Source organism: Variovorax sp., assembly GCF_035634955.1.
Lineage (GTDB): Bacteria > Pseudomonadota > Gammaproteobacteria > Burkholderiales > Burkholderiaceae_C > Variovorax.
This window is the reverse complement of the sequence record NZ_DASQBZ010000016.1, coordinates 1-223,365: the sequence shown is the minus strand read 5'-3', so window position 1 is coordinate 223,365 and position 223,365 is coordinate 1. Positions and strand designations below refer to the sequence as shown.

Here is a 223,365-nt window from a genome sequence, read left to right as displayed (position 1 = left end):
TGGAAATGGGCGACATCAGCCTGCAAGGTCCGGCGCGCGAACTGGCCGGCGATGCACGCGTGATCGACACCTACCTCGGCGCGGCGCGCGGCCACTGAAATGGACTACCAACCGCATCCCGACGAACTGCGCTTCCTGCAGCAGGACGTGCTCGGCCTGCCGCAGTCGCTGCAGGCGCTCGCCCCGTTTTCCGATGTCGACGCCGACCTGATGACGCAGGTGCTGGAGCAGGCCGGCCGCTTCGTCGGCCAGGTGATCGCACCGCTCAACCGTGCCGGCGACGAGATCGGATGCCGCTTCGACCCTGCGGACGGCTCGGTGCAGACGCCGCCAGGCTTCGCGGCGGCCTACCGCGCCTTCGTCGAGGCCGGCTGGCCGGCCCTGGCCGCCGCGCCGGAAGACGGCGGCCAGGGACTGCCCGCGGTGCTGGAGGCATCTCTGTACGAATGGCTGGCGGCCGCCAATCATGGCTTCACCATGGCGCCCGGCCTGCTGCATGGCGCTTACGAATGCCTCAAGCGGCACGGCAGCGACACGCTGCGCACGCGCTACTTGCCCGAGATCGCCAGCGGCCGCTGGCTCGCCACCATGTGCCTGACCGAGCCGCAGGCGGGCTCCGACCTCGGCCTGGCGCGCACCCGCGCCACACCGCAGCCCGATGGCAGCCTGCGCGTCGCGGGCGAGAAGATCTTCATCTCCGGCGGCGAGCATGACCTGACCGACAACATCGTGCACCTGGTGCTGGTGCGCCTGCCCGACGCGCCGGCTGGTCCCAAGGGCCTGTCGCTCGCGCTAGTGCCCAGGCAATTGCCCGACGGCAGCCGCAACGCGGTGCACTGCACCCGCATCGAGGAGAAGATGGGCCTGCACGGCAGCCCCACCTGCGCCATGCGCTTCGACGACGCCACCGGCTGGCTCGTGGGGGAACCCGGCCAGGGCCTGGGCGCCATGTTCGTGATGATGAACTCGGCCCGCCTGCATGTCGCGATGCAGGGCATCGGCCTGCTCGACGCCGCCTGGCAGAAGGCCGATGCCTATGCGCGCGAGCGCCGGCAGATGCGTGCGCCGGTGCGGCCCGCATCGCGCGGCCCGCAGGACGCGGCCGACCTGATCGTCGAGCATCCGGCGATGCGGCGCATCCTCGACACCCAGCGTGCCTGGATCGACGGCGCGCGCCTGCTTGCCTACCGCACCGCCTGGCAACTCGACGCCGCCCGGCATGCCGGCGACGACAAGTCCCGCGAACAGGCCCAGCGCTGGTGCGGCTTCGTCACGCCCATCCTCAAGTCGGCCTGCACCCGCCAGGCCTTCGACGGCGCCAGCGAGTGCATGCAGGTATTCGGCGGGCACGGCTACATCCGCGAATGGGGCATCGAACAGGTGCTGCGCGACGCGCGGGTCACCATGATCTACGAAGGCACCAACGAGATCCAGGCGATCGACCTGCTGGTGCGCAAGGTGCTGCCCGATGCCGGTGCGGGCTTCGCCGCCTGCCTGCTGGCGCTGCGCGACGAGCTCGATGCCTCGCGCGACAACGAGGCCGACGTGCAGCGGCGCATGGCCCAGCTGCGCTATCTCGCCACCGCGGTGGCCATGGCGAGCCAGGCCGACCCGCAACTGCCCTACGAGGTGGCCGACGACTTCCTGCGCGTGGCAATGCTCACCCTGCTGGCGTGGGCCTGGGCGCGCATCGAACGCACGGCCCCGCCCGGCGACGCACGCTGGGCCGCGCCGGCGCGCGCGTTCCACCGCTGGGTACTGCCCGAATTCGACCTTCGCCTGGGCCTGGTCAAGCGCGCCTGCGACAACGTCCGGCAGCCTGCCGCCGCGCCCCGTCCAGCAACGAACCTGCCACGTTGACCGCCGTGCAAGACGACATGCCCGAACCCAGGAAGATGACGCGCAACACGCGCCCCCACGCCCCCGGCCCAGCGGACAGGAAGCCGGCTGCCTCGGCCGCCAAAGCCGCCTCTCGCAGCGATCGGCTCGACAGCGGCTTCCTCGAAACCCTGGTCGGCTACAACGCCAGGCGCGCCTGGTCGCAGATCAGCACCGTGTTTTCCGAGCGCATGGCGCCCTACGGCCTCAAGCAGGTCGACTTCTCCGTGCTGTCGCTGCTGGCCCACAACCCGGGCGCCACCTCGCGCCAGCTTTGCGCCACGCTGGACATCCTGCCGCCCAACCTGGTGAACCTGGTGGCGACGCTCGACAGCCGGGGATTGATCGAGCGGCGTCCCCACCCCCGGGACGGGCGCGCCGTGGGCCTGTACCTCACGCCGGCCGGCGAGCGCCTGACTGCCGATGCCGAGCGCGCGGTGACGCAAGCCGAACTCGATGCGAGCGCTCGCCTCGGCGCCAGAGAGCGCGAAACATTGATTCAGCTTCTTCAAAAACTGTATCTTTAGCGAATTAGTTCGCGCCGCATCGCCGCGATGCCACACATGTCCATTGACCCGGCGGGCACTGCATTTCTACAGTGACGGGATGATCCATCACTACCTGTGCGCCGGCGATGCGACTGCGTACGCGCGGGGCTTTGGCATCGAATTCATGCCGACTGCTTCCGGGCAGCGGATCCGCCCTGGCGAGCGCGGCGTCTTCGTCCGTCGGCCGCGCGCGGACCATCCCGGCAGCCTCCGGCCCCCGGCGCCGTTCGAGGTGGTGAGCGGCCGCTGGGGCCTGATTCCCCTGTTTTCGCAGGACGGCGCCGACCCGCTGTTCGAGGCACGCGCCGAGACCGCCTCGTCGGAGCGCAATTTCCATCAGCCGTGGAAACGCGGACATCGCTGCGTGGTGCTGGCCGACGCCCTGTTCGAGGACACCGGCGCGCCCGACCGGCTGCTGTGCCACCGCCGCGCGGATGGCCGCCCGCTGGCCATCGCCGGCCTGTGGAACGGCTGGCGCTCGCCGCAGGAGGAATGCGTCGAAAGCTTCGCCCTGCTGACCATCCGGCTCGACGGCAGCGAGCGCCGGCAGGCCGCGCTGCTGCAGGACGCCTGGCTCGAAGACTGGCTGAGCTGCCCGGTGGAAGAAACCTCCGCGTACCTGCGGCCGTACGCCCAGCGCTCCGACCTCGTCACCCAGGAAGTCGAACGCGCCTGACTGCGGCGGGCATGCCCGTCGCGTCAGTCCCTGACGTCGGCCACCGGCCTGTCACCGAAATCGGCGCGCGCCAGGTAGGCCAGCACGCGCGCCGCCGCGTCCGCAGGCGACGTGAGCTGGCCCTTGGCATGCAGTTGCGCGAAGCGTTCGCGGTCCGGGAACAGCGCCGGGTCGCCGCCGCGCAGTTCGGCCTGCATGTCGGTGTCGATCACCCCCGGCGCCAGCGAGCAGATGCGCGCGCCGTTCGCGCGACCGGCCTCTTCGAGAGCCACCGCGCGCGAGAAGTGGTCCATGCCGGCCTTGGCGGCGCAGTACGGCGCCTGGCTGGCCATGGCATTGCGCCCCAGCCCCGACGAGATGTTGAGCACGCGCCGCGCCACCTGCCACTGACGTGTGGCGCGCAAAAAGGCGGCGCAGAGCAGCATCGGCGCCTCGAGGCCGACGCGCAGGGCATGGGAAACGTCGGCGGCCGATGCTTCGTCCAGCGGCGCCGGCCGCGCGATCACGCCAGCGTTGTTGAGCAGCGTGGCGCTGGCGATGCGGGTCGAGTCCATGGCGTCGAGCCAGGACGCCAGGCGCTGGGCCGCCGACGCGGCGTCGGACAGGTCGTGCGCCCATTGCACCACCTGGCTGCCAGCGCCGTGCGGCGCCTGCTCGAGCGCCGGATCCTGGCGGCGCGAGATGCACAGCAGGCTGTGCGCAGGCTGGGCGAGCAATTGTTCGGCCATGGCGCGGCCCATGCCGCGCGACGCGCCGGTGAGGATGAACAGGTGAGAAGGAGCATCGGTCGTCATGTGTCGGTCCTTGAAGCGAGAAGACATCAGCCGTGAAAGAAGCCATCCCACACCAGCTTGATGCCGGTCAGCAGCATGCCCAGGTAGATGGCGCGGTAGAACAGTTTGGCGTCGATCCGCCGCGCGATGCGCACGCCCAGCCAGACGCCCACCGGCGCCAGCGGCAGCAGCGCCAGCGAGGTCGCCATGTTGCGCCAGTCGATCAGGCCCAGCCAGGCATAGGGAATCCACTTGCTGAGATTGACGACGAAGAAGAAGTAGGCGGTGGTGGCGGTGAATGCCAGCGGCGTCAGGCGCAGCGGAATCAGGTACGCATTGAGCGGCGGACCGCCCGCGTGCGAGATGAAGCTGGTGAAGCCGGAGGTGACCGTCAGCGCCGCGCCGATGCCGCGCCGCGGCGGCGCCGAGTCCGGCCGGGGCGGCAACAGCACGCGCTGCGCCAGGAAAAGCAGCGTGAACACGCCCACGATGCCGGCCACCGTCGACCCCGACAGCGCGCGGAACAGCAACGTGCCCACGACGGTACCGAGCAGGCCGAACGGCACCAGGAACCTGAAGAGCGCCAGGTTCACATCGCGGCGGAAGGCGGCCAGCCCCAGCAGGTCCATGACGAGCAGTAGCGGCATGAGGATCGCGGCGGCGTCCGGCACCGGCACCGCCAGCGCCATCAGCGGCACCGCGAGCGAGCCGAATCCGGCACCGAAGCCGCTCTTGCTGATGCCCAGCAGCAGGACGGCGGGAATGGCCACGGCGTAGAACCAGGGATCGGTGTGAAGGGGCAGGCCGGCAAGCAAGATGGGGCGAAGCGGGATGAAGGGCGCGCCATTGTCTCCCGGCTCGCCAACGCATGCCGGCGGGCGGTCTCTACACTTCGCCCTTGCCTGCCGCGGTCGCGGCGGCGCCCCGCTCCCCTTTCCTTCGCCCATGGACATTCTTTTTCTCGCACTGGCATTGGTCATCGTGCTGCAGTTCTTCAAGCGCCGCGAACAGCAGCAGCGCGTGTCCCTGCTCGGCAGCTACCTCGCGCCCTACCAGATCGAGCAGCAGATGGAGCGGCTGCTCGACGGCTACCTGCGCTGGCTGGGCGAGGACGACGCCGAGCGGCGCGCGCAGATCCGCGGCATGCTCGACGGCGTCGAGCAATCGCTGTCGGGGCAGTTCGCCCGCTTCGCCGCCGACGTGCAGGCCATGCCGGCGCCGCTGGCCCAGGTCAGCAAGCTGGCGTTGTGGATTCCCTTTGCCCAGCCGTTGCTGCCGGGGCGGCTGCTGTTCGACGTGCGCCGCGCGTTCGCCATCCACGCCAGCGGCATCGAGGCCATGGTCCGGCGCGAGGACACCCCGGACGCCAAGGCGCAGGCCTATGCGCTCAGCGCCGAGCTGCTGCTGATGCAGCACACCTGCCATTGGTACTGCCGGGGATGGGCCGTGGCCTCGGCCCGACTGCTGGCGCGCCACAAGACGCCGCACGCCCAGGTGCTGGCCTCGGTCTCCCCGCGCACCCGGGCGGACTACCTGGCCCTGACCGGGCGCCGCTGAGCATGCTGCACCTCGACGCTGCCACCGCGGCCGCTGCGCTGCCTTTCGTGCGGCTGGTGCCGGCACTGCGCGATGCCTTCGCCGCGCCGGCCAGCGTGCCGCCGCGCCACGTGCACACCGTCGCGCATGCCGGCCAGGCGACGGGCACGGTGCTGATCATGCCGGCCTGGAGCGACGCCGGTTTCCTGGGCATCAAGACCATCAACATCTTTCCCGGCAACGGCGTGCGCGGCCTGCCGGGCCTGCATGCCACCTACGTGCTGTACGACGCCACCACCGGCGTGCCGCTCGCGTCGATCGACGGCAACGAGATCACCGCCCGCCGCACCGCCGCCGCCGCCGCGCTCGGCGCCTCGTTCCTGGCACGGCCGGACGCACGCCGGCTGCTGGTGCTGGGCACCGGGCGCGTGGCGAGGCTGCTGCCGGCGGCATTCGCCAGCGTGCGGCCGATCGACCAGGTGCAGGTGTGGAACCATCGGCCGGAAGGCGCACGGACGCTGGCAGCCCAGTGGCGCGCGCAAGGCATCGACGCGCAGGCGGCGCCCGACCTGGAAGCGGCCGTGCGCCAGGCCGACATCGTCAGCTGCGCCACGCTGTCGGGCAAGTCGCTGGTGCAGGCGGGCTGGCTCGCCGATGGCAGCCACCTCGACCTGATCGGCAGCTTCACGCCGGCCATGCGCGAGGCGGCGCCGGGTTGCCTGGCGCGCCCGGCGCGGGTGTTCGTGGACACCGAGGAGGCCCTGCAGAAGTCCGGCGACCTGCTCGACGCCATGGCCGCCGGTACCTTCGACGCCGGGCAGCTGCAGGGCACGCTGGCCCAGCTTTGCGGCGGCGAGCGCCAGGGACGCCGCGGCGCGGGCGAACGCACGGTCTTCAAGGCGGTGGGCAGCGCGCTCGAAGACCTGGCGGCGGCCACGCTGGTGTGGCGGCACGCCGACGGCCAATCACACCGGACAGGTCCACCGCACGCCGGCTGAATGGCACACTGCCGTCTCCTCGTTGCCGCCTGCCGGCCCGCAAAGGAGACTCGATGGCCAAGTCCCGCCTCATGGCACGTCCGAGCGTGGCCGACATCGTGGCCCACGGCCAGAGCGGCGGACATCAGCTCACCCGGACCCTGGGCGCGTTCAGCATCACCGCCATCGGCGTGGGCGCCATCATCGGCGCCGGCATCTTCGTGCTGACCGGCACCGCGGCCGCACGCTACGCGGGCCCGGCGGTGATGCTGTCCTTCGTGCTCGCGGGGCTGGCATGCGCGTTCGTGGCGCTGTGCTACGCCGAACTCGCGGCGGTGATCCCGGCCAGCGGAAGCACCTACACCTACACCTACGCGACGCTGGGCGAACTCGCGGCCTGGATCATCGGATGGGACCTGGTGCTCGAGTACGCCATGGGCGCGGCGGCCGTGGCGGTCGGCTGGTCGGGCTACCTGGTCAGCCTGCTGGGGCACTTCGGCCTGCACATCCCGCCCGAGTTCGCGCATTCGCCCGGCACGCTGCAACTGGCCGACGGCCGCGTGCTGCAGACGCTGTTCAACCTGCCGGCGGCCCTGGTCGTGCTGGCGCTCACGCTGCTGCTGGTGCTGGGTACCCGGGAATCGACGCGCATCAACAACCTGATGGTGCTGGTCAAGCTGCTGGTGGTGGTGGCCTTCATCGGCTTCGGGCTGGCCTACGTCAACCGCGCCAACTGGGAGCCCTTCGTCCCACCGAACGCGGGCGCCTTCGGCGAGTTCGGATGGAGCGGCGTGCTGCGCGGGGCCTCGGTGGTGTTCTTCGCCTACATCGGCTTCGACGCGGTGTCGACCGCCGCGCAGGAGGCGCACCGGCCGCAACGGGACATGCCGCTGGGCATCCTGGCGTCGCTGGTGATCTGCACCGTGCTGTACGTGGCCGTGGCAGCCGTGCTGACCGGCCTGGTGCCCTACCAGCGGCTCAACGTGCCCGATCCGATCGCGCTGGGCATCGACGTGATCGGCCAGCAATGGCTGTCGCTGTGCGTCAAGCTGGGCGCACTGCTCGGCCTGACGACCGTAATCCTCGTGCTGCTGTACGGGCAGAGCCGCATCTTCTACACCATCGCGCGCGACGGCCTGCTGCCGCCCCTGTTCTCGCGGGTACATCCGCGCCTGAAGACGCCGCACGTGAGCCAGCTCTGCGTGGGCGCCGTGGTGGCGCTGTTCGCCGGGCTCGTGCCGATCCACCTTCTGGGCGAGATGGTCAGCATCGGCACGCTGTTCGCCTTTTCGCTGGTGTGCGCCGCCGTGCTGCACCTGCGCCGCGTCGAGCCCACCCTGGCGCGCCCCTTTCGCACCCCGTGCATGCCCTGGGTACCGCTGGCGGGCATCGCGATGTGCGCGCTGCTGATGGTGGGCCTGCCGTGGGACACCTGGCTGCGTCTGGTGGTCTGGCTGGCCGTCGGCCTGGCGATCTACTTCGGATACGGACGGCACCACTCGCGACTGCGCCACCGCAGCCATTGACGCCGTGCGCTGAAGGCCGGCGCGTCCAGCGCTTTCGGCCGAGCGTGCAGAAGTTGCAGCCTGCCGCCCTCGCTGCCCTGGCAGACGCGCCGTTCGGCGCGAACCCTGTGCTAGGGTCGCGCCGCGCGCAAGGGGCTCGATCGGAGATCGCCGAACCGTCCGCGGCGCGCAGATAAAAAATATTCAGGGAGAAGAAATGTCAGGGAGCCAATACCGGGCACGCAAGAGCGTGGCCGACATCGTGGCCGGCAGCGAAGGGGGCGGGCACCAGCTCACCCGGTCGCTCGGCGCCATCAGCATCATCGCCATCGGCGTGGGCGCCGTCATCGGGGCCGGCATCTTCGTGCTCACGGGCACGGCGGCCGCCCGGCACGCCGGGCCCGGCGTGATGCTCTCTTTCATGCTGGCGGGACTTGTGTGCGCCGTCGTGGGCCTTTGCTATGCCGAACTGGCCGCGCTCATCCCGGCCAGTGGCAGCACCTACACCTACACCTATGCCACGCTGGGCGAGCTCGCGGCCTGGATCATCGGATGGGACCTGGTGCTCGAATACGCGATGGGCGCCGCCACGGTGGCGGTCGGCTGGTCGGGCTACCTGGTCAGCCTGTTGCGCCAGTTCGGCGTGGAACTCCCGCCGGAGCTCATCCATTCACCGGGCGCGGTGCAACTGGCCGACGGCAGCACGATCCAGGCGCTGTTCAACCTTCCGGCCGCTGCCATCGTGCTTGCGCTGACCGCCATGCTGGTGGCGGGCACGAAGGAGTCGGCGCGGTTCAACAACCTGATCGTGCTGGTCAAGCTGGTCGTGGTGATCGCCTTCGTCGGCTTCGGCGTGGCTGCGGTCAATGCCGACAACTGGGTGCCGTTCATACCGGAGAACACCGGCGAGTTCGGGCAGTTCGGGGCCTCGGGCGTGCTGCGCGCGGCCTCGGTGGTGTTCTTCGCCTTCATCGGTTTCGACGCGGTATCCACCGCCGCACAGGAAGCCCGCAACCCGCAGCGCGACATGCCGCTGGGCATTCTCGGGTCGCTGCTGCTGTGCACGCTGCTGTACGTGGCGGTGGCCGCCGTGCTGACCGGCCTGGTGCCCTACACGCTGCTGAACGTGCCCGACCCCATCGCACTGGGCGTGGACGTCATCGGCAAGCCGTGGCTCTCGCTGCTGATCAAGTTCGGCGCGCTGGCGGGCCTGACCACGGTGATCCTGGTGCTCCTGTACGCGCAGAGCCGCATCTTCTTCACCGTCTCGCGCGACGGACTGCTGCCGGCCATGTTCTCGAAGGTGCATCCGCGCACCGGCACGCCCTATCTCAGCCAGATCTCGATCGGCATCGTGGTGGCCTTGATCGCCGGCCTGTTCCCGATCCACCTCCTGGGAGAGATGGTCAGCATCGGCACGCTGTTCGCGTTCACGCTGGTGTGCGGCGCGGTGATCCACCTGCGCCGGACCGAGCCGCACGTGCCGCGCCCGTTCCGGGTTCCGGGCGTGCCCGTCGTCCCGGCGATCGGCATCGGCCTGTGCCTGCTGCTCATGGGCGGCCTGCCGCTGGACACATGGCTGCGCCTGGTGATCTGGCTGGCCATCGGCATGGCGATCTACTTCATGTACGGCCGGCATCATTCGGTGCTCGGCCGCCGCCTGCCGCGGGGCTGACCCGCATCGGGCCGCCCGCGCGTGCGGCCCGGCAGGGCGGCTGCGTCAGACCCGCTCGAGGATGACCGCGATGCCCTGCCCGACGCCGATGCACATGGTGCACAGCGCGTAGCGGCCCTTCTGCTTGTGCAACTGGTTGACCGCGGTGAGCGCCAGGCGCGCGCCGCTGGCGCCGAGCGGATGGCCCAGCGCGATGGCGCCACCGTTGATGTTGACGCGAGCGTCGTCGTCCTTCAGGCCGAGCTGGCGCAGCACCGCCAGCCCTTGCGCGGCGAACGCCTCGTTCAGCTCGATCACGTCGATCTGCTCGATCTTGAGCCCGGTCAGGGCCAGCACCTTCTGGGTGGCCGGCGCCGGGCCGATGCCCATCACGCGCGGCGGCACGCCGGCAGTAGCCATGCCGACCACGCGGGCGCGCGGCGTCAGGCCATGCGCGGCGGCGGCCGCCTCGCTCGCCAGCAGCATCGCCACCGCGCCGTCATTGACGCCGCTGGCGTTGCCGGCCGTCACCGTTCCGTCGGGCCGCACCACGCCCTTGAGCCTGGCCAGCGACTCGAGGCTGGTGTCGCGCGGATGCTCGTCCTTGTTCACGACCAGCGGGTCGCCCTTTTTCTGCGGGATCGTGACCGGCACGATCTCGGCGTCGAAGAAGCCGCTCTTCTGCGCCGCCACGGCCTTCTGCTGCGACGCCAGCGCCATGCGGTCCTGCGCCTCGCGCTCGATCTTGTAGTCGGTCGCGACGTTCTCGGCCGTCTCGGGCATGGAGTCGATGCCGTACTGCGCCTTCATCAGCTTGTTGACGAAGCGCCAGCCGATGGTGGTGTCGTAGACGGCGTTGTTGCGCGAGAAGGCGCTTTCGGCCTTGGGCATGACGAAAGGCGCGCGGCTCATACTTTCGACGCCGCCGGCGATCATCAGGCCGGCCTCGCCCGCCTTGATCGCGCGTGCCGCCGAGCCGACCGCGTCCAGCCCGGAGCCGCACAGGCGGTTGATCGTGGCGCCGGGCACCTCCACCGGCAGGCCCGCCAGCAACGCGGACATGCGCGCGACGTTGCGGTTGTCCTCGCCGGCCTGGTTGGCGCAGCCGTACAGCACGTCGGCAACGGCCAGCCAGTCGACCTTGGCATTGCGTTCCATCAGCGCCTTGAGCGGCACCGCGCCGAGATCGTCGGTGCGCACGCTCGACAGGGCGCCGGCGTAGCGGCCGAAGGGGGTGCGCACGCCGTCGCAGATGAAGGCTTCGTTGATCATGTCGGGTCTCCCGTTGGATCGATGAGGGTTGAAGGTTCAGGCCGCGATCGGCAGGCCGACCAGCTTCTCGAGTTCGGCATGGTCGAGCCCGTCGACCAGGTCGATGAGCCTGAGGCCCTGCGGCGTGCATTCGAGCGTGGCCAGGTCGGAGTAGACGCGCTTGACGCAGCCGATGCCGGTGAGCGGATAGCTGCACTTCTCGACCAGCTTGCTCTGGCCCTTCTTGGTCAGCAGGTCCATCATGACCCAGGTCTGCTTGGCGCCGATCGCCAGGTCCATCGCGCCGCCGACGGCGGGAATGGCGTCCGCCTCGCCCGTGTGCCAGTTGGCCAGATCGCCGGTGGCAGAGACCTGGAAGGCGCCGAGCACGCAGATGTCGAGATGCCCGCCGCGCATCATCGCGAAGCTGTCGGCATGGTGGAAGTAGGCGCCGCCGGCCAGCAGCGTGACCGGCTGCTTGCCTGCGTTGATGAGGTCGAAGTCTTCGTCGCCGGCGGCGGGCGCGGGGCCCATGCCGAGGATGCCGTTCTCGCTGTGCAGGATGACCTCGCGGCCAGCCGGCAGGTGGTTGGCGACCAGCGTCGGCTGGCCGATGCCGAGATTGACGACGGCGCCGTCGAAAATGTCCTGGGCGACGCGCTTGGCGAGCTCGTCCTTGGTGCGGCGTGTGTAGGCCATGGTCATGCTGCTTTCTTGAAGCCGCCGGCCTGGGTGGCCACGCGGTCGATCTTGACGACTTGATGCACGAAGATGCCCGGGGTCACGATGGCCTCGGGGTCGAGCGTACCGAGTTCGGCGATCTCGTGCACGGTGGCGACGGTCTTCTTCGACGCCATGGCCATGACCGGGCCGAAGTTGCGTGCCGCCTTGCGGTACGTGAGGTTGCCCCAGCGGTCGCCGCGCTCGGCCTTGATCAGCGCCACGTCGCCGTGGATGGGAAATTCAAGCACGTACTGCTTGCCGCCGATCTCGCGCGTTTCCCGATCGCCCGCCAGCTGGGTGCCGTAGCCGGTCGGGCAGAAGAAGGCGCCGATGCCGGCGCCGGCGGCGCGGATGCGCTCGGCCAGGTTGCCCTGGGGCACCAGTTCCAGCTCGAGCTTCTTGCTGCGGTAGAGCTCGTCGAACACGAAGCTGTCTGCCTGGCGCGGAAAGCTGCAGATGATCTTGCGCACGCGGCCGGCCTTGAGCAGCGCGGCCAGGCCGGTGTCGCCGTTGCCGGCGTTGTTGTTGACCACCGTCAGGTCCTTGGCGCCCTGCGCGATCAGGCCGTCGATGAGTTCGCCCGGAATGCCGGCGGTGCCGAAGCCGCCGATGAGCACGGTGGAACCGTCGCGGACGTCGGCCAGGGCCTCGGCGATCGAGGACGCGATCTTGTCGATCATGTGGAACTGTCTCCGAAATGAGGGAGGTGGGAACAGGAACCTGCAGCCAGAGGCGCCGCAGAATGTTCGTATATCGAACATGTGTTCGTATAATGAATTCTAGACACTCACTCCCGCCATGGCAACCCAGACGACACACAGCGATACACCCCGACCGGGGGATGCCTACGTCCAGTCCTTCGCGCGGGGGCTGGAGGTGATCCGCTCCTTCCACGCTGGCGCGCCGCGCCAGACGCTGTCGGAGGTGGCGGCCGCCACCGGGCTGACGCGCGCCGGCGCACGCCGCATCCTGCTGACGCTGCAGACGCTCGGCTACGTGCGCGCGGACGCCAAGGTGTTCTCGCTCACGCCGCGCATCCTGGACCTGGGCTTCGCCTATCTCTCGTCCATGCCGATCTGGAACCGCGCCGAGCCGGTCATGGAGTCGCTGGTGAGCCAGGTGCAGGAGAGCTGCTCGGCCGCCGTGCTCGACGCCACCGACATCGTCTACGTCATGCGCGTGCCCACCCACAAGATCATGCGCATCAACCTCGGCGTCGGCTCGCGCCTGCCGGCCTGGTGCACCTCGATGGGCCGGCTGCTGCTGGCCGACCTGCCGGACGAGGAAGTGTGCGCGCGTCTGGCCGCGTCGAAGCGCGAGGCATTCACCCGCCACACGCTCACCGATGCTCAGGCCATCCTGGCCAGGGTGCAGCAGGCCCGGCGCCAGGGCTGGTGCCTGGTCAACCAGGAACTGGAGGAAGGCCTGATCTCCATCGCCGCACCGGTGACCGACCGAGCCGGGCGCATGGTGGCGGCGTTGAACATCAGCGGCCAGGCGAACCGGACCAGCGCCAAGGTCATGCAGGAAAGCATGCTGCCGGCGCTGCTGGCGGCGGGGCGCGAGATCTCGCGGCTGATCTAGATGTCTGCCGTTTGCAAATAGTCGCCTTAGAAGCGACAATCGTCGCCAAATGAGCAACGAATCAGGCTTGATGGATCTGCTTTTCCCGGCGGCACGGCAGCGCGCGTTGGCCGTGCTGCTTCTGCAGCCACAAGCGAGTTTTCATCTGCGCGAACTGGCGCGCCTGACCGGCAGCCATGCTGGCACGCTGGCGCGCGAGCTGGACAAGCTGGCGCAGGCCGGGTTGCTGAAACGCGGCAAACAGGGCAACCAAGTGCGCTACCAAGCGAGCGCCGAACACCCGCTGTTCGCTGACCTGGCGGCTTTGTTTCGCAAGACCCATGGCGTCGTTCCGGCGCTTCGTGATGCGCTGAGCCCATTGGGTGACGGCGTGCAGCTGGCCCTGGTGTTCGGGTCTATGGCGCGAGGCAGCCCATCACCCGGAAGCGACGTAGATGTGCTCGTGCTGGGCTCCGTCGGGTTTGTGGAATTGGTGCAGGCGCTGTTTCCGCTGCAGGCGTCACTGGGCCGCGAGATCAATCCGGTGCTCCACACCAAGGCGCAATTTGCCGAGCGCGTGCGAAGCGATGATGCCTTCGCCAGGAATGTCCTGGCCCAACCCAAACTGTTCGTGAAGGGAGATGCGCATGAGCTTGCAGAACTTGCAGGCGATCGGCCGCTTGCAAACTCATCAGCCTGATGCGGCGGGCATCGCCAAGCTCCTGCAGGCTGCCCACCGCAATCTGGCCGACTCCCGCCTCGCGCAGGTGAGTGCCGACAACCGTTTCGACGCGGCCTATAAATGCATCATGCAATGCGCGATGCTGGGGCTCTGGGCGAGCGGCTACCGCACGTCGACCAGTCAGCCCGGCCACCATCAGACTGCCATTCAGAGTCTTGGGTTGACCATCGGCTTGGCGCAGGCCGACATCATTGTGCTCGATGCGCTGCGTCGTCAACGCAACTTGAGTGACTACGAGGGCGATCCTGTCTCAGCACCTGCGTTGGACGCGTGCATAGAACAGGCTGCCCGCCTTCTGGAGCAAACCGGCACATGGCTTCGAGACCATCGCCCCGACCTGCTCACGATGCGTTGAGTCACTCAACAAGATTGCCGACCCATTCGACGTCCCATGCCTCCCCTTTCCTCTTCACCCGTCAGCGCGGCCATCCCCACGCCGCCTGCGCCTCTCGCCCGCCCCTCCTGGCTGCTCGGCGCCAGCCTGATCCTCATCGCCTTCAATCTGCGGCCGGTGTTCGGCAGCATCTCGGTGCTGCTGCCCGAGGTAATGAAGGACACCGGCATGGGGCCGGCGGCCGCCAGCCTGCTGACCACGCTGCCGCTGCTGTGCCTGGGCGTGTTCGCCATCCCGGCGCCGGCCCTGGCGCGGCGCTTCGGGCCTGAGCGGGTGCTGCTGGGCGCGCTGCTGCTCATCTGCATCGGCACCCTGCTGCGCGGCGCCGGCCACTTGCCGGTGCTGTTCGCGTCCACCGCCGTGGCAGGCGCCGGCATCGCCATCGGCAACGTGCTGCTGCCGGGGCTGGTCAAGCGCGATTTTCCGACGCATGCGGCCATGATGACCGGGCTCTATACCGTCTCGGTCTGCGCCGGCGCATCCAGCTCCACTGCCTTCACCGTGCCGCTGGAACGGCATGTGTTCCACGGGCAATGGGCATTGACGCTGGCCGCATGGGCGCTGCCCGCGGCCCTGGTGCTGCTGTTGTGGGCGCCGCGCGCCCTGGCGGCGCGGCCGCTGCCGGCGCACGCCCAGCCACGCGCCTCGAGCCTGTGGCGCGACGCACTGGCGTGGCAGGTGCTGGGCTTCATGGGTCTGCAGTCGGCGCTTGCCTACATCGCGATCGGGTGGCTGGCGCCGCTTCTGCGCGAGCGCGGTCTCGACGGCGCGCAGGCCGGCTACGTCGTGGCGGTCTCCATCCTGGTGCAGTTGCTGACGTGCCTCGTCACGCCCTCGATCGCGACGCGTTGCCGCGACCAGCGCGTGTTCGGCGTGAGCCTGGCGGTGCTGATCTGCGTGTCGATGCTGGCACTGATCTTCGCGCCGCTGTCGGGCCGCTGGCTGTGGGCGGTGGTGCTCGGCTGCGGCCAGGGCGGCGCTTTCGCGCTGGCGCTCACGCTGATCGTGCTGCGCTCGCCGGATGCCGGCACCACGGCGCAACTGTCAGCCATGGCGCAGGGCGGCGGCTATGTCCTGGCGTGCGGCGGCCCCCTGCTGGCCGGCTTGCTGCGCGGCTGGACCGGCAGCTTCGAATCCTCGGCGCCGCTGCTCGTGCTGCTGTCGCTGGCCATGGCGGCCTGTGGCTGGGGCGCCGGCCGACGCCGGCTCGTACGCGCACGCGCCGCCGTCTGACAAGGGGCCGCTACGCGCCGTCCTAGACTGCGCGCATGACCAGCACCCCGTCCGCCCACCCCGCTCCGACACCGGAGGATCTGCTTCGCCATCTCGACTCCGGCGCGCTCTGGCCCGCCGAGCGCAACGATGCCGCCTGGCCAGACCTGCCGACCGCCTACCAGGCGGCGCTCGCAGTGCGCGAGTTGCGCATCGCGCGCGGCGAGCGGCCGGTGGGCTACAAGATCGGCTTCACCAATCGCACGATCTGGGAACGCTACGCGGTGTTTGCGCCGATCTGGGGCACGGTGTGGGACAGCACCGTGTCGCATGCAGACGCCAGCGGCAACGGCACGCTGGACCTGAAGGCGCTGGCCCAGCCGCGCCTGGAGCCCGAAGTGGTGTTCGGCCTGCGCGCCACGCCACCGCGCAGCGCCACGCTGGAGCAGGTGTTCGACTGCGTGGACTGGCTGGCGGCAGGCTTCGAGGTCGTCCAGTCGCATTGCGCGGACTGGAAGTTCAGCGCTGCCGAGACGGTCGCCGACAGCGGCCTGCACGGTCGGCTGCTGGTGGGTCCACCAACTCCCGTGCGCGACCTGGCCGCCACCGGCGAAGCGCTGGACGAACTGCTGGCCGGCCTGGGCCTGCGCCTGTGGAACGGCACGCGCCAGGTCGACGAAGGCGTCGGCCGCAACGTCCTCGACGGCCCGCTGCATGCCCTGCTTCACTTCGTGCAGGAGATCGGGCAGTTGCCCGGCGCACCGGAACTGGCGGCGGGCGACATCGTCACCACCGGCACCTGGACCGACGCCTGGCCGGTGCAGCCCGGCCAACAGTGGCGCTCGGAGTTCGACGCGCCGCTGCAAGGCCTGCAAGTGACCTTCAGCTGACCGCTTCGAGAAGTCGGGCTCGCTCATGGTGGGTGCTGTTGACACGGGCTGCCGCCGCACCGACCATGCGACGCGAGGCGCGAGGCATGCACGCGCGAACAACACGGGCCAACGGCCCAGGGAGAAATGAAATGTGGAGGCGCGAACCGTGGGCTGGCTGCTCGGCTGGGTGATCTTCGGCGTGGCAGCCGCCCTCGATATCGGTGAACTGGCGCGCCAGAACGGCAGTCAGATGACCCAGGTGCGGGCATTGGCGTTCGGACTGGCCAGCCTGCTCGGGCTGGCGATGGTGCTGCGCCTGGCAGTGCGAGACGGACGCACCGGGCTCGCTTTCGCGCTGGCGGTCCTTTCGGCGCTGGTTGCGGGCGGCAGCCTGTGGTGGCTCTACGGGCTCGGCGCCAGCCCGGCGTGGATTTCCACCGCCCTGGCCATGGCCGCCTATTTCCTGATTTGCCTGGTGGCGGGCCTGATCGGCGCATGGGTGGCCGCCCGGCGCCGGCGTGCCAACGCGCAGCACGAGGAAAAGCTTGCGCTCGAGCGCGAGCACCATCGCCGCCTCGAACGCATTCGCGCCGAAGCTGCTACCGCCGCGGGCGGCGGGCATGCAGGCGCCGCCCTGGCGGAGGACGAATTCGGTCTGCCGCAGCGGCCGAAATGGGAAGACTGACGCGGCGCGCATGCGCGCCGCCCGAGGGCGCGGCTGCTAGGGCGCGACGTCGTAGCTGAGCGAGGGGTGCCAGTCCCGGCCACGGCCCTGGGGCGTCTTGTCCAGCAGCGTCCAAAGAGGCATGAGGTCCGGCGCACCGCGCGCGTCCTGCCCCTTGTCGGCGGTCTCCTGGCCCATCTCCTCGCCCCAGAAGTGGCGGATCAGGTTGCCTTCGCGCCGGAACACGTTCAGGCCGGCGACGTCGTCGCCTTCCGGCTCCTCGCCCACGTAGTCCTGGTTGAAAGTGCTGCCGAAGGTCGACAGCAGCGGCAGGTTGCGCCAGCCGCGTTCGATCGCGAAGTTGGCCAGGCGCGCATAGGGTGAGCGCGCCACCACGACGAAGGCCGTGCGCTGCAGCAGATCGGGGGTTTCGCCATCGAGCGCCGACAGCAGCGACGTGCACATGGGACATGGCCGCTCCGAGCGCGGGCCGAACATCCAGTGATAGACGATCAGCGTGTCGTGCATGCCGAACAGTTCGGACATCAGCACGGCGCCCTGCGGACCCATGAACACATAGTCCTGCGGCACCTCGCCGCCGGCGGGCAGCGCACGGCGCTGCGCCGCCACACGCTCGACATGGCGGCGCAACTCGATCTCCTCGGCCAGCAACGCCAGCCGTGCGTCGCGGTAGGCGGGGCTTTCGTTCGGAAAGCGCCGCGTCATGCGGCTGGCCAGCTCGAACGATGTGGGCAATGGCGCCGGGTCGGCGTGCGGAAGGGTCATGCGCGGCTCCTGTCGCTAACCCCGTCCAGACGCGGGGCCGAGCCATGTTGCATGCGCCGGGCCGGGGCGTCTGCGGGAGAAGTCCTACGACCCGCGTGGGCCGGAACGCACAGGCAGCCGCAGAGCCGCCGGCCGGCCCATGGCGCGGCGGTCAGGCGCGCTGGAACAGCAGGGCTGCGTTGGTTCCGCCGAATGCGAAGGAGCCGCTGACCGCCGCATCCAGCGCGGGCGCGTCGGTGGCGTCGGGGTACACCAGCGAAACGGCGCACGCCGGATCCTGCTGGCCGACGTGCATGTTCGGCGGCAGCCGGCGTTGCTGCAGCGCCAGCACGGTCACCAGCGCTTCGAGCGCGCCGGCGGCACCGAGCAGGTGCCCGTGCAGGGCCTTGGTGGAACTCACGCGAAGTTGCGGCAGGTCGTCGCCCCAGACCCGCGCCAGCGCCTCGCATTCGATCGGATCGCCCAGCCGGGTTGCGGTGCCGTGGGCGTTGCAATAGCCGACGTCGCGCGGCGCCAGGGCCGACATGCGCAGCGCGGCGCGCAATGCCCGCGCCTGGCCTTCGGCGTCCGGCTTGGTCAGGTGGGTGGCGTCGCAGCTGATGCCCCAGCCGGCCAGCCGGGCATGCATGGAGGCGCCGCGCGCCCGGGCACGCGGCGCCGGCTCGAGAACGAGGAAGGCGGCACCTTCGCCCAGTGCGAAACCGCTGCGATCGACACCGAAGGGGCGCACCGCGGTCGCCGCCTGCCCGGGTTCGGCGCTGGCCAGGGTCTGCATGGCCTGCCAGGCCTGCACCACGCCCGGCACGATCAGCGACTCGGTGCCGCCGGCGATGGCCAGGTCGACCTCGCCACAACGAACAGCCTTGGCCGCCTCTGCGATGGCCACTGCAGATGACGCGCACGCCACCGAATAGCTGAGCACCGGCCCGGTGATGCGGTGACGCATGGCGATGTGCGCGGCCGGCGCGTTGGGCATGAAGGCCGGCACGGTCAGCGGCGGCACCCGTCCGCTGGCGCCCATGCGATAGGCGGTCTCGAGTGCGGCCGCTCCGCCCATGCCGCAACCCACGTAGATGCCGACACGCTCGCGCGCCAGCGAGGCGTCGTCGAGCGGTGCACCGGCATCGTCCAATGCCATCGAGGCAGCGGCCACGGCGAGCTGGCTGACCCGGTCGACGCCGGCCAGCTGCAACCGGGTGAACCACTCGGCAGGGTCGAAATCCACCGTTGCCCCGATGGCCGGGCGGGCCAGCTCCGGAAAGATCGGCCCGAGCGCGGACTCGCCGCGCACGAGGGCATCGAAAACCTGCTGCGGCTGCCTTCCGTGGGGGGCCACCAGTCCCAGCCCCGTGACTGCCACCGCCGTCGTCGAATCCACACTCATCCTGCCGATCTGCCTTCTGCCGCCGTGCCGGTCGGGTCGATTAGGCCGCCGGGGCGCCGGCGCGCGCGCGGTCGACCAGCTCTGCCAACTCGGCCAGGGTGTCCATCTGCGGGTCGGGCTCGGGCAGCGAGATGCCCAGCCGATCCTCGATCTCGAACAGGAATTCGGCCAGTGCGAGCGAGTCGAAGCCCTTGTCGCGCATGGACATCTGGGGGTCGATCTCATCGGCCGTGAAACCGTACTTCTGGTGGATCAGCTCCTGTATTTCCTTCAGGGAATTCATAGATCTCAGGCTCGCTCTTGGAGTAGTTCGTAAAGCCTTCGGCGCGCGCCTTCATCCTCCACGCGCCGGGCTCACCGCTGGTCGATGATAGCCATCGCCGCGGCCGGCGGCGGCAGCGGGGCCTCTGCAGGACGCCAGCGCAGCGACGCCCAGGCGAAGGCGCCCCCCAGCAGGCCGCCGGCCAGAACGTCCAGCGCCACGTGCTGGCGCGTCGCGACCGTGGAATAGGCGATGGCCAGGAACCAGGCCAGGTTCGCCAGGCGCAGCAGCCACGGCGCACCTGCGCCGCGCAGGATCTTCTCGATCCAGCAGCAGGTGAAGATGGCGATGGCCACGTGCATCGACGGACAGGCATTGCCCGCCGCATCGATGCCCTGCAGCAGGTCGAATCCGGGGAACCCGCCGGCGTCGAAGGTCGCCGGCGGCACCCGCGTGGGCCACAGCATGAATGCGGCCAGCCCCGTCAGGCAGAGCACGCCGGACCAGAAGCCATAGGACAGCAAGGGCAGCAGTCCGCGCTGCAGGCCCGGCGCGATGCCGACGTAGACCCACAGCGAAAGGTATGGCACGAGCCAGCCCGGCTGGAACGGAATCCACTCGTCGACCGCGGTCCAGGGCATCTCGGTGACGGGGCCGAAGGGGTTGCGCAGCAGGTGGAAGTAGCCGATGAAAAACAGCCAGATCCACGCCGTGGTGCCCAGGATCTTGAGCCATTGGCGCTCGCGCAGGCGCGAGCCGATGTCGGTGACCCAGGAGGCGCGGAGAGTGACTTGCATTGGGGGAGGAAGATACTTCAAGACCCGGGGGCGGCCGCGATGCGCGCCGCAACGGAGCGCATCTTGCCCGAGTGCGCCGGCCCGGCGCCGGTGCGGTGCTACGCTCGGGGCCTGCTCCCGACAGTCCCCATGTTCAATCCGTCCCCCGAAGATGTGCGTCGCTTCTTTTGCGACGTCTATGCCAAGAGCCGTCGCGGCGAGCCGCTCGAAGCGCTGGAAAGCCTGGCCGCCGGCTGGATCGACCAGCACCCCGAGTACCACGCCGACCTGCAGGACGCCGATGCGGCCGTGGCGCGCGTCTACGACGGCAAGGACGGCCGCGAGAACCCCTTCCTGCACCTGTCGATGCACCTGTCGATCAGCGAACAATGCTCGATCGACCAGCCGCGCGGCATCCGCCAGGCGGTGGAACTGCTCGCGGCCCGCCGCGACTCCCTGCTGGCGGCCCACCACGAGGCCATGGAGTGCCTGGGCCAGATGATGTGGGAAGCCCAGCGCGCCGGCCGTCCGCCCGACGGCGAGGCCTACATCGCCTGCGTCCAGCGGCGCGCCACGCGCGACTGAGCCGGGTACGGCACCGGCCCGCAAGGCATCTTCGCGCACCGCCCGGCGGTGCGGGCCCTTCGGGGCCGCGGGACGACGGCTCAGTGCTGGCGCCGGGCGGCCTCGCGCAGCAGCCCGATCAGTGCGTCGCGCGCGACGCTGGCCGGCGCCTCGCTGCGCAACAGCAGGCCGACCGGCTCCTCGGTGCCGGAGGTGTCGATCCGCAGCCGCGCCAGGCGCCGGTCGTCCAGCGCCTGGCGTGCGGCGCCCAGCGGCGTGATCCAGACCGTGTCGGACTGCGCGACCAGGGCGCTGGCCAGCGCCACGTCGAGCGTCTGCAGTGCGTCGGCCGGCAGCGCCAGGCCGCGCGCCGACAGGAAGCTCTCGGTATGGTGGCGCGGAATGGTGCCTTCGTCATACACCACCAGCGGATAGGCGAGCGCCCTGCGCGGGCTGTCCTGGCCGCGCCGGCGCGCCGTCGCCAGAGGATGGCCGGGACGCGTGACGAACACCAGCGGCTCGCTGTGCAGCAGCTCGAAGCTCAGGCCGGCCATCAGCCGCGGGTCGCTCATGCGGCCGACCACGAGATCGAGTTCGCCGGCGCGCAGCTCATCCAGCAGCGCGGCGTTGGCACCGCTGCTCACCTGCAGCTGCAGCCCCGGGCGCTGGACGCGCAGGCGCAGCAGGCATTGCGGCAGCAGCGCCGGGGCCACGCTGGGCAGTGCGCCCACGCGCAGCCGCTCGCCGCCGGCCCCGGCGCTCGGCGCAAGCGCCTGGGCGCCGGTCTGCACCGCCTCCAGCACGCGCAGCGCGTGGGTCAGCAGGTCCTCGCCGGCGGCAGTCAGGCCCTGTACGCCGCGCCGGCCGGGCCCGCCGCGCTCGACGAGCCGGGTGCCGGCCAGTTCCTCCAGCTCGGTCAGGGTCTTGGACATCGCCGGCTGGCTCAGCGCCAGCCGCGCGGCGGCGCGCGCCAGGTGGCGCTCCTGCGCCACCGCCACGAAGCAGCGCAGGTGCCGCAACTGCACGTTCCGGGCAAAGGACTGGGCGCTCTGGCGGGTTGGATCGTTCAATTACTACTGCTTATGCAAATCGTTCAAACGTTCAATTTACATCATCAAAACCCGGTCTTACAGTGCGGCAACTCCGGCGCCCAGCGTGACGCCGCGAACCACCCCCACGCCGCATCCTCAAGGAGACGAACCCATGACCGGCCCCACGCTGCCCAAGCTCGACCCGCGCGACTGGTCCAGCCACCCCGCCTACATCTATCCCGGCTACAAGTCGACCGCCAAGCGCGGCCCGACCAAGCCGCTGGTCCCCCTCAAGGCCTCGATGGCCGAGCTGCGCCAGCCGGTCTATGGCCATGACAGCATCGGCGAACTCGACCACGACCTGACGCGCAACGCACGCCGCAACGGCGAGCCGCTGGGCGAGCGCATGATCCTCACCGGCCAGGTGCTCGACGAGCGCAAGCGGCCGGTCGCCAACACGCTGGTCGAGCTGTGGCAGGCCAATGCCGCCGGCCGCTACGTGCACAAGGTCGACCAGCACGACGCGCCGCTGGACCCGAACTTCCTGGGCGCCGGTCGCTGCCTGACCGACAGCGAGGGCCGCTACCGCTTCCTGACCATCAAGCCAGGCGCCTATCCGTGGGGCAACCATCCCAACGCCTGGCGGCCGCAGCACATCCACCTGTCGCTCTTCGGCCAGCACTACGCCAGCCGCCTGGTCACGCAGATGTACTTCCCGGGCGATCCGCTGCTGCAGTACGACCCGATGGTGACCGGCACGCCCGAGAAGTACCGCAACCGCCTGATCGCCGACTTCAGCCTCGACATCACCGAGGAAGGCTACGCGCTGGGCTACCAGTTCGACATCGTCCTGCGCGGGGCCGACGAGACGCCCTTCGAGACCCGCTGAACACGCCAGGAGACACACCATGCTGATGAGCGCACTGCAGACCAATTTCGGCCAGACCCCGTCGCAGACGGTCGGCCCCTACTTCGCCTACGGCCTGACCGCCGCCCAGTACGGCTACGACTTCGACCAGCCCTTCGACGCGCGCGTGGCGCTCGACGGCGCCAAGGGCGAACGCATCCGCCTCGAGGGCCGCGTGATCGACGGCGACGGCACGCCGATCTTCGACGCCATGGTCGAGATCTGCCAGCCGGACGGCACTGGCCACTACCCGGTATCGGTCGAGGACGCGCGCGAGCGCGGCTTCCGCGGCTTCGGCCGCGTCGGCACCGGCACCGACCCGCGCCACCGCTTCATCTTCGACACCGTCAAGCCCGGGGCCAACGCGCCCGGCGAGGCGCCTTTCATCGGCGCCATCGTCACCATGCGCGGCCTGCTGCTGCATGCCTTCACGCGCATCTACTTCGAAGACGAAGCGTCCGCCAACGCCAAGGACGACGTGCTCAACGCCGTGCCGGCCGACCGGCGCGACACCCTGATCGCCAGGCGCAGCGTCGAAGGCGGCCAGGTGACCTACCGCTTCGACATCCACATGCAGGGGCCGAAGGAAACGGTGTTCTTCGACGTCTGACACCGGCCCGGCGCGCAGTGACCCCGCTCGGCGCAGACCAGCCCTGGCAATGCCGCTGCGGGCAGTTGCGCGGCCGCCTGTGCGCCCCGGCCCCGGTGGTGCGCCTGACCTGCTACTGCCGCGATTGCCAGACCGCCGCCCATGCCCTCGGCTGCGCGCCGCAAGCGCTGGACGCGCAGGGCGGCACCGAGGTCGTGTCGACACTGCAGGCGCACCTTCGCATCGACCAGGGCGCCGGCCAACTGGCCTGCCTGTCGCTGCGGCCCGGCGGCTTGCTGCGCTGGTATGCGAGTTGTTGCCGCACGCCCCTGTTCAACACCACGCGGGACGCCCGCCTGTCGTATGTCGGCATGACGCGGCTCGCACTGGGCGCCGGCAGCCATGCGCTCGATGCCGGCTTCGGCCCGGCGCAAGGCCTGGCCGTGAACACCGGTCACGCCAAGGGCACGGTCCGCGTGCGCCGGCTCGCCACCGCATTGCAGGTGGCCGGCATCTTCGCCGCGGTGGCGCGCGCCCGGCTGGGCGGCCGCTGGAAACGCACGCCGCTGTTCCGGCAGGAAGACCGCCGCCCGGTGGCCCAGCCCAGCGTCCTTCGGCCCGACGAACTCGCCCAGGCGCAGCGCGCGGCCGACGCCTGACACGCAAGCGCGCCAGCAAGGCCGACGCGGCTAGGCTCGCCCAGGCGGACGAGCGAAGCCCTGCCTGACGCTCGCGCGGATCTCGTCGATCAACGCGCGGGCGCACGGCGATGCCAGGGCCCCGTCGCGTTGCGCGATGCCGATGGTGCGCTGGGTCGACTCCAGCGCGAAATCCAGCACCACCAGCGTGCCGGCCTCGATCTCGTAGTGCAGTTGGTGCGCCGAGATCGCGGTGAGCATGTCGCTGGCCTGCAGCAGCCCGCGCAGCAGCGCCAGGTCGCCGGTTTCCACGGCCGGCTCCGGCGCGGACTGGCCGGACTGCCCGAACGAGCGTTCGAGCAGTTCGCGCGCCGGCGCGCCACGTCGCGACAGCACCCAGCGCGCGCGCATGAGGTCGGCGAACCCGATGCGCCGGCGGCGCGTCAAGGGATGGCCGGCGCGCGCCACCAGTGCAATGCGATCCTCGAACAGCGGCTCCTGGACCAGATCGCGCACCTGCTGCGGCGGGCGCAGGGCGCCGATGATGAAGTCGACGTCGCCGCTGCGCAGCGCTGCGGCCAGCGCCTCGTAAGGGCTCTCGACCGTGCTCACGTGCACATGCGGGTGATTGCGCAGCAGCGCCGCGATGGCCTCCGGCAGCAGCCGCGTACGCGACAGCGGGAGTGCGCCGACCACCACGCTGCCCTGCACGACGCCGCGGATCGCCGCCAGGTCGGAGCCGATGGCGCGCAGCTCGGCCAGCGCACGGCGGCAGCGGAAGGCCAGTTGCGCACCGGCACGCGTCGGCTGCACGCCCTGCGCCGATCGGACGAACAGTGCACAGCCGGTGCGCGATTCCAGTTCGCGTACCAGCGCGCTCAGCGCGGGCTGCGTCACGCCGAAGCGTTGCGCCACCGTCGGCATGTGGTGGAGTTCCGCCAGCCCGGCGAACAGCGCCAGGCGGCGCGCACTGAACATGGCGCTCTGCAGCGTCCGCGCATCCAGCGGGCGCAGGCCGTCGGCGCCGGCGGGCAGCTCCTGGCATGCGCCGGCGAACTCCTGCGCCACGCGGCGCGCACGTGGCAGCACCGCTTCGCCATAGACGGTCAGCAGCATGCCACGCGCCTTGCGCTCGAACAGTTGCGCACCCAGCGCCGCCTCGAGCTCGGCAAGGGCGCGCGTGACGGCCGAAGCCACCCGGTACAGCGCCTCGGCCGCCTGGGTGACGCTGCCGGCGGCCGCCACCGCCGCGAAGGCCTGAAGGTGGCGCAGGTTGACCTGCGGCACCGCCCGCACGGCGGCATCCGGATCGATAAGTTTTTTTCTGCTGGTGCTCACGCCGTTTTTCATTTGGAAACGTGCGCCGCGGCGCGCTGCATTGTCGAAATCGATAAAAAACAGAGAACGCAGCGCAATTAGAACGCACAACCCGCGGGCACGTCCGGCGCCAGACTCGGCGCATGCGGCAGCCCTGGCCGCCAACGAGTCCTGGAGACAAGCCAAATGCAAAGACGCCCATTCCTGGCCAGCGCGGTTGCGGGTGCGCTCGGCGCGTTCGCCGCCTCGGCCTGGCCGCTGCGTGCCAGCGCGGCCGACTATCCCGACAAGCCGATCCGCCTGGTCGTGCCCTTCGGCGCCGGCGGCGTCGCCGACCTGACCGCGCGGGCCGTCGGACAGGCGCTGTCGACCCGACTCGGCCAGAGCCTGGTGGTGGACAACCGCCCCGGCGCCGGCGGCGTGGTGGCAGGCGACCTGGTTGCCAAGGCCGCGCCGGACGGCTACACGCTCCTGCTGATGAGCAACGGCACGGCGGTCAGCGAAGGCCTGTTCGCCAAGCTGCCGTTCGACGCACGCAAGGACTTCGCACCGATCTCCCTGCTGGGCGATTTCGACCTGGCGCTGGTGGTGCCGGCCAACTCTCGCTTCAAGACATTGCAGCAGATGCTCGCGGAAGCACGCGCCAAGCCCGGCACGCTCAACGTGGGCAGCATCAACGTCGGCAGCACGCAGCACCTGTCGGCCGAGTTGATCCGCATGTCGACCAAGGCGGATTTCCAGGTCGTGCCCTTCAATGGCTCGCCGGCGGTGCTCACCGCCCTGCGAGGCGGCCAGATCGACGGAGCCTGCGAGATCCTGGCGCCGCTGCTGCCGCAGGTGCGCGGCGGCGCGGTGCGCGCACTCGCGGTGCTGGGCAGGCAGCGCTCTCCCTTCCTGCCGGACGTGCCTACGCTGGCCGAAGCCGCCGGAGTGCCTTCGTTCGACGTCGCGTCCTGGAACGCCCTGGCGGCGCCCGCCGGCACGCCGCGCCCGATCATCGAGCGCCTGGCGCGCGAGACGCAGGCGGTGCTGTCCACCGACGCCCTCAAGAAGCAGCTCGCCGACCTGAGCGTGCAGGCGCGCTCGAGCACTCCGCAAGAACTGGCCGCGCTGCTCGACAGCGAGATCAAGCGCTGGGGCGACGTGATCGCGCGCGCCGGCATCCCGCGCCAATGAACGGGAGCCGGCCCATGAACATCGCCTTGCGCGGGATCTCTTCCATGGCCACGCGCGCGCTGCTCGACGCGCTCTCGCGCCTGTACGCCGACACCCGCGGCGTGCAGGTCCGGGTGGAGTCGGTCGGTGGCGTCGACGCCGCGCGCCGCATCGCCGCCGGCGAGCCGTTCGACTTCGCCGTGCTGGCCGCGGACGCCATCGACAAGCTGGCCGCGGCGGGGCACCTGGAAGCCGCCGGCCGGGTGCCGCTGGCGCGCTCGGACGTTGCCGTGGCCGTGCCCGCCGGCGCCAGGCAACCGGACATCGGCAGCGCCGACGCGGTGCGACGCGCGGTGCTCGCGGCGCCGGCCATCGGCTATTCGACCGGTCCGAGCGGAGTCGCGCTCCTCGCGCTGTTCCAGCGCTGGGGCATTGCCGGGCAGGTGCGCGACCGGCTGGTGCAGGCGCCGCCCGGCGTGCCGGTGGGTGCCCTGCTGGCCGACGGCCGCGTGGCTCTGGGCTTCCAGCAGACCAGCGAGCTGCAGGACCTGCCGGGCATCGACCTGCTCGGCCCGCTGCCCGAGGACATCCGCATCACCACCACCTTCACCGCCGCGCCGTGCCGCGGCACGGCGCAGGCCGATGCCGTGCGCGAGTTGCTGGACTGGTTCGCCTCCCCGGCCTGCGACGACATCAGGAGCCGGTCGGGGATGGCGGCCGCGCGCGAAGAACGACAGGAGCCTCCGCAGTGAACACCTTCATCAAGACACCCGGCTGGCTGGACTGGTACGCCACGCCCTCGCGCCCCCGCTTCACGCCGCCGCCCGGCAGCGTGGACGCGCATTGCCACGTGTTCGGCCCCGGGGACGAGTTCCCCTATGCGCCGGAGCGCAAGTACACGCCTTGCGATGCGTCCAAGGCACAGCTGTTCGCGCTGCGCGAACGCCTGGGCTTCGCGCGCAGCGTGATCGTGCAGGCCACCTGCCATGGCGCGGACAACCGGGCGCTCGTGGACGCGCTCGAATCCTCAGCGGGCAGCGCCCGAGGCGTGGCGACGGTGCGGCGCGAGGTGACCGACGACGAACTCGCCCGGCTGCACGCGGCCGGCGTCCGCGGCGTGCGCTTCAACTTCGTCAAGCGCCTCGTGGACTTCACCCCGCGCGAGGAACTGGTGGAGATCGCCGCGCGCGTGGCCGCGCTCGGCTGGCACGTGGTCGTGTACTTCGAGGCGGCCGACCTGCCCGAGCTTTGGGACTTCTTCTCCGGCCTGCCCACCACGGTGGTGGTGGACCACATGGGCCGGCCCGACGTGTCGCTGCCGCTGCAAGGCCCGCAGTTCCAGACCTTCGTGCGCTTCATGCGCGAGCATCCGAACGTCTGGAGCAAGGTCAGCTGTCCCGAACGCCTGTCGGTGTCGGGTCCGCCGGCGCTGGACGGCGAGCCCGAGCCCTACCGCGACGTGGTGCCCTTCGCGCGCCACCTGGTCGAACAGTTCCCGGACCGCGTGCTGTGGGGCACCGACTGGCCCCATCCCAACCTGAAGGACCACATGCCCGACGACGGGCTGCTGGTCGACGTCATTCCCCGCATCGCACCCACTGCCCAGGCGCAGCGCCGCCTGCTGGTGGACAACCCGATGCGCCTGTACTGGCCGGAAGAAGCACCGGCCCCCTGAACACCATTGCCCGGAGAGAACCCATGATCATCGACTGCCACGGCCACTACACCACGGCCCCCAAGGCGCTGGAAGACTGGCGCAACCGCCAGGTCGCCGCACTGGGCAACCCGTCGGCGACGCCCTCGCCGGCCGAGCTCAGGATCGGCGACGACGAGCTGCGCGAATCCATCGAGACCAACCAGCTCGCCAAGATGCGCGAGCGCGGCCACGACCTGACCGTGTTCAGCCCGCGCGCCAGCTTCATGGCGCACCACATCGGCGACTTCGAGACCAGTGCCGCCTGGGCCGGCATCTGCAACGAGCTGATCCACCGCGTCGCCGGCCTGTTCCCGCAGCACTTCATCGGCGCGGCCATGCTGCCGCAGTCGCCCGGCGTCGATCCGAAGACCTGCATTCCCGAGCTCGAGCGCTGCATCAGGGACTACGGCTTCGTCGCCATCAATCTCAATCCCGACCCGTCCGGCGGGCACTGGACCTCGCCGCCCCTGTCGGACCGGCAGTGGTATCCCATCTACGAGAAGATGGTGGAGTGGGACATCCCCGCGATGATCCACGTGAGCACCAGCTGCAATGCGTGCTTCCACACCACCGGCTCGCACTACCTGAACGCCGACACCACGGCCTTCATGCAGTGCCTCACCTCCGACCTGTTCAGGGACTTCCCCACGCTGCGCTTCGTCATCCCGCACGGCGGCGGCGCGGTGCCCTACCACTGGGGCCGCTTCCGCGGCCTGGCGCAGGAGATGAAGAAGCCCACGCTCGACGAGCACCTGCTGAAGAACATCTTCTTCGACACCTGCGTCTATCACCAGCCCGGCATCGATCTGCTCACCGGCGTCATACCGGTGGACAACGTCCTGTTCGCCAGCGAAATGATCGGCGCCGTGCGCGGCATCGACCCGCAGACCGGCCACCCGTACGACCACACGCGCCGCTACATCGACGCCACCCCCAACCTGAGCGACGCGCAGCGCCGCCAGGTGTTCGAAGGCAACGCGCGGCGCGTCTACCCGCGCCTGGACGCCGCGCTCAAGGCCCAGGGCCGCTGATCCCCGCAACCTCAACCGACAAGGAGCACGCACCATGCATGAACTGGGCGTTGTCTATCGCAACATCGAACGCGCCGACCGGCAGACGGCCGACGCACTGGCGCCGTTCGGCGCCGCCACGGTGCACGAGGCCATGGGCCGCGTCGGCCTGCTGCAGCCGTACATCCGCCCGATCTACGCCGGCGCGCAAGTGGCCGGCACGGCCGTGACCGTGCTGCTGCAGCCGGGCGACAACTGGATGCTGCACGTGGCGGCCGAGCAGATCCAGCCCGGCGACTTCGTCGTCGCGGCCGTCACCGCCGAGTGCGGCGACGGCTACTTCGGCGACCTGCTCGCGACCAGCTTCCAGGCCCGCGGCGCACGCGGCCTGGTGATCGACGCCGGCGTGCGCGACGTGAGGACGCTCACCGCCATGAACTTCCCGGTGTGGAGCAAGTGCATCAGCGCCAAGGGCACGATCAAGGCGACGCCGGGCTCGGTCAATATCCCTGTCGTGTGCGCCGGCATGATCGTTCACCCAGGCGACGTGATCGTGGCCGACGACGACGGTGTCGTCTGCGTGCCGCGCCATCTCGCCGCGCAGGCGCTCGACGCCGCGCGCAAGCGCGAGGCCAACGAGGGCATGAAGCGCGAGAAGCTCGCCTCCGGCGTGCTCGGCCTGGACATGTATTCGATGCGCGAGCCGCTGGCCAAGGCCGGGCTGCGCTACATCGACTGAAGGCCCGCACATGGCTCGCATCATCGGCGCGGTGGCCTGCTCGCACACGCCCACCATCGGATTCGCCTTCGACCGGAACAAGCAGCAGGACCCGGCCTGGGCGCCCATCTTCGAGGCTTTCGCGCCGGTGCGCGCCTGGCTCGAGGACAACAAGCCCGACGCGCTGTTCTTCATCTACAACGATCACGTCAGCTCGTTCTTCTTCGACCACTATTCGGCGTTCGCGCTGGGCGTGGGCGAATCGCACGCGGTGGCCGACGAAGGCGGCGGCCCGCGCGACCTGCCGCCGCTGGCCGGCCATCCGGCGCTGGCCCGGCACATCGGCGAGTCGCTGGTGGCCGACGAGTTCGACCTGTCGTTCTTCCAGGAGCGGGCGCTCGACCACGGCGTGTACTCGCCGATGTCCGTGCTGTGCGGGCACGACGGCAACGCATGGCCGGTGCCGGTGGTGCCGCTACAGGTGGGCGTGCTGCAGGCGCCGGTGCCCTCGGCGCGCCGCTGCTGGCGCCTGGGCCAGGCCCTGCGCCGGGCGATCGAGAGCTATCCCGAAGACATCAAGGTGGCCATCGTCGCCACCGGCGGCCTGTCGCACCAGGTGCACGGCGAGCGCGCCGGCTTCAACAACACCGAGTGGGATGCGCGCTTTCTCGACCTGATCGAGAACGACCCGGTGCGCCTGAGCGAAATGACGCAGGCGGAACTGGCGACGCTCGGCGGCTTCGAGGGCGCCGAGGTGATCATGTGGCTGGTGATGCGCGGCGCCCTGTCGGCCAACGTCCGCAAGCTGCACCAGGGCTACTACCTGCCGTCCATGACCGGTATCGCCACGGTGGTGTACGAGAACCTGGCGAGCGCGCCGGTGGCCGGCGAGGTCGAGCGGCACCGCCGCCACATCGCGCAGCAGACGGCTGGCGTCGAGGCGCTCGACGGCACGCATCCGTTCACGCTGGAGACCAGCGTGCGCGCCTACCGGCTCAACAAGTTCCTGCACGGCATGACGCGGCCGGCCCACCGCGCGGCGTTTCTCGCCGACGAGGAAGCCGCATTCGAGGCGGCCGCCCTGTCGCCCCGGGAGCGCGACCTGCTGCGCCGGCGCGACTGGTGCGGACTGATCCACTACGGCGTCATCTTCTTCATGCTCGAGAAGCTCGGCGCGGTGACCGGCGTGTCCAACCTTCACATCTACGCCGCCATGCGCGGGCAGTCGCTGGAGGACTTCCAGAAGACGCGCAATGCGCCCGGCGCGCTCTATTCGGTTGCCGGCAAGGACGCCGCGGCCCAGGCGTGGGACGCGGGACACAAGCCCGCGTGAAGCGCCGCCCTCAAGGCATCTCCCATAAAGGACCCGAACGATGAACATCATTTCCCGACGCCTCATGCTCGCACTGGGCAGCGTGCTGCTCGCCACCGCAGGCAGCGCCCGCGCTGCCGACGACTTTCCATCGCATCCCGTGAAGATCCTGGTCGGCTACAGCGCCGGCGGCGCGGTCGACGCGATCGCCCGCACCGTCGGCCAGCAGATGGCGCAGACGCTCGGGCAGCCGGTCGTGATCGAGAACAAGCCGGGGGCGGCGACCAACATCGCCGTCAAGGCGATGATCGGCAGCACCCCGGATGGCTACACACTGATGCTCGCGGCCAACGCGCTGTCGGTGAACCCTTCGCTGTTCCAGCCCGCGCCCTACGACCTGGCGCGCGACATCACGCCGGTGGCCCAGGTGGGCCGCGTGCCGGTGGTGTTCGCGGTGCGCGCGGAGTCGCCCATCGCCAATCTGCAGGCCATGGTGGCCGCGGCCAAGAGCAAGCCCGGCGGCGTGACCGTGGCCACGCCGGGCAACGGTGCGACGCCGCACCTGGCGATGGAGCTGTTCCAGCGCACCGCCGGCGTGCAGCTGCGCCATGTTCCCTACAAGGGCGGCGCGCAGGCAATCACCGACGTGATCGGCGGCCATGTCGACGTGGTGGCCGTCAACGCGCTCGAGGTGCTGCCGCTGGTCAAGGGCGGCAAGTTGCGCGTGCTGGCGGTGATGAGCCCGGAGCGCACCCCGGTCCTCGAAGGCGTGCCCACCGTGGCCGAATCGGGCTACCCCGGCTTCGAGGCCAGCGTCTGGTACGGCTTCATCGCGCCGGCCGGCACGCCGCAGCCAGTCGTCGACAAGCTGCACGCCGCGGTCCAGAAGGCGCTGGCATCGCACGAGGTGCAGCAACAGCTGGCCAGCGCCGGCGGCATCGCGCTGCCCGGCCCCACTTCGCAGTTCGCCCAGCTTCTCGAAAGCGAAGCCGCGCGCTACGGCAAGTTGATCCGCGAAGCCAACATCCACGCGGACTGACCTGGCCGCTGCACACCAACAACAACTGGAGACCTCATGCCATTCGTTCCCACCCGCCGCCAGGCGCTCGCGGCCGCGGCGGCCGGCGCCTGCGCGCTGCTCGGCCCATCCCGCAGCGCGTGGGCCCAGGCGTACCCGGCGCGCCCGGTGCACATCGTCGCGCCCTTCACGCCCGGCGGGTCCAGCGATCTGCTGGCGCGCGCCATCGGCCAAGCCCTCTCGCAAGCCTGGGGCAGCCAGTCCGCGGTCGTCGAGAACGTGGCCGGCGCCGGCGGCTCGGTCGGGTCCGAGAAGGTGGCCCGCGCGCCGGCCGACGGCTACACGCTGCTGATGGGCCACACCGGCACGCTGGCGGTCAATCCGTCGCTCTACCCCAGGCTCGGCTACGACCCGGTCAAGAGCTTCGCGCCGGTCGCGCTGGTGGCGCGCGTGCCGAACGTGCTGGTGGTGCACCCGTCGGTGCCGGCTCGCAACCTGGCCGAACTGGTCGCGCTGGCCAAGGCCAGGCCCGATACGCTGGCCTACGGCTCCGGCGGCAACGGCAGCGCCGCGCACATCAGTACCGAGTACCTCAAGCTCAAGACCGGCGCGGCGCTCATGCACGTGCCCTATCGCGGCACGGCACCTTCGGTGACCGACCTGCTCGCCGGCCAGGTGCAGGTGCTGTTCACCGGCGCGCCGGCCCTGCTTTCGCACATCAAGGCCGGCAAGATGCGCGCGCTGGCGGTATCGAGCCTGCAACGCCTGCCGCAACTGCCCGACGTGCCCACCGTCTCCGAGAGCGGCGTTCCCGGCACCCAGGGCTTCGAGGCAGACCAGTGGTACGGCCTGGTGGCGCCGGCCGGCACGCCGCAGGCCATCGTGGCGCAACTCAATGCCCAGGTGAATGCCGCGCTCGGCACGCCCGAGGTCAAGTCCCGCCTGAGCGCCGAAGGCGCGCTGCCCGCACCGAAGACCCCGCAGGCGTTCGCCGAGCTGATCGCGCAGGAGATCGAGCGCTGGCGCCAGGTGGTGCAGGCCGCGCATGTCACCGTCGAATAAGCCAAGGAGTACGACACGATGATGTCCGCCGCTTTCGTCCGCCGTTTCCTGGCCGTCCTGGCGCTCGCCCTGGTGGCGCCGCTGGCCCTTGCGCAAGCATCCGCGCCGCAGCAGGCGACCCCCGCGCCCGCCGGCAAGACCGAGGTGCTGTGGCTCGGCCAGTCCGCCTTTCGCATTACCACGCCGGGTGGCAAGGTGATCGTCACCGACCCGTGGCTCAAGAAGAATCCCCTGACCCCTCCTAAGTACAAGAACCTCGAGGCACTCGGCAAGGTCGACGTCCTGCTGGTCACGCACGGGCATGCGGATCACTTCGCCGACGCGCCGGAACTCGCGCAGATGAACCAGGTGCCGATGTACGCGCCGGGTGACATGAACCAGGCCGTGGGCCTGCTGGGCATCCTGCCGGCCGCGCTGGTGCCGCGCTTCAACAAGAGCGGCACGGTGGAGCCGGTGCCAGGCATCAAGGTCACGGCCGTGCATGCCGAACATTCGTCGATCCTGGTATGGCACAACCCCGCCACCGACAAGGATGAGGCGCACTACGCGGGCGAGCCCGTGGGTTACATCATCGAACTGGAGAACGGCTTTCGCATCTACCACATGGGCGACACCGGGCTGTTCACGGACATGAAGTTCATCGCGCAGTACTACAAGCCCGACCTGGTGCTGATGCCGATCGGCGGGCATTTCACGATGGGCCCGAAGGATGCTGCCTACGCCGCCCGCGAATGGCTCAAGCCACGCTACGTGATTCCGATGCACTATGGCGCCAATCCGCTGGGCAAGGGCACGCCGGCGCAGTTCACCGAGGCGCTGGGCAAGACGCGCACGCGCGTGCTGGCGCTCAAGCCGGGCGAGTCGGCGACCTTCTGACGCAAGGACATGGCATGACGATCACACTGGGCATCATCGGCCACGGCGAAGTCGGCGGCATCTTCGGACGCGGCCTGCGGGGCCAGGACGGCGTGGCGGCCGTCCACGCATGGGACCTGCGCTTCGCAGACCCCGCGGCCGGCACGGCCGCGCGCGCCGCGGCCGAGGCGGACGGCCTCATCGCGACAGGCGGCATGCAGGCGCTATGCGCGGCCTGCGACCTCCTGATCTCGGCCGTCACCGCGTCCAGCACGCTGGCGGTGGCCGAGGAGGCGGCCCGCCACGTGCGCCCGGGCACGCGCTTTCTGGACCTGAACTCGGCTTCGCCCGGCACCAAGCAGCGCGCCGCCGCCGCGCTGGAGGCAGCCGGCGCCGACTACGTGGAAGCCGGCGTGATGACCTCGGTGCCGCCCTACGGCATTCGCGTGCCGATGCTGCTCGGGGGCGCCCATGCGGCTGCGCTGGCCGACACCCTGGCCGGATGGGGCATGGATGCCCGCGCCGTGAGCGACCGGCTCGGCGTCGCCTCGGCCATCAAGATGAGCCGCAGCATCATGATCAAGGGCCTGGAGGCGCTGGTGATCGAAAGCTATGCCACCGCGCGCCGCTACGGCGTCGAGGCGCATGTGCTGCCCACGCTGGCCGAGACCTTTCCGCAGATCGACTGGGAGCGCCAGGGCGCCTACTTCTTCAGCCGCGTGGTCCAGCACGGCAAGCGCCGCGCCGAGGAAATGCGCGAGGCCGCGCGCACGGTGCGCGAAGCCGGCTTCGAGCCGTTCATGGCCTCGGCCACGGCGGACAAGCAGGCCTGGATCGCCGCGCTGGCGGCCTCGGGCGTGTTCGCCGACCTGCCGCGCGACGCGCCCTGGCAGGCCTATGCCGACCGATTGCCAGGCCAGGCGGACGGACGCGACGCGGCGGACGAACCAGGCTGACCGGCCGGCCGGCGACGGCCGCCCGCTATTTCATTTCAACGAGCAGAAGCCCACCGTGACCTTGCACGGCTCGGTTGGCAGGTGGGTGTTGCACTGCTGCACGGCCGCCTGCCGGGCCGCCGTTTCGGTCGCGGCGGTCGCGATTCCCCATTCGCCGAAGTTGCCGACGGCCATGGCGCCGCAACTGTGGTCGAACGCGGTCCGCACCTCGCAGGTACCCCGCGCGCTGCCCGGGCGTGACTTGGCCACGGCCTGCTCGCACTGTTCCCGCGCGGCCGTCTCGGCGGCGCCGCGCGTCGAATGCGAGTAGGCATAGCCGAAGCCGTCGCGGGTGGCGGCAATGGCGCCCCAGGCCGGCGCGGTCGCGGCTGCCGCGGACGGCGGCGCCGCCACGGCAAGCAACGCCAGCGTGCAGGAAAGCAGGTGGGCAGCGAAGGTCATGGGCGCGTCGTTCATCATGATCGCATCGGACTGCGCCATGGCGCGTGGGTTCCCGTCGCGGCGCGAACGGCCCACAAATGCATCGCCCTCCGGATCGTCCGTCGCCATGTCGGCGCGGGATCGCGGAGGGCGGGATGACGGGCGGGAGTCAGTCGACGCGGTGGAAGCGCGACTCCGGCACGGTCTTGACGTCGCCCGGCAGCGTGCTGATGAAGCTGGCCAGCGCCTTGATCTCGGCGCTGTCGAACTGCTTGGCCTGGCCGCCCATCACGGCATTGGAGCGGCCCACGTAGCCGTGCCCGCCGCCGCCGACCTGGTAGGCACGCAGCGCCACCGCCAGGTAGTCGGCGTGCTGGCCGGCCAGCTTGGGGACGGTGCCGTCGTTGGGGGTGTTGAAGTTGGCACCGTGGCACTTGGTGCAGGAGTTGTCCTTGTCGCGCGAGACCAGGGCCTGCACCGACTCGGGCACCTGCGCCGTCGCCGGCACCGTCTGGCCTTCCTTCATGCCCAGCTGCGCGTAGTAGGCACCGAGGTCGGCCATGTCCTGCTCGCTGAGCGAATCGGCAATCGCGTGCATGGTCGGATGCTTGCGGTCGCCGGTCTTGTACGCGGTGAGTGCCGACACGATGTAGCTGGCGCTTTGTCCGGCGATCTTGGGGACCTTGTGGATCTCCGGGAAGCTCGCCTGGTAGCCGATGATGCCGTGGCACCCCACGCACATGGCGGTCTTCTTGGCACCGTTTTCAACGCTGCCCGACACCTGCTGGGCCTGGGCGGTCTGCGCGGTCGCAAAAGCGACAGCGAGGACAAACATCGTGGACAACAACTTGTTCATTTTGCGAGCACAATCTCGTGGAGATAACAGGTTTCCCGACAAACAGCGGGCGATTATATGGGGGGCATATCCCACGCCCCGTCGGGCTTTGCCCGGGGTCACGCCCCTTTTGCCCCACGTGTTGTTTTCCGCTCCACACATGTCCACGGACTGCCTTTCATGAAATTCAAGGGTACAGACAACTACGTCGCCACACAGGACCTCATGCTGGCCGTGAATGCGGCCATCACGCTCAAGCGGCCGCTGCTGGTCAAGGGCGAGCCCGGCACCGGCAAGACGATGCTGGCCGAGGAGGTCTCCTCCGCGCTCGGCCTGCCGCTGCTGCAATGGCACATCAAGTCCACCACCAAGGCGCAGCAGGGCCTGTACGAATACGACGCCGTGAATCGCCTGCGCGACTCGCAGCTGGGCGACGCGCGGGTCAAGGACATCCAGAACTACATCGTCAAGGGCGTGCTGTGGCAGGCCTTCATGGCCGACGAGCCGGTGGCGCTGCTGATCGACGAGATCGACAAGGCCGACATCGAATTTCCGAACGACCTGCTGCGCGAACTCGACCGCATGGAGTTCTACTGCTACGAGACGCACGAACTCATCCGCGCCAAGCATCGTCCGGTGGTGTTCATCACCTCGAACAACGAGAAGGAACTGCCCGACGCATTCCTGCGCCGCTGCTTCTTCCACTACATCAAGTTCCCTGACGCCGAGACGATGAAGAGCATCGTCGACGTGCACTTCCCCGACCTCAAGAAGGAGCTGCTCGCGGCGGCGATGAAGACCTTCTACGACGTGCGCAACCTGCCTGGCCTCAAGAAGAAGCCCTCCACCTCCGAGTTGCTCGACTGGCTCAAGCTGCTGGTGGCCGAGGACATCCCGCTCGAGGCCCTGCAGAGCAAGGACGACAAGGTTGCCGTGCCGCCGCTGGTGGGCGCGCTGCTCAAGAACGAACAGGACGTGACGCTGTTCGAGAAGCTCGTCTTCATGCAGCGTCACAACCGCTGACGCCAGCGCGATGCCCGGACCGTCCGCCGACCCCACGCCCTCGACCGGCCGCCTGCTGGTGCAGGGGCTGTCGCAGGCGCTTGGCTTCTTCCTGGGCGCCCTGCTCGGCCGCTACGCCGGCCTGCTGTTCGGCTTCGACGCGTTCGAGCCCGGCACCGGCTATACCGGCCCGGCGATGGCGGGCATTGCGCTGATCGGCCTGGGCGGTGGCGGGGGCGTGCAGGCGGCACGCCTGTGGTATGCCCGCCGCTACGGCGCGCCCCGTCCCTGATCCCGAGGCAGGAGCAAGAACAGAGATGAGCAAGACATTCGTCGAACCGGTGCAGTTGGCCGACCGCGGCGTGCGACTGGTACCGCTGTCGCTGGAACACGAGGCAGGCCTGCGCGAAGCCGCGGCCGACGGCGAGCTGTGGAACCTGCGCGTGACCTCGGTCCCCGAGCCGCAGGAGACGCGCGCCTACATCGAACAGGCGCTGGCAATGCGCGAGGCAGGCAGCCGCTTCGCCTTCGCCGTGACCGACGAGGCCTCCGGCGCCGTCCTGGGCAGCACGAGCTTCCACGACATCCTGCCGGCCGTGAAGCGCGTGGAGATCGGCTACACCTGGTACGCCAGGCGCGCGCAGCGCACGCACGTCAACACCACCTGCAAGCTGCTCATGCTCGCGCATGCCTTCGACGCGCTGGGCTGCCACGTGGTCGGCTGGCGCACCGACAACTTCAACTTCGCATCGCAGGCTGCCATCGAGCGCCTGGGTGCGAAGAAGGACGGCGTGATCCGCGGCCATGCACTGCGCCGCGACGGCACCATCCGAGACACCGTCATGTACAGCCTGCGCGCCGGAGAATGGCCGGAGGTCAAGGCGCAATTGCTGTATCTGCTGGACAAGCCGCGCCCGGCTGCCAGGAGCTGACGGCGCAACGCCCGCCCGGGAGCTGACCCATGCTGATCGATTTCTTCTATTCCCTGCGCGCGGCCAAGCTGCCGGTGTCGGTCAAGGAATACCTCACGCTGCTCGAGGCCCTGCAGGCCGACGTGGTGGGCCCGAACTCCGAGGACGCGCACAGCCTCGACGACTTCTATTTCCTCTCGCGCACCGCGCTGGTCAAGGACGAGAAGCACTACGACAAGTTCGATCGCGCCTTCGCCGCCTACTTCAAGGGCATCGAGCAGATCGCCGACTTCACCAAGGAAGTGCCGCTCGACTGGCTGCGCAAGACCCTCGAGCGCGAGTTCTCGCCCGAGGAAAGGGCCAAGATCGAGAAGATGGGCTGGGACGAGCTCATGGAGACGCTCAAGAAGCGCTTCGAGGAGCAGAAGGAGCGGCACGAGGGCGGCAACAAGTGGATCGGCACCGGCGGGACCTCGCCGTTCGGCCACGGCGGCTACAACCCGCAGGGCATCCGCATCGGCGGCGCGGGCAAGAACAAGAGTGCCGTGAAGGTGTGGGAGCAGCGCGCCTACAAGGACTACGACGACACGCAGGAACTGGGCACGCGCAACATCAAGGTGGCCCTGCGCCGGCTGCGCCGCTTCGCACGCGAGGGCCACGAGGACGAGCTCGACCTGGACGGCACCATCCGCTCGACCGCGGCCAACGCCGGATGGCTCGACATCCGCATGCGGCCGGAGCGGCACAACAACGTCAAGGTGCTGCTGCTCATGGACGTGGGCGGCACCATGGACGAGCACGTGCACCGCGTCGAAGAGCTGTTCTCGGCGGTAAAGACCGAGTTCAAGCACCTGGAGTTCTACTACTTCCACAACTGCGTCTACGACTTCATGTGGAAGAACAACCGCCGGCGCTTCTCGGAAAAGTTCCCCACCTGGGACATCATCCGCAAGTACAACAAGGACTACAAGCTGGTCTTCGTCGGCGACGCGACCATGAGCCCGTACGAGATCCTCCAGCCCGGCGGCAGCGTGGAATACAACAACGAGGAACCCGGTGCCGAGTGGCTGCAACGCCTCACGCATGCCTTTCCGAAGTTCGCATGGATCAACCCGGAGCCGCAAGGCGTGTGGCAGTACCGCCAGAGCATCTCGGTCATCCAGCAGCTGATGTCGCACCGAATGTTTCCGCTGACGCTGAACGGCCTGGAAGGTGCGATGCGCCTGCTGACCCGTTAGGAATTGCCGCAAAACGTAAGGCACCCAGGGGTTTCCCGCGAGCTCTGCCGAAGCCGATGCCAGAATGCACCGATGCCTCGGGTTTTCGCCAGCGCGCCGGTCGCAAGGCCGGCGTTTTTCGTTTGTCTGCTCTTCTGCGTCGCGCTCCTGTCCGGCTGCGGCCTGCTCACGCCCAAGGCTGAGAGCGGCAGCGCTGCAAGCGGCGAAGCCGCGCCCGTCGCCAGCGGCGGCGGCAGGCGGACCGACGGCCGCGACGCCTTCACGCTCGAAGTCAAGTCGCCCAACGCGGACGTCAGCAAGTTCCTCGAGCGCAACCTCGACCTGCAACGCTATCGCCAGCTCAGCGAACTGGAGGCGACCGAAGTCTCGCGCCTGATGGTGGCGGCCGAGGCCAATGCGCGCGAGCTGCTGGGCACGCTCGGCTACTTCGGGCCGACACTCACCCTCGAACTCAAGGACACGCCCGACGACCCCAAGGCGCCGCGGCGCATCCTCATCGACGTCGACCCCGGCCCGCTGACCAAGGTCGACCGCGTGACCATCGATTTCCAGGGGCCGGTCGCGCAGGACCCGAAGGACAAGGCGCAGCGCGACGCCGTTCGCAACACCTGGCGGCTGCCGCCGGGACAGACCTTCACCCAGAGCAACTGGGACGGCGCCAAGAACGCCGGGCTGCGCCGCCTGGCCGCCAAGCGCTACCCGACCGCGAAGCTGGCCAAAAGCCAGGCCGACATCGATGCCGACAACGCCAAGGCCCGCCTGCAGGCGAGCTACGACTCCGGCCCGGCCTACCGCTTCGGCGCATTGAAGATCAACGGCGCCGACCGCTACGACAGCGACGCGGCGCGCCGCATCGCGCGGTTGCCGACCGGCGAGGACTACGACGAGCAGAAGCTGCTCGACGCGCAACTTCGCCTGGCCAGCAGCGGCTACTACGATTCGGTCTTCCTCACGATGGACACCGCCGAAGGCGTCGACCCCGACGCCGCGCCCGTCACGGCGCAGGTGCGCGAAGCACCGCTGCAGAAGGTGGTGCTCGGGCTGGGCTTCACTTCCGACAGCGGGCCACGCGTATCGGTGGACCACATCCACAACAAGATGCCGCTGCTCGGCTGGCGCGCGGTCTCGAAGTTCTCGTTCGACAAGAACACGCAGCTGGTCAACACCGAATGGAATGCCCTGCCCGACGACACCGGCTGGCGCTGGTTCGACCTGGCCGAACTCAAGCGCGACAAGAACGCCGGCACCTACACCGTCGACAGCGCCCGCGTGCGCAGCGGCCGCGCCAAGACCAGCGACCACATCGACCGCAGCCTGTTCCTGCAATACGACTATTCGGTCAGCAAGGGCGTCGAGCCGCCGCCTTCGGCCAGCGCGGTCAGCTTCAACTGGGGCTGGACCGGCCGCTACTTCGACAACGCCACCTTTCCCAGCCGTGGCAACGGGCTGGCGGTGGAGCTGGGCGCCGGCTATACGCTGCTGGGCGAGCGCCTGCCTTTCGTGCGCGCCTATGGCCGCTGGCTGGGCGTGTTCCCGATCGGCTCGGCCGAGGGCGATGCGCGTGCCGCGCGGCGACCACGCCTGGCGCTGCGCGCAGAGGGCGGCGCCGTCACGGCCAAGGACGAGGCGCAGATCCCGCAGACGCAGCTGTTCCTCACCGGCGGCGACACCACCGTGCGCGGCTACAGCTACCGGCAGATCGGCGTCGAGACGGACAACGGCCAGATCCAGGCCGGGCGCTATCTCGCGGTGGCCAGCATCGAATGGCAGCAGCCCATCGTGCACGACGACAAGCTCACCGACTTCGAGGGCGTGGCTTTCATCGATGCGGGTGGCGTCGCCGATCGGCCCGGCAACATCGAACCCAAGGTCGGCGCCGGCTTCGGCGTGCGCTGGCGCAGCCCGGTGGGCCCGGTGCAGGCCGACCTGGCCTACGGCGTCGACGTGAAGGACGTGCGGTTGCATCTGCGATTCGGCTTCACCTTCTGATGGACCTCACGCACGCATGACGGACGACCTCACGCCCGCCGACGGACCCACGCCGGACGATCGTCCGCCCGCACCTTCCCCACGCGTCCGGCGCACCCGCGGCTGGCTGCGCGGCGCGGTCTGGAGCTTCATGGCCCTGCTGCTGCTGGTGGCCGTGCTGGCCGGGGGCGCGTGGATCTGGATGGGCAGCGGCCAGTCGCTGGCCCAGACTTTGGCGCAAGCGGCGCGTCACATGCCCGAGGGCATGACGCTCGAATCCGAGGGCGTGAGCGGATCGCTGCGCAAGGGCGGCCACATCGGGCGGCTGCGCTGGCAAAGCCGGACGCTGTCGGTTGAGGTGCGCGACGCCACGCTCGGCTGGAGCCTTCCCGCACTGCTGCAGCGCAAGGTGCAGGTCGGCGAGGTCAGCATCGCACAGGTGGATATCGCGCCGATCGGCCCCCGCCCTGTGGACGACACGCCGGTCGAGCCGCTGCAGCAACTGGCACTGCCGATCGACATCGAACTGCCCTTCAAGGTCGACCTGCTGCGGTGGGCCGGTCCGCCCGAGCTGGTGGCCACCGGCCTGGCGGGCAGCTACCGCTATCAGGGGGGCGAACACCGGCTGAAGGTCGACGGCGTCGATCTTGCCGACGGCCACTACGTCGCCGACGTGAAGCTCCAGGGCGCCGCCCCGATGGCGCTGGACGCGCATATCGACGCCCGCGTGCGCGCCCCGATGGGCGACGAGCGCAGCCTGGACGTGCTGGCGGCGGCCACCGCCAAGGGCACGCTGGCTGGCGCGCAGGCCCGACTGGACGTGCAGGCGAACGTGGCGCCGGTCGAGCAGGCGCCGGACCAGCCCATGCGTGCCGATGCCCGCGCGCAGGTCGCGCCCTGGCAGAAGCAGCCGCTGGTCGAGGCCGACATCGTCCTCGCCCACTTCGACCTGGCGCGCCTGCTGCCGCAAGCACCTGTCACCGACCTCAGCGGGGAGGTGCACCTGGGTCCGGATGCAGCCGCCGGGCCGCAAGGCTGGCAAGGCAGCGTCGATCTGCGCAACGGGCAGCCCGGCCCCTGGGACAAGGCCCGCCTGCCGCTCGACCAGTTGCAGGCACAGGTGCGCTACGACGGCCAGCAGTGGCTGCTGCCGCAGGTCGTCCTGCGTCGCGGCAAGGGCCGCATCGACGCCAGCGGCAACTGGCGTCCGGGCACCGACCCCTGGGAGGCAAACCTGTCGGTCGATCAGCTGGCCCCGGGCGATCTGCACACGCAGCTGGCCGGCGCGCCCATCGACGGCAACGTGAAGGTGCAGCAGGCAAGCGGTGGACGCATCGACTTCTCCGCCGACCTGCGGGCCAAGGGCGGCGCGGGTGCCAAGGCGCGCAAGGACGACCTCATGGCCGGCCTGCAGCTGCGCCGGCTGGTAGCGCAAGGCCTGTGGCAGGACGAAGTGCTCACGCTCGGCCAACTGCGCGCAGAAGCCGCCGGCGTGCTGCTCGAGGGAAAGGGCCGCGCGACGCCGAAGGCGCAGTCCGGCGACGGGCAGCTCACGCTTCGGCTGCCCGGCCTGCAGGCGGATGTCAAGGCGGACATGGCACCCACCAAGGGCCAGGGCGAGCTCAAGGCGCAGCTGGACGACACCGCCGCACTGCAGCGCTGGATCGAGTCGCTGCCGGGTCTGTCCAAGGCCTTCGGCGGCCTGGCGCTGCAAGGCAACGCCAGGCTCGACGCAAGCTGGACCGGCGGCTGGCAGACGCTCCAGCAGCGCCTGTCGGCACCCGACAAGCCGGCCGAGCCGCGCGGCGCCGAGCCCACGCTGCGCGCGCACCTCGAAGTGCCGCGCCTGGGCACGCGCGGCAGCGCGCCACCAGCGGCCGACGCCTGGGAAGTACGCGACCTGCGCGCCGACCTGTCGGGCAGCCTGGCGGACGCAAAGCTTTCGCTGACGGGCGACGCCAATGCCGGCCCCCGGCGGCTGTCCCTGTCGCTGCAAGGCGGCGGCGGGGTGCGCGGCGCCGGCCAGTGGCAGGCGAGCCTGGCGACGCTCCAGGCCAGGCTGCAGCCCGATTCGCGCCTCAAGGACCGGCCATGGATCGTGCAGTTGCAGCAGTCACTGTCCGCCACAGTGCGCAGCCAGAAGGATTCGCTGCAGGTGGACGTCGAGGGCAGCCGCGCCCAGGTCACCGGTCCGCTGCCCGGCAGCGTCCGGCTGAGCTGGGAGGCCACCCGCCTCGCGAGCAAGGGCCCGACCGGACGCCGTGCGTTGCGCATCCAGTCGACCGGGCAGTTGCGCGGCCTGCCGCTGGGGTGGGCACGGGCATTGGGCTCGGGTTCGCTGCAGGAGCTCGGCGTCGGCGGCGACGTGGTGTTCGACGGCAACTGGGACATCGACGCCGGCGATCGCCTGCGCGCCAAGGTGCAGGTCTCGCGCGCGAGCGGCGACATCCGGGTCCAGGCCGGCGAGGCGGCCATGGTCCGACGCGTTCACAGCACCGGAACCGGCACGCCGTCCGAGATCGAGACCGACGTGGCGAACAGCGGCCCGGGCGACACCGGCAGCATCCCCGCCGGCCTGCGCAAGGCGCAGCTGGACATCGAGGCCGAAGGCGAGCAGTTGCGCGCCAGCCTGGTCTGGGACAGCGAACGTGCCGGGGTGATCAAGGCCGAGGCGTCGACCCGGCTCGCACGCGGCGCGGACGGCTGGGCCTGGCCGGCCGACGCGCCCCTGGCTGGCCAGGTGGACGCCAGCATGCCCAAGCTGGGCGTGTGGTCCATCCTGGCGCCGCCCGGGTGGCGCGTGGGGGGGACGCTCGAGGCCGCCATGACGCTGTCGGGCCGCCGCGACGATCCGCGCTGGACCGGCACGCTGTCCGGCGACGACCTGTCCTTGCGCGCGGCGGTGGAAGGGCTCGACCTGCGCGGCGGCAAGCTGCGCGCCAGGCTCGAGGGTCAACGCCTGGTCCTGGAAGAATTCAGCCTGCGCGGCGGCCCCGGAAGCACGGTGCGCATCCCCGGGCGCAGCGGCAACCTGAGCACCGGGCGCGAGCAGGAAGCAGCGGACGGCGGCAGCCTGCGCCTGTCGGGCAGCGCCGGCTGGGGCGCCGCGGCCGGCGGCGGCAGCAGCAGCGGCATCACCATGGACATGCGCGGGGAGATCCAGCACCTGCGCGTCCTGGTGCGCGCGGACCGGCAGGTCACCCTGTCCGGAGACATGCAGGCGGGGCTGGCGCAAGGCAAGCTCACGCTGCGCAGCAAGCTCACCACCGACCGCGGCGTCATCATCCTGCCCGCCTCCACCGCGCCCCAGCTGGGGGGCGACGTCAAGATCCATTCGGCCGCGCGCGACAAGGCCGCCGCCGAGGCCGCAGCCCGCGAAGCCGACCGCGACGAACGCAAGGAGAAGGCCGCGATCCGGCAGGCGCAGACCGCCAAGGCACCGGACATCCTGATCGTCCTCGACCTGGGCAAGGACTTCGCGGTGCAGGGCCACGGCATTACCACGCGGCTGGAGGGCGAACTGAACATCCGCGCAGACAGCCTGGCGGGCCTGCCCAGCGTGACCGGCGAAGTCCGGACGGTGGCCGGCATCTACCGGGCCTATGGCCAGCAACTGGACGTCGAGACCGGCCTTGCACGCTTCAATGGGCGGGCGGACAACCCGCAGCTGGACATCGTGGCGCTGCGGCCCAACATCGACCAGCGCGCCGGCGTGCGCGTGACCGGCACCGCCAGTTCGCCGCGTGTGAACCTCTATTCCGAGCCGCCGTTGCCGGACGCCGAGACGCTCTCATGGATCATGCTCGGCCGCGCCTCCGCCTCCAACGGCGGCGAAGCGGTCCTGATGCAGCAGGCCGCGCTCGCGTTGCTCGGCACGCTGGGCGCCGGCGGCGCCGGCAGCGGCGGCATCGCGCAGAACCTCGGCCTCGACGAGATCGGCTTCAAGGGGCCGGGCGAGAACGGCGAAGTGGCCGAATCCTCCGTCACGCTGGGCAAGCGGCTGAGCAAGGACTTCTACGTCACCTACGAGCGCAGCCTGGCCAGCACGATGGGCACGCTGTATCTCTTCTACGACCTGACCCAGCGCCTGACGCTGCGCGGCGAGGCCGGCCAGCAATACGGCGCCGACCTGATCTACACGATCAAGTACGACTGAACGGCGTGCCGCGCACGGCGGCACACCTGCGGTGATGCGGCCGTGCCGCCTACGTACGGCGCCGATGCGCGCCGACCCTTGCCCCGGAGCGGCTGCCTAGCATGACCTCTGCCCCGACAGACGCGCCGGGGCGCCACGCAATCGCCGCGAAGGGTCAACATGCTCGGTATCGCCATTCCTGCCCACAACGAAGAACGAAGCATCGGCCATGCCGTGGCGGCCGCCCGGCAGGCGGCCCGGCACGCCGGACTCGCCGGCGAGTCGTTCGAGATCATCGTGGCGCTCGACGCCTGCCGCGACGCCACGGGCGCCGAGGCCGTGGCGGCCGGCGCGCGGACGATCGAACTGTCGGCGCGCAACGTCGGGCACGCACGCGCTGCCGCCGCCCGCGAACTGCTCGGCCTGGGCGCACGCTGGCTGGCCTTCACGGATGCCGATTCGCGCGCCGATCCCGACTGGCTGGTTCACCAGTTGGCGCAGGACGCGCACGCCGTCTGCGGATGCGTCTCGGTGGACGACTGGTCGGCGCATGGCGCGCACGCAGCGAAGGTGAAGGCGCATTTCCTGTCCACCTATCGCGCACGCGAGGGGCATGGCCACATCCATGGCGCCAACCTCGGCGTCTCGGCCCATGCGTATGCCCGCGCGGGCGGTTTCAAGCCCCTGGCGTGCAGCGAGGACGTGGCCCTGGTGCAGGCACTGCAGAGCAGCGGTACGCGCGTGGCGTGGAGCGCCCGTCCGCGCGTTTTCACCAGCGCCCGCCGGCACGGCCGCGTCACCGGCGGATTCGCCGATGCGCTGCGCGAAGGCCCGGCCGCGGCGGCGGAGCGCGATGCCGGCGCGCATGCCAGAGGCGCGTGATGGAGGCGCCCTGGCTCGGCCTGCTGCAATGGCCGGCCTTCGTCGCTTCGCTGGCCGCCGCGTGGCTCGTGGGCGCGAAGACCCGCCCACGGCGCAATGTCGGCTTCTGGATCTTCCTGCTCAGCAACGTGCTGTGGATCGGCTGGGGCCTGCACACCGGCGCCTGGGCATTGATCGCCCTGCAGATCGGCCTGGCACTGCTCAACGTGCGCGGCCTGCGCAACACCGAGACCTGAGGCCGATCGCATGAACCCCCAGGCCCGCGTCATTTCCTACAGCAGCGCATGCGGCACGCTGACGGCCGCCGCCGCAGCAGGCACTTACTCTGATCCGGCCATGCGCACGCTCGACAACTTTCCGGACATACCGCCCCCACCCGCCGATTCGCTCGGGTGGCGGCGCGCGTTCGATGCGCTGGCAGCAAGGCACGGCACGGCGCTGACGCTTGCCGGCCTGGTCGAGGCGGGGCTCGACCGCCTTCCGCTGCCGGGGAGTGGCAACACCTTGCTGCGCTGGCAATGCCTGGCAGAAGTCGCGGCATTGGACCTGTCCCTGGTCAAGCTGTTCGAAGGCCACACCGATGCGCTGGCGATCCAGGCGGAACTGGGCGCCCGGCCGGTGCCGCCGGGCAGCCGCTGGGGCACCTGGTGCGCCGAACCGCCCCAGGCGCGCCTGCGGTTCGAGCGCTCGGACGGCGATGCGCTGCGCCTGCACGGCGTCAAGGCCTGGTGCTCGGGCGCCGCCGTCGTGACGCACGCGGTCGTCAGCGGCTGGAATGCCGCCGGCGAGCCGTGCCTGGCCACCGTGGCGCTCGACGCGCCGGGCGTACGCATCAGCGGCGATGGCTGGCAGGCCGTAGGCATGGCAGCCACCGCCAGCGTCGACGTGCATTTCGACGGCGCGCCGGCGCGCAGCCTTGGCGCCCCGGGCGACTACGTGGCCCGGCCGGGGTTCTGGCACGGCGGTGCCGGCATTGCCGCGTGCTGGTGGGGCGGCGCCGCCGGCCTGGCGCGCCTGGCGTATGCGAATGCGGGGGCCCAGCCCGACGGGCACCGCTGCGCCCACCTGGGCGCGATCGACGTCGCATTGAGCGCCGGCGCCGCCCTCCTGCGCGAGGCCGCCGCCTGGATCGACGCGCATCCGCGGGACGATGCGCACGTACTCGCCTTGCGGGCGCGCCTGGCGGTCGAGCATGCGGCCGAGACCGTCGTGCGCCATGCCGGACGTGCGCTTGGCGCGGCCCCCTTGTGCCGGGACGCGCGGTTCGCCCGCGCCATGGCCGACCTGCCGGTGTTCCTGCGCCAAAGCCATGCCGAACGCGACTTGGCCGCCCTGGGCGGCCGCGTCCTGCAAGACAAGGAGTTGTCCGCATGCCGACTGTGAAACGCCCCATGGACGTCGGCGGCCGGATGATCCGGGCCGAAGGCGGCACGCCCGAATCGCAGTGGCTGGATTCGCATCTGCTGCAGGGCGCGGCCGCGTGCACCGCCGAATCGTTGGTTCCCCCCGAGTGCCGTGCCGTGATCGTCGCCCCGCACCCGGATGACGAAGTGCTGGCGTGCGGCGGCCTGATCGCCGAACTGGCCCGCCTCGGGCGCCCCATGTGCGTGGTGGCTGTCACCGACGGCACCGCCAGCCATCCGGGCTCGACGCTGTGGCCGCGGACGCGCCTGGAGCGCGAACGGCCCCTGGAGTCGGCCCACGCCCTGGCACTGCTCACCGACCAGGCGGAAACAGATGCGCCGGCGCAAGACCCCGCCGCTCGCGGCACGCCGCTGGTGTCCATCGTGCGCCTGGGGGAGCCGGACGGCGCTCTGGCGCATTGCCACGACCGCCTGGCCGAACGCCTGCGGGAACTGCTCGATCCGCAGGACGTGGTGTTCACCACCTGGCGCCTGGACGGCCACCCCGACCACGAAGCCACCGGCCACGCCTGCGCCTGGGCCACCGCGCGCAACGGCGCGCGCCTGTTCGAGACGCCGGTGTGGGGCTGGCATTGGGCTCAGCCGGGCGATGCCCGGATCCCGTGGCAGCGCGCGCACCGGCTTCCGCTGCCGGTGTCCACGCTGAGTCGAAAGCGCGCGGCGTTGCGCGCCTTTCGCAGCCAGCTGACGCCCGACCCGTCGACCGGCAGGGGCCCTACCCTGACGCATGCGGCGCTGGCCCGCGTGGCCCGCCCGTTCGAGATCTTCTTCGGCTGAGGCCGCCATGCCGAACCCGCCCGGGCGACCCGAAGACGCACCGATGCAGGCCTACTTCGAAGGCCTGTATGGTGCGAACGACGACCCTTACGGCCTGGACGACCGCTGGTACGAACAACGCAAGCGGGCTCTGCTGCTGGCTTCGCTGCCGCGGCCGCGCTATCGCAATGCTTACGAACCGGGTTGCGGCGCCGGCGCGCTGACAGCCGAACTGGCGCCACGCTGCCAGGCGCTGCTGGCGGCCGACTTCAGCGCGCGGGCTGTGGAAGTGACGCGCACTCGTACCGCGTCACTGCCCGGGGTCCGCGTCGAGCGGCACCGCCTGCCGGACGACTGGCCCGGCGCGTCCGGTCCGTTCGACCTGATCGTGCTGAGCGAACTGGGGTATTTCCTGGATGCCGATGCGATGGCGGTGCTTGCGCAGCGTTGTGCAGGGTCGCTGGCCGCGGACGGTACGCTGCTGGCCTGCGACTGGCGAATCGATTTTCCTCAGCGGCGCCTTGCCACGCAGAGCGTTCACGCGTTGCTGGAGAACCTTGGCCTGCACCGGCTGGCGCGGCACGAGGAAGACGACTTTCTCTTGCAGGTGTGGAGCGCCGACGCCCGGTCGGTCGCCCAGCGCGAGGCCATTCGCTAGCGGAGGCGCTGGCCCGGCGGACCTAGAAGGTGGCCGTCATGCCGGTGTAGCCGGTCTGGCCGTCGCCTTCGCGCTCCGGCTCGGCCGGTGCGGGGCCGGTCGAGAACCGGAAGGCGCAGGCGAGGACCGCGAACAGCGCCAGCAGAACCCAGGCGCCGAGGAAGTAGACCAGTCCGATCGACAGGAGACCGGAGAGGAGGAGCAGGACCGCCTTGAGCATGCGCCGAGTGTGCGCTGAGTCGGCCGTTTTGGCGCAGTGAAGAAATCCACACTTACCCTGTATATCGCGGCATTTGTCGGCCGGCGGCGCCGTTAGCGGCCGAAGCACGGAACTCCGGCCGGCGCTCGCTCAGCCCAGCGTGCCGTTCACGCCTTCGATCAGCCAATCCATCTTCTCGAGGACCGGGTCGTAGTTGTCATAGCCCTTGTCCAGCACCACCTTGCCGGCGTTGCTCTTGACCGGGCCGGTCCAGATCGGCTTGCCGGCCTTGAGTTCGGCGATGGCGGCCTCGGCGGCGTTGCGCGCCTTGTCGGTCGCGCCGGCGCCGAACGCCGTGCTCGCCACCATGTCCTTGTCGTAGCCGCCGAAGAACTGGTTGGGCAGCTTCTTGCCGGCGGCGAGGTCGGCGGCGAAGGCCTTGTAGACCGTCTCCCACTTGTTCTCGGCACCGGTGATGAAGCCCTTGGGCGCCAGCCGGGCCTGCGAGGCGTTGTGCCCGCACGTCTTCACGCCGGCCTTTTCCGCCGTCTCGATCACCACCTTGGGGCTGTCCACGTGGCAGGCGATGACATCGTTGCCGGCGCTGATCAACGCGTTGGTGGCTTCGGCCTCGCGCACCGGCATCGACCATTCGCCGGTGATGACGAGTTGCACCTGGGCTGTCGGGTTCACCCGGCGCACGCCGAGCGCGAACGAATTGATGTTGCGCAGCACGATCGCGATCGGCTTGGCCGCCACGTAGCCGATCTTGCCGTTCTTGCTCGACAGGCCGGCGGCGATGCCGTTGATGTAGTGGGCCTGGTCCAGATAGCAGAAATAGCCGCCCAGGTTCATCGGGTGCTTGTCGGGCGACCACAGCGACGTCGGATGGCGGAACTCGACCTTCGGGTATTTCCTGGCCATGTCGACCATGAAAGGATCGAAGTAGCCGAAGGAGGTGCCGAACACGAGCGAGGCCCCGTCGCTGCGGATCATGCCTTCCATGGTCTTGCGCACCGCCACGGTCTCAGGAACGTTCTCTTCCTCGACCACCTTGACGCCCGGCACGGCCCGCAGCGCCTGGGCGGCGACCGCGTGGGCCTGGTTCCAGCCGAAGTCGTCGCGCGGACCCACGTAGATCAGGCCGACGGTCAGGTCGGTGCTGGCCCGCGCCGCGGTGGCGCCCAGCAGGGCCGGCGCCGCCAGGCTGCCGCCCACGGCGGAGGCGAGCGTCGTGCCGAGGAAGCGGCGGCGATTCCAGGAGGAGTTGCGTGTCATGGGACTACCTTTTTGCGAGTCGTGGTGAGGAAAGGAGAAGGAACGGAAAAAAATGCGTGGCACCGGCGCGGCGCCCGTCAGCGGCGCGATCGCGTGCGTTCGCGGGGCGCCGCCCCGGAGACGGCTGCGCCGGCGTAGCGGGCCAGGATGCCGCCCAGGTCCTCGCCCAGCGGCTTCTTCTCGGGCATCAGCGCCCGCTCCTGCACGCTGGACAGGTGCGTGGCCATGAGTCGACGGGCGGTGCTTTCGTCGCGGCGACGGAACGCCTCGATCAGGGCCTTGTGCTCGTCGATGCCGCACTGCGAGTGATGCACGTTGCCGTAGATGGCCAGGATCAGCGAGCAGCGGGACACCAGTTCCGACAGGTACCGCTCGATCACCGGGTTGCCGGCCAGCGCCGCCAGCCGGATGTGGAACTCGCCGGCCAGCCGCGCGCATACCGGTGGCAGCTGCGTTCTGGCGGCCTGTTCTTCCGTGCGCACATGCCCCTCGAGAACAGCCCCCATGGCAGGCGTCCAGCGCTCGATGACGCGGCGCACCACCTCCTGTTCGAGGCAGGCCCGCGCCTCGAACACGCTTTGAGCCTCGGCACGCGAGGGCTGCGCCACGGTCGCGGTGCGCTTGCGCCCCGCCTCCACCAAGCCTTCGGCGGCCAGCCGCGCCAGCGCTTCGCGCACCAGCGTGCGGCTGACGCCCAGGTGCGTGGCCAGCACGTCCTCGGGCAGCCGGGTGCCGGGCGTGAGCGCCTGCTCGATGACGGCGTGCTTCAGGGCAAGGTAGGCCAGTTCGGCCTTGCTCGGTTCAATAGTGGCAGCGGCGGGGGATGTCATGAAGCGTCTGTACACAGCGCAGGTATTCCTGCAGTCGACGTCGTGTATGCGAAAAACGCGCCAGGGCCCGTGCCGCCGCGAGCCCCATCGCACGCACCGTATTGGCTACGGACGTCCCGGAATCCCGACCTGTGCGCGCCACGGCGCCCCGTCGACGTGCAGCCGCCGCACCATTCCAGGTACTCCAGCAAGGCGCCATTCAGTGCCGAAGTGGCAGGCATCTTGCATACCTGATTGCACCATCACGTACACCGGAACCCCCGAAGCGCACCCATGCCCGACACGAAACTCCAATTGCGCCTGAACCAGCAGCAACACGAACTCCTGGCCCGCTGCATCGCCGCCGGCGATGCGTCCGACCTGCAGGGGCTCGCCCGCAGAGCCCTGCGCGAATTGAAGGAAGGCGTGCCCTCGGCCCTGCCGCCGGCACCGGCGAGACCCGCTCCGAGCGGCCTGTCGACCGCGCGCGAACTGCTCTGGTCGCACATCATCGAACCGGGCACCGGCAAGGCGGTCGAACTCAAGCAGGGTCAGGTGCTGCGCATCGAACAGGTCGAGGGCGGCCAATGCGCCGACTTCAACTGCTTCAACCTGCACGACTACAAGGAGTTCATGCACGTCGGCCGCACGCGCACGCTGCACGGCTTCAACCCTGGCCCGGGCGACTTCCTGTGGTCGGCGCCGCCGCGCGAGCGCGCCATGATGTACCTGCTGGCCGACACGGTACGCTGCAACGACGTCATGTTCCCGCGCTGCAGCGCCAACCTGTACGAGTCGGCCTATGGGTTCGCACGGCACACCAACTGCCACGACATCCAGTCCGAGGCGCAGCGCGAGTACGGCCTGACGCCCGACGACGTGCACGACTCGTTCAACCTGTTCATGAACACGGTGATCGAGGGCACGCGCGGCCGCATCGAGCGGCAGACCTCCAGGGCCGGCGACCATGTCGAACTGCTGGCGCTGATGGACGTGCTTGCGGTGCCCAACGTCTGCGGCGCCGACGTCATGCGAACGAGCAATTTCGCGCTCAAGCCCTTGAAGATCGAGATTTACCAGGCGTCCGAGCGCGATCTGGCCGAAGTGCCCGCCGTTCCGGAATGGGCCACGCAGCGCACGCCCGCGCAGTTCCGCCAGCCGCAGATCAAGGTCGATCGGGCACTGCGGCGCGACCCCGGCTACCGCGCCGAGTTCGTCAACGTGCCGATCGTGGAGCGGGCGCACGACGTGCTGCTCGACGGGGCCGAATGCGAAGTTCTGTCGTCTTTCGGCCTGCAGCAGTATTACGGCCAGGACCAGGCCCGCCAACTGCGCGACGTGATCTTCAGCTGGTGGGAGAAGCGCTACCTGGGCTGAGCTGGCGCCCGGGACGCGGAGGGCCGCCGCCGCAAGCTGATAAAGTCCCGTACCTGCCGTCCCTGTAGTTCAATGGATAGAACGGGGTCCTCCTAAGACTCAGATACAGGTTCGATTCCTGTCGGGGGCACCAGGCCATCCCACCCGCGCCCCGGGCCGTGCCCGGCCTCAGCCCGGCGTCAAGCCGGCAGTGACGACCGTCGGCGCGCATGGCGCGTCCGCACTGAAGTTGGCGTCGGAAGCCTGCACGCGGAATGCCTCGCGCTGCTGGAAGCGCGCGCTCGTGTCGTAGGTCCGCGCAGCGATGCGGTCGATCATCTCCTCGGCATCGGCGCGCCGTTGCGGCCCGAGCGCGAGGATCACGCAGGACATCAATGCCACTTCGCGCTCGGCCATTGGCGCGGTATGCGCCACCTGCGACAGGTCCAGCGCCAGCACATCCTGCAACGCGCGCGCCATCGACAGCGCCGCGCTGCGCATGTCGGCGTCGCGCCCGTAGCGCTGCGCGATGAAGGCATCCACATCGTCCCGCACGCCATTGCCGTCAGCGTCCCGGCCGCGCAGGTCGGCGGGCTCGCCAGCATCCCTGGCGCGCGCGGCCACGGGCGTCTGCACCGGCCCGGCCTCGGCTTGCCGTCCGGCGACGAGGGCGTGCAGCACGGGGCTCGCCATGGCCAGGAACAGCACAAGGGCGAAGGTGGTCTTGAAGGTCTTTGGCGCAGCAGGCATGACAACGTGAAAAATGCAGTTCGACTCTAGCGGCGCGCGGTGAGGGAGATGTCGGCAGACGGATTCAGGGAATGTCAGTTCAAGCCGACGGACGCGACGGGTCCGGCGCCGCGGCGCCGCCCTGGAGGCGCGCCACGACATGCGCCAGCGTCGCGCCGGCAGGGGCCTGCACCTTCAGTGCAAGCAGGTCATCGGCGCGCGTGCGGCCCATGTTGAGCGCGGCCAGCGGCAAGCCGGCAGCGGCGGCGGCCTGGGCGAACCGAAAGCCGGAATAGACCATCAGCGACGAGCCGACGACGAGCATCGCGTCAGCTTGTGCGAGCGCGGCGCGGGCGTCCGCCACCCGTTGCGGGGGCACGCTTTCGCCGAAGAACACCACGTCGGGCTTGAGCACGCCGCCGCAGCGGGCGCAGGCCGGCACCTCGACGCTGGAGAAGTCCAGCCCGTCCAGGTCGGCATCCCCGTCGGGCGCGGCGTGCGCCTGCAGCGCCGCCCAACGCGGGTTGAGCGCGAGCAGACGCTCCTGCAGCTGGGCCCTCGGCGTGCGCTGGCCGCAGGCGGTGCAGCAGACGGTGTCGATGCGGCCGTGCAGCTCGATCGGGGCGCGGCTGCCGGCGGCGCGGTGCAGGCCGTCCACGTTCTGCGTGAGCAATTGGTGCACGCGGCCCATGGCCTCGAGTTGCGCCAGCGCAAGGTGCGCCGGGCCGGGCCGGGCATTGGCCATCACCGGCCAGCCGATGAGGCTGCGCGCCCAGTAGCGCCGCCGCACGGCCTCGCTGTCCATGAAGGCCTGGTAGCGCACTGGTTCCGGCCGCTTCCAGTCACCCTGCGCATCGCGGTAGTCCGGAATGCCCGACTCGGTGCTCACCCCGGCGCCGGTCAGGACGAACAGGCGGGGATGCTGCCGGATGAAGGTCGCCAGCAGTTCGGCGCCGGATGGGTCATCGGCCACGGGCGCGTGCCGATCATTCATGGCTCGGCCAGGCCGCGCGCCGGCTCGCCCTGCGTGGTGCGGACGCGCAGTGCATCAACTTGCTCGTGCAGCGTCCCCGCCCAGGACCGGCGCTCCCGGCCGTGCGACTCCTGGATGTCGCCGAAGCACAGGTGGGCCGCCAGCGGCGGCGCGCACAGCGTGCGCCAGACCGAGGCAAGCAAGGTGTCGTCGTCGATGTAGCGCGGCGCGAAGCTGGTCTCGCCGGTGGCGCGGTCGGCGAACCGCAGCGCGGCCGGCTGGACCGGCGCGCCGGCCGAGATCGCCGCCTGCAGCAAGTTGGCATGGAAGGGCAGCAGGCCGAGCCCGTCACCCGTGGTGCCTTCGGGAAACACCGCCACGATGTCGCCCGCGCGCAGCGCGTCGGCCATGTGGTGCACCACGCGCATGGCATCGCGGCGCCGCTCGCGCTCGATGTAGAGCGTGCCCGCGCCGCTCGCGAGGGTGCCGATCACCGGCCAGCCCCGGATGTCCGACTTGGCCACGAACCGGACGTGGCGCGCCGAATGAATGACCAGGATGTCCAGCCAGGACAGGTGGTTGACCAGCAGCAGGACCGGGCCGGCGGACGGCGGCGTGCCCTGCACGATCGGCTCGACGCCGAATATCTCGAGCATGCGGCGCGACCAGCGCTCGACCTCGTCGGCGCGCTGGTCGGGCGTCTGCTTCGGGAAGCGGAAGGTGATGATGCGCCAGCCGCGCAGCGCATGGACGACCGCGCGCAGCAGGCGCCACAGGACGATGAACGGACTCAGCATTGCGGCGACGGACAGTGTCCGATGGTTTGCCTGGCGGCCCGGGCGGCACGCCAGGCGCTGGTGGTCATGCCTCGTAGACCACGCGTCCGCCGACGAGCGTCGTGCGTGCGCGCCCGCGCATCGCGTACTCGGCAAAGGGCGTGTGCTTGCCCTGGCTGCGCAGCGCCTGCGGCTGCACCTGCCATTCCGCTTGCGGATCGAAGATGCAGATGTCCGCCGCCTCGCCGGCCGCCAGCCGGCCGGTGCCGGCCTTGCCGGCGAGCAGCCGCGCAGGGGCGGCGCTGATCACCTCGAGCGCGCGGCGCAAGCCGGCGCCGCTTTGCTCGCCCCACTGCAGCGCCAGCGGCAACAGCAGCTCCAGGCCGGTGGCTCCGACCTCGCTTTCGGCGAAGGGCAGTGTCTTGGCGTCGGTTTCCACCGGCGTGTGGTCGGACACGAGGACGTCGATGGTGCCGTCGGCCAGGGCGGCGGACAAGGCATCGCGGTCGCGCTGCTGGCGCAGCGGCGGCGACAGGCGCGCGCGGCTGTCGAAATAGCCGATGTCGACGTCGGTCAGGTGCAGCGAATTGATGCTCACGTCGCAGCTCAGCGGCAGGCCTTCGGCCTTGGCCGCGCGCACCAGCGCCACGCCGGCCGCGCTGGACAGGCGGCAAAGGTGCACCCTGGCCCCGGTGGAGCGCATCAGCTCGATCAGGGTGAAGATGGCAATGGTCTCGGCGGCCACCGGAATGCCCGACAGGCCCAGCCGCGTGGCCAGCGGGCCGCTGGCCACCACGCCCTTGCCCAGGTCGCTGTCCTGCGGACGCAGCCACAGCGTGTAGCCGAAGGTGCTGGCGTACTGCAGCGCGCGCTGCAGCACCAGCGTGCTGGTCAGCGGCACCTCGGCCTGCGCGAAGCCGACGCAGCCGGCCTCGGTCAGCTCGGCCATCTCGGTCAGCACCTCGCCGGCCAGGCCGCGCGTGATGGCTCCGAGCGGGAACAGGCGGGCGAGCCTGAGCTTCTCGGCGCGGTAGGTGAGCATCTCGACCAGGCCCGGCTCGTCGAGCACCGGATCGGTGTCGGGCGGGCACACCAGGCTCGTGACGCCGCCGGCGACCGCCGCGGCCAGTTCGCTGTCGAGCATGCCTTCGTGCTCGTAGCCGGGCTCGCGCAGCCTGGCCTGGAGGTCGACGAAGCCGGGGGCGACGATGCAGCCGGCCGCGTCGAGCGTGCGCTGCGGCTGGAAGTCCGCGGGAATGTCCTTGACGCCGGCGACCAGGCCATCGGCGATGGCGACGTCGGCCTGCGCGTCGAGACCCGAGGCCGGGTCGACGACGCGGCCGTTGCGAATGAGTATGTTCATGCTTCGTTCCCGGCGACGATGCTCATCACCGCCATGCGCACCGCGATGCCGAAGGTGACCTGCGGCAGGATCACGCTCTGGCGGCCGTCGACCACCGCCGAGTCGATCTCGACGCCCCGGTTGATCGGGCCCGGGTGCATGACGATGGCATCGGGCCGGGCCAGTTGCAGCTTCTCGGGCGTGAGGCCGAATGTCTTGAAGAATTCCTGCGACGAGGGCAGCAGCGCGCCGCTCATGCGCTCGTTCTGAAGGCGCAGCATGATCACGACGTCGCAATCCTTGATGCCCTCTTCCAGCGTGTGGCACACCCGCACGCCCATGGGCGCCATGTCGGCCGGCACCAGCGTCTTGGGGCCGACCACGCGCACCTCGGCGCAGCCCAGGGTGGTCAGTGCGTGGATGTCGGAGCGGGCCACGCGCGAGTGCAGCACGTCGCCCACGATCGCCACGGTGAGATTGGAAAAGTCCTTCTTGTAGTGGCGGATGGTGAACATGTCGAGCAGGCCCTGCGTCGGGTGCGAGTGCCGCCCGTCGCCCGCGTTGACCACGTGCACGTGCGGCGCGACGTGCTGCGCGATGAGGTAGGGCGCGCCGGACTCGCTGTGGCGGACCACGAACAGGTCCGCCGCCATCGCGCTCAGGTTGGCGATGGTGTCGAGCAGCGACTCGCCCTTGGCGGTCGAGGAGCGCGCGATGTCCAGGTTGATGACGTCGGCCGACAGCCGCTTGGCCGCGATCTCGAAGGTGGTGCGGGTGCGCGTCGAGTTCTCGAAGAACAGGTTGAACACGCTCTTGCCGCGCAGCAGCGGCACCTTCTTGACCTCGCGGTCGCTCACGCTGGTGAAGCTGGCGGCCGTGTCCAGGATCTGCGTCAGGATGGCCTTGGGCAGGCCTTCGATCGACAGCAGGTGGACCAGTTCGCCGTTCTTGTTGAGCTGGGGGTTGCGCTTGTAGAGCACGGCGTCAGTCTCCCTGCGCGGATTCGATCTTGAGCGCGAAGCCGCCCTGGGCATCGCGGTCGAGGGCCAGCGACTGGCCGGGCGGCAGCGCCAGGTGCGCCGCCGCGTAGTCCGCGGCGATCGGCAGCTGGCGCCCGCCCCGGTCGACCAGCACGCCCAGCCGCACCGCGGCGGGTCGGCCGAAGTCGAACAACTCGTTGAGCACGGCGCGGATGGTACGCCCGGTGTAGAGCACGTCGTCGAGCAGCAGGATGTCGGCGCCGTCGACTTCGAACGGCAGCGCCGTCTGCACGCTGGCGGCCATGCCGCGCCGGGCGAAATCGTCGCGGTGCAAGGCCGACGAGATGATGCCGGGGGCGCCGGCCAGGCCGAGCTCGGGCTGCAGCCGCTCGGCCAGCCAGGCGCCACCCGACGCCACTCCCACCAGGCGGGTGTCGGGGCGCAGCAGCGACTTCACGCCGCGTGCCAGCTCGACATAGAGCGCTTCCGCATCGGGAACCACAGGTTTCACGCCAAACTCCTCAGGAACTGTTCCAGGATGATGCAGGCCGAGGCCGCATCGGGATCGCGCGCGCCGCCGGCCAGCGCCTCGGTGGTGCTGTAGCGCTCGTCCACCTCGTACACCGGCAGGCCGAAGCGGCCGCGCAGTTGCCGCGCGAAGCGTTCAGCCGCGCGCGTGTTGTCGTGGGGCGCCCCGTCCGGATGGCGCGGCACGCCGACGACCAGGGCGTCGGGCTGCCATTCGCGGATGCGCTCGGCCACCCGGGCGAATCGCTCGTCGCTGCCGGCCGCGGCGATCGTGGCCTGCGGCGTGGCATGGGACAGCAGCCGGTTGCCACTGGCCACGCCCGTGCGGCGAGTGCCGAAATCGAAGGCCAGGAAGGATTGCAGCCGCACCGGTACCGCGTTCGGACCGGGGGGCGCCGCGTTCACGCCTTCATGCATGGCCCGCGTCGGGCGACAGCGTCCAGGCTTGCAGGCCAAGCAGCAGCAGCGCCTTGTCGTAGCGCTGCTCCACCGGGGTATCGAAGATGACGGCCGGGTCGGCGTCCACCGTCAGCCAGCTGTTCTCGGCCAGTTCGGATTCGAGCTGGCCCTCGCCCCAGGCGGAATAGCCCAGCGAGACCAGCACCTTGCGCGGGCCGCCGCCGGCTGCCATCGCCTCGAGCACGTCCTTGGAGGTGGTGAGCTCCAGGCCGCCGGGGATGGTCATGGTCGAGGCGTAGACCGGCTCGGTGTTGTCCGGCGGGTCGGCGAACATCGGCTCGTGCAGGACGAAGCCGCGCTCGGTCTTGACCGGGCCGCCCTGGAACACCGGCGAATCGCCGATCTGGGTGCGGTCCGTGGGGAGCTCCACTTTCTCGAACAGGGCACGCAGATTGATGTCGCTGGGCTTGTTGATGACCAGACCGAGCGCGCCGCGTTCGCTGTGCTCGCACAGGTAAACGACGCTGCGGCCGAATGTCTCGTCCCGCATGCCCGGCATCGCAATCAGAAAGTGATGCGTCAGATTGATGGGGGCAGAATCGGTGGACATGCCGCCGATTTTACTGGCCGTCGACAAGACCTACCCGCGCGGGCTCATGTGGTTCCGCCGCGACCTGCGGCTGGCCGACAACGCCGCCCTCTACCACGCCCTGCGCAGCTGCCGTGCGGTGTTCTGCGCCTTCGTGTTCGACGAGGAACTGCTGGACGGCCTGCCGCGCGCCGACCGGCGGGTGGAATTCATCCACGCCAGCCTGGCCGAGCTCGATGCCGTGCTGCGCGAGCGCGGCGGCGGCCTGATCGTCCGGCATGCCGCCGCCCGCGACGAGATCGCGCGGCTGGCCCGGGCGCTGGACGTGCAGGCCGTGTTCGCCAACCGCGACGACGAGCCGCAGGCGGTCGCCCGCGACAACCACGTGCGCGGCGCGCTGGCCGACACCGGCGCAATGCTGCACCTGCACAAGGACCGCGCCATCTTCGAGCGCGACGAGGTCCTGACCCGGGCCGGCCAGCCGTTCGCCGTGTTCACCCCCTACAAGCGCGCCTGGCTGGCCAAGGTGGACGAGTTCTACCTCAAGCCCTACCCGGTCGAGCGCTACCTCGACGCGCTGGCGCCGCCGCCGGCCGACGCCGAGTCGCCCCTGCCTGCGCTGCAGGCGCTGGGCTTCGAGACGACCAACCTCGCGGCGCTCGACCTGCCCACCGGCGCCAGCGGCGGCGGCCGGCTGTTCGAGGAGTTCTTCGACCGGCACATCGACCAGTACGACCAGCTGCGCGACTACCCTGCCCGGCGCGGCCCGAGCTATCTGAGCGTGCACCTGCGCTTCGGCACCGTCTCGATCCGGGAACTGGCCGGCGTGGCGCATCGCCTGGCCCTTGCCGGCAATGCCGGGGCCGCCACGTGGCTGAGCGAGCTGATCTGGCGCGAGTTCTACTTCCAGGTGTTGTGGCACCGGCCCGACGTGGCGGATGGCAAGAGCTTCCGGCCGGAGTACGACAAGATCGCTTGGCACCACGGCAAGCACGCCGACGGCCTGTTCGCCGCCTGGTGCGAAGGCCGCACCGGCTACCCGCTGGTGGACGCGGCCATGGCGCAGATCAACCAGTCCGGCTACATGCACAACCGGTTGCGCATGGTGGTGGCCAGCTTCCTGTGCAAGGACCTGGGCCTCGACTGGCGCCGCGGCGAGGCCTACTTTGCCCAGCACCTGAACGACTACGAGCTGGCGAGCAACAACGGCGGCTGGCAATGGGCCAGTTCCAGCGGCTGCGATGCGCAGCCGTGGTTCCGCATCTTCAACCCCGTCACGCAGAGCCAGCGCTTCGATCCCGAAGGGCGCTTCATCCGCCGCTACCTGCCGCAACTGGCCAGGTTGCCCGACAACGCCATCCATGCGCCGTGGACCGCGCCGCCGGTGGAACTGGAGGCTGCAGGCCTGGTGCTCGGTCGCGACTACCCGGCCCCGATCGTCGACCATGCCCAGGCGCGCGAGCAAACGCTTCGGCGGTATGCCGTGGTGCGCTCGCAGGACAAGCAGAAAGACTGATGGGTCGCCACGGGCGCCGTGCCGCACCCGCGCCGCCAGCATCGCCCCTCGCTTACGCCGGCAGCTCCGCCTCCGCCGCGGCCGTGTAGTTGCGCACCAGCCGCAGCAGTTCCTCTTCCGAGTACGGCTTGCCAAGGTAGTGGTTCACGCCCAGCTGGGTGGCGTGGTCGCGGTGCTTCTCGGCAATGCGCGAGGTGATCATCACGATCGGCAGGTCGGCCAAGGCCTCGTCGGCGCGGATGTTGCGGGCCAGGTCGAAGCCGTCCATGCGCGGCATCTCGATGTCCGACAGGACGAGCGCGGGGCGCTCCTGCTGCAGGCGCTCCAGCGCTTGCAGGCCGTCGGCCGCGAGTGCGACGCGGTAGCCCTCGCGTTGCAGCAGGCGCTGCGTGACGCGGCGCACCGTGATCGAGTCGTCCACCACCAGCACCAGCGGCACCCGTGCCGGCGCACGTTCGGTCAGCGGTGGCGTCGGCACCTGATCGGCCTCGGGCGCACGGGTGTCCTGCGCCTTTTCAGTCGACGGCGCCGCTGCCGGCTGCTGCAAGGCCCGCGCAGCGTCGCCGTGCACGGTCGCCAGCGCCACCGGGTTGTAGATCAGCGCCACCGCGCCGGAGGCCAGCACCGAGATGCCGGCCATGCCGGGCAGCCGCGACAGTTGCGGGCCCAGGTTCTTGACCACCACTTCCTGGTTGCCGAGCACTTCGTCGACGTGCAGTGCCACGCGCTGTGCTGCGCTTCGCACGACCACCACCGAGTTGGCGCGGCCCAGCGCACGCTCGCTGCGCTTGGAAGATTGCAGCAGGGCGCCGGCCCAGTAGAAGGGAACCTCCTCGCCGCCGAAGCCGAACCGGCCGCTGGCATAGGCCTGCTCCAGTTCAGCCATGCCGACGCGCTGCACGAGTTCGACCAGGTTCGACGGGACGCCCACGGACGTCTCGCCGGCGCGCATCATGACCACGTGCGTCACCGCGGTAGTCAGCGGCAGCACGAGGTTGAAGACCGTTCCCTTTCCGGGGGTGGTCATGGTCTCGATGCGGCCGCCCAGCGCGGTCACGTCGGCGCGAACCACGTCCATGCCGATGCCGCGCCCTGCCAGTTCCGACACCTCTTCGGCGGTGGAGAAGCCCGGCTGGAAGATCAGTTCGGCCGCGCGCTCCGGCGTGACCGTCTCGCCCGCCGGCACCAGGCCCAGCGCCTGCGCCCGGCGCGCGATGCGCGCATGGTCCAGGCCGGCGCCGTCGTCGCGGAAGCTCACCGACACGTCGTTGCCGGCGTGGTGCAGGTCGATCACGATCAGGCCGGCCGGATCCTTGCCGGCAGCCTCGCGCACCCTGGCGTCCTCGATGCCGTGGGCGACGCAGTTGCGCAGCAGATGCTCGAACGCGGGCGTCATGCGCTCGAGCACGCCGCGGTCCATCTCGATGGCGCCGCCGGTGATGTCCAGCCGCACCTGCTTGCCAGTGTCCTTGGACGCCTGGCGCACCACGCGGTAGAGCCGGTCGGCGATGCCCTCGAACTCCACCATGCGCGTGCGCAGCAGGCCGCGTTGCAGCTCGCGCGTCTGGCGGGCCTGGGCGCTGAGGTCGTCTTCCGTCGCTTGGACGGTCTTCTGCAGGGCGCGCTGCACGGTGGCGACGTCGTTGACCGACTCGGCCATCATGCGGGTGAGTTCCTGCACGCGCGTGAAGCGGTCGAACTCCAGCGGGTCGAAGGACTGCTGCGAATCCTTGGCTTGCTGCAGGCGCGACTGCATCTGGCTTTCCGCCTGCACCTCGATGTCGCGCAGTTGCTGGCGCAGGCGGTCGAGGTTGCCGGTCAGGTCGGTCAGCGAGGCACGCAGTTGGCCCAGCTCGCCTTCGAGGCGCGAACGGGTGATGATGACCTCGCCGGTCTGGGCCAGCAGCCGGTCGAGCAGGTGGGTGCGAATGCGCACCACCTGGCTGGACGTCGAGCGCAGCGGCGCCAGCGGCGCATGCGCCGGCTGGGCCACCACCGGGCGTGGCGCAGGCTGCGCTTCGGGCTGAGCCGCGGCCGGGGCCGGCGATTCGGCGCCGTCCTGGACGGCGTGCTGCGCCACCTGCCTGGTCTCGGCCGGCTCGGCGGCGTCGTTGGCCGCTACGTCGGCCCCGCCTTCATCGGGGCGCGATGCCTGCACCGGCGTCGTGACGCTCGGCACGGCCGCAGTGGCCGCGGCGGCGCGCTGGGCAATCTCGGCCTGGGCAGCGCCGTCGGCATGGCGCAACTGGTCGAAGTCGGCCTGCAGCACGTCGAAGCGGCCGAACACCTGCTCGATCGCCTCGCGCGGCACCGATTCGACGCCGATCTCCTCGATCGCCGATTCCATCCGGTGCGCGCGCTCGCCCAGGCGCATGGCGCCCGCCAGGCGAGCGCTGCCCTTGAGCGTGTGCAGCGCCCGCAACGTGATGTTGCGCTGCGAGAGATCGCTCGGCGTTTCGGCCCAGGCGCGCAGGGCAGCGGCCAGTTGGGGCAGCAACTCGGCGGCCTCTTCCTCGAAGATGGGGAACAGGTCGGCGTCGACCGCATCGGCCACGTCGACGGCATCGTCGCCGTCTTCGAGCGCCACGTCGGCGCCCGTCGGCGCCACCGCGGCAAGAGGCTGCGGCTGGATGCCCGGGTCGAAAGCCTCGAGCGGCGCCGGCGTCGACACCGGGGCCGGCGCACTGGCCAGTTCCCGCAGGCCGTCCAGCGTTTCGGGTGCCGGCTCCTTGAGCACGCCGGCGGCGAACTGGTGCAGCAGGCGGCGCAGTTCCTCGGCGGCCAGCACCAGCACGGCGCCTTGCTCAGGCGTGCCGCGGCCCTGCATCTGCAGGTGCGCGAGCGCTGCCTCGAACAGGCGCGCCATCTCGGAAAGCCCATGGAAGCCCACGGTGGCCGAGCTGCCGGCCAGCGAATGCGCCATGGCGACGGTCGAGTCAAGGATCCGCGCATCCGGCTCCATGGCCCACTCGCCCACTTCGGTGGCGAGGTGGCGCGACCACTCGTCGGCCTCGTTCAGGTAGACGTTGTACAGCGCGATGCCGATGCGCAGCGGGCCGATGACCTTGACCGTGTCGTCGGCCGGCGTCTCGACGGCGGGTGGCGCCGGCTCTGCGGCAGGCGCGGCCTTGCCCTGCGCATGCGAGACGAAGGCTGCGGGCGCGGCCCAGTGGGGCGGCAATTCGGCCTCGTGCGCCGGCGCGGCCGGCGTGCCCGGCAAGTCGAGCGGGCCGGCGAGCGCCGTCGGGGCGAAGTCCAGGTCTTCGGACGGCGGGACGCTCGCCAGCAGGTCGATCGACACGCCGTCGAGCTCCAGCGACGCCGGCAGCGCGGCAGGCGCCGGCTCGGGCTCGTCGAAAATCAGGAAGTCGGTCGAGGCGAAGCCATGGTCCGGCACGTCGCCGAATGCGTCGTCGTCCTTCGACGCCGCAGGCGTGTCCGGCTGGGCTTCGAACTGCAGCAGTTCGGAAACCGGCGGGACCTCCGGCTCGGCTTCGGGCGCGGACCGGGTGGGCTCGTTGGTTTCGACCGGCTCCAGGCCAAGGTCGAAGTTCAGCGGCTCCAGCAACGCGTCGGGCGCGGATTGTTCGGCGACCGGCGCAGCGGCTGGCGCCGGCGTGTCCAGCTCGAGATCCGGCAGCTCGGGCAGCTCCGGCAGGTCAGGCAATACGGGCGGCTGCGGCGCGTGCGAAACGGCGTCGTGCGGCGCGGCCAGGCTGTCTGCCAATGCGGCCTCGTCGGCGGCGATCTGGCGCGCCGCGGCGGCCAGGACTTCAGGATCGGTGGCGGGCGCCGGCGCCGGAATGGCGATCTGGCCGCTACTCAGCGCGTGCGCCAGGTCGTTGAACGGCGCGGCCTGCCAGGAATGCGGCTCGCCCGAGGCAATGGCCTCCACCCAGGCGCCGAAGTCGCGCAGCGCCGTTCCGGCGCCGCCCAGCAGTTCGGGCGTGGCGGTCCGCTGGTCGGCCAGCCAGGTGTTGAGCACCTGCTCCATGGCCCATGCGGCGTCGCCGAAGTCGGTAAGCCCGACCATGCGCGAACTGCCCTTGAGGGTGTGGAAGGCGCGCCGCAGGATGGTGAGCTCGCCCACGTCGCTCGCGTCATGCTCGAGCTCGCCGACGGCGACCAGCCCGTTCTCGACAACTTCGCGCGCCTCGTCCAGGAAGATGTTCTGCAGGTCGTCTTCGGCCAGCTCGGTGACGAAGGTCTCGGGCAGCGCCTCGAGCGGCGCCGGGCCGGTGATCTTGGCCTTCCAGCTGTCGGCGGCGCGGCCGAAATCGTCGATGGACGAGCCGGCGGCGGCCTTGTCCTTCTTCTTGCCCTTGCCGGCCAGCTCGGCCAGCTCGGCCAGCTTGGCGGCGATCTGCGCGTCCACCTCTTCGGCGCTGAGCGGCTGCGCCGGCGTCGCCTCGACGGCTGGCTCGGCGCGCGCGGGCTCCGCCTCGGCCTGGCGGCCCATCAACGGCTTGAGTTCGCCGGCTTGCGCGTCGAACACGAAAAGGCGCTTGGCCAGGGCCGGCTGGTAGGCCAGCATGTCGATGAGGAAGCCGAGCGCGCCCAGGTTGTTGCCCAGGGTGTCGAAGGCACCGGTCTCGTCCGCCGCATCCGGATTGAGCGCCAGCGCGTCCACGTTGTCGCGCATGCGCTGCACCGCCTGCGAGGCCTGGTCCAGGCCGAGCACCGAGAACACGCCGCGCATCTGCATGAGCTGGGCGGGCACGGTGCGCAAGTGCTCCTTCTCGCCGGGATGGCGGAAGAACTGGTCCATCGATTTCTCGAGCTCGCTCAGGTGCGCGCGCAACTCGTCGACCACGGTTCCCATGGTCTGGCGGTCGCTGACGCGGCGGTACAGGTCCTCCATCCACGGCTCGAGCGGCTCGGAGCGGCCGCCTTCGCGGGCCCGCTCGATGCGGCCTGCCAGTTGCACCGTGCGGGCGGTCAGCTGGCGGTCGTTGGGGTCGAGGTCCTCGAACGCCGCTTCCAGGTACAGCACGGAGGTGGCCACCTCCATCGCCAGCTCGGTGGAAGGGGCGCGGGCGCTGCGCTGCGAGGCCTCGACCGCGTTGTTCAGCGCCTGCGCCATCGGCAGGCTGGCCGGATGGAGCTTCTGCAGCGATTCGGTCAGCTGCGCGAAGCTCTCGGTCGCCTGGCGCAGCCGGCCGATGTCGCCGCCGGACAGTGCCGACCAGCTTTCCTTGGCCGCCTCGATGCGCTTGCGCGCCTGCGCGAGCACCACCGGATCGAACCGGCCGAACTGCACGCTGGTGTAGTCGACCGGACGCTCGGCGGCAATGCCCCAGGCCTCGCGCACGGCGCGCAGCGTGGCCGCCTCGTCGCGCGGGCCGGGCGCGGCCTGTGCCACGAAGAACAGCAGGTCCTGCGCCAGCCTGTCCGACACGGCGTCCTCGCCGCGGGCAAGCGTGGTGTATTGCAGCAGCACGCGGGATGCCGCGCGCTTGACGTAGACGTCGGGCGCGGTCAGCGACAGGCCCAGCGCCTCGAAGAACGCAGCGGCCAGCGCCCAGAAGCTGCGCACGCGCACCGCCACGGCGCCGCCCGACAGGCCCACGCAGATTTCGTGCAGGCGCCGCGCGGCAGCGTCGTCGCCCGTCTTGACCACCTTGAGCAGCTCGCGGTCGAACCGGGCGCGCACGGCCGGGTCGTAGACCAGGGACGGCTTCGTGCTGGCCAGCCTGACGTCGACCCAGCGCCACGGCACCGGCCAGAGGTCGGCCGGGTGGACCCGTTCATTGCCGACCAACTCGAGCACGTCGCGGTATTGGGGAAACAGCGCGACCGGCGACACCGCCTTGCCGCCCAGCAGTGCCTGCAGGAAGCCCGTGACCGCGAAGCTGGCGCGGTCGAGCCTGGCGACGGCCTCCTCGGTGCAGCGCTGCGGATCCTGCACGAAGCTCTGCACCGCGAATTCCATGGCGCCGAGCGCCAGTGCCGGCGCCGGATGTCCCACCATCTGCAGCGCGCCCACCGCCTGGTGAAGCTGCTGGCGCACCAGGCGCAGCGGCCCGGCATCGATGTCGGGCGTGCCGGTGGCCTCTCGGGCGAACCTGCGCAGCGACTTGGACGCCGACTCGAGGGATTTCTGAATCTCTCCGAGCACCCAGGCCAATGGCCCGAGGTCTTCAGCGTCACCCGCGGCGCTCGGCGCGGCCTGGGCAGTGGGGGCGAGGGTCGACACGTTGGGGAGCTCGTCGTTCAGGCGATCTTGAAGCGGGCTACCGACTGGCGAAGCTCGTCGGCCATCTGGGACAGTTCACGCACCTGCTGGGCGGTGGTGCGGGTGCCGTCGCCGGTCTGCTCCGTCACCGCGAAGATGTGCTGGATGTTGGCCGCCACCACGTTGGCCGACTTGGCTTCGCGGGAAGCGGATTGCGAGATCTGCTCGATCAGCTCGGCAAGGCGTCGTGACACGCGGTCGATCTCCGACAGGGCGGTACCCGCATTGTCGGAGAGCTTGGCCCCTTCCACCACCCCTTGCGTGGAGCGCTCCATGGCGCCCACCGCGTCCTGGGTATCGGTCTGAATCGCCTTGACCAGCGCCGCAATCTGGCGCGTGGCGTCGGCCGAGCGTTCGGCCAGTCGCTGCACTTCCTCGGCCACCACCGAGAAGCCGCGGCCGGCTTCACCAGCGGACGCTGCCTGGATGGCGGCGTTGAGTGCCAGCACGTTGGTCTGCTCGGTAATGTCCGAGATCAGTTCGGTGATTTCGCCGATCTCCTGCGACGACTCGCCCAGGCGCTTGATGCGCTTGGAGGTCTCCTGGATCTGGTCGCGGATGGAGTTCATGCCGCCGATGGCGTTCTGCACCGCCTGCAGGCCCGACGAGGCGGCCTGCAGCGACTGGCGCGCCACCGTGGCCGACTCCTGCGCCTGCGCCGACACGCTGTTGATGCGCTCGGCCATGGTCAGCACCGACTGGCCGGTGTCGCGAATCTCGCGCAGCTGCTCGGTCGAGGCGGCCAGCAGTTCGGTCGAGGTGTTTTCAACCTGGGCCGTCGTTGCCGCCACTCGGGTGGCCGTGTTCTGCACGTTGCCCACCAGCAGCCGCAGTTCTTCCACGGTGTAGTTCACCGAGTCCGCAATGGCGCCGGTGATGTCCTCGGTCACGGTGGCTTCCTGCGTCAGGTCGCCCTCGGCCACTGCCTGCAGTTCGTTCATCAGCCGGAGAATGGCCGCCTGGTTGGCCACGTTGACGCGGGTCACTTCCTCGTGTGCGCGGTCGGATTCGACGCGCTCGCGCTCGGCCGAGGAGGCGCGTTCGCGGCCTTCCTTCACCTGCGCATAGGCAATGGCACCGGCCAGGCCGAGCGCGGCCAGCGACAGCAGGAACAGCGCGATCACGGTACCGGCGCCCAGGCCGGCCTGCTCCGAGAGCTTGTCCTGCAGCGCGCCGAGCGACAGGCGCAGCGGCTCGCTGTCGGCCAGGATGGCGGCCTGCGCTTCGCGCGCGGTCACCAGGCCCTGCAGGTTGCCCAGGATGCCGCCGGCTTGCTGGCGGGTCTGTTCATAGGTCTTGAGGATCGCCTCGAGCTGCTGGCGCGTCTGGCGGTCCTGCGTGCCCGGCAGGCGCTGCTGGGCGTTGCCGTCGAGCAGGCCGCGGGCGACGTCCTGGAAGGTGTTGAGGTCCTTGCCCAGCAGGAACACGGCGTCGGGGCTGACGCCTTCGACCGTCAGGAACTCGTTGGCCGACTTGCCGATACGCTGCGTCAGCATGACCAGCTGGCCGGCCGCGGAGATCTCGGCCACCGGCGCGTTCTGCTGCACCTTCAAGGCCGCGACGGTTTCGGTCATCTCGAGCAGGTCCGACGACTGGCGGTTGATGTCGCGCAGCGCGGCGCCCACCTGCGTCAGGATCTTCTGCTGGCCCAGCACCGACTTGGCGCTGGCCTCGGCGCGTTCGACCAGCGGGACGATCTTGCCCATGTCGGCGCCCAGGCTGCCGGACACCGGCTCGAGCTTGAGGGCGGCGTCGCCGCTGGCCAGACCGTGCACGCGCTGCGCCATGTCGGTCGCGCTGTCGCGCACTTCGGCGAAGGCCTTGACGTCGCCCACCAGGGCCTGCGACACCGACTTGGCGAGGCGCTGCGACTGCATCAGCGCCTGGCCGGTGGCACCCACCTGCTGGGCGACGCGGTCGGAGCGGATGATGGCCCAGGCGGCGATCACCAGCAGCACGAACACCACCGCGGCCAGCGCGATGAAAAGATAGCGCTGGCGGCGCTGCAGGTCCGAGCGCGGAGGCAGCGGCGACGGCCCCTCGGCCGGCTGCGGCTGGGCCGCGGGATCGGCATGCTGCAACTCGGCCCCTTCCCCGCCCTGCGGTGCAGGCTCGGCGCCAGCGGCAGCGTGGCCGTCGCGGCGCGTCACCGTGGCGCGGTCATCGAAGTCCTGCAGGGTCGAGGCGTTGTCGAGCGCGATGGCGCCCACACCATTGCCGGCTGCGAGAGTCGCGCCACCCTGTCCGGCGGGCAGTAGTTTCTTGAACTTGTCGGCGATCGAGCTCACGGCCGCTCCTTCAGGTTGAATGTGCAAGCGCGCCGCTGCCGGCGCCGATGCTGAGAAATTGGGGTTGCTGGGAAAGCGCCTGCAGGTTGACTTCCTGCCACTGAACGCCGCTGTCGTCGGTGAATGCGTAGCCCATCCAGGCGGGTGCGTCGGCGGCCGGCGGCCGGGCGTCGACAAAGGCCTCGGCGCCGCGCAGGCCGACCAGCCGGTCGATCAGCAGGGCGCAGTTGACTTCGAGCAACTCGTTGAGCGCCACCAGCCGCGCCTGCCCGCGCCCGGCATCGGGCAGCGCCGAGCCCCGGGCGACACCGGTGAACGCCGACAGCTCGACCACGCCGTACAACTCGCCGCGCAGGTTGGACACGCCGAGAAACCACGGCTCGGTGTAGGGCACGGGCTGCGGCGGCACCCAGGGAAAGATCTCGCCGGCATGCCCCAGGGGAAAGAGGTAGCGGCCCTCGCCGGCCTCTACCGCCAGCCAGGAGGCGGAAACGCCCGCGCTGCGCGCCGCCTGCAGGCGGCTGGCCAGGCGGGCCTGGAAGGCCCGGAGTGCGTCGCGATTGGCCATGGCGTTTGCGCTTGTGGGACAGCCGCGCTCAGTTGAGCGCGCTGATCTTGGCCATCAGCTCGGTCGCGTTGACCGGCTTGACGATGTAGTCGCGCGCGCCCTGGCGCATGCCCCAGACGCGGTCGGTTTCCTGGTTCTTGCTGGTGCACAGGATGATCGGCACGTTCGCGTACTGCGGATCGCGGGCGATCGCGCGGGTCAACTGGAAGCCGTTCTGGCCGGGCATGACCACGTCCATGAGGATCAGGTCGGGACGGTCTTCGCGCAGGCGGCGCATCGCGTCGTCGGCGTTCTCGGCGGTCTGGACCTTGAAGCCGTTCTTCTGGAGCAGATCGCTGAGGAACACCAGTTCCGTCTTCGAATCGTCCACCACGAGGACTTTCTGGATGGGCATTTAGAGAGTTTCCGATTGAGCAACGCCGAACTGCTCCACGGCCTGGAGCAGCTGGTCTTTGGTGAAGGGTTTGGTGAGGTATTGCTGCGAACCGACCATGCGCCCGCGCGCCTTGTCGAACACGCCGTCCTTGGACGACAGCATGACCACCGGCACGCTGGAGAAATGGCTGTTGCGCTTGATGATGGCGCAGGTCTGATAGCCGTCGAGGCGCGGCATCAGGATGTCGCAGAAGATGAGGTCCGGCTTGTGGTCGTTGACCTTGGACAGGGCGTCGAAACCGTCTTCGGCCAGCAGCACCTCATGCCCGCCCTGCTTGAGAAAGATCTCGGCGCTGCGGCGAATGGTGTTGCTGTCGTCGACGACGAGCACCTTGTAGCCGGTTCCGTTGGTGCTCATTGGCACGCTCCTCAAACATTCAGTTCGATGTCAGCGATCTTCAAATGAAGATCGCCGGAAGCGTGGCCCTATGCCATGCTTCAGATTTCGACCATTTCAAAGTCTTCCTTGCGAGCGCCGCACTCAGGACAGGTCCAGTTCATAGGCACGTCGGCCCAGGCGGTGCCGGGCGAAATGCCATCCTCTGGTACCCCGACTGATTCGTCGTAGATCCACCCGCAAATCAGACACATCCAAGTCTTGTTGTTCATCGCAGCTTACGGTCCCTGTTCATAGAATGCAACGATTGTATCGAGACGTCACAGCTAAACCCGTGATATGCGTCTCACATCTGCCACCATCCCGGCAAGCCTCTTCAGGTGCATGAAAACTTCCTTACTACCAACCGGAGAATCGGGCGTCCCGGGCGATCTTAGCGGGGCGCCAGGGCATGACGACCAGCCCGCCGAATCGTCGCAGGCGGTGCCGCCGAGCGTGCTGGTCTTCAACGCCAGCGACCCCAGCGGCGCCGGCGGACTGGCCGGCGATGCGCTGGCCATCGCCTCGGTCGGCGCCCACATGCTGCCCGTGGTGACCGGCGCCTACGTGCGCGACAGCGCCGAGATCTTCGACCACATCCCGTTCGACGAAGAGGCGGTGGCCGAGCAGGCGCGCGCCATCCTGGAGGACGTGCCGGTGCAGCTGATCAAGATCGGGTTCGCCGGCACGCCGGAGAACCTGGCGCAGATCGCGCAGACCACGAGCGACTACCCGGAGCTTCCGGTGGTGGCCTACATGCCCAACCTGTCCTGGTGGGAAGAGGACCGCATCGACGCCTACCTGGACGCCTTCCGCGAGCTCGTGCTGCCGCAGGCCACAGTGCTGGTCGGCAACCACAGCACGCTGCGGCGCTGGCTCCTGCCCGACTGGAATGGCGAGCGCGGGCCGAGCGCGCGCGACATCGCCATGGCCGCCGGCGAGCTGGGCGTGCCCTACACGCTGGTCACCGGCGTGGTGCTGCCCGAGCAGCACATCGACAACGTGCTGGCCTCGCCGCAGGCGGTGCTGGCCAGCGAGAAGTACGAGCGGCTCGAAGCCGTGTTCTCCGGCGCCGGCGACACCCTGTCGGCCGCCCTCGCCGCCCTGCTGGCCTGCGGCACCGACCTGGTGGCCGCCACCAGCGAGGCGCTGAGCTACATGGACCGCTGCCTGGACGCGGGCTTCCGCCCGGGCATGGGCCACGTGCTGCCGGACCGCCTGTTCTGGGCGCAGGCCGAGACGGACGAGGAAGACGCCGGCGAAGGCGTCGCCGAAGGCCCCAGCGATTTCGCGCTGCCGCCCCACGAAACCCGACATTGAACCCATCCATGAGCAGTCAACAAGACCCCAACGACCAGTTGTTCGAGCGCGCCCGCGCCGTCATTCCCGGCGGCGTCAATTCGCCCGTGCGCGCCTTCCGCGCCGTCGGCGGCACCCCGCGCTTCATCCGCCGCGCCCAGGGCGCCTACATGTGGGACGCGGCCGAGCGCCGCTACATCGACTACATCGGCTCGTGGGGCCCGATGATCCTGGGGCACGGCCATCCGGCGGTGACCGAGGCGGTGCAGCGCGCCGTCGGCGAGGGCCTGTCCTTCGGCGCGCCCACCGAGCGCGAGATCGAGCTGGCCGAGGCGATCCTGACGCTGATGCCGTCGATGGAGATGGTGCGGCTGGTGAGCTCGGGCACCGAGGCAGCAATGAGCGCGCTGCGCCTGGCGCGCGGCGCCACCGGGCGCAAGACGATCATCAAGTTCGAGGGCTGCTACCACGGCCACGCAGACGCACTGCTGGTCAAGGCGGGCTCGGGCCTGGCCACCTTCGGCAACCCCACCTCGGCCGGCGTGCCGCCAGAGGTGGTCCAGCACACGCTGGTGCTGCGCTACAACGACATCGCGCAGCTGGAAGAGGCCTTCGCCACCCACGGCGCCGACGTCGCCTGCCTCATGATCGAGGCGATCGCCGGGAACATGAACTTCGTGCGCGCCACGCCCCAGTTCGCCGCGCGCTGCCGCGAGTTGTGCACGCAGCACGGCGCGCTGCTGGTGTTCGACGAGGTGATGACCGGCTTCCGCGTCGGCCTGACCGGCGCGCAGGGCGTGCTGGGCATCACGCCCGACCTGACGGTGCTGGGCAAGGTGATCGGCGGCGGGATGCCGCTGGCAGCCTTCGGCGGCCCGCGCGCCATCATGGAGCAACTGGCGCCGCTGGGCCCCGTCTACCAGGCCGGCACGCTGTCGGGCAACCCGGTCGCCACGGCCTGCGGCCTGGCCACTTTGCGCGAGATCGCCAAGCCGGGCTTCTATGCCGCGCTGGCAGCAAAGACGCGCGCCCTCGCCAACGGCCTCGCGGACGCGGCGCGGGCCGAGGGCGTTCCCTTCTGCGCGGACAGCGAAGGCGGCATGTTCGGCTTCTTCCTGCTCGACGGCCTGCCGCAGGACTACGCCAGCGTCATGAAGAGCGACGGCGCGCGCTTCAACACGCTGTTCCACGGCCTGCTCGAGCGCGGCGTCTACATCGCGCCGGCCCTGTACGAAGCCGGATTCGTCTCGGCCGCGCACAGCGACGCCGACATCGCCGCGACGATCGACGCGGCGCGCGAGGTGTTCAAGGTGCTGGGCCGCGCATGACCGGCGCGGGTTCGCGGCTGCTGGCCGCGTTCGCGCTGCTGGCGCCGCTGGCCTGCCAGGCCCAGCTGCCGCTGTCGCCGCTGTCACAGGTCTGGATCAACCCGGGCTTCTATTCGTACCACTTCGACCGGAACGCGGACCTGGCAGACGCCAACCCCGGCCTGGGCATCGAGTGGCCGCTCAGCCAGACCTGGTCGCTCACCGCCGGGGGCTTTCGCAACAGCAATCGCGAACGCTCCTATTACGTCGGCGCCTACTGGATGCCCATCGAAGTGTGGGGCGTGAAGCTCGGCGCCGCGCTGGGCGCCTTCGACGGCTATCCCAACTACCGCGACGGCGGCTGGTTCCCGGCCGTGATCCCGACCGCTGCCATGGAAGGCCGCCATTTCGGGCTCAACGTCGCGATCCTGCCGGAGCTGAAGAACCGCCTGTACGGCGCCGTTACCTTCCAGCTGAAATACCGCTTCGAAGCCCCGCCGGAGCCCCCTGCACGCTGAAGGCGACCCGCGCTGGCGAATGCCTTCCCGCGCGCGGCAACATCAGTGTCGAAAGTGGCGCACCCCGGTGAAGACCATCGCCACGCCGCGCTCGTCGGCGGCATCGATCACTTCCTGGTCGCGCATCGAGCCGCCCGGCTGGATCACGCAGGTCGCGCCGTGGTCGACCACCACGTCCAGGCCGTCGCGGAATGGGAAGAACGCGTCGCTCGCCACCGCCGAGCCCGCCAGCGACAGCTTGGCATGCTCGGCCTTGATGCTGGCGATGCGGGCCGAGTCAATGCGGCTCATCTGGCCGGCACCCACGCCCAGCGTCATGCCGCCGGCGCAGAAGACGATGGCGTTGCTCTTGACGTACTTGGCCACCTTCCAGGCGAACAGCAGGTCGTCCAGCTGCTGCGGCGTGGGCTGCTTCTTCGTGACCACCTTGAGTGCATCGCGCGCCAGCTCGTGGTTGTCCGCAGTCTGCAGCAGCAGGCCGGAGCCGATGCGCTTGGCGTCCACCGCGTTGAGGCCGCGCTGCCACGCCGTCGCGCCGCCGGGAGGCAGCGCGATTTCCAGAACGCGCACGTTCGCCTTGCTCTTGAACACGGCCAGCGCCTCGGCGCTGAAGCCCGGCGCCATCAGCACTTCGACGAACTGCTTGCTCACGGCCTGCGCCGCCGCCTCGTCCACCGGGCGGTTGAAGGCGATGATGCCGCCGAAGGCCGAGGTCGGGTCGGTCTTGAACGCCTTGGCATAGGATTCGGCCGCGTCTGCGCCCACGGCCACGCCGCACGGGTTGGCATGCTTGACGATGACGCAGGCCGGCACGTCGAAGCTCTTGACGCATTCCCAGGCGGCGTCGGCGTCGGCGATGTTGTTGTACGACAGCTCCTTGCCCTGCAGTTGCCGTGCCGTGACGAGCGAGCCCGGCGCCGGATGGAGGTCGCGGTAGAACGCGGCCTGCTGATGCGGGTTCTCGCCGTAGCGCAGGTCCTGCAGCTTGACGAAGCGGCCGTTGCTCTGCCCGGGGAAGGGCTTGCGCACGGGCGACGCCTGGCCGGCACTGGCCTCGAAGTCGACGGCCGAGAGGTAGTCGCTGATGGCGCCGTCGTAGTCCGAGATGCGGTTGAAGGCGGCCACCGAGAAGGCGAACTTCGTCTTCTCGCTCAGCCGGCCCTGGGCCTTGAGCTCCTCGAGCGCCAGCGGATACTGCGACGCGTCGCTCAGCACCGCCACGTCCTTCCAGTTCTTGGCCGCGCTGCGCACCATGGCCGGGCCGCCGATGTCGATGTTCTCGATCGCGTCTTCGAGCGTGCACCCGGGCCTGGCCACGGTCGCCTCGAACGGATACAGGTTGACCACCAGCAGGTCGATGGTGGCGATGCCGTGGGTATCGAGCGAGGCCATGTGCGCGGGCACGTCGCGCCGCGCCAGCAGCCCGCCGTGGATCTTGGGGTGCAGCGTCTTGACGCGGCCGTCCAGCATCTCCGGGAAGCCGGTGTGCTCGGCCACCTCGGTGACCGGCAGCCCGGCGTCGGACAGCAACTTCGCCGTGCCGCCGGTAGACAGGAGGTTGACGCCCAGCGCGTGCAGCGCCTGTGCGAATTCGAGGACTCCGGTCTTGTCGGATACGGAGATGAGTGCGGTCAGTGCCATGTGCTTGCGTCGCCTGTTGGGTGCTATTTCAAAAGCTTGTGTTCGATCAGTTTCTTGCGCAGGGTGTTGCGGTTGAGCCCCAGCCACTGCGCGGCGCGCGACTGGTTGCCTTCGGCACGGGTCATGACCATGTCCAGCAGCGGCTTCTCCACCACGTTCACCAGCATCGCGTACATGCCGTCCGGCTCGGTGCCGCGCAGGTCACGGAAATAGCCTTCCAGAGAGCTGCGTACGCAGTCCTCGATTTGCTTCTTGCTCATGCTTTTTTCGTTCGCTCTTCTTTGCTTTTCTGATGTGCGGCCTCAGGCCGCCGCCTCTTCTTCCTCGATGTCGCTGGCCGACGACGACGGCGGCTCGGGCATGCGATCGTGCCCGAGCGCGAGTTCGTCGAAATAGGCGGCGACGGCGCGCCATTGCGCGTCGCAATCCTCGATGCGGTTCATTCGGGCACGGAAGTCCTCCGCGCCGGGCAGGCCGCGCACGTACCAGCCGATGTGCTTGCGCGCGGTGCGCACGCCGGAGAATTCGCCGTAGAGCAGGTAATGCTCCTGCAGGTGGTCGAGCAGCAGGCGCCGCACCTCGCCCACGAGCGGCGGCGCGCGGTGCGTGCCCGTGGCCAGGAAGTGCGCAATCTCGCGAAAGATCCAGGGCCTGCCCTGCGCGGCGCGGCCGATCATGAGGGCGTCGGCGCCGGTGGCGCGAAGCACCTCCAGCGCCTTGGCGGGGCTGTCGATGTCGCCGTTGGCCACGACCGGAATGCGCACCGCCGCCTTCACCGCGGCGATGGTGTCGTATTCGGCCCGGCCCTTGTAGCCTTGCTCGCGCGTGCGGCCATGCACCGTGAGCATCTGCACGCCGGCGTCCTCGAAGCGGCGCGCGAGCGTCACCGCGTTGCGATGGTCGACGCTCCAGCCGGTGCGCATCTTGAGCGTGACCGGAACGCCGTGCGGGGCCGCGGCCTGCACCACCGCCTGGGCGATCTCCAGGGCCAGCGGCTCGTCACGCATGAGCGCCGAGCCGGCCCACTTGTTGCAGACCTTCTTGGCCGGGCAGCCCATGTTGATGTCGATGATCTGCGCGCCCCGCTCGATGTTGTACTGCGCGGCCTCGGCCATCATGGCAGCGTCGGTGCCGGCGATCTGCACGGCGATCGGGCCCGGCTCGCCGGTGTGGTCGGCGCGGCGCGACGTCTTGAGCGTGTGCCACAGGTCCTTGCGCGAGGTCACCATCTCGCTGACCGCATAGCCGGCGCCCAGGCGCCGGCACAACATGCGGAACGGCCGGTCCGTCACACCCGCCATGGGGGCGACGAACAGCCGGTTCTCCAGCGCAATGCTGCCGATCTGCAGGGTCATGGAATGGTGCGGCGCAAACATCGGCTGCTGAAAAATGAGGCACGATTGTAGCGACCCGCCCGACCCGGGACTGAAACCATTTGCACTAGGGCCTGCCGGCCAGGCCGATGGCGGCGCCTTCTTATACTGCGCCCGACATGGAATACTGGTTCGACTCCCTTCTGGCGCTGCTGGCGCTGCCGAGGTTCGGACTCAGTTCGCTATTCCTCGTTGCCTTTGTTTCAGCAACCTTGCTTCCGCTGGGATCCGAACCCGCGCTGTTCGGCCTGGTGACGCTCAACCCCGATTTGCTGTGGCCCGGCATCCTCGTGGCGACCGCCGGCAACACGCTCGGCGGCGCGCTCGACTGGTGGATGGGCTACGGCGCGCACAAGGTGGCGGACAAGTACGCCCATTCCAGCCACCACCTGCGCGTGCTCGCGTGGCTGGAGCGGCTCGGCCCGAAGGCCTGCCTGCTGGCGTGGCTGCCGGTGCTGGGCGATCCGCTGTGCGCGGTGGCCGGCTGGCTGCGGCTGTCGTTCTGGCCCTGCGTCATCTACATGGCCATCGGAAAGTTCGCGCGCTACGTGACGATGACCTACGCGCTGCTGCACGTCTGGCCCAGGTAGCCGGACGCTCGCCTACCCCCAGGCGCGGGCCACGATCCTGCCGAACGGCACGGTCGGGTTGAGCGTGCCGAAGGCATGGCCCCAGTCGCCGCCCAGGCGCGAGGCGCAGAACGCATCACTCACGTCCGAAGGACTGTGGCGCAGCAGCAGCGAGGCCTGCAGCGACAGCGCGAGCTTCTCCACGATGCGCCGCGCCATCGGCTCCATCTGCGTGCGATCGGCGGTGGCACTGCGCAGCCAGTCGACGGCACGGTCCAGGTGGGCGTTCTGGCCACGCGCGAGGTCGAGTTCGGCGAATACGGGCTCGAGCACCTCGGGGTCGTGGTCGATGGCGCGCAGCACGTCCAGGCAGATCACGTTGCCGCTGCCCTCCCAGATGCTCTGCACCGGCGCCTCGCGGTAGAAGCGCGGCATGTACGAGTCCTCGATGTAGCCATAGCCGCCGTGGCATTCCAGCGCCTCGAAGGTGCTGGGACTGGCCCGCTTGGCGAGCCAGTACTTGGTGATGGCCGTGACCACGCGCGAGAAGCGCTTCTCGGCGGCGTCGCCCGCGGCGCCGCGATCCACGCTGCCGGCCAGGCGCATGAACAGCTGGGTGGCGGCTTCGGATTCGAGGGCCAGGTCGGCCAGCACGTTGCTCATCAGCGGCTTGTCGACCAGCTTGGCGCCGAAGGCCGAGCGCTGCTGCGCGTGGTGCAGCGCACGGAACAGGGTCTGGCGGATGATGCCGGTGGAGATCGACGCGCAACCCAGGCGCGTGAGGTTGACCATCTCGATGATGGTGCGGATGCCGCGGCCCTCCTCGCCCACCAGCCAGGCCAGCGTGCCGTTGTATTCGATCTCGCTCGACGGATTGGACCGGTTGCCCAGCTTGTCCTTGAGCCGCATGATCGAGAAACGATTGCGCGTGCCGTCGGGCAGCCAGAACGGCACCAGGAAGCAGGAGATGCGGCCCGGCTGGTCGGCCACCTGCGCCACGGTGAGGAAGCAGTCCGACATCGGCGCCGAATAGAACCACTTGTGGCCGGTGATGGCGTACACGCCGGCCTCGGCGGTCGGCTGCGCGATGGTGGTGTTGGCGCGCAGATCGGAGCCACCCTGCTTCTCGGTCATGGCCATGCCGATGAGCGCGGCGCCCTTCTGTGCCGACGGTTGGTAGCGCGGCTCGTAGCCGGTGGAGGTGAGCAGCGGCTCCCAGTGCGCGCTGAGCGCGGGGTTGTTGCGCAGCACAGGCACGCCGGCGTAGGTCATGTGCAGCGGGCAAAGGCTGCCGCTTTCCACCTGCGCCATCAGCATGCTCATGCCGGCGCGCGCCACGTGCGCGCCGGTGCGCGGCTCGCGCCAGGGCAGCGAATGCACTTCGTGGCGGCGGGCCAGGCGCATCAGTTCATGCCACGACGAATGCAGGTGGATCTCGTTGATGCGGTGGCCGAAGTTGTCATGCGTCTGCAGCTCTGGCACGTGGCGGTTGGCCAGGTAGCCATGGCGCAGCATGTCCGGATCGCCCAGTTCCTGCGCGAAGTCCTGCAGCCGCGGCGCGGCCCACCCGGCCTGTTCGCGCGCCAGCGCCTCGCGCAGCACCGTGTCCCGCTCGAAGAAGTTGTAGCCGCCATAGGCGGCGGGCTGGTTGAACACCTCGTGCGTCGCGCCGGCACGGGCTTGCGGTGCCGTCTCCTGCAAGTGGGATGTGGACATGCTCGAACCTCGTTGTCTCTGGTTGGGGGAAGTCCTGATTAAATCACTTGCTTTACGACGTGTAAATCACTTGACTTAGAGTTTTACGGGTTCCAGAATGGCGACGACGGACGCCGCGCAGCTGCGCGGCAAGGCCGTCACGCAAGGCCACGCACGCTAGGAGACACGCGACATGTCCAGCAACCCTGGTGTTCCAGGCAAGCTTCGGCGCCAGAGCGCCGCACCCGCCCAGCCGGCAGCGCCCGACAGCGCCGACGTGCTGCTCGCAACGGCGCAGCGCCTGTTCGCCGAGAAAGGCATCGATGGGGTGTCCATGCGCGAGATCGCCCGCGAGGCCGGCCAGCGCAACAACTCCGCGCTGCACTATCACTTCGGCTCCAAGGAGGCGCTGATCCAGGCCATCCTGCAAAGCGGCATGCGCGAGGTCAACGAGCTGCGCAACGACTACATCGACCAGCTCTTCAGCGGCGGGCGCCATGGCGATCTGCGGGCCCTGGTCGAAGCCATCGTCTGGCCGCTGGCGTCGAAGATGCTCACCGGCAGCGGCAACACCTACAACCGGTTCCTGGCCGCCGCACAGGTCCACCCCGACACCGACCTGGCCGCCTCGACGCGCGAAGAGGAAGACCGCGGCTTTCGCCGCATCTACGAGTTGCTGCAGCGCGCCTTGCCCGACATGCCCGAGCTGCTGCTGCGCCAGCGCTACCTGGCCGGCGTCAGCTTCGTCATGTTCAGCCTGGCCGACTTCGAGCGCATGGGCCCGCGCCGCAGCAAGGCACAGCGAGGGTTCGACCTGCATCGGGCCATCGAGAACCTCATCGACATGGTCAGCGGCGCGCTGGCCGCCCCGATTTCGCCGCAGGTGCGCACGCGCCTGGCCGCCCATGACATGCCGCCGGCCGAGGCCGCGCAAGCGCCGCCCGGTGTCGAAACGGCCAGGCGGCCGGCCGCGGCGGCGCGACGCAGTCGGCGCTGAATCCGCCGGCCACGAAACCCGGCGACACCGACCCAGTAAACCAAGGAGACAAGACATGAAGACTTTGAAGCTGCTCGCCACCGTCCTGGCATCGCTGGCCCTCGTGCCGATGGCGATGGCGCAGGGCGAATTTCCGAGCCGCCCGATCAAGATCGTGGTGCCCTACACGCCGGGCGGTCCGACGGACTCGGTGGCGCGCGTCGTCGGCAAGGGCTTGTCGGCCGAACTCGGCCAGCCGGTTATCGTCGAGAACAAGCCGGGCGCCTCCGCCACCATCGGCACCGGCTACGTGGTGAACCAGCCTGCCGACGGCTATACCCTTGTGCTCGTTGCAGCGCAACTGGTCACCAACAGCGCCACCGGCATCCAGAGCCCGTACGAGCCCCTGCGCGACCTGACGCCCGTGGTCAACCTGACCTGGATGCCCATCCTGGTGGCCGCCAACCCGAAGGTGCCGGCCAAGGACCTGCCCGGGCTGATCGAATGGATCCGCAACCAGAGCAACCCGGTGCTCTATTCCAGCCCGGGCGCCGGCTCGCTCACCCAACTGTGGGGCGAACTGCTGGCCCAGCACTACAAGCTGCGCCTGGCGCACGTGCCCTACAAGGGTTCCGCCGGCGCGGCGCAAGCGGTCATGGCGGGCGAGGTGCCGCTCATGTTCGACGTGGCCGGCATCACCACCACCATGATCCGCGAAGGCAAGCTCACCGGCATCGTCACGCCGGGCGCAACGCGCGCGCCCGGCCTGCCGAACCTGCCGACGGCGCGCGAGTCCGGCGTGAAGGACCTGGACGCCGCCAGCTTCCTCGGCCTGATGGCGCCGGCCCGCACGCCCAAGCCCGTGCTGGACAAGATCAATGCCGCTGCCAACCGCGTGCTCAAGAGCAAGGAAGTGATCGACGCGGTCGGAGGCCTGGGCCTGAGCCCGGCCGGCGGCAGCGCCGACGAATTCGGCACGCTGCTGGCCGGCGAGATGAAGCGCTGGACCGAGGTGGCCCACACCGCCGGCGTGAAGGCGTCGCAATGAGCATGAACGGCACGCCGGCAACTGCGCAGGACGACCGGCCGCTGGCCGGCGTGAAAGTGGTCGAGTTCGGGCAGTTCATCGCCGGGCCCGGTGCCACGCAGACGCTGGCCGACCTGGGCGCCGACGTGGTGAAGATCGAAAGCGCCCATGGCGACAACGGCCGCCACTTCGGCGTAAGCGAGGCCACCGGATGGCGCAGCGGCCTGTTCCTGGCCTACAACCGCGGCAAGCGCTCGCTGGTGCTGGACCTGCGCCGGCCCGAAGGGCTGGCCGTGGCGCGCCGCCTCGCGCTGTCGGCCGACGTGGTCCTGCAGAACGTGCGCGCCGGCGTCATGGAGGCGATCGGCCTCGACGCGGCGAGCCTGCGCGCGGAAAAGCCCGAGCTGATTCACGTCTCGATATCGGGCTTCGGCACCGACGGGCCGTCGCGCACGCGGCCGGGCCTGGATATCGCGGCGCAGGCCGAGAGCGGCATGATGTCCGTCACCGGCGAGCGCGGCGGCGGCCCGCTCAAGGCCGGCTTCCCGGTGGCGGACGCGAGCACCGCGGTGTGCACCGCCAACGCGATCCTGGCGGCTCTGGTGCGGCGCGCCCGCACCGGCCGGGGCGAGACCATCCAGACCTCGCTGCTGGCCTCGGCCATCGTCATGCAGTCGCAACTGCTGGCCGAATACCAGCTCACCGGCCGGCAGCCGCCGCGCACCGGCAACGCCCAGCAGCTGGTGGCGCCCGCAGCGGACGTCATCGGCGTGCTCGACGGCCACATCGTGCTGTCGGCCTATCTGCAGGACCATTGGCGGCGGCTGTGCCAGGCGATCGACCGGCCCCAGCTCGCAACCGATCCGCGCTTCGTCGACAACAACGCCCGCGTCAAGCACCGTACCGAGTTGATCGGCGCGCTGCAGGAGGCGCTGGGTGGCTACACCGGCGCGCAAGCGCAGGCACTCCTGGAGCGCCACCAGGTGGTGGTGGGCGTGGTGCGCGACTATGCGCAGGTCATGGCCAGCGCCGACGTGCAGGCGCTGGGGCTGTTCCAGCCCGTGGGCGACGGCATGGGCGGCGAGGTGACGTTGCCGGGCTTGCCGTTCCGCTTCTCGGACGCCGCGGGTGCGCCCCGCGCGCCGGCCGTGCCGCCGTTGGGCGCGCACACCGAAGATGTGCTGCGCGAAGCCGGTTACGCCGACGACGAGATCAACAGGCTGCGCGCCGACGGCGTCGTCGGTACGCCGCCGCAGAATCAGGCCCGCGCCTGAAAGGAACAATTGCCAATGTCTGCCGTACTCACCCATCTGCACGAAGGCTGGGCCGAACTGGTCCTGAACCGCCCGGAACGCCGCAACGCCATTGAAGGCACGTTGGCCCAGGCCATGGACGAGGCGCTGGAAGCACTCGAGCGCAATGACGACGTGCGCGCGGTCGTCCTGCGCGGGGCGAACGCCGCGTTCTGCTCCGGCCTCGACCTGAAGGCCTTCGGCGAGCAGCCCGCACCCGAGTGGGTGGCGCGCTTTCCGTCTCTGTGGGATTCCGTGCACACCCGCCTGCTGGGCAGCCGCAAGGCCTGGGTGGTGGCGCTGGAGCGCTTCGCGATCAACGGAGGCGCCGCGCTCGCACTGGCCGGCGACGTGATGGTGTGCGGCCAATCGGCCTTCCTGCAGGTCGGCGAGATCGCCATCGGCATGGCGGCGCCGCGCAACGCCGCCTGGCTCGCGCTGCGGCACTGCGAGGCGGTCGCCGCCCGCCTGTGCCTGATGGGCGAGCGGGTGCCCGCATCCGAACTGCTGCGCCTCGGCCTGGCGACCGAGGTGGTGCCCGACGACGACGTCGTCGCCCGTGCGCAGGCCATCGCCCGCACCATCGGTGGCTATCCGGCCAAGGGCGTGGCCGGCATCAAGTCGGCCATGCGCGCGGCAACGATGCAGATGCCGCCCGCGCAATGGCTGGCCGCCTGCGCCCGGCACGACCCGCTGGCCGCGCCGGCGGCCGCGATCCCGCCCGCAGCGGCGTCCGCCGGCAATCGCGGCTGATCAGCTCGCCGGCGTGGATGGCCCGCCACGCGCCTGTGCCTTGGCATAGGCCGGCCGGGCGTGAATGCGCGCCAGCCAGTCCATCAGGCGTGGCCGGGTTTCGTCCAGTCCACCGCGGGCCCGCGCCGCCTCCACCGGAAAGCTCATCTGGATGTCGGCGGCGCTGAACTCGTCGCCGGCGAACCAGGGGCCTTTCGCCAGTTCGCCTTCCATGAAGTCCAGGTGCGTGCGCAACTGCGGGCCGATGAAGCTGCTGCGGGCCTTGCCGGCAATGCCGCGCGCGATGGGCCGCACGAAGAACGGCATGGGGCCTTTTTCCACCCGGTCGAACACCAGCTTGAGCAGCAGCGGCGGCATGGCCGAGCCCTCGGCATAGTGCATCCAGTAGCGGTAGCGCGTGGCCGCGGGCGTTCCCGGCGCCGGCGCCAGCCGGCCAGCCTGGTCGAAGCCCTCGACCAGCGTCTCGAGGATCGCGCCCGATTCGGCCAGCACCCGGCCGTCGTCGAGCACCACCACCGGGGCCTTGCCCAGCGGGTGAACCGCCTTGAGCTCCGGCGGCGCGAGCATGGTGCGGGGATCGCGCTGGTAGCGCACCAGGTCGTACGGCACCTCGAGTTCCTCGAGCAGCCAGAGCACGCGCTGCGAGCGCGAGTTGTTCAGGTGGTGGACGGTGATCATTCGGGCGGTGCTTTCCGGTTGGCCGGACGCCGAAGGACGTCCGTGGCACAGACCGCTTTGTAGGCGAAGCGGCGCATCGCCGTCCGGCCATGCGACGAAATGCGCGCAGCCGGCGCCAGGCGCATGGTGCGGCCGCCAATGGCGCCGCCACCGATGCCCGGCCGCGCCCGTCGGCCAAGCGCTGCCGCCTGCGGACTCAGACGTTGAACAGGAAGTTCATGACGTCGCCGTCCTTGACGACGTATTCCTTGCCTTCGGAGCGCATCTTGCCCGCGTCCTTGGCGCCCTGCTCGCCATTGCAGGCGATGTAGTCGTCGAAGGCGATGGTCTGGGCGCGGATGAAGCCGCGCTCGAAGTCGCCGTGGATGACCCCGGCGGCCTGCGGCCCGGTGTCGCCGATGCGGATGGTCCAGGCACGCACTTCCTTGACGCCGGCGGTGAAGTAGGTCTGCAGGCCCAGCAGCTTGAAGGCGGCGCGCACCAGGCGGTTCAGGCCCGGCTCGTCCTGGCCGATCTCCGCGAGGAACATTTTCTTGTCCTCGTCGTCCATGTCGGCCATCTCGGCCTCGATCTTGGCGCAGATGGCGACCACCGGCGCGCCCTGCTTGCCGGCGAACTCGACCAGGCGGTCCAGCAGCGGGTTGTTCTCGAAGCCGTCTTCGCTCACGTTGCCCACGAACATCGCCGGCTTGGCGGTGATCAGGCCCAGCGGCTTGAGCAGCGCCAGATCGTCCTTCGACAGCCCCAGCGAGCGCACCGGCCGCGCCTCGTCCAGCGCCGCCTGCACCGGCGCCAGCAGCTTGATCATGGCGGCCGCTTCCTTGTCGTTGCCGCTCTTGGCCGCCTTGGTGTAGCGGGTCACGGCCTTCTCGACCGTGCCCAGGTCGGCCAGGCACAGCTCGGTCTGGATCACCTCGATGTCGGCGATGGGGTCGACCTTGCCGGCCACGTGGATCACGTTCGGGTCCTCGAAGCAGCGCACCACGTTGACGATGGCATCCGTCTCGCGGATGTGCGCCAGGAACTGGTTGCCCAGGCCCTCGCCCTGGCTGGCGCCGGCGACCAGGCCGGCGATGTCGACGAATTCGACGATGGCCGGCACGATCCGCTCGGGCTTGACGATTTCGGCCAGCTGCGCCAGCCGCGGGTCGGGCACCTCGACCACGCCCACGTTGGGCTCGATGGTGCAGAAGGGGTAGTTCTCCGCCGCGATGCCGGCCTTGGTCAGGGCGTTGAAGAGGGTGGACTTGCCGACGTTGGGCAGGCCGACGATGCCGCACTGCAGGCTCATGGCGGTTCTTTCAGGTGTTTCTAGGGGAAGCCCGCGATTTTAGGCGCCCTGCCCCGCCCGGCGCCGACTGCGCCTATTCGAAGCGCAGGTTCGCCCCCACCGCCTGGCCGACGGCCAGGCTGCGCTCGACGCCATCGAGCACGATCGCGTTCATGCCGAAGGTGATGGCGCCGTCGACCCGGGCGTCGGCGCGGTAGGTGCGCAGCATGTCGCCGACTTCGGGACTGCGCGTGGCGGTGGCCGGATCGATGTCGGGAATGGGACAGCGCGTGCATGGCTTGACCGGGCGCAGGCGCACCTCACCGTCCGCGTCCTGCAAGCGCAGCTCGTCCACCCGGTCCTCGTCATGCGCCTCGATGCCCGCCAGCACGATGTTGGGCCGGAAGCGCTCGATGCCCACCGCCGCGTGGCCGGCCGCCGCGAGCCGCTGGTTCAGGCCGTCCAGCGACGCCTGGCTGAGCACCAGCAACGGGTAGCCGTCGGCGAACTCGACCGGCGCCTCGGCGTCGCCGGTCCACTTGCGGCTGGCCAGCCGCTTGTGCTCCGGGTCGAAGCGCACCAGCCGCAGGCGCTGCGGCTTGCCCGGCTCCGACAGGAAGTCGCTGAACCACTGGGCCGCGACGTCGCCCATGTCGTAGGCGGCCACCTCGTCCTTCCACACGCGCACGCGCATCGGCGCCTCGACGCGGTCGAATGCGATGTGCAGCGCCAGCATGCCGGGGGCGCGCAGCACCATCTCGCTGTACTTCATGGTCGGGCGGATCAGCGCCATGCGCGGCAGATCCCGCTGCGTGACGAACTCGCCGGCCTCGTCCACCACCATCCAGGCGCGGTCGAATTCGAGACCGGACTCGATCAGCAGGCTCTCTCGCACCTCGACGCCGGCACACGACTTGATGGGATAGACGAAAAGCCGCGCAATCGTGGCCTGGAGATCGAATTCGGCAGCGTTCACGGGAGTCCTCGAGCAAAGGCTGGAGATTGTCCATGATCGCGCCCGGCGCCTGTGGCCGACTCCCTACAATGGGCCGATGGCTCTTCCCCCCGAGGTCTGCATTCGTGGCGCCGGCATCGTCGGCCACGCACTCGCGCTGCAACTGGCCGGCGCCAGGTTGCGTGTCGCCCTGGTCGCACCGCCGCCCGATCCGCAGGCCCGCGCGCGCGAGGACATTCGCGCCTACGCCCTCAACAGTGCCTCGCGCCAGCTGCTCGAATCGCTGCGCGCCTGGCCGGACAGCGCCCACGTCACCCCCGTGCGCGAGATGCAGGTTCACGGCGACGACGACGGCTGCGTGCGCTTCAGCGCGCCGCAGCAGAAAGTGCCCGCGCTGGCCTGGATCGCCGACGTGCCCGCGCTCGAGCAGCGCCTGGCCGACGCCGTGCGCTTCCAGCCGTTGGTCGACGTGGTGGCAGCCCCGGTGCCGGCGCCCCTGACCGTCGTGTGCGAGGGCCGTGCCAGCGCCACCCGCGAGGCGCTGGGCGTGCGCTACCAGGTCACCCGCTACGCGCAGCAGGCCATTGCCGCGCGCTTCGAGGCCGAGCGGCCGCACGAGGAAGTGGCGCGGCAGTGGTTCAACGACCGCGGCGAGGTGCTGGCGCTGCTGCCGCTGGGCGGCATCGGCGGGCGCGGCGTCGCGCTGGTCTGGTCGGTCGAGCAGATGCGCGCGCCGCAACTGCTGGCCCTCGACGGCCCGGCCTTCGCCGCGGCCGTGCGCGAGGCCTGCGGCGACGCGCTGGGCCAGCTCACCCCAGTGGGCGAACGCGCCGCCTGGCCGCTGCAGCGCGCCGTCGCCGACAACTGGACCGGCCAGATGCCCGGCGAGCCGCAAGACAGCTGGGTGCTCGCCGGCGACGCCGCCCACACCGTGCATCCCCTCGCCGGCCAGGGCCTGAACCTCGGACTGGCCGATGCCCGGGCGCTGGCCGACATCCTGGGCCGGCGCGAGCATTGGCGCAGCGTCGCCGACCAGCGCCTGCTGCGCCGCTACGAACGCGCCCGCCGCGGCGACGTGCTCGCCATGAGCCTGGCCACCGACGGGCTGCAGCAACTCTTCGCGCATGACGCCGACCCCCTGCCGCGCCTGCGCAACTGGGGCATGCGCAGCTTCAACCGCACCCGCCTCCTCAAGGCCTGGGTGGCCCGCCAGGCCATGGGCCTGTCGCCGGGCGCCTCCGATTCCGATCAGCAACGCTTTCCCGCCCCCTGAGAGACAAGTCATGAGAACTCCCCGATTGCTGGCCGCCGCGCTGGCCTGCGTCGCCACCTTCGCCGCCATTGCCGCCAACGCCGGCGAAGCCGAGATCCGCAAGAACCTGGGGGCACGCTTTCCGCAGTTCCAGAAGATCGACGAAGTGCGCAAGACGCCCATCGACAGCCTGTACGAGGTGCGCATCAACGGCTCCGACCTGTACTACACCGACGGCGACGGCAACTACCTGCTGCAAGGCGAGCTGATCGACACCAAGGCCAGGCGCAACCTGACACAGGAGCGCATGGACAAGCTCAACGAAGTGGCCTTCGACAAGCTGCCGCTGCAGGACGCGTTCAAGATGGTGCGCGGCAACGGCGAGCGCAAGCTGGCGGTGTTCGCCGACCCGAACTGCGGCTACTGCAAGCGGTTCGAGCAAGACCTGCAGAAGGTCGACAACCTCACCGTCTACCTGTTCCTGTACCCGGTGCTCGGGCCGGACTCGCAGGCCAAGTCGCGCGACATCTGGTGCAGCAAGGACAAGGACAAGACCTGGAACGACTGGATGCTGTCGCAGGTCAAGCCTGGCGCCGCCGCCTCCGGTTGCGACACCGCCGCGCTGGCGCGCAACGTCGCGTTCGGACGCAAGTACAACATCTCCGGCACGCCCACGCTGATCTTTGCCGACGGTTCGCGCGTGCCCGGGGCGGTGCCGGCCGACCAGGTGGAACAGAAGCTCGCCGCCATCAAGAAGTGATGGCCGCCGGCTCCGCCCCGATCGCCTACCGGGTGGCCTGCGCCGACAGGCACGCCCACCTTTTCGAAGTCACCCTGCGCGTCGCCGAACCCGCCGCGCTGCAGCGGCTGTCGCTGCCGGTGTGGATCCCCGGCAGCTACCTGGTGCGCGAGTTCGCCAAGGACCTGCAGCAGCTGCGCGCCCGGCAGGGACGCCGCGCGCTCGTTCCGGTGCAACTGGACAAAGCCACCTGGCAGGTCGGCTGCACGCCGGGCCAGCCGCTGGAGCTGAGCTGGCAAGTCTGCGCGCACGACAACTCCGTGCGCACCGCCTGGCTCGACGACGCCCGCGGCTTCTTCAACGCCACCAGCCTTTGTCTGCGCGTGGAGGGCCAGACCGACGCGCCGCATCTGCTCGAGATCGTGGCACCTGCGGCGCCTGCCGGCGGGCCGCGCTGGTCGTGCGCCACCGCGCTCACGCCCGTCAAGGTGGATCGGCAGGGCTTCGGCAGCTACAACGCGGACGGCTACGACGAATTGGCCGACAGCCCGGTCGAGATGGGCGCTTTCTGGAGCGGCACCTTCGAGGCTTGCGGGGTGCCGCATCGCTTCGTCGTGGCCGGCGCCGCGCCTACTTTCGACGGCGCGCGCCTGCTGGCCGACGCCCGCGCCATCTGCGAAGCGCAGATGCGGATGTGGCACGGCGAGCGCGTGGGCCGGCGCGGCGGGCCCAAGCCGCCGCACGACCGCTACCTGTTCCTGCTCAACGCCGTCGACGACGGCTATGGCGGGCTGGAGCACCGCCACAGCACCGCGCTGATCTGCGCCCGGCGCGACCTGCCGCGCATCGGCGAGTCGCGCACGCCCGAGGGCTACACCACCCTGCTGGGCCTGATCAGCCACGAGTATTTCCACACCTGGAACGTCAAACGCCTGCGACCGGCCGAGTTCGCGCGCTACGACTACGGCGCGGAGAACTACACGCGCCTGCTGTGGTTCTTCGAAGGCTTCACCAGCTACTACGACGACCTGCTGCTGCGCCGCGCCAACCGCATCGACGACGCCACCTACCTGCGCCTGATCGGCAAGACCATCAACCAGGTGCAGCAGACCCCCGGCCGCCACGTTCAGTCGGTGGCGCAGGCCAGCTTCGACGCGTGGGTCAAGTATTACCGCCAGGACGAGCAGACGCCCAACCTCACGGTCAGCTACTACACCAAGGGCGCGCTGGTGGCCCTGTGCCTCGACCTGACGCTCAGGGCCGAAGGCAAGGGCTCGCTCGACGACGTGATGCGCCACCTGTGGACGCAAAGCGGCAACGGCGGCCCGGTGAGCGAGGACGAGATCGCCGCGGCCCTGCGCGAGGTGGCCGGCCGCTCCTTCGCGCCGGAGTTGGCCAGGTGGGTGCACGGCACCGCCGAGCTGCCGCTCGAGAAGATACTGATCGCGCACGGCGTGGCAGCGCTGGACGAGCCGGCGCAGCGGGCCCAGCAGCTGGGTCTGCGCGTGGCAGAGGCCAACGGCATCGTGCAGGTCAAGGTGGTCCTGCGCGGCGGCGCCGCCGAGAAGGCCGGCCTTGCCGCCAACGACGAATGGCTGGGCATCGAGCTGCCGGCCGGCCGTGGGCAGCCACCGCAGGCCTGGCGCATCACGAAGCTGGATGACCTCGCGCTCTACCTCGGCGCGCAGACGAGGAAAATCACCGCGCTCGTGTCGCGCGACCGCCGGCTTCTGCGCCTGCCGCTGCAACTGCCGGCCAACGCCACCACCTGGCGCCTGGCCGTGCACGACGCCAAGCGGCTGTCGCGCTGGCTCGGCGACGCGCATCCCGCCAAGACCTGAGACCCAACCGAGAGACGCTGAAGATGAGCTACGAAACCATTGAAGTACGCACCGAAGCCGGCAAGGTCGGCATCGTCACGCTCAACCGCCCGAAGGCGCTCAACGCGCTCAACGACAAGCTCATGACCGAGCTGGGCCAGGCGCTGCTGGCCTTCGACGCCGACGAGGCCATCGGCTGCATGATCATCACCGGCAGCGAGAAGGCGTTCGCTGCCGGCGCCGACATCTCGGCCATGGCCAAGTACACCTTCCTGGATGCCTACAAGGGCAACTTCATCAGCCGCAACTGGGAAACCATCCGCCAGGTGCGCAAGCCGGTGATCGCCGCCGTGAGCGGCTTTGCGCTGGGCGGCGGCTGCGAGCTGGCGATGATGTGCGACTTCATCATCGCCGCCGACAACGCCAGGTTCGGCCAGCCCGAGATCAAGATCGGCGTGATTCCCGGCGCCGGCGGCACGCAGCGCCTGCCGCTGGCGGTGGGCAAGAGCAAGGCCATGGACATGGTGCTCACCGGCCGCATGATGGATGCGCAGGAGGCCGAGCGCGCCGGCCTGGTCAGCCGTGTGGTGCCGCTGGACAAGCTCGCCGACGAGGCATTGGGCGCGGCGCTGATGATCGCCGGCTATTCGCAGATCTCGGTCATGGCGGCCAAGGAATCGGTCAACCGCGCTTTCGAAAGCGGCCTGTCGGACGGCATTGCGTTCGAGCGGCGCCTGTTCCACGCGCTGTTCGCGACCGCCGACCAGAAGGAAGGCATGGACGCCTTCCTGAACAAGCGCGCACCCGATTTCAAGAACGCCTGAGGCGCGGCGCTACTTGCGCGGCCGCCGCGGCGGCGGCGCCTTGACCGCCTCGCGCAAGGCCACGTGCAGGGCTTCGAGCACCGCCGGCGGCGGGCTGCTCGTGACAGGCGCGCCAGCCCCCTCGGTCCAGCGCAGCTGGCTGCGTCCGACTTCCAGCACGGCCAACATCTCCCCCTTGCCTTCGAGCACCACGCGCCACTGGGGCAGTTCGCGCAGCGGATCGCTGCCCGGCGCCTGTGCCGCCGCCGTGTCGATCAGCCCACCCAGGTCGCCGACGTCCGCGCGGGGCACCACCCGGACCTGGCCGGACACGTTGGCAATGCGAATGGCCGTATAGCGCGACTGCGACGGGTAGCGCGGGGGTGCGGGCGCGGCGGGCGGGCTTCCGGCAGGCGCTGGCGGGCCTGCTGCCGCCGCGGCTGCGGCTGCGGCTGCGGCGGCCGAATCCTTTACGGTGGCCGCCGCAGCGGCGTTTTCGCTCGCCGCCGTGGCCGGCTGGGACGCGGCCGAAGGCGGCGCGGCGATCGGCGCGGGCACCGCCTCGGGCAAGGCCGCAGCGCGCGGTGGCGCCGCCATCGGCGATTGCGCCTGCGCCAGCCGCTGCATCTGCGAGGGACTGAGCGACTGGGCGTCGGACGTCGACTCGGGTGACGGCATCGGCTGAATAGACGGCCCCGGCTCGCCCGAGGGGCGCAGCGGCGATGGCGATGGCGATGGCGATGGCGATGGCGATGCTGGTGCTGGTGCTGGTGCTGGCGCTGGTGCCGGTGCCGGTGCCGGTGCTTGCGGCGACGGATGGATCGGACGCTCGCGCTCGGCGGCCGCGTCCCGCTCCGTCCTCGACCGGTCGGCATCCGGTGCCGGCTGCGGCGCGGCCGCGGGCGGTGCAGTGGCGGGTCCGGGCGGCTCGCGCGAGTCCGCCGGCGTGAACTCCGTGCGCGGCGCCTGCCGCTTGTCCTGCGGCGGGGCGCCGCGCGCTGGCGGCTCGGCGTCGAGGCGTGCGTCCGGCAGCGGCTCGCGGTTCCAAAGCAGCGTCACCAATACGCCGACGACCACCGTGGCCAGCGCCGCGCTCCACGGCATCCGACCGGCGCCCCTGCGCTTGCCGCCGCCGCCACGCCACCACGTGCCGAGCGCTTGCCAGTTGGTGCGCGTACGGCTGGCGGCCAGCAGCGCCTCCGCGTCCGACACGGCCTCGTGCGCATGGTCGAGCACGGCCTGGCGCACACGCCAGTCGGGCAGCAGGTTACGATCGGGCGCCTGGGCGAGGGCCTGCTTGAGCAGCGGGTCATACAGCTGCGGGTCGGGTCCATCGCCGTGCGGCGTGGCGTTCAGGTTCGGATCCTTCGCGGTCATGCGCCCGGCTCCATGACCTGGAGGTAGCGCGCCATGCAGACGCGCAGCTTCTTCAGGCCGTAGCGCAGCCGGCTGCGCACCGTCTCGAAGTTGACCTGCTGCGCCTGCGCGATCGCCTCCACCGGCAGGCCCTCGTCGTTGTGCAGCAGGAACGCCGCGCGCTGGTCGTCGGGCAGTTCGTCCAGGCAATGCAGCAGGCGCCGGCCGGCAGCGCGCCAGAACGCGACGTCTTCCGCGGGTGGATGGGCGGCATCGTTGCCGCGGCCTGGACGTCGAACTCGGCCAAGGCCGTGCGCAGCGCCGTCGGCGTCGTCGTCCCCGTGGCTTGCGGCATTGGCGACCTCGCGCCCGCTCGTGCGCAGCCGGTCCATTGCCAGGTTGTGGGCAATGGTGAAGGCCCAGGTGCGCCAGCGCGCGCCCTGCGGCACAAAGCTCTCGCGCGCGGCGACGATGCGAAACCAGGTCTCCTGGAACACCTCGTCCGCCTCGGCCGAGAAGCGCGCACCCAGCAGCCGCCGCACGAACCGGTAAAGCGCGCCCTCGTTGCGGCCGTACAGGACGTCGAAGGCGCGGCTGTCGCCGTCCGCGAAGGCGCGCATCAACGCCTCGTCCGGCATGGCTTCATGCAGGGCAGCGATGGCGGCGTCGGGTTCGAGCATCGATGGATTCTCACCTCAGCTGATACGGGCCGGGCCCGCGTTCGGGGTTAGTCCGGTCCCGAAAATATGCCACGCGGCGAACCCCGACGGCCCGAACGGCCCGTATCAGGAGGCATCCACAACCCAAGGAAGGCCTTGCCCATGAGAACCCGTCTTTCCCTGCGCGGCGCGCCGCGCCGCGCTGCCGTGGCGCTGCTGTTCGCCCACTGCTTGTTTGCCGTCTGCGGCGCCGCGGAGCCCATCGCGCCGGCCGGCACACGCCGGCCGGCGCCGTCGCGAGACGCTGCAGCGATGCCATGGCCCGCGCCAGGGCCGCGGCAGACAGCGCCGAACTTCGAGGCGCCATCGGCCGGCAACTGCATGCGCCCGGTGCAGGCGGTCGAAGTTCCGGGATGGGCCCCGGGCCAGTCCGCCGGCACGCCCGGCGATGCCATGCGCGACGCCGCACGCGCCGGCGACGCACCAGCCAGCGAAGCCGCCCTCGCCGCTGCCCCGCTGGTCAAGCGCGCAGCGCCGGCCTTCGCGCCCGAGCCACCACGGCCGGCGCCGCGCCAGCGACAGGAGGCAGAACAGGTCACCGCGGGGATGGTGGACGACAACGCCGACTTCTCGGCCTACCTGCAGTTTCTGCGCAAGCACGTCGAGGTGCCGCACCGCGCCCGCGACGTGCGCGAGCGCTACCTGCTGCAGGTGCGCACCCCCGCCGGGGAGGCCGTGCCTGACGCCGAGGTCGCGGTGCGCGGCGCGGGTGGGGCGGCCATGTGGGCCCGCACCGACAGCGCCGGCCGTGCCTGGCTGCATCCGCGCGCGTTCGATCCACACGGCGATGCCCGCTATCGGCTGGCGGTGCGCAAGGACGGCCGGCAGGCCGAGGGTGTTCTCGAGCTCGGCCAGAAAAGCGCGGTGGAAGTGGTGCTCGACGCCGCGCCGCAGCCGGCGCGTGCGCGGCTGGACCTGCTGTTCCTGGTCGACGCCACCGGCTCCATGGACGACGAGATCGCCAAGCTGCGCGCCAGCCTGGGCAGCATCGCCGGCGAGGTGGCGCGCCTGCCGAGCCGCCCGGACCTTTGCCTGGGCCTGGTGGCCTACCGGGACCGCGGCGACGCCTTCCTGCTGCGCCGGTACGACCTGTCGAACGACCTGGTCGGCTTCCAGGCGGCGCTGGATGCGCTTCGGGCCGATGGCGGCGGCGACTATCCCGAGGCAATGAACGAGGCCTTCCACGAAGCGGTGCACGGCATCGACTGGCGCGGCAGCGGCACGACCCGCCTGGTCGTGCTGTTGGCAGACGCGCCGCCGCACCTGGACTACGGCGGCCCGCAATACGACCAGGACATGCTCGCCGCGCTGGGCAAGGGCATAAAGGTGTTCCCCGTCGGCGCCAGTGGGCTGAACCGGCAGGGCGAATACGTGCAGCGCCAGATCGCCCAATACACCGGCGGCAGGTTCGTGTTCCTGACCTACGAGGATGCTGCCGACCCGGCCAGCGGCCCCGGGCGGGAGACGGTGCACGACGTACGCAACTACTCAATCCAGAGCCTCGACAGGCTGATCGTGCGGCTGGTGAGCGACGAGTTGGAGCAGCTGCCGCGCGGCGGCAAGGGCTGACCTGCGAGGGGCTTGCAACACCGGCCGGGCCATGCGCTATAATCTTGGGCTCGGCTCTTTAGCTCAGTCGGTTAGAGCGATGGAATCATAATCCACAGGTCCGCGGTTCGAGTCCGTGAAGAGCCACCAAAATATGAAAAGCCCCGCAGGTCAGCGACTTGCGGGGCTTTTTCTTTGGCCAGGGTTCCATCTTGGGAGTTCCATCTTGGCCGCGAGGCCCGCTCGCCTGATCAAGAACCGCTAGGGCCACCAGGTGGAGGCCGTGTGATGGCAGACCAACGCCCGGATTGACGGCCTCCTATTGAAAAGCCGTTATCATCTAGATGGCGGCCCATCCGGTGTCCGTGCCGTCGGGACACCGCTCATTCGGGCGAAAAGTTGCCGCCGCGGTGTCGCGCAAGCCTATTTCGAGCACAGCCTTGTTGTCCACGCATCGCACCACTTACTCTGCTGTCGCCCGTGCGCTTTTTTGCCTGCTGGCGTTCGCATTGTGCTTTGCATCCTCGCTCGGCCAGCTTCACCGTGCAGTGCATGGTTTGAAGGCAGGACATTCCACCCTCAGGACTGGGGCGAAGAATGACACGGGCGAGGCTCGGGAAGCCGCAAAGAAGGTTCTCCAGCAGTCGACCGGCCTGCTCGGGCACTTGTTCGACGAAGGCCACTCGGCAGGCGACTGCCTGCTTTACGACCAGCTCTCCACAGGCCCTGCAGCCTGCGGGTTTTTTGCCCTGGACTTGCCCATCCTGTTGTCCAGTGCCGCGCTGGTGCGGCGCGAGGGCCAGGCGCTTTCGCGCTGGGTGGCCCTGTTCGATGCGAGAGGTCCTCCCCTGGCTCGATGAATCCCTCCGTGAGCGCCGTGCCTGCCTGGCAGGGCTGCTCTTGTTCGTCGGTTCAAAGAGCTAGAAATGCAACCCACTTTCTCCCGCAGCGCGTTGGGCGCTGCCAAGCTTTCCCTATGGTGCGGCGCGTCCTGGGCACAATCCCAGGTGCAGCCCGTCGAAGCCGCCCCCGCCTTGCGCGAGATCATCGTCACGGGCAATCCGCTGGGCGCCTCCGATCTGATCGTTCCTACCACGTCGCTGTCCAACGACGCCCTGCTACTGCGATCAGAGTCGACGCTCGGCGAAACCTTGAACGGTCTTCCAGGCGTCAGCAGCACCTACTTCGGGCCCAACGCCAGCCGACCGACCATTCGCGGTCAAGATGGCGACCGAATCCGAATCCTCCAAAACGGCGGTGCAGCGCCCGACGCGTCCGCGTTGAGCTATGACCACTCCGTTCCGGTCGATCCACTGGTGATCGACCGCATCGAAGTCCTCCGCGGCCCATCCACACTGCAATACGGCGGAAGCGCCGTGGGTGGCGTCGTCAATCTGCTGGACAACCGCATTCCCACTGAGCCGATCGAGGGCTTCGGCGGGCGCGCGGAGGCGGGTTACGCGACGGGCAACCGCGAAAAGTCCGGCGGTGTCGTACTCGAGGGCGGCAACGGCCGCGTGGCCGTGCACGCCGACGCGTTTCGTCGTGATTCGGATGATGTATCGGTGCCCGTCGACCTTCCGTGCGACAACCCTCAGCGCCCCGGCACGGAACGCAAGATCTGCAACTCGGCCAACCAGGCCGACGGCGGAGCGTTCGGCGGCACGCTCTTCTTCGATCAAGGCTGGATCGGCGCGTCTTCCAGCACCTATCGAAGCACGTACGGCACGGTGGCCGAAGACGACGTGACCATTCGCATGAAGTCGGACCGTTACGCGCTGGAGGGTGAATGGCGTCCCAGCAGCTTGTTCAGCAGCGTGCATGTGAAAGCCAGTCGGACCGACTACGGGCATACCGAGTACGAAGGTCCCGATCAGGGCACCGTTTTCGCCCGGGATAGCAACGACTTCCGCATCGAAGCGAGACATCAGAAGATCGGCAATCTCGACGGACTGATCGGCTTTACCCGGGAGTCGGGCAACTTTTCCGCCGAAGGCGAGGAAGCTTTCATCCCATACAGCCGCACGGCCTCGAACGCGCTGTTCCTGCATGAGGAACTGGGGACGACTTGGGGGCGCTTGAGCTTTGGCGCGCGCACCGAAGAAGTGAAGGTCCGGTCGGACGGCTCCAGTGATCCGGACATCACACGATTCTTCGTGGGCGAACGCGACTTTCACCCGAGCAGCGCCGCGCTTGGGGCGTTGGTGAACCTGAACCCCCAGTGGCAGTTGACCTCGAACCTGGCGTACACCGAGCGGGCACCAAAGGACTATGAGCTCCTGGCCAATGGCCCGCACGTGGCAACAGGCACCTGGGAACTGGGCAACGCCGATCTGCAGAAGGAAAAGTCGACTGGCCTGGACATCGGCACCCAGTGGACGTCCGGCCCGAACAACGCGCGCGTCAATGCGTACATCACGCGGTTCAGCAACTACATCGGTCTGACAGCTACAGGCGATACCCGCGGCGAGGATGGCGAGATCAATCCCGTCGATGCGGACGAAACGTTGCCCGAATATGCGTACACCGGCGTGCGCGCCCGTTTCACCGGCCTGGAGGCGAGCGGCACGCTGCGTCTGCTGGGCAACGAAGGCCTCGGGCGCCCCGATGTTCCTTCAACGCTTGATCTGGAATGGCGGGGCGATCTGATTCGGGCCATGAACATCGATACCGACGAGCCCTTGCCCCGCATCTCGCCTGCGCGTGCGGGGGCGACCTTGGCGTACGGCCTGGGGGCCTGGAAGGCGCGTGTCGGGTTCGACTACTACGCCGCTCAGGACCGTGTGCCCGAAGGCGATCGGGCGACCGATGCCTATACGCTCTGGAACGCCTCTGTGACCTACAAGATGCGGGCGGGGCGGGCCAATCTGACCTGGTACGCGCGCGTCGACAACATCACCGACGAACTGGCCTACAGCGCCACATCGATCCTGACGACCACCGCTTATCCGAAAGCTCCGCTGGCGGGGCGGACATTCAAGGTCGGCTTGCGCGCCACGTTCTAAGGAGGGAGAGCAGCGGGGGCTCGGCGCGTGCCGCAATGCCGAGCTTTCGCCCAACCGGAACTTCACCGGCGCGCCCACGGGCTTGAGGGCTATGTTCGGCCTCGGCCTTGCGCTCCAGGTCTGCCAGAAGGGCCAGCACAGTCAGCACAGAGCCCATAGAGAGTCAGCTCATGGGATTCGACACGAAATCCCGGGGGCGCCAGGGCGTCAAGGTCTCCGGGGCACCCGTGAGTGTCGTACACGCGGCTGCACCCCCGGCATTGGAAATGATGATGATGGCCAAGACGCGCGGATTCGTAGCGCGGAGACTCGCCGGGCAGCTCGACCAAACGGATCTCTGCAGTTTCGGTCATCAGCTTGAGGTTGCGGTAGACCGTCGCGAGGCCGAGCGCGGCGACTTCGCGCCGCGCGAGGTCCAGAATTTCCTGGGGTAACAACGGTCTGCCCGAGGCGTCGATGACCGCCCGAATGGCCGAGCGTTGGCGCGTGCCTCGTTGGCCGACGGGCGGGGACTCGACGACGGCGTGTATAGGCCGAGGTTTCGCAGAGGAAGGCACTGAATGGATCCAGAAGTTCAAGGTTGCTTGTACAGCGCCTCCACTCTAACGGCCTGGGGGCAAGCGGCGTGCTCTTCGGGGCTTCGCTGCCGCTGACCCATGCCGGCTTGCGATGCCAATGGCCCGTGCTGCGGAGGCAACAGGCGTTCTGTCGCAAGTGGTTCTGCCTGCAACCCAGGACGGGACTTCACCGCTGGCAGCGCACAGATCAATACGCCGTGCTCGGCCCGAAGCTGCCGCCCAGCGCCAGATACAGGTTCACCCGCTGCACCAGGCGCTCGGTGCGAACGTGGATCAGCGTGGACTGCACGGCGTAGAGGGCCAGGTTCTGCTGCAGCAGCGCCCGCATGTCGCTCGACCCGACCTGGAAGCGCTTCTCGGCCAGCGTCACGGCGCGTTCGTTCTCCAGCACGCCCTGGCGCAGGATCTGGTTGCGCGCGTCCAACGCGAACACCGCCGACAAGGCGTTCTCCACCTCGCCGAAGGCGCGCGCGCCGATGCGGCCGTACTCGGCCACGGCCTGGCGCTGCTCGGCGGTGCGCAGTTCGACCTGGCCCTGCAGCTGGCCGCCCAGGAACAGCGGCGCCAGCAGCGAAGCGCCTGCGCTCCACACCGGGTTGTCGCGCTCCTTGAGCACGAACAGCTCGCTCGACACGCTGGTCACAGTGGCGCTGAGCGAAATGGCCGGCAGGCGCGCCGCCTTCGCCTGCTCCGTGCGGTACATGGCTGCGGCCACGCGGCGCTCGGCGGCCACCACGTCGGGACGTCGCTCGAGCAGCGAGGACGGCAGCCCGGCAGGGATGGGCGGCGGCTCGCGCAGCAGGTCGGACGGCACCGCCAGGCGCGCGCCGGGGTAGCGTCCGACCAGGATCTCCAGCGAGCGCTGGGACTGCTGCAGCGCCTGGTCCAGGTTCTGCACGTTGTCCTTCAGGGTGCTGAGGTTGGCCTGCGCCACGGCGCTGTCGAACTCGTCGCCCACGCCCACGCGCAGCCGGTCCCTGGCCAGCGAGCCCAGACGTTCGGAGTCGCGCACGGTGCGCTCGGCAAGCTCCTTCTGCATCCGCGCCTCGGTGGCCAGGAACCAGCCCTTGGCAACCTGCGCGACGATGGACTGATAGGCGTATTGCGCGTCCAGCGTGGCGGATGCGTACTGCGCATCGCCGGCCGCCGCGCCGGCTCGCACACGGCCCCACACGTCCAGCTCCCAGTTGACGAAGATGCCCGCGCCCTGCAGGCCGGACGGATCGCCCCCCATCTTGCCGCCGCCGCGTGCCAGCAGGCTCACTTGCGGATAGAGCAGCCCGCCGGCGACGCGCTGCGCGGCGGCCGCCTGCTCGACGCGCGACGCGGCCACCTGCAGGTCGAAGTTGTAGGCCAGCGCCTCCTGCACCAGCTGTGCCAGCTGCGGGTCGTCGAAGGCGCTCAGCCAGCCTTCGGTCACCGCACCGCCGTCTGCGCCCGGCGCCTGCCATTGCGGTGGCGGCTTGAGGTTGGGCGCCGCGGCCGCCGCCAGTTCTTCCCGTGTGGGCGGCGCCTTCAGCGCGCAGCCGCCCAGCAGCATGGTGGCGGCCAGCGCCGCCTGCATCGCGGCCAGCCGCCTGGTGGAGGAGATTCGGGGCACAGCTTCTTTTCAGTGCAGCTTGAGCACCAGGTAGTTGACGTACGAGCCCACGCGCAGGATCACCTTGCGGATGATGTGGATGTGATGGCCGTGAGTGGTGTAGATGGCGGCGTCGCCGGCGGCGCCGGCAGCCAGGAAAAGCTGCCGGTCGTCTTCGGCAATGTCGAACTTGACGGCGAAGCGCCCCGGCGGCATGGCCGCGTAGCTCGACTGCGGAATCGACCCGGACGCCTGCAGCTGCCCTTGGCCCTGGGCCCAGATCACCGAGTCGACCTTGGCCTTGATCACGCGCCCGGGAAGCGTCTTGAGCGTGAACTCGGCCTCGTTGCCCGGCTCCACCTGGTGCAGTTCGTTCTGGTTGTACAGGGCCACCACGTGGCCGTCGGCCTCCACCAGGGTCATGACGGCGTTGAGGGGCAAGCCGGCGACGAAGGCGCCCGGGCGCAACTGCAGGTTGACCACGTAGCAGTCGCACGGCGATCGGGTGGTGGTCTCGGCCAGCTGCCACTTTGCGTTCTCGAGCTGGGCGCGGATCTGCGCCACCTGTGCGTATTCGCCATTGACCTTGGCACCCAGGCGCTGCACTACCTGCTGCTCGCCGGCAGCGGCCGCGGCCTCGGCGCTGCGCGCCTGGGCCTGCAGGCTGCGCGCGGCCTGAAGGCCGCTTTCCTGCGAGCGCAGATCGGTCTCGGCGCGCTCCAGGTCGAACTTGCTGCCCGCGCCTGAGCGCACCAGCTCGCGGTACTGCTGCACGCGCTTCCTGGCCAGTTCGAAGGTGGCGTTGGCCGCGCTCACCTGGCTGGTGGCCTGCGCGATCGCGCTGCGTGCCTCGGCCACCTTGGCGCGCGAAGCCTTGAGCGATTCCTCGGTCTCGCGCTGGCCGGCCTGGGCGTTGGCCAGTTGCGCCTCGAGCACGTTGACGTCGAGCTGGTACGGCGTGGGGTCGATCCTGAACAGCACGTCACCCTTCTTGACCAGGCGATTGCCCTCCTCCACCGGCACCTCGATGACGCGCCCGCGCACTTGCGAGACGATGGGAATGGTGTACTTGTAGACGCGCACGTCCGACGACGAAGGCGCCACCACGTTCAGCGTCAGCAGCAGGATCGCCATGCCCACCACCGGGATGATGACGACGATGACCTGGCTGGTGATGTTCCACGGCAGCCACTTGAGCTTGATGAAGATCAGCCAGACGAAGAAGGAATAGATCCCCAGGATCAGGACGTCCATCAGGCGCCGCCTTTCTGGCCGGCCTGCACGTCCGCCTGTGCCTGCGCCTGGGCTTCGTACCGCAGCTGATTGAGCTCATCCTTGAGGGCGCGCAGCTGCGGCGGCAGTGCCCCCTTGGCCTCCATGGCCTCGAGGTCCTCGCGCAGGTGACGAAGGTCGTCGCGCAGCAGCGTGCCGGCGCGGTGCCGCTCGGCCATGTCCTCGTAGTAGTCCATGTGCTTGTCGGTACCGTAGGCGCTTCGGTAGCCCACCGGCTTGGTGTATGCCCACAGCCAGGCCAGGGGCCACAGGAGGCCGCCGAACACCAGCGACAGCAGGCACAGGGTGGTGATCGCGTCGCGCTGCGGATGGTGGCGCTTGTGGGCGATCTTCTCGGGCAGCACGTGGACCATCCAGAACAGCACGATGACCACGACCGGGACGACGATCAGCACGATGATGGCCATCACGTCGGCGACCTTGTCGACGAAGGAGCTTTCGGCGGCCGCGGCCGGAAACGCAGCGGCCACGCCCAGCAGGCTGGCACAGGCCCGCATGCGGGCGCACGGACGGAGCGCGCTCGAAGTCGTCATGTCCTCTCCTCGTTTGCCGATGCGCGCGAGCATAGCCATTCGCCGCGCTTGTTGCACTTGTTTTCATCGCGGCCGGCCAGGCGCCTCCACAGGACGGATGCCCGGGCAAACCCGCAGGTCGAACGGATCGCCCCGGCCGGCGTCGCCCGCCTTGATTTCCGTCAATTGACAAGCCGGCAATCCAAGCACACTGTTCGAATCTTCATCCCTGAGGAGGGACGCTCAATGGCCAAGGAAAAGAAGGTCGAGCCCGACGACGGCGACGACGCGGCGCCGACGCAGAAGCTTTCCGCCAAGGACTACGAGAAGGCGTTGCACAAGCTGCATGTGGAACTGGTCAAGCTGCAGGCCTGGGTGCAGGCTACCGGTGCCAAGGTCTGCGTCGTCTTCGAGGGCCGCGACGGTGCCGGCAAGGGCGGCACCATCAAGGCACTGACCGAGCGGACCAGCCCGCGGGTATTCCGCGTGGTCGCACTGCCGGCGCCTACCGAGCGCGAGAAGAGCCAGATGTACATGCAGCGCTACCTGCCGCACCTGCCGGCCGGTGGCGAGGTCGTCATCTTCGATCGCAGTTGGTACAACCGCGCCGGCGTCGAGCGGGTCATGGGCTTTTGCTCCGAGGAGCAGTCGCTCGACTTCCTGAACATTGCCGCGCCGCTGGTCGAGCGCGCCATCGTCGCCTCGGGCATCATCCTGCTCAAGTACTGGCTGGAAGTGAGCGAGGAAGAACAGACGCGGCGGCTGCAGGCGCGCATCAAGGACGGGCGCAAGACCTGGAAGCTCTCGCCGATGGACCTGAAAAGCTACAGCCGCTGGTACGACTACTCGCGCGCCCGCGACGACATGTTCAAGTACACCGACACGGAGTTCGCGCCCTGGATGGTGGCCGACTCGAACGACAAGCGGCGCGTGCGCCTGAACATCATCTCCGACCTGCTCAGCCGCATTCCCTACGAGGAAGTGCCGCGCGAGAAGATCGTGCTGCCCAGGCGGCAGAAGCGCGGCAACTACCGCGAGCCGGATTACCCCTACCGCTTCATCCAGACCAGGTATTGACGGGATGAGCGCGTCGCAAGCCCGCAGCATGCCGAGGGCCGGCGCGGGGCCGGCCTGAGCCATGGCCCGGTTCGCGCCCGAATGGGTGAGCGACTACCGCCAGGAGTGGCTGCGGGCCGACATCGTCGCCGGCCTCACCGCCTCGGCCGTGGTGATCCCCAAGGCCCTCGCCTATGCTACCGTCGCCGGGCTGCCGGTGCAGGCGGGGCTGTACACCGCGTTCGCGCCCATGGCCGTCTACGCCGCGCTCGGCAGCTCGCGCGTGTTGAGCGTGAGCACGACGACCACCATCGCGATCCTGACCGGCGCGGCACTCGAGCCGATGGCCGCCGCAGGCGACGCGACGGCGCTCGCGCAGGCCGCCGCCACGCTCGCGCTGCTGGTCGGCGCGATCCTGGTCCTGGCCAGGCTGCTGCGCCTGGGCTTCGTCGCCAACTTCATCTCCGAGCCGGTGCTGGTGGGCTTCAAGGCCGGCATCGGCGCGGTGATCATCCTCGACCAGTTGCCCAAGCTGCTGGGCGTCCACATCGACAAGGGCGGGTTCCTGCATAACCTGCTGGCCACCATCGGGGCCGTGCCGCAAGCCTCCCTGGCCACGGTCGCGGTGAGCGTCGCCACCATGGCCATCCTGCTTGGGCTTGCCCATCTGTCGCCGCGTTCGCCGGCCCCGCTGGTGGCGGTAGGCGTGGCCGTCGCTGCCGTGTGGCTGCTCGACATCGAGCGCTTCGGCATCTCGATCGTGGGCACGGTTCCCACCGGCCTGCCGGCGCCGATACGGCCCGACTGGCCCCTGGTGGCCCAGCTGTGGCCGGCCGCCACGGGCATCGCCTTGATGAGCTTCACCGAGACCATTGCGGCGGGCCGCGCCTTCGCCCGAGGCGATGAACCGGTGCCCGGGGCCAATCGCGAACTGCTCGCCACCGGCATCGCGACCACCGCCGGCGCCTTTCTCGGCGCCTTGCCGGCGGGCGGCGGCACGTCGCAGACGGCCGTCAACCGGGTCGCCGGCGCGCGCTCGCAACTCGCCGGCCTGGTGTGTGCGTCGGTGGCGCTGGGCACCTGCGTCTTCCTCGCCCCGCTGATCGGCCTGATGCCCAACGCCACGCTGGCGGCCGTCGTGATCGTCTATTCGGTGGGCCTGATCAAGCCGGCGGAATTCCTCGCCATCCTGCAGGTGCGCCGCACCGAGTTCATCTGGGCCCTGGTCGCGCTTGTCGGCGTGATGGCGCTCGGCACGCTGCAGGGGATCGTGGTGGCCATCATCGTGTCGCTGGTGGCGTTGGCCTACCAGGTGTCCGACCCTCCCGTGCACGTGCTCGGACGCAAGCCGGGCACCAACGTCTTCAGGCCGCTGTCCGCAGCGCACCCGGAGGACGAAAGCTTTCCGGGCCTGCTGATGCTGCGCCCCGAAGGGCGCATCTTCTTCGCCAACGCCGACCGCATCCGCGAGAAGATCCAGTTGGCGATCGCGCAGTACGAACCGCGCGTCGTCGTGCTCGACCTCAGCCGCGTCTTCGACATGGAGTACACCGCGCTGAAGATGCTGGGCGAGGCCGAGGAGCGGCAGCGCGAGCGCGGCGTCACGCTCTGGCTGGCCGGGCTGAACCCCGGCGTGCTCGATGTGGTGAAGAAGACAAGTCTCTCGCAGACGCTGGGCAACGACCGCATGATGTTCAACCTCGAGCAGGCACTCGACACCTTCAGGAGCCGAACATGAGTCGTCTATGGCTTGTGAATCTCGAACCCGGAACGACCGACGACGAGATCCGGGACTTTCTCGTCAAGTACGGCTTTCCGCCATACGACCAGATCGAGCATGAACAGGGCGACGGATCGCGCCCGGCCGTGATGCTCACGTTCGCGGGAACCGACCCGGCGGCGCTGGGCGACCTTCAGGGCCGCATCAACGGGATCCACTGGAAGAAGCGCAAGATCAGCGCCCACGTGATGCGCGACCGCTTCGCCTGAGCGCCGGCCATTCGCTGAACTTCTCCTACATCGGCCGCTGGCGGTCGAGTCGCAAGATGCGCTGTACGACAGCACGCGCAACTTTCGGCCAACGACATCATGAGCAGCAGCCCCGCCAGCACCGCAGTCCTGTATCGCATGGTGATGCCCGAGCATGTCTGCCCATGGGGCCTGAAGGCCCGTTGGCTCCTGAAGCGCAAGGGTTTCGCGGTCGAGGACCATTGGCTCAGGACGCGGGAGGAAACGGACGCGTTCATGGAGTCCCAGGGTGTCGAGACCACGCCGCAGGTCTTCATCGACGGCCAGCGCGTGGGCGGATACGACGACCTGCGCCGCCGCTTCGGGCTCGAGGTGCGCGATCCGGACGCGCAGAGCTACCGCCCGGTCGTCGCCGTGTTCATGATGGCTGCGTTGCTCGCGGTCGCCGCGGCAATCGGATCGGGTGGCGGCGCCGTGCTCGGCGCGCACACGTTCGCATGGTTCATCGCCATCAGCATGTGCATCCTGGCGTTGCTCAAGCTGCAGGACGTGGAGAGCTTCTCGACGATGTTCCTCAACTACGACCTGCTGGCGCGCAAGGTGGTGCCGTATGCCTACGTCTATCCGTTCGCCGAGGCGTTGGCGGGCCTGCTCATGGTGTCGGGCCGGCTGCCATGGCTGGCCATCGCCGTCGCCGGTTTCATCGGCACCGTCGGGGCGGTGTCGGTCATCAAGGCGGTCTACATCGACAAGCGCGAACTCAAGTGCGCGTGTGTCGGCGGCAGCAGCAAAGTGCCGCTGGGCTTCGTCTCGCTCACCGAGAACCTGATGATGGTCGCCATGGCCGTGTGGATGGCGCTGCGGCAGTTGTGACCGGAAGAGCTACAGGTCGGACGACCCGCGCCGGCATGCCGACAGCACGTCCATCGAGGCATGGTATGTCGGCGTCTTGACATCCATCAGCCCCAGTGCCGTGTGATAGAGGTTGTCGTGGCTGATCGCTTCGTCGCGCTGCGTACCGAGACAGTTCGCCGCGAGCTTTTCGCGCGCACGCATACCGTCGCTCAGCCACATCACCCAGGGCACGTGCTTCTGCACTTCGGGAGCGAAGCTGTAGGGCACGCCGTGCAGGAACAAGCCGTACTCACCGAGCGATTCGCCATGGTCGCTCATGTAGAGCATGGCCGTGTCGTACTCCGCCTGCCTACCCTTGAGCCAGTCGATGCTCCGCCCCAGGAAGTGGTCGGTGGCGACGATGGAGTTGTCATAGGCGTTGACCAGTTCGCCGTGGCTGCAGTCGGCCAGCGCGTTGTTCGTGCACTCGGGCAGGAATCGCTTGGATTCCGATGCCGATCGCTTGTAGTAGGCGGGTCCATGACTGCCCATCTGGTGCATCACCAGCACCAGGCCCTTGGCGCGGCGCTCGGCCGGCAGCGCCGCGATGCGCGCGTCGAGCCCCTGCAGCAGCACGTCGTCGCGGCACTCGTCGCCGTCGCAGAACTTCTTGCGCGTGGCCGCATCGAGATTGGCGAAGGACGATGCGTGCGGAATGCGGTCGCACACGCCCTTGCAGCCGCCGGGCTGGTTGTCGAGCCAGAACACGGCCAGGCCGGCGGCCTGCAGCACGTCCATCAGGTTCTCGTAGTCGTCGTGGCGCGACTCGAATGCCGCCTTGCCCAGCGGCGAGAACATGCAGGGCACCGAGGCCAGCGTGCTGGTGCCGCACGAGCGTGCATTGCGCCAGTTGATCACGCCGCGAGCGGCCAACTCAGGCGTCGTGTCGCGGGTATAGCCATTGAGCGAGAAATGATCGGCACGCGCAGTTTCGCCAACGACCAGCAGAAACAGCGGCGGCTTGGTCTGCGCGGCGTAGCCGGCGCCCAGCGTGGCCCCGCCCGAGACCTTGATGAGCTTCCTGCGGTGCGTCAGCAGCGGCGCCGCCCACACCTTGACGCCCGAATAAAGACTGGCCACCGGATTCATCATGTAGCGCAGGCCGACGTGATTGCGCATCAGCGGCGCCAGGCGATGATTGGCGCCTACGACCACCAGCGCAGCGAGCGCGGCGGTCGCAAGCAGCATCCCGAGATTGCGCAGAACCTGCGCGAGAGGCCGCATCGGCGTGATGCGGACCCGCCGCAGCCACCATGCGGCCGGCAGGAGCACCGCCAGAAGATTGAAGAACAACTGCCAGTTCAGCAGGTCCATCACCTCGTGGGCATCGGTCTGCACGGCGTTGGCCAGCATGGTGGGGTCCATCACGACCCTGTAGCTGAGCATGAAGTGCTGCGCCACCGCCGCCGCGGTCAACACCACCAGCGCAGCCGGCTTGATGGTGCGCGGCCAGGCGAAGAGCATCAGCACGCCGAGATTGGCGCAGAACACCAGCGCACCCATCATCAGGATCGACGGGAGATACACGCTGGGTGCGCCGCCGCCGATGCGTGCGAGCTCATGCCACAGCGGCCAGTTGGCGAACACCAGCAGGTACAGGCTCAGGCCGATGGCCACGCCGCGCGCGGAGCGCGCCTGGAACAGCCATGCGCCCAGGCGCGAGGCGGTGGTGGCTTCTTCGAAGGGTTCTTGCGCGGGGGGCGAAGGAACGGGCAGGACGCGGATCGCAGGCATGCCCCGAGGCTAGAAACCGGGCATGAAATGCGCCTGAACAGGCCGCTCAGCTTTCGTTCAGGCTTGTACCCTGTACGCGCCGCGCGATCGGGGCCGGCCCGTTGCGGCCGCGGCGCGCCGCGACTGCCCGGGCAACGCCGTCCACGGCCCAGCCCACGGTCCAGCAAATCCATGCCGTCCACAACGTGTGGCTCATGTAGTGGGCGCCGCGCATCTGCTGGGCCCAGCCGAAGACAAAGCCCAGCGCCATCGCGCCGGCCAGCCAGGCCAGCGCCGCGCGCGGTGCGGCCCGGCGCAATGCGAAATAGCCTCCCATGTAGGCGAAGGCGGCCGACGCATGGCCGCCCGGGAAGCAGCGACCCGGCCCGCCGTCGCGAACGCCCCAGGCCCAGTGGGAGACATGGTGCGCCACGCCGCCGAAATCCTGCAGGTCCCACGGGCAGCTGGTGTGGCTGGTGGTCTTGATGAGCGATACCACCACGACGCTGACCACCACCGACAGCGCCAGCTGCACACGTTCGGCCAGGCGCAGGCGGCGCAGCGGTCCGACCGGCCAGCGGATGGCCACGAACAGCAGCGCCAGCGCTATCCAGCTGGCCCTCTTGCCGCCCTCATGCACGACCTGAGTCAGGAACCAGTTGTCGTGCAGCGCAAAGCCGGCGGGTGTGCCGAACAGGCGCGCCAGCGGAAGGTCGAGGCCGCTCGCGTCCCAAAGGAGCAGCAGCACCAGGGAGCCCAGGGTCCAGGCAAGAATGCGCGCGGCCGGAAAACGGTCGTCGCGGCGGTCGGCAGGCAGAATCATCCGTCTCGATCATCGCGGTCCAGCCTGAACAGAGGCTGAAGCCCGCGCGGCTGGGATCGCAATAGACTCCCCGTTTGATCTGGACAGCTGGAAGGAACTGTGCCGTGCGCATCTTGCTGGTGGAAGACGACGCCGCCCTGGCGGACGCGGTGTGCAGCTACCTCGTGGCCAAGGCCTTCGTGGTCGACATGGCGTCCGGCCTGGCGCAGGCGCGCGCCGCGCTGGCAACCGCGCAGTACGCCGCGGTGCTGCTCGACCTGCACCTGGGCGACGGCGACGGCCTGAGCCTGCTGCCCACCATCCGCGCGCAGCCGGAACGGCCCATCGTGCTGGTGCTGACCGCCCGCGACCAGGTCAGCGACCGCATCCGCGGGCTCGACGCCGGCGCCGACGACTACATCATCAAGCCCTATGACCCGGCCGAGCTCCTGGCGCGGTTGCGCGCGGTCGAACGCCGGCGCAGCGCCAGCAGCGCCCCGGTGCTCAAGCTGGGTACGCTGGAGATCGACCTGTCGCGCGACATGGTGCGCAAAAGCGGCATTCCGGTGGCGCTGACGCAGAAGGAATGGGCACTGCTGCGCGTGATGGCCAGCCGGCCCGACCGCATCCACACGCGCGAGCTGCTGCAGGACGCGCTGTACGGCTTCGACGACGAGGCCGACAGCAACACGCTGGAGGTCTTCATCAGCCGGCTGCGGCGCAAGCTCGGCCGGGATCACATCGTCACGCTGCGCGGCCTCGGCTACCGGCTGGCCGCATCCAGCGAGCAGGCCTGATGCAGTCGTCGCGCCCGAGCGCCGCGCGGCGGCGCGGCACGCCGCAGTCGCTGGCCGGCCACCTCACGCGCACGCTGGTCATCTGGATCGGCGGCGCCTGGCTGCTGGGCGTGCTGGCGGTCGTCTGGTACGTGGACAGCGAGATCAACCACAACTTCGATTCGGAGCTCGCCGAGGTCTCGCACCGCATGTTCGACATCGCCGCCGGCGACCTCGACGACGCCGAGCGCGCGGGCGCGCCGGCTTATCCGCTGCTGGCCACGCCGCCGCTGTTCAAGGAGGACGCGGTCATCTTCCAGGTGGCCAACGGCCACGGCAAGGTGCTGATGCGCTCGGAGGACGCGCCGCTCAAGTCGTTCGACGTACCGCTGGTGCCCGGCTATGCCAATGCGGGCAAGTGGCGCATCTACACCGTCAAGCACCCCACGCGCGACCTGTACCTTCAACTGGCCGACCCGCTCGACGAAAGGCGCACCACACTCAACCGCACGCTGCTGGGGCTGATCATCCCGCTGGCCGCCGTGCTTCCGCTACTGGGGCTGCTGCTGCGCGGCATCGCACGCAACGAGCTGCGACCGCTGCAATGGCTGGCCGGGCAGATCGCGCAGCGCAGCGGTACCGACCTGCGTCCGATCACGCTGCCGGGCCTGCCGCAGGAACTGGCCACCGTGAGCGATGGCGTCAACAACCTGCTGGCGCGGCTCGAGCATTCATTGGACGTCGAGCGCGCCCTGGCCGCCAACGCCGCCCACGAGCTGCGAACGCCGCTGACGGCGGCCCGCCTGCGCCTGCAAACCGCGCTGGAGCACGACCTCAGGCGCGAGGACGTGCAGGCCGCCCTCGACGCGCTGCAGGTGCTCAGCCACCGCGCCGAGAAGCTGCTGCAGCTCTCGCGCGCCGAGTCGGGTGCCTCGCTCACCCGCGCGCGGGTCGACCTGGTGCAGCTCACCGCCGACGTGGCGCAGGAATTCTGGCGCGGCAGCGACGCGCAGGCGCGGCTGGACCTGCGCGTGCCCGACGAAGGCATCGCCCCGGCCATGGGCGACCTCGACTCGCTGGCCATCGCGCTGCGCAACCTGGTGGAAAACGCCCTGCGCTACAGCCAGGGCACCGTCGTGCTGGAGGCACAGGCGCCCTGCACCCTGGTCGTGCGCGACGCCGGCCCCGGCGTCGGTCCGGAGCAGTTGAAGTCGCTGCAGGCGCGGCACGTGCGCCACAGCTCGGACGTGGCGGGCTACGGCCTGGGCCTGTCGATCGTCAGCACGATCGTCGCCAAGCACGGCGCGACGCTGGAGCTGCTGTCGCCCCCGCCCGGCCGGACCAGCGGCCTGGAAGCACGCATCGTGCTGCGGCCAGCCGACTGATCGCGGCGCGCCGGAATCAGCCCAGCGCGTCCTGGATGCGGCGCGCGGCGGGTTCGAGCCAGCCGCGCAGCGTCGATTCGTCGTGCCGGTCGATGGCCGCGTCGGTACCGACCAGCGCCAGCGCCGCGATCATGTCGCCCTCGCCGTTGAAGACGGGCACCACCGCGGCGCCGACGCCCGGCTCCAGTTCGCCGCTCGAGCGGTAGTAGCCCTGCTTGCGTACGCGCGTCACGTAGGCGCGAAAGGCCTCCCAGGTCTCGCCCATGCCGCTGGCGGCAACCTCGTCGCGGCGCGACTCGTAGAGCTTGAGCAGCGCCGCGCGCGGCAGGCCCGACAGCAGGATCTTGGGCGCGCCCGATCGGAACAGCGGCCGCGGCCGTCCACGTCCGTAGCTCAGGTGAAGCGCAGGCTGCACGCTGGCGCGGTAGGTGTCGATTACCTTCGGGCCGCCGAACAGCACGCTGAGCACGGCGTCGAGCGCGCTGGCCGCCGCCAGCGCGTCCATCTCCGGGCGCGCGGCCAGCAGCACCGGATCGCTCTGGCGCAGCTGGTAGTCGAGCTCGATGATGCGCCCGCCCAGGGCGTACGCGCCGGCGCCGGCCTTCTGCAGGAACCCGGCCTGCACCAGGTCCTTGACGTAGCGGTAGCCGGTGGCGCGCGCATAGCCCAGCGCCTCGTTGATCTGGTCCGGCTGCCACACCGGACGGTCGTGCGTGAAAAGGTCCAGTATGGCCAGCGCGCGGGTCGGGCTCGTCATGTCGTCCTGCTGTCGCCACCGTGCGTGGCGCTCCTCGAAGTGCTGTGGTCGTTCAGGCCAGCCCCATGCGGCGGGCCATCTCAGCGCGCCATTCTGACCGAGGGCGGAAGCCCGGCAGGCTGCGCGCATGGGACTCCAGCTCGGCCATCAGCACGGCTTCGTCGCGATCCAGGTCGAACGGCACGCGCATCGGCTGCGACACGTACCACGGCAGGTCCACATACAGCTCCAGCCGGTTGCCCTCCGGGTCCGGCACGTAGATCGACACCGCATTGCCGTGCGTCACGGGTGCGATGTCCTGCGCGCCTTCGCGGCGCAGCGTGTGCAGCATCGCGCGCAGCGTCGGCAGCGAATCGGCCTTTAGCGATATCTGGTTGATCGGGTTGAAGCCGGCGGTATCGGGCCGCCCGGTGATCAGGACGATCTGGTGGTGCTCGTCCGGGTCGCGGCTGAGGAACACCAGGTCCATGCGCCCGGCAGGCCCGGGCAGCTCGCCCCGGTCGGTGACGGTGAAGTCGAGCACGCGCACGTAGAAGTCCTCCATGCGCGCGATGTCGCGGACGTACATGCCGAAGTGGCTGAAGCGAAAGCCGGGTCTCATGGTTTTCCCTTTGGAGGTTGACGGGACGCAAAAATAGTACTGCAATCTCATCTATTGAGATTTAATAGTAATCGAAAGCGACTCGACATGAAACTCCTGAGTTTTGAACGCAACGGCCAGGCGGGCTTCGGCGCGGTGGCCACAGACGGCGTGATCGACCTCGGTGCCGCCCTGCAAGGGCGCTTCGCCGACCTGAAGGCGCTGCTGGCGGCCGACGCGCTGGGCGAGGCCGCCGCGGCCCTGCGCGGTCGCAAGGCCGACTTCGCGCTCGACGGCCTGCGCCTGCTGCCCGTGATCCCCAACCCGGGCAAGATCTGGTGCTGCGGCCTGAACTACGGCGAGCACGTGCGCGAGACGAACCGCGAAGTGACCGAGCAGCCGACCTTCTTCCTGCGCTTCGCGGATTCGCAGGTCGGCCACGGCGAGGCCATCGTCCGGCCCGCCGAGTCGACGCAGCTCGACTACGAGGCCGAGATCGCGGTGGTGATCGGCAAGCCCGGCCGCCGCATCGCCGAGGCCGACGCGCTGGCGCACATCGCCGGCTACGCCTGCTACAACGATGGCAGCGTGCGCGACTGGCAACGCCATACGTCGCAGTGGGGCCCGGGCAAGAACTTCTGGCGCACGGGTGGCTTCGGCCCCTGGATGGTCACCGCCGACGAGATCCCGCCCGGTACGGTCATGACCCTCTCGGCTCGCCTCAACGGCGTCGAGATGCAGCGCGCCACCACCGAAATGATGATCCACGGCATTGCGCGCCAGATCGCCTACGCGTCCACGGTGGCGCCGCTGGAGGCCGGCGACGTCATCGTCACCGGCACGCCCGGCGGCGTCGGCGCGCGGCGCACGCCGCCGGTGTGGATGAAGGCCGGCGACGTGGTCGAGATCGAGGTCGACCGGATCGGCGTGCTGCGCAATCCCATCGCCGACGAAGCCTGAGCGACCGCGCCGGCGCGCGCCGGCCTTCTCACCCGAAAAAGCAGGAGACGACATGAGCAGCTTGCCCCATGCCGGCGCCGTCGCGCCGGATCTTCCGACGCGCCCCGCGCGGCCTGTGACCGCATCGGACATCGACGACTTCGAGCGCGACGGCGTGATCTGCCTGCGCGGCATGTTCACACCCGCGTGGTGCGAGCTGCTGCGCCAGGCCGCCGAGGAGGCCATGCAGTCCGGCGAAGGCCGCGTGCGCGAGCCGCAACTCGGCGCCGGGCAGGGGCGCTTCTACTCCAGCGTCTACCAGTCGGACCGGGATGCGCGCTTCGCGCGGCTGCGCGATGCATCGCCGGCGCCGGAGATCGCCGCCAGCCTGATGCGCGCCGACACGGTGCGCTTCTTCTACGACCAGCTGTTCATCAAGGCCCCCGGCACGGCGGCGCCCACGCCGTGGCACAACGACCTGCCCTTCTGGCCGTTCCGCGGCAATGACCTGATCTCGCTTTGGATCGCGCTGACGCCCGTGTCCAAGGCCACCAGCGGCGTGCAGTACGTGGCCGGCTCGCATCGCTGGGGCCGCATGTTCCGCGCCGTCACGCCGGACTACGACCCCCGCTTCATGGACGAGACGATGGACGTGTGCCCGGACTACGGCGCCGGCCAGGGCGATCCGGCCGCGCGGGTGCTGAGCTGGGACATGCAGCCCGGCGACGTGCTGTGCCACCACCCGCTGACCGTGCACGGCGCATCGGGCAACGCCTCGGCCACCCAGACGCGCATCGGTGTGTCGATCCGCTACCTCGGCGCGCAGGTCGAATGGGACCCGCGCCCGCACACCATGGCCCTGCGCCGCAACCCCGACGTGGCACCCGGCGCCTTTCCCGCGGACGACGTGGCGCTGCCGGTGGTCTGGCGGCGCGGCGAGGGCCTGCTGCAGGCCTGACGCCCGGCGATGCCAACCGGCGCCCCACCCTAGATCGAAGTAATGCAACAAGCCCGCCATTCCAGGAGACATTCCATGCATTCCAAGAACATCCGCCGGCGCGTCGCGCTGGCCTGCGTCGCGCTCTCGGCGCTGCTCGCCGCGCCGGCCTGGTCGGCCGATCCGGTGAAGCTCAAGTTCACCAGCTTCGAGCCGCCCATGGCCAACATCACGGCCAACGTGCTGACGCCGTTCGCCCGGGCGGCCAGTGCGGGCTCGGGCGGCACGCTGCAGATCGACATGTTTGCCGGCGGCACGCTCGGGCGCAATCCGACCCAGCAGCTCAAGCTGGTGACCGACGGCATCGCCGACATCGGCTGGGTCGTGCTGCCCTACACGCCGGGCCGCTTCGACGACACCGAAGTGGTCGGCCTGCCGTTCGTCACCGCCAACGCGACCGAGGCCAGCGTGGCCCTGCAGCGCCTGTACGCATCCGGCGCGCTGGTCGGGTTCGATGGCCTGAAGCTGCTGGCCATCGGCGCGACGCCGCCGGTGGCAATCCACGCCAACGCGCCGGTGCGCCTGCCCGGCGACCTCAAGGGCAAGCGGGTGCGCGTCTCGGGCGAACACCTCACGCACGTGGTCGAGGCATTGGGCGGCGCGCCGGTGCAACTGGGCGGCGGCCAGATCGCCGAGGCGCTCTCGCGCGGCGTGGTCGACATGACGCTCAACAACTGGGGGTTCGTCGGCGACTTCAAGGTCGACGAAGTCAGCAGGCAGCACCTGGACATCCCGCTCGGTGCGGTGGCCGTCGCCATCGTCATGCGCCAGGACCGCTATGACGCCTTGCCGCCGCAGGCCCGCAGCGCCATCGACAAGGCCAGCGGCGAAGCCCTGGCGCTCAAGCTCGGCCAGGCCTTCGACCGGCAGGAAAAGGAAGTGCGCGAGCGCGTGGCCAAGTCGGGCCGCAACACGGTGGTCGAACCGACCGAGGCGCAGCTTGCCGAATGGAAGCGCCAGATCGAACCGGTCAACCAGTCGTGGCGCCAGGCCAGGCCGCGCAACCAGCGCATCTGGGACGCCTTCTCCGAGCAGCTCAAGCGGGCCCGGGCCACCCAGTGAACGGACTCGGCACCTCCATCGCCGGTAGCGCCGCGCGGGCTGCGCGCGCCATTGCCGTCGCCGCGACACTGGGCCTCCTGCTGCTGGCCGCCGGCACCGCGGCGGACGTTTCGCTGCGCTACCTGTTCGCCACGCCCATCCCCGGCTTCATCGACGTCGCCGCGCTGGCCGGAGCGGTGCTGCTGTCGGCCTGCATGCCCTGGGTGGTGGCCTGCCGCGGCAACATCGCCGTCGAGTTCGTCGGCGACCATTTCGGCGGGGCCACGGCGCGCCACCTGGGCCGCTTCGGCGCGGCGGTCACGGCGGCGTTCTTCGCCGTGATGGCTTGGCAGTTCGCGCGCTATGCGGTCGACATGTGGCAGACACGCGAGGCGATGGCGGTGCTGCGCTGGCCGGTCTGGCCCTGGTGGTCGGCGGTAGCGGTGTTCATCGCGCTGGCCGCGCTCGCGGGATTCGCCACGCTGGTCACGCCCCCGGAGGCCGCGTCATGAACGATCCGGTGATGCTCACCGTCTACGGCCTGCTGGCCACCTTCGCGCTGATCCTGCTGCACGTGCCGGTCGGCATCGCCATGGGCATCTGCGGCGTGGTCGGCTTCGGCCTGCTGGCGGGCTTTCATCCGGCGCTGGCCATGATCGCCTCCGAGGCGTCGAACAACCTCGCGTCGCTCGACCTCGCCACCATTCCGCTGTTCGTCCTGATGGGCTCCTTCGCCAGCCTGGCGGGCCTGTCGGAAGATCTCTACCGGCTCGCCTACGCCGTGGTCGGCCACAAGCGCGGCGGGCTGGCAATGGCCACCATGGGCGGCTGCGCCGGGTTCGGCGCGGTCTGCGGCAGCTCGGTGGCGACGGCGGCGACCTTCGGCAAGGCGTCGCTGCCGTCGATGCTCTCGCGCGGCTATTCGCCCGGCTTCGCCGCCGGTACCGTCGCCTCCGGGGGCACGCTCGGCATCCTGATTCCGCCGTCGTCGATCATGGTCATCTACGCGGTGCTGTCGCAGGAGCTGATCGTCAAGCTCTACATCGCCGCGCTGGTGCCGGCGCTGATCGCCGTGGCGCTGCACCTGCTTGCCATCGCGCTGTACACGCGCTGGCGGCCTCAGGACGCGCCGGTCGGCCCCAGGGCCACGCTGGCCGAACGCTGGCATGCCGTGCGCCAGAGCTGGCAGGTGATCGTGCTGGCCGCGACGGTCATCGGCGGCATGGCAGCGGGCGTGTTCACCGCCACTGAAAGCGCGGCCGTGGGCGCGGTGCTGGCGTGCTTCTTCGCCTGGCTGCGCGGCAGCCTGCGCTGGACCGAGGTGAAGGCGTCGCTTCTCGCCACCGCTTCCACCTCGGCCATGATCTACGTGCTGATCATCGGGGCCTCGCTGTTCGGCTACTTTGCCGCCATCACGCAGGCGCCGCAAGCGCTGGTCGCGTCGGTGCAGGCCTCTGGCGTGCCGGTGTGGATGGCGGTGATCGCGCTGATGGCGATGTTCATCGTCGCCGGCGCGGTATTCGACGAGGTCGCCGCCATGGTGGTCACCATGCCGTTCGTGCTGCCGCTCGTGAAGAGCTGGGGCTTCGATCCGATCTGGTGGGGCGTGATCAACGTCGTGATCATCGAGCTGGGCATGCTGATCCCGCCGCTGGGCATGAACGTCTTCGTGGTCAAGGGCGTGGCGCCGCAGATCCCGCTGGGCGCCATCTACCGCGGCGTGGCGCCGTACGTCACGTCGAACTTCGTGCGGCTGGCCCTGCTGCTGGCCTTTCCCGCGCTCAGCCTGTGGCTGCCGGCGCACCTGAGGGGATGAACCGATGAATGCCTCCACCGACGCCGCGCCGGTGTACGACGTTGCCATCGTCGGCCTCGGCCCGGCCGGCGCGACCCTGGCCAACCTGCTGGCGCTGCGCGGGCTGCGCATCGTGGTGTTCGAGCGCGAGGCCGACATCTACCGGCTGCCGCGCGCAATCCACATCGACGGCGAATGCATGCGCGTGTTCCAGAGCGTCGGCATCGCCGACGAACTGCTGCCGCACCTGTTCGTCTCGCCCGGCATGAAGTTCGTCGATTCCGGCGGCAAGACGCTGATCGACTGGTCGCGGCCGCAGGAGGTCGGGCCCCAGGGCTGGCACCCGAGCTACCGCTTCCACCAGCCACAGGTCGAGGAACTTCTGCGGGCCCGGCTGGCCCGGCACCCGGGCGTGGACGTGCGGCTTCGTCACGACGTGTTCGCGCTGGAGCCGCACGGCGACAGGGTGGAGCTGCGCGTCGAGGAATCGGCCAGCGGTCGCCTGTACCGCTGCGCCGCGCGCTACGTGGTGGGCTGCGACGGCGCGCGGTCGCTGGTGCGCCGTGTCATGGGCACCACGCTGGACGACCTGCAGTCGCACGAGCGCTGGCTGGTGCTCGACGTGCTGCTCAAGCGCGAGCGGCCCGACCTGGGCGACCACAGCATCCAGTTCTGCGACCCCGCGCGCCCGGCCACCTACGTGCGCGGCGTCGGCGTGCGCCGCCGCTGGGAGCTGATGCTGATGCCCGGCGACGACGCGGCGACGATCACCCGGCCCGAGGCGGTCTGGCCGCTGCTGGCCAAGTGGCTGACGCCGGACGACGCCACGCTGGAGCGCCCGGCCGTCTACACCTTCCATTCGGTGGTGGCGCGCGGCTGGCGCAACGGCCGCATGCTCATCGCCGGCGACGCGGCGCACCAGACGCCGCCCTTCATGGGCCAGGGCATGTGCGCCGGCATCCGCGACGCCGCCAACCTGGCGTGGAAGCTGGCCGACGTGCTGGACGGCACGGCGCCGCCGGCGCTGCTCGACACCTACGAATCGGAGCGCTCGCCCCACGTGCGCGAGTTCATCGAGACCGCGGTGCGGCTCGGCGGCGTGATCCAGACCACCGACGTCGAGGCTGCGCGAAGGCGCGACGCCGAGATGGCCGCGCGCCCGCAGGTGTTTTCGACGCCGCAGCCGGCGCTCGGGCCCGGCGCGCACGCGGGCGGCGTCCACGGCGGCCGCATGTCGTCGCAGCCCGTGCTGGCGAACGGCGATCGCCTGGACGACCGCGTCGGCTACCGCCACGCCCTCGTGCTGCTGCCCGCACTGGCGGCGGCTGCACGCGCCGCGCTGGGCGACAGCGTGCGGGTCGTGGCGGCCGACGATGCGGCGCTGCAGGCATGGCTGGCGTCGATGGCGGCCGGCGCCGTGCTGCTGCGGCCCGACCGCTACATCGCCGCCGTCGCCACCGATGCGCAGGGGCTGCGCGCGATGGCCGGGCTGCTCGGCCCCGTGCACGGGCACGAGCACAGGTCGCTGTCCGCGGCGGTCAACCCAGCAGCGGCGTCCCTCGGATCACCCCTTCGCCAATGACGCCCTGGATCGTCGCGGCGTGCCAGAACAGCGCCACGTTGTCCAGGGTGGCGCGGGCCCGCGGGCCCAGCAGGCCGGACCAGGAGCGCGCCAGCAGGTAGGCCGCCAGCACGCCGAGGATGACCAGGTGCAGACCCTGGTAGGCCAGCAGCGTCGCGACGGTGGCGCTCCAGCCGTCGGCCTGCGGCGCCAGCCCGGCCAGCGCGTGGCCGCGCCAGGCCATGGCGAAGGCGCCGGCGGCGCAGGCCAGCGCCAGGCCGACGCGCAGGCGCAGTCCGCGCTGGCCGGCGGCACCGGCCGGCAGCGGCGCGCGAGCCGACCACGCCAGGAGAACGGAGCCCGCCAGCAGCAGCCCCGCGTTCGCCGCGCCGTACCAGCCCGATGGCAGCGCGGCGCCGGGCGGCGGGCACACGTCCAGCAGCATGGCCAGGTGGACGTGCGCGTACACCAGCGAAGCGAGCACCGCGAAATCCACCACCGCCAGCAGCGCGGTCGCCCACCACGAATGCGAGCGGCGACCGGCCGGCCGCACCGGCAGGCTCACGCCGTCGGCAACGGTGGCGCGATCGGCGGGTACCGCGCGATCCGAGCCCCACAGCCAGTGGACGATGGCACCGATCGCAAGCACGCCAAAGGCAAAGGCGGTCGCCACCCAGCCGACGGTCAGCAGCAGGAAGAAGCCCGCGGTGCCCACCGCCGCCAGCAGCGGCGACCAGCCGTCGGCCGGCAACAGCAAGAGCTGCACCGGCCGGGCATCGCGCACGCGGGTCACCAGCGTCTCGCGACCACCGAAGGCGGTGCCGGGCAGCCAGTGGCGGCCCGCCTCCACCTCCTCGGGCAGCGTGGGGCGCTCCCACAGCGGCTCGGTGCCGCGCACCTCGGGGATGCTGCGCACGCCGTACTCGCGCACCGGCAGCCATTCCAGCGAACCGGCCCGCCACGGGTTGTCGTGGTCGCGCGCGGGCCGCAGCAGCACGCGCACCGCGTCCGCCAGCCACAGCAGCACGCCCAGCGCAAAGGCGAACGCGCCGATGGTGGACAGCAAGTTCAGCAGGTTCCAGCCCAAGTCGCCCGGGTAGGTGTAGACGCGGCGCGGCATGCCGAGCAGGCCGGAGATGTGCATCGGGAAGAAGGCCAGGTTGAAACCGACGAACATCAGGCCGAACACCCAGCGGGCCAGCCGCTCGGACAGCTGCCGGCCGTTGAAGAGCGGCAGCCAGTAGTACAGCGCCGCGAACACCGGGAAGACCATCCCGCCGATCAGCACGTAGTGCAGGTGCGCCACGACGAAGTAGCTGTCGTGCGCCTGCCAGTCGAACGGCAGCACGGCCACCATCACGCCGGTCAGGCCGCCGAGCACGAAGATGAAGAAGAAGCCCAGCAGGAACAGCGTTGGCGCCGCCAGCCGCACCTGGCCGCGCCAGAAGGTGGCGATCCAGGCGAACACCTGGAGCACGCTGGGAATGGCCACCGCGAAGCTGGCCAGCGATGTCAGCACCAGCGCGGCGATGCCGACGCCGGTGGCGAACATGTGGTGGATCCACAGCAGGAAGCTCACCAGGCCCACCGCCGCCAGCGCCGCCACCACCGCCCGGTGCCCCACCAGCGGCACGCCCGCCAGGCCGGCGACCATCATCGACACCAGGCCGGCGGCGGGCAGGAAGATGATGTAGACCTCCGGATGGCCGAAAAACCAGAACAGGTGCTGCCACACCAGCGGGTCGCCCCCACGCCCGGGGATGAAGAAGGGCCAGTCGAAGGCACGCTCCAGTTCCAGCAGTGTGGTGGCCGCGATCACCGCCGGGAAGGCGAAGACGATCATTGCCGCCGTGACCAGCACCGCCCAGGCGAAGATCGGCATCTGCGACAGGCGCATGCCCGGCGCCCGCGTGAACAGCACGCCGATGATCAACTCGATCGCGCCGGCGATCGCCGAGATCTCGATGAAGCCGATGCCCAGCAGCCAGAAGTCCGCGCCGATCCCGGGCGAATACTGCTTGCCGGTCAGCGGCGGGTACATGAACCACCCACCGTCGGGCGAGGCCCCGAAGAACAGGGTGCAGAAGAAGGCCAGTCCGCCGATGGCATAGGCCCAGAAGGCGTAGGCCGACAGGCGCGGGAATGGCAGGTCGCGCGCGCCGAGCATTCCCGGCAGCAGGTAGACCGCCAGCGCCTCCACGATCGGCACGGCGAACAGGAACATCATCACCGTGCCGTGCATGGTGAACAGCTGGTTGTAGGTGCCGGCGGGCACCAGGTCGTTGTCCGGCACCGCCAGCTGCGCGCGCATCAGCAGTGCCAGCACGCCGCCGAGCAGGAAGAACAGCATGGCCGTCACGATGTAGTAGGCGCCGACGTGGCTGTTGTTGACCGCGCTCAGCCGGCGCCAGCCGCTCGGCGCGGCCCACGCGCGCTCCAGCGCCGCGCGCTCGCCCGGCGGCCGCGGCAGCGCGTTCGGGAGCCGTTCGGGTTCGCGCTGCGTCATTGCAGACCCGCCAGCCAGGCGGCAATGTCGTCGATCGCCTGAGGCGGCAGCCGCGCCTGCCCGGAGGGCATCTGCGCGCCGGGCTTGAGCGCCTGCGTGTGGGCCACCCAGTCGCGCAGCGCGCCTGCGGAATTGGGCAGGGTGGCCGCGCCGAGCGACAGCCGGCTGCCGGCATGGGTCAGGTCCGGTCCGCGCCCGCCGTCCGCGCCGGCCTGCGTCACGCCGCGCACGGCGTGGCAGGCGTCGCAGCGGTGGCGCAGGAATGCATCGCGGCCGGCCGCGCGGCGGACATCCACAGGTGCCGGCTCGGCGGCGCGTTCCTGGCGGCGCGCCCAGTCCTCGAAGTCCGCCGGCGCCAACGCCACCACGTCCAGCGCCATCCGCGCATGCTGGATGCCGCAGAACTCGGCGCACTGGCCGCGCCAGCGCCCCGGCGCGTCGGCCTGGACCTGCAGGTGCTGCAGCCGGCCGGGCACCATGTCCATCTTGCCGGCCAGCGCCGGGACCCAGAAGCTGTGAATCACGTCGGCGCTGGCCAGGGCCAGGTAGACCGGCCGGCCGGCAGGCAGGCGCAACTCGTTCGCGGTGCGGAAGTGCAGCCCGGCGCGCCGGTCTTCATAGCGCACGTCCCACCACCACATGTGGCCGGTGACGGCGACGACCAGCGCATCCGGCGGCGGCACCGGCCGCCAGGCCGGACGATGGCGCTCGCCGTAGACGAACAGCGCCGCCAGCACGCCGACCGGCAACGCCAGCCCGCCGCCCCACAGCCACCAGCGGGCGCGCACCGGCCGCGCCCTGCGCAACGACAGCGCCAGCAGCAGCATCACGCCGGCCAGCAGCACGGTGCCGCCGCCGAAGAGAACGAGCATGACCTCCCAGGCGCTGTCCGCCGCCGGGCCGGCCGGGTGCAAGGCCGACTGGGGCGGCGGAAGGAGGTCGACTTCGGCGGAACTCATCGAGCCGTTGCGCGCGTTGCGCTGCGCGCGCCCGTTCGAGCGGCCGGGCGGGGGCTCATCGCAGCGCCATCAGGTAGGCCGCCATGTCGCGCGCGTCGGCATCGGACACGCCGAGCGCCGGCATTGCGGTACCGGGCACGAGTGACTGCGGCGCGACGATCCATGCCGCCAGGCGGTCGGGCGTGTTGGCCAGGCGACCGGCGATGTAGCTGCGCCGGCCGAAGGCATCGAGCGTGCCGGCCGAGTCGCCGCGCGCACCCGCGACCCCGGGAATCGCGTGGCAGCTTCCGCACTGGTATTGCGCCAGCAGCGTGCGTCCGCGCTGGACCGCGGCCCGATCGGGCTCGTTCGCACCCTGCCCGGCCGCCGGCGCCGTGCTGCCCAGCAGCCACGCGCCGGCCAGCGCCAGCATGCCGGCGCGGCATGACGTTGGCGAAGATGCAGGCAGTGGCCTCCTCATGCCAGCCATTGTCGGAAGTGCCCCGTCGACTTTGGCCGACAGGATGGCCCGCGGGCACGTAGGACAATTTCTCGCAATGGGAACGCTGCGAACGGTGTGCCTCACGCTGGCCGGTACCGCGCTGGCCGGCGGCCTGGGCGCCGCGGCGCTCGTGTGGGGCGGCTTCTACAACGTGGCGGCGACGCAGGAGCACTGGCAGTCGGTGTACGCCGTGCTCGAGACGGCAATGCACCGTTCGGTGCGCTGGCGCGCGCGCGACGTGGAGGTGCCGCCGCTGAACGACGCGGACCTCATCGCGCATGGAGCGCGCTGCTACCAGGCCAAGTGCGTGCAGTGCCACGGCGGCCCCGGCGTTGCGCAGGGAGACATCGGCAGGAGCATGCAGCCGCTGCCGGGCCCGCTGGTCGACGCGGCGCAGCGCTGGCAGCCGCGCGAGGTGTACTGGATCACGCGCCACGGCATCCGCATGAGCGGGATGCCGGCGTGGCAGCACCGCATGACGGATGCGGACCTGTGGGCCGTGGTGGCCTTCGTCGATCATCTGCCGCAGCTCTCTCCCGCGGACTATGCGGCGATGGCGGGCACCGAATGGAAGGTGTCGTCCTCGGCAGGCGGCCCGGCCGGCGGCACGCCGGCGGCATGCGGCCCCGACATGCGTCCTGCGGCCGGGCCAGCCGACGTGCGGCGCGGCCAGGCCGCGCTGGCGCAGTACGCCTGCAGCGCCTGCCACGCCATTCCGGGGGTGGCCGGCTCGTCGCCGCAGGTCGGCCCCGGCCTGGCCACCATCGGACGGCGCACCCGCATTGCCGGCGTGCTCGACAATACGCCCGACAATATGGCCCTGTGGCTGATGCACACGCAGCGCGTCAAGCCCGGCACCGCGATGCCCGAGATGGGGGTCACGCCGCAGGACGCGCGCGACATCGCCGCCTACCTCCAGACCCTTCGCTAGGGGCCGGGCCGCGAGCCTCGCGCCCCCGCGACACATCAAACATCCGAACACACCGGAGAAAGCAATCCATGGCAGAGAAAGAAGCAACCTCCCAACCGCGCGTCGGCGTGGCCGGACTGGGCGTGATGGGCAGCGCCATCGCCCGGCGCCTGCTCGACTGCGGCAAGGCAGTGACCGTCACCAGCCGGCGCCCCGAGGCCGCGGCCGACCTGCTGGCCGCGGGCGCGCTGTGGGCCGAGTCGCCCGCCGCCCTGGCCGCCGCGTGCGACGTCATCATCGTGAGCGCCAACAACGACGCGCAGGTCGAGGACATCGCCTTTGGTGCCAACGGCATTGCCGGCGGCGGGGCCGCCACCCGCCTGACCCTCGTCGACATGTCCACCATCTCGGCGCAACAGACCGCCCGCCTGGCGGCACGCGCCGCCGGGATGAACATGGGATGGGTCGACGCGCCGCTCTCCGGCGGCGCGCCGGCGGCGCTGCAAGGCCGCATGACGCTGTTCCTCGGCGGCGAAGCGTCCGACGTGGCGACCGCCCGCACCGTGCTGTCCGACCTGTCGAACCGCATGACGCACCTGGGGCCGGCCGGCTCCGGACAAGCGGTGAAAGTGATCAACCAGGTGCTGGTGGGCATCGGCATTTTCGCGCTGTCGGAATCGGCGTCGCTGGCCAATGCCTCGGGCCTCGATCCGAAGCTGGTGGTGCAGGCGCTCACCGGCGGACGCGCGGATTCGGTGATCTTCCAGGAGTTCTTCGCCAAGTTCGCCGACCGCGACTACACGCCGACCGGCCGCATCGGCAACATGCTCAAGGACATGCAGAACGCGCAGGACCTGGGGCGCGGCGCCAACCTGGCGCTGCCGTTCATCAGCCTGAGCCTGGACCTGAACCGCTGGCTCGTCGCGCAGGGGCTGGGCGATGCCGACATCGCCGCCACCATGGAGTTCTACGGCAAGGGCAAGGGCGCCGCTCAGGGCGCCTGAGGCCCGGCCTCGCGCGGCGCACGCCACGGCGCCATGGCCAGCGCCCGCGCCAGCCGCCACGAGATCCAGAGGAACAGCAGCGGCAGCAGCACGGTCTGCAGCACGAAGATGGCGATCAGCCGCACGATGCGGTCGCTCCACTGGCCGGCCTGCTCCAGCAGCCGCTTGTAGCCGGCCTGGATCTCGTCGAACTTGCCCTGCAGCGCGCGCAGGCGGTCCATCACGCCGCCGTCGCCGCCGGGCGGCTGCGACAGGTTGCCCGGCACCTGCGCGGCCGAACTCTGCAGCGCGGCATAGGCAGCGTCGTATTCCTGGTGCAGGAAGGCGCGGTAGATCGCCTCGTTGGCCACGGCGCCGGCCGGAACGGCGAAGCGCACCAGCAGCACCAGCAGCAGCAGCGGCTGGATCCATCGGCCCGCGCGCCCGCCGGGCCCGCGCCAGGCCAGCACCAGCCACGCCAGCAGTGCCACGGTGAGGAAGGCCGACACCGCCATGTGGCCGCCGATCTGAAGCACCAGCAACTGCACGCCGAAGGCCACGCTCGCCACGAGCATGACGTCGGCGAACTTGTCGACCAGCTCGTTGATGGGCCGCAGCGCCTGCCCCGGCGCCAGCGTGACGCCGATGCCCAGCGGCTCCAGGCTCAGTTCGGTGCCTTCGGCCACGGAAAGGGCCGCGCCCAGCGCCCGCGCGCCGGCGAAGGTGGTCAGTGCGCGGCCGAGGCCGGCCTGCGTCTCGGCGCGCGCCTCGGTGTCGAGCCAGGGGGTCCAGGCGGCGACCAGGAGCGCGGCGGCCAGCAGCACCAGCGCCGCGCGGCGAAGACCGGATGGGGCTTGCATGCCGCGAGCATAGCGAAACCCGCCGCCCGCGCCACGCGTTCCCGCAGATGCCGGCGCCGGCGCGCTAGAGAATCTGCGCGCGATGCCGCGCCAGCGCCTCGGCCGCCATCGGCGTCAGGCCTTCGCCGCTTTCGTCGACGTGCGCCATGAGCTGCCGGCGCATGCGCGGCTCCCAGAACTTGCGGATGTGCTGCGCCATCTCGTCCAGCGCCGATGCGCGGTCGGGCATGGCCTCGAAGAAGGTGCCGATCTGGTTGGCCATCCGGACCAGGGATTCAGTGTGCATGGGGCATTTCCAGGGAAGGCTCGAGCGTGAGTCGGCCGCTGTCGCAATAGACGACCAGGTCGTGCTGGCGCGCAAAACCCACCAGCGTCATGCGGGCACGCTGGGCCGTGGCGACCGCGAACGAGGTCGGGGCCGACACGGCCGCCAGCAGCGGCACGCCGGCCATGGCGGTCTTCTGGACCATCTCGAAGCTGGCGCGGCTGGTCACCGCGATGAAGCCGCTGGCGGCGTCCACGTCCTGACCGGCCAGCGCGCCGATGAGCTTGTCCAGCGCGTTGTGGCGGCCGACGTCCTCACGCAGCCACATCACCTCGCCCTGGGCCGAGCACCAGGCGGCCGCATGCACCGCGCCGGTGGCCTGCTGCAGCGTCTGCAGGTCGAAGAACTGCGCCATCGCACGGCTGATGGCTTCGCGCGCAAGCGGGCGGCCCTCGCCCAGCACCGGCAGGTCGCGCGCCACGTGCGCCAGGCTTTCGGTGCCGCACAGGCCGCAGCCGGTGCGCCCGGTCATCGACCGGCGCCGCTCCTTGAGCCGGGCGAAGGCGCTCGACGCCACCTGCAGCCGCAGCGTGATGCCCTGCGGCGACGGCTCCTCCTCCACCGCATAGAGCTCGTGCGCGGCGTCGAGGATGCCCTCGCTCAGCGAGAAGCCCAGCGCGAAATCCTCCAGGTCCAGCGGCGTGGCCAACATCACGGCATGCGAGATGCCGTTGTACTCCAGCGCCACCGGCACCTCGTCGGCGACCCAGTCGTGCACGGAGAAGGAGCGGCCGGCACGCACGCCGCGCACCGGCAGCGAGCGCGCGCCCTCGCAGAAGCCGACGGCGTCGGCGATGAGCTTCGAGGCAGCGGATTGCATCGGGGTCCTACTTGGCCGGCACGGCTTCGGCGGCAACGGCGCGTTCGTCCAGCAACTGCTGCTGCACCTTGGTGAAGCGGCTGTACTCGCGCTGCCAGGCCGACGGCTGCATGACCGGCAGTACCTGCACCGCCGTCACCTTGTACTCGGGGCAGTTGGTGGCCCAGTCGGAGTTGTCGGTGGTGATCACGTTGGCGCCCGACTCCGGGAAGTGGAAGGTGGTATAGACCACGCCCGGCTGCATGCGCTCGGACACCAGCGCGCGCAGCACGGTCTCGCCGGCGCGGCTCTGGATGCCGACCCAGTCGCCATCGTCGATGCCGCGCTCTTCCGCGTCCGCGGGATGGATCTCCAGCCGGTCTTCGCTGTGCCACTGGTTGTTGTCCGTGCGCCGGGTCTGGGCGCCCACGTTGTACTGCGACAGGATGCGGCCGGTGGTCAGCAGCAGCGGGAAGCGCTTCGTGACCTTCTCGTCCGTGGCGACGAACTGGGTGATGATGAAGCGCCCCTTGCCGCGCACGAACGCGTCGATGTGCATGGTGGGCGTGCCCTCGGGCGCGCTGTCGTTGCAGGGCCACTGGACGCTGCCGAGTTCGTCCAGCTTGCGGTAGCTGACGCCGGTGAAGGAGGGTGTGAGCATGGCGATCTCGTCCATGATCTGCTCGGGGTTGTCGTAGTGCATCGGGTAGCCCAGCGCCTGCGCCAGCTTCACCGTCACCTCCCAGTCGGCATAGCCGGCCTTGGGCGGCATCACCTTGCGAACGCGCGAGATGCGGCGCTCGGCATTGGTGAAGGTGCCGTCCTTCTCCAGGAAGGACGAGCCGGGCAGGAATACGTGGGCGTACTTGGCGGTCTCGTTGAGGAACAGGTCCTGCACCACCACGCATTCCATCGCCGACAGCGCGGCGGCCACGTGCTGCGTGTTGGGGTCCGACTGGACGATGTCCTCGCCCTCGCAATAGATGCCCTTGAAGCTGCCGCCGAGCGCGGCGTCGAACATGTTGGGAATGCGCAGGCCCGGCTCGGGATTGATCTCGACGTTCCAGGCCGCCTCGAACTGGCCGCGCGTGGTGCTGTCCGAGACGTGGCGGTAGCCGGGCAGCTCGTGCGGGAACGAACCCATGTCGCACGAGCCCTGCACGTTGTTCTGGCCGCGCAGCGGGTTCACGCCCACGCCCTCGCGGCCGACGTTGCCGGTGGCCATCGCCAGGTTGGCGATGCCCATGACGGTGGTCGAGCCCTGGCTGTGCTCGGTCACGCCCAGGCCGTAGTAGATGGCGGCATTGCCGCCGGTGGCGAACAGCCGGGCGGCGGCGCGCATTTCGGCGGCCGGCACGCCGGTCAGTGCCTCGGTGGCCTCCGGCGCGTTCTCGGGGCGGGCGACGAACTCGCGCCACTGCGCGAAGGAAACGGTGTCGCAGCGCTCGGCGACGAACTGCTCGGCCACCAGCCCTTCAGTGACGATGACGTGCGCCAGCGCGTTGACCACCGCCACGTTGGTGCCGGGGCGCATCTGCAGGTGGTGCGCCGCCTTGATGTGCGGCGACTTCACCAGGTCGATGCGGCGCGGGTCGACCACGATCAGCCTGGCGCCCTGGCGCAGGCGCTTCTTCATGCGCGAGGCGAACACCGGGTGGCCATCGGTCGGGTTGGCGCCGATCACCATGATCACGTCTGCCTTTTCCACCGACTTGAAGGTCTGCGTGCCGGCCGACTCGCCGAGCGTCTGCTTCAGCCCGTAGCCGGTGGGCGAATGGCACACGCGGGCGCATGTATCGACGTTGTTGTTGCCGAATGCCGCCCGCACCAGCTTCTGCACGAGGTAGGCCTCTTCGTTGGTGCAGCGCGAAGAGGTGATGCCGCCGACGGAGTCGCGGCCGTACTTGGCCTGAAGGCGCTTGAACTCGCTGGCGGCGTGGTTGAGCGCGGTCTCCCAGCTCACTTCCTGCCACGGGTCGGTGATCTTCGCGCGGATCATCGGCTTGAGGATGCGGTCCTGGTGGGTGGCGTAGCCCCAGGCGAAGCGGCCCTTCACGCAGGAATGGCCGTCGTTGGCCTTGCCGTCCTTCCACGGCGTCATGCGCACCACCTCGTTGCCCTTCATCTCGGCCTTGAAGGCGCAGCCGACGCCGCAGTACGCGCAGGTGGTGATCACGCTGTGCTCGGGCTGTCCCAGCCAGATGACCGACTTCTCCTGCAGCGTGGCGGTCGGGCAGGCCTCGACGCAGGCGCCGCAGCTGACGCATTCCGATTCCATGAAAGGCTGGTCCTGGCCCGGCGAGACGCGCGACTCGAAGCCCCGCCCGCTGATCGTCAGGGCGAAGGTGCCCTGCGTTTCCTCGCAGGCGCGCACGCAGCGGTTGCAGACGATGCACTTGGAAGGGTCGTAGCTGAAGTACGGGTTGGACTCGTCCTTCTCGCTCTTGAGGTGGTTGGCCCCGTCGAAACCGTAGCGCACGTTGCGCAGGCCGGTCACGCCGGCCATGTCCTGCAGCTCGCAGTTGCCGTTGGCCGAGCAGGTCAGGCAGTCCAGCGGGTGGTCGGAGATGTACAACTCCATGACGCCCTTGCGCAGGTCCTGCAACGCCGGCGACTGGGTGCGCACCTTCATGCCGGGCTCGGCCGGCGTCGTGCAGGAGGCCGGATAGCCACGCCGTCCCTCGATCTCCACCAGGCACAGGCGGCACGAGCCGAACGGCTCCAGGCTGTCGGTGGCGCACAGCTTGGGCACCTGGATGCCGGCGTCCACGGCGGCGCGCATCAGCGAGGTGCCGGCCGGCACGGTGACCTCCTGGCCGTCTATCTCGAGCGTGACTTCGCGCGCGGACTCGCGCGCCGGGGTGCCGTAGTCGATTTCCTTGAGGTGATTGAGCATCGCGGTTCCTTTGTTCCTGGCGTGGGCGTGGATCAGGCGGCCTTCTTGTCGGGCACCGACACGCCGAAGTCCTGCGGGAAGTGGTTGAGCGCCGACAGCACGGGGAACGGCGTCATGCCGCCCATGGCGCACAGCGAGCCGTTGACCATCGTGTTGCACAGGTCGCGCAGAAGCGCCACCTGCTGCACCCGGTCGCGGTCGGCGCGGATGCGATCGATCACCTCGACGCCGCGGGTCGAGCCGATGCGGCACGGCGTGCACTTGCCGCAGGATTCGATGGCGCAGAACTCCATCGCGTAGCGCGCCATCTTCGACAGGTCCGCCGTGTCGTCGTGCACCACCAGGCCGCCGTGGCCGACCGTGGCGCCGACCGCGGCAAAGGCCTCGTAGTCCACCGGCAGGTCGAACTGGCTCTCGGGCATGTAGGCGCCGAGGGGGCCGCCGAACTGCACCGCCTTGACCGGGCGGCCGCTTGCCGTGCCGCCGCCAAAGTCCTCCAGCAGCTCGCGCAGTGTGACGCCGAAGGCCTTCTCGACCAGCCCGCCGTAGCGGATGTTGCCGGCCAGCTGCATCGGCAGGGTGCCGCGCGAGCGGCCGACGCCGAAGTCGCGGTAGAAGGCGCTGCCGCGCGCCAGGATGATGGGCACGCTGGCCAGCGTGATCACGTTGTTGATCAGCGTCGGCTTGCCGAACAGGCCCTCGATCGCCGGCAGCGGCGGCTTGGCGCGCACGATGCCGCGCTTGCCCTCGATGCTCTCGAGCAGGGCCGTCTCTTCGCCGCACACGTACGAACCAGCGCCCTTTCGCACTTCCAGGCGGAAGGCGTGGCCGGAATCGAGCACGCTGTCGCCCAGGTAGCCGGCCGCCTCGGCGCGGGCGATGGCGTCCTCCAGCGCGGCGATGGCATGCGGGTATTCCGACCGCACGTAGATGTAGCCGCGCGTGGCGCCCGTGGCGATGCCGGCGATGGTCATGCCCTCGATCAGCACGAAGGGGTCGCCTTCCATGGTCATGCGGTCGGAGAAGGTGCCCGAATCGCCTTCGTCGGCATTGCACACGACGTACTTCTGCGCAGCCGCCGTGCCGGCCACCGTCTTCCACTTGATGCCCGCGGGAAAGGCCGCCCCGCCGCGCCCGCGCAGTCCGGAGTCGAGTACTTCCTGCACCACCTGCTCGGGCGCGAGCCTGAGCGCGCGGCGCAGGCCGGCGAAGCCCTCATGCGTCTCGTAATCCTCGATCGACAGCGGGTCGGTGATGCCCATGCGCGCGAAGACCAGGCGCTCCTGCTTCTTCAGGTACGCAATCTCCTCGGTCGGGCCGAGCGCCAGTCGGTGCGCGCCGCCGAGGTGGAACCCCGCGTCGAACAGCCCCGGCACGTCCTCGGGCGCGACCGGTCCGTAGGCGATGCGCCCGCCGGCCGTCTGCACCTCGACCAGCGGCTCGAGCCAGAACATGCCGCGCGATCCGTTGCGCACGATGCGCATCCGGATGCCGCGCGCGCCGGCCTCCTCGGAAATGCGGCGGGCGACGCGCTCGGCGCCGGCGGCCAGTGCCGCGGAATCGCGGGGAACGTAGACGGTGACGCTCATTGCCCGCTCCGCAGTTCGGCCATCAGCGCGTCGAACCGGCGCGGCGTGACGCGGGCATGGACTTCGCCGTCCACCGTCAGGGCCGGCGAGGATGCGCAAAGGCCCAGGCAGAACACGGGCTCGAGCGTCACCTCGCCGTCGGCGGTGGTGCCGTGGCTGGGGCAGCCCAGGCGAAGTTCGGCATGGGCCATGAGCGCATCGGCGCCCATCGACTGGCAGGCCTCGGCGCGGCAGATCTGCACCACATGCCTGCCAGCCGGCCGGTCGCGGAAGTGGTGGTAGTAGGTGACGACGCCGTGCACCTCGGCACGCGAGAGGTTCAGCGCCTGGGCGATGTCCTGGACGGCCTGGGCCGGCACGTGGCCGATGCGGTCCTGCAGCTCGTGCAGGATGGGCAGCAGCGCGCCGTCATCCGCGGCGCGGCGCGCCAGCACGTCCTGCACCACCCCGGCCATGTCGGGGGTGAAGGCGGGCGGCGCGTCCGCGCGTTGTTCGTGGTGGGCCGGGGCCATGCAAGTCTCCTTTTGTCTGGTGCGCACCCGTGGGGAGGGGTGTGCGCCGGAGTCTGCGCAAGGCGTGGCGGCCGGTCCAATTTATTCGGGGAATGGGTCGATGCGCTTCGCAAATGATGCGGTGCGCACCGCGCCGTCAGCCCATGTCGCCGAGGGCGCCGGCGTGCCCGGCCACCTCGCGCAGCCAGGCCGGGTCTTCGGCAAAGGCCAGCGCCGCCTCCAGGGTGCGCGAGGGGCGGTTGGTGTCGTGCACCATGAAGGCGATGCGGATCGCCACGCCGGGCTCGACCAGCGGCAGCGCCTCGATGTCGTTGTAGCCCTGCACGTCGTCGACCAGGGCGCCGGGCATGATGCTGCACACGTTGCCGGCCCGCACGCTCAAGGCCAGCGTCAGGATGGAGTTGGTCTCGATCGCCGGCTGCGGCTGCACGCCCGCCTCGGCAAAGGCGCGATCGATGATGGTGCGGTTGTGCATCTCCTGGCTGAGCAGGCACAGCGGCAGCCGGCCGGCGTCGGCCCAACGCATGGAAGGGCCGATGCGCAGGCCGTGGTGCTCGGCGGGCGGGGCCTTGCGCAGCAGGAAGTAGTGCTCGGTGTACTGCGGAATCACGCGCACGGCCGACTGGCTCTTGTCCATGCGCTCGGTGTAGCCCAGGCCCATGTCGAGCGACAGGCTCTCCAGGCCGGTCTCGACCTCCACCGAGCTCATCGAGCGCAGCGCCGGCGTGATGCCCGGATGACGCTGCTGGAGCAGGGCCACGAAGCGAGACGCGATCGGCATGGCCGTCGGCACGGCGCCGATGAGCAGGTTGCCGCGAGGTGCCTCGTGGCTGCTGTGCAGGTCCTGCTGCAGGAGTTCGTACTCGCGCAGGATCTTGCGGCCGCTGGCCAGGATGCGCTCGCCCTCGACGGTGAAGCCGGCGAAATTGCGCCCGCGCTTGACGATCGTGGTGCCGAAGCTGACCTCGAGCGCGCGGATGGCATTGGACAGCGCCGGCTGCGTGACGCTGCAGGCGAGCGCGGCGCGGCCGAAGTGGCGATGGTCGTCCAGCGCGACCAGGTACTTGAGCGATACGAAAAGATTCATCGTGATGCGGCCTTGGAACGGCCGGGCCGGCCGTGGTTCAGGTCGCTGCAGGGTTGTCGTTGTTGTGGCGTTCCTTGGCCAGCAGGCGCCCGATCATCGAGCGCGGCGGCGCCGGTGCCGGCGCAGCCTGGGCGGCGCCAGCCTGCCGCCGCTCGGCGTAGGCCAGCCGCTCCTGCGCCAGCACTTCGGCCAGCAGTTGCGCATTGTCGGTGTTGTAGTGCCAGGCGGCGCTGACGACGAAGTGCGCGGCATGCCGCGGGTGCGGCCTGGGCGTCATCCGGATCTCGCTCGCGCCCACGCTTTGCAGCATCTGCGTGCGTGCCTCGGCCAGGCGGGCGGCCGCGCCCGCGGTGGCCTGCAGCGCATCGATGTCGGCACTGAGGGAAATGCCGAAAGTGCTGATCGAGGGAAAGCGATAGACGAAGAAGCTCAGTATTTCCACCACGACCAGGCGCGCCGTGCGCCAGGTGCCCATGCGCGAGAGGTCGGTGGTGCGGAAGTCGTCCAGCAGCAGTTCGCCGCCGGGGCTCAGGCTGACCGAGTTCAGGCGGCCCAGGTGCAGGTCCCCGTCGAGGACGTCGAGCGGCTGGCCCAGGACATAGGGGCCGGCATCGGGACCGGTGATGCGAAGGCCGGAGAAGGTCATGCAGCGGCTCGTCTGTGTCGACAAAGTCTAAGGGGACCGGCTCCGGACGGGGGATGAACCGTGCAGGCGCGGTTCAATCACCAAAAAGGTCACTGTTGTCCCGTTGCGGGGGCGCCACGCCCAGGTGGCGGTAGGCGGCCAGGGTGGCGATGCGTCCGCGCGGCGTGCGCTGGAGGTACCCCTGCTGGATCAGGTAGGGCTCGATCACGTCCTCGATGGTGCCCGACTCCTCGCCGATGCTCGCGCCGATGTTGTCCAGGCCGACCGGGCCCCCGTCGAAGCGGTGGATCACGGCCTCGAGCAGCTTGCGGTCCATGAGGTCGAAGCCCTGCGGGTCGACGTCGAGCATGGCCAGCGCCTTGTGCGCAATGGCCTCGGTGATGCGGCCGGCGCCCTTGACCTCGGCATAGTCGCGCACCCGGCGCAACAGCCGGTTGGCGATGCGTGGCGTGCCGCGCGAGCGCCGCGCGATCTCGAAGGCGCCCTCCGGATCGGCCGGCACGTTGAGCAGGCCGGCGCTGCGGGTGACGATACGGGCCAGTTCCTCGGCCGTGTAGAACTCCAGCCGTGCCACGATGCCGAAGCGGTCGCGCAGCGGGTTGGTCAGCATGCCGGCGCGGGTGGTGGCGCCGACCAGGGTGAACGGCTGCAGGTCGAGCTTGATGCTGCGCGCCGCCGGGCCCTCGCCGATCATGATGTCGATCTGGTAGTCCTCCAGCGCCGGGTAGAGGATCTCCTCGACCACCGGCGACAGGCGGTGGATCTCGTCGATGAAGAGCACGTCGTTCTTCTCGAGGTTGGTCAGCAGCGCCGCCAGGTCCTTGGGCTTTTCCAGCACCGGGCCGCTGGTCTGGCGCAGGTTCACGCCGAGCTCGGCCGCCACGATGTGCGACAGCGTGGTCTTGCCCAGTCCGGGCGGCCCGAACAGCAGGACATGGTCGAGGGCCTCGCCGCGCTTTCGCGCCGCGCCGATGAAGATCTCGAGCTGTTCGCGTACCTTGGCCTGGCCGACGTACTCGTCCAGCAGCTTCGGCCGAAGCGCGCGCTCGATCACCTCCTCGTTGGGCGAGGCCGGCGCGGCGGAAACCACCCGTGGCGCGGGGGCGAAATCGTCAGTCTGGATGCTCATGGATGGTTACTTGGCCAGCGCCTTGAGCGCCAGCTTGATGCCCTCGCTCACCGCCACGTCCTTGGGCAGGGCCTTGAGGGCGGCGGCGGCTTCCTTGTCGCTGTAGCCCAGGGCCAGCAGCGCCTGCAGGATATCCGCCTGGTCGTCGCTGGCGGCGTGGGCGGGCAGGCCGATGTCGGCACCGAGCTTGCCCTTGAGCTCCAGCAGCAGCCGCTCGGCGGTCTTCTTGCCGATGCCCGGGATCTTGACCAGGCGCCCAGCCTCCTGCGCGGTAATGGCCTGCGCCAGCTCGCCCACGCTCATGCCCGAGAGCACCCCCAGCGCGGTGCGCGGCCCGACCCCCGCGATCTTGATCAACTGGCGGAACGCCGCCCGCTCCTGCGCCGTGCCGAAGCCGAACAGCACCTGTGCGTCCTCGCGCACGATGAAGTGCGTCAGCAGCGAAACCCGCTCGCCGGCGGGCGGCAGGTTGTAGAAGGTGCTCATGGGCACATCGACCTCGTAGCCGACGCCGTTGCAGTCCACCACCACCTGCGGCGGATTGCGTTCGGCCAGCAGGCCGGTCAGTTTGCCTATCATTGGCTCCCCCCCAGCCTCGCCCACCGCATGTGGTTCGGGCACCCCCTCGAGGGGGCGACGCCTGCGGCCCGGCGCAGCCGGTTCCGCGGTGTTTCCCCACCTGGGGTGCTTCGGTTCTGGCGTCGCTGGGTTTGCATTGGGGGCCGACTGATGAAATGGATAACCGCGTGATTTTGCGTCACACCTTCTCCCCGCCCAACAACACCCGCCTGGGACACCTGTGCGGACCGCTGGACGCGCACCTGCGCCGCATCGAGGAAGCCCTGGGCGTCAAGATCGCGCACCGCCACGAGCAGTTCAAGGTCGATGGCCCCAAGCCGAAGGCCGAGCGCGCCATCGAGGTGCTGCAGGCGCTGTACGAACTGGCCAAGCGACCCATCGACGCGGCCGTCGTGCAGCTGACCCTGGCCGGCGACGCTTCGCTGGACGAGGCCGAGGACGGCGCCGTCACCCTGGCCACGCGACGCGCCGACCTGCGCGCGCGCACCCCCAACCAGGGCGTGTACCTGGACAACATCGCCAACCACGACATCACCTTCGGCATCGGCCCGGCCGGCACCGGCAAGACCTACCTGGCCGTGGCCAGCGCGGTCGACGCCCTGGAGCGCAGCAGCGTCCAGCGCATCGTGCTGACCCGCCCGGCGGTCGAGGCCGGCGAGCGCCTGGGCTTCCTGCCGGGCGACCTGTCGCAGAAGGTCGACCCCTACCTGCGTCCGCTCTACGATGCCCTGTACGACCTGATGGGGTTCGACCGCGTCACCAAGGCATTCGAGCGCAACACGCTCGAGATCGCCCCGCTGGCCTTCATGCGCGGGCGCACGCTCAACAACGCCTTCGTGATCCTGGACGAGGCGCAGAACACCACGCCCGAGCAGATGAAGATGTTCCTCACCCGCATCGGCTTCGGCGCCAAGGCGGTGGTGACCGGCGACGTCAGCCAGATCGACCTGCCCAAGGGCCAGCTGAGCGGCCTGATCGACGCCGAGCGGGTGCTGCGCCGGGTCAACGGCATTGCCATCACCCGTTTCGACAGTTCCGACGTGGTGCGCCACCCCCTGGTGGCGCGCATCGTCGATGCCTATGACGGCGCGCGCAAGCGCGAGGCCCGGGGCGCCGCTTGAGCACGACACGCCGCATGCCGATGCCCGCCCTGTCCCTGTCGCTGCAGTTCGGGCGGATCGAGCAGCTGGCGCGCCACCGCGCCGCCCTGCCGCGCCACCGCGTGGCGCGCAGCATTCGCCATGCGCTGGCGCACGACGCCGAGATCACCGTGCGCATCGTCGACGCGGCCGAAGGCCAGCAGCTCAACCGCGAGTTCCGCGGCAAGGACTACGCCACCAACGTGCTGACGTTCGACTATGCCCAGGCGCCCCTCGTGATGGCCGACCTGGTGCTGTGCGCGCCGGTGGTGGCGCGCGAGGCGCGCGAGCTGGGCAAGACGCTGGCCGCCCACTACACCCACCTGCTGGTGCACGGCACGCTGCACGCCCAGGGCTGGGACCACGAAACCGGCGAAGCGGACGCGCAGGCCATGGAGGCGCGCGAGATCGAGATCCTGGCCGGCCTGGGCGTGCGCAATCCGTATGCCTGACCGGCACCGCCGTCTTCAGCGCATGTCGATCGGAATGGTCACCGGCCCGTCGTTGACCAGGTGCACCTGCATGTCCGCGGCGAACACGCCGGTGGCCACCACCGGGTGCGCGGCCCGCGCACGTGCCACGAAGTAGTCGTACAGGCGGCGGCCGTCCTCCGGGCCCGCCGCGCCGGTGAAGCTCGGGCGGTTGCCGCCGCCCACATCGGCCGCGAGCGTGAACTGGCTGACCAGCAGCAGGCCGCCGCCCACGTCCTGGACGCTGCGGTTCATCTTGCCGGCCTCGTCCGAAAAGATGCGCAGCTTGAGCACCTTGGCCAGCAGCCGATCGGCCTGTGCCTCGGTGTCGCCGCGCTCGGCGCACACCAGCACCAGCAGGCCGGGGCCGATGGCGCCCACCACCTCCTGCGCGATTTCCACGCGCGCCTCGCGCACGCGCTGCAGCACGGCTTTCATGGCTGCTCCTCCTGCAGGCCCACGCGCGGCTCGACGTCCAGCGGCAGCAACTGGATGCTCACGCGCAGGCCGGGCACCGCCGCCACCAGCGCGCTTTCCACGTCGTCGCGCACGACGGCCGAGCGCTGCAGCGTCCAGTCGCCGGGTACGTGCATGTGCAGGTCGGCAAAGCGGCGGCGACCGGCGCTGCGGGTGACGATGTCGTCGAAGCGCAGCTTCGCGCCGTCGGGGGCCTCGGCCTGGAAGCGCGCCAGGGCCGCCTGCAACGCCGCCTGCGCGCTGGGGTCGATGGCCGCGTCCATGAGCCCCTGGGACGAGCGCCAGACCAGCCTTGCGCCCTCTCGCAGGATGTTCAGTCCGACCGCGGCCGCGATCAGCGCATCCAGCCACAGCCAGCCCGTCAGGGCGACCGCACCCACGCCGACCACCACCCCCGCGGTGGTCCACACATCGGCCATCAGGTGGCGCGCGTCGGCCTCCAGCGCGATCGATGCATGCGCACGCGAGGCACGCAGCAGCAGCCAGGCCAGGCCACCGTTGAGAACCGAGCTGAGCACGGCCAGCAGCGTGCCCCAGCCCAGTTGCGCCAGCGGCTCGGGCCGCACCAGGCGCAGCAAGGCGAACACGACGATGGCGCAGCCGGCGCCGATGATCAGGATGCCCTCGAACCCGGACGAGAAATATTCCGCCTTGTGGTGGCCGTAAGGATGCCCCGCGTCCGCAGGACGCGCCGCGATCGTGACCATGGCGAGCGCAAAACTCGCGCTCGCCAGATTCACAAAAGATTCCATCGCATCCGATATCAGGCCCATCGAATTGGTTACATATCCGGCAAAGCTTTTTAGAACGATGGTTAAAACGGCGATAGCAATGGAAAGCCGCAACAACGTCGTCGGGCTCGATATCCTGGATGCGGGCGAATCGAATTCGGTGGACACGATGAGGAATTCACCAATACTGGGTTAAAGGACTATTGTCACCACGATGAAACGCTGCACACTGTTGCTTTACTGTTTAGCATCTCGCCGTCTGAATCGAAATAGTCAAGGAGGGCGATAATGAAAAGAATGTTAATTGCATTTGTGGCGGCCGGCGGTCTCTGTGGCCACGTCCTGGCGCAAAACATTGCCGCAATGCCCGCGCCGTCCACGGTTGCAGCCGGCGCGCCCAAGGCCTCGCCCGGCGAGGAACGGGCCGGATTCGTCAAGTCGGTGGAGGGCACGGTACGCATCATCGGCAGCGCAAACAGGTCGCGAACGGCCGAGCCGGGCGATGCACTCGCGCCCAGCGACCGGCTGGAGACCGGCGAGAAAGGGGGCGCCAGCGTAGTCCTGCGCGACGGCACCTTGATGATGGTGGGACCGTCGTCGCAACTTGATTTGAAGCAGTTCAGCTTCGACTCCACGACGCACGAAGGCAATATCTTCGTTGAATTGCTACGCGGTTCCCTCCGCATGGTGACCGGGCTGATCGGCAAGAAGAATCCCGAGGCCGTTCGCGTGGACACGCAAACCGCCACCATCGGGATTCGCGGCACCGATTTCATCGTGACCGCCGATCCCGCGCCATGAACGGCCGCGACGGACTGAACCGGATCGTCGGCGTCTGCGCGCTGCTCCTCGCCGCCGGATGCAGCACGCCAGGCACGCGCGTGATCCTGCTGCCGCAGGAGGACGGCTCGGACTCGGCCGTGGTCGTGCACGCCAAGGGCGGTGACCAGCTGGTGTCGAAGCCCTTTCAGCGCGCGAGCGTGGGCGAACGTTCTGACAAGGCGCCGACGCTGGACCAGGTCGACCCCGAAAAGGTGCACCGCGACAACAAGGCGCTTTTCGATCTCGTGCCGCCCAAGCCACAGACCTTCATTCTCTATTTCAAGGTCGGGGGAACGGTGCTCACCGCGGACTCCCGCCGGGAACTCGACACCGTGGTTGCGGCGGCGCTGGCCCGATCCGGCGCAGACATCACCGTGACCGGCCACACGGACACGCCCGGCTCGACCGCGCTCAACGACGAGCTGTCGATGGCCCGCGCCACCGAGATCAAGGCACTGCTGGTCTCGCGCGGGTTCCCGGCCAACCGCATCGAGGCCATCGGCCGGGGTGAACGCGACCTGCGGGTGCCGACGGGCGGCAACGTCTACAGGCAGGACAACCGCCGGGTCGTGGTGGTCGTGCGCTGAGGCCGCCGGCGGCTCAGGCCGCCAGCGTCACCCGCGCGAACTTGCGCTTGCCGACCTGCAGCACGTAGGTGCCGGCGGCAAGCTTGAGCCCCTTGTCGCTGATCACGGACTGGTCCACCCGCACGCCGCCGCCGTCGATCAGGCGGTTGCCCTCCGACGTCGAAGCGGCCAGCCCCGCCTGCTTGAGCAGGTGGGCGATGCCGAGCGGGGCGCCCGATACGTTGACTTCGGGAATCTGGTCCGGCACGCCCCCGCGGCTACGGTTGATGAAATCCTGCTCGGCCGCCTCGGCCGCCGCCGCGCCATGGAAACGCGCGGTGATCTCCTTGGCCAGCGCCACCTTGGCGTCCTTGGGGTTGCGCCCACCCTCGACCTCGGCGCGCAGCGCCGCGATGTCCGCCTCCGTGCGGAAGCTCAGCAGCGTGTACCAGCGCCACATCAACACGTCCGAGATCGACAGGACCTTGGCGAACATCGTGTTGGCGTCTTCGCTGATGCCGATGTAGTTGTTCTTGCTCTTGGACATCTTCTCGACGCCGTCGAGCCCTTCGAGCAGGGGCATGGTCAGGATGCATTGCGCCTCCTGCCCGTATTCCTGCTGCAGGTGGCGCCCCATGAGCAGGTTGAACTTCTGGTCGGTGCCGCCGAGTTCGAGGTCCGCCTTCAGGGCCACCGAGTCGTAGCCCTGCATGAGCGGGTACAGGAATTCGTGGACCGAGATCGATTGCCCCGCCTTGAAGCGCTTGTTGAAATCGTCGCGCTCCATCATGCGGGCGACCGTGTACTTGGCCGCCAGCTGGATCATCCCGCGCGCGCCCAGCGGATCGCTCCATTCGGAGTTGTAGCGGATCTCGGTGCGGGCCGGGTCGAGCACGAGGCTGGCCTGGCGGTAGTAGGTCTGGGCGTTCGCCTCGATCTGCTCCTTGGTCAGCGGCGGCCGGGTTGAATTTCGCCCGGACGGATCACCGATGGTGCTCGTGAAATCCCCGATCAGGAAGATCACGTTGTGGCCCAGGTCTTGCAACTGCCGCATCTTGTTGAGCACCACCGTGTGGCCGATGTGGATGTCCGGCGCCGTCGGATCCAGGCCGAGCTTGATGCGCAGCGGCGTGCCGGTCGCTTCCGAGCGGGTGAGCTTGCGCACCCATTCGTCCTGCGGGAGCAGCTCGTCCGCACCGCGCAGCGACACCTGCAGGGCGTGGGTCACGTTGTCGGATGTAACAGGAGTGTTGTCGGAAGTTGCCATGCGTTGTTACCAAATGCCTTAGCCGTTTTCACTATGGCCAAAGCTATACTTGTCAGTTACCTTCGGGGCCGCCGAATTCTAGTCGGTGCCCCCTGCCAAGCCCGTCGCACGGGCATGTCGGCAGAGCCCGCCAAGCTTCGCACCGGAACGTGGTTCCGGCCGGTTTCTTCAATCTGGACAATCTCATCTTGATCAACGGTATCCTTGCCGCCGAAGAGATGCTCGCCTCTCGTGTCGCGGGCATCGTTCGGGCCTATCCGCGGCAGATCACCGCAGCCATCACCGCTGCGCTGCTGTGCGCCGGGGGCGGCGCGTTCGCCGTCGCCACGCTGCCGGGCGACAACCAGCTTCCGATTCGCCAAGTGCTGGAAGTCGTCACCCCCGACCCGATCGCCGTGCAGACCGAGGCGCTCGAATCGCACGACTTCACCCTGTTCCGCAGCGACCAGACGCGCTCGAGCGATACCGCCGAGTCGCTGCTGCGCCGCCTGGGCATCGAGGACGAAGCGGCCGAGGCATATGTGCGCTCCAACGACGTCGCCCGCGCCGCCCTGCTCGGCCAGCCCGGACGTGTCGTCACCGCCGAGGCCTCCGAGCAAAACCGCTTCGAACGCCTGAGCGCGCGCTGGATCCCGGACGGCAAGGACGGCTTCAAGCGCATCTCGATCGAGCGCGACGGCGCTGGCTTTCGCGTCGACTCCCAGTCGGAGGAACTGACCACCTCCAGCCGGATCGGCAGCGGCGTGATCCGCACGTCCTTCTTCGCCGCCACCGACGCGTCGGGCATCCCCGACGCGGTGGCCAGCCAGATGGCCGACATCTTCTCCGGCGACGTCGACTTCCGCGCGCTGCGCAAGGGCGATCGCTTCGCCGTGGTGTACGAGACCTTCGAGGCGGACGGCCAGTCGCTGCGCACCGGCCGCGTACTGTCGGCCGAGTTCGAATCCGGCGGCGAGGTACACCAGGCCCTGTGGTTCCAGGAACCGGGCCAGAAGGGCGGCTACTACCGCCCGGACGGCAACAGCCTGCGCCGCGCCTACCTGCAGTCGCCGGTGGAATACTCGCGCATCTCCAGCGGCTTCGCGATGCGCATGCATCCCATCGCCCACGCCTGGCGCCAGCACAAGGGCATCGACTTCGCAGCCGCCCGCGGCACGCCGGTGCGCACGGTCGGCGACGGCGTGGTCGACTTCGCCGGGCGCCAGTCCGGCTACGGCAACATCGTCATCGTCGAGCACCGCAACGGCCAGAGCACCGCCTACGCGCACCTCAGCCGCATCGACGTCAAGGCCGGCCAGTCGGTCAACCAGGGGCAGTTCATCGGCGCCGTGGGCGCGACGGGCTGGGCCACCGGCCCGCACCTGCACTTCGAGTTCCGGGTCAATGGCGAATACCGCGACCCGTCCACCATCGCGCAGCAGGACGGCGGCGTGCCGATCACTGCGGCATCGCGCGCGGCCTTTGCGCGCGTGGCGGACGCCTCGCGCAGAGACCTGAACGCCGCGTTCGACGTGCTGCAGGCCAGCGCCAATTGAGCAAGCGGTCTGCTGTCGTCTGATGGACCGCTGACTGCCGGGGTCCAACGCATGGCGGAGCTCTACGTCGGCCTGATGTCCGGCACCTCGCTCGACGGGGTCGACGCCGTTCTTGTCGACTTCGCCGGCGCCGGCATCAGCGTTCGGGCGCATGCCGATGCGCCGATCCAACCCGGGCTGCGCGAGCAACTTCTCGCGCTCAACACCCCGGGCGGCCAGGACGAGCTGCATCACGCCGCGCTGGCGGCCAACGCCCTGGCACGGCTCTATGCAGACGTGACACGGGACCTCCTGGCAGGCGCCGGCGTCGGGCGCGCGGCCGTGACCGCCATCGGCGCCCACGGCCAGACGGTGCGGCACCGCCCACAGGAATTCGACGGCACGGGCTACACCCTGCAACTGAACAACCCGGCCTTGCTGGCCGAACTCGGCGGTATCGACGTGGTGGCCGACTTCCGCACCCGCGACCTGGCGGCAGGCGGACAAGGCGCGCCGCTTGTTCCCGCCTTCCATCGCGCCATCTTCGGGCGGACGGACCGGGCGGTGGCGGTGCTCAACCTGGGCGGCATTTCCAACCTGAGCCTTCTGCCCGCGGGCACCGACGCGCAAGGCCGCGTGCTGGGGTTCGACTGCGGACCGGCGAACGCCTTGATGGACCACTGGGCAAGGCAGCATCTGGGCCGGCCCTTCGACGAAGGTGGCCGCTGGGCCGCGACCGGACGCGTTTTGCCCGCGCTGCTGGCCGCCATGAAGGCAGACCCTTACTTCGGGCGCCTGCCGCCAAAGAGCACGGGGCGCGACCTGTTCCATCCGGCCTGGCTTTCGGCGCATCTGACGGGCCTTCCGTCCACCCCGGCGCCCGCGAACGTGCAGGCCACCCTGGCCGAGCTCAGCGCCGGCGCCGTCGCCGACGATCTGCTGCGGCATGGCCCCGGCATCGACGAGCTGATCGTGTGCGGAGGAGGTGCGTTCAACGAGCACCTGCTCGCAAGGTTGCGCGCGCTGCTGCCTGGCGTGTCAGTACTTACTTCGTCGGAACGTGGTTTGCTACCGAACCAGGTTGAAGCCACGGCCTTCGCCTGGCTGGCCCGGGCCACGATGCGGCGCGAGCCGGGCAACCTCGCGACGGTGACCGGTGCGCAAGGCCCGCGCGTCCTGGGCGCAATCTACCCGGCGTGACGGCGCTCAGCGGTGCCGGACAATGAAAAAGCCGCCCCGTGAGCGGCTTTTTCAAGCGATACGCGGAACCGTCAGGCCGAGAAACTCGAGCCGCAGCCGCAGGTGCTGGTGGCGTTGGGGTTCTTGATCACGAACTGGGCGCCCTGCAGGTCTTCCTTGTAGTCGATTTCGGCGCCCACCAGGTACTGGTAGCTCATCGCGTCGATCAACAGGGAAACGCCGTTCTTGGTCATGGTGGTGTCGTCGTCGTTCACCACTTCATCGAAGGTAAAGCCGTACTGGAAGCCCGAGCAGCCGCCGCCCTGCACGAACACGCGCAGCTTGAGATCGGGGTTGCCTTCCTCGGCGATCAGGTCGGCCACCTTGGCGGCCGCGCTGTCCGTGAAGACGATCGGTTCGGGCATCTGGGTCTGGACGTTTTCGGCAACAGCGCTCATGAAAGAGGACTCCTGGTAAGAGGGGGACGCAACCGCTATCCGGGCGACCCATCGGTAGATGCTAGCGCAATCAACAAAAAACCGCCCGAAGGCGGTCTTTTGCGAAGCGGCTGGAATATCAGCGCTTGGAGAACTGCTTGCGGCGGCGTGCGGAGTGCAGGCCGACCTTCTTGCGTTCCACTTCGCGCGCGTCGCGGGTGACGAAACCAGCCTGGCTCAGCACCGGCTTGAGGGTCGCGTCGTAGTCGATCAGCGCACGGGTGATGCCGTGGCGGGCGGCGCCGGCCTGGCCGGATTCACCGCCGCCGTGCACGTTGACCTGAATGTCGAAAGCCTCGACGTTCTCGGTCAGCACGAGCGGCTGCTTGGCGATCATGATCGAGGTCTGGCGGCCGAAGTATTCTTCGATCGGCTTGCCGTTGACCGTGATCTTGCCGCTGCCCTTCTTCAGAAACACGCGGGCGACGCTGGACTTGCGACGGCCGGTGCCATTGTTCCATTCACCAATCATTCTCAAGGCTCCTTAGATTTCCAGCACCTTGGGCTGTTGGGCGGTGTGCGGGTGCTCCGCGCCACCATAGACCTTGAGCTTCTTGATCATGGCGTAGCCCAGGGGACCCTTGGGCAGCATGCCCTTGACCGCCTTTTCGAGGGCACGGCCGGGATGCTTGGACTGCATGTCGCGGAAGCTGGTGGCGGTGATGCCGCCCGGGTAACCCGAGTGGCGGTAGTAGATCTTGTCGGTGTTCTTGGTACCGGTCACACGCAGCTGGGCTGCGTTGATGATCACGATGAAATCACCGGTGTCGACGTGAGGCGTGTAAATGGCCTTGTGCTTGCCGCGCAGACGGAGGGCAACTTCGCTGGCTACCCGTCCGAGGACCTTGTCGGTCGCGTCAATCACAAACCACTCGTGCTTCACGTCAGCGGGCTTGGCGCTGAACGTAGACATGAGTTTCCTTCGGAAAAGCTCTGGATGAGCTGGTTTGGCGGGCCCTTTTCCACGGTCGGTGTTCCTCTAAAGGGAATCTCTTAGGTGGGGTCTGGGCTTCGCCGCGGGGCCCAAAAATCGCTGCGAAGCCCGCCATTATAGCCCGCGGGTTCATTTTGGCCAAGGCGCGTCCCGCCAGGGCCGCCGATGGCGGACAATGCGCCCCTATGTTCAGCTACCGCCACGCCTTCCATGCCGGCAACCACGCCGATGTGCTCAAGCACATCGTCCTGATCGCCGCGCTCGACCATCTCCTCGAGAAGGAGACGGCGCTGACGGTGATCGACACCCATGCCGGCGCCGGCCTCTACCGGCTGGACGGCGACTACGCCGGCAAGAGCGGCGAAGCCGCCGACGGCGTGCTGCGCCTGCTGGCGGCCAAGCCCGCTGGCGGCGAGCACGCGCCCGCCATCGCTCGGTACCTGGCGCTCCTGCGCGAGTTCAACCCGAAGGCCAAGGGACCGGACTACCGCGTCTACCCGGGCTCGCCCTTCATCGCCCAGCATCTGCTGCGCGAGCAGGACAAGTTGCGCCTGTTCGAACTGCACCCGACCGATGCCCGCACGCTCGATGCCAACATCGGGCAACTCGACGCCGGGCGGCGCGTTTCGGTGGTGCGCGACGACGGGTTCGGCTGCGTGCAGAGCCTGCTGCCACCGCCCTCGCGCCGCGCGCTGCTGCTGTGCGACCCGAGCTACGAGATCAAGACCGACTACGCGCGCGTCGCCTCCCTGATGGAACAGGCGCTCAAGCGGTTTGCCACCGGCAGCTATGCGATCTGGTACCCCATCATCCCGCGGCCGGAGGCGCATGGCCTGCCGCGCCGGCTGAAGAGCCTTGCGACCCGGGCCGGCAAGCCCTGGCTCAACGCGACCCTGACGGTGAAATCCGGTCGCGTCGAGACCTCGGACGCGGCGCTCGGCGCCGACCGCCGCCCCGGCCTGCCGGCCAGCGGCATGTTCCTGGTCAATCCGCCCTGGACGCTCAAGGAGCGGCTCGCCGCGGCGCTGCCTCAGCTGGTCGCGACGCTGGGCCAGGACAAGAGCGCCGGCTTCACGCTCGAAGCCGGCGATTGAGCAGACCGCGCACCGGCGGCATGCCGGCGCGCAGCCCTCGCCCGCCCGCTCAGAAGCGGTGGCGGATGCCGACGCCGAAGCTGTTGCCGTCGTTCAGGTCGGTAACCTCGTCGTGCATGAACATGGCATACACGTCGGTGCGCTTGGACAGGTAGTAGTCGTAGCCCACGGTCGCGGTCGTGCGGGTGCCGTTGTAGCTGCCTTCCACCTTGGTCTGGGCCACGGCGCCGCTGAGGGTGCCGGCGCCGATCGGCACGCCCACGCCGAGCGAGCCGGTCTTGGCGTCGTAGTCGGCCACGTCGGCCTTCGACTGGCCGTAGGTGCCGAACAACTTGAGCCACTTGAAGTCCCAGGCGCCGCCGACCATCCAGTCGGTGCGGGTCTCGGGCACCGACACGCCACCGACCGGGGTCGTGAGCAGGCCCGGGAACGGGTTGCCGATCTCGTCGTGCTCGTAATAGCCCACCAGCGAGAGCGGCCCGCCGAAGTACAGGAAGTTGACGCCGACGTTGCCGGCGCCCGAGTTTCCAGTGCCGCTGCTCTGCTCGCCCAGCTGGTAGTGCAGGTTGGCGCTGAAGCCGCCGAAGTTCGGCGTCGAATAGATCACCTCGTTCGACCATCCGGTATCCGCCGGCGTGGTACGCCGCGGCCAGCCGGCGGTATTGATGTTCGAGTGCAGCACCAGCGGCGCGAAGGTGAACGAGTCACCCAGCGGGTTGGCCAGGATGGTGGGCAGGAAGTTCGGCGCCAGCCCGCGGCCGAGCGTGACCTTGCCGTAGCCGCCCGACAGGTAGACGTTGGCGTCGCGCGAGTAGATCGGGTCCCCGTCGAAACGGCCGTACGAGCCGCCGTCGACGCGCAGGAAAGAAGTCAGGGCAAAGCCGGCCTGGAGTCCGCCGCCCAGGTCTTCCGTGCCTTTGAAGCCGATCCACGAGGTGGTCATGCCGCCGCTGCCCAGCACGGCGGTGCGGCCGGGGTCGCCGGCGTTCTTCATGGAGCCGACGTAGGCGTCGATCGTGCCGGAAACGGTCACGGAGGATTGGGCGAAGGCGCCGAGAGACAGGCCGGCCAGGGCCAGGCCCGCGGCCACGGACTTGAGCTTGAAGGTCATAGGGAAATCGAGGGACGTGAGTGGTTGCTATGCACCCGCGGTCGCGCTCTTGTTGTTGTGCATTCGCGCGGGCTGCGTATTCTCGCAACCTGCGTGCCAGTATTTACCGAATGTCACAAGTATTTGTACGCATGCTGCTGCGGGCTTGCGCACAAAAATGACCCATCAATGCACACAGAACGTTTGTGCACCTCGATTCCGCACCGCCGGGGGGCGCGGCGTCTTGTCGGCGCCTCTAGCGGCGCCGCTTGGATGCGGCCTGGCGCTTGGCGGCCGGTCCGTCCGGCCTGGGTGCCGCCGTCGGGGCGGGGTCGTCCGCGGCCTGCACGGTGTCCGTGGCGGTGTCCGGACCGGCCGGCTTGCCGCCGCAACGCATGCCGTCCTGGTCGATCACGGTCAGGGCCACCTGCTTGATGCCCGTGCCGATCATGTCCAGCTCTTCGGCGGCCCCCCGGCTCAGGTCGATGATGCGGCCGGGCGCGAACGGCCCCCGGTCGTTGACGCGCACCAGCACCTCGCGGCCGTTGACCAGGCTGCGCACGCACACGCGCGTGTTGAAGGGCAGCGTGCGGTGCGCCGCCGTCATGTCGTACATGTCGAAGCGCTCGCCGTTGGCCGTCTTGCGCTGGTGGAACTGGATGCCATACCAGGACGCGCCGCCGCGCTGGAATACCTCGCCAGGCACGCCGTCCTGCGGGCCTTCCTCGCCGGTGCCCGGCGTGAAGATGTCGTAGTTCACGCCAGGCACGCGCGAGCGCGGCGCCCCGGCGGGCGTTGCCGGTTGCACGACGAGCGGGCGCAGGCCGCCGCCCTCGCCGCCGCGCTGATCCTGCAGCGCGCATCCGGCCAGGACTGCGATGGTGATCAGGGTCGCTGCCGCGCGCAGCGCGCAGCGACCGCTCTTCATCGTGCCTGCCAACCCAGTTGCTGCAGCACGCCCAGCGTGGCGGCTGCCTGGTTCATCGTGTAGAAGTGCAGCGCCCTGGCGCCACCGGCCACCAGGCGTTCGCACAGCGCGGTGACAACGTCCAGTCCGAAGGCCCGGATCGACGCGGTGTCGTCGCCGAAACTCGTCAGGCGCAGCCGGATCCAGCGCGGAATCTCGGCACCGCAGGCATCCGAGAAGCGCATCAGCTGCATCGAGCTGGTGATGGGCATGATGCCGGGCACGATCGGCAGGTCGAGCCCCGCCTTGCGCGCGTCATCGACGAAGCGGAAATACGCCTCGGGGCTGAAGAAGTACTGCGTGATGGCCGAGTCGGCACCGGCGTTGACCTTGGCGGCGAAGGCCTGCAGGTCCGCCTCGGGCGAACGCGCCTGCGGGTGCACCTCGGGGTAGCAGGCCACCTCCAGATGGAAGTCGCGGTCCATCTCCTCGCGGATGAAGCGCACGAGGTCGCTCGCGTACAGGAACTCGCCGCCGATGCCGTAGCCGCTGGGCAGGTCGCCGCGCAGGGCCACGAGCCGCTTGACGCCCATCGCCTTGAGCTCGGCCAACTGCGCGCGCACGGTGTCGCGCGTGGCGCCGATGCACGAGAAATGACAGGCCGCGTCGACGCCCTCGGCGAGGATCTCCCGCACGGCGCCGAACGTGCCCTCATGCGTGGAGCCGCCGGCGCCATAGGTCACCGAGCAGAACTCGGGCCGCATCGCGTAGAGCTGCTGGCGCACGCCACGCAGCTTGACCGCGCCCTCGGGCGTCTTGGGCGGGAAGAACTCGAAGCTCAATGGAACTTGCACAAATCACCTTGTTTCGTTGCGTCCGTCCTCTCGGACGGCATGGACGAAGAATTCCCGGTTGCCGTCGCCGCCGGCAATCGGGCTGTCGAACCAACCCGCCAGCGCCAGGCCCAGGCCGGCGCAGGCATCGCGAAGCCTGGCCTCCACCTCGCGGTAGAACGCCGGGTCGCGCACGATACCGCCTTTGCCGATCTGCCCGGGTTGCAGCTCGAACTGCGGCTTGACCAGCATGAGCAGGTCGCCCTGCGGCGCCAGCCAGGGCACCAGCGCCGGCAACACCAGCGTGAGCGAGATGAAGGACAGGTCGCCCACGATCAGGCCGAACGGCCCGGCGTCGTCCCCCGCGGCCAGCAGGTCGTCCCGGCACAGCGCCCGCGCGTTGACTTTCTCGACCGGCCGCACCCTGGCGTCGGCGCGCAGCCGGGCATGCAGCTGGCCGTGGCCGACGTCGATGCCCACCACCTGCGCTGCCCCGTGCTGCAGCAGGCAGTCGGTGAAGCCGCCCGTCGACTGGCCGACGTCCAGGCAGCGCCGGCCGGCGGGGTCGACACCGCTGGCGCGCAATGCGCCCTCGAGCTTGAGGCCGCCGCGCGACACGTAGCGGGCCTCGGCCGCATCGATCAGTTCGATCTCGGCCCCAGGCGGAAGGTCTTCCCCGCTCTTGCCGACCGTGCGCCACGGCGCGTCCGCCGGGCTGCCGCCGGCGCGCCAGCGCATGCCGGCGGCCAGCAGCCTTGCCGCCTGCGAGCGGGAGGCGGCAAGGCCGCGTTCGACGAGCAGCTGATCAGCGCGCATGGCAGCCGGGACCGGTCGGGGCGCAACGGCGCACGGCGCGCGCGCACCAGCCCCTGGGCCGGGCTCAGTACCGATAAGTGTCCGGCTTGTACGGACCGTTCTTGTCGACGCCGATGTAGGCGGCCTGCTCGTCGGTCAGCACCGACAGCTGGGCGCCGAGCTTCGACAGCTGCAGGCGCGCCACCTTCTCGTCGAGCAGCTTGGGCAGCACGTACACCTTGCCGGCCTCGTAGGCGTCGGGGCGGGTGAACAGCTCGATCTGCGCGATCGTCTGGTTGGCGAACGACGAGCTCATCACGTAGCTCGGGTGGCCGGTGGCGCAGCCCAGGTTCACCAGGCGGCCCTTGGCCAGCAGGATGATGCGCTTGCCGTCCGGGAAGATGACGTGGTCGACCTGCGGCTTGATCTCTTCCCACTGGTACTTCTCGAGCGAGGCGACCTCGATCTCGTTGTCGAAGTGCCCGATGTTGCACACGATGGCCTGGTCCTTCATGGCGGCCATGTGCTCGTGGCGGATGACGTCCTTGTTGCCTGTGGTGGTCACGAAGATGTCGGCCTTGTCGGCCGCATATTCCATGGTGACCACGCGGTAGCCTTCCATGCAGGCCTGCAGGGCGTTGATCGGATCGATCTCGGTCACCCACACCTGGGCCGACAGCGCGCGCAGCGCCTGGGCCGAGCCCTTGCCGACGTCGCCGTAGCCCGCCACGACCGCCACCTTGCCGGCGATCATCACGTCGGTGGCGCGCTTGATGCCGTCCACCAGCGACTCGCGGCAGCCGTACAGGTTGTCGAACTTGCTCTTGGTGACCGAGTCGTTCACGTTGATGGCGCGGAACAGCAGCGTGCCCTTGGCCGACATCTCGTTGAGGCGGTGCACGCCGGTCGTGGTCTCTTCGGTCACGCCGATGATCTGCGCGCTCTTGCGGGTGTACCAGGTGGCGTCCTCGGCCAGCTTGGCCTTGATCGCGGCGAACAGCACGCGCTCTTCCTCGCTGGTCGCGTTGGCGATCACGCCGATGTCCTTTTCCGCCTTCTGGCCCAGGTGCATCAGCAGCGTTGCATCGCCACCGTCGTCCAGGATCATGTTCGGGCCTTCGTTCTCGCTGCCCTTGGGCGCGAAGTCGAAGATGCGGTGGGTGTAGTCCCAGTAGTCGGCCAGCGACTCGCCCTTGATGGCATACACCGGCGTGCCGGCCGCGGCGATGGCGGCCGCTGCGTGGTCCTGCGTGGAGAAGATGTTGCACGAGGCCCAGCGCACCTGCGCGCCCAGCGCCTGCAGCGTCTCGATGAGCACCGCGGTCTGGATGGTCATGTGCAGCGAGCCGGTGATGCGCGCGCCCTTGAGCGGCTGGCTCTGCGCGAATTCCTTGCGGATGGCCATCAGGCCGGGCATCTCGGTCTCGGCGATGCGGATTTCCTTGCGGCCCCAATCGGCCAGGGAAAGGTCCGCAATGGCGCTGTCGGTGGCGGAAGAAGACTTGAGTACGGCGCTCATGTGTGGCTCCTCAACGGGTTGCAGTCGATAGACACCGTCGGTTCAGGCGAGAGGAAAGGGCTCACCGCAAAACAGGCGGGCGAGCGTGGTTGCGATTGTTCAGGCGTCCGAGCCTCACGCCAGTCATGGCGCTGCAACGCTCCTCGGACAAGGTGGCGATTTTACGCAACCCGCCGTGGCGCGCCAGTTGCCTACGCTTACATGCATGCGCGGCCCGGCCGGAGCGCGGCATCCGCGCCACCTGCCTGGGCCGACCCACCTTGTCTTGCGCCCAAGAAGCCCGGCGCCGCCGGACCTTCGCCAACATCTCCCACCCCTGGCGCATCCTGCGCGACAAGGAGCCGCTTCCTTTGGATCGGACTCGATGGCGGCCAGTGCCTCGTCGCGCGCCATGGCGTAGTCGGTAGAAACCACGTCGATATCGACGGAGAGGCGCGGCATGTCCTGTACAAAGAGGTTCAGGGCCGTGCCGCCCTTCATCGCCAAGCGTGGCGACTTGAAATATCGTCGGGGCAATGTCGATCAGCAGCCGGACCGTGTCGATGTATTCCTGCTTCATGCTTTGAGGTCCAGTCGCTCGCCGTCTTTGGACACGGCGATCCACCGCGCAGCGCCGCCCTTCTTATCGCTGTAGGTTTTCGCGACCGCTGCCCAGGGCAGATCAAGCTCTTCGGCAAGGGTGCGCGCCAGGCGCACGACCTTGATGCGCGTTGTATGGGCTAGCAGGGTTTCAAGGACCGGCAGGCGAAGGCTGCGCACGCCCTCCACGAGGTCGCGCGTATCCTGCAGCGACTCCGTCTTTCCAACATCGCTCAAGTGTTCCAGCAGCGCACGCTCGGGCGTTGAGACAAGAACGTCGGGACTTCCGCCGGGTAAAGACTGGAGGGCGAAGCCCTTCGGCAGTTCGGAGTCGAACAGGCGTGTCGTCTGATATGTGCATTCGAAGCGGCTCGTCAACCATGCAGGAAGACGCACCTGTTGCTCGCCCCACAACGCGATGGTTTCCCGGAAACTCATGTGATGCCGTATGCCGCGCCAGGAAAGCGCGGTCTTGCCGCCGACATGCAGGCCTTCATGACGGCGCATGAGGTAGGCCAGGCATGCGTCTCGCGTGAGGGTGTCGCCGGGCAGCATGTATACGCCGCGCCCCAGATGTTCGAGCCAGCCCGCCTTGGCGAGGTGTGAGGCGTGGTCGGCACTGAGACCATGCTCCTTGAGGAAAGCCACGTCCAAGGGAGCCCCGCGCGGGAGAACCGCAAGAAGTTTCTTGAATGAAAATGCCTCCACAGTTGACTTCATAGATCAACTATTTCATATTTTTCATTCGACATCAAGCGAGAGATTTGAAAAATACGCCGTAACCGGTCGAGATGACCAACTAATGCATAAGATTCATTCAACGCCGCGGCCTTGTCCCCCGTCGCCGGATGCACAGGGCCGGGACACCGGAGCACCAGCCCGTAAGCGAAAATACACCCATCACCAGCGCGCTACGGTCCTCGAAGCATCGACCCGGTCTGCGTACATAGCTGCGTACATATCCAAGAAACTCTCCCAATGCAGAACGGCTCCTTCCTAGCAGAGACGCGGCGCAGACGCACTTTTGCCATCATCTCCCACCCGGACGCGGGCAAGACCACGCTGACGGAAAAGCTGCTGCTCTTCTCCGGCGCGATCCAGATCGCCGGCTCGGTCAAGGCGCGCAAGGCCTCGCGCCATGCCACCTCGGACTGGATGGAGATCGAGAAGCAGCGCGGCATCTCGGTGGCGTCGTCGGTCATGCAGATGGCCTATCGCGATCACGTCATCAACCTGCTCGACACCCCCGGCCACAAGGACTTCTCGGAAGACACGTACCGGGTGCTGACGGCCGTCGACTCGGCCCTGATGGTGATCGACGCGGCCAACGGCGTGGAAGCGCAGACGCGGCGCCTGATCGAAGTCTGCCGCCAGCGCGACACGCCGATCATCACCTTCGTCAACAAGATGGACCGCGAGGTGCGCGAGCCGCTCGAACTGCTCGACGAGATCGAGCGCGAACTGGGCATGCCCTGCGTGCCCATGACCTGGCCGGTCGGCCAGGGCAAGCGCTTCGGCGGCATCATCAACCTGCGCACCCAGGCCATGACGGTGTTCGACGCCGGCAGCGAGCGCCGGCCGCAGGACTTCGAATCGATGCCGCTGACCGACCAGGACGCGCTGCAGAAGCGCTTCGGCAGCGAGTTCGACGCCGCGCTGGAGAGCATGGAGCTGGCCGAGGGCGCCTCGCCGGCCTGGGACCATGCCGCCTTCCTGGCCGGCAAGCAGACGCCGGTGTTCTTCGGCTCCGGGGTCAACAACTTCGGCGTGATGGAAGTGCTGGACGCACTGGTCGACCTGGCGCCATCGCCGCAGCCACGCGTGAGCACCACGCTGGTCAACCGCCAGCCGGTGGTCAAGGAGATCCGCCCCGAGGACAAGGACTTCGCCGGCGTCGTGTTCAAGGTGCAGGCCAACATGGACGCGAACCACCGCGACCGCATCGCCTTCGTGCGCATGGCCTCGGGCAAGTACACGCCGGGCATGCGGCTGAAGGTGCAGCGCACCGCCAAGGAACTGCGCCCGACCAGTGTCGTGACCTTCATGAGCCAGCGCCGCGAGGCGGTGGAAGAGGCGTTCGCCGGCGACATCGTCGGCTTCACCACGCACGGCGGCGTGCAGCTGGGCGACACCATCACCGACGGCGCCAGCCTGCAGTTCACCGGCCTGCCATTCTTCGCGCCAGAGCTGTTCATGACCGTGGTGCTGAAGAACCCGCTGCGCACCAAGCAACTGCAGCAGGGCCTGGCGCAGCTGGGCGAGGAAGGCGCGATCCAGGTGTTCCGCCCCGAGATCGGCGGCCCGATGCTGCTGGGCGCCGTGGGCCAGCTGCAGTTCGAGGTGGTGCAGCACCGCCTGAAGGCCGAATACGACTGCGACGTGCGCCTGGAAAGCTGCCAGTACACGGGCGCGCGCTGGATCACCGCCGACACGCCGGCCGAGTTGCGCGCATTCACCGATGCCTATCCGCAGCGCATGGCGCTGGACGCGGCCGATACGCTGGCCTACCTCTGCACCTCGCCGTACGACGTGCGGCTGGCGCAGGAGCGCTTTCCGAAGATCCACTTCCACCCCCTGCGCGAGCATGCGGGGCTGAGCCTGCAGGCGTCCTGACGCGTCCTGCGAAGCAGACTCAGAACCCGCAACGATGCTTTCCAAGCTGTCCCTTGCGCTGGTGAACTATGCAGCGCTGGGGGTCGTGCTCGCCGCCTGCTGGGGCGCCGGCCGCCTGATGCTGCGTGCGGCCGGGGCCCGGCACGCCGCAAGCCTGCTGCACCCATTGGCCATCGCCCTGGGCCTCGGCGCCGGCATCTGCGTGCTGCAATGGCTGGCGATCGCCGGCCTGCTGACCCGCCCTGCGGTTCTGGCGGCCATCGGCGCCGGACTCGTGCTTGCGGCGCTGCAGGCACGCCATGGGGCCGGGGGCGCCAGCGAAGACGCGCCTCCGCAGCCGTGGACCGCCCCGGCGCGCTGCGCCGCGCTGATCGGGGCGCTGGTGCTCCTGAGCACGCTGCCGATGCCGCTGCGCCCGCCCATGGAGTGGGACGAGCTGGCCTATCACCTGCCGCATGCGCAGCAGTGGGCCCAGGCGCATCGGCTGCAGGTCACGGACTGGCTGCGCTACCCCTGGTTTCCGTACAACTTCGACCTGCTGTATGCCGGCGCGCTGCTGTTCGGCAACGACATCCTGCCCCACCTGCTGCACGCCGGCGCCGGCTGGCTCGTCGCCTGGATGGTCCTGCGGCTGGGGCTGCGCCACTTCGACCCGCTGACCGCCTGCGTGGCGGCCACCATCTGGCTCGTGCTGTCGCGTAGCGACTATGGGCGCGCCTACATCGACATGGGCGTCACGCTGTTCGTCCTGGCCGCGTGCGTCGCATTCGACGTCTGGCGCCGCACGTCGAGCCGGACCTGGCTCGCCCTCGCCGCCTTCGCGATCGGTGTCGCTGCCGGCTCCAAGTACCAGGTGCTGCCCTACCTGCCCCTGTTCGCGGTCGCCATCGTCTGGCTCGACCGCCGGCCGGCCACCTGGCTGGTGGCAGTGCTCGCCCTGCTGGTTCCGTGCATCTACTGGTATGCGCGCAACGCGCTGCAGACCGGCGATCCGTTCAACCCGGTGGGCGGCAAGCTGTTCGGTTTCTCGGACTGGAACCTCGGCGACTACCAGGGCCAGTTCGAAGACCTGCGCTACCACGCCGGCCTGCCGCACTGGCTGCTCTGGGCGGCGCCCCTGGCCTGGCTGCTGCCAGCCCATCGCCGCCAGCCGGCAGTGCGCGCGGCCACGCTGTTCAGCGCCTGGGTGCTGCTGGTCTGGGTCGTGACCTCGCGCTACCCGCGCTACCTGATGCCGGCCTATCCGCTGCTGGCCCTGCTGGCTGCCGCCGGATGGGTGCAGCTTGCCAGGTGGATTCCGTGGCCGGCCGGCGCGTGGCGCGCCCGCGCCGCCCGGTGGGCGCCCAGGGCGCTTGCCGCCGCGCTGCTCGTGCCGGCCTTGGTCATCGTCGGGCGCGGCGCCCGGGACATCGCGCCGACGCCCGCCGCGCGAGACGCGGTCCTGAGCCACCGCATCCCCGGCTACGGCCTGCTCGCCCAGCTGCAGCGCGAGCCGGTCGGCCGCATCTACCAACTCGGGCTCGAAGGCGCCATCTACTACGCGCCCCAGCCGATCTGGGGCGACTGGTTCGGCCCGTGGCGCTACCGCGACGTCATGAACCTCGAGCCCGCGGCGTTGCGCGAAGTGCTCGCCCACCAGCACTTCGATGCGCTCCTCATCGATACTGCGCGCTTTCCGGACATCGCCGCGCGACCTGATTTCGAACGCCATTTCAGCCTCGCCCGGACGGATGGAACGGTCCGCCTGTATCGCCTGCAACTTCACTGAATGATGATGAACGAATCGTCTGCCGCGTTACCCGTCCGGGTCGCCTTCGTGATCCCCTGCTACAACGAGGCGGCGGCCATCCCGCAGGTGATCGAGGCGTGCCGCAACGCCGTGCCCGGCGCCAGCGTCCACGTGTTCGACAACCGGTCCACGGACGACACCGCGGCCGTCGCCCGCGCCCATGGCGCGCAGGTGAGCACCGTGTCGCTGCGCGGCAAGGGCAACGTGGTGCGCCGCATGTTCGCCGACGTCGAGGCCGACGTGTACGTCATGCTCGACGGCGACGCCACCTACGACGTGTGCGAGGCCGGACAGATGATCGAGCGCCTGATCCGCGAACGTCTCGACATGGTGGTCGGCGCCCGCATCGACAAGCATGCCGACGCGGCAACCTACCGGCGCGGCCACCGCTTCGGCAACCTGATGCTCACGTCCGCCGTGCGCAGCGTCTTCGGTGGCGCGTTCACCGACATGCTCTCGGGCTACCGCGTCTTCTCGCGCCGCTACGTCAAGTCCTTCCCGGCGCTGGCCAGCGGCTTCGAGATCGAGACGGAACTGACGGTGCATGCCCTCGAGCAGCGCATGGAGTACGCGGAAGAACCGGCGCACTACCTCGAGCGCCCGGAAGGCACCGCCAGCAAGCTGTCGACCTATCGGGACGGCTGGCGCATCCTGATGACCATCGCTCGCCTGCTGCTGAGCGAGCGGCCCCTGCAGTCGTTCCTTCTCCTTGCGGCCATCCTCGCGCTGGCATCGCTGGGCATGGCCGCGCCGGTCGTGGTCGACTACCTCGAAACCGGCCTGGTGCCGCGCCTGCCCACCGCCATCCTGGCGGTCGGCGTCATGCTCGCAGCCATGCTGTCGCTGGTCTGCGGCGCGGTGCTGCACACCGTCACGCTCGGGCGCAAGGAAGCCAAGCGGCTGCTCTACCTGTCGATTCCCGCGCTGCCGCCCGAGGCACGGCTTTGAAGGACACGGCGCGCCAGCTGATCCGCTTCGCGCTGGTCGGCGTGGCGGGGCTGCTGGTCGACGTGGCCGTGCTCTACCTGCTGGCGCCGTTGTGCGGCTGGTATGCCGGCCGCGTCCTCTCGTTCATCGCCGCGGCCACCTGCACGTGGCTGCTCAATCGGACGTTCACCTTCGAGCCGACGGGCCACGCGCCGGTCTGGCGCGAATACCTGCATTACCTCGTCTCGATGCTCGGCGGCGCCGCGGTGAATTACCTCACCTACGTGCTGACGCTGCACTGGCTCGACATCGCGGCGGCACCCGCCGTGGGCGTCGCGCTGGGCAGCCTGGCGGGCATGACCGTCAACTTCACCGCGGCGCGATACTTCGTCTTTCGGCCGCGCAAGGGTTCCTGAATGATTGCGCTTCCTCCTCCTGCCCCTCCCTTCCGCCCATGCGCCGGGTACGCGCCCGCCGCGGAGGTCCGCCGGTGAGGCCCGGCGACCCGGCCCGCGCCATGGCGCCGCTGGCCGACTGGCCGGCGCCGGACCGACGCGCCCTCGTGGGCGTGTTCACCGACATCGACGACACCCTCAGCACCGATGGCGAGGTGCCTGCGCCGGTGGTCGAGGCGCTCGGCGCGCTCAAGGCGGCGGGCCTGCACGTGGTGGCCATCACCGGCCGCCCGGTGGGCTGGAGCGAGCCGTTCGCCGCGCGCTGGCCGATCGACGCGATCGTGCCGGAGAACGGTGCCATGGCGCTGGTGGCCGGCGATCCGCCGGACGCGCAGGGCCTGCGGCCGCTGCGCCGCCTGTACCAGCAGGACGCGGCCACGCGGGCGCGCAACCACGCGCGCATGCAGGAAGTGCTGTCCGATATCGAACGCGACATCGCCGGTGCCCGCCGCGCCCAGGACTCGGCCGGCCGCGAATGCGACATCGCCGTCGACCACAGCGAGTTCACCCGGCTGTCGGACGCGCAGATCGACAAGGTGGTGCTGGCGATGCGCCAGGCCGGGATGCACGCCACGGTCAGCAGCATCCACGTCAACGGGTGGTTCGGCGAGCACAACAAGCTCGAAGGCGCGCGCTGGATCGTGCACCAGCTGTGGCAGCGCGATCTCGACGCCGAGATGGACCGCTGGGCCTACGTGGGCGATTCCACCAACGACGCGCTGATGTTCCAGGCCTTTGCGCACAGCATCGGCGTGGCCAACATCGAACGCTTCGTGCCGCACCTGAGCCAGCTGCCGCGCTACGTGACCGCGAGCGAGCGCGGCGCCGGCTTCGTCGAGGTCGCCCAGGCCATTCTCGCGGCGCGCCCGGCGGAATAGCGAGTCACGGGCGGCGCGCCTATCATTGCGCTGCCATGGCCCGTCCCGCCCAGGAGATCCGCTTCTGCACCACGCAGGACGGCCTTCGCCTGGCCTACGCCAGCCTCGGGCAAGGCCGCCCGCTGGTGCGAACCGCGCACTTCCTGACGCACCTCGAATTCGACCTCGACAGCCCCGTCTGGGCGCCCTGGATCGACGACCTGCGGCGCGACCGCCGCCTGCTGCGCTACGACGCCCGCGGCTGCGGCCTGTCAGACCGCACCGAGGCGCCGCTGACGCTCGACGCCTGGGTGTCCGACCTCGAAGCCGTGGTCAGCGCCGCCGGCCTCGATCGCTTTGCGCTGCTGGGTTGCTCGCAAGGCGCCGCCGTCTCGGTGGCCTATGCGGTGCGGCATCCGCAGCGGGTGACGGCGCTGGTGCTGCTGGGTGGCTACGCGCGCGGAGCGATGCGCCGCAACCCCACGCCCGAGCAGCGGCGCGAGGCCGCCCTGCTCCTGGAGATGGTCGAACTCGGCTGGGGGCGCGACAACCCGGCCTTCCGGCAGGCCTTCACCTCGCTGTACCTGCCCGGTGGCCGGCCCGAACAGGTCGCCTGGTTCAATGAGCTGGAGCGGCTGTCGGCGAGCCCGGCGCACGCGGCCCGCACCATGGCCGCCTTTGCCCAGATCGACGTGTGCGAGCTGGCCACGCAGGTGCGCTGCCCGACGATCGTGCTGCATGCGCGCGGCGACGCCCGCGTGCCCTTCGACGAAGGCCGGCACCTGGCCGGGTTGATTCCGGGTGCCCGCTTCGTGCCGCTCGAAAGCGCCAATCACGTGCTGCTGGGCCATGAACCGGCCTTCGGCCATTGCTTCGGCGAGATCCGTGACTTCCTGGCGGCGCATGACCCCAACCCGGCGCAGGACGACGCGCGCGTGTTCGCCACCCTGACGCCGCGCGAGCGAGAACTGCTCGAATGGCTCGCGCGCGGACTGGACAACTCGCAGATCGCCGCCCACCTGGCGCTCAGCGAGAAGACCGTGCGCAACAAGGTGTCGGCCGTGTTCGACAAGCTGGAAGTCGGCACCCGCGCGCAGGCCATCGTGCGCGCGCGAAGCCGGCTTCGGCCGGGCCGCCTGAGCCGGCGCGGGACACGCGCCCCGCCGCCTGCACTCGCGCGCCACGCGATCCGGGACTTCTGCCTCGTGCGGCAAGCAGCCTCGCGCGGTGCAATGGCGCATCGGCCCCTCGGGCCCTCGGAGAAGCGCCATGACCAGCATCCTCTTTGCGCCAGCCACCCGCCGCCCGCATACGTTGCCCGACAAGGCTGCGGACAAGCCGATGCGGCGTCAGCCTGGAGACCTTCGCAGCGGCGTGCAGCGCTGGTGGCTGGCCCGTTGCGCCCGGGCCGAACAGCCCGGACGGCGCGTACCCTACTACTGAGCCGGGCGCCGCCTCAAACCGCGTCACGGGCCGCCGCGCGCCGCGGCTTCGGTGGCGGCAGGTCGCCCGGGTTGGCGCGGCCCCCACCGGGCCAGACATCCGACGGCAGCCGGGCGCCGCCGTCGGGCAGCACCGCGCAGTCGAAGGTGGGTTGGTTCACGCCGCGTTTCATCTGCCCGTGGAAGTCGCGCCAGGCGGCCACCGCGTGGCGGCGCAGCAGGAAGATGGCGCCGAGGTTGATCAACGCCATGAAGCCCATGCTGACGTCCGCCATGTCCCACACCAGCGGCACGCTGGCCACGCTGCCGAACATCACCATGACGAGCACCAGCACGCGGAAGACGTGGACCAGCGTCCGGTTGCGGCGGATGAACTCGACGTTGCCCTCGGCGTACGCGTAGTTCCCGATGATCGAGCTGAAGGCGAAGAAGAACACCGCGAACGACATGAATGTCGTGCCCGCCCGGCCGATGTGCGCGGTGACTGCCGCCTGCGTCAGGGCCGCGCCCTTCATCTCGGTGCCCGGCACCAGCACGCCCGAGAGCAGGATGATGAACGCAGTGCACGAGCAGATGACGATGGTGTCGATGAACACGCCGAGCATCTGCAGCAGGCCCTGCGACACCGGATGCGGCGTCGTCGCGGTGGCGGCCGCGTTGGGCGCGCTGCCCATGCCGGCCTCGTTGGAGAACAACCCGCGCTTGACGCCCAGTTGCAGCGCCTGCATCACGCTGTAGCCGATCACGCCGCCCACTGCCGGCTCCAGGCCGAAGGCGCTGCGCAAGATCAGCGCGAACAGGCGCGGCACCTGCTCGACGTGGGCGACGATGGCGTACACCGCCACGCACAGGTAGGCGAGCGCCATCAGCGGCACCATCCACTCGGCCACGGTGCCGATCCGGCGCAGGCCACCGAAGATGACGCCGCCGGACAGCACCACCAGCACCGCGCCGATGGCCATCTTGTCCCAGCCGTAGGCCACGTGCAGCGTGTCGCTGATCGCGTTGGCCTGGACCGCGTTGAACACCAGGCCGAAGGTGAGGATCAGCGACAGCGCGAAGGCGATGCCCCAGCCGCGCGAGCCCAGCCCGCGCTGGATGTAATAGGCCGGCCCGCCGCGGAACGTGCCGTCCGGATGCCGTTCCTTGTAGATCTGGGCCAGCGTCGATTCGGTGAAGGCGGATGCCATGCCGACCAGGGCCGTGACCCACATCCAGAACACCGCGCCCGGCCCGCCGAGCGCGATGGCCGTCGCCACGCCGGCGATGTTGCCGGTGCCCACGCGGCTGGCCAGGCCGGTGGCGAACGCCTGCATCGGCGAGATGCCGGCGTCATCGATGCGGCGGAACGAACGAAAGCTGTAGCGAAAACCGACGAACTGCACGAACCCGGTGGCGAGCGTGAGGATCAGGCCGATGCCGATCAGCACGTAGATGAGCACGTGGCTCCACAGCAGAGTGTTCAGCGGATCGACGATCACGCGGATCAAGGCTTCCATACGGCACCACCTTCCCTGGTTGTTGGTTGTGGCCGGATTCTGCCGCGCGCTAGTTGCCTTTGGCCAGCCCCAGCTTGTCGATCAGAGCCTTCTCGCGCTCGACCGTCTTTTTCGCAAACGCGGTGTAGTCGGTCGAGCTCATGTAGATCGGCACCATGTCGTAGCGGTCGAGCGCGGCGACGTAGCTCGGTTCCTCCATGGCCTTCTTGAACGCGTCGTGCAGTTTCCTGACCACCGCCGGCGGCGTGCCCTTGGGCGCCCCGATGCCGAATGGCGAGTTCTGCACGATGTCGTAGCCCAGTTCCTTGAGCGTGGGCGCGTCGGGGAACTTGTCCAGGCGCTTGTCGCCCCAGGTGTTGATCACGCGCAGCTTGCCCGACTGCACGTGCGGCGCCCAGCCGGTGCTGTCCGATGCCGCCATCAGGTGGCCGCCCAGCAGTGCCTGCATCAGGTCGGCATTGCCCTTGTAGGGCACGTGCTGCAGCTGGATGCCGGCCTGCTGCGCCAGCAGCTCGGTGGTCAGGTGCGGGCTGGTGAGGTTGCCGGTGGAGCCGTAGCTGAGCTTGCCCGGGTTGGCCTTGGCATAGGCCATGAAGTCGCTCCAGTTCTTCAGCGGGCTGTCCGCCGGCACCACCATGCCGAAGGCGTAGCCGGTCACGTTGATGATGTAGCTGATGTCCTGGATCGGGTCCCAGTTGATCTTGGTCGTGTAGCCGATGCGGAACACGCCCAGCGGGATCTGCGCGACGGTATAGCCGTCGGGCTGCGCGATCTGCAGCGCCTGCGCCGGCAGCGTGCCGCCGGCGCCGGGTTTGTTCTCGACCACGACCGGCTGGCCGAGGATCTTGCCGGCGTTGTCGGCAAGCTGGCGCATGGTGACGTCGGTCGGCCCGCCGGCCGGGAAGGCGATCACCAGCTTGATCGGCTTTTCGGGAAAGCTGGCCTGGGCCAGTGCGGCGGCAGGCAGCACGGCGGCCAGGAGGGCCGTGGCCACGGCGCTTGTGAGGGTGCGGCGAAACATCGGGTCGTCTCCGTTGGATGCGTTGAAAGGCAACTGAAAGGTGCCGGCCATTGGAGCCGCATTGGCCGGCGACGGCAATCAGGACGAGCCCGCAGCCTGTCGCCCAGGCGCCAGGGGGTCGTGGCGGCTGCGCCCGGCGCCCGACGGCGCCTCAGGCGGCGATCTGCGCGAACCCGTCGAGCACGTTGGCGACGTTCACGCCCAGCTGCGCCACCGCGTAGCCGCCTTCGAACACGAACACGGTCGGCAGGCCGGCAGCGGCGATCTCCTCGCCGGCGCGCAGGAAATCCTCGGCCACGAGCGAGAAGCCGGCCACCGGGTCCGCCTCGAAGGTGTCGACGCCCAGCGAAACCACCAGCGCTTCGGCCCTCGCGGCGGCGATGCCGGCCAGCGCCTCGCGCAATGCCGCGCGCCAGGCCTCGAAGGCGGTACCGCGCGCCAGCGGCAGGTTGTGGTTGAAGCCCAGCCCGGCCCCTTCGCCGCGCTCGTCGGCATGGCCGAGGTAGTAGGGATAGTCGGTCAGCGGGTTGCCATGCAGGCTGGCCACGTGCACGTCGGAGCGCGCGTAGAAGATGGCCTGCGTACCGTTGCCGTGGTGGTAGTCCACGTCGAGCACCGCCACGCGGGCCGCACCCGCATCGCGCAGCGTCTGCGCGGCCAGGGCCGCGTTGTTGAGGAAGCAGTAGCCGCCGTAGAAGTCGGCGCCGGCATGGTGCCCCGGCGGGCGCGTCAGCGCGAAGGCGGTGCGCTCGCCGGCAGCCACGCGCCGGGCGGCCGTCCATGCGCAGGCGGCGCCGTGTCGCGCCGCTTCCCAGGTGCCGGCCATCAGCGGCGAGCCGGCATCGAAGGCGTACAGCCCCACGCGCGCGGGGAAGCTGAGCGGCATCACGTCGCGCCGCATGCCGGGCGCGGGCCAGTACGAGGGCAGCACGTCGCGCGTCGCGTTGGCAGGATCGAGCGCCACCCAGGCGTCCCAGGCGCCGGCCAGGAACTCGAGGTAGTGCGGCGCATGGATCGCGCGCAGCAGCGCCTGGTCGAAACCGGCGTCCGGGCCGGCCAGCGCGTGGCAGCCGCGCCGCCTCAGCTCGGCCAGCACGAGCTCGACGCGCTCGGGCTTTTCAAAGCTGGGGACCAGCTCGCCGCGGAACATTTCCATGCGGCCGCGGTGCAGTGCGTGCTGCTCGTTGCAAATGATCTGCATGGCCACACTGTAGTGGCCGCGCAGCGGGTGCGCCGTCAGGACGTCATCGGCTCCCTGCTCAGGCTGCGCGCCAGCACCGGCGCCAGCGCCACGCCGGTATGCGTGCCCAGGCGCACGACGTCCTCCGGCGTCGCCGAGGCCACCACGCGGCCGCCGCCGTCGCCGCCTTCGGGGCCCAGGTCGACGATCCAGTCGGCCTCGGCGATCAGGTCCAGGTCGTGCTCGATCACCAGTACGCTGTGGCCGCCGGCCACCAGCCGGTGCAGCACGTGGATGAGCTTCTCGACGTCGGCCATGTGCAGGCCGACCGTCGGCTCGTCCAGCACGTACAGCGTGTGCGGCGCCTTGTTGCCGCGGCGGGTGACGTCGTCGCGCACCTTGCTCAGCTCGGTCACCAGCTTGATGCGCTGCGCCTCGCCGCCCGACAGCGTGGGCGAAGGCTGGCCCAGTGTCAGGTAGCCCAGCCCGACGTCCTGCAGCAGCTTGAGCGGATGGCTGATGTTGGGCATGCTGGCGAAGAACGCCACCGCCTCGTCCACCTCCATCTGCAGCACGTCGCCGATGCTCTTGCCGCGCCAGCTCACGGCCAGCGTCTCGGGGTTGAAGCGCGCGCCGTGGCAGGTTTCGCACGGCACCTTCACGTCCGGCAGGAAGTTCATCTCGATGGTGCGCACGCCCGCCCCGTCGCAGCCGGGGCAGCGGCCCTCGCCCGTGTTGAACGAGAAGCGGCCCGGGCCGTAGCCGCGCGCCTTGGCCTCGAGCGTGTCGGCGAACAGGCGCCGGATGGTGTCCCAGAAGCCGATGTACGTCGCCGGGCAACTGCGCGGCGTCTTACCGATGGGCGTCTGGTCGACCTCCAGCACGCGGTCGATGACCTCGTAGCCCTCGACCGCCTTGCAGCCGGACCAGGCCGGCCGCTTGCCGGCGGCGTCCTGGTCGCGCCCGGCCTTGGTGGTGCGCTGCTGCACGATCGCCGCCACGTTGGCCAGCAGCACGTCGCGCGCCAGCGTCGACTTGCCGGAGCCGCTGACGCCGGTCACTGCCACCAGCCGGTGCAGCGGCACCGCCACGTCGACCGACTTCAGGTTGTGCAGGTTGGCGCCGCGCACCGTGAGCCAGCTGCCCTCGGCCGGCACGCCCGGCCCTTCCGGCGCCGGCACCTCGCGCCGCGCATGCAGCGGGTGGCGCATGGCGTCGCGCAGGTAGCGGCCAGTGAGCGAATCGTCCGCGGCCTGGATGTCGGCCAGCTTGCCCTCGGCCACCACGCGGCCGCCGCGCTTGCCGGCGCCTGGGCCGATGTCGATCACGTGGTCGGCGCGGCGGATGGTGTCCTCGTCATGCTCGACCACCACCAGCGTGTTGCCCTTGTCGCCGAGCTTGTGCAGGGCGCCCAGCAGGATGCGGTTGTCGCGCGCATGCAGGCCGATGGTCGGCTCGTCCAGCACGTAGCACACGCCCTGCAGGTTGCTGCCCAGCTGCGCCGCCAGGCGGATGCGCTGCGCCTCGCCGCCGGACAAGGTGGGGGCGCCGCGATCGAGCGTGAGGTAGCCCAGGCCAACCTCTTCCAGGAACTCGAGGCGGCTCCTGATCTCGGGCACCAGGTCGCGCGCGATCTCCGCCTCGCGCCCGACCAGCTGCAGGCTGTCGAACCAGGCGCGGATCTCGGCCACGCTCATGCGCGCGATCTCGGTGATGGCGATGCCGCCGGTGCCGTCGACCGCCTCGCCCAGCTGCACGGCGCGCGCGGTGGCGTTCAGGCGCGTGCCTTCACATGTCGGGCAGACGGTGTCGCCCACGTCGTCGACCTCGGGCTCGGCAAAGGTCTGCTCGCGGCCGCGCTTGTCGTCGGCCGGCAGCGAATCGTCGTATACCTTGCGCTGCTCGCGCGTGAGCTTGACGCCGGTGCCCACGCAGTCGGGGCACCAGCCGTGCTTGCTGTTGTAGCTGAACAGGCGCGGATCGAGTTCGGCGTAGCTGGTGCTGCACACCGGACAGGCGCGCAGCGTGGAATAGACCTGCACGCGCCCGATGCCGGTGGTGGGCGCGCCGGCCATCATCGCGCCGCGCAGCCCCTCCAGCTCGCTCAGCACGTGGACCACGCCCTTGCCATGCTCCAGCGCCGTGGTCAGCGCCTCGCGCAGCCTGGCCTCGTTGGCCGGCAGCACGTCGAGGCTGGCCACCGGCAGCTCGATGCTGTGCTCCTTGAAGCGGTCCAGCCGCGGGAAACCGGCCGTCGGAAGAAAGGCGCCGTCCACCCGCAGGTGCGTGTAGCCGCGCGGCCGCGCCCAGTCTGCCAGCTCGGTATAGACGCCCTTGCGGTTGCTGACCAGGGGCGCCAGCAGGCCGACGTGCTGGCCGCGGAAGTTGCGCATCAGCTGCGCCGCGATGCTGTCCGGCGTCTGCGGCTGCACCGGCGTGCCGTCGAGCACGCAATGCTGCAGGCCGAGCTTGACGTACAGGAGGCGCAGGAAATGCCAGATCTCGGTGGTGGTGCCGACCGTGCTCTTGCGCCCGCCGCGCGACAGGCGTTGCTCGATCGCCACCGTCGGCGGAATGCCGTAGACCGCGTCCACCTCCGGCCGTCCGGCCGGCTGCACGATGGAGCGCGCGTAGGCGTTGAGCGATTCGAGGTAGCGCCGCTGCCCCTCGTTGAACAGGATGTCGAAGGCCAGCGTCGACTTGCCCGAGCCGCTGACGCCGGTCACCACGCTGAACTTGCCGCGCGGGATGTTGACCGACAGGTTCTTCAGGTTGTGCTCGCGCGCATGCACGATCTCGATGGCGTCGGCGCCCGGCGCCGCCACCGCGTGCGCGGCGTACTGGCGCAGGGTCTTCTCGGCCGCCTTGTAGGCGCCCGGGCCGATGGTCGATTCGTAGTCTGCCAACGCCGCGCCGGTGAGCGAATCGCGGTGCTCGCGCACATGCTCGGGCGTGCCCTCGGCCACGATGCGGCCGCCGCCGTCGCCGCCCTCGGGCCCGAGGTCGATCAGCCAGTCGCTGGCGCGGATCACGTCCAGGTTGTGCTCGATCACCACCAGCGAATGGCCGGCGTCGAGCAGCTTGCGCAGCGCGCGCATCAGCCGCGCGATGTCGTCGAAGTGCAGGCCGGTGGTCGGCTCGTCGAACAGGAACAGCTGGCCCTTGCGCGCCACCGGCTGGCGGCTGGCGCTGGCGCTCTTGCCGGATTCGGCCAGGAAGCCGGCGAGCTTGAGGCGCTGTGCCTCGCCGCCGCTGAGCGTCGGCACCGGCTGGCCCAGCTTCACGTAGTCCAGGCCGACGTCGACGATCGGCTGCAGCACGCGCTGCACCTCGCGGTCGGACGTAAAGGCGGCCAGCGCCTCGGCCACTGTCAGCTCCAGCACGTCGGACACGTTGAGCGTGCGCCCGCCCCGCTCCACCGTCACCTCCAGGATCTCGGGCCGGTAGCGCTTGCCGTCGCAGTCCGGGCACCGCAGGTACACATCCGACAGGAACTGCATCTCGACGTGCTCGAAGCCCGAGCCGCCGCAGTTGGGGCAGCGCCCGTCGCCGCTGTTGAAGCTGAACTTGGCGGCGGTGTAGCCACGCTGCTTCGACAGCGGCGCGGTGGCGAAGATCTCGCGGATGGCGTCCCACGCGCCGACGTAGCTGGCCGGGTTGGACCGCGCCGTCTTGCCGATCGGCGACTGGTCGACGAACACCACGCCGCTGAGGTGGTCCGCGCCGAGCAGGCGGTCGTGCGCGCCGGGCGCTTCGGTGGACTGGCCGAAGTGGCGCATCAGCGCCGGCGACAGCACGTCCTGGATGAGCGTGGACTTGCCCGAGCCGCTGACGCCGGTGACGCACACCAGCCGCTGCAGCGGAATCTCCACCGTGATGTCCTTGAGGTTGTGCTCGCGCGCGCCTTCGAGGATCAGGCGCGGCGTGGCGTCGCCGACCGGCCGCTTGAAGCCCATGCCGATGGTCTTGCGCCCGCCCAGGTAGGCCCCGGTGAGCGTGTCGGCGCTGCGCAGCGACTGCGTGTCGCCGTCGAACACGATCTGCCCGCCGCGCGCGCCCGGCCCCGGGCCCATGTCGATGATGCGGTCGGCCGCCAGCATGACGGCCGGGTCGTGCTCCACCACCACCAGCGTGTTGCCGGCGTCGCGCAGGCGCAGCATGGCCTGCGTGATCCGGTTCATGTCGCGCGGATGCAGCCCGATGCTGGGCTCGTCCAGCACGAACAGGGTGTTGACGAGCGAGGTGCCGAGCGCGGTGGTGAGGTTGATGCGCTGCACCTCGCCGCCGCTGAGCGTGCGGCTCTGCCGATCCAGCGTCAGGTAGCCGATGCCGACGTCGTGCAGGTAGCGCAGCCGGGTGGTGATCTCCTCGTGCAGCAGCTTGAGCGCCTGTGCTTCGCCGCCGCCCGCGCTGCCACCTGGCGCATGCTGCCGGTCGAAGAAGCGGCGCAGCCGCTCGATCGGCAGCAGCATCAGGTCGTGCAGGTTCAGGCCCGGCAGCGCCTCCAACTGCTCGCGCGACCACTTGGCGCCCACCGGCAGGAAACGCTGTTCGGGCGGCAGCACCGCGTCGGCGTCCTGCTTGCTGCCGATGCGCCACAGCAGGCTGTCGAGCTTGAGCCGCGCGCCGCCGCAGGCCGGGCACGGCGTGTAGCTGCGGTACTTGGACAAGAGCACGCGGATGTGCATCTTGTAGGCCTTGCTCTCCAGGTAGCCGAAGAAGCGGCGCACGCCGTACCACTGCTGGTTCCACTTGCCCTTCCAGTGCGGCGAGCCTTCGATCACCCATTCCTTCTGCTCGGCGGTGAGCTTGAACCACGGCGTGTCGCGCGGAATGCCGGCGGACTCGGCGTGGCGCATCAGGTCGTCCTGGCATTCCTTCCAGGCCGGCGTCTGGATCGGGCGGATGGCGCCGGCGCGCAGCGTGAGCTTGTCGTTCGGGATGACCAGGCCCATGTCGACGCCGATCACCCGGCCGAAGCCGCGGCAGGTCTCGCAGGCGCCAACCGCCGAGTTGAACGAGAACATCGACGGCAGCGGCTCGGCGTAGCGGATGTCGCTTTCCGGGCAGTGCAGGCCGGTGGAGAACTTCCACATCTGCCCGGCCGCGCCTCCCTCGGCCGGCAGCACATACACCGTCAGGCGCCCGCTGCCGCGCTTGAGCGCCACCTCGATCGCCTCGACCGCGCGCGCCCGATCGACGCTGCCCATGCGGAAGCGGTCCGCCACCACATCCAGGACCTTGCGCGGGCCGGAAGGCGTAGCCACCTCGCGCTCGGCCTGCACCCGCGTGAAGCCGCTGGCCGACAGCCACTGCTGGACCTCGTCGGCGCTGGTGCCTGATGGCAGCTCGACCGGGAAAGTGAGCGCCAACCGTGGGTCATCTGCACTGCTGGCCCGCGCGCGCAGCGCGTCAAAGATGCTGTCCGGCGAATCGTGGCGTACCTGCAACGCCGTCTCGCGGTCGAACAGTTGGCCGGCGCGCGCGAACAAGAGCTTGAGGTGGTCGTTCAGCTCGGTCATCGTGCCGACCGTGGAGCGCGACGACCGCACCGGGTTGGTCTGGTCGATGGCGATGGCCGGTGGCACCCCCTCGACCTTGTCCACCGCCGGCTTGTCCATGCGGTCCAGGAACTGGCGCGCATAGGCCGAGAAGGTCTCGACATAGCGCCGCTGCCCCTCGGCAAAGAGCGTGTCGAACACCAGGCTCGACTTGCCCGAGCCGCTCGGGCCGGTGACGACCGTCAGTTCACCCGTGTGGATGTCCAGGTCGAGGTTGCGAAGGTTGTGCTGGCGTGCACCGCGAATCCGGATGGAGCCCTGTGTCATGGGTGCCTTGTGGGGTGGGGCAAGCATTCTAGGGACGGCGCCGGCGCCCCGGTTGCGCAATCGATCACATGGCACACGGCCGCGCAAGGGCTTTCCCGGATGTCCAAGACGTTGCAATGGGTAACAAATGTCCTGTTTTTGTATTTGAATCCGGGACATCCCATGACCGACCTGCGCTCCCTCTGCATCGTGGCCGCCCTGGCCACCGCCTCGCTCGGCGCCTCCGCGCAACTGCTCATCGGCCAGACTGCCGGCATTTCCGGCCCGGTGGCCGACAGCGTCAACGAGACCATCGGCGGCGCCAAGCTCGTGATCGATTCGGTGAACGCGCAAGGCGGCATCTACGGCGAGCAGATCGAGGTCATCCGCATGGACGACGGCTTCGACGTCAAGCGCGCCGCCGACAACGCCCGCGTGCTGATCGAGGACCGCAAGGTGCTGGCCTTCTTCATGAGCCGGGGCACGCCACACACCCAGGCCATCATCCCGCTGCTGGACAAGAACGGCGTGGCCCTCATCGGCCCGTCCACCGGCGCCATGGTGCTGCACAAGCCGCTGCAGAAATACGTGTTCAACGTGCGGCCCACCTACCAGCGCGAGGCCGAGAAGGCCGTGCAACACCTGACCACCGTCGGCATCGACCGCATTGCCGTGGTGCACGTGACCGACTCCTTCGGCCTGGATGCGCTCGAAGGCGCGATGAACGGCTTCAAGAAAGCCAAGACCCAGCCCGCCGTAGTGGTGCCGTCGGACCGCAGCAAGCCCAACTACGCCGAGATCGTGCCGAAGCTCACCGCAGTCAACGCGCAGGCCGTCATCTGGCTCGGCTCCGGCACCGCCGTGACCGACGGCATCAAGGCGCTGCGCAAGGCCGGCTCGGCCGCGCAGGTGGTGACGCTGTCGAACAACGCGTCGGGCGGCTTCATCAAGGAACTGGGCACGGACGGCCGCGGCGTGATCGTGACCCAGGTGTTCCCGAGCGCGCGCTCCATCGCCCACCCGATGGTGGCCGAGGCGCTGGCCCTGGCCCGCGCCAAGGGCATCACCGAGATGTCACCCGTTGCGCTGGAAGGCTTCGCCTCGGCCAAAGTGCTGGTCGAGGCGCTCAAGCGCGCCGGCCCCAAGCCCACCCGCGCACGCGTGGTAGCGGCGCTGGAGAGCATCAACGGCCTCGATCTCGGCGGCGGCATGGACGTCAGCTACTCGCCGCAGGACCACTCGGGGCTGGAGTTTGCTGATCTGTCGATCATCAGTGACGGGAAGTTTCGGCGGTGAGGGCCACCCCCTCGCATGGCGTTCACAGGCCCCGGCGCAGCGCAAGCAGTTAGCGGCGGCGGCCTGAACCTCGCTGACATCGCCTCGGATTGACGACGGCGAGCGCGGCATTGCATCTTCGCAGGTTCGCGTTCATATTGCGCGTTCGCCGCATGCCCTGGTCGGACGCGTCACGGCTGCGGGATAGCCAAGTCATCCATTTCCGAGCGCCGCGCATCTGCCGTAGCGCACTTTCAGTGGCCACGCCCTCTGCGGGCGATCGACGACAAGGAGCGACAGCATGGCGAAAAGCAAGAAGCCGAACATCCTGGTGATGTGGGGCGACGACATCGGGCAATCGAACCTGAGCTGCTATACCAAAGGGATGATGGGTTACCGAACGCCCAACATCGACCGGATCGCGAAGGAGGGCATGATCTTCACCGACTGCTACGCCGAGCAAAGCTGCACGGCGGGGCGCTCGTCCTTCATTACCGGCCAGTGCGGCCTGCGCACGGGGCTGACCAAGGTGGGGCTGCCGGGCGCCGACCTGGGCCTGAAGGCCGAGGACATCACCATCGCCGAAGCGCTCAAGCCGCTGGGCTACCGCACCGGCCAGTTCGGCAAGAACCACCTGGGCGACCGCGACGAGCACCTGCCGACGATGCATGGCTTCGACGAGTTCTTCGGCAACCTGTACCACCTGAACGCCGAGGAAGAGCCCGAAGAGGTCGACTACCCGAACGAGAAGGACTTTCCCAACTTCAAGAAGAAGTTCGGCCCGCGCGGAGTGCTGCATTGCTGGGCGGACGGCAAGGGCGGCCAGAAGATCGAGAACACCGGCCCGCTAACCAAGAAGCGCATGGAAACCTGCGACGACGAATTCCTGGCAGCGGCCAAGAAGTTCATCCAGGCCGCCCACGATGCCGGCGAGCCCTTCTTCGTCTGGTTCAACACCTCGCACATGCACGCCTGGACGCACGTGAAGCCGGAGAGCCGGGGCCAGTCCGGCCGCTGGCAGTCCGAGTACCACGACGTGATGATCGACCACGACAAGAGCATCGGCGAGATGCTCGACTTCCTGGACGAACTCGGAATCGCCGACAACACTTTCGTGAAGTACAGCACCGACAACGGCCCGCACATGAACACCTGGCCGGATGCGGGCACGACACCGTTCCGCAACGAGAAGAACTCGAGCTGGGAGGGCGCGTACCGCGTGCCCTGCATGGTCCGGTTCCCCGGCCGGATCGAGGCCGGCTCGGAGTCGAACGAGATCGTCAGCCACCTGGACTGGTTCCCCACCATCCTCGCCGTCGCCGGCGAGTCCGACATCAAGGGGAAGCTGAAGAAGGGCCACAAGATCGGCAGCAAGACCTACAAGGTCCACCTCGACGGCTACAACCTGGCGCCGTACCTGACCGGCAAGGAGGCCAAGAGCCCGCGCCCCGGCTTCATCTACTTCACCGACGAAGGTGACGTCGCTGCGCTGCGATTCGACAATTGGAAGATGCTGTTCATGGAGCAGCGCGTGACCGGCACACTCAAGATCTGGCAGGAGCCCTTCGTGGTGCTGCGCACGCCCTACATCTTCAACCTGCGCATGGACCCGTACGAGCGGGCGCAGATCACGTCGAACACCTTCTACGACTGGATGTTCCGGCACATCTACCTGCTGGTGCCGGCGCAGGCGGTGGTGGCGGAATTCCTGGGCACCTTCAAGGAATTCCCGCCACGCCAGGAGGCGGCCAGCTTCAGCCTGGACCAGGTGCTCGACAAGATGGCCGAAGCGTCCGGAGGCTCCGGCCACTGAGGCCATGCTCGCGCAGGACCGCCAAGCATCCGTCGATCCGCCCCGGATGCGGCCGTAGGCTCCGTGCGGCAAGCCCTGCCGGCTCCGGAAAGCCGGCAGGGTTTCCTTCTGTCGTTCCGAAGGAAACTTAACGCCCGTCTTGCGCACGCAACATGCCAATAGCCTCAGAAATCGAAGGAGTCGTAGATGAGTCGGAGTGACGGCGAGGAGAACCGCTCGGTCGCGTTGTATTGGGATTTCGAGAACCTCCATGCCGGATTGGCGGAAGCAAAGTTTGGCGAAGGGTTCTACGGCCGCGGCGATTCGCGCTTCAAACCACAAGAGCCGCTCATCGATATTCAGGCCGTCGTGGAGTTGGCCGCGTCCTTCGGGCCGGTAGCGATCAACCGTGCGTATTGCAACTGGCAGTTCTTCGGGCGTTACCGGGACGCGCTGCTCCAGGGCGGCGTGGAACTCATCCAGCTTTTCTCCCCAGGCGCGTCCGCCAAGAATGGTGCTGATATCAAACTATGCCTCGATGCCACCGAGGACATGAGTCGATTCGACCATCTCGGGACGGTCATCATCGTGGGCGGCGACAGCGACTTCATGCCCGTCGCCCAGAAGATCAAGGCTGCAGGGCGCACGCTGGTCGGCATAGGCACAAGAAAGAACACCAACCGCCATTGGGCCAAGAGCTGCCATGAGTTCCGTTACTACGAGAACCTTGTCGAGGAAGTCGTGGAAATTCCGGCGACGTCGGCGGAGGGCGAGGCTCAACGGCCCGTTCAACCACCACCCGCACCGGTCGACCCTGCTGCCGACATACTGAAGCGCGCAGTGCGCCTGCTCGCAGAGACGAAAGGCGAGGCCTGGGTCAACAAGGCAGCCACCTGGCACATGATCAAGCGCCTCGACCCAACCTTCGACACCAAGGACCACGGCCACGGCAGCTTTGCAGAGATGGTCAAAGCACTGGACGAGATCGTCGAAACGCGAAAGGGCGAGTCCGACCATCAACTGCGGCTGCGCTAACCCTTCAAATTCTCGAAGGGTCGATGCAGGCGCGCAAAGCTGCGCAGACACAAGAAACTGAAAAGCTCCTTTGCGCAAGCAGCGCCCCCGGCGCGGGCCATAGTCGGAATACTGCGCACAGCTTTCGAGTGACGCGCCGTGAAAACATCTTCGCCCGAACCTACCGCGCTGATCACGGGCGCCGCGTCAGGCATTGGCCGCGCCACCGCGCTGCGGCTGAGCAGATCGGGCTGGCGCTGTGTCCTGGTCGATGCCGATGCGGCAGCCCTGGCTCGCCTGCAAGACGGGTGGGCAGCGACCTAAGCGCCGCCACCGCTGCCTCTCATCGCAGACCTGACAGACGCCGGACAAATCGAGCGCCTTGCGGACTCGATTCCACTACTCGACGCGTTGATCAACAACGCAGGCATGTCGGCCGGCGGCATCGATGCTCTGTCCGACAGCACAACAGGCGCGGCTGCATTCCGCTGGGCCGCATGGCCGAACCCGAGGACATGGCCGCCGCGCTGTGCTTCCTTGCCGGCTCGGGAGCCCGCATCTTGTCCGGACGGTTGCCGGTGCTCGACGATGGCTCCTCCGTATATGGCGGCAGCGAAGCCCTGCCGCCTGCGCGATATGCCGTACAGCCCTCGACCTGGCGCTGGGCCTGCATTGCATCGAGATCCATTGCGCCGCCTGGCGCACCTCGTTGGACGCCTGGGAATCATCCCGCGCGACACGCACTCGCGCGCCCAGCACGGCATACCCCGGCACGGTCGACGGGTCGGCCCTGGTCGCAACCCGCGGTCGCACGCTCGAAGCCGTACTGGAAGCGGCGCGGCGCTTTCGCGACCGACATGATGCCAATGCCAGCCATCGGCGAGCGACAGGTCCAGAGCCGACGTGTCGGGGTGCATCCCGAGGAGATCGGCAATCTCCGCAAGGACGGGCTCATGGGACGTGAATGACGAGGTCCGAACGTTCCGATCTCCGCCCGGAGCAAGGGCGTCTGATCGGCGGGTTTCAGGTGCCCACCCGGCTCCGAATGATCCGTCTACGCGGTACACCCGATGGCGAAGCGTGCCGCCGTTTCAGCGTGGCCGGCTTTGCGCCTACGCAATTACCCCGGCAACGCCCACACCGGACGTCCGTGTTTCGGTGCACATTGGGTCGTGCCAGCGCATGCTGGTTTCTTCGGAGCAGACATGAATGATTCCAACGAGCGCCTGGAGCAAGTCGCCGACGACTTGAAGCGGGTTGGTCAGAGAGCGGCCGACCACGCCAAGGACGCGGCTTTGGGCCTGAGTGGCATGGCGGACGCTGCTGGGAAGAAACTGGACAGCACCAAGGTCCAGGTCGATCAGCTTGCCAACTACCTCACCCTGTCGATCAACGCGGATCCGATCAAGGCGGTGCTTGTCACCGCGGGGGCGAGTGCTTTGCTGACGGCGCTCCTGGTGGCTGCCATGGGTGGCGGCCGCCGCCGCTGAGCGCCGAAACTGGCTTGTCAGCCTTGATGCGCGCGCTTGCCGACGTTCTTCTTGCTGCGCGTCGCCGGGCCGCGCTCGAGGCTGCGGCGCTGGCCGGTTCCGTGCCGCACCGCCGGGTAGCCTTCCAGCGGCTTCGGCTGCTTGGTGGCCTTGCGGTCTGCTTCGGTGACGATCTTGTTGCCCATTGAGTTTCCTTGGTGATGTCTATTGGAGACGCGAATTCTATCGACGCGCCTTCAGATATCGCCGCACGGCGTCCGCGGACCGCCCCACTTCCTTCACCGCCAGGCGCAATTGCTCCGGTGTGCAGCCAATGCTCCTTGACCAGGAACTGACGCTGTTAACCTGATCCACCGCGATCAGCTGCCGACTGTCCAGTGCCGCTCTGTTCGGATCTTCTTTCATGAAACTCTCCTGAAGTGCTTGCGATGTTGCGTCTGCGCCCGCGTTGCGGATGCAAGCAAAGCGCGCTTTCGCTCGCAGTCCTTCACGCCGTTCGCTTTGCGAAGGACGGCGACTCCCTTACTTGCCAGCCCCCGTCGCCGCCGGCGCATGCACATCCCCGCTGTGCTTTTCCCCGGCCATGTCGATCTTGTCGCCGGCCTTCGCAATGACGAAAAGGCACAGCGCGACGAAGGCAATGAATCCGAGTCCGATCTTCCACATATCCGGTGTTCCTTGCAAAAAGAAAGGGCCTCGCGCATGACGGCACGAGGCCCCGGGGGGAGCGGACGGCCCCAGCCGTCCGCCCGGCCGACCCGCCTGTATGGGTGGCGGATCAGTCGTTCGCGTAGATGTTGACGTCCTTGGTCTCGCGAATGAACAGCGTACCCACCACCAGCGTGATGGCAGCGATGATGATCGGATACCACAGGCCGTTGTACATGTTGCCGGTGCTGGCCACGATGGCGAAGGCGGTGGTCGGCAGCAGACCGCCGAACCAGCCGTTGCCGATGTGGTACGGCAGGCTCATCGAGGTATAGCGGATGCGGGTCGGGAACATCTCCACCAGCATCGCGGCGATGGGGCCGTAGACCATGGTCACCAGAAGCACCAGGTACGCCAGGATGACCACCATCAGCACCTTGTTCATCTTGGCGGGGTCGGCCTTGGACGGGTAGCCGGCGGACTTCAGGTCGTCGCCCACTTCCTTCTTGAAGGCGGCGATGGCCTTGACGGACGGCTCGTCGAACTTGCTGCGTGCCACCACGCCTTCGGGTGCCGTGACCTGCTTGTCGCCGATCTTCACGATCGCCTTGGAGCCAGCCGGGCCGACCACGTTGTCATAGCTCACCGAGTTCTGCACCAGGTAGCGCTTGGCAATGTCGCAGGAGCTCTTGAAGTCGATCTCGCGCGCCACCGGGTTGCCCTGGAACGAGCAGGTGGCCGGGTCGGCGGTGACGGTCACGGCGGCATTGGCCTGGGCGTGGGCCAGGTCGGGGTTGGACGCTTCGGTCAGCATCTTGAAGACCGGGAAGTACGTCACCACCGCCAGCAGGCAGCCGGCCATGATGATGGGCTTGCGGCCGATCTTGTCCGACAGGGTGCCGAAGATCACGAAGAAGGGCGTGCCGATGGCCAGGGCCGCCGCGATCAGCAAGTTGGCGGTGATCGGGTCCACCTTGAGCTGCGCGGTCAGGAAGAACAGCGCGTAGAACTGCCCGGTGTACCAGACCACGGCCTGGCCGGCGGTCAGGCCGACCAGCGCCAGGATGACGATCTTCAGGTTCTTCCACTGGCCGAACGATTCGGACAGCGGCGCCTTCGAGGTCTTGCCCTCGGCCTTCATCTTCTGGAAGGCGGGCGATTCATTGAGCGACAGGCGGATCCACACCGACACGCCCAGCAGCGCGATCGACACCAGGAATGGAATGCGCCATGCCCAGTCGGCAAAGGCCTGCTCGCCGGTGACGGTGCGCACGCCCAGGATCACCAGCAGGCTGAGGAACAGGCCCAGCGTGGCGGTGGTCTGGATCCACGAGGTGTAGGCGCCGCGCTTGCCGTGCGGCGCATGCTCGGCCACGTAGGTCGCGGCACCGCCGTACTCGCCGCCCAGCGCCAGGCCTTGCAGCATGCGCAGTGCGATCAGGATTACCGGGGCGGCCACGCCGATGGTGGCGTAGGTGGGCAGCAGGCCGACGATGAAGGTCGACAGGCCCATGATCAGGATGGTGACCAGGAAGGTGTACTTGCGGCCGATCATGTCGCCCAGGCGGCCGAACACGATGGCGCCAAACGGACGCACCAGGAAGCCGGCGGCGAAGGCCAGCAGCGCGAAGATGAAGGCGGCGCCGGCGTCCAGCCCGCTGAAGAACTGCTTGGCGATGATGGCCGCCAGCGAACCGTACAAGTAAAAGTCGTACCACTCGAATACGGTGCCGAGGGAAGAGGCGAAGATCACCTTCCTCTCCTCGGCGGACATCGGGCGTGGTGCGGTGGGCACCCCTCGGCTATCCAGTGCGGCTGTCATACGTCTCGTCTCCAGTTGAAATGCTTGGGCGCCCAATAAGGCGTACTGGCATTCTTGGAGCGGTGGCTGACCGCGACCTTGCGTGAAACTGAATGCAACCTGACGAACTCAGGTCAAACCCAAGCTTTCGATTTCAGGATGCGAAAATAAGCCTCCCCAGCGGGAGGCAGGCGCCCTAGGACTTTCCCGGGGGCTTCCATGCCGGGCGGTCGCCGGCTGTGCGCCAGGCGCTGGTGTCGAACCACCGATCGGCCTCCAGCCAGGCGCGCAACGCGGGCAGCGCGTCGAAGCCCCAGAAGTGCTGGCCATCCACTTCCAGCGTCGGCGTGCCGAAGATGCCGGCCGCGACCGCGGCGGCGGTGTTGGCGCGCAGCTGGGACTTCGCCGAGTCGCTGCCCGGCTCGCGCACCAGTGGCAGCCGGGTCGCCAGGTCGGCCAGGCGTGCCGGGTCCGAGGGATCGGCGCCGCCGCGCCAGATGTCGCGAAAGATGGTCTCGGTGACGAATCGATTGGTCTCCCCGCCTTCGGTGGTGGCCAGCGCCAGGCGCAGGTGCGCCAGCGGGTTGAAGGGATGCATCGACGGCAGGTCGAACGGCACCTGGTGCGCATGCCCCAGCCACAGCGCGTGGCGGTAGGTCGCCTCGCGCTTGTGCGGCACTTCGGCCGGACCGAGCAGGCCGTGCGCGCGCAGCAAGGCGCCCAGCAGCACCGGCCGGTAGCGCACGTGAAAGCTCAAGCCGGCCAGCGCCTGCGGCAGGTGCTCGAAGGCCAGGTAGGCAAAGGGCGAGAGAAAGTCGTAGTGGAAGGTGATGGTCTTCATGGCTTGGCCTCGGACGGCGGTGGTTCGCCAATGCCGGCCTCGCGCAGGCGCCGCGCGATGCGCACCCACACGTCGCGCCGCCCTTCATCGGTCAGCCCACTCCAGTCGGCGATCTCGTCGAGCGAGCGCAGGCAACCCTGGCACAACCCGCTGCCCGGGTCCATCAGGCACACCGAGACGCAGGGCGAGGTCACCGGGCGGCCGGCCGGCTGCGCCAGCACCGCGTCGGCCCGGCGCGCCAAGGTCGACGCGTCCACCACCGCGGCCATCATGACGCGGCCGCCTTCGGGCCGCCATGACATCCGCGCGGCCCTGCCATGCGCGGCCCGCTCACGCCGCGGACTGCACCACGTCCACGACCGGCGCGCCGGTCAGGCGCTCCAGGTCCTGCGGCCGCAACTGCACCACCGAGTGCGGATGGCCGGCGGCCGCCCACACCGTGTCGAAGCGGAACAGCTCGCGGTCGATCAGCATCACCGGCGCGTTCGCATGCCCGAACGGCGACACACCGCCGATCGAGAAGCCGGTGGACGCCTTGACGAAGTCGGCGTCCGCGCGGCCGGTCTTGCCAACCAGCGCGTCGACCTTCTTCTCGTCCACGCGGCGGTCGCCCGAGGCGACCACCAGCACCGCCACGCCGTCGGCCTTGCGCCGGAACACGATGCTCTTGGCGATCTGCCCGACGTCGATGCCCAGCGCATCGGCCGCCTGCTGCGCGGTGCGCGCAGCGTCGTCGAGCATCACCGGCGCATGCGGGTGGCCGGCGTCTTGCAGCAAGCGCGCGACGCGCTGCACGGATTCGGGAAGAGCGGTGAGTTCGGCGCCACACATGGCTGCGAGTCTCCTGTAGACAAGGGAAAGCCACGCAGTGTAGGCGCAGCAAAAATCACTTGCGCCGCCCGCGGCGCGCACCTATAGTTAGCCACATGGCTAACCATTCGCTCTCCCTCTCGCTGAGCCAGATGTTCCTGGCGCTGGGCGACCCGACCCGACGCGCCATCGTCGATCGGCTGGCCGGCGGCTCGGCATCGGTGAAGGAGCTGGCCGCGCCGTTCCGCATGGCACTGCCCTCCTTCATGAAGCACCTGGGCGTGCTCGAGCGGTGTGGCCTGGTGCGCTCACGCAAGGAGGGTCGGGTGCGCCTGTGCGAGTTGGCGCCTGAACCGATGCGCCTGGCCGAAGACTGGCTCGAACAGCAGCGACAGGTCTGGGAGGCCCGCACCGATCGTCTCGCCCGCTATGTCGAAACCCTCTATGCAAAGGAAGCACTTGCCATGTCCGACAACGCATTGAACCCGAAGCTCGACCTGGAAATCAGCCGCCTGCTGCGCGCACCGCGCGCCCTGGTCTGGAAAGCCTGGAGCGACCCCGCCCATCTCAAGGAATGGTGGTGCCCCAAGCCCTGGACCACGGAGGTGCGCACCTTCGACTTCCGCACCGGGGGCGACTTCCATACCTTCATGCGCGGCCCGGCCGGCAACGAGACCGAGGAAAGCGACAACCCGGCCGTGTTCCTCGAGGTGACGCCGATGTCGCGCATCGTCTTGACCACCTCGCTCGGCTCGGGCTGGCGCCCGCAGGAGACATGGCTGCCGATGACCGCCTTCATCACCATGTCGGACGAAGGCAGCGGCACGCGCTACGTGGCCCGTGCTCTGCACCGCGACGAGGCCATGCGCAAGCAGCACGAGGAAATGGGCTTCTTCGACGGCTGGGGCACCGTCATGACCCAGCTCGATGAATACGCCCTGAGCCTGAAGTAGCCCGCGCGTCAGCTCACAGCAGGTCGGCCAGCTGCGCGCGCAGGCGGCTGATGGCCTGGCTGTGCAGCTGGCACACCCGGCTCTGGCTCACCTCGAGCACGGCGCCGATCTCGCGCAGGTTCAGTTCTTCCTCGTAGTAGAGGTTCAGCAGCAGCTGGTCGCGCTCGGGCAGGCCCGAGATCGCCTCCACCACCTGCTGGCGCAGGCCGCTTTCCATCAGCTGCGCCAGCGGGTCGTCGCTGCGCCGTTCCCCGCCTGCGGCCGTCGCATGCTGGTCGATGAAGGAGTTCTCGGCGTCGCCGCGCGCGAAGTCCTCCACGTACAGCAGCTGGCAGCCCTGGATCTCCTGCAAGAGCGCCTGGTAGTCCTCCAGGTCCATCTTCAGCTCGCGCGCGATCTCGCCTTCGCTGGGCGGGCGGCCCAGCCGGTGCTCCAGCGCCTGGATCGCCTGCTCCACGCCGCGCGCCGACTTGCGCAGCCCGCGCGAGCCCCAGTCGCTGGCACGCAGCTCGTCGAGCATCGCCCCGCGGATGCGCTGGCTGGCGAAGGTCTCGAACTGCGCACCCTTGTTGTCCTGGTAGCGGCCCGAGGCATCCATCAGGCCGATCATCCCGGCCTGGATCAGGTCGTCCAGTTCCACGCTGGCCGGCAGTCTGGCCATCATCTGCAAGGCGATGCGGCGCACCAACGGCAGGTGCTGCTCGAGCAGGTGGCGCTTGGCGATGGTTCCCTGTGCGGTGTACACGTCCCGTCTTCCTCTCAGGCTCTCAGGCGGCCAGGCCGTACGCGGCATGCCGGGCCGGCAGCGGCGCCGCGCCGGGGCGGCGCGCCGGCGCGGGCGAACGCGACGGCCAGCGCAGCACGTCGGCCGCCAGGCGTCGCAGGTCGAGCGCGGCGGGGCTGGCCGGAAAGGCCTCGACCACCGTGCGGCCGAGGCGGCGGGCATCGTCCAGGTGCGCATCGGCGCGCACCCAGCCGGCCGCCTGCAGCGACACCGCCAGGTAGCGGCTGCCGGTGGCGGCCAGGTTGTCCATGATGGGCTGCGCCTCCCCGGCGCCGGCGACGCCGTTGACCAGGAAGCGCAGTTGCCGCAGCCCGTGCGCGTAGTGCAGCCGCTTGATGCCTGCATAAGCGGCGGTGATCGACGCCGGCTGCGGGCGCAGCACCAGCAGCAGCTCGTCGGCCTGCTGCGCCAGCGGCGACAGGCGGCCATCGGCATCGAGCGCCGCATCGACCAGCACCACGCCGCCCGGGCAATGCGCGCGCGGCGCGAACGGCTCGGCGCCGTCCGCATCCTGCCGGCCGGGCGCAAGCGCCACCACGTCGACCCCGCAGCCGGCACGCGCCGGCACCGGATCGCCAGGCGCGCCCAGGCCTTCGAGGGCCCACACCGCGCCGGCCGAGCCGGAACGCGCCGGCTGCTCGTCCACCAGCAGCACGTCCCTGCCCTGCAGCACCAGCGCCGCCGCCAGCCCCATCGCCGCGGTCGTCACGCCCTCGCCGCAGCCGACGGCCGCCAGCGCGACGACGCGCGTGGGCGCCGGCGACAGCAATCGGCGCAAACCTTCCGCCTGGTCGATCACGCGCAGCGTCATCGTCGTTCCTCCTCAGGCGTCCTGCGCGGTGGCCGCGAGTTGCTGGCGCGCCGCCGGCGGCGCCGATTCGGTGTCCAGCGCCTCGAGCAGCAGGAACAGCTTGCTCACGCCGAGGTACAGCGCATTGCCGCTCACCGGGCGCGTGCCGCGCGTGGTGCGGCCGGTCAGCTGGCCGAGCAGCGCGCGGGCGCGGTCGGCCCATTCGCCGCTGGCCTGCATCAGGCGCCACACGGTGGTGCCGGCCTGGCCGGCCACCAGCAGGCGCTTGACCATGGCGGCATCGCCCGGCTCGCCGAGTCCGCCGGCCAGCTGCACACCCTGGCGCAGCAGGCGCAGGCAGCCTTCGGCGTCGGCAGCCCAGGCGTGCCATTGCGCCAGCTGGCGCGCCTCGACCTCGCCGCCGGTGTTCGACAACAGGTAGTGCTGGGCCACGATCCTGTGGCTGCGCGGGTCCATCAGCCGCACTGCCACGCAGCGCAGCGGCTGCAGCGCTGCAGCCTCCGGGCCGGCGCGCAGCAGCACTTCGGCATGCGCCAGGCGGCGCAGCGCCGGCTTGCCGCGCCAGGTGACCGCCTGCGCTTCGCCGTAGTCGAATGCCACCCGCGCAAGCGCGCTCGACACGCCGCTCGCCGCATCGATCACGCCGGTGGTGGCGGCCCCGCGCGCCAGCCAGCGCAGGCCCTGCGCCTGCCACTGCTGCAGCACGTCGAGCGCCGGCAGGGCGGACAGCAGATGCACCATGGGCTTGCCCGGCGCCTGCGCATCCAGCCACTGGACCTGGCGCGCCTGGGCACGCCGCCGCGCCTCACTCATGCCGCGCGTGGCCACCGTCGACAGCCATTGGTTGGGCGCGGCCAGTGGCGCGCCGTTGCGGTCGGACAGCAGCAGGCTGCTGTGGCAGGCGTAGGCGTCGCCGCCTTCGCTCACGCGCAGGCCGACCCGGCCGTACACCGCCAGCACGTGGCTGCCGCATGCACCGGCCACTTCGCCGCGCGCATGGGCCGACACCGCGTCCAGTACCGCCTGCTGCGCCACCTGCGGGTCGCCCGCCTGGCGCCACAGGCGGCGCGCGACGTCGAAGCCGATGCCGGCATCCGACAGCGCGCGGGCCGTCGCGGCCAGCTCCTGTGCGTCATGCGCCATGGCGCGGATCAGGTTCTGGTAGCGCGTGCGCAGGCGGCCGGCCTCGGCCTGGGCCTGCAGCTCCGCTGCGGAAGGGCCCTCGGCCGGCGCCTGCAACTCCGGCGGCACGAACAGCGCATGGTGGCGGCGCGGCTGGAAGACGGCGTCGACCAGTTGCGCGCGGTCGGCCAGCATCAGGTTCTCCGGCACCTTCTGGCCGCTGGAAACATAGTGCACCGGCAGGCGGTGGCGGATCACCGTGTCGATCAGCGCGCCCGGGTGCGTGGCCTCGTCGACCTTCGTGAAGATGCAGCCGGCCAACTCGCCGCGGCCGCCGTGGCGGTAGGCATGCACCACCTCGTTGAGGGTGTCGCCGTGGCTGGTGCCGTTGAGCAGCAGCAGGCGCTTGACCGGCCGCTGCGCGCTGCCGAGCATGGCGATCTGGTCGGACACGGCGCGGTCGCGCTGGCTCATGCCGACGGTGTCGATCAGCACCATGTGCTTGCCCTGCAGGTCCTGCAGCACGACGTGCAGGTCGGCCGCGTCCTTGACCGCGTACACCGGCACGTTGAGGATCTGGCCGTAGATGCGCAGCTGCTCGTACGCGCCGATGCGGAAGCTGTCGGTCGTGACGAGCGCCAGCTTGTCGGCGCCGAAGCGCATCACGCAGCGCGCCGCCAGCTTGGCGGTGGTGGTGGTCTTGCCCACGCCGGTCGGGCCCATCAGGGCATAGACGCCGCCTTGCGACAGCAGCGCATCCTCGTCCGGCAGCACCGGCAAGGCACGCATCAACTCGGCGCGCGCGAAGGCCATGCCCTGCGCGTAGGTCTGGCCCGTCGGCAGCTTCTCGAGCATGGCGCGCGACAGCCCGGCGCTGAAGCCGGCGCCCAGCAGGGTGCGCAGCAGCCGGCCGCGCGCCGGGTCCTGGCGCTCCTTCTCGTTCCACTGCGCGTTGGCGAGCTGCTCCTCGAGCATGCCGCGCATCGAATGCAGTTCGTTGAGCACCGCGTCGGGCTGCGCGGCCGGCGCCACCGGCGCCGCGGCCGGGGCCGGGGCCGTCATGACGGTGGCCGCGGGCGGAACCGGCATGGCGGGCAGGCGGTCCGCCGCCTGCAGCGCGATCGGCCGGCGCATCTCGGGCAGCGCCGGCGCAGCGGGCGCGACGGGCGCCGCCGAGATCGACGGCGCGGGCGGGGCGGCCGGAGCCGCCACCTCGACAGCCTGCAGGGCCGCGCCCTCGGCCATGGCGACGATCTCGACGCCTTCGGGCAGGGCCCGGTTGCTCAACACGATGGCATCGGTGCCCAGCGCCTCGCGCACCAGGCGCAGCGCCTCGCGGCTGGTGGGGGCAAGGAATCTGCGGGCTGCGGCCCGCACGTCGGTGCTCGGGTTCAAACACGTCCTCCAAGAGTGGCGGTGACTTTGATGTGGCACGAATCAGGGATCTCCGCGTGGGAGAGCACCTTGAGCCGTGGAATGCTGCGGCGCAGGAACCGCGAGAGCAGCACGCGCAATGCGTGCTGCACGACCAGCACGGGCGCCAGGCCCAGCTGCTCCTGCCGTTCGACGGCCGCCTGCGCCTCGCGCAGCAGGTTGTCGGCCAGGCCCGGCTCGATGCCGCTGCTGCTGGTCAGCGCCTGCTGCAGCACGCGGTCGAGCGAGCCGTCCAGGCCGATCACCTGCAGTTGCGCGTCGCCCGGGAACAGGTGCTGCACGATGGCCCGGCCCAGCGCCAGGCGCGTCAGCGACGTCAACTCGGTGGCGTCCTTGACCGTCGGCGCATGCTCGGCCATCACGTCGAGGATGGTGCGCATGTCGCGGATCGAGACTTCCTCGCTCAGCAGGTTCTGCAGCACCTTGTGCAGCGTGCTCAGCGACAGCACCTTGGGCACCAGCTCCTCGGTCAGCTTCGGCGCCGTCTTGGCGATCTGGTCGAGCAGCTGCTGCACTTCCTGGCGGCCGAGCAGGTCGGCCGCATGCGTCTGGATGAGGTGATTCAGGTGCGTCGCCATCACGGTGCACGCATCCACCACGGTGTAGCCCTGGATCTGCGCCTGCTGGCGCAGGCCGCCGTCGATCCAGACGGCCGGCAGCCCGAAGGCCGGGTCCTGCGTGGGCGTGCCCGGCAGCGTGCCGCTGACCTGGCCGGGGTTGATCGCCATCCACATGTTGGGGAAGGCCTCGCCGCGGCCGATCTCCACGCCCTTGAGGCTGATCACGTAGGTGTTGGGCTTGAGCTCCAGGTTGTCGCGGATGTGCACCACCGGCACCAGGAAGCCGATCTCCTGCGCGATGCGCTTGCGGATGCTCTTGATGCGCCCGAGCAGTTCGCCCTGCTGCGACTGGTCGACCAGCGGAATGAGCCGGTAGCCGACCTCCATGCCCAGCGGATCGATGAGCGAGACGTCGTCCCAGGTGGCCTCGGCCGTGTCGGCCGACGGCGCCTGCGCCGCCTGCGCGGCCGAGGCCGCCTCGGCGGCCGCCTGCTGCGGCTTGCGCTGCGCCAGCCGCCAGCCCAGCCAGCCCAGGCCGCCGGCGATGATCAGGAACGCCAGGTTGGGCATGCCCGGGATCAGGCCCATCAGGCCGACGATGCCGGCGGTGAGGAACAGCACCTGCGGGTTGGAGAACAATTGTCCGGTCAACTGCCCGCCGACGTCCTCGTCAGTGGTGACGCGCGAGACGATCACGCCGGCGGCGGTCGAGATCACCAGCGCCGGGATCTGCGCCACCAGGCCGTCGCCGATGGCCAGCAGCGTGTAAGTGGTGCCGGCGGTGGAGAAGTCCAGCCCGTGCTGCACCATGCCCACCACCAGCCCGCCGATGATGTTGATGACCAGGATCAGCAGGCCGGCCACGGCGTCGCCGCGCACGAACTTGCTGGCACCGTCCATGGAGCCGTAGAAATCCGCCTCCTGCGCCACCTCGGTGCGGCGCTTGCGTGCCACGTCCTCGCCGATCAGGCCGGCATTGAGGTCGGCGTCGATCGCCATCTGCTTGCCCGGCATGGCGTCGAGCATGAAGCGCGCCCCCACCTCGGCGATGCGGCCCGCGCCCTTGGTGATCACCATGAAGTTGATGATCACCAGGATGATGAACACCATCACGCCGACCGCGAAGTTGCCGCCGACCAGGAAGTGGCCGAACGCCTCGATCACCTTGCCGGCCGCGTCCGGCCCGGTGTGGCCGTGCATCAGCACCACGCGGGTCGAGGCCACGTTGAGCGACAGGCGCAGCAGCGTGGTGAACAGCAGCACCGAGGGGAAGGCGGCGAAGTCCAGCGCCTTCATGGTGTACATGCTGACCAGCAGCACCATGATCGACAGCGCGATGTTGAAGGTGAACAGCAGGTCCAGCAGGAAGGCCGGCAGCGGCAGCACCATCATGCTGAGGATCAGCACTATCAGCACCGGGCCGGCCATGCCCTTGAACTGGCCTCCGCCGAAGAACTGCGCCGGGTTGCGCATCATCTGAGCCATTGCGCTCATTGGAAGCCCTCCGTGCTGCGCACTGCGGTGCGAGCGCCTTCAGGCGGCCGGGCGGCGCTCATGCCACCCCCGCCGGGTTGAAGGCCAGCGCTTCGGGTACGTGCAGCGTGGTCGGCGTGCGCGGGGCCTGGCCGCCCTCCTCGCGCCAGCGCTTGAGCTGGTAGACCCAGGCCAGCACCTCGGCCACCGCCGTGTACAGGCCGGCCGGAATCTCGTCGCCCAGGCGCGTGTGCTTGTACAGCGCCCGGGTCAGCGGCGGCGCCTCGAGCACCGCCACCTTGTGCTCGGCGGCCAGTTCGCGGATGCGCTGGGCCACCAGGTCGGTGCCCTTGGCCACCACGCGCGGCGCGCGCATCTCGCTGTCGACGTACTTGAGCGCCACCGCGAAATGGGTCGGGTTGGTCACGACGATGTCGGCTTTGGGCACCTCGGACATCATCCGGCGCCGGGCCACCGCCTGCTGCTGCCGGCGGATCGCCGCCTTGATGTGCGGATCGCCCTCGCTTTCCTTGTGTTCCTGGCGCAGGTCCTCGCGTGACATGCGCAGCTTGCGGAAGTGGCTCCACAGCTGCCAGGGCACGTCCACCAGCGCCACCAGCACCAGCGTGGCGGCAATCAGGGCGCAGTCGCGCGCGACCAGCGCCACCGCCTGCGACAGCGCCGCTTCCGGCGGCAGCGTCATCAGCTGCATCATCGCGTCGAGGTTGTGCGAGATCACCCACCAGGCCACGCCGCCGATCAGCAGCGACTTGGCCAGCGCCTTGATCAGCTCGGCCAGCGACTGGCTGGAGAACATGCGGGCGATGCCCGCCAGCGGATCGAGCTTGCTGAACTTGGGCGCGACGGCCTTGCCGGAGAAGAGCCATCCGCCCAGCAGCATCGGCGCCACCAGCGCGGCCACCGCCATCATCAGGAACAGGGGGGCGACCGCCGCCGCGACCTGGACCAGCGCCACGCCGGCCTGGGTCATCATCTGCGCGGGATCGAACGCGGCGCTGCGGTCGAAGTGCAGGCCATGGCGCAGTGCCCGGTCCATCGCGCCGCCGAGCGAGCCGGCCATGAACCACAGGCCGCCGATGGCGGTGCCCAGCATCACCAGCGTGCTCAGCTCGCGCGAGCGGGCCACGTTGCCTTCCTCGCGCGCCTTCTCAAGGCGCCGCTCGGAGGCGGGTTCCGTCTTTTCGAGATCGCTTTCCTCAGCCATTCGTGCTCCATCGAGCACGGTGGGGAATCGCCTGCTCGTGACCGATTATTCGATCCGGGGCGCCCGGCCAATCGGCCGATCAAGCAGCACTTCGCCCCTCTTTTCCGGACGCAGCGGGCTCAGAAGCCCAGGCTCTCGAGCAGGTCGTCGACCTGCGACTGGTCGGTCACCGCGTCCGCGCTGCCGGGGGCGGTCTGCGGCCCGTTGAGCAGGCTGTTGGCCGCCGGCGGCTCCGGCCGGCGGTCGACCGGAGAGTTGTCGATCAGCACCTGCAGCAGCTGCGACTCGACCTCGTTGACCACGTCCATCATCTTCTTGATGACCTGTCCGGTCAGGTCCTGGAAGTCCTGCGCCATCAGGATTTCCATGAGCTGCGCGTTGATGTCGCCGGCCCGGCCGGGTACGCCCTGCAGGTAGGCGCGCGTGTCGAGCACCAGCTCGCGCGCCTGGTTCAGCTCGATCGGGTCGGCGAACCAGGCGTCCCAGCGCCCGCTCAGGCCCTTGGCGTCGGCGGCGAGCGCGTCCTGCAGCGGCTGCGCCACGTCGATCGCGTTGAGCGTGCGGTGCGCGGCGCGCTCGGTCATCTCGGCCACGTAGTTCAGGCGCTCGCGGGTCGAGGGAATGACCTGCGCTGCGCGCTCGAACTGCTTGTCCAGGCCGAGCTCGCGCATGCCCTCGCGCAACTGGCGCGTGACCTGGGCGATGCGGCCCAGCAACTGATCGGCGCTGATGGCCTGGTCGGTGTTCATCGGGGACTCCATTTCAGTTCCTCCTTCACGCGTGCGCGCGGCCGCGGCGCAAGCGCCGGCGCCGGCCAGGCGTGGCCGGGTTCATTTCAGTCTCTCGAAGATCTTGGTGATCTTCTCTTCCAGCGTGGCGGCCGTGAACGGCTTGACCACGTAGCCGTTGGCGCCGGCCTGCGCCGCGGCGACGATGTTTTCCTTCTTGGCCTCGGCCGTCACCATGAGCACCGGCAGGCGCGCAAGGTCCGGGTCGGCGCGGATGGTCTGCAGCATCGTCAGGCCGTCCATGTTGGGCATGTTCCAGTCCGACACGACGAAGCCGAAGCTGCCGCCGCGCAGCTTTTCCAGTGCCGCGACGCCGTCCTCGGCCTCGTCCACGTTCAGGAATTCCAGTTCCTTGAGCAGGTTGCGCACGATGCGGCGCATGGTCGGGAAGTCGTCCACGACCAGGATCTTGATGCTCTTGTCCATTTCGCTCTATCTCTCCATTGCAGGGTTCTGTGTCATACGCGGTTGGCGCGCGCGCCGAAGGTGCGCAGGTGGGCCAGCACGCGCTTGCTCATTTCGGACAGGGGCGCCACCTCGTCGGCGGCGCCGAGCGCGATCGCCTCGCGGGGCATGCCGAACACCACGCAGCTGGCCTCGTCCTGCGCCAGCGTGTAGGCGCCGGCGCGCTTCATGCGCAGCAGGCCCTCGGCGCCGTCGCGGCCCATGCCGGTCAGGATGACGCCGATGGCGTTGCGGCCGGCATGCCGCGCGGCCGAGTCGAACAGCACGTCGATCGACGGGCGGTGCCGGTTCACCGGCGGCTCCTCGTCGAGGTGCGCCACGTAGTTGGCGCCGCTGCGGCCGAGCGACAGGTGGAAGGCGCCCGGGGCGATGTAGGCATGGCCCGGCAGCACGCGCTCGCCGTGCTCGGCTTCCTTGACGGTGATGCGGCACAGCCCGTCCAGCCGCTGCGCGAACGAGCGCGTGAAACCCGCCGGCATGTGCTGCGCGATGAGCACCGCCGGGCTGTCCGGCGGCAGCGGCTGCAGCACTTCGCGGATCGCCTCGGTGCCGCCGGTGGAGGCGCCGATGATGATGAGCTTCTCGGTGCTCAGCAGCGGGCTGCGCAGCAGCGCCTCCTGCGGCGCGTCGGCCGCCGGCACGGCGCCGGCGCGGCGCGCCGGCTGCAGCCGCGCGCAATGCGCCGCGCGGACTTTGCCGGCGATGAGTTCGGTGTAGTTGAGCAGGCCGTCGCGCACGCCCAGGCGCGGCTTGGTGACGAAATCGACCGCGCCCAGCTCCAGCGCACGCAGCGCGATCTCGGATCCGCGCTCGGTGAGCGACGAGACCATCACCACCGGCATCGGCCGCAGGCGCATGATCTTCTCGAGGAACTCCAGGCCGTCCATGCGCGGCATCTCGACGTCCAGCGTCAGCACGTCCGGGTTGGTCGCCTTGATCAGGTCGCGCGCCACCAGCGGGTCGGCCGCGGTGCCGACGACCGTCATGTCGGGCTGGCTGTTGATGATCTCCGTCATCACGCTGCGGATCAGCGCCGAATCGTCGACGCAAAGCACCTTGATCTTCTGGCTCACGAAATGGCTCCTGTTGCGGCCAGCGGCATGAGGCGGCGCAGCAGGGCGCCCTCCTCGCGGTGCACGTGCCCGATCTCGGCCTGGCCGCGCAGGCGGCGCACGATGGCCTTGCCGCTGTCGGGCAGGAAGCACACGCGGCGCGCGTGCGGCCCGCGCAGGTCCTGGGCGGTGACGGTGATGCGCTGCGCGCTCAGGTAGCGCAGCACGAAGTCGGCATTGCGGTCGCCGATGTTGAGCGTGGTCATGTTGGCCAGCACGGCGCCGCCGCCGAACACCTTGGCGCGCAGGCGGTCGCGCCGCGCGCCGGCGCGCAGCACCTCGCGCAGCAGCACGTCCATGGCGTAGGCGCCATAGCGCATCGACTCGGCGGCCTCGCGTACATGCCCTTCGCCGTCCTCGGCGAGCATGAAGTGGTTCATGCCGGCCACGCCGCTGTCGATGTCGATCAGGCAGGCGGCCACGCACGAGCCCAGCACCGTGGTCAGCACGGTGTCGTTGGTGGTGACGTAGTACTGCGACGGCAGCAGCTTGACCGCCATGCGCTCGAGCTCGCGGTCGTAGTAGTGGTGCCGCGCCAGCGCCTCGGCGTCCGGCATGGCCAGCGGAACGCGAACGCTCATCGGGCAACCTCGTACACGGTGTGGCCCAGCGGCTTGAACACCGGGTTGACCAGCGAGGCGTTCTCCGAATGGCCGGCGAACAGCAGGCCGTCCGCATGCAGCAGCGGCACGAAGCGGTCGAGCACGCGGCGCTGGGTCGGCTTGTCGAAGTAGATCATCACGTTGCGACAGAAGATCGCGTCCATCGGCTCCTTGACGGGCCAGGACGGGTCGAGCAGGTTCAGCCGCGCGAACCGCACCATCGACGCGACTTCCGGGCGGATGCGCACCTTGCCGGCATAGGCGCCGGTGCCCTTGTTGAAGAAGCGGCGCAGCCGCTCCGTTCCCAGGCGTGCGACCTGGTCGGCCGCGAAGACGCCCGCGGCGGCCTTCGCCAGCACGGCGGTGTCGATGTCGGTGGCGATCACCTTGGCCGAGCCGGCGCGCTCGCCCAATGCCTCGATCAGGGTGATGGCGATCGAGTAGGGCTCCTCGCCGGTGGATGCGGCCGCGCACCAGACGGTGACCGGATGCCGCGCCTTGCGCACGTGCTCGGCCAGCACCGGGAAGTGGTGCGCCTCGCGGAAGAACGACGTCAGGTTGGTGGTCAGCGCGTTGATGAACGACTGCCACTCGTCGCCCTCGGGGCGCGCCTCCAGGCTGTCGAGGTAGTCGCCGAACTGCGGCAGCCGCAATTCGCGCAGGCGGCGCGACAGGCGGCTGTAGACCATCTGCCGCTTCTGCTCTCCCAATGCGATGCCGGCACGCCGGTGGATGAGGGACCGGACTCTCGAGAAGTCGCTGTCGGTCAGGATGAATTCGGTGTTCACGGCATGCTTGTGGTGTCGCTGGTCAATGTACAGGCGGGCCCTGCCGGTCAATGGCTCGAGCAGGAGGCGAATTGCCGCGCTGCTCGCGTCCTGCCCGGCGTGGCCGCCCGTGTTTGCGCGCTAGCAGGCCCCGCTGACTTCCTGCGACCAGGCCAGCGCGTGCAGGTGCGCCGCGTTGACCTCGTCCGCGCCGACGAACAGCGCCTCGGCCAGCGCCCCGGCCTGCCGGTCGCCGTGCTCGCAGGCTTCCACCAGCGCGATGAAGGGCCCGTAGACGCCCTGGCGCGAGACGATCGCCTTCTGCACCATGTCGCTCAACTGGAGCTTGTCCATCACTTCCGCCATCGGCAGGCCGAGCAGCTGGTCGATCAGCGAGAACATGCCGGCCACGAACAGGCCGTCGGAATCGGTGTCGGGCAGCAGCCCGCGCCCCAGCAGCTCGGCGAAGCGCCCGCGCAGGATGGAGCGGCGCATCATGTACGGCGCACTGGCGCCGTTGCTGGTCGCCAGCAGCAGCGCCAGCCAGCGCAGCAGCGGCGTGTAGCCCAGCATGGTCACGGCGTGCCGCATCGAGGTGATCTGCACGCCGGCACCGACGGCCGGCGAGTTCATGTGGCGCAGCAGGCGGTACGTGATCGCGGCGTCGTGCTTGAGCGCGGTCTCGATCGCGGCCATGCGCTCGTCGCGCTTGACCATCTGCATCAGGTGCACGATCTGCGCCGCCTCCGGTTGCAGCTCGCCGTTCTTCACCTGGACCGGCGGGGCGCCATGCGCGCCGTCGGCGAACACATCGACCTGCTGCGACGCAAGCCGCGCGAAGTCGTCCCAGCCGGCCAGGCGGCTGGCCACGAACTGCGGGCCCGGGGCGCCCTCGGGCAGCTTCTCGCGCAGGGCGTCGAGCAGCGCCTGGTCGGCGGCGCCCACATCCAGGTGCGTGGCCACGCGCAGCAGTTCGCCGTCGTCCTGCAGCACCGCGGCGGCGCCGAGCATGACGCCGAAGCCCTGCTCGCGCAGGAAGCCCAGCATGGCGCGCGTGCCCTCGTCGATGGCGGGCTCCTGCGCCAGGTCCACCACGAAGCCTTGCGAAGGCAGCGTCAGCAGTTCGGGCAGGAACAGCGCCTCGACCGTCATCCCGAGGTGGACCGGCAGGCCATCGGGCTGCCAGCCGCCGGGCGCGGATTCGAACTGCCGCGCCAGGCATGCGAGCAGCGCGCGCGCGTTCGCGGCCCCCGTGGCCGCGCCGCCGGCGGCGCTCCAGCGCATGCGGTAACCGCGCACGCGCTTGTGCGCGTCGATCTGAAGTGTGCAGGCCAGCATGGTGGGTGGCTCAGGCGGTCGCCGCCGCGGCCCGCGCGGCACCCGCCAGCGCCGACGCGCTGGCTGCCTGCGCGCGCTGGATGCGCGGCATCGCGCCCACGTCGATGATGAACGCCACGCTGCCGTCGCCCAGGATGGTGGCGGCCGAGATGCCGGGCACCTTGCGGTAGTTGGTCTCGAGGTTCTTGACCACCACCTGGTGCTGGCCCAGCAGCTCGTCCACCAGCAGGGCGAAGCGGGCGTCGTCGGCCTGCACGATGACCAGGATGCCCTGCGCCGGATCGGTCTGCGCGCCGGCCACGTCGAACACGCGGTGCAGCGCGATCAGCGGCAGGTACTCGCCGCGCACCTTGATGACCTGGCCGTCGCCGGTGACCGAGTGCAGGTGCTCGGCGGACGGCTGCTGCGACTCGATCACGTAGCTCAGCGGCAGGATGTAGGCCTCGTCGCCGACCTTGACCGACATGCCGTTGAGGATGGCCAGCGTCAGCGGCAGCACGATGCGGGTGGTGGTGCCCTGCCCGCCGCGCGACTGGATCTCCACGTGCCCGCCCATCTCCTGGATGTTGCGCTTGACCACGTCCATGCCCACGCCGCGGCCCGAGATGTCGGTGACCTGCTCGGCGGTGGAGAAGCCCGGCGCGAAGATCAGCTGCCACACCTCCTCGTCGGGCATGGTCTCGCTCACCGGCAGGCCCTGCTGCATGGCCTTGGCCAGGATCTTCTCGCGGTTCAGGCCGGCGCCGTCGTCGCTGACCTCGATCACGATGTTGCCGCCGTGGTGCTGCGCCGACAGCAGCAACTGCCCGGTGGCGTCCTTGCCCTTGGCGCGGCGCACGTCGGGCGTCTCGACGCCGTGGTCGAGACTGTTGCGCACCAGGTGCGTGAGCGGATCGATGATGCGCTCGATCAGCCCCTTGTCCAGCTCGGTCTCCTTGCCGAAGGTGTCCAGCCGGACCTGCTTGCCCAGCTTGGCGCTGACGTCGCGGATTACCCGCGGGAACCGGCTGAACACGTAGTCCATCGGCATCATGCGGATCGACATGACCGATTCCTGCAGGTCGCGTGCGTTGCGCTCGAGGTGCGACAGGCCGCTGAGGAAGCGTTCGTAGACCACCGGGTCGAGGCGCGTGGCGGCCTGGGTCAGCATCGACTGCGTGATGACCAGTTCGCCCACCAGGTTGATCAGCTGGTCGACCTTCTCGACGTCCACGCGGATCGAGCTGGACTCCTTGCCGTTCGCCGCGGCGGCAGCAGCAGCGGCCGGCGCCGGCGCGGCGGCCGGGGCCGACGCTGCGGGCGCTGGCGCGGCGACGGGCGCAGGCGCAGGTGCGGGTGCGGGTGCGGCGGCTGCATGCGCGCGGGTGATGACGATCTGCGATTCGTCGATGACGAAGCAGCACACGGCGACGATGTCGTCCGGCGCGCAGGTGGTCTCGAGCGTGACGCTGAGCTGGTCGCCGCTGCCGCTGCGCGCGACCACGCGGCCGAGGTTGGCCAGCTCCTCGGCGAGCAGGTCGCCCTCGCCCTGGCCGAGTCCGCTCAGGCGGATCTCCAGCGCGCCGTCGGCAGCGGGGGTCGCCGCTGGTGCCGGGGCAGCGGGGGCCGCGGCCGGAGCCGGGGCCGCCACGGGGGCGGCAGCCGCCCCGTCCGGATCGGTCTCCAGTGCGAGTTGTTGCAACACGGCGCAGATGTGCGCCACCCGGTCAGGTTCGGGCTCCTTGCCCGCCTGGTAAGCCGCGAGTTGTTCTTGCAAGGCGTCCTTCGTTTCAAGAAAGGTGTCGATCATCGAGGCGGTCATGCGCAACTGGGCGTGGCGCGCCCGGTCCAGCAGGGTCTCGAGCAGGTGCGTGGTTTCGGTCAGGGCGACGAAGCCGAAAGTGGCGGCGCCGCCCTTGATCGAATGGGCGGCGCGGAAGATCGCGTTGAGCTGCTCGTTGTCGGGCGCGTCGACGTCGAGCTCCAGGAGCAATTGCTCCATCTGCGCCAGAAGCTCGACGGCTTCGACGAAGAATGCTTGGGAAAACTGACTGAGGTCCATCGTCTTTATCTGAGGTCGAAGCGGTCTACGGGCGGACGCCGGGAGGCGTGAAGGCGGTCGGTGTCAGCACCCGGCCGCCGGTGGCCGGGGCGGCTGCCGCAGGCAGGGTCGGCGCGGGCACGGCGGGCGCGGCAAGAGCCGGGGCGGAAGGCGCCGGCACCGGAACCGCCACCGCCGTGGGCACGGCGGTGGCGCGATCGGCCGGCAGCGCGGCGAAGCCGCTGCTGTTCTCGCGCTCGATCTGCTCCTGCGTGCGGCGGTTCAGCAGGATGATGCTGATGCGCCGGTTGATCGGGTTGCGCGGGTTGGCCTTGTCCAGGTGCATGCTGTCGGCCAGGCCGACCACGCGCATGACCTTGTTCTCGCTCATGCCGCCCATGACCAGTTCGCGGCGCGAGGCGTTGGCGCGGTCGGCCGACAGCTCCCAGTTGCCGTAGGAGCGGTCGCCGTTGGTGTAGACGATCGAATCGGTGTGGCCCGACAGCGTGATCTTGTTGGGCAGCTCCTCCAGCGTCGGCGCGATCGCCCGCAGGATGGCGCGCATGTGCGGCACCAGGCGCGCGCTGGCCAGGTCGAACATCGGGCGCTTCTCGCTGTCCACGATCTGCAGGCGCAGGCCCTCGGTGGTGATGTCGATCAGGATCTGCGACTTGAACTGGCGGAACACCGGGTTGTCCTGGATCAGGTCCTCGATGTGCTTCTTGACCGCGTCCAGCCGCGCCGCCTCGGCCTCGGCCTCGCGCTCCTGCTCGGACATCTGCTGCTCGCCTTCCACGTGCATCGGGTCGGGCCCGCCGCCGGGGATCACGCTCGAACTCAGGCTGGCCTTGTCGCCGCCGTGCATGGCCACCTTCAGCGGCATGCGGAAGTGCTCGGCAATGCCCTCGCGCTGCTTGTCGGACGAGATCGACAGCAGCCACATGACCAGGAAGAAGGCCATCATGGCCGTCATGAAGTCGGCGTAGGCGATCTTCCAGCCGCCGCCGTGATGGCCGCCCTGGCCCTTGACGACGCGCTTGACGACGATGTGCTTTCCCTCGCTCATGTCGTCGCTCCGGCTCGCATGTGTTCGCGCATGGCCTTGTTCATGTGTGTCGCGTGCCGGCGCCTCAGCGCGCCTTGACCTCGCGCACGTGGTCGTCGAGTTCGGAGAACGACGGCCGCTCGGTCGAGAACAGCACCTTGCGGCCGAACTCCACCGCCAGTTGCGGCGCGTAGCCGTTGAGGCTGGCCAGCAGCGTGACCTTGGCACACTGGTAGAGCTTCATGCCCTCTTCCACCTTGTGGTCGATCAGCGTCGCCAGCGGCGTGACGAAGCCATAGGCCAGCAGCACGCCCAGGAAGGTGCCGACCATCGCATGCGCGATCAGCGCGCCCATCTCGGACGGCGGCAGGTCGGCCGAGGCCAGCGCGTGCACCACGCCCAGCACCGCGGCCACGATGCCCAGCGCCGGCAGCGCATCGCCCACGCGCGAGAGGCAGTGCGAAGGCACCTCCGCCTCGTGCCGGATCGTTTCGAGCTCGTGGTCCATCAACGCCTCGATCTCGAAGGCGTCGGTGTTGCCGCTGATGACCAGGCGCAGGTAGTCGCGCAGGAAATCCATGATGCCCGTGTCGGCGGTGATCGCCGGATAGCGATTGAAGATCTCGCTGTCCTGCGGGTTCTCGACGTCGTTCTCGAGCTTCATCATTCCGTCGCGGCGGGCCTTGGCGAGCAATTCGTACAGCAGCGCCAGCAGGTCCATGTACAGCTGCCGGTTGTGCTTGGACGAGCGCAGCAGCCGGGGCAGTTCCTTGAGCGTCGCCTTGATCGCCTTGCCGTTGTTGCCGGCAATGAAGGCGCCCAGCGCGGAGCCGCCGATCATCAGCAGCTCGATCGGCTGGAAAAGCACGCCGAAGTGGCCGCCCATCAACCCGTAGCCGCCGAACACGGCTCCGAGGACCACCACATATCCCAACAGTACGAGCACACGAATCCCCTTCGCCCTCAGGCTTGACTCCCGGACGAATTGCGCACCGCCGACTCGTCGCCGACGCGCCAGCCGATCCCCTGTCCGGGCGCCGGCGCGCTCGTCGCACCGGCAGGATCAGCCGCTCATTGCCTTGCTTGTCTCTTCGCTATGCGGCCACGCACTCCACCTGTCGCGCCGGGCGCGCCTTGCCGGCCCGCGACGGCGGACGGCACAGCACGCACACGTAGCCGCGCTTGTTGTCGTGCGCATGCGCCACGAAATGCCCGCCGCACCGGCTGCACGGCGTCAGCTGCAGCATGTCGCTGTCGAAGAAGCGGACCATGGTGTGCGCGCGCGTGAAGTCGAGCACCAGCTCGCTGCCGCTGGCCTCGACCTGCTCCCGGTAAAGGCGGAAGCTCTTGATCAGCGCCTGCAGGGAATGCTCGTCGGCCTCCACCCGCATGAAGCGGTAGATGTTGTAGAACATCGACGAATGGATGTTGGCCCGCCACGTCATGTACCAGTCGGTGGAAAACGGCAGCAGTCCCTTGGGCGGCGACACGCCCTTGAGTTCCTTGTAGAGCTGGATCAGCCGCTCCCGGCTGAGATTCACTTCCATCTCGAGGAATTGCAGGCGTGCGCCCAGGTCGATCAATTCGATCGCCAACTGGATTTCCCTGACCTCGCCGAGAACGCTTTTCTTGCTCATTGCATTTCGCCGGATTCACGGACCTGCAATTGCCGTGCAGCCATCAGAATAGACATATGAGCCTGCTGCAATAGCGATTCCTTTTCTTCGCCGAACACCGAAAAAACCGGATGATCGTGCAAACGAAAACTGCACAGCAGGAAATTGGAAGCCGCCAGTTTCATTATTTGAGCCAGCGACATATTGGCCAGAAGATCAGCCAGTTCTCGGCTGATTCCCAGGCGGTACATCGCAGCGCCACGGTCCATTTTCACCAGCTTCTGAGCCAGCAGCATATAAGCCAGATTGAGGTCGCCGATCTCCTTGGAGATCTCCACGCCGCCCTCGTTGCCATCCCTATCGAATTCCGTTTCCACAACGCACTCCATACAGACTTGATGTCTCGGAATCCAGTATATCTGCTGGTTGTTACCAAGTGTTTTTTAGGCTGTTAACAATTACCGATCTTTGCCAACGTTATGTGTACTACCAACTTCTACAGGGTGGAACTATTTCGCATTTCCACTGTGTACTGGATTTAGTCCGTGAAGAAGAAAGTAGTAATCGCATTGATTTCTTCATCAATGAGATTTCATATAGTTTCAACATAAAGTATCAATTCGGCGTTTTGGCGTGAAGTTCTTCACGGGATTTGCGCCGGATTGCGCTGATCGTTGTTTTCGATGCCATGAACCCACGCCATGACCTCTGCAACCGCCCTGTAGAGCTGCGGCGGGATCTGCCGATCGAGCTCGACCTGCATCAGCAACCTGACCAGGTCGGGCGACGAATGGACGAACAGGCCGTGCGCGCGCGCCTCGCGCACGATCGACTCGGCCGCCACTCCATAGCCCTTGGCGACGACCCGCGGGGCGGACGCCGGGTCGGCATGCGACAGCGCCACCGCCCCGCCGCGCGTGGCGGCAGCATCCTGCGAACGTTCGGTCATGCCCGCTCCTGTGCGCGCACCTGGAACTCGCGCAGGCGCAGGCCGGCCGCCTCGAAGCGCCGCGCCAGCGCCGCGCCGTCGCTCGCCAGCCGGCCGGCGGCCTGCGCGTCGCGCGCGATCAGGCTGGCCTGCACGCCGCCCCCATCCAGCCCCAGGCGCACGTCCAGCGTGCCCAGGCTGGGCAGCGTCATCGACACGTGCGTGGTCCAGCGCCGCTCGGCGGCCGGCTCCGGCTGTTGCGCGGCGCCGCCGTCGTCCTGCCGCGCGTCGTCTTCCTGGATGGACCATTCCATCGGCACGCCGGGCCAGGCCTGCCCGCTCCAGCGGAACACCGATGTGGCCAGCAGGTCCAGTTGCTGATGCACCAGTTGCATCGATTGCGGGAGGATGGCGGTGGCCTGCGCAGCGGCACCCGCCGCCTGCGCGCCGGCCGATGGCGCGGGCGCGGCGGCTGCGCTGTCGGCCGCGCTGGACGCGGGCAACATGCCTTCGCCCAGTCGGTACGCCGCCTGCACCCGCGTGGCATCGGTACGGCCGGGCGAGTCCGCGTCAGCGGCTGACCGCGAATCGGGCGCGGCGTCCGGCTGCGCGGGCGTCGTGCCGTCGGCAGGGGCCTGCGCGGTCGACGCGACAGCCGTGCCCGCCGCACCGGGCGCCGGCGACGACGCATGCCCGAGGGCCGGTGCGGCCGAATCGGCAGGCGTCGCGCCGGCCGGTGCATTCGGCAACCCGCCGGACGCCGGGGCGGCCACATCCGTGCCGCGCGCCGGTGCCCACTGCGCCTGCGGCTCGGCATTCATCTGCGCCAGCGACCGCGCGCCGGCGGCGAACTGCGCCAGGTGCGATTCGTAGAACAGCCCGCTGGCATCCACCGTGGCGGCCAATGCGCCGGCAAACGCCGGCACCGGCGTGCCCGACGCGGACGCCCACACAGGCGCCTGGCCGCGCACCGGCCCCGCGTCGCCGCGCACCTGTCCCAGCACCGCGCTGATGATGCGTGCCGCCGCCGACAGGTCGGTCGTGGCCGAGGCCTGCGGCGCAGGCGCGCCGGCGCGCGGCTGCTGCTGCGGCGCATCGGCAGCCGCCGACGGCGCCATCCGCTCCAGCGCCGCCCTGGACGGCAGCCGCACCTCGTTCGCCACCCGCTCGGCCAGCGGCACCGCACCGGGCGCGCCGACCCGTGTCTCTGGCTTGATCGACGCGACGTCCGGCCGCGGGCCATTGGCCGCGAGCAGCGAATCGATCAGGGTGGACAGGGCGATCACGATTGCGTCCGTTCAGGCGCCGGGGCTCAGTGCGTGCCGCCGTAGGCGTCGCTGAGGTTCTTCTGCGCGTTGAGCGTTCCCATGTTCGACAGCAGCGACTGCAACTGCGGCCGCACCAGCTGCACCACGGTTTCCTGGTCGGCGCGGATGCGCTGGATCAGCACCCGCGCTTCGTCGCGCAATTGCTCTGGCAGCGTCTCGGGCGCGGGCAGGCCCTTGAGCCGCTCGATCATCACCGCGCAGTTGAGTTCCAGCTCGGGGAGCCGGCCCCAGTCCCTGGCGACGGCCAGCGCAGCCATGCTCGACGCGTACTGCGCCAGCCGGCTGTAGCAATGGAGGACTTCGCTGCCACGTGCCATTTCATCTTCCTCGTTCATCTTCGGTTCCGGGGGGAGGGTCAGGCGCCGGCGGCGCCCGGTTCGATCTCGCGCCACGCCGAGGCAATGCTCTCGAGCAGGCGCTGCGCCTCGTCGAGCGCATCGACGTCGTCGCGCAGGTTGGCCTGCAGCAGGCGTCGCACGATGTAGTCGTACAGCGCGCCCAGGTTGGCGACCAGCTGCGTGCCCGCCGGTCCGGCCGCGTCGGCATCCAGGCTGGCCTTGAGCCCGTTGGCCACGATGTCGATCGCCTTCGAGATGGCCTGGCCCTTGGCCGGCACGTCGCCGCGCTCCATGTGATGGCGCGCCATGCCGAGCGTCGTGCGCGCGCCGTCGAACAGCATGCAGATGAGCTGGTGCGGCGAGGCACTCATGGCGCTCGATTCGACGCCCACGCGCGCGTAGGCGTTGGCACCGGTCCTGAAGTGGTGGGGTGTGTACATGGTCGGCGCTTCCCGGGTCTCAGTTGCTGCTGTTGGTGGCGTTCATCGCCTCGAACTGCTGGGTGAGGTAGGTCATCGTGTTGTTCATGCTGCTGATCAACACGTCGAGCTGGGTGAACTGGGTGCGGTAGCGCTCCATCGTCGCGTCGATGCGCGCCTGCATCGCGTCGTACTGCTCGTCCAGGTCCTTGATGGTCGACGTCACGCCCTCGGAAGCCACCGTCAGGCTGCCGCCCGACTTGGTCAGGTCCTCGACCAGCGCGTCGATCTGCTTGCCGTAGCCGGCGGTGCTGCCCGTGGCGCTGGCGAACAGGCCGGACACGCCGGCCAGGTCGGTGTCCAGCGCCTTGGACAGCTTGGTCGAATCCACCGCCAGCGTGCCGTCCTTCTGGAAGGACACGCCGATCTCCGACAGCACCTTCATGTCGGTGGTGTCGCCGGCCTGCGGCGCCGTCAGCGCCTGGCGCAGCCGGGTCTGGATACTGCGCAGGGTCGAGTCGCCGACCAGCGCGGCGGCGGTGTTGGTGTCGGCGTCGTAGGTGGTCAGCGACTTGGCCGTGCTCTGCAGGCTGTTGTAGGCCTTGACGAAATCGTTGATGGCCGAGGTCACCGCGGTGGTGTTCGCCTTCATCGACAGGCCGGTGGTGCCGGTCTGCACCAGCGTCAGCGTGGTGCCCTGGATCGCCTCCTTGACCGTGTTGCTGGCGCTGGTGATGGCGATGCCGTTGACATCGAGCTTGGCGTTCTGCGCGGCGATCGTCTGCTTGAGGTTCTGCGTGCCGGCCGGGTCGTTGCCCAGCAGGTTCTGCAGCGCGGCGTCGCCGTCGACCGAGATGCGCATGCTCGACGCCTCGCCGGTCGTGGTGGAGGTCAGCACCAGGCGGTTGGGCGTGCCGCTGCCGTCGTTGACGATGCTGGCCGTGACGCCGGCACCGGCGGCGTTGATCGCGTCCCGGATGCCCGCCAGCGTGTTGTTGCCGTCGGTGATCGTGATGGTCTTGGCCTCGCGCGAGGCGTCCGCCGTGAAGCTGGCGCCGCTGTACTTGCCGGTGGCGCCGTCGAGCGTGCCGCCGGAGATGGTGCCGAAGTCGATGGTGACGGTGCCGTTGCCGATCGCCGTCGTCGTGCTGGCCTGCCCGGCCGCGATCACCGACTGCGCCTGCGCCAGCTGCGACACCGTGATGTTGTAGGTGCCGGCCGAGCTGGGGTCGGTCGACGAGGCGGCCAGGATGCCGCTGACCGTCGGCGTGCCGGTGACGGCCTGGAACAGCGCCGGGTCGCCCAGCTTCTGCGCCGCGCTCTGCAGCGACTCCAGCGCGCTCTGCACCGTGCCGTAGGCCGACAGCTTGCTGGTGTAGCTCTTGGCCTTGGTCTCCAGCGCGGTCAACGGCTGGCTCTCGGCCGTCTCGAGCTGGGTGAGCAGGCTGCTCAGGTCGAGATTGGAGCCCACGCCCACGCTGCTGATTGTTGCCATGTCGTCGATATCCTCGAATGCGTTGAGAAGGGCGGCGCCAGGCGGCCCTTGGGCCGGCCGGCGCGCACCTTGCGGGTTCGCTGTCCGCTGCGGCCGCGCCGGGTGGCATGGCCGCAGGGGACAGCGCAGGCACTCGCGGGGTCGCCGCAGGCCTGCACCATCCATCCACCGGCCCCTCCCTCGCGGAAGGGGCCGTTGCTTTCCCTAACCGATCAACGCAGCAGCGACAGGACGCCTTGCGTGGTCTGGTTGGCCTGCGCCAGCACCGAGGTACCGGCTTGCTGCAGGATCTGCGCGCGGGTCATGTTGGACACTTCCACCGCGTAGTCGGCGTCTTCGATGCGCGAGCGCGAGGACGACAGATTGGTGATGGTGGTGCCCAGGTTGGCGATCGTCGAGTCGAACCGGTTTTGCACGGCGCCCAGCGAGCTGCGCAGGTCGTCAACGATGGACAGCGCCTTGTCGATGGCGGCCAGCGGATCGGCCGTCGAGGTGTCGCCGCTACGCTCGTTGAACGTCAGCGCGGTCGTGTTCGAGGCGTCGGAATCCTTGTAGTACACGTTGCCGGCGTTGTCGCTTACGCTGCCATCGGTGTGGACGAAGACGTCCTTGGGCGCAGGCGTGTAGGTCGCGGTGGTGTTCAGGTCCGTTGCCGAAGCCGTCGAACCGTCGAGGTAGACGTCAAGTCCACCTGTCTTGACCGAGCCGTCCGCGGCGACGTCGTATGCAGCCGTGCCGCCCGCACCGTCGATGTCGATCGTGCTGGCACCGGCCTGCGCGCGGCTTGCCACGGTGGCGCTGCTCAGCGTTTCGTCCTTGTCCCAAGCGTCGACGTCGTCCGCGCCGGCCGCCACCGTGAAGGTCAGCGTGTCATCGCCGTTCTTCACGGTGATCGAGCCACCCGTACCGGTGGTTGCAGCACCGCCGGTATCGGACATGCTGGCTGTGACGTTGGCCACGGTCGCCGCGGTGGACCCGGTAGCGTTCGTCTTGGACAGGTTGCCCACGCTATCCAGGTACAGGGTGCTGCCGTCGTCGGCGGCGGTGATGTTGCCCGTGCTGTCAATCAGGACGTCCTGGCTTTCGGTCCCGATCTTGATCGTCGCCGCGGTCTGGCCGCCTCCCGCAGGAACGAGAGCCGACTGCACGCTCGTGCCGGTCTGCCCTGTCAGTTGCGCTGCCGCGAAGTTCTCGTCCGTGGCGTTGTAGGTGTAGGTCTGGCCGCCGGTGCCGACGGTGCCGCCGTTGGCCATCAGCGCGAACACATCCGAAGCCTTGGCCGCCACGTTGCTGACCGGGGCTTGATTTTGCCGCCACGTCTGGGTGCCCGTTGCAGGGTCAGTCGACTGCAGGGTGTATGCGGTCGACGCGGTCTTCAGATCATCCAGCGTGGCCTTTGCGTTGGGCGTGCCGGAATTGTTGACGTTGAAGCCGTCCAGACCCAGGGTCTTGGCGCTGATTTCCTTCAGGTCGATGTCGATGGTTTCGCCATCATTGGCGCCGACTTGCACCGTCAGCTTGCCGGCGTCGGCCGACAGCACCTTCACGCCGTTGAACTGGGTCTGCTCCGAGACGCGGTTGATTTCGTCGAGGCGTTGGGTGATTTCAGCCTGGATCGAATCCAGATCACTGGCCGAGTTCGTGCCGTTGGCGGCCTGCACCGACAGTTCGCGAACGCGCTGCAGGTTGTTGTTGACTTCCGTCAGTGCGCCTTCGGTCGTCTGGGCGATCGAGATGCCGTCGTTGGCGTTGCGGCTGGCTTGCGTCAGGCCCTTGATGTTGGCCGTGAAGCGGTTGGCGATGGCCTGACCGGCGGCGTCGTCCTTGGCGCTGTTGATGCGCATGCCGGACGACAGTCGTTCGATCGCGGTGTTCAGCGCCGATTGCGACTTGTTCAGGTTGTTCTGGGCAACCAGGGAAAGACTGTTGGTGTTGATGACTTGCGCCATTCTCGACTCCTAACTAAGAGAGGGTTGAAGCACTTGGACCGTAACGCTGGACCCGGTCTTGATAAGGGGTTTCGAATCCACCGTTGGATGGGTTATCGACAGGTGCCGTCAAACCTTTAGGGCGCGAATCAAAAAAATCCGGAACGACGCGGCGGCGGCTCAGGCCGGCAGGCTCATCACTTCCTGGTAGGCGGCCACCAGCCGGTTGCGCACCTGCAACCCGGTCTGGAAGGCGACGTTGGCTTTCTGCAGGTCGACCATCACGTCGTTCAGGGCGACGCCGGGCTTGCCCATCTCGAAGGCCTCGGCCTGTCCGTAGGCGCGGGTCTGGGCGCCGCTGATCTCGTCGAGCGAGCGGCGCAGTTCGCCGGCGAAGCCGCCGGCGGGGGCGGCGTCGGTGGTGGCTGCGGCGGGCTGGAAGCCGGCGCGCACGGCGGTGGTCCGCATCTGCTGCAGGACCGATTCGATGGCGGCAATGGACATGGATGGTTCTCCGTTCGTGTGTCTGCGGGTGGCGAAAAAAGCGCGCATGGCGCCGTCATCTTTTCAGCGTACCAAGGGAAAGCACCCATTCAAGGCGCCAACAGACGGCAAAACCCCCTCCTGTTCGGCGCTTCGATCGCACCCCCCCTGCCGAACAATCGATCGCGACACGACAAGCCCGTTGACTGGCGTCAGCGGACCTCCGGCATGAACTCTGAACAACACCAACTCGGCCGCGACACGGCCGCGACGCAGGAATGACCACGGCAGCCCCCACGGCAACGGCAACCCCGCCCGCCGCGCCCGCGGCCGGCGCGCTGGCGCCGCTGATCGAGCGCCTGCGCGCGCAGCCGCGCCTGCCGCTGATGATCGGCGCCGCCGCGCTGGCCGCGGCCGTGGCCGGCTTCGCGCTGTGGGGACAGGGCCCCGACTACAAGGTGCTCTATTCCAACGTGACCGACCGCGACGGCGGCGCGATCATCGCCTCGCTGCAGCAGATGAACGTGCCCTACAAGTTCGCCGAGGGCGGCAACGCGATCCTGGTGGCCGGGGACCGCGTGCCCGAGGTGCGCCTGCGCCTGGCGGCGCAGGGCCTGCCCAAGGCGGGCGGCGTCGGCTTCGAGCTGATGGACAACCAGAAGTTCGGCACCAGCCAGTTCGCCGAGCAGGTCAATTACCAGCGCGCGCTCGAGGGCGAGCTGGCCCGCTCGATCGAGACGATGGGCACGGTGGGGTCGGCCCGGGTGCACCTGGCGATTCCCAAGCCCACGCTGTTCGTGCGCGAGCAGAAGAAGCCGTCCGCCTCGGTCGTGCTGACGCTCGAGCATGGCCGCTCGATCGACGAAGGCCAGGTCAGCGCCATCGTGCACATGGTCTCGAGCAGCGTGCCCGAGCTCGACGCCAAGAGCGTCACGGTGGTCGACCAGCGCGGCAACCTGCTGTCGAGCGCGAGGAACGGCGCACGCGGGCTGGACGTGAGCCAGCTGCGCTACGCGCAGGAGATCGAGCAGGGCTACATCCGGCGCATCGAGGCGATCCTCCAGCCGATCCTGGGCGCGAGCAACGTGCGCGCGCAGGTGGCCGCGGACATCGACTTCTCGGTCGTCGAGCAGACCGACGAGAGCTACAAGCCCAACCAGCAGCCCGGCAGCGCCGCCGTGCGCAGCCAGCAGAGCAGCGAGTCGAGCCAGCACGGCGGGACCCCGCCCGGCGGCGTGCCCGGCGCGCTGTCGAACCAGCCGCCGGTGGCGCCGAGCGCGCCGATCACCACGCCGGCCGCGCCGGCCAGGCCGGCCAAGCCGGCGCCCGCCGGCGCCAAGGGCGCGCAGCCCAATGCGGCAGAAGCCGCCAGCAGCACGACCACCACGTCGGTCCCCACCGGCCCGGGCAGCGCCCGCAAGGACGTCACCACCAACTACGAGCTCGACCGCTCGATCCGCCACGTCCAGCAAGGCGCCGGCGCCGTGCGCCGCCTGTCGGTCGCGGTGGTGGTCAACAACAAGGACACCGCCGCCGGCGGCAAGCCCGCCATGCGCGCGCTGACGCCGGACGAACTCGACCAGGTGCGAAACCTGGTCAAGGAGGCGATGGGCTTCAACGCCGAGCGCGGCGATTCGCTCAACGTGGTCAACAGCCCGTTCGCGGACGACGGCAGCGACGCCGCCGGACCCGACCTGCCGTTCTGGCGCGACCCCGGCAACCTGCCGCTGGCATTCATGCTGGGACGCTACCTGCTGATCGCCCTGGCCGCGCTGTTCGCCTGGTTCGCGGTGCTGCGGCCCCTGCTGCGCAAGCACCTGGGTCCGCCGCCGGCAGCCGCCGCGGCGGCACCGGGGCCCGATGCGGCCGCGCCGTCCGACACCGGCCCGGCGCAGGACGAGCCGCGCGTCTCGCCCGAGGAAGCGCTGCGCCAGCGCGAAGCCGAGCGCCAGCGCGTCGACCTGGCCTATGCGCATGACACCGCCACGCGCGATCCGAAGCTGGTCGCGACCCTGATCCAACACTGGATGAACGCGCAATGATGAACGAAGCCGGAATCCGCAAGAGCGCCATCCTGCTGATGGCACTGGGCGAGGACCATGCGGCCGCCGCGCTGCGGCACCTGACCACGCCCGAGGTGCAGAACCTCGGCGCGGCCATGGCCCGGCTCAACGCGGTCTCGCGCGAGGAACTCGCCGAGGTGCTGGCCGAGTTCCGCCACGAGACCGAGCAGCTGTCGGCTCTGCACGTCGGCTCCAGCGCCTACATCCGCGCCGTGCTGAAGAAGGCGCTGGGCGACGACCGCGCCAGCAACCTGCTCGAGGACATCCTGCAGTCGGAAGAGCCGCACAGCGGCATCGAGCGCCTGAACCAGCTCGACGCGGGCGACGTGGCCGAGCTGATCCGCGACGAGCACCCGCAGATCCTGGCGACGGTGCTGATCCACCTGGACCGCCTGAAGGCGTCCGAGGTGCTCGAGAAGCTGCCGGCCCGCCTGCGCCACGACGTGATCATGCGCATTGCCACCTTCGGCGGCGTGCAGCCCTCGGCGCTCAACGAGCTGACCGAAGTGCTCACCGAGATGCTGTCCGGCCAGGGCCTCAAGCGCAGCCGCCTGGGCGGCGTGCGCACCGCCGCCGAGATCGTCAACCTGCTGGCCAGCGCGCAGGAGGAAGAAGCCATCGCCCACGTGCGCGAGGTGGACGAGGCACTGGCCCAGCGCATCGTCGACGAGATGTTCGTCTTCGAGAACCTGCTGGGCCTGGAAGACCGCAGCATCCAGCGCCTGCTCAAGGACATCGAGGCCGAGTCGCTCATCGTCGCGCTCAAGGGCGCGCCGCCGGAGCTGCGCGACAAGTTCCTCAACAACATGTCGCAGCGCGCCGCCGAGGCCCTGCGCGAGGACATGGACCTGCGTCCGCCGGTTCGCGTGTCGCAGGTCGAGACCGAGCAGAAGGCCATCCTGCAGATCGCGCGCCGCCTGGCCGAGGCCGGCGAGATCGTGATCGCCACCCCGGGCACCGATGACTTCATCTGACCACCTGTTCGCTCCAGGCGCGCATGCGCGCCTGGCCTCGGCCTACGCGCCACCCGCCCGCGCCGCAGCCACGGCAGCACCGGCCGCGCCGGCGCGGCTGGCCATGTCGGCCTGGGAGCGCTGGGAGATGGACGCCATCGATCCGGCCGCCGGCGGCGGCGCCGCCGCACAGGCGCGGCATGCCGGCCAGGCCGCATCCGCCGCGCCGCGCGCCCCCGAGCCGCCGCCGTCGCCCGCGCTCCAGCACGCCGCCGAGCTGGCCAGGCTGCGCCGCGAGGCGCGCGCCGCCGGCGAGGCCGAGGGCCGCCGCGAAGGTCATGCGCAGGGGCTCGCGCAGGGCCGGGCCGAAGGCCACGCGGAAGGCCTGGCCGCCGGGCTGGCCGGCGCCAGCGCGCACGCCGAACAGCTGCGCGCGCTTGCCGCCAGCCTGCCGGCTGCCCTGCGCCGTGCCGAAGGCGAACTGGCCGATGCGCTGGTCGCCCTGGCGCTGGACATCGCCCGCCAGGTGGTGCACCGGACGCTGCAGGCCGAGCCGGCATGGATGCTCACGCTGGTGCGCGACCTGCTGCAGGCCGAGCCGGCGCTGCAGGGCGAGCCGCGCCTGGTGCTGCACCCGGAAGACGCGGCGCTGGTGCGCCAGAGCCTGGGCGGCGAGCTCGAGGCGGCCGGCTGGCAGGTGCGCACCGACGAACACATCGGCCGCGGCGGCTGCCGCGTGCTGACCGCCAGCGGCGAGGTCGACGCGACGCTCGAATCGCGCTGGCAACGCGTTGCGACTGCGCTGCAGCGCGACGCCGACACCGACGCGGCGCAGGACTGATCCGATGGGCGCCGCACCCAATCCACACCTGCAGTCCTGGCTGCGGACGCTGTCCCAGGCCCGCGCCGACGTGGCGCACTGCCCCGCCACCGTGCAATCCGGGCGCCTGACGCGCGCCGTCGGGCTGGTGCTGGAGGCCGTCGGCCTGCAGCTGCCGGTGGGCAGCGACTGCCTGGTCGAGCTGCCACCGGGCCAGGCCCAGCGCCATGCCGAGGCCGAAGTGGTCGGCTTCGCCGGCGACCGCCTTTTCCTCATGCCGCAAAGCGAGGTCTCCGGCCTGCTGCCGGGCGCGCGCGTGACGCCGCGCGACGCCGGCGCGCCCGGCGGCGGGCAGGCCAAGCGCCTGCCGGTCGGCGAAGGAATGCTCGGGCGGGTGGTCGATGCCGTCGGGCGTCCGCTCGACGGGCTGGGGCCGCTGGATGTCAGCCGCAAGGTGCCGCTGTCGTCGCCGCCGATCAACCCGCTCACGCGCGCGCCCATCGACTCGGTGCTCGACGTCGGCGTGCGCGCCATCAACGCCATGCTCACCGTCGGCCGTGGCCAGCGAATGGGCCTGTTCGCCGGCTCGGGCGTCGGCAAGAGCGTGCTGCTGGGCATGATGGCCCGCTATACCAGCGCCGAGGTGATCGTGGTCGGCCTGATCGGCGAGCGCGGCCGCGAGGTCAAGGAATTCATCGAGCACACGTTGGGCGAGGAAGGCCTGGCGCGCTCGGTCGTGGTGGCCGCGCCGGCCGACAACTCGCCGCTGCTGCGGCTGCAGGGCGCCGCCTATGCCACCTGCCTGGCCGAGTACTTCCGCGACCAGGGCAAGGACGTGCTGCTGATCATGGATTCGCTCACCCGCTACGCCATGGCGCAGCGCGAGATCGCGCTGGCCGTGGGCGAGCCGCCGGCCACCAAGGGCTACCCGCCGTCGGTGTTCGCCAAGCTGCCGGCGCTGGTGGAGCGCGCCGGCAACGGCGCGCGCGATGCCAGCGGGCGCGGCGGCTCGATCACCGCCTTCTACACCGTGCTGTCGGAAGGCGACGACCAGCAGGACCCGATCGCCGACTCGGCGCGCGCCATCCTGGACGGCCACGTGGTGCTGTCGCGCACGCTGGCCGAGGCCGGGCACTACCCGGCGATCGACATCGAGGCGTCCATCAGCCGGGCCATGACGTCGCTCATCACGCCAGCCCAGTTCGCGCACGTGCGCCGCTTCAAGCAGATGCTGTCGCGCTACCAGCGCAACCGCGACCTGATCAGCGTCGGCGCGTACGCGCCCGGGCACGACGCGCAACTGGACCAGGCGATCGCGATGTACCCACGCATCGAGGCCTTCCTGCAGCAGGCCATGCAGGAGCGCACCGACTACGCCACCTCCATCGCCCGCATGAGCGCCCTCTTCGAGCAGGCCTGAGCGCCCGCCCGCACCCCCGACACAGGAACACCCCATGCCCGCACGACTGCCGCTCGACACCCTGGCCGACCTGGCCCGCACCAAGACCGACGACGCCGCCCGCCGCCTCGGCGAACTGCAGAACGCGCAGCTGAGCGCCAGCCAGAAGCTGGACATGCTCGTGCGCTACCGCGACGACTACTACGCGCAGCTGCAGGCGCTGACCGCCAAGGGCCTGCCCAGCGCCAAGTGGCACAACTACCAGGCCTTCCTGGCCACGCTCGACGGCGCCATCGAGCAGCAGCGCGCGATCGTGGCGCAGGCCGACGGCCGCGTCGATCGCGGCCGCGACGACTGGCGCCAGCACAAGCGCCGGCTCAACTCGTTCGACACGCTGGTCGATCGGGTGCGCCGCCAGGAACAGCTGGCGCAGGCCAAGCGCGAGCAGCGCGACAGCGACGAACGCGCCGCGCGCGGCTTCCTTGCCCGCGCCGCCAACCCCACGTTCTGACAAGGAGGAGAGATCGCCATGTCCATGCCCACCCTCGCCCTGGCCGCCGCCAACGCCGCCGCCAGCACCCGCGCCCCGGCCCAGCCCGGCGCGCGCAATGCCGACAGCCCGGATGGCCGCAGTTTCGAATCGGCCTTCGACGAGATGCGCAGCGCCCGCGCGCGGCGCGCCGAAGAGCCCTCCGCCAGTGCCGGAGCCGGCGAGCGCAGCGAAGCTGCCCGGCCCGGCACCCGCAAGGCCGGCCGCGACGACGAGCGCGAGCGCACGCTCACGCCGGCCGACGTGATGGCCATGCTGGCTCCGCTGGCGCCCTCCGCCGCGCCGGCCGCTTCCGATCCGCACCTCGCCGCCGGCGCCGCCGCCACCACCGCGGCGCTCGCCGCCCAAGGCGCGGCCGCCCTGCCGGCCACGGCCGACGGCGCGGCGCCGACCGCCGACACACCGCCCGCAGATGGCGCCGACGCCGACCGCGCGGGCCACGGCGCCAAGGCCACCGCGAAGGACGCAGCGACCCCGGCCGCGGCGGACGACACGGCCGACACGGCCGACACGCCCACGCTCGCCGGCGCGGCAGCCGCTTTCGCCGAAGCCACGGGCACGCCGGCCCTGCCAGGCAGCAACGCACCGGCGGTCCGCGCGGCGTCGCCGCGCACGGTGGCCAGGACAGGCGCAGCCGACCCGACGACACCCGCGTCAGGCGCAGCCGCCGCCGGCGATGCCGATGCCACCGCTGCGGCCAACGCCGCCCCGCGCGACGCCACCGTCGACTTCCAGGCCGCGATGGCCACAGCCAGCGCCGGCCTGGCAGGCGGGCGCGACGGCGCGGGCGAGCGCGAAGCCGGCGACGGCGACACCGCGCTGCCGGTGCAGTTCCAGCCGGCCGCCGCCGCGCCGGCGGACCGTGCCGGCGCCACGACCGGCGCGTCGTCGCCCCTGCTGACGCTCGCGCCGAAGGTGGGCGACGACGCCTGGGGCCCCGCGCTGGCCCAGCAGATGCTGCGCATGAGCGCCAGCGGCCAGCACGTGGCCCGCCTCAACCTCAACCCGTCCGAGCTCGGGCCGCTGCAGGTCACCCTGACCATGAGCGACCAGCAGACCCAGGCGATGTTCACGTCGGCGCACGAGAGCGTGCGCAAGGCGCTGGAGGCCGCCCTGCCGCAGCTGCGCACGACGCTGGCGGCGCAGGGCATCCAGCTCGGCGATGCCTCGGTGGGGTCGCAATCGCAGCAGCCTTCCGGCCAGGGCGGCGGCTTCGCCAACCAGGACGCGGCGCCGCGGCGCGGCACGCCCGACTACCCGGGCACGGCCCGTGTGCAGCCGCAGGCGGCCGCGCCCGCAGCCGCCCCCGCCAGCCGCACGCGCGCCAGCAGCAGCCTCGACACGTTCGCGTGAAATCCGCCCACCAATGAGCGGAGTTGAGCCCCTTTTCCCCGCTTGATCGAACCTTCGGCGCCATTGCCGTTGGCGAAGAATCGACCGCAACAGCGAAACAACGACCTCATGGCCACATCGACCCCCGCCGCCGGCACCGCGCCGAGCGGATCCTCCGCCTCGAAACTGCTGCTCGGCCTGATCGCCGGCATCGTCCTGGTGGCCGCCGCCGGCGGTGCCGCCTGGTTCTTCCTGGGCCGCCATGCCGAGCCCGTCGAGGCCGCCGCACCCGTTCCCGAGAAGCCCATCTTCGTCAACATCGAGCCGATCACCGTCAACCTGCAGTCCGAGGGCCGCGCCCGGTTCCTGCACCTGGGCATGACGCTGAAGGTGCGCGACGAGAAGTCGCGCGCGCAGATCGCCGAGTTCATGCCCGTGCTGCGCAGCCGCGCGCTGCTGCTGCTGTCCAACCGCAAGGGCGAGGACCTGATGACGACCGACGACAAGAGCAGGCTGGCCGACGAGATCCGCACCGAGCTCAACCGCCCGCTGGCCGAGAACCTGCCCCAGCAGGGCATCACCGGCATCGCCTTCACCACGTTCGTGGTGCAGTAAGCCAAGGCAGCCGGTCACCCATGGCCTACGAACAGGTCCTCTCGCAAGACGAGGTCGACGCGCTGCTGCAGGGCGTGACCGGCGGCGGCGCCGACCAGGCCCGCACGCCGGCGATGCCGGCGGACGGCCTGCCGGCCTACGACCTCGGCGCGCCCGACCGCGTGGTGCGCAACCGCATGCACACGCTGGAGGTCATCAACGACCGCTTCGCGCGTGCACTGCGCGGCGCGCTGCTGAACTTCATGCGGCGCAGCCCCGACATCACCGTCGGGCCGATGCAGATCCAGAAGTACAGCGAGTTCGTGCGGCACCTGCCGGTGCCCGCGAACATCAACATGCTGCACATGAAGCCGCTGCGCGGCACCGCCATCTTCGTGTTCGACCCGAAGCTGGTGTTCCTGGTGGTGGACAACCTCTTCGGCAGCGACGGCCGCTACCACGTGCGCGTGGAAGGCCGCGATTTCACGCGCACCGAGCAGCGCATCATCCGCCGCCTGCTGGACCTGTCGCTGCAGTGCTATGGCGACGCCTGGAAGCCGGTCTACCCGCTGGAATTCGACTACGTGCGCGCCGAGATGCACGGCAAGCTGGCCAACATCGTGGCGCCCAACGAGGTGGTGATCAACACCACCTTGCAGATCGAGTTCGGGCCGATCGGCGGCTTCCTGCACGTGTGCCTGCCCTACTCGATGATCGAGCCGATCCGCGACCTGCTGTCCAACCCGATCCAGGACGAGATCGAGGTGGACAAGCGCTGGGTGCGCCAGATGTCGCACCAGATGCAGGCGGCCGACGTCGAGCTGACGGCCGACTTCGTGACGATTCCCTCGACCATCGGCCAGGTGCTGCAGCTCAAGGTGGGCGACGTGCTGCCGATCGAGCTGCCGCAGCAGGCGCTGGCCAAGGTCGACGGCGTGCCGGTGATGGAGTGCGGCTACGGCACCTCCAACGGCCGCTACGCGCTGCGGGTCAACAAGATGATCAACCACGACTCCGATTCGAAGTACGAGCATGACTGACGAAACCAATTCATCCGGCGCCGAGGCGGACGACTGGGCGGCCGCGCTGGCCGAGCAGACCGCCGCGTCCGCGCCCGCGACGGCGGCGGCGCCGCCTGCCGCCGCGCCGGCCACGACGCAGGTGTTCCAGCAGATCCAGGAGACCGCGTCCGAGGCCGCCGGCGTATCGCCGGCCGACATCGCCCGCGTGATGGAAGTGCCGGTGCAGCTGACGGCCGAGATCGGCCGCACGCGCATCACCATCAAGAACCTGCTGCAGCTGTCGCAAGGCTCGGTGGTCGAGCTCGACGGCCTGGCCGGCCAGCCGCTGGACGTGCTGATCAACGGCTACCTCATCGCGCAAGGCGAAGTGGTGGTGGTCAACGACAAGTACGGCATCCGCCTGACCGACATCATCACCCCCTCCGAGCGCATGCAGAAGCTCGCCAGATCATGAACAAGCGACTCGTCTACCAGCGGCTGCGTGCCGCGCGCGTGCCGGCGGCACTGGGTGCGCTGGGCGCACTGCCGGTCCACGCCACCTTGCAGACCGTCGCGCCCGGCGCGGTGCCGCCCGCGGCCGGCGGCGGCCTGGGCCAGGCCTTCCTGGGCATGGCGGCGGTGCTGGCGCTGATCTTCGCCTGCGCCTGGGCGGCGCGCCGCCTCGGGCTGCAGCGGCTCGGCGGCGCCAGCATGGTCAAGGTGGTGTCCAGCACCGCCGTGGGCCGGCGCGAACGGGTGGTGGTGATCGAGGTGGCCGACACCTGGGTCGTGCTCGGCGTCACGGCCAGCCAGGTGCAGGCGCTGCACACCCTGCCGGCGCACGCGGGCGCGCCCGGCAGCGCGGCCGCGGTGAGCACCCCGGTGCTCGACGCGGTGGCCGAGGCCCAGGCGTCGGTGCAGGCGCCGGCCGCCTTCGCCTGTCCGGCGGTATCCGTGCCCGCGGCGCCCCCGGCACCGCCCGCGTCGTCGCCGATGGCCGACCCGGTGATCCTGTTCGCGCGCAAGCTCAACGAATCGCTGTTGCGCAACGGCCAGCTCAGCACGCAATGAACCGCCCCGCCGTGCAGCGCGGCCTGCGCTGCGCATTCCTGCTGCTGATCGCGGTGGCGCCGGCCGTGGCCTGGACGCAGGGCCTGCCCGGCATCGTCAGCACCCCGGGCCCGCGCGGCAGCCAGACCTGGTCGCTCAGCGTGCAGACGCTGGTGCTGCTGACCTCGCTGTCGTTCCTGCCGGCGCTCCTGCTGTGCATGACCAGCTTCACCCGCATCCTGATCGTGCTGGGGCTGCTGCGCACGGCCATCGGCACGCAGTCGGCGCCGCCCAACCAGATCCTGGTGGGCCTGTCGCTGTTCCTGACCTTCTTCGTGATGGCGCCGGTGTTCGACAAGGTCTACGACGAGGCCTACAAGCCCTTTTCCGAGAACAAGATCAGTCCCGAGCAGGCAATGGAACGCGGCATCGCGCCGTTCAAGACCTTCATGCTGCGCCAGACGCGCGAGACCGACCTGGCGCTGTTCGCCCGCCTGGCCAACGTGCCGCAGATGCAGGGGCCGGAGGAAGTCCCGCTGCGCATCCTGCTGCCGTCCTTCGTCATCAGCGAGCTGAAGACGGCCTTCCAGATCGGCTTCACCATCTTCATTCCGTTCCTCGTGATCGACCTGGTCGTCGCCAGCGTGCTCATGTCGATGGGGATGATGATGGTGCCGCCGGCCGGCATCGCCCTGCCGTTCAAGCTGATGCTGTTCGTGCTGGCCGATGGCTGGCAGCTGCTCATCGGCGCGCTGGCGCAGAGCTTCTACACCTAGCCCACCCACTCCCATGACACCCGAAACCATCATGACGATGGGCAGCCGCGCGATGGAAGTCTCCCTCGTGCTCGGCGCGCCGCTGCTGCTGGTGGCGCTGGTCGTCGGCCTGCTGGTCAGCATCTTCCAGGCAGCCACCCAGATCAACGAGGCCACGCTGTCCTTCATCCCCAAGCTGCTGGCGGTGTTCGTCACGCTGGTCGTCGCCGGGCCGTGGATGCTGTCGTCCGTGGTCGACTACATCCGCACCCTGTTCACCGGCATCCCGCAGCTGGTGGGCTGATGCCGCCGGTCTTCTCGGTCACTTCCGACCAGCTGATGGGCTGGCTGGTGGCATTCCTGTGGCCGTTCGTGCGCATCCTGGCGCTGCTGAGTACGGCGCCGATCACCAGCGAGTCGACCGTGCCGCGCCAGGTGCGCGTCGCGCTGGCCGTGCTGCTGGCGGTGGTGATCTCGCCCACCCTGGGGCCGATGCCGGACGTGCCGGTGGTCTCGGCCGGCGGCGTGTGGATCATCCTCAAGCAGGTGCTCGCCGGCGTCGCCATGGGCTTCGCCATGCGGCTGGTGTTCGCGGCCGTGCTGGCGGCGGGCGAGTACATCTCGCTGCAGATGGGCCTGTCGTTCGCCGCGTTCTTCGACCCGAGCAGCGGCGGCCAGACCATGGTGGTCGGGCGGCTCCTGAACATGCTCGCCATGCTGCTGTTCCTGGCCGTGGACGGCCACCTGCTCATGCTCGCCGCGCTGGCCGACAGCTTTCAGGCCCTGCCGATCTCGGACGCGCCGCTGGCGTCGCAGGGCTGGCTGGCGCTGGCGCTCCAGGGCAGCCACATCTTCACCAGCGGACTGATGCTGGCGCTGCCGCTGGTGACCGCGCTGCTGACGCTGAACCTGGCCATGGGCATCCTCAACCGCGCGTCGCCGCAGTTCAGCATCTTCGCGGTCGGCTTCCCGCTGACGCTGCTGGCCGGCATCGCGCTGATGGCCCTGCAGGTGCCGCACCTGCTGCAGATGCTCGAGCCCCGGTTCACGGCCGGGCTGGAGGCAATGGCCGGCGTGGTGCAGGCGCTGCGGCCCTGAGCCGGGCTTCCGGCTGGGCCTGGCCCATCACGCCGATGCCTATGCAGCAAGCGGCGGGCGGTTCTTCCGGTAGGAGTCCTTCAGCGCGATCCTGCCCGCCCGGAAGGTGAACAGGTCGCAGCCGTGGACCTCGACCCGGCTGCCGTCGCGCCGCGTGCCGGTGAAGGTCCATTGCGAAACGCCGCGGTCCCCGCACACGAAGTGCCTCGCGTCACCCCAGTTCGCGTCGGGGAAGTTGGTCCAGACGTCCACGAAAGCCGCGCGCACGGCCTGCGCGCCTTGGGCGCGTTCGCCGCACACATCGGCGCCGGCGGACGCATCGAAGACGCAGTCATCGGTCATGAAGGACATCAGGGCATCTGCGTCATGCGCATTCCAGGCGTCGGCGAACGCCTGCAGGAAAGCGACCGAAACCTCGACGCGGGAATCCGTCATGGGGTGCTCCTTTCGGGGAGGATCGACGCCGCAGCATGGCACTTTGCCTCGGGGCTGGCAATCGGCCTGGGCATGCGTCCTGACTGGCATCTGCGGCAGCGACCTGGTGTCGCAGGCCGGCGCATCCTTCACGCCCATTGGCAGGACAAATGCATTTCGGTGTCCGTGTCAACACCAGATTGCGTCTGGCCAGGGCGGCGCCCGCGAGAGACCCTCGCATGGCACCAATCCAGTCTCGATCGCCCGTCGGTCATCGAGGCGGCAACCGCCAGCGAGGAAAGCCAAGATGATCCATCTGCTCCGATGCCTTTGCATTTGCCTGACCGCCGCGTGCCTGGGTACCCTGGCGCGCGCACAGGCCACCCTCCCCACCACGTACGTCGGCCACGTGGCTGGCGCCCAGGATCCGACAAAGACCCGCTGGCTGGGATACTGGCACGGCCAGATCGGCGCGCTCCACGACGTCGACATGAAGATCGTCGTGCAGGAGATCTCGGAGGCCGGCCGCGCAACGCTGGCCTATTCGTGGGCGACGACGACGGACGGCCTTGTCACCAGATTGGTGGGAACCATCGAGGGCGATGCGATCAATGTCGACATGCCTTACAACAAGGAGAAGCTTCGCCTGACCATGGACCCAACGGGTCGGACGGTCAAGGTCGAGTTTGTTGGCGCGGACGGCGGGGCCACCAGGACCAGCAACTACTGGGTCAAGGGCGATCTGGCCAAGCAGCCACCACCCACCGCCGAAGAGGTGGACCGGGTCAGAAATGCCGTCATCCAGGGAAACGCCGCCCATGAGGCGACGCTCGCGCCCTCCCAGCCGCCCACGGCGGCAGAGCAAGCCCCAAAGGAGCTCGCACAGTGGGTTGGGTTGTGGCATGGCTGGACCGGCCTTCACAAGTGGGCCGACATAAAGCTGTCGATCGATCGCATCGGCGACGGAGTGCTCGACGGCAGCGATGTGGTGTTCGCCCAGTACGCCTACGCAGACAGAAAGACCGCCAAGACCTCCGAGATCAGGCTGCATCTGGTCGACGGCGCATTGGTGCGCGAACTGCGGACGGGCCAGATGACTTTTCGGATGCGCCCCTCGGGCGATGCAATCGAGCTGACCAGCGCCTACATGGACCACGGCGTGGAGTCGGGGCGGTACGGGGTGCTCTATCGCGTGCCGACTACGCAAGCCGATCCCGCGAGGCCGTAGGGCGGGCGGCCGGGCTATCCCTGCGCGAAGAACTGGCTCGGCGTCTGGCCGAACTGCTTGCGGAACATCGTCCCGAATGCGCTGGGGCTGTCGTAGCCGAGTTCGAGCGCCACGTCGATGACCTTCTCGCCGGTCGCCAGCAGTTCGAGCGCGCGCAGCAGCCGCGCCTGCTGGCGCCACTGGCCGAAGGTCATTCCGGTCTCCTTCGCGAACAGCCGCTGGATGGTCTTCACGTCGACCGCGAGCCGATGCGCCCACTCGGTCAGGGTGGTGGCGTCGTCCAGCTGGCGCTGCAGCTGTCCGCAGATGCGGCGCAGCCGCGGGTCCGCCGGCATCTGCAGGTGCAGCGGCAGGACGGGCAGCGCACGCAGCTCGTCCAGGATCAGGCGCATCAGGCGTCCGTCGCGCGACTGGGGCGAGTACGGCTGCGGCACCTCCACCGCCGCGCGGACGAGCTCGCGCAGCAGCGGCGACACGCCGACCGCCTGCGTCTGGTCCAGCAGGCGCGGCGCGGCGTCCGGCGCGACCAGCAGGCTGCGCATGTGCACTTCGCCGATGCAGCGGATCTCGTGGGTCATGCCGGCCAGCATCCAGATGGCGCGCGTGGGCGGCACCACCCAGCGGCCCGCGTCGGCCTGCACCACCATCACGCCCTGCACGGCATAGATCAGCTGGTGCTTGTTGTGCGCATGCGGCTCGATGTGCCAGCTGGCCGGATAGTCGGTGGCGCGCCCGGTGACGGGAGAAGAAGCCCCGTCGATTTCCTCGAGGGCGCGCGACAGCGGCGGCGGCGGGTGACGGGAGCGCATGTCCTTTTCGCGAGGGTTGTTGGTGAGTTGGCGCGAGACAGGGGAACGGCGGGCCGGGACAATTCTGTCACGCCGGGCATGCCGGGCGCGCCGTCAAGGCAGCGCGGGACGCTGCCTCGCGTGCAGCGCAGCCGCCCCGGCGCCTCAGTTCAACCGATCCAAGATGACTCTATCCACCGCCACCTTGCAAGGCGCCGGCGCACCTGACGGTGCCGCCGGCGCGACACCGACCGCGACCGCGCACGCGGCGAAGCCCGCCTTCGGCATCCTCGCCGCCATCAGCGGCTCGCACATGATCAACGACATGATGCAGTCGCTGATCCTGGCGATGTACCCGATCCTCAAGGGCGAGTTCGCGCTGAGCTTTGCCCAGATCGGGCTGATCACGCTGACCTACCAGCTCACGGCGTCGCTGCTCCAGCCGCTGATCGGGCTGTTCACCGATCGCCGGCCGCAGCCGTATTCGCTGCCGTTCGGGATGGCGTCCACCCTCGTCGGGTTGATGATGCTGGCGTTTGCGCCGACCTTCGGCATCGTGCTGGTGGCCGCCGCGTTCGTGGGCATCGGCTCGGCCGTGTTCCACCCGGAGTCGTCGCGCATCGCGCGGCTGGCGTCGGGCGGCAAGCATGGCCTGGCGCAGTCGGTCTTCCAGGTGGGCGGCAACACCGGCACGGCGATCGGGCCGTTGCTGGCCGCCGCGGTCATCGCGCCCTTCGGGCAGCACAGCATGGCCTGGTTCGGCCTGGCCGTGGTGGTCGGCATCGGCCTGCTGTTCCAGGTCAGCCGCTGGTACGCCGCCCACCAGGTGGCCAACGGCGGGCGCAGGAACGCGGCGGTCGCGGCGCCGTATCCGCGCAAGGTGGTGATCGGGGCGATCGCGGTGCTGCTGGTGCTGATCTTCTCCAAGTACTTCTACGTGGCCGGCATCAGCAGCTTCTACACGTTCTACCTGATCGAACGGTTCGGCCTGTCGGTGCAGAGCGCCCAGGTCCACCTGTTCATCTTCCTGTTCGCATCGGCCATCGGCACCGTGGCCGGCGGCCCGATCGGCGACCGCATCGGGCGCAAGCCGGTGATCTGGTTCTCCATTCTCGGCGTGGCCCCCTTCGCGCTGCTGCTGCCCCACGCCAACCTGTTCTGGACGACCACGCTGACCATCGTCATCGGGCTGGTGCTGTCGTCGGCGTTCTCGGCGATCCTGGTCTATGCCCAGGAACTGATGCCGGGCAAGGTCGGCATGGTGTCGGGCCTGTTCTTCGGCTTCGCCTTCGGCATGGGCGGGCTCGGCGGCGCGCTGCTCGGGCTGCTCGCGGACCACACCAGCATCACCTTCGTGTACGACGCCATCGCCTACCTGCCGCTGCTGGGCGTGGTGACCGTGCTGCTGCCGAGAAGCCCTCGGCGGCGCTGACGGCGCAGCGCCGTGGCGAGGCAGGCGGGGCGGGCGACAATGGGCCCTCACCCCGAACGAGATCGCCCATGCCTGCCGCCCAGTACCTGTTCCTTTCCCCTGCGGGCCAACAGCCGGCGCCGCGCGAGGCGCCAGACCAGGGCGGCGCGCCGGGCAGCCACGTCCGCTGCCTGAACAGCGCGGGCCGCTGGGCCGTCCGCGGCTCGCCGGCGGCGCCGCTGCTGGCCTGGCGCCCGGACCAGGCGGGCGCCGCCGATGCGGCGGCCGAACGCGCGGCCGAGGCCCGCGGCCATCCGGTGGTCGTTGTCACGCGGAGCGATCCGGCCTGGGAAGAAGGGCGCGAGATCCGGTTGTTCACCGAGGCATCCGACGCCGCCCTTCTCGGCCACGCGCCGCCGAGCGCGGCGAAGGCCAGGCGCCTGCGCAACGAGGCGGACAAGCTCGAGGCCTTCTGCGTCATCGTGCGGGCGGCTTCCGCGGCGGCGGATCATGCGGCGTTCACCGCCGTCAGCCGTGCCGCCGCCAAAGCCATGCGCACCAGGTTCGGCGGCGGCTCCATCACCTCCGCGTTCGCCTGGCTGGCCGGCCCGTCCGGGCAGCAGGCGCTGGACAGCGTGCTGGCGGGCGAGGTCGAGCTGACCGGGCCGCTCTCCCTGCAGGAGGTCGTCGAGGCGGCCGAGCTGGCGCAGCATTCGGAGCGCCTGCGCGAAGAGCTTTAGGCGCCGCGGTGCCGCTTTCCGTGCGTTTTTGCGCGCAGCCCGACCCAGGCGGGCACCACGCGGCGACCGTCGCGCCGCCAAGCTAGTAACAATGTGCTAACTATTTGACGGACCATCAGGCATGAGCAGCAAACGCATCACCGGAGTTCGCATCGCTGGATACGCCGCCCTGGGCGCGGCAATGCTGTCCTTCGGCCTCGCGCTGGTCCTGCACGAAGCGCATGACACCTGGGCGGCCGCCTGTGCCGTGGCCGGGCTGCTGCTGGTCTGGTTCGCGCATCGCGTGATCGATGGGCCCGGCCTGCGCGCCAAGCCGGCCGTCGCCGGGGCGGCCGCGGAGCCGGCGCGCTTCACGCCGTTCAACTTCGCCACCGCGCAGGACGAGGACGAGGAAGACGGCGCCCCGGACGAGGACGACGAAGCGGATGAAGCCCGCCCGGCGGCGATGCCTCCGGCCGCCGTCAAGGCCGCGGCCGCGCCGGTCGCGCCGGACCAGGCCGCCCCCGACGTGCCGCCGCCAGCAACACCGGCCGAGGAAGCTCCCGCCGCCGAGCCGCCGAACCGGCTGCGCACGCTGGAAGAGGTGCGCGCGGACATGGCGCTGCTGCGCCAGCAGGTGCGGGCGTCGCGGCCGGTGGCTGCGCAGCCGCCCGCCGTCGTTCAGCCGACACGGCCACCGGTCGCGGTGGCCGACCTCTTCGCCCGCACCGAAGTGGCGGGGCTGGAAGTGAGCTACGACGCCGAGCCGGATGCCGACGCGCCGGCCGCATCGGACGCATTCGCGCGCACCGAGGCCGCGGCGCTGGCCGGACACCCGGACAACGATTTCCCGAAGACGCGGTTCGAACGCCCGCAGTGAGCGCCCTCTACCGGACGCCTACAGGTAGTTGAACAGCGCGATCGAATTCAGCTTGGCGAAAGTCATCTGCGTCGCCTGCAGCGACGTCTGGCGCTGGTAGAACTCGGCGATCGCCGCGACGGGGTCGAGGTCGCGGATCTCCGACAGGTAGCCTTCGTCCATCAGCGTGCGCGCCGAGCCGGCGCTGTCGAGCGACTCCAGCTCGTTCATACGCGAGCCCACCGATGAAATCACCGTCAGCACGTTGTCGTGCGCATTGGTGACCTTGACGTTGGCGGTGCTCAGGGCGTTCTGCAGGCGCGCCTGCGCGGCCTCGCCGCCGCCGGCCACGGGCGTGCGCAGCGCGCTCACCAGTTCGCCGATGGCCGCGAAGATGTCGGTGCCCGCGTTCTTCGCGGTGGTCACGTCGAAGCTGTCGCCGTCGGCTGGCTGGCCGGCGATGCTGATCTGCAGCCCGCCGAAGCTGATCGGCACGCCCGCCGTGAAGGCGCCGCTGGCCGCCACCACCGGCGGCGTGTCGCCGGTGGTGACCGTGTAGTTGCCGCCTGCGAAGGCGATCTGGAAATCCTTGCCGAAGTCGGCGGCAGTGGCGTCGACCACGGTGGCCGAGCCGAACACGCCGGTGCCGGTGTTGGCCGCGCCGGCGGTGGTGACGTAGCCGGCACCGCCCTGCACCGACATGAACACGCTGCGGCCGTCGTCGGAGGTGGACATCTGGCGCGCCACGTCGACCTGCATCAGCCGCTGGCCCTGGTCGCCCACGTACTTGATGCCGCCGCCGGCCTGCGCCGCGAAGGGCGCGCTGGCGCTCTTGTAGCCGGCGAACAGGAACTGGCCGTTGCCGTCGTCCGCGTTGGCGATGCCCACCAGCTGGTCCAGGTTGCTCTGGATGGTGGTGGCGAGCGACTGGCGGTCGGCGTCCGACAGCGTGCCGTTGCCGGCCTGCACGGTCAGCGTCTTGATGTTCTGCAGCACGGTGGTGGCGCTGTCGAGCGCGGTCTCCTCGCGCGAGAGCGACAGCATGGCGCGCTGGCGGCTGGTGGCGTACTGGGACGAAAGAGACAGCGACTCGCTCACCCCGAGCGCGCGCGCGGCGCCCACTGGATCGTCGGCCGGGCTGAGGAACTTCGTGCCCGCCGACAGCTGCTGCTGCACCCGGAACAGCTTCTGCTGCTGCAGGCCCATGGCGGTGACGTTCTGCTCGTAAAAGGAACTGGTGCTGATGCGCATCATTTCTCCAAATCAGGTGGCGGTCATCACGAACGGATGCCCAGGATCGCGTCGAAGATGGTCGAGGCGGTCTGGATCACCTTGGCGTTGGCCTGGTACATCTGCTGGTACATCAGCAGGTTGGCGGTCTCTTCGTCCTGGTTGACGCCGGAGATCGACTGCTGGCTGGCCTTGATCTGCCCGGTCACGCTCTCCTGCGTGGTCAGCGCGACGTTGATCTCCATGGCGCGGTTGCCCACTTCGCTCACCAGTTGCGAGTAGGCCCCGCCGAAGGTGGTGGCGCCGCCGCCGACGATGGCCTTGCGTTGCAGCGCGCCGAGCGCCAGTGCGTTGCTGCCGTCCGAGACGCCGCCGGCGTTGCGGTCGATGCTGAAGGTGTCGCCATCGGCCGGTGCGCCGCTCAGGGTGACGGATATGCCGCCGAAGCTCACCTGGGCACCCGCGGTGAACGGCACCGGCGTGCCGCCGGCGTAGGTGGCGGTGGAGCCGTCGGGCAGCGTCACGCGGACCGGCGAGCCGGCCGGAAAACCCGACAACTCGCCGCTGGCTGCGTCGTAGCTGAGCGTGACGTTGGCGGCCAGGGGCGTGGCGAGGTAGTCCGCGTCGACGGTTGCCGCGCTGATCGCGCCGCTGCCCTGGTTGGCGGCGGCGGTGCCGGTGACGATCGGCGACGCCGCGGCCACCTTGGCCGGGTCCTTGACCAGCACGTCCATGTCGCGCGCGCCGTAGCGGGTGGGCTGCACCAGGAAGGTGTCGCCGTTCTGGGCGGCGCCGCTGGCCACGTCGAGCGTCACGCCGTCGAAGGTGATCGGCATGTCGGTGAAGCTGCCGACGCTGCTGTTGTCGGAAAGCCGGGTGACGGTGTAGCTGAGCGCACCGCCGCCGGCGTCCTTGACCTGCACCGAATAGTCGCTGGTGGTCAGCTGGCCGGCGTCGCTCACGCTGCCGGTCAGCACCATGTCGCCGTTGTTGCGGGCGTTCGAGAAGATGCCCGGGCCGGTGTTGCCGAAGAAGTCGCCGCCGAGGGCGCCGTTGAGGTCCACGCCCAGGTTGTGCTGGGCGTTGAAGGCATCGGCGATGGTCAGAGAAAGGCGGCCGATGGCGTTCTGCGTCGGGATCAGCGTCTGCGTGCGAAAGGCCATCAGGCCGCCCAGCGTGCCGCCGGTGATGGCGCTGTCCTTGAGCTCGGTGACGTTGCCGGAGATGCCGACCAGCGCCACCGCGGTGCGCGTGGGATCGGCCGCGGACGGCACCGCCTGCATCTTCGCGGCCTGGTCGCCCACGACGAGCGACTGGCCGGTGCCGATGAACACGTTGTACTTGCCGTTGTCCTGCTGCAGCACCTTGACGTCGACGATCTGGCTGAGCTCGCTGACCAGCTGGTCACGCTGGTCGAGCAGGTCGTTGGGCGGCTGGCCGCCGGCCATCGCCGTCATCATGCTGATCTGCTGGTTCAGGCCGGCGATCTTGCTGGCATAGGTGTTGACCTGCTCGACGCCGCCGCTGATCTGCTCGTTGACCGAGTCGTTGAGGTCCGACAGGTACTGGTCGGTCGAGCGGAACTTGTTGGACAGCGACTGCGCCGAGCTGATCAGCTGCTGGCGCGCGGCGGAGTCGGCCGGGGTGTTGGCCACGCCCTGCACCGCGGTGAAGAAGCTCTGCATCAGCGGGCTCAGGCCCGAGGTGGTGTCGGCCAGCAGCGAGTCGATGCGGTCGATCTGCGTGCTGTAGGCGCCCAGGGCGGCCGAGTTCGACTGCGCCGAGGCGAGCTGCGCGGTCAGGTAGCGGTCGTAGCTGCGCGTGACGGTGGTGACGCGCGCGCCGCTGCCGATGTAGCCCGAGCCGGAAGACACGGCGCCGTTGGTCGACACCTGCGCCACCTGGCGGCTGTAGCCGTCGGTGTAGACGTTGGCCGTGTTGTTGGCCGTGGTCATCAGCGCGCTGCGCGCCACCGACAGGCCGCTCAGGCCGGTGAAGAACAAGCTTCCAGACATGGGTGGGGACCTGCTTTCGGATGTGGATGGTTGTAAACGTTGGCACCGCTGTCCGGTGCCTTGCTCTTCTTATCGGCACGGCGGCTGCAAAGCTGAAGTCCGCCGAAAGTTCACTTCGACCTTCAGAACTCCGTCCAGTCGCCCCAGGCCTCGGCCGGTGCGGCCTTGCCGGCTTGCCCTGCGGCGGTGCGCCGGGCCGGCGGGGCGGCAGGCAGGTCGCCGGCGTCGGCAGCGGTGGATGCCGTGCCCCGCGGCACCTTGGCGGCCTTGGCGCCGGCCTTCGGCTTGGCCGGTGCGGCGTGCTGCGGCGCCGATTGCGGCCGGCCGGCGCTGCGTGCCTGCGCGATCACGCGCCCGGCCTCGTCGTCGCTGCCGATCCTGAACACGCTGACCGACTGCACCAGTCCGCCGGCCTGCTCCTGCAGCGAGGCGGCGGCCGCCGCGGCCTCCTCCACCAGCGCCGCGTTCTGCTGCGTGACCTGGTCCATTTGAGTGATGGCCTGGTTGATCTGCTCGATGCCGGAGGTCTGCTCCTGGCTGGCCGCCGTGATCTCGCCCATGATGTCGGTCACGCGCCTGACGCTCTCGACGATCTCTTCCATGGTCCGGCCGGCCTCCGCCACCTGGCGGCTGCCCTCCTCGACCTTGCCGACCGAGTCGTCGATCAATTGCTTGATCTCCTTGGCC

216 protein-coding genes, 2 tRNA genes, 3 pseudogenes and 1 riboswitch (1 of these 222 only partly in view) are annotated in these 223,365 nt (G+C 69.6%); of the genes and pseudogenes, 109 read left to right on the top strand and 112 right to left on the bottom strand.

All coding sequences use genetic code 11. The features are described 5' to 3' along the window. From VES41_RS08615 to VES41_RS08600, 4 genes are all read left to right on the top strand, one after another. Positions 1-98, top strand: partial view of an ABC transporter ATP-binding protein gene (locus VES41_RS08615; RefSeq protein ID WP_324815554.1) — the 3' end only. Its footprint begins 637 nt before the window's first position; the window shows 98 of its 735 coding nt (coding positions 638-735); its start codon lies beyond the left edge, outside the window; its stop codon occupies positions 96-98. Position 99: 1 nt separating this feature from the next. Continuing rightward, a complete protein-coding gene (locus tag VES41_RS08610; RefSeq protein WP_324815551.1) occupies positions 100-1,860 on the top strand; it encodes an acyl-CoA dehydrogenase family protein in 1,761 nt (586 codons plus the stop codon). Positions 1,861-1,895: 35 nt separating this feature from the next. Next, a complete protein-coding gene (locus tag VES41_RS08605) occupies positions 1,896-2,405 on the top strand; it encodes a MarR family winged helix-turn-helix transcriptional regulator (protein WP_324815548.1) in 510 nt (169 codons plus the stop codon). Between the two features lie 79 nt (positions 2,406-2,484). Further along, on the top strand, positions 2,485-3,102 hold the full coding sequence (locus VES41_RS08600) for an SOS response-associated peptidase family protein (protein WP_324815546.1): 618 nt from the start codon (positions 2,485-2,487) through the stop codon (positions 3,100-3,102). 23 nt (positions 3,103-3,125) lie between these two features. On the opposite strand, the gene VES41_RS08595 is transcribed toward VES41_RS08600, so the two are convergent. Beyond that, positions 3,126-3,896 (bottom strand): SDR family NAD(P)-dependent oxidoreductase, encoded by a 771-nt coding sequence (locus VES41_RS08595; RefSeq protein WP_324815544.1) that lies wholly within the window; start codon positions 3,894-3,896, stop codon positions 3,126-3,128. A gap of 26 nt (positions 3,897-3,922) precedes the next feature. Then, a complete protein-coding gene (locus VES41_RS08590) occupies positions 3,923-4,690 on the bottom strand; it encodes a sulfite exporter TauE/SafE family protein (protein WP_324815541.1) in 768 nt (255 codons plus the stop codon). A gap of 130 nt (positions 4,691-4,820) precedes the next feature. Here VES41_RS08590 and VES41_RS08585 point away from each other — a divergent pair, with 130 nt between their 5' ends. From VES41_RS08585 to VES41_RS08570, 4 genes are all read left to right on the top strand, one after another. Next, complete coding sequence (locus VES41_RS08585) at positions 4,821-5,432, top strand: hypothetical protein (RefSeq protein WP_324815539.1); 612 nt, start codon at positions 4,821-4,823, stop codon at positions 5,430-5,432. 2 nt (positions 5,433-5,434) lie between these two features. After that, on the top strand, positions 5,435-6,409 hold the full coding sequence (locus VES41_RS08580) for an ornithine cyclodeaminase family protein (RefSeq protein ID WP_324815537.1): 975 nt from the start codon (positions 5,435-5,437) through the stop codon (positions 6,407-6,409). A 53-nt stretch (positions 6,410-6,462) separates the two neighbouring features. Then, the gene (locus VES41_RS08575) at positions 6,463-7,914 is read left to right on the top strand and encodes an amino acid permease (protein WP_324815534.1); all 1,452 of its coding nucleotides are present in this window, start codon (positions 6,463-6,465) and stop codon (positions 7,912-7,914) included. A gap of 196 nt (positions 7,915-8,110) precedes the next feature. Then, a complete protein-coding gene (locus VES41_RS08570; protein ID WP_324815532.1) occupies positions 8,111-9,568 on the top strand; it encodes an amino acid permease in 1,458 nt (485 codons plus the stop codon). A 45-nt stretch (positions 9,569-9,613) separates the two neighbouring features. Here VES41_RS08570 and pcaF read toward each other — a convergent pair whose 3' ends face one another. Genes pcaF through VES41_RS08555 form a run of 3 tightly spaced genes read right to left on the bottom strand, consistent with a single transcriptional unit; the run spans position 9,614 to position 12,201 of the window. Further along, positions 9,614-10,819 carry a 3-oxoadipyl-CoA thiolase gene (gene pcaF, locus VES41_RS08565; protein WP_324815530.1) on the bottom strand — a complete coding sequence of 402 codons (1,206 nt, stop codon included), beginning with the start codon at positions 10,817-10,819 and terminating at the stop codon, positions 9,614-9,616. Between the two features lie 36 nt (positions 10,820-10,855). Further along, on the bottom strand, positions 10,856-11,503 hold the full coding sequence (locus VES41_RS08560; RefSeq protein ID WP_324815527.1) for a 3-oxoacid CoA-transferase subunit B: 648 nt from the start codon (positions 11,501-11,503) through the stop codon (positions 10,856-10,858). Then, positions 11,500-12,201 carry a 3-oxoacid CoA-transferase subunit A gene (locus tag VES41_RS08555; RefSeq protein ID WP_324815524.1) on the bottom strand — a complete coding sequence of 234 codons (702 nt, stop codon included), beginning with the start codon at positions 12,199-12,201 and terminating at the stop codon, positions 11,500-11,502. Before VES41_RS08555 ends, VES41_RS08560 begins: the two co-directional genes overlap by 4 nt. 118 nt (positions 12,202-12,319) lie before the next feature. Between VES41_RS08555 and VES41_RS08550 the strand changes: the two genes are divergently transcribed. The 6 genes from VES41_RS08550 (at position 12,320) to VES41_RS08525 (ending at position 16,989) form a co-directional block, all read left to right on the top strand. Beyond that, entirely contained in the window at positions 12,320-13,105 is a 786-nt protein-coding gene (locus tag VES41_RS08550; RefSeq protein WP_324815522.1) for an IclR family transcriptional regulator domain-containing protein, read from the top strand. A gap of 49 nt (positions 13,106-13,154) precedes the next feature. Beyond that, positions 13,155-13,784 (top strand): nucleotidyltransferase domain-containing protein, encoded by a 630-nt coding sequence (locus VES41_RS08545; RefSeq protein ID WP_324815520.1) that lies wholly within the window; start codon positions 13,155-13,157, stop codon positions 13,782-13,784. Next, positions 13,732-14,181: a DNA-binding protein gene (locus VES41_RS08540; RefSeq protein ID WP_324815518.1), complete on the top strand. Its 450-nt coding sequence runs from the start codon at positions 13,732-13,734 to the stop codon at positions 14,179-14,181. The genes VES41_RS08545 and VES41_RS08540 overlap by 53 nt, the downstream gene beginning before the upstream one ends. 36 nt (positions 14,182-14,217) lie before the next feature. Beyond that, entirely contained in the window at positions 14,218-15,453 is a 1,236-nt protein-coding gene (locus tag VES41_RS08535) for an MFS transporter (RefSeq protein WP_324815515.1), read from the top strand. Positions 15,454-15,488: 35 nt separating this feature from the next. After that, positions 15,489-16,322, top strand: a complete 834-nt coding sequence (locus VES41_RS08530) for a 2-keto-4-pentenoate hydratase (protein WP_324815512.1) — start codon at positions 15,489-15,491, stop codon at positions 16,320-16,322. Positions 16,323-16,455: 133 nt separating this feature from the next. After that, positions 16,456-16,989, top strand: coding sequence for a hypothetical protein (locus VES41_RS08525; RefSeq protein WP_324815510.1), 534 nt, complete (start codon positions 16,456-16,458; stop codon positions 16,987-16,989). A gap of 36 nt (positions 16,990-17,025) precedes the next feature. Here VES41_RS08525 and VES41_RS08520 read toward each other — a convergent pair whose 3' ends face one another. The 4 genes from VES41_RS08520 to VES41_RS08505 form a co-directional block, all read right to left on the bottom strand. Then, positions 17,026-17,754, bottom strand: a complete 729-nt coding sequence (locus tag VES41_RS08520; protein WP_324815508.1) for a DUF899 family protein — start codon at positions 17,752-17,754, stop codon at positions 17,026-17,028. Between the two features lie 151 nt (positions 17,755-17,905). Then, positions 17,906-19,138: a beta-ketoacyl-[acyl-carrier-protein] synthase family protein gene (locus VES41_RS08515; protein WP_324815505.1), complete on the bottom strand. Its 1,233-nt coding sequence runs from the start codon at positions 19,136-19,138 to the stop codon at positions 17,906-17,908. A 40-nt stretch (positions 19,139-19,178) separates the two neighbouring features. Next, positions 19,179-19,421 carry an acyl carrier protein gene (locus VES41_RS08510; protein ID WP_324815502.1) on the bottom strand — a complete coding sequence of 81 codons (243 nt, stop codon included), beginning with the start codon at positions 19,419-19,421 and terminating at the stop codon, positions 19,179-19,181. A 71-nt stretch (positions 19,422-19,492) separates the two neighbouring features. After that, positions 19,493-20,197, bottom strand: a complete 705-nt coding sequence (locus VES41_RS08505) for a phosphatase PAP2 family protein (protein WP_324815500.1) — start codon at positions 20,195-20,197, stop codon at positions 19,493-19,495. A 129-nt stretch (positions 20,198-20,326) separates the two neighbouring features. Here VES41_RS08505 and VES41_RS08500 point away from each other — a divergent pair, with 129 nt between their 5' ends. Then, positions 20,327-20,761, top strand: a complete 435-nt coding sequence (locus VES41_RS08500) for a DUF1841 family protein (protein ID WP_324815498.1) — start codon at positions 20,327-20,329, stop codon at positions 20,759-20,761. Positions 20,762-20,841: 80 nt separating this feature from the next. Here VES41_RS08500 and VES41_RS08495 read toward each other — a convergent pair whose 3' ends face one another. Then, complete coding sequence (locus tag VES41_RS08495; protein ID WP_324815495.1) at positions 20,842-21,810, bottom strand: LysR substrate-binding domain-containing protein; 969 nt, start codon at positions 21,808-21,810, stop codon at positions 20,842-20,844. A 133-nt stretch (positions 21,811-21,943) separates the two neighbouring features. Here VES41_RS08495 and pcaH point away from each other — a divergent pair, with 133 nt between their 5' ends. Genes pcaH through VES41_RS08480 form a run of 3 tightly spaced genes read left to right on the top strand, consistent with a single transcriptional unit; the run spans position 21,944 to position 23,926 of the window. Beyond that, on the top strand, positions 21,944-22,660 hold the full coding sequence (pcaH, locus tag VES41_RS08490; protein WP_324815493.1) for a protocatechuate 3,4-dioxygenase subunit beta: 717 nt from the start codon (positions 21,944-21,946) through the stop codon (positions 22,658-22,660). A gap of 19 nt (positions 22,661-22,679) precedes the next feature. Continuing rightward, positions 22,680-23,288, top strand: coding sequence for a protocatechuate 3,4-dioxygenase subunit alpha (gene pcaG, locus VES41_RS08485; RefSeq protein ID WP_324815490.1), 609 nt, complete (start codon positions 22,680-22,682; stop codon positions 23,286-23,288). Between the two features lie 17 nt (positions 23,289-23,305). After that, on the top strand, positions 23,306-23,926 hold the full coding sequence (locus VES41_RS08480; protein WP_324815487.1) for a DUF6151 family protein: 621 nt from the start codon (positions 23,306-23,308) through the stop codon (positions 23,924-23,926). A gap of 30 nt (positions 23,927-23,956) precedes the next feature. Here VES41_RS08480 and VES41_RS08475 read toward each other — a convergent pair whose 3' ends face one another. Further along, a complete protein-coding gene (locus VES41_RS08475; protein WP_324815485.1) occupies positions 23,957-25,243 on the bottom strand; it encodes a LysR family transcriptional regulator in 1,287 nt (428 codons plus the stop codon). 165 nt (positions 25,244-25,408) lie between these two features. On the opposite strand from VES41_RS08475, the gene VES41_RS08470 reads away from it, so the two are divergent. The 10 genes from VES41_RS08470 to VES41_RS08425 are packed head-to-tail and all read left to right on the top strand — an operon-like array spanning position 25,409 to position 35,004. Beyond that, complete coding sequence (locus tag VES41_RS08470; protein ID WP_324815482.1) at positions 25,409-26,398, top strand: tripartite tricarboxylate transporter substrate binding protein; 990 nt, start codon at positions 25,409-25,411, stop codon at positions 26,396-26,398. Positions 26,399-26,412: 14 nt separating this feature from the next. After that, on the top strand, positions 26,413-27,129 hold the full coding sequence (locus tag VES41_RS08465; RefSeq protein ID WP_324815479.1) for a substrate-binding domain-containing protein: 717 nt from the start codon (positions 26,413-26,415) through the stop codon (positions 27,127-27,129). Further along, the gene (locus VES41_RS08460; RefSeq protein WP_324815478.1) at positions 27,126-28,052 is read left to right on the top strand and encodes an amidohydrolase family protein; all 927 of its coding nucleotides are present in this window, start codon (positions 27,126-27,128) and stop codon (positions 28,050-28,052) included. Before VES41_RS08465 ends, VES41_RS08460 begins: the two co-directional genes overlap by 4 nt. Positions 28,053-28,075: 23 nt before the next feature. Further along, a complete protein-coding gene (locus VES41_RS08455) occupies positions 28,076-29,104 on the top strand; it encodes an amidohydrolase family protein (protein ID WP_324815476.1) in 1,029 nt (342 codons plus the stop codon). Between the two features lie 34 nt (positions 29,105-29,138). After that, positions 29,139-29,822: a 4-carboxy-4-hydroxy-2-oxoadipate aldolase/oxaloacetate decarboxylase gene (gene ligK / locus VES41_RS08450; RefSeq protein WP_324815474.1), complete on the top strand. Its 684-nt coding sequence runs from the start codon at positions 29,139-29,141 to the stop codon at positions 29,820-29,822. A gap of 10 nt (positions 29,823-29,832) precedes the next feature. After that, a complete protein-coding gene (locus VES41_RS08445; RefSeq protein ID WP_324815471.1) occupies positions 29,833-31,134 on the top strand; it encodes a gallate dioxygenase in 1,302 nt (433 codons plus the stop codon). Between the two features lie 40 nt (positions 31,135-31,174). Next, positions 31,175-32,152 (top strand): tripartite tricarboxylate transporter substrate binding protein, encoded by a 978-nt coding sequence (locus tag VES41_RS08440; RefSeq protein ID WP_324815468.1) that lies wholly within the window; start codon positions 31,175-31,177, stop codon positions 32,150-32,152. Between the two features lie 36 nt (positions 32,153-32,188). Beyond that, a complete protein-coding gene (locus VES41_RS08435; RefSeq protein WP_324815465.1) occupies positions 32,189-33,193 on the top strand; it encodes a tripartite tricarboxylate transporter substrate binding protein in 1,005 nt (334 codons plus the stop codon). 18 nt (positions 33,194-33,211) lie between these two features. Then, on the top strand, positions 33,212-34,069 hold the full coding sequence (locus VES41_RS08430; protein WP_324815463.1) for a metal-dependent hydrolase: 858 nt from the start codon (positions 33,212-33,214) through the stop codon (positions 34,067-34,069). Positions 34,070-34,083: 14 nt separating this feature from the next. Beyond that, entirely contained in the window at positions 34,084-35,004 is a 921-nt protein-coding gene (locus VES41_RS08425; protein WP_324815460.1) for a DUF1932 domain-containing protein, read from the top strand. Positions 35,005-35,034: 30 nt separating this feature from the next. On the opposite strand, the gene VES41_RS08420 is transcribed toward VES41_RS08425, so the two are convergent. Both VES41_RS08420 and VES41_RS08415 read right to left on the bottom strand, forming a co-directional pair. Continuing rightward, positions 35,035-35,484 carry a DUF4189 domain-containing protein gene (locus VES41_RS08420; protein ID WP_324815457.1) on the bottom strand — a complete coding sequence of 150 codons (450 nt, stop codon included), beginning with the start codon at positions 35,482-35,484 and terminating at the stop codon, positions 35,035-35,037. Positions 35,485-35,593: 109 nt separating this feature from the next. Continuing rightward, the gene (locus VES41_RS08415) at positions 35,594-36,280 is read right to left on the bottom strand and encodes a c-type cytochrome (RefSeq protein WP_324815454.1); all 687 of its coding nucleotides are present in this window, start codon (positions 36,278-36,280) and stop codon (positions 35,594-35,596) included. A gap of 159 nt (positions 36,281-36,439) precedes the next feature. Here VES41_RS08415 and VES41_RS08410 point away from each other — a divergent pair, with 159 nt between their 5' ends. The 11 genes from VES41_RS08410 (at position 36,440) to VES41_RS08360 (ending at position 49,233) form a co-directional block, all read left to right on the top strand. Next, a complete protein-coding gene (locus tag VES41_RS08410) occupies positions 36,440-37,282 on the top strand; it encodes a MoxR family ATPase (protein ID WP_324815452.1) in 843 nt (280 codons plus the stop codon). Between the two features lie 10 nt (positions 37,283-37,292). Further along, complete coding sequence (locus VES41_RS08405; RefSeq protein ID WP_324815450.1) at positions 37,293-37,553, top strand: hypothetical protein; 261 nt, start codon at positions 37,293-37,295, stop codon at positions 37,551-37,553. Between the two features lie 25 nt (positions 37,554-37,578). Next, positions 37,579-38,193 (top strand): GNAT family protein, encoded by a 615-nt coding sequence (locus VES41_RS08400; protein WP_324815448.1) that lies wholly within the window; start codon positions 37,579-37,581, stop codon positions 38,191-38,193. A 29-nt stretch (positions 38,194-38,222) separates the two neighbouring features. Continuing rightward, positions 38,223-39,410, top strand: a complete 1,188-nt coding sequence (locus VES41_RS08395) for a vWA domain-containing protein (RefSeq protein ID WP_324815446.1) — start codon at positions 38,223-38,225, stop codon at positions 39,408-39,410. A 72-nt stretch (positions 39,411-39,482) separates the two neighbouring features. Further along, complete coding sequence (locus VES41_RS08390) at positions 39,483-41,399, top strand: autotransporter assembly complex protein TamA (protein WP_324815444.1); 1,917 nt, start codon at positions 39,483-39,485, stop codon at positions 41,397-41,399. A 16-nt stretch (positions 41,400-41,415) separates the two neighbouring features. Continuing rightward, entirely contained in the window at positions 41,416-45,534 is a 4,119-nt protein-coding gene (locus VES41_RS08385; protein WP_324815440.1) for a translocation/assembly module TamB domain-containing protein, read from the top strand. 159 nt (positions 45,535-45,693) lie between these two features. Continuing rightward, positions 45,694-46,395 (top strand): glycosyltransferase, encoded by a 702-nt coding sequence (locus VES41_RS08380; protein ID WP_324815437.1) that lies wholly within the window; start codon positions 45,694-45,696, stop codon positions 46,393-46,395. Next, complete coding sequence (locus tag VES41_RS08375) at positions 46,395-46,631, top strand: hypothetical protein (RefSeq protein WP_324815434.1); 237 nt, start codon at positions 46,395-46,397, stop codon at positions 46,629-46,631. Before VES41_RS08380 ends, VES41_RS08375 begins: the two co-directional genes overlap by 1 nt. Before the next feature lie 10 nt (positions 46,632-46,641). Then, the gene (locus VES41_RS08370; protein WP_324815431.1) at positions 46,642-47,778 is read left to right on the top strand and encodes an acyl-CoA dehydrogenase; all 1,137 of its coding nucleotides are present in this window, start codon (positions 46,642-46,644) and stop codon (positions 47,776-47,778) included. Beyond that, positions 47,766-48,596, top strand: a complete 831-nt coding sequence (locus VES41_RS08365) for a PIG-L deacetylase family protein (RefSeq protein WP_324815429.1) — start codon at positions 47,766-47,768, stop codon at positions 48,594-48,596. The genes VES41_RS08370 and VES41_RS08365 overlap by 13 nt, the downstream gene beginning before the upstream one ends. A 43-nt stretch (positions 48,597-48,639) precedes the next feature. Further along, complete coding sequence (locus VES41_RS08360; protein ID WP_324815427.1) at positions 48,640-49,233, top strand: SAM-dependent methyltransferase; 594 nt, start codon at positions 48,640-48,642, stop codon at positions 49,231-49,233. 22 nt (positions 49,234-49,255) lie between these two features. On the opposite strand, the gene VES41_RS08355 is transcribed toward VES41_RS08360, so the two are convergent. From VES41_RS08355 to VES41_RS08345, 3 genes are all read right to left on the bottom strand, one after another. Continuing rightward, the gene (locus tag VES41_RS08355) at positions 49,256-49,453 is read right to left on the bottom strand and encodes a hypothetical protein (protein ID WP_324815425.1); all 198 of its coding nucleotides are present in this window, start codon (positions 49,451-49,453) and stop codon (positions 49,256-49,258) included. Positions 49,454-49,582: 129 nt separating this feature from the next. Next, the gene (locus tag VES41_RS08350; protein ID WP_324815422.1) at positions 49,583-50,710 is read right to left on the bottom strand and encodes a BMP family ABC transporter substrate-binding protein; all 1,128 of its coding nucleotides are present in this window, start codon (positions 50,708-50,710) and stop codon (positions 49,583-49,585) included. Between the two features lie 77 nt (positions 50,711-50,787). Beyond that, the gene (locus tag VES41_RS08345) at positions 50,788-51,540 is read right to left on the bottom strand and encodes a GntR family transcriptional regulator (protein WP_324815419.1); all 753 of its coding nucleotides are present in this window, start codon (positions 51,538-51,540) and stop codon (positions 50,788-50,790) included. Positions 51,541-51,813: 273 nt separating this feature from the next. On the opposite strand from VES41_RS08345, the gene VES41_RS08340 reads away from it, so the two are divergent. Both VES41_RS08340 and VES41_RS08335 read left to right on the top strand, forming a co-directional pair. After that, positions 51,814-52,896, top strand: a complete 1,083-nt coding sequence (locus VES41_RS08340; protein WP_324815416.1) for an urea carboxylase-associated family protein — start codon at positions 51,814-51,816, stop codon at positions 52,894-52,896. Positions 52,897-52,954: 58 nt separating this feature from the next. Next, a tRNA-Arg gene (locus tag VES41_RS08335) sits at positions 52,955-53,029 on the top strand. 35 nt (positions 53,030-53,064) lie between these two features. On the opposite strand, the gene VES41_RS08330 is transcribed toward VES41_RS08335, so the two are convergent. The 8 genes from VES41_RS08330 to VES41_RS08295 form a co-directional block, all read right to left on the bottom strand. Next, entirely contained in the window at positions 53,065-53,625 is a 561-nt protein-coding gene (locus VES41_RS08330; RefSeq protein ID WP_324815413.1) for a hypothetical protein, read from the bottom strand. A 79-nt stretch (positions 53,626-53,704) separates the two neighbouring features. Further along, complete coding sequence (locus VES41_RS08325; protein WP_324815411.1) at positions 53,705-54,598, bottom strand: NAD-dependent protein deacetylase; 894 nt, start codon at positions 54,596-54,598, stop codon at positions 53,705-53,707. After that, the gene (locus VES41_RS08320; protein WP_324815410.1) at positions 54,595-55,374 is read right to left on the bottom strand and encodes a lysophospholipid acyltransferase family protein; all 780 of its coding nucleotides are present in this window, start codon (positions 55,372-55,374) and stop codon (positions 54,595-54,597) included. Before VES41_RS08320 ends, VES41_RS08325 begins: the two co-directional genes overlap by 4 nt. Positions 55,375-55,438: 64 nt before the next feature. Beyond that, positions 55,439-56,716, bottom strand: a complete 1,278-nt coding sequence (locus VES41_RS08315; protein ID WP_324815408.1) for a dihydroorotase — start codon at positions 56,714-56,716, stop codon at positions 55,439-55,441. Then, on the bottom strand, positions 56,713-57,675 hold the full coding sequence (locus VES41_RS08310) for an aspartate carbamoyltransferase catalytic subunit (protein ID WP_324815406.1): 963 nt from the start codon (positions 57,673-57,675) through the stop codon (positions 56,713-56,715). The genes VES41_RS08315 and VES41_RS08310 overlap by 4 nt, the downstream gene beginning before the upstream one ends. A 4-nt stretch (positions 57,676-57,679) precedes the next feature. Further along, positions 57,680-58,186, bottom strand: coding sequence for a bifunctional pyr operon transcriptional regulator/uracil phosphoribosyltransferase PyrR (gene pyrR, locus VES41_RS08305; RefSeq protein WP_324815405.1), 507 nt, complete (start codon positions 58,184-58,186; stop codon positions 57,680-57,682). After that, the gene (gene ruvX, locus VES41_RS08300; RefSeq protein ID WP_324815404.1) at positions 58,183-58,620 is read right to left on the bottom strand and encodes a Holliday junction resolvase RuvX; all 438 of its coding nucleotides are present in this window, start codon (positions 58,618-58,620) and stop codon (positions 58,183-58,185) included. Before ruvX ends, pyrR begins: the two co-directional genes overlap by 4 nt. Continuing rightward, positions 58,613-59,212 (bottom strand): YqgE/AlgH family protein, encoded by a 600-nt coding sequence (locus VES41_RS08295; protein ID WP_324815401.1) that lies wholly within the window; start codon positions 59,210-59,212, stop codon positions 58,613-58,615. The genes ruvX and VES41_RS08295 overlap by 8 nt, the downstream gene beginning before the upstream one ends. Between VES41_RS08295 and VES41_RS08290 the strand changes: the two genes are divergently transcribed. After that, a complete protein-coding gene (locus tag VES41_RS08290; RefSeq protein WP_324815398.1) occupies positions 59,211-60,707 on the top strand; it encodes a deoxyribodipyrimidine photo-lyase in 1,497 nt (498 codons plus the stop codon). The two genes, VES41_RS08295 and VES41_RS08290, sit on opposite strands and share 2 nt — an antisense overlap. 52 nt (positions 60,708-60,759) lie before the next feature. Here VES41_RS08290 and VES41_RS08285 read toward each other — a convergent pair whose 3' ends face one another. The 6 genes from VES41_RS08285 to VES41_RS08260 all read right to left on the bottom strand — a co-directional run bounded on the left by VES41_RS08285 (position 60,760) and on the right by VES41_RS08260 (position 70,842). Next, on the bottom strand, positions 60,760-66,903 hold the full coding sequence (locus tag VES41_RS08285) for an Hpt domain-containing protein (RefSeq protein WP_324815395.1): 6,144 nt from the start codon (positions 66,901-66,903) through the stop codon (positions 60,760-60,762). Positions 66,904-66,920: 17 nt separating this feature from the next. Next, positions 66,921-69,230 carry a methyl-accepting chemotaxis protein gene (locus VES41_RS08280; protein WP_324815393.1) on the bottom strand — a complete coding sequence of 770 codons (2,310 nt, stop codon included), beginning with the start codon at positions 69,228-69,230 and terminating at the stop codon, positions 66,921-66,923. Between the two features lie 10 nt (positions 69,231-69,240). Then, positions 69,241-69,798 carry a chemotaxis protein CheW gene (locus VES41_RS08275; RefSeq protein ID WP_324815391.1) on the bottom strand — a complete coding sequence of 186 codons (558 nt, stop codon included), beginning with the start codon at positions 69,796-69,798 and terminating at the stop codon, positions 69,241-69,243. 28 nt (positions 69,799-69,826) lie between these two features. After that, on the bottom strand, positions 69,827-70,192 hold the full coding sequence (locus VES41_RS08270) for a response regulator (RefSeq protein WP_324815388.1): 366 nt from the start codon (positions 70,190-70,192) through the stop codon (positions 69,827-69,829). Then, positions 70,193-70,591, bottom strand: a complete 399-nt coding sequence (locus tag VES41_RS08265) for a response regulator (protein ID WP_324815385.1) — start codon at positions 70,589-70,591, stop codon at positions 70,193-70,195. Positions 70,592-70,671: 80 nt separating this feature from the next. After that, positions 70,672-70,842, bottom strand: a complete 171-nt coding sequence (locus VES41_RS08260) for a rubredoxin (protein WP_324815383.1) — start codon at positions 70,840-70,842, stop codon at positions 70,672-70,674. A 112-nt stretch (positions 70,843-70,954) separates the two neighbouring features. Between VES41_RS08260 and thiD the strand changes: the two genes are divergently transcribed. From thiD to VES41_RS08245, 3 genes are read left to right on the top strand one after another with little or no spacing between them, the layout of a single operon-like run. After that, positions 70,955-71,929, top strand: a complete 975-nt coding sequence (gene thiD / locus VES41_RS08255; RefSeq protein ID WP_324815381.1) for a bifunctional hydroxymethylpyrimidine kinase/phosphomethylpyrimidine kinase — start codon at positions 70,955-70,957, stop codon at positions 71,927-71,929. 8 nt (positions 71,930-71,937) lie between these two features. Beyond that, on the top strand, positions 71,938-73,236 hold the full coding sequence (gene hemL / locus VES41_RS08250; RefSeq protein ID WP_324815379.1) for a glutamate-1-semialdehyde 2,1-aminomutase: 1,299 nt from the start codon (positions 71,938-71,940) through the stop codon (positions 73,234-73,236). Next, positions 73,233-73,733 (top strand): hypothetical protein, encoded by a 501-nt coding sequence (locus tag VES41_RS08245; protein ID WP_324815377.1) that lies wholly within the window; start codon positions 73,233-73,235, stop codon positions 73,731-73,733. The genes hemL and VES41_RS08245 overlap by 4 nt, the downstream gene beginning before the upstream one ends. 42 nt (positions 73,734-73,775) lie before the next feature. Here VES41_RS08245 and purH read toward each other — a convergent pair whose 3' ends face one another. Genes purH through dusB form a run of 3 tightly spaced genes read right to left on the bottom strand, consistent with a single transcriptional unit; the run spans position 73,776 to position 76,729 of the window. Continuing rightward, on the bottom strand, positions 73,776-75,374 hold the full coding sequence (gene purH / locus VES41_RS08240; RefSeq protein WP_324815374.1) for a bifunctional phosphoribosylaminoimidazolecarboxamide formyltransferase/IMP cyclohydrolase: 1,599 nt from the start codon (positions 75,372-75,374) through the stop codon (positions 73,776-73,778). A gap of 23 nt (positions 75,375-75,397) precedes the next feature. Continuing rightward, positions 75,398-75,634 (bottom strand): Fis family transcriptional regulator, encoded by a 237-nt coding sequence (locus VES41_RS08235; protein WP_324815372.1) that lies wholly within the window; start codon positions 75,632-75,634, stop codon positions 75,398-75,400. A 42-nt stretch (positions 75,635-75,676) separates the two neighbouring features. Next, positions 75,677-76,729: a tRNA dihydrouridine synthase DusB gene (gene dusB, locus VES41_RS08230; RefSeq protein WP_324815370.1), complete on the bottom strand. Its 1,053-nt coding sequence runs from the start codon at positions 76,727-76,729 to the stop codon at positions 75,677-75,679. 137 nt (positions 76,730-76,866) lie between these two features. Here dusB and VES41_RS08225 point away from each other — a divergent pair, with 137 nt between their 5' ends. Beyond that, the gene (locus VES41_RS08225) at positions 76,867-77,337 is read left to right on the top strand and encodes a YqaA family protein (protein WP_324815368.1); all 471 of its coding nucleotides are present in this window, start codon (positions 76,867-76,869) and stop codon (positions 77,335-77,337) included. Positions 77,338-77,349: 12 nt separating this feature from the next. Here VES41_RS08225 and VES41_RS08220 read toward each other — a convergent pair whose 3' ends face one another. Beyond that, positions 77,350-79,032 carry an acyl-CoA dehydrogenase family protein gene (locus VES41_RS08220; RefSeq protein ID WP_324815365.1) on the bottom strand — a complete coding sequence of 561 codons (1,683 nt, stop codon included), beginning with the start codon at positions 79,030-79,032 and terminating at the stop codon, positions 77,350-77,352. Between the two features lie 172 nt (positions 79,033-79,204). Here VES41_RS08220 and VES41_RS08215 point away from each other — a divergent pair, with 172 nt between their 5' ends. From VES41_RS08215 to VES41_RS08200, 4 genes are read left to right on the top strand one after another with little or no spacing between them, the layout of a single operon-like run. Next, positions 79,205-80,008, top strand: a complete 804-nt coding sequence (locus VES41_RS08215; protein WP_324815362.1) for a TetR/AcrR family transcriptional regulator — start codon at positions 79,205-79,207, stop codon at positions 80,006-80,008. 55 nt (positions 80,009-80,063) lie between these two features. Then, the gene (locus tag VES41_RS08210; protein WP_324815360.1) at positions 80,064-81,035 is read left to right on the top strand and encodes a tripartite tricarboxylate transporter substrate binding protein; all 972 of its coding nucleotides are present in this window, start codon (positions 80,064-80,066) and stop codon (positions 81,033-81,035) included. 2 nt (positions 81,036-81,037) lie between these two features. After that, positions 81,038-82,288 carry a CaiB/BaiF CoA transferase family protein gene (locus tag VES41_RS08205; RefSeq protein WP_414719076.1) on the top strand — a complete coding sequence of 417 codons (1,251 nt, stop codon included), beginning with the start codon at positions 81,038-81,040 and terminating at the stop codon, positions 82,286-82,288. Between the two features lie 15 nt (positions 82,289-82,303). After that, positions 82,304-83,059: an enoyl-CoA hydratase/isomerase family protein gene (locus VES41_RS08200; RefSeq protein WP_324815354.1), complete on the top strand. Its 756-nt coding sequence runs from the start codon at positions 82,304-82,306 to the stop codon at positions 83,057-83,059. Here the strand turns inward: VES41_RS08200 and VES41_RS08195 are convergent, their stop codons facing one another. The 3 genes from VES41_RS08195 to VES41_RS08185 form a co-directional block, all read right to left on the bottom strand. Beyond that, complete coding sequence (locus VES41_RS08195; RefSeq protein WP_324815351.1) at positions 83,060-83,737, bottom strand: glutathione S-transferase; 678 nt, start codon at positions 83,735-83,737, stop codon at positions 83,060-83,062. Positions 83,738-83,933: 196 nt separating this feature from the next. Beyond that, the gene (ychF, locus tag VES41_RS08190) at positions 83,934-85,028 is read right to left on the bottom strand and encodes a redox-regulated ATPase YchF (RefSeq protein ID WP_324815349.1); all 1,095 of its coding nucleotides are present in this window, start codon (positions 85,026-85,028) and stop codon (positions 83,934-83,936) included. Between the two features lie 73 nt (positions 85,029-85,101). After that, positions 85,102-85,983: an MOSC domain-containing protein gene (locus VES41_RS08185; RefSeq protein ID WP_324815346.1), complete on the bottom strand. Its 882-nt coding sequence runs from the start codon at positions 85,981-85,983 to the stop codon at positions 85,102-85,104. A gap of 76 nt (positions 85,984-86,059) precedes the next feature. Between VES41_RS08185 and VES41_RS08180 the strand changes: the two genes are divergently transcribed. The 4 genes from VES41_RS08180 to VES41_RS08165 are packed head-to-tail and all read left to right on the top strand — an operon-like array spanning position 86,060 to position 90,597. Continuing rightward, positions 86,060-87,235, top strand: a complete 1,176-nt coding sequence (locus VES41_RS08180) for an FAD-dependent monooxygenase (protein ID WP_324815343.1) — start codon at positions 86,060-86,062, stop codon at positions 87,233-87,235. A gap of 10 nt (positions 87,236-87,245) precedes the next feature. Continuing rightward, positions 87,246-87,974: a DsbC family protein gene (locus VES41_RS08175; protein ID WP_324815341.1), complete on the top strand. Its 729-nt coding sequence runs from the start codon at positions 87,246-87,248 to the stop codon at positions 87,972-87,974. Continuing rightward, a complete protein-coding gene (locus tag VES41_RS08170; protein ID WP_324815338.1) occupies positions 87,974-89,794 on the top strand; it encodes a peptidase M61 in 1,821 nt (606 codons plus the stop codon). Before VES41_RS08175 ends, VES41_RS08170 begins: the two co-directional genes overlap by 1 nt. 23 nt (positions 89,795-89,817) lie before the next feature. Next, a complete protein-coding gene (locus VES41_RS08165; protein WP_324815335.1) occupies positions 89,818-90,597 on the top strand; it encodes an enoyl-CoA hydratase in 780 nt (259 codons plus the stop codon). A 9-nt stretch (positions 90,598-90,606) separates the two neighbouring features. Here VES41_RS08165 and VES41_RS08160 read toward each other — a convergent pair whose 3' ends face one another. Together VES41_RS08160 and VES41_RS08155 are read right to left on the bottom strand one after the other, a co-directional pair. Further along, a complete protein-coding gene (locus tag VES41_RS08160; protein ID WP_324815332.1) occupies positions 90,607-91,953 on the bottom strand; it encodes a hypothetical protein in 1,347 nt (448 codons plus the stop codon). Further along, on the bottom strand, positions 91,950-92,612 hold the full coding sequence (locus VES41_RS08155; protein WP_324815331.1) for a sigma-70 family RNA polymerase sigma factor: 663 nt from the start codon (positions 92,610-92,612) through the stop codon (positions 91,950-91,952). The genes VES41_RS08160 and VES41_RS08155 overlap by 4 nt, the downstream gene beginning before the upstream one ends. 141 nt (positions 92,613-92,753) lie before the next feature. On the opposite strand from VES41_RS08155, the gene VES41_RS08150 reads away from it, so the two are divergent. From VES41_RS08150 to VES41_RS08135, 4 genes are all read left to right on the top strand, one after another. Further along, a complete protein-coding gene (locus tag VES41_RS08150) occupies positions 92,754-94,220 on the top strand; it encodes a vWA domain-containing protein (RefSeq protein ID WP_324815329.1) in 1,467 nt (488 codons plus the stop codon). Between the two features lie 52 nt (positions 94,221-94,272). Further along, positions 94,273-94,349, top strand: a tRNA-Met gene (locus VES41_RS08145). 194 nt (positions 94,350-94,543) lie between these two features. Next, complete coding sequence (locus tag VES41_RS08140; RefSeq protein WP_324815326.1) at positions 94,544-95,059, top strand: hypothetical protein; 516 nt, start codon at positions 94,544-94,546, stop codon at positions 95,057-95,059. A 66-nt stretch (positions 95,060-95,125) separates the two neighbouring features. Continuing rightward, positions 95,126-97,204 (top strand): TonB-dependent receptor, encoded by a 2,079-nt coding sequence (locus VES41_RS08135; RefSeq protein ID WP_324815323.1) that lies wholly within the window; start codon positions 95,126-95,128, stop codon positions 97,202-97,204. Between the two features lie 89 nt (positions 97,205-97,293). Here VES41_RS08135 and VES41_RS08130 read toward each other — a convergent pair whose 3' ends face one another. The 4 genes from VES41_RS08130 to VES41_RS08115 all read right to left on the bottom strand — a co-directional run bounded on the left by VES41_RS08130 (position 97,294) and on the right by VES41_RS08115 (position 101,187). Then, entirely contained in the window at positions 97,294-97,761 is a 468-nt protein-coding gene (locus VES41_RS08130) for a Fur family transcriptional regulator (protein WP_414719075.1), read from the bottom strand. 208 nt (positions 97,762-97,969) lie between these two features. After that, complete coding sequence (locus VES41_RS08125) at positions 97,970-99,382, bottom strand: efflux transporter outer membrane subunit (RefSeq protein ID WP_324815321.1); 1,413 nt, start codon at positions 99,380-99,382, stop codon at positions 97,970-97,972. Positions 99,383-99,391: 9 nt separating this feature from the next. Then, positions 99,392-100,615, bottom strand: coding sequence for an HlyD family secretion protein (locus tag VES41_RS08120; RefSeq protein ID WP_324815318.1), 1,224 nt, complete (start codon positions 100,613-100,615; stop codon positions 99,392-99,394). Then, on the bottom strand, positions 100,615-101,187 hold the full coding sequence (locus VES41_RS08115; protein ID WP_324815315.1) for a DUF3302 domain-containing protein: 573 nt from the start codon (positions 101,185-101,187) through the stop codon (positions 100,615-100,617). Before VES41_RS08115 ends, VES41_RS08120 begins: the two co-directional genes overlap by 1 nt. Before the next feature lie 225 nt (positions 101,188-101,412). On the opposite strand from VES41_RS08115, the gene ppk2 reads away from it, so the two are divergent. From ppk2 to VES41_RS08095, 4 genes are all read left to right on the top strand, one after another. Then, positions 101,413-102,243 carry a polyphosphate kinase 2 gene (gene ppk2, locus VES41_RS08110; RefSeq protein ID WP_324815312.1) on the top strand — a complete coding sequence of 277 codons (831 nt, stop codon included), beginning with the start codon at positions 101,413-101,415 and terminating at the stop codon, positions 102,241-102,243. Between the two features lie 61 nt (positions 102,244-102,304). Then, complete coding sequence (locus VES41_RS08105) at positions 102,305-103,960, top strand: SulP family inorganic anion transporter (protein ID WP_324815310.1); 1,656 nt, start codon at positions 102,305-102,307, stop codon at positions 103,958-103,960. Next, the gene (locus tag VES41_RS08100; RefSeq protein WP_324815308.1) at positions 103,957-104,211 is read left to right on the top strand and encodes an RNA-binding protein; all 255 of its coding nucleotides are present in this window, start codon (positions 103,957-103,959) and stop codon (positions 104,209-104,211) included. Before VES41_RS08105 ends, VES41_RS08100 begins: the two co-directional genes overlap by 4 nt. Before the next feature lie 99 nt (positions 104,212-104,310). Next, entirely contained in the window at positions 104,311-105,063 is a 753-nt protein-coding gene (locus VES41_RS08095; protein ID WP_324815305.1) for a glutaredoxin family protein, read from the top strand. Between the two features lie 9 nt (positions 105,064-105,072). Here the strand turns inward: VES41_RS08095 and VES41_RS08090 are convergent, their stop codons facing one another. Both VES41_RS08090 and VES41_RS08085 read right to left on the bottom strand, forming a co-directional pair. After that, on the bottom strand, positions 105,073-106,818 hold the full coding sequence (locus VES41_RS08090) for a phosphoethanolamine--lipid A transferase (RefSeq protein ID WP_324815302.1): 1,746 nt from the start codon (positions 106,816-106,818) through the stop codon (positions 105,073-105,075). A gap of 46 nt (positions 106,819-106,864) precedes the next feature. Then, the gene (locus VES41_RS08085; RefSeq protein ID WP_324815299.1) at positions 106,865-107,620 is read right to left on the bottom strand and encodes a phosphatase PAP2 family protein; all 756 of its coding nucleotides are present in this window, start codon (positions 107,618-107,620) and stop codon (positions 106,865-106,867) included. Between the two features lie 104 nt (positions 107,621-107,724). Here VES41_RS08085 and VES41_RS08080 point away from each other — a divergent pair, with 104 nt between their 5' ends. Both VES41_RS08080 and VES41_RS08075 read left to right on the top strand, forming a co-directional pair. Then, positions 107,725-108,396 carry a response regulator transcription factor gene (locus VES41_RS08080; RefSeq protein WP_324815297.1) on the top strand — a complete coding sequence of 224 codons (672 nt, stop codon included), beginning with the start codon at positions 107,725-107,727 and terminating at the stop codon, positions 108,394-108,396. Beyond that, complete coding sequence (locus tag VES41_RS08075) at positions 108,396-109,760, top strand: sensor histidine kinase (protein WP_324815294.1); 1,365 nt, start codon at positions 108,396-108,398, stop codon at positions 109,758-109,760. The genes VES41_RS08080 and VES41_RS08075 overlap by 1 nt, the downstream gene beginning before the upstream one ends. Positions 109,761-109,776: 16 nt before the next feature. On the opposite strand, the gene VES41_RS08070 is transcribed toward VES41_RS08075, so the two are convergent. Next, complete coding sequence (locus VES41_RS08070) at positions 109,777-110,517, bottom strand: IclR family transcriptional regulator (RefSeq protein WP_324815291.1); 741 nt, start codon at positions 110,515-110,517, stop codon at positions 109,777-109,779. Between the two features lie 52 nt (positions 110,518-110,569). Then, positions 110,570-111,118, bottom strand: coding sequence for a VOC family protein (locus VES41_RS08065; protein WP_324815289.1), 549 nt, complete (start codon positions 111,116-111,118; stop codon positions 110,570-110,572). An 87-nt stretch (positions 111,119-111,205) separates the two neighbouring features. Between VES41_RS08065 and VES41_RS08060 the strand changes: the two genes are divergently transcribed. The 6 genes from VES41_RS08060 (at position 111,206) to VES41_RS08035 (ending at position 117,451) form a co-directional block, all read left to right on the top strand. Further along, positions 111,206-112,057, top strand: a complete 852-nt coding sequence (locus VES41_RS08060; RefSeq protein WP_324815287.1) for a fumarylacetoacetate hydrolase family protein — start codon at positions 111,206-111,208, stop codon at positions 112,055-112,057. A 52-nt stretch (positions 112,058-112,109) separates the two neighbouring features. Next, entirely contained in the window at positions 112,110-112,994 is an 885-nt protein-coding gene (locus VES41_RS08055) for a phytanoyl-CoA dioxygenase family protein (protein ID WP_324815285.1), read from the top strand. 75 nt (positions 112,995-113,069) lie between these two features. Beyond that, positions 113,070-114,095 (top strand): TRAP transporter substrate-binding protein, encoded by a 1,026-nt coding sequence (locus VES41_RS08050; RefSeq protein ID WP_324815283.1) that lies wholly within the window; start codon positions 113,070-113,072, stop codon positions 114,093-114,095. Next, positions 114,092-114,586 (top strand): TRAP transporter small permease, encoded by a 495-nt coding sequence (locus tag VES41_RS08045; RefSeq protein ID WP_324815280.1) that lies wholly within the window; start codon positions 114,092-114,094, stop codon positions 114,584-114,586. The genes VES41_RS08050 and VES41_RS08045 overlap by 4 nt, the downstream gene beginning before the upstream one ends. Continuing rightward, the gene (locus VES41_RS08040) at positions 114,583-115,890 is read left to right on the top strand and encodes a TRAP transporter large permease (protein WP_324815278.1); all 1,308 of its coding nucleotides are present in this window, start codon (positions 114,583-114,585) and stop codon (positions 115,888-115,890) included. The genes VES41_RS08045 and VES41_RS08040 overlap by 4 nt, the downstream gene beginning before the upstream one ends. Before the next feature lie 4 nt (positions 115,891-115,894). Then, positions 115,895-117,451, top strand: a complete 1,557-nt coding sequence (locus VES41_RS08035; RefSeq protein ID WP_324815276.1) for a bifunctional 3-(3-hydroxy-phenyl)propionate/3-hydroxycinnamic acid hydroxylase — start codon at positions 115,895-115,897, stop codon at positions 117,449-117,451. On the opposite strand, the gene VES41_RS08030 is transcribed toward VES41_RS08035, so the two are convergent. The 3 genes from VES41_RS08030 to VES41_RS08020 are packed head-to-tail and all read right to left on the bottom strand — an operon-like array spanning position 117,408 to position 121,307. Beyond that, positions 117,408-119,936 (bottom strand): cbb3-type cytochrome c oxidase subunit I, encoded by a 2,529-nt coding sequence (locus VES41_RS08030; protein ID WP_324815273.1) that lies wholly within the window; start codon positions 119,934-119,936, stop codon positions 117,408-117,410. The two genes, VES41_RS08035 and VES41_RS08030, sit on opposite strands and share 44 nt — an antisense overlap. Next, a complete protein-coding gene (locus VES41_RS08025) occupies positions 119,933-120,895 on the bottom strand; it encodes a cytochrome c oxidase subunit II (protein WP_324815272.1) in 963 nt (320 codons plus the stop codon). The genes VES41_RS08030 and VES41_RS08025 overlap by 4 nt, the downstream gene beginning before the upstream one ends. Positions 120,896-120,950: 55 nt before the next feature. After that, on the bottom strand, positions 120,951-121,307 hold the full coding sequence (locus VES41_RS08020; RefSeq protein WP_324815270.1) for a c-type cytochrome: 357 nt from the start codon (positions 121,305-121,307) through the stop codon (positions 120,951-120,953). A 124-nt stretch (positions 121,308-121,431) separates the two neighbouring features. On the opposite strand from VES41_RS08020, the gene VES41_RS08015 reads away from it, so the two are divergent. Continuing rightward, positions 121,432-122,307, top strand: a complete 876-nt coding sequence (locus VES41_RS08015) for a c-type cytochrome (RefSeq protein WP_324815267.1) — start codon at positions 121,432-121,434, stop codon at positions 122,305-122,307. Next, the gene (locus VES41_RS08010; protein ID WP_324815265.1) at positions 122,199-123,290 is read left to right on the top strand and encodes an NAD(P)-dependent oxidoreductase; all 1,092 of its coding nucleotides are present in this window, start codon (positions 122,199-122,201) and stop codon (positions 123,288-123,290) included. Before VES41_RS08015 ends, VES41_RS08010 begins: the two co-directional genes overlap by 109 nt. Here the strand turns inward: VES41_RS08010 and VES41_RS08005 are convergent. From VES41_RS08005 to ruvA, 10 genes are all read right to left on the bottom strand, one after another. Beyond that, entirely contained in the window at positions 123,278-124,129 is an 852-nt protein-coding gene (locus tag VES41_RS08005; RefSeq protein ID WP_324815262.1) for a hypothetical protein, read from the bottom strand. The genes VES41_RS08010 and VES41_RS08005 overlap by 13 nt on opposite strands. Positions 124,130-124,193: 64 nt before the next feature. Further along, positions 124,194-124,415, bottom strand: coding sequence for a formate dehydrogenase subunit delta (locus tag VES41_RS08000; RefSeq protein ID WP_324815260.1), 222 nt, complete (start codon positions 124,413-124,415; stop codon positions 124,194-124,196). Then, positions 124,405-125,274, bottom strand: coding sequence for a formate dehydrogenase accessory sulfurtransferase FdhD (gene fdhD / locus VES41_RS07995; protein ID WP_324815258.1), 870 nt, complete (start codon positions 125,272-125,274; stop codon positions 124,405-124,407). The genes VES41_RS08000 and fdhD overlap by 11 nt, the downstream gene beginning before the upstream one ends. Before the next feature lie 7 nt (positions 125,275-125,281). Further along, entirely contained in the window at positions 125,282-128,149 is a 2,868-nt protein-coding gene (gene fdhF, locus VES41_RS07990) for a formate dehydrogenase subunit alpha (RefSeq protein WP_324815256.1), read from the bottom strand. Positions 128,150-128,181: 32 nt separating this feature from the next. Next, positions 128,182-129,738, bottom strand: a complete 1,557-nt coding sequence (locus VES41_RS07985; protein ID WP_324815254.1) for a formate dehydrogenase beta subunit — start codon at positions 129,736-129,738, stop codon at positions 128,182-128,184. Beyond that, a complete protein-coding gene (locus VES41_RS07980; RefSeq protein ID WP_324815758.1) occupies positions 129,735-130,193 on the bottom strand; it encodes a formate dehydrogenase subunit gamma in 459 nt (152 codons plus the stop codon). The genes VES41_RS07985 and VES41_RS07980 overlap by 4 nt, the downstream gene beginning before the upstream one ends. A 193-nt stretch (positions 130,194-130,386) precedes the next feature. Then, positions 130,387-131,337, bottom strand: coding sequence for a LysR substrate-binding domain-containing protein (locus VES41_RS07975; protein WP_324815251.1), 951 nt, complete (start codon positions 131,335-131,337; stop codon positions 130,387-130,389). Between the two features lie 37 nt (positions 131,338-131,374). Then, positions 131,375-131,983: a hypothetical protein gene (locus VES41_RS07970; protein ID WP_324815248.1), complete on the bottom strand. Its 609-nt coding sequence runs from the start codon at positions 131,981-131,983 to the stop codon at positions 131,375-131,377. Positions 131,984-132,056: 73 nt separating this feature from the next. Further along, on the bottom strand, positions 132,057-133,112 hold the full coding sequence (gene ruvB, locus VES41_RS07965; RefSeq protein ID WP_324815245.1) for a Holliday junction branch migration DNA helicase RuvB: 1,056 nt from the start codon (positions 133,110-133,112) through the stop codon (positions 132,057-132,059). A 6-nt stretch (positions 133,113-133,118) separates the two neighbouring features. Further along, positions 133,119-133,691: a Holliday junction branch migration protein RuvA gene (ruvA, locus tag VES41_RS07960; RefSeq protein WP_324815242.1), complete on the bottom strand. Its 573-nt coding sequence runs from the start codon at positions 133,689-133,691 to the stop codon at positions 133,119-133,121. A 167-nt stretch (positions 133,692-133,858) separates the two neighbouring features. On the opposite strand from ruvA, the gene VES41_RS07955 reads away from it, so the two are divergent. Together VES41_RS07955 and ybeY are read left to right on the top strand one after the other, a co-directional pair. After that, a complete protein-coding gene (locus VES41_RS07955) occupies positions 133,859-134,812 on the top strand; it encodes a PhoH family protein (protein WP_324815240.1) in 954 nt (317 codons plus the stop codon). Positions 134,813-134,826: 14 nt separating this feature from the next. Continuing rightward, entirely contained in the window at positions 134,827-135,282 is a 456-nt protein-coding gene (gene ybeY, locus VES41_RS07950; protein WP_324815238.1) for an rRNA maturation RNase YbeY, read from the top strand. A gap of 15 nt (positions 135,283-135,297) precedes the next feature. On the opposite strand, the gene dtd is transcribed toward ybeY, so the two are convergent. After that, positions 135,298-135,738: a D-aminoacyl-tRNA deacylase gene (gene dtd / locus VES41_RS07945; protein ID WP_324815236.1), complete on the bottom strand. Its 441-nt coding sequence runs from the start codon at positions 135,736-135,738 to the stop codon at positions 135,298-135,300. Then, a complete protein-coding gene (locus VES41_RS07940; RefSeq protein WP_324815756.1) occupies positions 135,735-136,643 on the bottom strand; it encodes a cation diffusion facilitator family transporter in 909 nt (302 codons plus the stop codon). Before VES41_RS07940 ends, dtd begins: the two co-directional genes overlap by 4 nt. Before the next feature lie 153 nt (positions 136,644-136,796). On the opposite strand from VES41_RS07940, the gene VES41_RS07935 reads away from it, so the two are divergent. Both VES41_RS07935 and VES41_RS07930 read left to right on the top strand, forming a co-directional pair. Beyond that, the gene (locus VES41_RS07935) at positions 136,797-137,309 is read left to right on the top strand and encodes a FecR family protein (RefSeq protein ID WP_324815234.1); all 513 of its coding nucleotides are present in this window, start codon (positions 136,797-136,799) and stop codon (positions 137,307-137,309) included. Then, positions 137,306-137,917 (top strand): OmpA family protein, encoded by a 612-nt coding sequence (locus tag VES41_RS07930; protein WP_324815233.1) that lies wholly within the window; start codon positions 137,306-137,308, stop codon positions 137,915-137,917. Before VES41_RS07935 ends, VES41_RS07930 begins: the two co-directional genes overlap by 4 nt. A gap of 13 nt (positions 137,918-137,930) precedes the next feature. Here VES41_RS07930 and tyrS read toward each other — a convergent pair whose 3' ends face one another. Next, complete coding sequence (gene tyrS, locus VES41_RS07925; RefSeq protein WP_324815232.1) at positions 137,931-139,163, bottom strand: tyrosine--tRNA ligase; 1,233 nt, start codon at positions 139,161-139,163, stop codon at positions 137,931-137,933. A gap of 188 nt (positions 139,164-139,351) precedes the next feature. Between tyrS and VES41_RS07920 the strand changes: the two genes are divergently transcribed. After that, on the top strand, positions 139,352-140,698 hold the full coding sequence (locus tag VES41_RS07920) for a peptidoglycan DD-metalloendopeptidase family protein (protein WP_324815230.1): 1,347 nt from the start codon (positions 139,352-139,354) through the stop codon (positions 140,696-140,698). Between the two features lie 51 nt (positions 140,699-140,749). Then, complete coding sequence (locus tag VES41_RS07915) at positions 140,750-141,877, top strand: anhydro-N-acetylmuramic acid kinase (RefSeq protein ID WP_324815229.1); 1,128 nt, start codon at positions 140,750-140,752, stop codon at positions 141,875-141,877. A 71-nt stretch (positions 141,878-141,948) separates the two neighbouring features. Here VES41_RS07915 and erpA read toward each other — a convergent pair whose 3' ends face one another. From erpA to rplM, 3 genes are all read right to left on the bottom strand, one after another. After that, the gene (erpA, locus tag VES41_RS07910) at positions 141,949-142,314 is read right to left on the bottom strand and encodes an iron-sulfur cluster insertion protein ErpA (protein ID WP_286658140.1); all 366 of its coding nucleotides are present in this window, start codon (positions 142,312-142,314) and stop codon (positions 141,949-141,951) included. A 118-nt stretch (positions 142,315-142,432) separates the two neighbouring features. Then, entirely contained in the window at positions 142,433-142,825 is a 393-nt protein-coding gene (gene rpsI / locus VES41_RS07905) for a 30S ribosomal protein S9 (RefSeq protein ID WP_324815225.1), read from the bottom strand. A 12-nt stretch (positions 142,826-142,837) separates the two neighbouring features. Then, a complete protein-coding gene (gene rplM, locus VES41_RS07900) occupies positions 142,838-143,266 on the bottom strand; it encodes a 50S ribosomal protein L13 (protein WP_324815222.1) in 429 nt (142 codons plus the stop codon). A 206-nt stretch (positions 143,267-143,472) separates the two neighbouring features. Between rplM and VES41_RS07895 the strand changes: the two genes are divergently transcribed. Continuing rightward, positions 143,473-144,381: a 23S rRNA (adenine(2030)-N(6))-methyltransferase RlmJ gene (locus tag VES41_RS07895; protein WP_324815219.1), complete on the top strand. Its 909-nt coding sequence runs from the start codon at positions 143,473-143,475 to the stop codon at positions 144,379-144,381. Positions 144,382-144,430: 49 nt separating this feature from the next. Here the strand turns inward: VES41_RS07895 and VES41_RS07890 are convergent, their stop codons facing one another. From VES41_RS07890 to VES41_RS07860, 7 genes and pseudogenes are all read right to left on the bottom strand, one after another. Beyond that, on the bottom strand, positions 144,431-145,492 hold the full coding sequence (locus tag VES41_RS07890) for a porin (RefSeq protein WP_324815217.1): 1,062 nt from the start codon (positions 145,490-145,492) through the stop codon (positions 144,431-144,433). Positions 145,493-145,727: 235 nt separating this feature from the next. After that, entirely contained in the window at positions 145,728-146,399 is a 672-nt protein-coding gene (locus tag VES41_RS07885; protein ID WP_324815214.1) for a septal ring lytic transglycosylase RlpA family protein, read from the bottom strand. Next, positions 146,396-147,232 (bottom strand): methylenetetrahydrofolate reductase [NAD(P)H], encoded by an 837-nt coding sequence (gene metF, locus VES41_RS07880; RefSeq protein WP_324815211.1) that lies wholly within the window; start codon positions 147,230-147,232, stop codon positions 146,396-146,398. Before metF ends, VES41_RS07885 begins: the two co-directional genes overlap by 4 nt. Positions 147,233-147,235: 3 nt before the next feature. Then, positions 147,236-148,027 (bottom strand): TlyA family RNA methyltransferase, encoded by a 792-nt coding sequence (locus VES41_RS07875; protein WP_324815209.1) that lies wholly within the window; start codon positions 148,025-148,027, stop codon positions 147,236-147,238. A 64-nt stretch (positions 148,028-148,091) separates the two neighbouring features. Beyond that, on the bottom strand, positions 148,092-149,525 hold the full coding sequence (ahcY, locus tag VES41_RS07870) for an adenosylhomocysteinase (protein WP_324815207.1): 1,434 nt from the start codon (positions 149,523-149,525) through the stop codon (positions 148,092-148,094). 74 nt (positions 149,526-149,599) lie between these two features. After that, a riboswitch (S-adenosyl-L-homocysteine riboswitch) is annotated at positions 149,600-149,676 on the bottom strand. A 203-nt stretch (positions 149,677-149,879) separates the two neighbouring features. Next, positions 149,880-150,084 (bottom strand): annotated as a pseudogene (locus VES41_RS07865) (nucleotidyl transferase AbiEii/AbiGii toxin family protein); the annotation flags it as partial. After that, complete coding sequence (locus tag VES41_RS07860) at positions 150,081-150,824, bottom strand: type IV toxin-antitoxin system AbiEi family antitoxin domain-containing protein (protein ID WP_324815204.1); 744 nt, start codon at positions 150,822-150,824, stop codon at positions 150,081-150,083. The gene VES41_RS07860 and the pseudogene VES41_RS07865, both read right to left, overlap by 4 nt. Before the next feature lie 258 nt (positions 150,825-151,082). Here VES41_RS07860 and VES41_RS07855 point away from each other — a divergent pair, with 258 nt between their 5' ends. The 6 genes and pseudogenes from VES41_RS07855 to VES41_RS07830 form a co-directional block, all read left to right on the top strand. Continuing rightward, positions 151,083-152,717 carry a peptide chain release factor 3 gene (locus VES41_RS07855; RefSeq protein WP_324815201.1) on the top strand — a complete coding sequence of 545 codons (1,635 nt, stop codon included), beginning with the start codon at positions 151,083-151,085 and terminating at the stop codon, positions 152,715-152,717. A 34-nt stretch (positions 152,718-152,751) separates the two neighbouring features. After that, complete coding sequence (locus tag VES41_RS07850; RefSeq protein WP_324815199.1) at positions 152,752-154,485, top strand: hypothetical protein; 1,734 nt, start codon at positions 152,752-152,754, stop codon at positions 154,483-154,485. 3 nt (positions 154,486-154,488) lie between these two features. Then, positions 154,489-155,454: a glycosyltransferase family 2 protein gene (locus VES41_RS07845; protein WP_324815754.1), complete on the top strand. Its 966-nt coding sequence runs from the start codon at positions 154,489-154,491 to the stop codon at positions 155,452-155,454. Then, positions 155,451-155,849: a GtrA family protein gene (locus VES41_RS07840; protein ID WP_324815196.1), complete on the top strand. Its 399-nt coding sequence runs from the start codon at positions 155,451-155,453 to the stop codon at positions 155,847-155,849. Before VES41_RS07845 ends, VES41_RS07840 begins: the two co-directional genes overlap by 4 nt. 101 nt (positions 155,850-155,950) lie before the next feature. Further along, positions 155,951-156,766: an HAD-IIB family hydrolase gene (locus tag VES41_RS07835; RefSeq protein WP_324815752.1), complete on the top strand. Its 816-nt coding sequence runs from the start codon at positions 155,951-155,953 to the stop codon at positions 156,764-156,766. 35 nt (positions 156,767-156,801) lie between these two features. Continuing rightward, positions 156,802-157,797 (top strand): annotated as a pseudogene (locus tag VES41_RS07830) (alpha/beta fold hydrolase); the annotation flags it as partial. 404 nt (positions 157,798-158,201) lie between these two features. On the opposite strand, the gene VES41_RS07825 reads toward VES41_RS07830, so the two are convergent. The 4 genes from VES41_RS07825 to uvrA all read right to left on the bottom strand — a co-directional run bounded on the left by VES41_RS07825 (position 158,202) and on the right by uvrA (position 167,715). Continuing rightward, a complete protein-coding gene (locus tag VES41_RS07825; protein WP_324815193.1) occupies positions 158,202-159,686 on the bottom strand; it encodes a sodium:alanine symporter family protein in 1,485 nt (494 codons plus the stop codon). Between the two features lie 49 nt (positions 159,687-159,735). Next, positions 159,736-160,707, bottom strand: coding sequence for a tripartite tricarboxylate transporter substrate binding protein (locus VES41_RS07820; protein WP_324815190.1), 972 nt, complete (start codon positions 160,705-160,707; stop codon positions 159,736-159,738). Between the two features lie 151 nt (positions 160,708-160,858). After that, positions 160,859-161,908 (bottom strand): histone deacetylase family protein, encoded by a 1,050-nt coding sequence (locus VES41_RS07815; RefSeq protein ID WP_324815188.1) that lies wholly within the window; start codon positions 161,906-161,908, stop codon positions 160,859-160,861. A 35-nt stretch (positions 161,909-161,943) separates the two neighbouring features. Next, complete coding sequence (uvrA, locus tag VES41_RS07810) at positions 161,944-167,715, bottom strand: excinuclease ABC subunit UvrA (RefSeq protein ID WP_324815184.1); 5,772 nt, start codon at positions 167,713-167,715, stop codon at positions 161,944-161,946. A gap of 162 nt (positions 167,716-167,877) precedes the next feature. Between uvrA and VES41_RS07805 the strand changes: the two genes are divergently transcribed. The 5 genes from VES41_RS07805 (at position 167,878) to VES41_RS07785 (ending at position 173,265) form a co-directional block, all read left to right on the top strand. Next, complete coding sequence (locus tag VES41_RS07805; RefSeq protein ID WP_324815182.1) at positions 167,878-168,990, top strand: ABC transporter substrate-binding protein; 1,113 nt, start codon at positions 167,878-167,880, stop codon at positions 168,988-168,990. Positions 168,991-169,270: 280 nt separating this feature from the next. Further along, positions 169,271-170,782, top strand: coding sequence for an arylsulfatase (locus VES41_RS07800; RefSeq protein ID WP_324815179.1), 1,512 nt, complete (start codon positions 169,271-169,273; stop codon positions 170,780-170,782). Positions 170,783-170,968: 186 nt separating this feature from the next. Continuing rightward, positions 170,969-171,796 (top strand): NYN domain-containing protein, encoded by an 828-nt coding sequence (locus tag VES41_RS07795; RefSeq protein ID WP_324815176.1) that lies wholly within the window; start codon positions 170,969-170,971, stop codon positions 171,794-171,796. Between the two features lie 138 nt (positions 171,797-171,934). After that, positions 171,935-172,099, top strand: coding sequence for an SDR family NAD(P)-dependent oxidoreductase (locus VES41_RS07790; protein WP_324815173.1), 165 nt, complete (start codon positions 171,935-171,937; stop codon positions 172,097-172,099). 881 nt (positions 172,100-172,980) lie between these two features. After that, positions 172,981-173,265, top strand: coding sequence for a hypothetical protein (locus tag VES41_RS07785; protein WP_324815170.1), 285 nt, complete (start codon positions 172,981-172,983; stop codon positions 173,263-173,265). A gap of 17 nt (positions 173,266-173,282) precedes the next feature. Here the strand turns inward: VES41_RS07785 and VES41_RS07780 are convergent, their stop codons facing one another. The 7 genes from VES41_RS07780 to VES41_RS07750 form a co-directional block, all read right to left on the bottom strand. After that, the gene (locus VES41_RS07780) at positions 173,283-173,450 is read right to left on the bottom strand and encodes a hypothetical protein (protein WP_324815168.1); all 168 of its coding nucleotides are present in this window, start codon (positions 173,448-173,450) and stop codon (positions 173,283-173,285) included. A gap of 37 nt (positions 173,451-173,487) precedes the next feature. Beyond that, on the bottom strand, positions 173,488-173,670 hold the full coding sequence (locus VES41_RS07775) for a DUF3606 domain-containing protein (protein WP_324815166.1): 183 nt from the start codon (positions 173,668-173,670) through the stop codon (positions 173,488-173,490). 117 nt (positions 173,671-173,787) lie between these two features. Beyond that, positions 173,788-173,931 carry a hypothetical protein gene (locus VES41_RS07770; protein ID WP_324815164.1) on the bottom strand — a complete coding sequence of 48 codons (144 nt, stop codon included), beginning with the start codon at positions 173,929-173,931 and terminating at the stop codon, positions 173,788-173,790. Positions 173,932-174,043: 112 nt separating this feature from the next. Beyond that, the gene (locus tag VES41_RS07765; RefSeq protein ID WP_324815162.1) at positions 174,044-175,735 is read right to left on the bottom strand and encodes an MFS transporter; all 1,692 of its coding nucleotides are present in this window, start codon (positions 175,733-175,735) and stop codon (positions 174,044-174,046) included. 175 nt (positions 175,736-175,910) lie between these two features. Continuing rightward, complete coding sequence (locus tag VES41_RS07760) at positions 175,911-176,555, bottom strand: 2-hydroxychromene-2-carboxylate isomerase (RefSeq protein ID WP_324815159.1); 645 nt, start codon at positions 176,553-176,555, stop codon at positions 175,911-175,913. Next, on the bottom strand, positions 176,552-176,827 hold the full coding sequence (locus VES41_RS07755) for a DUF1289 domain-containing protein (protein ID WP_324815156.1): 276 nt from the start codon (positions 176,825-176,827) through the stop codon (positions 176,552-176,554). Before VES41_RS07755 ends, VES41_RS07760 begins: the two co-directional genes overlap by 4 nt. A gap of 58 nt (positions 176,828-176,885) precedes the next feature. Continuing rightward, entirely contained in the window at positions 176,886-177,386 is a 501-nt protein-coding gene (locus tag VES41_RS07750) for a YbaK/EbsC family protein (RefSeq protein ID WP_324815154.1), read from the bottom strand. Positions 177,387-177,481: 95 nt separating this feature from the next. Between VES41_RS07750 and VES41_RS07745 the strand changes: the two are divergent. Beyond that, positions 177,482-177,808: pseudogene (locus VES41_RS07745) on the top strand (ArsR/SmtB family transcription factor); the annotation flags it as partial. 21 nt (positions 177,809-177,829) lie between these two features. Beyond that, complete coding sequence (locus VES41_RS07740; protein ID WP_324815751.1) at positions 177,830-178,318, top strand: SRPBCC family protein; 489 nt, start codon at positions 177,830-177,832, stop codon at positions 178,316-178,318. Between the two features lie 13 nt (positions 178,319-178,331). Here the strand turns inward: VES41_RS07740 and VES41_RS07735 are convergent, their stop codons facing one another. From VES41_RS07735 to fliE, 23 genes are all read right to left on the bottom strand, one after another. Beyond that, positions 178,332-179,063 (bottom strand): RNA polymerase sigma factor FliA, encoded by a 732-nt coding sequence (locus tag VES41_RS07735; RefSeq protein WP_324815151.1) that lies wholly within the window; start codon positions 179,061-179,063, stop codon positions 178,332-178,334. A 22-nt stretch (positions 179,064-179,085) separates the two neighbouring features. After that, positions 179,086-179,913, bottom strand: coding sequence for a flagellar biosynthesis protein FlhG (locus VES41_RS07730; RefSeq protein ID WP_324815149.1), 828 nt, complete (start codon positions 179,911-179,913; stop codon positions 179,086-179,088). 12 nt (positions 179,914-179,925) lie between these two features. After that, positions 179,926-182,430: a flagellar biosynthesis protein FlhF gene (flhF, locus tag VES41_RS07725; protein ID WP_324815146.1), complete on the bottom strand. Its 2,505-nt coding sequence runs from the start codon at positions 182,428-182,430 to the stop codon at positions 179,926-179,928. Next, positions 182,427-184,523, bottom strand: coding sequence for a flagellar biosynthesis protein FlhA (gene flhA, locus VES41_RS07720; protein ID WP_414719063.1), 2,097 nt, complete (start codon positions 184,521-184,523; stop codon positions 182,427-182,429). The genes flhF and flhA overlap by 4 nt, the downstream gene beginning before the upstream one ends. A 58-nt stretch (positions 184,524-184,581) precedes the next feature. Further along, positions 184,582-185,727 carry a flagellar biosynthesis protein FlhB gene (flhB, locus tag VES41_RS07715; RefSeq protein WP_324815143.1) on the bottom strand — a complete coding sequence of 382 codons (1,146 nt, stop codon included), beginning with the start codon at positions 185,725-185,727 and terminating at the stop codon, positions 184,582-184,584. Positions 185,728-185,846: 119 nt separating this feature from the next. Further along, positions 185,847-186,488 carry a protein phosphatase CheZ gene (gene cheZ, locus VES41_RS07710; protein WP_324815140.1) on the bottom strand — a complete coding sequence of 214 codons (642 nt, stop codon included), beginning with the start codon at positions 186,486-186,488 and terminating at the stop codon, positions 185,847-185,849. Between the two features lie 69 nt (positions 186,489-186,557). Continuing rightward, on the bottom strand, positions 186,558-186,941 hold the full coding sequence (cheY, locus tag VES41_RS07705) for a chemotaxis response regulator CheY (RefSeq protein ID WP_324815137.1): 384 nt from the start codon (positions 186,939-186,941) through the stop codon (positions 186,558-186,560). Positions 186,942-186,973: 32 nt separating this feature from the next. Beyond that, entirely contained in the window at positions 186,974-188,053 is a 1,080-nt protein-coding gene (locus VES41_RS07700) for a chemotaxis response regulator protein-glutamate methylesterase (RefSeq protein ID WP_324815136.1), read from the bottom strand. Then, on the bottom strand, positions 188,050-188,673 hold the full coding sequence (cheD, locus tag VES41_RS07695) for a chemoreceptor glutamine deamidase CheD (protein ID WP_324815133.1): 624 nt from the start codon (positions 188,671-188,673) through the stop codon (positions 188,050-188,052). Before cheD ends, VES41_RS07700 begins: the two co-directional genes overlap by 4 nt. Further along, the gene (locus tag VES41_RS07690) at positions 188,670-189,482 is read right to left on the bottom strand and encodes a CheR family methyltransferase (protein ID WP_324815131.1); all 813 of its coding nucleotides are present in this window, start codon (positions 189,480-189,482) and stop codon (positions 188,670-188,672) included. The genes cheD and VES41_RS07690 overlap by 4 nt, the downstream gene beginning before the upstream one ends. Positions 189,483-189,602: 120 nt before the next feature. Next, the gene (locus VES41_RS07685) at positions 189,603-190,799 is read right to left on the bottom strand and encodes an EAL and HDOD domain-containing protein (protein ID WP_324815128.1); all 1,197 of its coding nucleotides are present in this window, start codon (positions 190,797-190,799) and stop codon (positions 189,603-189,605) included. Between the two features lie 10 nt (positions 190,800-190,809). Then, complete coding sequence (gene cheA, locus VES41_RS07680) at positions 190,810-192,840, bottom strand: chemotaxis protein CheA (protein WP_324815125.1); 2,031 nt, start codon at positions 192,838-192,840, stop codon at positions 190,810-190,812. A 25-nt stretch (positions 192,841-192,865) separates the two neighbouring features. Further along, the gene (motB, locus tag VES41_RS07675; RefSeq protein ID WP_324815123.1) at positions 192,866-193,885 is read right to left on the bottom strand and encodes a flagellar motor protein MotB; all 1,020 of its coding nucleotides are present in this window, start codon (positions 193,883-193,885) and stop codon (positions 192,866-192,868) included. A gap of 64 nt (positions 193,886-193,949) precedes the next feature. Further along, positions 193,950-194,810: a flagellar motor stator protein MotA gene (motA, locus tag VES41_RS07670; protein ID WP_324815121.1), complete on the bottom strand. Its 861-nt coding sequence runs from the start codon at positions 194,808-194,810 to the stop codon at positions 193,950-193,952. 148 nt (positions 194,811-194,958) lie between these two features. Next, positions 194,959-195,501, bottom strand: coding sequence for a flagellar transcriptional regulator FlhC (gene flhC, locus VES41_RS07665; RefSeq protein ID WP_324815119.1), 543 nt, complete (start codon positions 195,499-195,501; stop codon positions 194,959-194,961). Beyond that, the gene (flhD, locus tag VES41_RS07660) at positions 195,498-195,857 is read right to left on the bottom strand and encodes a flagellar transcriptional regulator FlhD (RefSeq protein WP_414719062.1); all 360 of its coding nucleotides are present in this window, start codon (positions 195,855-195,857) and stop codon (positions 195,498-195,500) included. The genes flhC and flhD overlap by 4 nt, the downstream gene beginning before the upstream one ends. A 266-nt stretch (positions 195,858-196,123) precedes the next feature. Further along, positions 196,124-196,429 carry an EscU/YscU/HrcU family type III secretion system export apparatus switch protein gene (locus VES41_RS07655; RefSeq protein WP_324815115.1) on the bottom strand — a complete coding sequence of 102 codons (306 nt, stop codon included), beginning with the start codon at positions 196,427-196,429 and terminating at the stop codon, positions 196,124-196,126. After that, positions 196,426-197,694, bottom strand: a complete 1,269-nt coding sequence (locus VES41_RS07650; RefSeq protein ID WP_324815113.1) for a flagellar hook-length control protein FliK — start codon at positions 197,692-197,694, stop codon at positions 196,426-196,428. The genes VES41_RS07655 and VES41_RS07650 overlap by 4 nt, the downstream gene beginning before the upstream one ends. Before the next feature lie 26 nt (positions 197,695-197,720). Beyond that, positions 197,721-198,071, bottom strand: a complete 351-nt coding sequence (locus VES41_RS07645) for a flagellar protein FliT (RefSeq protein ID WP_324815110.1) — start codon at positions 198,069-198,071, stop codon at positions 197,721-197,723. A 20-nt stretch (positions 198,072-198,091) separates the two neighbouring features. Next, positions 198,092-198,514: a flagellar export chaperone FliS gene (gene fliS, locus VES41_RS07640; RefSeq protein ID WP_324815108.1), complete on the bottom strand. Its 423-nt coding sequence runs from the start codon at positions 198,512-198,514 to the stop codon at positions 198,092-198,094. A 19-nt stretch (positions 198,515-198,533) separates the two neighbouring features. After that, positions 198,534-199,988 (bottom strand): flagellar filament capping protein FliD, encoded by a 1,455-nt coding sequence (gene fliD / locus VES41_RS07635; RefSeq protein ID WP_324815106.1) that lies wholly within the window; start codon positions 199,986-199,988, stop codon positions 198,534-198,536. Between the two features lie 212 nt (positions 199,989-200,200). Beyond that, positions 200,201-201,937 (bottom strand): flagellin, encoded by a 1,737-nt coding sequence (locus tag VES41_RS07630; RefSeq protein WP_324815104.1) that lies wholly within the window; start codon positions 201,935-201,937, stop codon positions 200,201-200,203. Between the two features lie 159 nt (positions 201,938-202,096). Continuing rightward, on the bottom strand, positions 202,097-202,420 hold the full coding sequence (fliE, locus tag VES41_RS07625; RefSeq protein WP_324815101.1) for a flagellar hook-basal body complex protein FliE: 324 nt from the start codon (positions 202,418-202,420) through the stop codon (positions 202,097-202,099). A 257-nt stretch (positions 202,421-202,677) separates the two neighbouring features. Here fliE and fliF point away from each other — a divergent pair, with 257 nt between their 5' ends. From fliF to fliR, 13 genes are all read left to right on the top strand, one after another. Beyond that, on the top strand, positions 202,678-204,441 hold the full coding sequence (fliF, locus tag VES41_RS07620) for a flagellar basal-body MS-ring/collar protein FliF (RefSeq protein WP_324815099.1): 1,764 nt from the start codon (positions 202,678-202,680) through the stop codon (positions 204,439-204,441). Continuing rightward, positions 204,441-205,436 (top strand): flagellar motor switch protein FliG, encoded by a 996-nt coding sequence (gene fliG, locus VES41_RS07615; protein WP_324815746.1) that lies wholly within the window; start codon positions 204,441-204,443, stop codon positions 205,434-205,436. The genes fliF and fliG overlap by 1 nt, the downstream gene beginning before the upstream one ends. Further along, positions 205,423-206,256, top strand: a complete 834-nt coding sequence (gene fliH / locus VES41_RS07610; RefSeq protein ID WP_324815096.1) for a flagellar assembly protein FliH — start codon at positions 205,423-205,425, stop codon at positions 206,254-206,256. The genes fliG and fliH overlap by 14 nt, the downstream gene beginning before the upstream one ends. Positions 206,257-206,260: 4 nt before the next feature. Then, positions 206,261-207,655, top strand: coding sequence for a flagellar protein export ATPase FliI (gene fliI / locus VES41_RS07605; protein ID WP_324815093.1), 1,395 nt, complete (start codon positions 206,261-206,263; stop codon positions 207,653-207,655). A 34-nt stretch (positions 207,656-207,689) separates the two neighbouring features. Then, positions 207,690-208,145: a flagellar export protein FliJ gene (gene fliJ / locus VES41_RS07600; protein WP_324815090.1), complete on the top strand. Its 456-nt coding sequence runs from the start codon at positions 207,690-207,692 to the stop codon at positions 208,143-208,145. Between the two features lie 18 nt (positions 208,146-208,163). Continuing rightward, entirely contained in the window at positions 208,164-209,537 is a 1,374-nt protein-coding gene (locus tag VES41_RS07595; protein ID WP_324815086.1) for a flagellar hook-length control protein FliK, read from the top strand. Positions 209,538-209,645: 108 nt separating this feature from the next. Further along, positions 209,646-210,131: a flagellar basal body-associated protein FliL gene (fliL, locus tag VES41_RS07590; protein WP_324815083.1), complete on the top strand. Its 486-nt coding sequence runs from the start codon at positions 209,646-209,648 to the stop codon at positions 210,129-210,131. 20 nt (positions 210,132-210,151) lie between these two features. Then, positions 210,152-211,150, top strand: coding sequence for a flagellar motor switch protein FliM (gene fliM / locus VES41_RS07585; protein WP_324815081.1), 999 nt, complete (start codon positions 210,152-210,154; stop codon positions 211,148-211,150). Continuing rightward, complete coding sequence (gene fliN, locus VES41_RS07580; RefSeq protein ID WP_324815079.1) at positions 211,143-211,586, top strand: flagellar motor switch protein FliN; 444 nt, start codon at positions 211,143-211,145, stop codon at positions 211,584-211,586. The genes fliM and fliN overlap by 8 nt, the downstream gene beginning before the upstream one ends. Continuing rightward, positions 211,583-212,182: a flagellar biosynthetic protein FliO gene (gene fliO, locus VES41_RS07575; RefSeq protein WP_324815077.1), complete on the top strand. Its 600-nt coding sequence runs from the start codon at positions 211,583-211,585 to the stop codon at positions 212,180-212,182. Before fliN ends, fliO begins: the two co-directional genes overlap by 4 nt. Continuing rightward, positions 212,179-212,937 carry a flagellar type III secretion system pore protein FliP gene (gene fliP / locus VES41_RS07570; RefSeq protein ID WP_324815075.1) on the top strand — a complete coding sequence of 253 codons (759 nt, stop codon included), beginning with the start codon at positions 212,179-212,181 and terminating at the stop codon, positions 212,935-212,937. The genes fliO and fliP overlap by 4 nt, the downstream gene beginning before the upstream one ends. A 13-nt stretch (positions 212,938-212,950) precedes the next feature. Further along, complete coding sequence (fliQ, locus tag VES41_RS07565) at positions 212,951-213,220, top strand: flagellar biosynthesis protein FliQ (RefSeq protein WP_324815073.1); 270 nt, start codon at positions 212,951-212,953, stop codon at positions 213,218-213,220. Continuing rightward, the gene (gene fliR, locus VES41_RS07560; RefSeq protein WP_324815070.1) at positions 213,220-214,014 is read left to right on the top strand and encodes a flagellar biosynthetic protein FliR; all 795 of its coding nucleotides are present in this window, start codon (positions 213,220-213,222) and stop codon (positions 214,012-214,014) included. The genes fliQ and fliR overlap by 1 nt, the downstream gene beginning before the upstream one ends. Before the next feature lie 39 nt (positions 214,015-214,053). Here the strand turns inward: fliR and VES41_RS07555 are convergent, their stop codons facing one another. Continuing rightward, on the bottom strand, positions 214,054-214,449 hold the full coding sequence (locus VES41_RS07555) for a nuclear transport factor 2 family protein (RefSeq protein ID WP_324815067.1): 396 nt from the start codon (positions 214,447-214,449) through the stop codon (positions 214,054-214,056). Between the two features lie 286 nt (positions 214,450-214,735). On the opposite strand from VES41_RS07555, the gene VES41_RS07550 reads away from it, so the two are divergent. After that, complete coding sequence (locus tag VES41_RS07550) at positions 214,736-215,656, top strand: hypothetical protein (RefSeq protein WP_324815064.1); 921 nt, start codon at positions 214,736-214,738, stop codon at positions 215,654-215,656. A 14-nt stretch (positions 215,657-215,670) separates the two neighbouring features. Here the strand turns inward: VES41_RS07550 and VES41_RS07545 are convergent, their stop codons facing one another. Further along, positions 215,671-216,465, bottom strand: coding sequence for a helix-turn-helix transcriptional regulator (locus VES41_RS07545; protein ID WP_324815061.1), 795 nt, complete (start codon positions 216,463-216,465; stop codon positions 215,671-215,673). Between the two features lie 163 nt (positions 216,466-216,628). On the opposite strand from VES41_RS07545, the gene VES41_RS07540 reads away from it, so the two are divergent. The 3 genes from VES41_RS07540 to VES41_RS07530 all read left to right on the top strand — a co-directional run bounded on the left by VES41_RS07540 (position 216,629) and on the right by VES41_RS07530 (position 219,454). Further along, positions 216,629-217,876, top strand: a complete 1,248-nt coding sequence (locus VES41_RS07540) for an MFS transporter (protein WP_324815059.1) — start codon at positions 216,629-216,631, stop codon at positions 217,874-217,876. 68 nt (positions 217,877-217,944) lie between these two features. Further along, positions 217,945-218,595 carry a hypothetical protein gene (locus tag VES41_RS07535; RefSeq protein ID WP_324815056.1) on the top strand — a complete coding sequence of 217 codons (651 nt, stop codon included), beginning with the start codon at positions 217,945-217,947 and terminating at the stop codon, positions 218,593-218,595. A 121-nt stretch (positions 218,596-218,716) separates the two neighbouring features. Further along, on the top strand, positions 218,717-219,454 hold the full coding sequence (locus VES41_RS07530) for a hypothetical protein (RefSeq protein WP_324815053.1): 738 nt from the start codon (positions 218,717-218,719) through the stop codon (positions 219,452-219,454). A gap of 18 nt (positions 219,455-219,472) precedes the next feature. Here VES41_RS07530 and flgL read toward each other — a convergent pair whose 3' ends face one another. From flgL to VES41_RS07515, 3 genes are all read right to left on the bottom strand, one after another. Beyond that, positions 219,473-220,684 carry a flagellar hook-associated protein FlgL gene (gene flgL / locus VES41_RS07525; protein WP_324815051.1) on the bottom strand — a complete coding sequence of 404 codons (1,212 nt, stop codon included), beginning with the start codon at positions 220,682-220,684 and terminating at the stop codon, positions 219,473-219,475. A gap of 26 nt (positions 220,685-220,710) precedes the next feature. After that, on the bottom strand, positions 220,711-222,678 hold the full coding sequence (flgK, locus tag VES41_RS07520) for a flagellar hook-associated protein FlgK (RefSeq protein ID WP_324815047.1): 1,968 nt from the start codon (positions 222,676-222,678) through the stop codon (positions 220,711-220,713). A 122-nt stretch (positions 222,679-222,800) separates the two neighbouring features. Continuing rightward, positions 222,801-223,365, bottom strand: a 565-nt coding sequence (locus VES41_RS07515) for a methyl-accepting chemotaxis protein (RefSeq protein ID WP_324815044.1), incomplete at its 5' end; no start/stop codon positions are given.

Excerpts from the sequence above, each read along its gene's own strand:
- VES41_RS08180 (WP_324815343.1), top strand. The coding sequence starts at position 86,060 with ATGGCTCTTCCCCCCGAGGTCTGCATTCGTGGCGCCGGCATCGTCGGC.
- VES41_RS07540 (WP_324815059.1), top strand. The coding sequence starts at position 216,629 with ATGACTCTATCCACCGCCACCTTGCAAGGCGCCGGCGCACCTGACGGT.
- VES41_RS08575 (WP_324815534.1), top strand. The coding sequence starts at position 6,463 with ATGGCCAAGTCCCGCCTCATGGCACGTCCGAGCGTGGCCGACATCGTG.
- VES41_RS07550 (WP_324815064.1), top strand. The coding sequence starts at position 214,736 with ATGATCCATCTGCTCCGATGCCTTTGCATTTGCCTGACCGCCGCGTGC.
- VES41_RS07815 (WP_324815188.1), bottom strand. The coding sequence starts at position 161,908 with ATGCAGATCATTTGCAACGAGCAGCACGCACTGCACCGCGGCCGCATG.
- VES41_RS08540 (WP_324815518.1), top strand. The coding sequence starts at position 13,732 with ATGAGCTTGCAGAACTTGCAGGCGATCGGCCGCTTGCAAACTCATCAG.
- VES41_RS08095 (WP_324815305.1), top strand. The coding sequence starts at position 104,311 with ATGAGCAGCAGCCCCGCCAGCACCGCAGTCCTGTATCGCATGGTGATG.
- purH (WP_324815374.1), bottom strand. The coding sequence starts at position 75,374 with ATGGCACTGACCGCACTCATCTCCGTATCCGACAAGACCGGAGTCCTC.
- VES41_RS07835 (WP_324815752.1), top strand. The coding sequence starts at position 155,951 with ATGGCGCCGCTGGCCGACTGGCCGGCGCCGGACCGACGCGCCCTCGTG.
- VES41_RS08440 (WP_324815468.1), top strand. The coding sequence starts at position 31,175 with ATGAACATCATTTCCCGACGCCTCATGCTCGCACTGGGCAGCGTGCTG.
- fliM (WP_324815081.1), top strand. The coding sequence starts at position 210,152 with ATGGCCTACGAACAGGTCCTCTCGCAAGACGAGGTCGACGCGCTGCTG.
- VES41_RS08165 (WP_324815335.1), top strand. The coding sequence starts at position 89,818 with ATGAGCTACGAAACCATTGAAGTACGCACCGAAGCCGGCAAGGTCGGC.
- ruvB (WP_324815245.1), bottom strand. The coding sequence starts at position 133,112 with ATGAGCATCCAGACTGACGATTTCGCCCCCGCGCCACGGGTGGTTTCC.
- VES41_RS07765 (WP_324815162.1), bottom strand. The coding sequence starts at position 175,735 with ATGACAGCCGCACTGGATAGCCGAGGGGTGCCCACCGCACCACGCCCG.
- VES41_RS07935 (WP_324815234.1), top strand. The coding sequence starts at position 136,797 with ATGAAAAGAATGTTAATTGCATTTGTGGCGGCCGGCGGTCTCTGTGGC.
- VES41_RS08470 (WP_324815482.1), top strand. The coding sequence starts at position 25,409 with ATGCAAAGACGCCCATTCCTGGCCAGCGCGGTTGCGGGTGCGCTCGGC.
- VES41_RS07555 (WP_324815067.1), bottom strand. The coding sequence starts at position 214,449 with ATGACGGATTCCCGCGTCGAGGTTTCGGTCGCTTTCCTGCAGGCGTTC.
- VES41_RS08410 (WP_324815452.1), top strand. The coding sequence starts at position 36,440 with ATGAAATTCAAGGGTACAGACAACTACGTCGCCACACAGGACCTCATG.
- VES41_RS08100 (WP_324815308.1), top strand. The coding sequence starts at position 103,957 with ATGAGTCGTCTATGGCTTGTGAATCTCGAACCCGGAACGACCGACGAC.
- VES41_RS08430 (WP_324815463.1), top strand. The coding sequence starts at position 33,212 with ATGATGTCCGCCGCTTTCGTCCGCCGTTTCCTGGCCGTCCTGGCGCTC.
- flhB (WP_324815143.1), bottom strand. The coding sequence starts at position 185,727 with ATGGCTGAGGAAAGCGATCTCGAAAAGACGGAACCCGCCTCCGAGCGG.
- VES41_RS07980 (WP_324815758.1), bottom strand. The coding sequence starts at position 130,193 with ATGGCCGGGGTGGTGCAGGACGTGCTGGCGCGCCGCGCCGCGGATGAC.
- fliO (WP_324815077.1), top strand. The coding sequence starts at position 211,583 with ATGAACAAGCGACTCGTCTACCAGCGGCTGCGTGCCGCGCGCGTGCCG.
- VES41_RS08395 (WP_324815446.1), top strand. The coding sequence starts at position 38,223 with ATGCTGATCGATTTCTTCTATTCCCTGCGCGCGGCCAAGCTGCCGGTG.
- VES41_RS08155 (WP_324815331.1), bottom strand. The coding sequence starts at position 92,612 with ATGCTCGAACCCGACGCCGCCATCGCTGCCCTGCATGAAGCCATGCCG.
- flhA (WP_414719063.1), bottom strand. The coding sequence starts at position 184,523 with ATGAGCGCAATGGCTCAGATGATGCGCAACCCGGCGCAGTTCTTCGGC.
- VES41_RS08060 (WP_324815287.1), top strand. The coding sequence starts at position 111,206 with ATGAAACTCCTGAGTTTTGAACGCAACGGCCAGGCGGGCTTCGGCGCG.
- VES41_RS08025 (WP_324815272.1), bottom strand. The coding sequence starts at position 120,895 with ATGAGTTCCGCCGAAGTCGACCTCCTTCCGCCGCCCCAGTCGGCCTTG.
- VES41_RS08030 (WP_324815273.1), bottom strand. The coding sequence starts at position 119,936 with ATGACGCAGCGCGAACCCGAACGGCTCCCGAACGCGCTGCCGCGGCCG.
- VES41_RS07845 (WP_324815754.1), top strand. The coding sequence starts at position 154,489 with ATGATGAACGAATCGTCTGCCGCGTTACCCGTCCGGGTCGCCTTCGTG.
- VES41_RS07895 (WP_324815219.1), top strand. The coding sequence starts at position 143,473 with ATGTTCAGCTACCGCCACGCCTTCCATGCCGGCAACCACGCCGATGTG.
- VES41_RS08175 (WP_324815341.1), top strand. The coding sequence starts at position 87,246 with ATGAGAACTCCCCGATTGCTGGCCGCCGCGCTGGCCTGCGTCGCCACC.
- fliL (WP_324815083.1), top strand. The coding sequence starts at position 209,646 with ATGGCCACATCGACCCCCGCCGCCGGCACCGCGCCGAGCGGATCCTCC.
- VES41_RS08205 (WP_414719076.1), top strand. The coding sequence starts at position 81,038 with ATGAACGGCACGCCGGCAACTGCGCAGGACGACCGGCCGCTGGCCGGC.
- VES41_RS07770 (WP_324815164.1), bottom strand. The coding sequence starts at position 173,931 with ATGTGGAAGATCGGACTCGGATTCATTGCCTTCGTCGCGCTGTGCCTT.
- rpsI (WP_324815225.1), bottom strand. The coding sequence starts at position 142,825 with ATGATTGGTGAATGGAACAATGGCACCGGCCGTCGCAAGTCCAGCGTC.
- fliJ (WP_324815090.1), top strand. The coding sequence starts at position 207,690 with ATGCCCGCACGACTGCCGCTCGACACCCTGGCCGACCTGGCCCGCACC.
- fliQ (WP_324815073.1), top strand. The coding sequence starts at position 212,951 with ATGACACCCGAAACCATCATGACGATGGGCAGCCGCGCGATGGAAGTC.
- VES41_RS08105 (WP_324815310.1), top strand. The coding sequence starts at position 102,305 with ATGGCCCGGTTCGCGCCCGAATGGGTGAGCGACTACCGCCAGGAGTGG.
- VES41_RS07795 (WP_324815176.1), top strand. The coding sequence starts at position 170,969 with ATGAGTCGGAGTGACGGCGAGGAGAACCGCTCGGTCGCGTTGTATTGG.
- VES41_RS07975 (WP_324815251.1), bottom strand. The coding sequence starts at position 131,337 with ATGAATCTTTTCGTATCGCTCAAGTACCTGGTCGCGCTGGACGACCAT.
- VES41_RS08055 (WP_324815285.1), top strand. The coding sequence starts at position 112,110 with ATGAGCAGCTTGCCCCATGCCGGCGCCGTCGCGCCGGATCTTCCGACG.
- VES41_RS07685 (WP_324815128.1), bottom strand. The coding sequence starts at position 190,799 with ATGCTGGCCTGCACACTTCAGATCGACGCGCACAAGCGCGTGCGCGGT.
- VES41_RS08610 (WP_324815551.1), top strand. The coding sequence starts at position 100 with ATGGACTACCAACCGCATCCCGACGAACTGCGCTTCCTGCAGCAGGAC.
- VES41_RS08225 (WP_324815368.1), top strand. The coding sequence starts at position 76,867 with ATGGAATACTGGTTCGACTCCCTTCTGGCGCTGCTGGCGCTGCCGAGG.
- VES41_RS08365 (WP_324815429.1), top strand. The coding sequence starts at position 47,766 with ATGCCGACTGTGAAACGCCCCATGGACGTCGGCGGCCGGATGATCCGG.
- VES41_RS08115 (WP_324815315.1), bottom strand. The coding sequence starts at position 101,187 with ATGACGACTTCGAGCGCGCTCCGTCCGTGCGCCCGCATGCGGGCCTGT.
- fdhD (WP_324815258.1), bottom strand. The coding sequence starts at position 125,274 with ATGCAATCCGCTGCCTCGAAGCTCATCGCCGACGCCGTCGGCTTCTGC.
- VES41_RS08220 (WP_324815365.1), bottom strand. The coding sequence starts at position 79,032 with ATGTCCACATCCCACTTGCAGGAGACGGCACCGCAAGCCCGTGCCGGC.
- VES41_RS08050 (WP_324815283.1), top strand. The coding sequence starts at position 113,070 with ATGCATTCCAAGAACATCCGCCGGCGCGTCGCGCTGGCCTGCGTCGCG.
- ligK (WP_324815474.1), top strand. The coding sequence starts at position 29,139 with ATGCATGAACTGGGCGTTGTCTATCGCAACATCGAACGCGCCGACCGG.
- VES41_RS08580 (WP_324815537.1), top strand. The coding sequence starts at position 5,435 with ATGCTGCACCTCGACGCTGCCACCGCGGCCGCTGCGCTGCCTTTCGTG.
- VES41_RS08150 (WP_324815329.1), top strand. The coding sequence starts at position 92,754 with ATGAGAACCCGTCTTTCCCTGCGCGGCGCGCCGCGCCGCGCTGCCGTG.
- VES41_RS08370 (WP_324815431.1), top strand. The coding sequence starts at position 46,642 with ATGAACCCCCAGGCCCGCGTCATTTCCTACAGCAGCGCATGCGGCACG.
- ybeY (WP_324815238.1), top strand. The coding sequence starts at position 134,827 with ATGCCGATGCCCGCCCTGTCCCTGTCGCTGCAGTTCGGGCGGATCGAG.
- flhC (WP_324815119.1), bottom strand. The coding sequence starts at position 195,501 with ATGAGCAAGAAAAGCGTTCTCGGCGAGGTCAGGGAAATCCAGTTGGCG.
- erpA (WP_286658140.1), bottom strand. The coding sequence starts at position 142,314 with ATGAGCGCTGTTGCCGAAAACGTCCAGACCCAGATGCCCGAACCGATC.
- fliS (WP_324815108.1), bottom strand. The coding sequence starts at position 198,514 with ATGTACACACCCCACCACTTCAGGACCGGTGCCAACGCCTACGCGCGC.
- VES41_RS07785 (WP_324815170.1), top strand. The coding sequence starts at position 172,981 with ATGAATGATTCCAACGAGCGCCTGGAGCAAGTCGCCGACGACTTGAAG.
- VES41_RS08600 (WP_324815546.1), top strand. The coding sequence starts at position 2,485 with ATGATCCATCACTACCTGTGCGCCGGCGATGCGACTGCGTACGCGCGG.
- dtd (WP_324815236.1), bottom strand. The coding sequence starts at position 135,738 with ATGAAAGCCGTGCTGCAGCGCGTGCGCGAGGCGCGCGTGGAAATCGCG.
- VES41_RS08140 (WP_324815326.1), top strand. The coding sequence starts at position 94,544 with ATGGCGGCCCATCCGGTGTCCGTGCCGTCGGGACACCGCTCATTCGGG.
- VES41_RS07855 (WP_324815201.1), top strand. The coding sequence starts at position 151,083 with ATGCAGAACGGCTCCTTCCTAGCAGAGACGCGGCGCAGACGCACTTTT.
- ruvA (WP_324815242.1), bottom strand. The coding sequence starts at position 133,691 with ATGATAGGCAAACTGACCGGCCTGCTGGCCGAACGCAATCCGCCGCAG.
- VES41_RS07630 (WP_324815104.1), bottom strand. The coding sequence starts at position 201,937 with ATGGCGCAAGTCATCAACACCAACAGTCTTTCCCTGGTTGCCCAGAAC.
- VES41_RS07915 (WP_324815229.1), top strand. The coding sequence starts at position 140,750 with ATGGCGGAGCTCTACGTCGGCCTGATGTCCGGCACCTCGCTCGACGGG.
- VES41_RS08605 (WP_324815548.1), top strand. The coding sequence starts at position 1,896 with ATGACGCGCAACACGCGCCCCCACGCCCCCGGCCCAGCGGACAGGAAG.
- flgL (WP_324815051.1), bottom strand. The coding sequence starts at position 220,684 with ATGCGCATCAGCACCAGTTCCTTTTACGAGCAGAACGTCACCGCCATG.
- pcaF (WP_324815530.1), bottom strand. The coding sequence starts at position 10,819 with ATGATCAACGAAGCCTTCATCTGCGACGGCGTGCGCACCCCCTTCGGC.
- VES41_RS08265 (WP_324815385.1), bottom strand. The coding sequence starts at position 70,591 with ATGAGCACCAACGGAACCGGCTACAAGGTGCTCGTCGTCGACGACAGC.
- VES41_RS07545 (WP_324815061.1), bottom strand. The coding sequence starts at position 216,465 with ATGCGCTCCCGTCACCCGCCGCCGCCGCTGTCGCGCGCCCTCGAGGAA.
- VES41_RS08355 (WP_324815425.1), bottom strand. The coding sequence starts at position 49,453 with ATGCTCAAGGCGGTCCTGCTCCTCCTCTCCGGTCTCCTGTCGATCGGA.
- VES41_RS08420 (WP_324815457.1), bottom strand. The coding sequence starts at position 35,484 with ATGGCGCAGTCCGATGCGATCATGATGAACGACGCGCCCATGACCTTC.
- VES41_RS08400 (WP_324815448.1), top strand. The coding sequence starts at position 37,579 with ATGAGCAAGACATTCGTCGAACCGGTGCAGTTGGCCGACCGCGGCGTG.
- ppk2 (WP_324815312.1), top strand. The coding sequence starts at position 101,413 with ATGGCCAAGGAAAAGAAGGTCGAGCCCGACGACGGCGACGACGCGGCG.
- VES41_RS08465 (WP_324815479.1), top strand. The coding sequence starts at position 26,413 with ATGAACATCGCCTTGCGCGGGATCTCTTCCATGGCCACGCGCGCGCTG.
- VES41_RS08595 (WP_324815544.1), bottom strand. The coding sequence starts at position 3,896 with ATGACGACCGATGCTCCTTCTCACCTGTTCATCCTCACCGGCGCGTCG.
- VES41_RS08510 (WP_324815502.1), bottom strand. The coding sequence starts at position 19,421 with ATGAATTCCCTGAAGGAAATACAGGAGCTGATCCACCAGAAGTACGGT.
- VES41_RS08390 (WP_324815444.1), top strand. The coding sequence starts at position 39,483 with ATGCCTCGGGTTTTCGCCAGCGCGCCGGTCGCAAGGCCGGCGTTTTTC.
- VES41_RS08360 (WP_324815427.1), top strand. The coding sequence starts at position 48,640 with ATGCAGGCCTACTTCGAAGGCCTGTATGGTGCGAACGACGACCCTTAC.
- VES41_RS07930 (WP_324815233.1), top strand. The coding sequence starts at position 137,306 with ATGAACGGCCGCGACGGACTGAACCGGATCGTCGGCGTCTGCGCGCTG.
- ruvX (WP_324815404.1), bottom strand. The coding sequence starts at position 58,620 with ATGCATGAAGGCGTGAACGCGGCGCCCCCCGGTCCGAACGCGGTACCG.
- VES41_RS08500 (WP_324815498.1), top strand. The coding sequence starts at position 20,327 with ATGTTCAATCCGTCCCCCGAAGATGTGCGTCGCTTCTTTTGCGACGTC.
- fliP (WP_324815075.1), top strand. The coding sequence starts at position 212,179 with ATGAACCGCCCCGCCGTGCAGCGCGGCCTGCGCTGCGCATTCCTGCTG.
- VES41_RS08545 (WP_324815520.1), top strand. The coding sequence starts at position 13,155 with ATGAGCAACGAATCAGGCTTGATGGATCTGCTTTTCCCGGCGGCACGG.
- VES41_RS08085 (WP_324815299.1), bottom strand. The coding sequence starts at position 107,620 with ATGATTCTGCCTGCCGACCGCCGCGACGACCGTTTTCCGGCCGCGCGC.
- VES41_RS08200 (WP_324815354.1), top strand. The coding sequence starts at position 82,304 with ATGTCTGCCGTACTCACCCATCTGCACGAAGGCTGGGCCGAACTGGTC.
- VES41_RS08555 (WP_324815524.1), bottom strand. The coding sequence starts at position 12,201 with ATGATCGACAAGATCGCGTCCTCGATCGCCGAGGCCCTGGCCGACGTC.
- VES41_RS07535 (WP_324815056.1), top strand. The coding sequence starts at position 217,945 with ATGCCTGCCGCCCAGTACCTGTTCCTTTCCCCTGCGGGCCAACAGCCG.
- VES41_RS08550 (WP_324815522.1), top strand. The coding sequence starts at position 12,320 with ATGGCAACCCAGACGACACACAGCGATACACCCCGACCGGGGGATGCC.
- VES41_RS07825 (WP_324815193.1), bottom strand. The coding sequence starts at position 159,686 with ATGGAAGCCTTGATCCGCGTGATCGTCGATCCGCTGAACACTCTGCTG.
- pcaG (WP_324815490.1), top strand. The coding sequence starts at position 22,680 with ATGCTGATGAGCGCACTGCAGACCAATTTCGGCCAGACCCCGTCGCAG.
- VES41_RS08445 (WP_324815471.1), top strand. The coding sequence starts at position 29,833 with ATGGCTCGCATCATCGGCGCGGTGGCCTGCTCGCACACGCCCACCATC.
- VES41_RS08170 (WP_324815338.1), top strand. The coding sequence starts at position 87,974 with ATGGCCGCCGGCTCCGCCCCGATCGCCTACCGGGTGGCCTGCGCCGAC.
- VES41_RS07800 (WP_324815179.1), top strand. The coding sequence starts at position 169,271 with ATGGCGAAAAGCAAGAAGCCGAACATCCTGGTGATGTGGGGCGACGAC.
- cheZ (WP_324815140.1), bottom strand. The coding sequence starts at position 186,488 with ATGGAGTCCCCGATGAACACCGACCAGGCCATCAGCGCCGATCAGTTG.
- VES41_RS08120 (WP_324815318.1), bottom strand. The coding sequence starts at position 100,615 with ATGGACGTCCTGATCCTGGGGATCTATTCCTTCTTCGTCTGGCTGATC.
- VES41_RS07645 (WP_324815110.1), bottom strand. The coding sequence starts at position 198,071 with ATGAACGAGGAAGATGAAATGGCACGTGGCAGCGAAGTCCTCCATTGC.
- VES41_RS08415 (WP_324815454.1), bottom strand. The coding sequence starts at position 36,280 with ATGAACAAGTTGTTGTCCACGATGTTTGTCCTCGCTGTCGCTTTTGCG.
- cheD (WP_324815133.1), bottom strand. The coding sequence starts at position 188,673 with ATGAGCGTTCGCGTTCCGCTGGCCATGCCGGACGCCGAGGCGCTGGCG.
- VES41_RS08530 (WP_324815512.1), top strand. The coding sequence starts at position 15,489 with ATGACCAGCACCCCGTCCGCCCACCCCGCTCCGACACCGGAGGATCTG.
- fliI (WP_324815093.1), top strand. The coding sequence starts at position 206,261 with ATGGGCGCCGCACCCAATCCACACCTGCAGTCCTGGCTGCGGACGCTG.
- VES41_RS07775 (WP_324815166.1), bottom strand. The coding sequence starts at position 173,670 with ATGAAAGAAGATCCGAACAGAGCGGCACTGGACAGTCGGCAGCTGATC.
- VES41_RS08515 (WP_324815505.1), bottom strand. The coding sequence starts at position 19,138 with ATGAGTGTGGATTCGACGACGGCGGTGGCAGTCACGGGGCTGGGACTG.
- VES41_RS08345 (WP_324815419.1), bottom strand. The coding sequence starts at position 51,540 with ATGACATCCCCCGCCGCTGCCACTATTGAACCGAGCAAGGCCGAACTG.
- motB (WP_324815123.1), bottom strand. The coding sequence starts at position 193,885 with ATGAGCGAGGGAAAGCACATCGTCGTCAAGCGCGTCGTCAAGGGCCAG.
- VES41_RS07985 (WP_324815254.1), bottom strand. The coding sequence starts at position 129,738 with ATGAGCGTCACCGTCTACGTTCCCCGCGATTCCGCGGCACTGGCCGCC.
- VES41_RS08005 (WP_324815262.1), bottom strand. The coding sequence starts at position 124,129 with ATGCAAGCCCCATCCGGTCTTCGCCGCGCGGCGCTGGTGCTGCTGGCC.
- VES41_RS08325 (WP_324815411.1), bottom strand. The coding sequence starts at position 54,598 with ATGAATGATCGGCACGCGCCCGTGGCCGATGACCCATCCGGCGCCGAA.
- VES41_RS08210 (WP_324815360.1), top strand. The coding sequence starts at position 80,064 with ATGAAGACTTTGAAGCTGCTCGCCACCGTCCTGGCATCGCTGGCCCTC.
- VES41_RS08435 (WP_324815465.1), top strand. The coding sequence starts at position 32,189 with ATGCCATTCGTTCCCACCCGCCGCCAGGCGCTCGCGGCCGCGGCGGCC.
- flgK (WP_324815047.1), bottom strand. The coding sequence starts at position 222,678 with ATGTCTGGAAGCTTGTTCTTCACCGGCCTGAGCGGCCTGTCGGTGGCG.
- VES41_RS08275 (WP_324815391.1), bottom strand. The coding sequence starts at position 69,798 with ATGGCCAATCGCGACGCACTCCGGGCCTTCCAGGCCCGCCTGGCCAGC.
- fliG (WP_324815746.1), top strand. The coding sequence starts at position 204,441 with ATGAACGAAGCCGGAATCCGCAAGAGCGCCATCCTGCTGATGGCACTG.
- fliR (WP_324815070.1), top strand. The coding sequence starts at position 213,220 with ATGCCGCCGGTCTTCTCGGTCACTTCCGACCAGCTGATGGGCTGGCTG.
- VES41_RS07755 (WP_324815156.1), bottom strand. The coding sequence starts at position 176,827 with ATGATGGCCGCGGTGGTGGACGCGTCGACCTTGGCGCGCCGGGCCGAC.
- VES41_RS08260 (WP_324815383.1), bottom strand. The coding sequence starts at position 70,842 with ATGAACAACAAGACTTGGATGTGTCTGATTTGCGGGTGGATCTACGAC.
- VES41_RS08195 (WP_324815351.1), bottom strand. The coding sequence starts at position 83,737 with ATGATCACCGTCCACCACCTGAACAACTCGCGCTCGCAGCGCGTGCTC.
- dusB (WP_324815370.1), bottom strand. The coding sequence starts at position 76,729 with ATGACCCTGCAGATCGGCAGCATTGCGCTGGAGAACCGGCTGTTCGTC.
- fliN (WP_324815079.1), top strand. The coding sequence starts at position 211,143 with ATGACTGACGAAACCAATTCATCCGGCGCCGAGGCGGACGACTGGGCG.
- VES41_RS07530 (WP_324815053.1), top strand. The coding sequence starts at position 218,717 with ATGAGCAGCAAACGCATCACCGGAGTTCGCATCGCTGGATACGCCGCC.
- VES41_RS08295 (WP_324815401.1), bottom strand. The coding sequence starts at position 59,212 with ATGTCCACCGATTCTGCCCCCATCAATCTGACGCATCACTTTCTGATT.
- VES41_RS08270 (WP_324815388.1), bottom strand. The coding sequence starts at position 70,192 with ATGCCCATCCAGAAAGTCCTCGTGGTGGACGATTCGAAGACGGAACTG.
- fliE (WP_324815101.1), bottom strand. The coding sequence starts at position 202,420 with ATGTCCATTGCCGCCATCGAATCGGTCCTGCAGCAGATGCGGACCACC.
- VES41_RS08070 (WP_324815291.1), bottom strand. The coding sequence starts at position 110,517 with ATGACGAGCCCGACCCGCGCGCTGGCCATACTGGACCTTTTCACGCAC.
- ahcY (WP_324815207.1), bottom strand. The coding sequence starts at position 149,525 with ATGAGCGCCGTACTCAAGTCTTCTTCCGCCACCGACAGCGCCATTGCG.
- tyrS (WP_324815232.1), bottom strand. The coding sequence starts at position 139,163 with ATGGCAACTTCCGACAACACTCCTGTTACATCCGACAACGTGACCCAC.
- VES41_RS07740 (WP_324815751.1), top strand. The coding sequence starts at position 177,830 with ATGTCCGACAACGCATTGAACCCGAAGCTCGACCTGGAAATCAGCCGC.
- VES41_RS08090 (WP_324815302.1), bottom strand. The coding sequence starts at position 106,818 with ATGCCTGCGATCCGCGTCCTGCCCGTTCCTTCGCCCCCCGCGCAAGAA.
- VES41_RS08320 (WP_324815410.1), bottom strand. The coding sequence starts at position 55,374 with ATGCTGAGTCCGTTCATCGTCCTGTGGCGCCTGCTGCGCGCGGTCGTC.
- VES41_RS08505 (WP_324815500.1), bottom strand. The coding sequence starts at position 20,197 with ATGCAAGTCACTCTCCGCGCCTCCTGGGTCACCGACATCGGCTCGCGC.
- ychF (WP_324815349.1), bottom strand. The coding sequence starts at position 85,028 with ATGAGCCTGCAGTGCGGCATCGTCGGCCTGCCCAACGTCGGCAAGTCC.
- VES41_RS07875 (WP_324815209.1), bottom strand. The coding sequence starts at position 148,027 with ATGCGCGCTGATCAGCTGCTCGTCGAACGCGGCCTTGCCGCCTCCCGC.
- pcaH (WP_324815493.1), top strand. The coding sequence starts at position 21,944 with ATGACCGGCCCCACGCTGCCCAAGCTCGACCCGCGCGACTGGTCCAGC.
- VES41_RS08075 (WP_324815294.1), top strand. The coding sequence starts at position 108,396 with ATGCAGTCGTCGCGCCCGAGCGCCGCGCGGCGGCGCGGCACGCCGCAG.
- cheY (WP_324815137.1), bottom strand. The coding sequence starts at position 186,941 with ATGGACAAGAGCATCAAGATCCTGGTCGTGGACGACTTCCCGACCATG.
- uvrA (WP_324815184.1), bottom strand. The coding sequence starts at position 167,715 with ATGACACAGGGCTCCATCCGGATTCGCGGTGCACGCCAGCACAACCTT.
- VES41_RS08040 (WP_324815278.1), top strand. The coding sequence starts at position 114,583 with ATGAACGATCCGGTGATGCTCACCGTCTACGGCCTGCTGGCCACCTTC.
- hemL (WP_324815379.1), top strand. The coding sequence starts at position 71,938 with ATGAGCAGTCAACAAGACCCCAACGACCAGTTGTTCGAGCGCGCCCGC.
- VES41_RS08215 (WP_324815362.1), top strand. The coding sequence starts at position 79,205 with ATGTCCAGCAACCCTGGTGTTCCAGGCAAGCTTCGGCGCCAGAGCGCC.
- VES41_RS08035 (WP_324815276.1), top strand. The coding sequence starts at position 115,895 with ATGAATGCCTCCACCGACGCCGCGCCGGTGTACGACGTTGCCATCGTC.
- VES41_RS08570 (WP_324815532.1), top strand. The coding sequence starts at position 8,111 with ATGTCAGGGAGCCAATACCGGGCACGCAAGAGCGTGGCCGACATCGTG.
- VES41_RS08585 (WP_324815539.1), top strand. The coding sequence starts at position 4,821 with ATGGACATTCTTTTTCTCGCACTGGCATTGGTCATCGTGCTGCAGTTC.
- VES41_RS07655 (WP_324815115.1), bottom strand. The coding sequence starts at position 196,429 with ATGACCGAACGTTCGCAGGATGCTGCCGCCACGCGCGGCGGGGCGGTG.
- VES41_RS08405 (WP_324815450.1), top strand. The coding sequence starts at position 37,293 with ATGCCCGGACCGTCCGCCGACCCCACGCCCTCGACCGGCCGCCTGCTG.
- thiD (WP_324815381.1), top strand. The coding sequence starts at position 70,955 with ATGAAAACTTCCTTACTACCAACCGGAGAATCGGGCGTCCCGGGCGAT.
- VES41_RS07970 (WP_324815248.1), bottom strand. The coding sequence starts at position 131,983 with ATGACCTTCTCCGGCCTTCGCATCACCGGTCCCGATGCCGGCCCCTAT.
- VES41_RS07850 (WP_324815199.1), top strand. The coding sequence starts at position 152,752 with ATGCTTTCCAAGCTGTCCCTTGCGCTGGTGAACTATGCAGCGCTGGGG.
- VES41_RS08065 (WP_324815289.1), bottom strand. The coding sequence starts at position 111,118 with ATGAGACCCGGCTTTCGCTTCAGCCACTTCGGCATGTACGTCCGCGAC.
- VES41_RS08000 (WP_324815260.1), bottom strand. The coding sequence starts at position 124,415 with ATGCACACTGAATCCCTGGTCCGGATGGCCAACCAGATCGGCACCTTC.
- VES41_RS08375 (WP_324815434.1), top strand. The coding sequence starts at position 46,395 with ATGGAGGCGCCCTGGCTCGGCCTGCTGCAATGGCCGGCCTTCGTCGCT.
- VES41_RS08385 (WP_324815440.1), top strand. The coding sequence starts at position 41,416 with ATGACGGACGACCTCACGCCCGCCGACGGACCCACGCCGGACGATCGT.
- VES41_RS08290 (WP_324815398.1), top strand. The coding sequence starts at position 59,211 with ATGCCGCCGATTTTACTGGCCGTCGACAAGACCTACCCGCGCGGGCTC.
- VES41_RS07805 (WP_324815182.1), top strand. The coding sequence starts at position 167,878 with ATGACCGACCTGCGCTCCCTCTGCATCGTGGCCGCCCTGGCCACCGCC.
- VES41_RS07890 (WP_324815217.1), bottom strand. The coding sequence starts at position 145,492 with ATGACCTTCAAGCTCAAGTCCGTGGCCGCGGGCCTGGCCCTGGCCGGC.
- VES41_RS07820 (WP_324815190.1), bottom strand. The coding sequence starts at position 160,707 with ATGTTTCGCCGCACCCTCACAAGCGCCGTGGCCACGGCCCTCCTGGCC.
- fdhF (WP_324815256.1), bottom strand. The coding sequence starts at position 128,149 with ATGCTCAATCACCTCAAGGAAATCGACTACGGCACCCCGGCGCGCGAG.
- VES41_RS07760 (WP_324815159.1), bottom strand. The coding sequence starts at position 176,555 with ATGAAGACCATCACCTTCCACTACGACTTTCTCTCGCCCTTTGCCTAC.
- VES41_RS08535 (WP_324815515.1), top strand. The coding sequence starts at position 14,218 with ATGCCTCCCCTTTCCTCTTCACCCGTCAGCGCGGCCATCCCCACGCCG.
- VES41_RS08135 (WP_324815323.1), top strand. The coding sequence starts at position 95,126 with ATGCAACCCACTTTCTCCCGCAGCGCGTTGGGCGCTGCCAAGCTTTCC.
- fliF (WP_324815099.1), top strand. The coding sequence starts at position 202,678 with ATGACCACGGCAGCCCCCACGGCAACGGCAACCCCGCCCGCCGCGCCC.
- VES41_RS08425 (WP_324815460.1), top strand. The coding sequence starts at position 34,084 with ATGACGATCACACTGGGCATCATCGGCCACGGCGAAGTCGGCGGCATC.
- VES41_RS08020 (WP_324815270.1), bottom strand. The coding sequence starts at position 121,307 with ATGCTGGCGCTGGCCGGCGCGTGGCTGCTGGGCAGCACGGCGCCGGCG.
- VES41_RS08315 (WP_324815408.1), bottom strand. The coding sequence starts at position 56,716 with ATGAACATACTCATTCGCAACGGCCGCGTCGTCGACCCGGCCTCGGGT.
- VES41_RS07860 (WP_324815204.1), bottom strand. The coding sequence starts at position 150,824 with ATGAAGTCAACTGTGGAGGCATTTTCATTCAAGAAACTTCTTGCGGTT.
- VES41_RS08235 (WP_324815372.1), bottom strand. The coding sequence starts at position 75,634 with ATGAGCAAGAAGCAAATCGAGGACTGCGTACGCAGCTCTCTGGAAGGC.
- VES41_RS08340 (WP_324815416.1), top strand. The coding sequence starts at position 51,814 with ATGCCCGACACGAAACTCCAATTGCGCCTGAACCAGCAGCAACACGAA.
- fliH (WP_324815096.1), top strand. The coding sequence starts at position 205,423 with ATGACTTCATCTGACCACCTGTTCGCTCCAGGCGCGCATGCGCGCCTG.
- cheA (WP_324815125.1), bottom strand. The coding sequence starts at position 192,840 with ATGGACCTCAGTCAGTTTTCCCAAGCATTCTTCGTCGAAGCCGTCGAG.
- VES41_RS08350 (WP_324815422.1), bottom strand. The coding sequence starts at position 50,710 with ATGACACGCAACTCCTCCTGGAATCGCCGCCGCTTCCTCGGCACGACG.
- VES41_RS08160 (WP_324815332.1), bottom strand. The coding sequence starts at position 91,953 with ATGACCGCGAAGGATCCGAACCTGAACGCCACGCCGCACGGCGATGGA.
- VES41_RS07780 (WP_324815168.1), bottom strand. The coding sequence starts at position 173,450 with ATGGGCAACAAGATCGTCACCGAAGCAGACCGCAAGGCCACCAAGCAG.
- VES41_RS08455 (WP_324815476.1), top strand. The coding sequence starts at position 28,076 with ATGATCATCGACTGCCACGGCCACTACACCACGGCCCCCAAGGCGCTG.
- VES41_RS07885 (WP_324815214.1), bottom strand. The coding sequence starts at position 146,399 with ATGAAGAGCGGTCGCTGCGCGCTGCGCGCGGCAGCGACCCTGATCACC.
- VES41_RS07595 (WP_324815086.1), top strand. The coding sequence starts at position 208,164 with ATGTCCATGCCCACCCTCGCCCTGGCCGCCGCCAACGCCGCCGCCAGC.
- VES41_RS08330 (WP_324815413.1), bottom strand. The coding sequence starts at position 53,625 with ATGCCTGCTGCGCCAAAGACCTTCAAGACCACCTTCGCCCTTGTGCTG.
- VES41_RS08520 (WP_324815508.1), bottom strand. The coding sequence starts at position 17,754 with ATGACCCTTCCGCACGCCGACCCGGCGCCATTGCCCACATCGTTCGAG.
- rplM (WP_324815222.1), bottom strand. The coding sequence starts at position 143,266 with ATGTCTACGTTCAGCGCCAAGCCCGCTGACGTGAAGCACGAGTGGTTT.
- VES41_RS07730 (WP_324815149.1), bottom strand. The coding sequence starts at position 179,913 with ATGACGCTGCGCGTGATCGACCAGGCGGAAGGTTTGCGCCGATTGCTG.
- VES41_RS08015 (WP_324815267.1), top strand. The coding sequence starts at position 121,432 with ATGGGAACGCTGCGAACGGTGTGCCTCACGCTGGCCGGTACCGCGCTG.
- VES41_RS08380 (WP_324815437.1), top strand. The coding sequence starts at position 45,694 with ATGCTCGGTATCGCCATTCCTGCCCACAACGAAGAACGAAGCATCGGC.
- fliD (WP_324815106.1), bottom strand. The coding sequence starts at position 199,988 with ATGGCAACAATCAGCAGCGTGGGCGTGGGCTCCAATCTCGACCTGAGC.
- VES41_RS08560 (WP_324815527.1), bottom strand. The coding sequence starts at position 11,503 with ATGACCATGGCCTACACACGCCGCACCAAGGACGAGCTCGCCAAGCGC.
- VES41_RS07750 (WP_324815154.1), bottom strand. The coding sequence starts at position 177,386 with ATGTGTGGCGCCGAACTCACCGCTCTTCCCGAATCCGTGCAGCGCGTC.
- VES41_RS08245 (WP_324815377.1), top strand. The coding sequence starts at position 73,233 with ATGACCGGCGCGGGTTCGCGGCTGCTGGCCGCGTTCGCGCTGCTGGCG.